The sequence below is a fragment of the Bacillus sp. OV166 genome (assembly GCF_900177675.1).
Classification (GTDB): domain Bacteria; phylum Bacillota; class Bacilli; order Bacillales; family Cytobacillaceae; genus Neobacillus.
Genome location: NZ_FXWM01000001.1, coordinates 5,401,617 through 5,632,302, shown reverse-complemented (window position 1 = coordinate 5,632,302; position 230,686 = coordinate 5,401,617). Strand labels below are relative to the sequence as shown.

Genomic DNA, 230,686 nt, shown 5'->3' with positions numbered 1-230,686 from the left:
GAGTTAAAGGGTATTGATGTGATGGAGTTGGAATTGAAGCACAAGCTGGGCATTAAAAAGGTCATCATTGTACCTGGCAATAGTGATGAATCGCCGATGGTAAAAGGTGAGCTTGGCAAGGCAAGTGCTATTTGCATGAAAAAGCTTCTCAGCGGAAAAAATATCATTGCTGTAACTGGCGGTTCAACGATGGCTGCTGTCGCAGAAAGACTATCACCAGAGCTTACCCAAAAGGAATTACTGTTTGTACCAGCAAGAGGCGGAGTAGGCGAGGATGTTCAAAATCAGGCAAATACGATTTGTTCGATTATGTCCAGAAACACCCAATCCAAACATCGAGTGTTCTATGTTCCTGATCAGGTCAGTACAGATATCTACGAATCGCTTATCAGAGAACCTGACATCCATGAAGTATTAAAACTAATTAAATCAGCTAGCATGGTTCTTCATGGAATTGGAGATGCTATCACAATGGCTGAACGGCGAAAAACCAACCCTGAGATTCTAAGTATGCTTGAAAGCAGCAAGGCTGTGGGTGAAGCTTTTGGTTATTATTTTAATGAACAAGGCGAAATTGTTCACAAGGTATTAACGATTGGCCTGCAGTTAGAAGATCTAGTTGGCATTCCAAATGTCATCGCGGTTGCAGGCGGGACTTCCAAGGCTAAGGCCATCAAGGCATACTTAAAACAAGCACCAGCATCGACGATTTTAATCACAGATGAAGGTGCAGCGAGAAAGTTATTAAAAGGGTAAATCCTTTTTAAAAATAAAAAACATCCTTACCCAATTAAAGGAGGAAATTTATCATGTCAGTAAAAGTTGGTATTAATGGATTTGGACGTATCGGTCGTAACGTATTTCGTGCGGCTTTAGGAAATAGCAATGTGGAAATCGTTGCAATTAATGACTTAACTGATGCAAATATGCTTGCACATCTTCTAAAATATGACACTGTTCACGGGACTCTACAAGAAGATGTTACTGTTGATGGCGAATACCTAGTAGTTGGCGGGCACAAAGTGAAAGTTCTTGCAGAACGCGATCCTGCACAATTAGGCTGGGGCGATCTTGGCGTGGACGTAGTTGTTGAATCAACTGGCCGTTTCACAAAACGTGAAGATGCTGCGAAACATCTTGAAGCAGGCGCTAAAAAAGTAATTATCTCTGCACCAGCATCTAACGAAGATATCACAATCGTTATGGGTGTTAATGAAGACAAATATGATGCAAATAACCACCATGTTATTTCAAACGCTTCTTGTACTACAAACTGTCTTGCTCCGTTTGCAAAAGTATTAAATGATACTTTTGGAATCAAACGCGGTATGATGACAACTATTCACTCATACACAAATGACCAACAGATTCTTGACTTGCCGCACAAAGACTACCGTCGTGCACGTGCAGCAGCTGAAAACATGATTCCAACTTCAACTGGTGCTGCAAAAGCAGTTGCTCTTGTTTTACCAGAACTTAAGGGTAAATTAAACGGTATGGCTATTCGCGTTCCAACACCGAACGTTTCTGTCGTTGACTTAGTAGCAGAATTAGACAGAGAAGTAACAGCTGATGAAGTTAACTCTGCATTAAAAGCAGCTGCTGAAGGCCCATTAAAAGGTATTCTAGCATACAGCGAACTTCCATTAGTTTCAACTGATTACAACGGAGCTAAAGTTTCTTCGACAATCGATGCATTATCAACAATGGTTCTTGAAGGCAACATGGTAAAAGTATTATCTTGGTACGATAACGAAGTTGGTTACTCTAACCGCGTTGTTGACCTTGTTGACTACCTTGCACAAAAAGGACTTTAATATATTGGAACGGACGATGATTGGTTTTCAATCATAAGAAGTTGATCATTACAAAGGTTTTCCAAAGGGGAGCGGGGAGTATATGCCCCCCTCCCCTTTTTTTACTGATTTTAGATAATTCATTTTCTTCATACCAAACTTTCGGAGGTCCTTTATGAATAAGAAAACTCTCAAAGATGTCGATGTAAAAGGTAAACGCGTATTTTGCCGAGTGGATTTTAACGTTCCTATGCAGGATGGTGAAATTACGGACGACACGCGGATTCGTGCGGCATTGCCAACGATTCAATACTTAGTGGAACAAGGTGCGAAAGTGATTTTAGCCAGCCACTTCGGCCGTCCAAAAGGAAAAGTAGTCGAAGAAATGCGCTTAACTCCAGCCGGTGTCAGACTATCTGAACTGCTTGGTAAAGACGTAAAGAAGGCAGATGAAGCCTATGGTGATTCTGTAAACGCGTTGATTGAAACAATGACGGAAGGCGATGTCTTACTGCTTGAAAATGTCCGTTTCTATCCTGGCGAGGAAAAGAATGATCCTGAGTTGGCGAAATCATTTGCCGAGTTAGCTGATGTTTATGTAAACGATGCATTTGGTGCAGCACACCGTGCCCATGCTTCAACTGAAGGTATTGCTCATATTCTGCCAGCTGTTTCAGGTCTTTTGATGGAAAAAGAACTCGATGTACTTGGTAAAGCACTTTCTAATCCTGAACGCCCATTTACAGCGATTATCGGTGGAGCCAAAGTAAAGGATAAGATTGGTGTTATTGAAAATCTTTTAGAATTAGTCGATAACTTAATTATTGGCGGCGGTCTTGCTTATACATTTGTCAAGGCACAGGGCCATGAAGTGGGTAAATCACTGCTTGAAGCAGACAAAATTGATCTTGCAAAATCGTTTATTGAAAAAGCTAAGGCAAAAGGTGTTAATTTCTATATGCCTGTAGATGCCATCGTTGCAGATGATTTCTCAGCAGACGCTAATTCCAAAGTAGTTGCAATTGAGGAAATTCCTGCTGATTGGGAAGCACTTGACATTGGACCGAAAACAGCCGAGATTTATCGTGACGTCATTCAAAAATCAAAACTAGTCATTTGGAATGGACCAATGGGTGTATTTGAAATTGATAAATTTGCTAACGGCACAAAAGCCGTTGCCGAAGCACTTGCTGAAGCAGAAGGTACATATTCAGTTATTGGCGGCGGAGACTCAGCAGCAGCTGTTGAAAAATTCAATTTAGCAGACAAAATGAGCCACATCTCCACAGGAGGCGGTGCATCCCTTGAATTCATGGAAGGTAAAGCACTGCCAGGAGTCGTAGCTTTAAACGATAAATAATTTTTCTAGAAAGAAAGTATAAGTTTTTGAACGAAGAATACTATCTAGCTCCAGCACCCAGCGTCTAGTGGACTTCGCTCTTCTCCCTACGATAAGTCAAGCACGAATGCGCTATCGCTCTCCGTGTTTCCTTTATCTCAGTCGAAGCGCTCCAGTCCATACGCCGCTAAACGGGCGCTTGCGCTTTAATTATGAAAGGATGTGCCAGTATGCGTAAACCAATCATTGCAGGTAACTGGAAAATGAACAAAACACTTTCTGAAGCAAAAAGCTTTGCAGAGGAAGTAAAAGGACTTGTACCTGCTCCAGAAAAAATGGAATCCGTTATTTGTGCGCCTGCTTTATTTTTACAAAGTCTTGTCGAAGTCACACAAGGCAGCAATGTGAAAATTGGAGCTCAAAACATGCACTTTGAAGAAAGCGGAGCATTTACAGGCGAAATCAGCCCGAAAGCACTTGCTGACCTTGAAGTTCAATATGTTATTATCGGACACTCAGAACGCCGGGAAATGTTCAATGAAACAGATGAATCTGTAAACAAGAAAGCTCTTGCAGCCTTTAAATATAATTTAACTCCGATCGTATGCTGTGGTGAAACACTAGAACAGCGTGAAAAAGGTGAAACGAACCAATTAGTTGGAGACCAAGTTGCGAAAGCATTAACTGGTTTAACAGATGATCAAGTGAAACAAACGGTTATTGCCTACGAACCGATTTGGGCGATTGGAACTGGTAAATCTTCCACTTCAGTCGATGCAAATGAAGTTTGTGCCCATATCCGTCAAGTAGTTGCACAACAATTCTCACAAGACGTTGCCGATGCGGTAAGAATTCAATATGGCGGCAGTGTCAAACCAGAAAATATTAAAGAATACATGGCACAACCAGATATTGATGGTGCATTAGTAGGCGGAGCCAGCCTTGAAGCACAATCCTTCTTACAATTACTGGAGGCAGGCAGCTATGAGTAAATCTCCAGTTGCTCTCATCATCCTTGATGGTTTTGGATGCAGGGGCGAAACAAAAGGGAATGCTGTCGCACAATCGAAAAAACCTAATTTTGATCGGTTTTGGAGCGAGTATCCACATTCTCATTTAACAGCTTCAGGTGAGGCAGTCGGTCTTCCAAAAGGTCAAATGGGTAACTCAGAGGTTGGTCACTTGAACATTGGTGCCGGTCGAATTGTTTACCAAAGCTTAACACGAGTGAATATTGCCATTCGTGAAGGTGAATTTGAAAAAAATGAAACCTTTACAGATGCAATGGAGCACGTGAAGAAAAATGGAACAGCCCTTCATTTATTCGGATTATTGTCAGACGGCGGTGTTCACAGCCATATTCAACATATGTTCGCTCTGCTGAAACTAGCAAAAGAAGAAGGCGTCGAAAAGGTATACGTGCATGCATTCCTTGATGGCCGCGATGTCGGTCAGAAAACAGCAGCTAAATTTATTCAACAGACACTTGATAAAATGAAGGAATACGGTGTGGGTGAATTTGCTACGATTTCAGGGAGATACTACTCTATGGACCGTGATAAGCGCTGGGAGCGTGTCGAGAAATCCTACCGTTCCATGGTCTACGGTGATGGCCCTGCCTATACGAATCCATTAGAAGTGGTTGAGGATTCTTATTCTCATGGAATTTTTGACGAATTCGTCATCCCATCTGTCATCACAAAAGAAGATGGCCAGCCGGTTGCAACGATTAAGACCAATGATGCTGTTATTTTCTATAACTTCCGTCCGGACCGGGCAATTCAGATATCAAATACATTTACAAATGAAGACTTCCGCTCCTTTGACCGTGGGCCGAAGCATCCGAAAGATTTATTCTTCGTGTGCTTAACCCACTTCAGTGAATCAGTGGATGGCTATGTCGCCTTTAAACCGACGAACTTAGACAACACCATTGGTGAAGTCTTATCGCAAAATAATATGAAGCAATTAAGAATTGCCGAAACCGAGAAATACCCGCATGTCACGTTCTTTATGAGCGGCGGACGTGAAGAAAAGTTCCCTGGTGAAGAGCGGATCTTAATCAACTCTCCGAAGGTGGCAACCTATGATCTTCAACCTGAAATGAGTGCTTACGAAGTGACTGACGCACTCCTAAAAGAAATTCAGGCGGACAAGTTTGATGCTATTTTACTTAATTTCGCGAATCCAGACATGGTGGGGCATTCAGGCATGCTTGAGCCAACGATTAAAGCGATTGAAACCGTCGATGAATGTTTAGGAAAAATCGTTGATTTAATTCTTGAAAAAGGCGGATCTGTGATTATCACCGCTGACCATGGGAATGCTGATGAAGTGATCACACCTGAAGGCGAGCCAATGACAGCACATACGACAAATCCAGTGCCGGTAATTGTGACGAAACAAGGAATTCAATTGCGTGATGGCGGTATCCTTGGGGATTTGGCGCCAACTATGTTAGACTTATTAGGTCTTGAAAAGCCAGCCGAAATGACTGGGACATCATTAATAAAGTAAACGAAAAAACAATTTTATTTTTAAGGAGAGATTTTTAAATGCCATTTATTGCAGATGTATACGCTCGTGAAGTATTAGATTCCCGTGGTAACCCTACTGTTGAGGTTGAAGTATTTACTGAATCAGGTGCGTTTGGACGCGCGATGGTTCCAAGTGGAGCTTCTACTGGTGAATATGAAGCCGTCGAACTACGTGACGGAGACAAAGAACGTTACCTTGGTAAAGGTGTACTAAAGGCAGTGGACAACGTAAACGAAATTATCGCTCCACATCTTGTTGGCGAAGAATTCAGCGTTCTTGACCAAGTTTCTGTTGACCAAGCTTTAATCGAACTTGATGGAACAGAAAATAAAGGTAAACTAGGTGCCAACGCAATCCTAGGTGTATCCATGGCGGTTGCTCATGCAGCAGCTAATTACTTAGATATTCCTTTATATCAATACCTTGGCGGATTCAATTCTAAGCAGCTTCCAGTGCCAATGATGAACATCGTTAACGGCGGAGAGCATGCTGATAACAACGTAGATATTCAAGAATTCATGATTATGCCTGTTGGTGCTCCAAACTTTAAAGAAGCGCTTCGTATGGGTGCAGAAATTTTCCATACGTTAAAGTCTGTTCTTAAAGGCAAAGGCCTTAACACTGCTGTTGGTGACGAAGGCGGTTTTGCTCCAAACCTAGGATCAAACGAAGAAGCTCTTCAAACCATTGTTGAAGCAATCGAAAAAGCTGGCTACAAGCCAGGTGAAGAAGTTATGCTTGCTATGGATGCAGCATCTTCTGAGTTTTACAACAAGGAAGATGGAAAATACCATCTTGCTGGCGAAGGTGTTGTGAAGACTTCTGCAGAAATGGTTGATTGGTACGAAGAACTTTCATCTAAATACCCAATCGTTTCAATCGAAGACGGTTTAGATGAAAATGACTGGGAAGGTCACAAGCTATTAACTGAACGCCTTGGTAAAAAAGTTCAATTAGTAGGTGATGATTTATTTGTTACCAATACACGTAAACTTGCAGAAGGTATTGAAAAAGGAATCGGTAACTCCATCCTGATCAAAGTTAACCAAATTGGTACCCTTACTGAAACATTTGATGCGATTGAAATGGCAAAACGCGCTGGATACACAGCTGTTATCTCCCACCGTTCTGGTGAAACAGAAGACAACACCATTGCTGACATCGCTGTTGCTACAAATGCTGGTCAAATCAAGACTGGTGCGCCATCTCGTACTGACCGTGTCGCAAAATACAACCAATTGCTTCGCATTGAAGACCAATTAGGTGAAACAGCTCAATACTTAGGGAAGAAAACATTCTATAACCTAAGCAAATAATTTTTCACGATATCAAAGGCGCACATTTTCGGATGTGTGCCTTTTTAATCATTCCATAAGACACAATAACGACTATTGTTTTAAGAGAGGAAATATGATAGATTTAATATACTGTGAATTGTACGTCTAACAGGAGGTGGCCTTTATGCATACATTAGTTGTAATCTTATTAGTAATTGTAAGTATCGGACTTATTGGTGTTGTTATACTTCAATCAGGTAAAAGCGCTGGATTATCAGGTGCCATTTCAGGTGGTGCTGAATCACTATTCGGCAAGCAAAAAGCAAGAGGACTTGACTTGATTCTACATCGTATTACGATTGTATTAGCAGTATTATTTATCCTGCTTTCTATCGCAGTAACTTACTTTAAAATCTAATTAATTACACTCAAACCTGGCCTCAAGCGCCAGGTTTTTTGTTTGTTTCATAAAAACATAAGCTTTTTTCTGGAATGTTCACCATTGCTTTGTTAAAACTAAACCAAATGAATTGAAATTAAGGGAGTTTTTATCATGAAGGTTGCTACACCTAAGCCATTTACTTTCAAAGGAGGAAAAAGAGCTATACTCCTCTTACATGGCTTTACCGGAAATTCAGCGGATGTTCGCATGCTAGGACGTTTTTTAGAAAAAAAAGGCTACACTTGTCATGCACCACACTACAAAGGTCATGGAGTTCCACCCGAAGAGCTTGTTCACACAGGACCAACGGATTGGTGGCAGGATGTGATAAATGGATATGAGTTTTTAAAAAATCAAGGTCACTCAGAAATAGCCGTGGCGGGATTATCACTTGGTGGCGTATTTTCCTTGAAATTGGGTTACACTGTACCTATAAAAGCCATTATACCGATGTGCGCACCGATGCATATAAAAAGTGAAGAGGTCATGTACGAAGGAATTCTCGATTATGCCCGTGAATTTAAAAAACGTGAAGGAAAAACAGACGAGCAAATCGAAATGGAAATGAATGAGTTTAAGAAAACACCAATGAAAACGTTAAATGCCCTACAGGCACTAATCGCAGATGTACGTGAAAATGTGGATATGATTTATGCGCCAACGTTTGTCGTTCAGGCACGTCATGACAAAATGATAAACACAGAAAGTGCCAACATTATTTACAATGGAATCGAATCAGTTGTGAAGGAACTGAAATGGTATGAAGAATCCGGTCATGTGATCACGCTCGACAAAGAACGGGAACAATTACATGAGGATGTCTATACCTTTTTAGAAAAGCTCGACTGGCGCGATTAACAAAGCACCCACAAAGGAGGATTAGTTTGGAAGATAATATACAAAAGCATATTGATAAGGTTTTACAATATATGAAGGATGAAGCATACAAACCATTAACCGTGCAGGAACTTGAAACAGCCTTTGGCATCCAGGATTCTAGTGATTTTAAGGAGTTTGTGAAAGCACTCGTGCAAATGGAGGAAAAGGGCTTAGTTGTCAGGACGCGAAGCAACCGTTACGGACTTCCGGAGAAAATGAACTTAATCCGCGGAAAGCTCATCGGTCATGCGAAAGGATTTGCCTTTGTCGCACCAGATGAGCCAGGAATGGATGATATTTTTATCCCGCCAAATGAAACGAACACGGCCATGCATGGTGATATCGTTTTAGCGCGTGTTTCCACTGAAAGCGCAGGGCAGCGCCGGGAAGGAAGTATTATCCGCATCATTGAACGCGGTGTGCAGCAAATTGTCGGAACGTATGTAGAAAGCAAAAGCTTTGGCTTTGTGATTCCGGATGATAAAAAATTTGCGAGTGATATTTTTATTCCCAAGGCAGCGTCCAAAGGGGCAGTCGAGGGACATAAAGTTGTTGTTAAGCTGGTTACGTATCCAGAAGGGCGAAAAAGTGCAGAGGGCGAAGTCATTACCATTCTCGGACATAAAAACGACCCGGGCGTGGATATCCTATCAGTCATACATAAGCACGGCTTACCAATGGCCTTCCCAGACGAGGTGTTAAAACAAGCCAACGAGGTGCCTGACACCATTGATGAAAGTGAATTGGCCAATCGCCGCGATCTTCGAAATGAAACGATTGTCACGATTGACGGGGCCGATGCTAAAGACCTTGATGATGCGGTAACTGTGACAAGGCTTGAGAACGGCAACTATAAGCTTGGCGTCCATATCGCAGACGTCAGCTATTATGTAAAAGAAGGCACTCCAATTGACTTGGAAGCGGAAGAACGGGGTACGAGTGTGTATTTAGTCGACCGAGTTATCCCGATGATTCCCCATCGTTTATCGAATGGAATCTGTTCCTTAAATCCGAAGGTAGACCGGTTGGTACTATCCTGCGAAATGGAAATTACCTCAGAGGGCGCCGTTGTTTCGCATGAGATTTTTCAAAGTGTGATTAAAACAACGGAGCGAATGACCTATCATGCTGTAAATATGATTCTTGCTGAACATGATGAAGAAACGCGAGCTAGATACGTACCGCTTGTACCCATGTTCGAAATGATGGAAGAGTTGGCTGCTATCTTACGAAACAAACGGATGAAGCGGGGAGCGATCGACTTTGATTTTAAGGAATCAAAGGTTCTGGTCGATGAGGAAGGAAAACCAACCGATGTCGTGCTTCGTGAGCGCTCGGTGGCTGAACGATTAATTGAAGAGTTTATGCTTGCCGCCAATGAAACCGTGGCAGAGCACTTTCACTGGATGGAAGTTCCGTTTATTTACCGTATTCACGAGGATCCGAAGGAGGATAAACTGCGTAGATTTTTCGAGTTTATCACCAATTTCGGCTACATTGTAAAAGGGACAGCAAATGATGTCCACCCTAAGGCGCTTCAAGAGATTATTGAAGAGGTTCAAGGAAAGCCTGAGGAAATGGTTGTTTCGAAGGTTATGCTTCGTTCGATGCAGCAGGCCAAATATGATCCAGAAAGTCTTGGACATTTTGGTTTATCAACAGAGTTCTATACCCATTTCACTTCGCCGATTCGCCGATATCCGGATACAATTGTTCATCGTTTAATCCGGACCTACTTAATCGAAGGAAAGCTTGATTCAACCACTCAGGAAAAATGGAATGCTCGCTTACCTGAAATTGCGGATCATTCTTCAAAAATGGAGCGACGCTCTGTGGATGCCGAGCGAGAAACGGACGATTTGAAGAAAGCAGAGTACATGGAGGACAAGATTGGCGAGGAGTATGACGGCATTATCAGCTCTGTCACCAATTTTGGAATGTTTGTGGAGCTGCCAAATACGATTGAAGGCCTCGTCCATGTCAGCTATATGACGGATGATTACTATCGTTACGATGAGCGCCACCTTGCAATGATTGGCGAACGAACCGGAAATGTGTTCCGGATTGGCGATGAAATTACCATTCGAGTAGTAAAAGTCAATAAAGAAGAACGGGCGATTGATTTTGAAATTGTGGGCATGAAGGGTACACCGCGTCGCGAACGATCGGAAACGCCAAAGGTTTTCAGTACGGGCAGCGATACTAAGAAGCCGCGGAGGAATAAACAGCAAGGCGGCGGCGGTCGTGGTCAAGGCGGCAATTCCAATGCCAAGTCTGAAGGCGGCAGCAGTCAAGGTAATAAAGCGAAGAAGAAACGTAAATTTTATGATAATGTGCCAAAAAACAAAAGTACGAAGCGTAAAAATAAATGATAGCGTTGAGGGAGCCTTCCAAGTGGGGCTCTCTTTCAATTGTAGTAGCTACTATATTCTGCTAAAATAAATTTTAAGACGAGGTGAGAAAAATGCCAAAAGGTGAAGGAAAAGTGGTTGCCCAAAACAAAAAGGCTTACCATGACTATTTTATTGAAGAAACCTACGAAGCTGGAATTGTCTTGCAGGGAACAGAAATCAAATCGATTCGGGCCGGAAAAGTAAATCTAAAGGATTCCTATGCACGGATCCAGAATGGAGAAGCCATTCTATTCGGGATGCACGTCAGCCCCTATGAGCAAGGAAATCGTTTTAACCATGACCCATTAAGAACACGGACACTGCTATTACATAAACGTGAAATTAGTAAGTTAATTGGTGAAACAAAGGAAGCAGGTTATTCGCTTGTTCCATTAAAACTCTATTTGAAAAATGGTTTTTGCAAAGTGTTAATTGGGCTCGCAAAAGGTAAGAAGAATTATGATAAGCGTGAATCCTTAAAGCAAAAAGAAGCCAAGCGTGAAATCGAACGGGCCTTCCGTGATCGTCAGAAGATGTAATCTGAATCGTCGGTTGCTTAATTGGAAAATATTTTACAGATACTTACAATTGAAAAATTCCTACAGTGTGTTATAATAAGTTTGTCGCCAAGAGAGCGACAGTAACATTTGCTCAAAGAACATTGTTGAGCTTCCTAACGTCTACAGCTTTAATCTTTAACTAGATTGCAGCTCCTTTTATCATGGGGACGCTACGGATTCGACAGGGGTAGTTTGAGCTTAGGTCGCGAGTCGAGGGGATCGGCCTCGTTAAAACGTCAAAGCCATAACTGGCAAAACTAACAACAACCTCGCTTTCGCAGCTTAATACTGCATAGCGGTTCCTCCCTCCATTGCCCATGTGGTAGGGTAAGGGACTCACTCTAAGTGGGCTACGCCGGATTCCACCGCCTGAGGATGAAGGAAGAGAACAACCAGGCTAGCTGACCGGACGCCGGTCGATAGGCAGAAGAATCAGCGAAACACCAATATATTGACTACACTCGTAGAAGCTTAAGTGGCGATATCTTTGGACGTGGGTTCGATTAGTAATTAGTCGCCTTATGTGGTAACACATAAGTGAAAATTCGGCTTTATCGGTGAAACCTAAGTCACTTCCATGTGATAGGGCAATGCCGAGCGGTATGTGGAGTAATCCAACAGCCGTGTATCGACTTATAGGCTGCCATGTATATGGTAGTACTAGGATGCGAAATTCATACCTTGAAGAGGTAAATTTATATTTCGCATAAGACGCCGGAGGACCTGTTTGAAGACAGGTTCAAGATATAGTCAGTGCCATGTCGAAAGCATGGAAGAGCACGTCCCACCGTCTCCACTACATAGTGGAAAGAAAGGCCAGCAGAGATGCTGGTCTTTTTTATATTCTAAAAAAGTTGTCTTCAAATGCAATCTTCTTTGTTAATAATAAAGAATTATATTTTCCATTTCGGGGAGTAACCTTTTCATAATTTTCGAGTATCCATAGAGCACGCTTTCTTTTTTTATCCACCCGAAGATAGGGTGATATTTTTTTTAAAAGAGTAACAACTGAATCTTTTTTCTTTATAGTTAGAGTATAAGAATCCTTATGCCGTTCAGGGTTATAGTTTTTTTTACTATTAATAGTTCCATCGGTTAAAGAACGAATATACACTAAAAGTTCCTTATCTGTTGAAGCATCTGTAATACAAGGCCGTCGATTTTCATTTTCATGCATTCTAGTTAATGTAATAGACCCTTCTCCATCAATAATCCCAGCAATATAGGCGGCTTCCCATGATTCCATCTACACTCCTCCTAAGGTTCGTTCTAAATCACAATAACGAAACGTATGTTCTGTAATTATTTTACTATCTAAATAAGCGCTTTTCAAATTTTAAATAAACAAGCTATCCTAGAAAATAGGATAGCTTGCAATTACTTCACTCATTAATAAAAAAGCTTTTAATGATTCATATTTGCATTCATGTTCATATTGTTAGTTTGCGGCATTCCTTGTGCAGGAGCGAAAGCATTAAGCAATTGATTCATATCCTGCTCGGCAAGCTGAGGTACTTGATAGTAATGATGTTTATTTTGATAAATTGAGATTTCATAGGCCATTTCAATGCAATTCGGAACAGAGGCAGCTAGCACACGACGGACAACTGGATTCGTAACTTCTAAAGCTGCCATAGTCTTCATGGATGCACCTGATTTTACACATCCAAGCATCATGCTGGAAATACATTCATCAGTAAGCTCAGAAATGGATTGTAACGGCTTTTTCGGCTGGGCTGGTTTTAGCCCATAAACAAAGTCATTTCCTTGGTTCATTTTATAGCTTTGGGTTCGTTTTGAAGGATCTTGTCCCGATTTGAAACATTCTAAAGTAATGTTATATTCATCCTGCATAAATTGATATTGGCGATCCAGAATATCAAGTAATTCTGGGTCTTTTACATGTTGGCGTAACATCATGTATTGGTCTAATGTCCCTATTGCTCCTGATAGTACCTCATGGACATCGAACACTTCATGGCCGCCGTGATTTAATTGTTGAGGTATATTCCCTGTATGCATGTTTTGGTGCATTTGTCCCTGTTGGTTTTGCATCATTTTTTATCTCCTCCTTAAGGTATTGGTATAACCATATTATTATGTTTCATAGAAGAAGGGTTATTCTCGTAAATACACTTATTTAGCGGTCACATGATTGTTACAAAACGCAAACTAATTAAAGCTAAATAGGTATTAAAAGCCCACGCTAGGGTCAATAATGACAGTAGTTGAGGAACTAGGGGTGCTTAATATGAAAGAGGAATTAAAGATTTTTTATCAAATTTTTACGACAACCAAAGATGCGATTGAAAAATTTATGAATATGTTGGATCCGGTCATTCAGAACGCTACCGATGACCATGAACGACTATATTATCATCATATTTTTGAAGAAGAGGAGCAGCGGCTTTCCCGATTAGTAGAGCTGATTCCGCTGATCAGTAAATTTGAAAAGGAAAAAGACGAGAAAGATTTTGCGCCGACCAATAATGAATTTAATCGGCTCTTGCAAGAGTTGAACCTCGAAAAATTCGGGTTACATAATTTTGTAGAACATCTCGATTTAGCCCTGTTTCGCTTTACCGATGAGGAACGCAGCACGATGCTGAACCAATTACGGGAAGTCTCCTACAGGGATTATCAGCAAGTAAAGGCGATGTTACTGGAGATTAATAAACGTTTCGATAATGACTACATAGACCCGCATGCCCATCATGATCACGATCATGACCACTTAGACCGGTCTGGTACAACATCGGCTGCTGCCCCAGTCGTGTCTTCAGCTAAATATAAAAAGGGGTTTACTGTTGGGAGCTTAATTTAGGCAGTACTTACATAAGTAAATAGACTCAAACTCATACGATTTATGATGTTTGGCGGAATAAGTTTAGAACTTGGCGGAATCTCGAACAATTTTGGCGGAATCCCAGCTCAAATCGGCGGAATAAACTCCGAAATCGGCGGAATCCCGCTAGGTTCCAAGTGCCAAAGCTGCGAATGACGGAATCCTTTTTAAAGTTTGGCGGAATCTCCGCTCAAATCGGCGGAATAAATCCCAGTCTCAGCGGAATCCACACCAACAGAACCAACCTAAAAATAAATACAAAAAGAAGAGAGGATCGAAACATGAACAAATCGCAATTATTTCCGGATTCACCGATAACAGACCAAGAATTCGCCCAATTAGACAAAACGGTCATCGAAACAGCACGCAGACAGTTGATAGGCCGTCGTTTTATCGAACTTTATGGCCCGCTCGGACGAGGTATGCAAAGCATCTCAAATGACATCTTTATCGAAAACCAAGAAGCGAAAATGGACTTCCAGGGATCTTTTGATACCACATTCGAAACAAGTAAACGTGTAAACCATACGATTCCTTTACTCTACAAAGATTTCATCCTATATTGGCGCGATATAGAACAAACCAAGGTACTCGATATTCCAATAGATTTCTCACCAGCTGCAAATGCTGCCCGAGACGTCGCTAATCTGGAAGACCAGATGATTTTTCACGGAGCAAAAGAATTTGATATCCCTGGAATAATGAATGTCCAAGGACGGCTGACGCACTTGATTGGGGAATGGTATGAATCAGGAACTGCATTTCAGGATATTGTCGATGCAAGGAATAAACTGCTCGAAATGAACCATCATGGACCGTTTGCACTTGTCCTAGCACCAGAGCTTTATTCGCTCATACATCGTGTCCATAAAGATACCAATGTCTTAGAAATTGAACATATTCGTGAGCTTGTGACAGATGGCGTGTTCCAATCACCAGTTTTAAAAGGGAAAACAGGAGTGATTCTTAATACAGGGCGAAATAACTTGGATCTTGCCGTATCAGAGGATTTTGATACAGCCTACATGGGCCAAGAAGGGATGAATCATCCATTCCGTGTATATGAAACTGTAGTATTAAGAATCAAGCGACCTGGGGCAATTTGCACATTAGAGTCAATAGGGGATTAACGCGTGAACAAACGAGTTTTTACGGTTGGCTCACTCATTCCGGGTTCATTGGCGCCTGTTCTGAACCCACCCGCAAGTACCCTTTTTGAAAAAGAAGAACCAAAACAGCAATCCGATGCGATTAGGGAAGAACCTCACTCTGAAAAAATAATCGTGCTCCAAGGCGAGAATAAATTCGAAATAACACCTGCTAATGGGAAGTTGCTTGATGTCGCTCTAAACCAAAGGAAGCCCATCAAGTACAAATGCCGTAAAGGAACCTGCGGACAATGTATCGTACAGATCCTGCAAGGTCCAGGATTATCGAAGCCAAATGAACAAGAGCAAATTAAGCTAGGGAACGAATTAAACAATGGCTATCGATTGGCTTGCCAAACGGACATCCTATAAATAGCAAAACGCGGTCCAGCACAAGGCGGACCGCGTTTTTATTAAGCAAATAATTGAACTAATTTATCTTCCACAGGGAATGGAAGCGAAACATTATGGTTTTTCAATTCTTTTACACTAATATCACGCACAAGTTTCAGCGCTTCTTTTTTAAATGAACTCGTAACGAAACCTTCATTCACTTCACATAACTTTTGTAAATATTTCAATGTATCGTGCAACAGATATTGTTTAATATAAGTATTATTGAGCTGACAAATTAATTTGTGCTGCAAGCCTTTAATAACAGCAATTTGATCGACATGTACGATGACATTTGCGCCATCTTGGTCGATGAAACCAACAGAAACATAATGACCTTTTGAGATATCAACATTAGTAAACACAGGGTTTAAATAGGTTTCACCAGATGATAACCGAATCGAATCAGCCTCAGCCGCACCGCCGATTTTACGTTGATTTGAAATAACCGTGTGAATATCCTTCAACCCATATAGCATGTTAAACATGTTGTATCCCCCTCCAATATAATCTCTATAAGGTAATATTATAGATAATGAGAATCATTGTCAATGGGTGTCAGGCACCAAATTGTGGAGGTTGTTTGAACAAAAAAATGAGTGAACGTTCTTCTAAATGATGACAGATTGCCCTTCCAAAGAAATGCAAAACCTCTTGTAACAACATCACCATTCCTTAAACAAAGACCCAATTCTCCTTGAAGAATTGGGCTTTTTGTCTTTTCCGAACTTAAGTACTTATTGCCTTGACCTAATATAAGGTAATATTCCGTCATAAATGCAGTGGCGAGTGAGAGAGCAGTAAGTGAAAATCAACATATACAGCTTAAGACTACCCATCTTCATTCCTGAGGTTAGCAAAAATAAAATAGTAACAGTTAAAATGCATGTATTTAGCTTGTTTTATGCCGATATGCACCTTTTATTAATATTGTAATATTTTCATAGTTTGGTAACACTTTGGTTAAAATTTCGTCTATAATGGAGAAAGAAAAATAATAAACATCAAAGAGGGATTGATCGATGGGGAATCTTAAAAGCGGTTGGTCGAAGGGGACTTTAATTGCTGTCATTGCCGTTGTTTTTTTGTTTACAGGGATATTTGTTAGTAATTATTTTCAAGCAAAAGCTGCAGGCGATGAATCTAAAAATCATCAAAAAAATAAAGATACTAATCTACCTGTGAAAAAAAATGTGTCAGCGGAGATGATTGTACGGAACACAAACGATTTAAAATTGGAAAAAGAATTAATAAGAAAGCAACAAGACAAAGCCGTGATATGGAGTAATCAGCAAGAACGAGAGACTAGTAAGGTGCCAAACAATCATACTACAAATAAAGCTGTGGCACACCCCACCACAAAAGATAAAACTACTTCTCAACCACCGACAAAGGAATCCATTGCAGCTCCGTCTAAACCAAAAAATACACAACCAAGAAATAGTGGTAAGAAAATTGTCTATTTAACATTTGATGATGGTCCAGCAGCTTTTTCCGATAAGATTATTGCGCTTCTTGAAAAGTATCAATTTAAAGCAACATTCTTTATGATTGACGGGAATATAAAGAGATATCCTGAAGCGGTTAAATTAATGACCAAGACAGGTGAAACGGTTGGACTACATAGTGTATCTCACAGTCAAAAGAAATTTTATAAATCTAAAGAATCGGTGCTTAGTGAATTAACCCAAAACCGTAACACCTTAAAGGAAGTGTCAGGTGTCGATTCTTTTATTATGAGAACGCCCTATGGCAGCGTACCAAACATGACAGACGAGTATAAAAAGGCCGTCAAGGAAAATGGGTATTTAATGTGGGACTGGAATATTGATAGTAAGGATTGGTACTATAAGGATAAACGCTATGTCAACAGCGTTATCGACCAAATAAACCAGAAGAAAGACCATAATGGACCGCTAGTTATCCTTTTACATGAGCGAAAGGAAACTCTTGCTTATTTGCCGTTACTTCTAGACTATTTAAAGAAACAAGGCTTTGAAGGTAAACCAATTGAAAATACTACTACTCCAATCCAATTTTGAGATAAGACAAATATCTGCAGATTTGGTAAACTAACCGTATATTAAAAATTCTTTCATGTGATTTATAGTGAATATAATGGGGATCGATAATGGCCTATGATGAATAAACTATTGCAGAGCACCGGTTTCAAGAGAATATCAATTTTTGTCTTAATTGCCATTGCTATTTATGCAATGAAGTCAATGATTAATCTAATCTTACTTACGTTCATACTTACTTTTTTAATGGATCGGTTAGTCCAATTCATTGAAAGGAAAATTCCGCTTAACCGAAAGTTAATTGTTGTGATATCTTATGCGAGTATTGTCGGTTTGCTTTCTTATGGATTGGTCATGTATCTTCCAATGATTGCAGGCGAAATTACCGCATTAATCAAGCAATTAACCGCCTTTTATACAACTAAGCATGATAATATTGTACTGAATTATATAATGAGTCGAATGGAAGAAATAAAAATCTCAAGCTATTTAGAGCAAGGCTTTACCTTTGTATTTAAATATTTTACTGATATTAGTAAAATTGGTTTGCAAATTTTATTGGCTCTGTTAATGAGTTTGTTCTTCCTGTTGGAAAAGCCGCGTTTGATTGCCTTTACAAAGAAATTTAGAACCAGTAAAGTTTCACCCATTTATAGTGAAATTGAATTTTTTGGACGAAAATTTGTTGGAACGTTTGGTAAAGTGATTGAAGCCCAACTAATCATTGCTGTTGTGAACTGTATTTTGACAACCATCTCCTTATGGATCCTGGATTTCCCACAGCTTGGCGGGTTATCCATCTTGATTTTTATTTTGGGTCTTATTCCTGTTGCAGGTGTGATTATTTCATTAATTCCGCTTGCAATTATTGCCTATAGTATTGGCGGTTTGATCAAAGTCCTTTATGTCGGCATTGCCATTATGATTATTCATGGTATTGAGGCGTATATTCTCAATCCAAATTTAATGAGTTCAAAAACAAACCTTCCAGTTTTCTATACATTCATTGTCTTGATATTCTCCGAGCACTTTTTTGGTGTTTGGGGATTGATTGTCGGAATTCCCGTCTTTGTGTTCCTTTTGGATGTACTAGAAGTGACTGAGAATAAGAAGGCATAAAAAAAGCCCATTTTTGGGCTTTTTTGTTTATACTAAGTGTATTAACTGTTAGGAGGAGACTTTATGAGCGAATGCAAGCTAGACCATACCCATGAAGATGTAAAAAGTAAATACGTATCTCTTGCTGCTTTTTTGCCTGAAGATATGAAGCCATTATTTAATCAATTCTTTGAAAAAGAGCATACACAGGACCTTTTAAACGAGGTATTCCATTTGCTAAAAAAATACGATTTAGCTCCAGAAGATGAACAAGCTCACAGGAACAACCGCTTATATATGGTCCTTAAGAACGTATAATTAATAAGGGTGCCCCAATAATTGGGGTCCCTTATATTAACAAATACATGTTTTTCTTTTGACGCCAATTTTATCGCGGAGTTCGATTTTTTTTATATAATCAGTTGCTAATGGCACTTTACAAGCTGTTTGGCCGACATTCACATGAACCTTGCCGATTTTTTCAGCTACCTTGATTGCCTCTTCATGTAGAGCAGTTAAATAGGCACCGGTACTTATGACAAATCCATTCATTACATAGCGGACCCGGTTTTTTTCTTCATGAATAGTTGTTTCCACCTGATGGAGTAGGTTGCGAATTTCCTCGATGTCGAGCTTTTCGTCAGGAGTGATCGACAAATAATTGGCATACGTATTCCATCCGCAGACGGCAACCATTTCTTTTTCGGATTTTATCCATTCTCTTGCCAACTCAAGGGCAAAGTTACTTTCCGCCGCCACTCCGGCCACCGTATATTCTGCAAGCATATACCAATTTGCTTGATTAACCCACTCTTGAAGTGTCTCCTTTTTCCATCAATTTTGGATTCACAGAAAGTCCCGCTAAATACATGGCATCATGATTGCCGGTGTTATATAACGCTAGCGCTAATTCTTGATCCTTTTTCACATACTTCACTAGCTTTTTTAAATCGCCGACCTTTACCCCAAAGAAAGTTCCCTGTACGCCGTGATTGATAAAGGTTTTCTTTGTTTGTTCCGACCCCAGTTCAGCAAGTTTCCACATGATTTCATCTAATGTCATTCTCTATCCTTCAAATATACTCATCATTTCTCTTATTTTATCATCTTTTTGGAAGAGTTTCCTTTTGTTGTCATTGTTAATCAAAGTTATTTATAATGAAATGAGTTGTTTTTGAAAATATTAAGAAAAGCAAAGTTTAACAAAGAAAAGAGGATATGATGGGCGAACTACTGCATTTATTAAAACGTGGTAATAAATCTGCCATGCTGGCGGCAATAATTAATACGATCATTTCAATTATAAAAGGTGTTGCTTTTATGTTTACAGGCAATGTGGCGATGTTCGCTGAAACGATGCACAGCCTCGGTGATGCTGCGAACCAGTTCTTTGTGTTTATCGGCTCCGCCTTAAGTAAGAAGGCACCGACTGAAAAATATCCAAATGGGTTCGGGCGCTTAGTGAATCTTGTTCTTTTGGGTGCTGTGTTAATTGTCGGAATTATGGCATTTGAAACCATAAAAGAAGGCTACCACCATGTTGTACATCCTACAGAGTCGGGCGGTTTTATCATTAATTTAGTAGTTTTAGCCGTTGCGACGCTTCTTGAAACGTTTGTTTTATTTAAAGCAATGAAAGAGATTTTACATGAAATTGAGATTGAAGCAATTGGGTTTCAAATTTTTACTAAAAGCTTTGCCAATATGGGTAGAGCTAAACCTGCGACAAAGCTCGTTTTCATGGAAGACCTTGTTGCAACCTTGGGCGGCTTGTTAGCGATTATTGCAGTCGTCATTTCTCACTTCACTTCATTCCATCAAATAGAGGGTTTGGCCTCGATGCTTATTGGTGGGATGATGCTCTTTGTTGTTGGAAGAGTCTTTTTGGATAATGCGGCAGGAGTCCTTGGTCAAGCAGATGAAGAGATGGAGAATAAAATCGGCACTCTTGTTATGGAGGACCCTGATGTCAAAGATGTTCAAGGGATAACTGTTATTAAAGAGGGAGAGGACCTGCATGTGGAGTTAGAAATCGAGGTCGATCCAAAATTAACGGTGGCCGCGGCTGATAATATTAAAGACCGTTTACACGAAAAGATTATGGCAGAAAAAGGTGTCGTCGATGTCACCATTGAGATTGATGAAGAAGATGGCGTAATGAGTTGGAAGGCGCGCAGTGAATCAGTTGTAGATTAGTACATTTTAGATATTTTGGTGTATTCCTCTAAAGGGTTTGATCTAATGGTCGATCGTGGCTGGGCCCCGCTGCTTCCTAATGCACCAAGTCGAAGGGATCTACAGAAATTAAAAGGTTCGCGAATTTCGCGAACCTTTTCTATGCTTTTTTTTCTATTGTCTAGCCCCAGCGCTTCCGCTGTTCTTATTCCCAAGGCTTATGTATAGTCAGTACACTTGCCAGCTCTTTACTGCTTTTTCTGTGTTCTTTCCGCTTTTCGGCTCTTTCTTTTCCTGTTTCAAATAGTTTTTTCTCTTCTTCGGTTTCAGGGATGATTCCTGGAACCTTTGTCGGTTTTCCATTGTCATCCAATGCAACAAACGTTAAAAAGGCAGTTACGGCAATTTTTCTATCCCCGGACATCAGGTTCTCCGCAATTACTTTGACGAAAATCTCCATGGAAGAAGATCCTGTTGACGAGACAAACGTTTCAATACAAACTGAATCCTTCGGTGTAATTGGACTAAGGAAGTCGACCGAATCAATTGAAGCAGTGACACATTCCGCTCTGGAATGCCTTACTGCCGAAATAGAGGCAATCATATCAATATCACTGATTAACTTTCCGCCGAACAAGGTATTATGGTTATTTACATCATTAGGAAAAATCCGACTCGTTCTCACGACTCGAGATTCATTACACGTTTTTGCTTCCATCCAATCCCTCCAAGAACTATTTATTATAATTTACCCCAATCACTAACTTTCTTGTAGTTTTTAGTGAATTAGAGATATTTATGGTACATTATTTAATATATCAATTGTGAGTCAGGAGGAACAATAAATGAGTTTGCAAGCACAGATCATGAAGGAGTTAAACATAAGTCCGACCATTCAACCGCAAGAAGAAATTCGGAAACGAATTGATTTTTTGAAAAATTACATAATCAAAACAAAGGCAAAGGGCTATGTTTTAGGGATTAGCGGCGGTCAAGACTCTACTCTTGCAGGCCGCCTCGCTCAACTGGCAGTTGAGGAGTTGCGCAACGAAGGACTGGATGCCTTGTTTATCGCTGTTCGTCTCCCTTACGGTGTCCAGCAAGATGAGGAAGATGCTAAGCGTTCATTAGCCTTTATCCGTGCAGATCGTGAGACAGTCTTTAATATCAAAACAGCCGTTGATGATGTACAAAAGGAATATGATACAAGTTATCAAGGGGCACCTTTAAGTGATTATCAAAAAGGAAATGTAAAAGCTAGGATGAGGATGATTGCTCAATATGCAATCGGGGGCATGGAGGGACTGCTTGTTATTGGAACTGACCATGCAGCAGAAGCAGTCACGGGTTTCTATACGAAGTATGGCGATGGCGGGGCTGACATCCTTCCGCTCAGCGGCTTAACCAAGCGGCAGGGGAAAGCCTTGTTAAAAGAGCTCGGTGCGGATGAACGTTTATATTTAAAAATACCTACCGCAGACTTACTGGACCAAAAGCCTGGACAGGCCGACGAAACAGAGTTAGGGATTACATATGATGAACTCGATGATTATCTGGAAGGAAAACCAGTTTCAAAAGAAGTCGCAGAGAAAATTGAACAGCGTTATCTTATGACAGAACATAAACGCCAACTACCAACCACCATGTTTGACGAGTGGTGGAAATAAAAATAGCTACCTATCATAAGAAACATATCTGATAGGTTTTTATTTTATAAAAAAGGGTAAAATAATTTTAATTTCGTTCACATCTTTTCCTTTGACAGAAGCGAATCTGTGTAATATGATTAAATCCGATAAAAACAATCAGAATTAGGGGGTTTCACCAGTGAAAAAACTTACTATTATTTTTGCACTCTTATTAAGCTTTATGTTTGTACTAGCAGCATGCGGCAAGGATAATGCCGATAAAGATAATAAAAAAACTGATAACAAAACTGCTGAAAAAGCAGATAATGATTTATTGAAAAAGGTAAAAGATGAAGGAACACTTTTAATTGGAACAGAAGGTACATATCCTCCATTCACTTTCCATGATACTAGTGGCAATCTAACTGGATTTGATGTGGATCTTGCGACTGAGGTGGCTAAACGTATCGGGGTTAAACCTGAATTTAAAGAAACCCAGTGGGATGCGATGTTTGCTGGATTAGATGCGAAGCGTTTTGATATAATTGCTAACGAAGTTGGGATTCGTCCAGACCGTCAGGAAAAGTATGATTTCTCAGACCCATATATTACTTCAGCAGGTGTCCTGATTGCTCATAAAGATAATGATAAGGTTAAAGCATTTGAAGATATTAAAGGATTAAATGCAGCTCAATCGATGACAAGTAACTACGCAGATATGGCAAAGAAATATGGTGCTAAGATTGTTGGAGTGGATGGTTTCCAGCAAGCAGTTGAGCTCCTTGCTCAAAAACGTGTGGATGTGACCATTAACGATAAGCTTTCATTTTTAGACTATAAAAAGCAAAAGCCAGATGCGCCAATCAAGGTTGTTGCAACCGCAAATGATGCTTCTTCAAGCGGCTTTATGTTTAGAAAGAAAAGTGACACACTTGTTGACGAAGTGAATAAAGCGCTAAAAGATATCGTCGACGATGGTACTTACAAAAAAATCTCTGAGAAATGGTTTGGTGAAGATGTACTTAAATAGTATTTTTGCTGACCCAGAAAGAACGGCAAGATTAATCGATATTGCAAAAACTTCCCTCCAGCCACTGCTGGAGGGTGCTATTATGAATACCATTCCATTAACAATCATTTCGTTTATCATTGGGATTATTCTGGCGGTGTTAACGGCTCTTGCCCGAATTTCTCAGGTTAAATTCTTTCAAGGGATTGCCAGATTTTATGTTTCGGCGATTCGCGGAACACCATTGCTTGTTCAGTTATTCATTATTTTTTATGGACTTCCGAATATCGGAGTTACCTTAGATCCATTTATATCCGCGGTGATTGGTTTTTCTCTAAGTGTTGGGGCCTATGCTTCAGAAATCATTCGAGCAGCGATTATCTCCATTCCTAAGGGCCAGTGGGAAGCCGGTTATTCGATTGGAATGACCTATACCCAGGCGTTAAAAAGAATCATTCTTCCGCAGGCAGCAAGAGTATCCATACCGCCATTATCGAATTCATTTATTAGTCTTGTAAAAGACACTTCTCTTGCGTCAGTTGTTCTTGTAACAGAGATGTTTCGCCGGGCCCAAGAAATTGCTTCAACAACCTATGAATTTCTATTGGTATACGTAGAGGCAGCGCTTCTTTATTGGGTCATTTGCTTTTTCCTTTCGATCTTGCAAGGATACTTGGAAAAGAGAATGGACCGGTACACGTCTTAATGAGGGAGTTTTACGATGATTTCAATTAAAGGATTATATAAGCAATTTGGTCAGTTAGAGGTGTTAAAAGGGATTGACCTCGTCGTTGAAAAAGGAAAAGTGGTCGTTGTCATCGGTCCATCGGGATCCGGTAAGACAACGATGCTCCGCTGTTTGAATGTGTTGGAAACTCCGACAAAAGGTGTCATTTCCATCGAAGGTCAAAGTTTAGATTTTTCTAAAGCTGTACCTAAAAAACAAATTGCCTCGTTTCGGCGCCTAACCGGAATGGTTTTTCAAAGTTATAATCTCTTTCCTCACAAAACAGCTCTTCAGAATGTCATGGAGGGACCAATCATTGTAAAAGGAGAGGGGAAAGAAGCTGCAAGGAAAAAAGCACAAGCATTACTTGAGAAAGTGGGCCTTGGTGATAAAATTGATTACTTTCCCGCCCAGCTCTCCGGTGGTCAGCAGCAGCGTGTCGGCATTGCCCGGGCACTAGCAATGGAACCAGAGGTAATGCTCTTTGATGAGCCGACGTCCGCACTTGATCCTGAACTGGTTGGTGAAGTATTGAAGGTCATGAAGGACCTTGCTAGGGAGGGAATGACGATGATCGTTGTTACCCATGAAATGCGCTTTGCCCGCGAAGCGGCCGATGAAGTCATTTTCATGGACCAAGGTGTGATTGTCGAGAGGAACAAGCCAGAAGAAATTTTCACCAATCCAAAAGAAGAACGAACAAGGAAGTTCTTGAATATGATTCAATAAGGTGTTGTAGCCATGTGCTATGGCACTTTTTTATTTTTAAGTGAAAATGTTCATAGATTCTTCTTAATAGCACTGCAGGATTTCGACAAACATTACCGAATTATTGAATAAATCAGGTAAATTTTAATAAAAAAGTGAAACTTTTCCATAATTTAACCGTATTTAAGGTAGATACATAGAAAGGATGATGCTTATGGATGAGGAGTGGTGGTTACGTAGCAAAAAATGAAAAAATGCCTTTTATATGAATGATAAGGATTGATGCGCATGGAACCATTTAGCATTCCTTTAGAAACGATTTATTTATATGGGTTAATCATTTCCGGGGTATTAACCTTAATTTATGTCTTGTTTGCCGATGTCTTTCATTTTCATGGGTTTGGAGACGGACTCGATTTTCTTAACCCAGTCTTGATTTTCGCTTTCGTAACCATCCTATCGGCAAGCGGTTATTTATTTGAGCGACTTTCTTCATTACATTATTTACTCATTTTAGGCATCTCGGCTGCTGCATCCTTGATTGTGGTGACGTTATTAAATGTCTTTGTTCTTGTCCCGCTGTCGGGTGCGGAGGAGTCACTAATCTATAAAGAATCAGATTTGCGTGGCCGGACTGGGACAGTAATTACCACCATCCCTGTTGACGGGTATGGGGAAGTGATGATTGACAGTACGAGCGGCAGAATTGCCAAGCCAGCATCAAGCTTTGATGGGGACACGATCCCAAGCGGTACGAATGTCCTTGTGGTCCAAGTAGAAAATGGTGTCCTGCAAGTAACGGTTCATCATCAATTAGAGAGTTTTTTATAGGGAGGTTTTAGGATATGGAATTTAACATTATCTGGGTTATTATTGGGATTGTTGCACTTATTTTTCTAGCTTTAATTGGCGTTTTTATTACCAAGTACAGAACTGCAGGGCCGGATGAGGCCTTGATTGTGACAGGAAGCTTCCTTGGCAACGGAAATGTCCATGTGGACGAATCCGGAAACAAAATCAAAATTATCCGCGGCGGCGGTACGTTTATTTTACCAGTCTTCCAACAGGCAAAACCACTCAGCTTGCTATCTAGTAAACTAGAAGTAACGACTCCAGAGGTCTATACTGAGCAAGGTGTTCCGGTCATGGCCGATGGGGTAGCGATTATTAAAATCGGCGGTTCGATTAGTGAAATTGCGACGGCTGCCGAGCAGTATCTTGGAAAGCCAAGGGAAGATCGCGAAAGTGAAGCCAGGGAAGTTCTTGAAGGCCATCTACGCTCGATCCTTGGCTCAATGACCGTAGAAGAAATCTATAAAAATCGCGATAAATTTTCACAAGAGGTTCAAAGAGTTGCCTCACAAGATCTGGCTAAAATGGGCTTAGTGATTGTCTCGTTTACGATTAAGGATGTTCGCGATAAAAATGGATATCTTGATTCCCTTGGGAAACCGCGTATCGCTCAAGTTAAACGAGATGCCGATATTGCCACAGCTGAAGCGGATAAAGAAACACGTATTAAAAAAGCAGAGGCTTCTAAGGAAGCAAAGCGGAATGAGTTAGAGCGGGCCACAGAAATTGCTGAGGCGGAAAAAATCAATCTTTTGAAAATTGCCGAGTACCGCCGTGAACAAGATGTCGCCAAAGCACGTGCTGACCAAGCCTACGACCTTGAAAGTGCACGTTCGAAACAAGAAGTAATGGAACAAGAAATGCAAATCAAGATTATCGAAAGACAGAAACAAATTGAATTGGAAGAAAAAGAAATTCAACGTCGCGAACGTCAATACGATTCGGAAGTGAAGAAAAAGGCGGACGCCGACCGTTATTCTGTGGAACAATCGGCTGCCGCAAATAAGGCAAAAGAAATGGCAGAAGCAGAAGCAAATAAATATCGAATCGAAGCAATGGCTAAAGCCGAAGCAGAGCGGATTCGATTGGATGGTCTCGCCAAAGCGGAAGCGCAAAAGGCACAGGGTTCGACGGAAGCAGAAATTATTCGCTTAAAAGGTTTAGCAGAAGCCGAAGCCAAGGAAAAAATTGCCGAAGCATTCGAGCAATTCGGCCAAGCGGCAATCCTAGACATGATTATCAAAATGCTCCCAGAATATGCGAAGCAAATCGCTGCCCCCTTATCCAATATTGATAAAATTACAGTTGTCGATACGGGCGGCTCTGGAGCGAATGGCGGTGCTAATAAAATCACCAGTTATGCAACTAATTTAATGGCTAGTCTTCAAGAATCATTAAAAGCATCAAGCGGGATTGATGTTAAGGAATTAATTGAAAACTACTCTGGCAAGTCGAATGTAAGAAAAAGCATTGAGGAATTGACAGATGAAGTGAAGAAAAAAGCAGAATAAGAAAAAAAATCCTTATCGATGGCGATAAGGATTTTTTATAATATGATTTCAAAGGTCGTTCCTAGATTGTGGCTGCTTGAAACTTCAATGGTTCCGCCGTGGGCCTCCACTAATTGTTTGACAATTGAGAGTCCGAGCCCGGTACCGCCGAGAGCACGCGTTCGTGATTTATCGACACGATAAAATCGCTCGAATATTCGCGGTAAATCTTCTTCGGGGATACCCTTCCCTTCATCCTGAACAATCATGTGAATCGCTCCGTCGATTCTTTTAACGACGACGTCTATTTTAGTTTTCGGCTCGGAATATTTCCGTGCATTATCAAGCAGATTGAGGATCACTTGTTCAAAGCGCATCGGGTCAATTTTTGCATAAAGATGATCCGTGCATTCGAGAACGATTTCGATCTGGTACTTCAAGAAAGCCGGTGAAACTTTTTCAATGATTGTTTGAAAATAAGATAATAGATGAACCTCTTCTTTTTCTATTGAAAAAGTATTTTCATCCATTTTTGCGAGATTAAATAATTCCTTCACTAGTTTCGATAGCTTGCCAGTCTCTTCAAAAATAATTCCTAAATATTTATCTCTGTCCTCATTGTTCGTTCCTTGTCGGCGGGCAATGTCTGCATAGCCCTTAATATAAGTCAGTGGAGTACGGAGTTCGTGCGAGATGCTTGCGAGGAACTCATTCCGTTCATTTTTTAGAATTTCTAAATCACTTGCTAACACCTTAATGGATTCCCCGAGCTCTCCGATTTCGTCTTTACCAACGTTTGGCAGGGAGACGGAGAAATCACCCTTGCTGATCCGTTTTGTTACTTCACTCATTTGAATAAGCGGGTGAGTGACAAACCTGGTCAAAAAGATAATGATAATAATCATAAACAAGAGGGAAAGCAGGCCAGCAATCAGGAAATGCTGGTTAAGTCCGGAAATTAAATCTTTGATTTTTTTTGTATTTTGAAACATATAGACATAACCGTTGATTTTATTATCAACAATTACTGGGCTAATGGAAGCGATATAAGCTTCGTTTTTCCAGTCGTCTTCTAAAATCAAACCCTCGTGTGGCACACTTTTTGGCTTAATATTCATGATTTTTTTCATTTCATCTGCAACCTTATTGGACGACATATAAATCGTTCCATCTGGTTTTGTCAGAATCACCTGTGTATCGGTCTGTGCCTCCATTATGGCAATGTGCCGAATGGTTTCATCATGAAATGAAGCCTCGAGGATCTCACGGTGATTATTCCCTCGTGTCTGGAGAGAAGATAACTCTTCATGCACCCGGGAATGAATGATATTATTATGCAAAAAAAACATCGAAATGCCTTCTAGTATAAAGATTGCAATAAAAAATAGAACGCCTATTTTAACTGATATTTTATTCATATGTCCAAGCACCTCACTCCCTAAGCATACTATAGAGTTTGCTGTACTAGCGCCTTATTTTGTAGCAAATTTATTAAAAAAAATGGACGCCCCACCGATTGGGACGTCCGAACTATATAAAAAAGAGAGGTTAAATTTGGGATGAGTAAGATGGGTTTGAACCAACTACTGCATCAATGAGGTGATAACAAAAACTTGGGAGTCCTTTTAGTTATTCCCTCATTCCTAACTACACTCACATCTTACCGAGAAAGATTGAAGATGTTATGAAGAACTTGTGGTGAATTTGTGAAGTTACAAACATCACAGACTTGAAATGATATAGTTATTATGTGGGGAGTGGTAAAAATGAAGATATTATTAGTAGATGATGAACGTAGAATCATAGAGGTTCTTGAAGCCTATTTAGTAAGAGAAGGCTATGAAATTCATAGTGCCGATAATGGAATAGATGCCTTGAAAAAAGTAAAAACACTAAACCCTGATTTAATCATATTAGACTTAATGCTGCCCGATATATCTGGTGAAGAAGTTTGCCGGCTGGTCCGAAAAGAATCGGACGTGCCAATCCTGATGCTGACCGCCAAATCGGCTGAAGATGACCGCATCAACGGAATCGTGATGGGGGCGGATGATTATTTAACCAAACCGTTTAGCCCGCGGGAAGTCGTTGTTCGCGTGCAAGCTATTTTAAGGCGTGTGAAAAAGTCGGAGAAAGTAGAACGACTTGAATTCAATGGAAAAAGTCTTGTCATTGACTTAATAAAAAAGGAAGTAACCGTAAACGGAGACTATATTACCCTAACACCGATTGAATATAAGCTGTTAACCAATATGGCGGTGAATTCGGGCCGGGTTTACAGCCGGATGGATTTGCTTGAAAAGATTCAGGATGAAGGTATGTATTATGAGGGCTATGAACGCAGTGTGGATACCCATATCAAAAATCTTCGTAAAAAAATTGAGATGGATTCACGGCAGCCAGATTTTATCGTGACGGTATTCGGGATGGGTTACAAATTTGGAGGCGTATTAGATGCTGCAAACGCTCCGGTCTAAAATTCTCTTTTATTTAATACTCATCTCCATGATCGCCATCATCATTGTGAGCTTTTTTATCCAGTATGGATTTGAAGAGAGTTTCAGCAGCTATTTAGATCACAATCGGGAAAAAAAGATTGATCGGATTATCACGGAAATTGAAAAGGATTATAAAAAAAATGGTCATTTCACCAGTGACCCCGTGTTTGGGCTCTTGCACGAACATGCGATGACCGAGCAGCTTTACTTCCAATTGTATGATCGGCTGGGGCAATTGCAAATGGATTCCTCGAACATCCGTGGCATGTTGAATAGCTTCGGGTTAGCTGAACCTGCTCCAAATGGTGAAGAATGGCATTCCAAAACCTATACACTAAGGGTAGATGATAATATCATTGGGAAACTTGTCGCCATCTATCCGAAAGGTTTAATCGATGATGAGTATACATTTATCCAAACGATTCAATTGTACATTTATGCAGCCGTTTGTTTGACGATCGTGCTGGCGATTATCTTTAGTATGCTTTTTTCAAAAAAACTCACTTCAGGATTACAGAAACTATCGTTTGCGGCAAATGAGCTGCAGAATCATAATCTTGATATTCGGATTCCATTATCGGGCTTGCCTACCGAGGTAAAGGACATTGCGATTTCGTTTAATAATCTTGCGGTGTCGTTGGCAAAGGAAGAAAACTTAAGAAAGCATTTTACGGGTGATTTGGCTCATGAGCTTCGCACACCGCTTGCCACATTGAGAAGTCAAATTGAAGCATTTCAGGATGGCATTTGGGAGCCGACTCCACAACGGTTGCAGACAACCCATGAAGAGCTAATGCGGTTGGTTAGGCTAGTCAATGAACTAGAAAAGCTTCTTGCTGCTGAAAATCCGCAGATTCGACTGGAAAAAATGGAATTGGATGCAGGAAGTGTGCTGGCAGCGTTATTTGAGATGTTTCTGCCGTTGTTTACAGAGAAGGGTGTCCATCTCCATATTGAAGAACCTGTTCAGGACGAAATGTTTGAAGCAGACAGGGATCGCTTGATGCAAATCCTATCAATCATTCTCAATAATGCCCTAAAGTATACGCCAGAAGGAAAAAACGTCACCATTTCTGTCCAAACGGATATGTCTGGCTATGTCGGCTTCAAGATTCAAGATGAGGGATCAGGAATGGCTGAGGAAGATATTCCGCATATATTCGAACGCTTCTATCGCGGGGACAAATCACGAGACCGCAAAACCGGAGGAGTTGGAATTGGCCTCTCGATTGTAAAAGCCTTAATGGATGCGCATAGAGGCGTCATAAAAGTAAAAAGCAAGTTAAATAAGGGAACAAGCGTTACTTTGTGGTTCCCGCAGGAAGACTAACCCTAAATAATAAAACAGAAGGCCTCTGTAATACGCAGCGGCCTTCTGTTTTTTAATCCAAGTGAAGAAAAAAACAGCTCCAAACCGGAACTGTCAATTAACGTGCAAGAAGGTAAAACTTTTTCCACTCATTTAGGAAGGATACAGTGGAGGAATTCGGATGTTCTAGGACGCGTGGGGTTAGTCCTACTTGTTTCACTTCACCATTTACAATGATTGCAAGCTGTTTCGTGAGATAATTGACCTCCATCAGATCATGGCTGACAAAGACAGCCGTTGTTTTGGCATTTTCAATAATTTGTTTGAAATCTTCCATTAACCTTATTTTTGTTGGGAAATCTAAGGCGGAAAAAGGTTCATCTAAAAACAGAATCTCTGGTTCAACAATCATCGCCCGCGCTAAGTTTACCCGTTGTGCCTCGCCGCCGGATAAATAAAGCGCATTTTTTTTCGCCAAATGACTGATCCCAAATAACTCCATCCAGTGCCCCACTTTTTCCTTGATTACCGATTTGGAGACTTTTCGTAAGGTTAGACCTATCGCAATGTTATGAAAAACAGTTCCATCTAACAGTAAGGACTGCTGAAGAGCAATAGAGAATTTCCTTCTCAGCTCAAGCGGTGCATTTCCATTAGGAATGGCCTGTCCTCGGTAAAGGATTTCACCACTATTTTGTTGCTCAAGAAACGCCAGCACCTTTAGCAGCGTACTTTTCCCCGCACCATTTGGTCCCATGATACCGAGAAATTCCCCAGTCTGAATCTGAAATTCAGGAATATCAAGAATGATTCTATTATGGGCTTTATAGGTAAAGTTCTGCAGCTCAATTAAGGGGTTCATGATATTCGCCTCCTTTGCTGTAAAAATGTTAACGCTGCCGTAATCAACAGGGCAACCGATAATAGTATGAACGATAGCGCTAAGGCAATATCAAAGTTCCCCTTTGAAACTTCCATCACAATCGTCGTCGTTAAAATGCGCGTGTCGCCTTGGATATTCCCGCCGACCATCATCGCAGCGCCAACCTCAGCGATGACCCGGCCAAAGCCAGCCATGATTGCCGCCAATATAGCAATTTTTAATTGTTTAATGAGAATCCATAAGGTCTGTAGTTTCGTTGCTCCAAGTGCTTTAATTTGCAGAAGCATTTTTTCACTAATTTGCTGAAATGCTGTGCAGGTTAGACTGGTGACAATCGGCAAACTCACTAATATTTGTGCCAGCACAATCGCTGTTGGTGAATAAAGCAGGGTGAGGTCCCCCAGCGGTCCCGAGCGCCATAAAAGCATCGTAATCCAAAGTCCGGCAACAACAGGAGGCAGCCCCAAACCAATATTGATGAATAATAATAGAAGTTTGCGGCCTTTAAATCTAGTTAATCCAAGAAAAATGCCAAGCGGCAATCCTATCAAGGTACTAATCAGGATGGAAATTAGACAAACTTTAAGAGTGAGCCAGGTAATCGCAAATACTTCCTGATCACCAGAAAGGAGCATCTCTATCGCTTTTTTTAGTCCATCAATGAGTAGTTCCATTTAAAGTGCCTCCAGGATTTTCTATAGCTTTATAAACAGAAGGCCTCTTAAAAAAGGGCCTTCATCTACTATTCTGTATACTTAATAAATAATGATTGACCGTATTCTTTCTTACCGAAATCTTCAATCACATCTTGTGTTTTCGCATCTACCATAAATTCTACAAATTTTTTAGCATCTTTGCTATTAATTTTGTCATGTTTTTCAGGATTTACTTGCATCACGTGGTAAATGTTCATTAAATCTTTGCCGCCTTCAACGACGATTTGAAGGGTATCCAAATTTTTCTCTTGTGCCAGCCATGTAGCGCGGTCAGTTAAGACGTAGCCTTTTTTCTCTGCGGCCACTTGTAGGGTTTGCCCCATGCCTTGTCCAGTTGAAACGTACCATTCCCCAGCTGGCTTAATGCTTGCCGCCGTCCAGATACCAAGTTCTTTTTTATGTGTGCCAGAATCGTCACCTCGTGAAACGAAAGTAGCTTTCGAATCAGACAATTTTTTGAAAGCTGCGTTAATGTCGTCACCGCTGACACCTGCTGGATTTTCCTTTGGTCCTACGAGGATAAAGTCATTATACATTACGCGTTTGTAGTTTATGGCATCGCCGGCATCAACAACTGCCTTTTCAGCTGCTGGAGCATGAACAAGAAGGACATCTGCTTCCCCTTTTGTTCCCATTTCTAATGCCTGCCCTGTACCAACTGCAATGGTTTTTACTTTTACATTGTTTTCTTTTTCAAACATTGGGATCAGGACATCTAGTAAGCCGCTGTCCTGTGTGCTTGTTGTTGTTGCAAGGATCATTTCAGTTGGTGCTGCTTTAGGTTCAGTCTTTTTTACTTTTTCTGCTGAATCTTTTGTGTCAGAATTTCCGCACGCGGCTAAAATTACTAGCAGCAGCGCCAATAAGAATCCAAGATAACGATTTTTTAACATGTTTTTGTTTCCTCCGTTTGACTAGTTTGATAGGTGATTTTTCCTAATTCTGATATATCATATCCTTCCAAATCCGTTAAACTGTCTTTGAAACTAGCAGATTGTAAATACTGAATTAGGTCTGTTAAACTTTGTTTATTTTCAGAGGTAAAGCGGATTACAAGGTCAAAATGTTCTTTCGCTACAGGGAGGAAGTCCAATCCTAAATGGCTTGCCGCCGACTGAATTCCGAAGGTGACATCAGCCATGCCCCTGCTAATGTGCGAGGCAGCAGATAAATGATTCCACTCCTCCTTGCTATACCCGCTAATTTTACTAGGATCGATTCCATAGCTGGAAAGCTTTGAGTCAAGTAAAAATCGTGTTCCTGCCCCTTTCTGGCGATTAACAAATTGAACATCATTTCTCGTCAGGTCAGGAAAATCATGAATATTTTTCGGATTACCTTTTGCGACAATAAAGCCTTGGTGTCTTGCCGCTAATCTAAGCACTAAAATTGATTCGTATACAAAAAGTTGATGAATGAATGGCAGATTATATTCTTGTGAGTTTGGATCGAGTAAATGAATAGCAGCAATATCACATTGGCCCCGGTATAGCATCATTAACCCTTCAAGACTGCCTATGTATGAGGGCTGGATTTGCAAGTATAATGCTGTAGCTGCTTGTTTCGCGAAATGTTCGACCAGAAAGTCGTGACTGCCTGATAATCGAATGGATTGGGACGGATTACATGGAGTCTCTGTTGGTTCAGATAGACTTTTTTTGGCGGGAGCCTTTGTGTTCTCTTTAAATCTTTCCAGCTCAGCTTGTTCAATTCTCATTTTGTTCCCAATCTTAAATGCCTGCAGATGACCTCTTTTAATTAACTCATAAACCGTATGCTTTGAGATTTGAAAGATTTGGGCCACTTCATCGGGTGTATAAGCCTTCTCACCCATATGTCACCCTCCTTTTTCCAGTTTTTATTTTATAAAAAGAATAGCATAATAAAAGTGACTTTTGTTAAGTTTTGTTAAGTTTTGTTAAGTTTCGTTAAGTTTCGTTTAGGATTGTCATGAGTTGTTCAAAAAACAATCAAGTTTTCACAAGATTTTCACAAACTTCACTCATTGTTCAATCGAGAGCATAGACAAATATTGTACTATAAGTAGAGAATATTAAATTTGCGAAAAAGGGGACGGATCTAAATGTCTAAGCTTCTATATATAACAGCAAATCCAAAAAATGATAGTAAACTTTCAAAAGGAATGCAAATTGGGGAAGTATTTTTAGAAGAGTTCAAAAAGGAACAGCCTGATGTGGAAATTGAGCATATGCACTTATATAGTATGGATATCCCTGAGATTGATATGGATTTACTTTATGCACGTGCAAAACTATCATTTATGGGCTATACAAAAGATCAGCTTAGCGAAGGAGAGCGGACGAAACTAGAAAAAATGCATGCGCTGGCAGACCGTTTTATTGATGCGGATTACTATGTGTTTGTTACACCGATATGGAACCTTGGTGCACCCGCAATTTTAAAATCCTTCATGGATTGCATATTTATTGCGGGGAAAACATTTACTTACTCTGAACACGGTGCAGAGGGACTTCTTACCGGAAGAAAGGCAATTCACATTCAAACACGCGGAGGCATTTATTCCATCGGCCGAATGGTTGATTTTGAAATGGGTGACCGTTATTTGAGTAAAGCCCTGAATTCCTTGGCTTTGAATTATTGGAAACGGTATTTGCCGAGGGAATGAATCATAATCCAAAGATGATTCCTGAAATTATGGCAAAAGCGAAGGAACAAGCAGCAAAAGCAGCTAAAGAAATGGCGAAATTGCCTGTTTCATTATAAAAAAGAGCGATTCGAGTGCTGTCGAGTCGCTTTTTCGTTGTTTTTTTATAAATATCGCATTAGTTCTCATCCTATTTGCGGAAAACCCATTTTTGTTTGCGAAACTATTTTTCTGAACCTTAACTCACTAAAATTTACCTGTAAATTGGAAAACTAACACAAGTACTCCTAATGCCCAAACATAAATTGCAAATGGTTTTAAGGAATGATTTTTCAAATAGCCAATCATCCACTTAACGGCAACATAACCGAAGACAGCAGAAGCGACAATACCAACGAGCAATGCCGACAAGGAGATTTCTTCACCTTGACCGCTGAGTAAATCCTTCGTTTGCAGGACAATCGCGCCAGCAATGGCTGGTGTGGACAATAAGAAGGAAAAATAGGCGGCTGTTTCACGATCTAATTTTCGCCAAAGAGCGGCAACGATCGTCATTCCTGATCGTGAAATCGCAGGCATAATCGCAACGGCCTGAAAGGTACCGATAATGAGGGCATCTTTATAGCTAATCTCATCCATTTTCTTGTAGCCATTTTTTGCTGAATCAGCGATCCACAGGAAGATCCCCGTAATTAAAAACTCCCAGCCAATCGTAACCCCAGTTTTCGAAATTTCATCAATATAATCTTTAAACGCAAGTCCAAAGATTACCGCTGGGATGGTACCAACAATCAACAAAAAGGTTAACTTACTAAACGGGTTTTTGATAATTTTAATAAATTCATCCTTATAAAAAACAAAAACAGCCAGCAATGTGCCGACATGAAGCATCGTATCGAGCAAGAGTCCGGCTTCCTGTAAGCCGAATAAATTTCTTCCTAAATAAAGATGGCCAGTACTGCTGATCGGCAAGAATTCGGTTAAACCTTGGATAATCCCCAGAATTAGTGCTTCTAATTTTGTTAACATAGTTACCCTCACATTCTAAAGAAATGTTAAGCCTGTACATTTAAAAGATATGCTAAAATTACCTATTTAATGAAATCCTATTCTATTTTAGGATTCCGTTTCCAATTAGGCAATGAAAATATCTAATGTCTAAACAAAATAAGTGCAATTGGATGGCATCCTCCCATAAAATAGAAATATACTCGTTCGAGAGGAGAAACGCATTTGGAAAATTCACATCTTCATTTTAATACGTCGATCGGTGTTATGAAGCCCGAAAATATTCGAAACAAAGACCAGGCCTGTCCATTTTGCGAAAGAGATCAACTAACGAACCTCATCGCTGTGGACGAACCGATTATTCTTTTGAAAAATAAATATCCTGTTTTAGAAAATACCTATCAAACGGTGCTAATTGAAACGGATGATTGTCATGGTGAATTATCGACCTACCCAAAAGAGCATTTACATAAATTGATGAGATTTGGAATCAAGCATTGGTTAGCTATGGAGGAAACTGGCCGCTATCAATCTGTGATCTTCTTCAAAAACCATGGACCTTTGTCAGGAGGTACGCTCTCCCATCCTCATATGCAAATCATTGGCTTGGATGATATTGATTATAAAGAGAAGGTAACCCATGAAATGTTTGAAGGGATTGTAATTGATGAAACAGCGGAAGCCCGGTTTACGCTGTCGACAAAGCCCCGTGTTGGATTTTATGAATTCAATATTGAAATGGATGATTCGAGTTACCAGGAAAAGTTTTCGGATTACCTGCAAACGGCTGTTCATTATATTTTGAACCATTTTCCATTCAAAGCAACGAGCTATAACTTGTTTTTTCATCATATTGAAAATAAAATCTATGCAAAGGTTGTTTCGCGCTTTGTGACCACCCCGCTTTTTATTGGATACGGCATTCCACAGGTTCCAAGTAATCTGGAATGGATGGCTATGGAATTGCAGCGGATCTACTTTAATAAATAAGAAGAAAAAACTATGGGCGCTTCCGCTTTCTAATTTATGTAAATTAAACCATTCACAGTTTAGAAGTTGTGATTTGCTGATAATAAAAATATAATGAAGGAATGCAGCATTTCATAGTAAGGTGGAACTGATATGACTTCAAATAACGACAAAACTTCAAAACTTGATTACAATCTTGTTTTTATATTGATATTACTGTTTTTAGCGAGCTGTTTAGCAATTTTTAGTGCGCAGGCGAGCGGACAATACAAGGAGAATTTTTTAATCAAGCAAATTGTTTGGTACGCGGTTGGTGGAGGGATTATCACTGGGGTTATGACCCTCGATTCAGATCAACTCCGAAAGCTAACCTGGTATGCTTATGGGTTTGGAATACTTATGCTTGGATTTTTAATTGTTGCCCCGGAAAGCATCGCACCAGTTATCAATGGGGCGAAAAACTGGTTTAAGGTTCCTGGCATTGGTACCCTCCAACCATCTGAGTTTGTTAAAATCTTCATTATATTGGCTCTTGCGCGCGTGATTGAAGATCATCACCTCAAAACTCAAATAAAAACCATGCAAACGGATTTTTGGCTTTTAGTTAAGCTTGGCATTGTAACCATGGTCCCTTTAGCACTTATTATCAAGCAGGACTTAGGGACATCGCTTGTATTCTTAGCGATATTATTAGGAATGGTCTTTATTTCGGGGATTTCGTGGAAGCTGCTCACACCATTGTTTGCAGTAGGTATGGCGTTAATTGGAACGATTTTTTACTTTGTATTATGGCATCCAGAAGTTTTGGAAAAGTACCTTGGGGTGGGCCAATATCAGCTTCGTCGGATTTATTCTTGGCTAGATCCTTATAGTTACCAAGGATCGGACGCCTATCAGTTGACAAAATCATTACTTGCGATCGGATCAGGTCAAACGGGCGGTAAAGGATTGGGAAACCGTGAAGTTTATTTGCCTGAAAGTCAAACGGATTTTATTTTTAGTGTCGTTGGCGAGGAATATGGCTTTATTGGGGCAAGTGTGTTAATTAGTTTGTTTTTCTTGTTGGTTTATCATATTACCAAGGTAGGAATGGAAACAAAAAATAATTTTTATACGTATATTTGCGTAGGGGTCATCAGCATGATCACCTTCCACGTCTTCCAAAATATTGGGATGACGATTGGCGTTCTACCGATTACAGGGATTCCTCTACCGTTTATCAGTTATGGCGGCAGCGCCTTAATGGGGAACATGTTCGGGCTCGGCTTAATTTTTTCGATTCGCTACCATTATAAAAAGTACATGTTTTCGACAACAGCTTAATATAGAAAAAAGAGCGAAGTGGGTTCGCTCTTTTTTTGTGCTTGAAATTGGTGTTTGGCGGAATAAATCGGAGAGTCGGCGGAATTGTGGTTTAGTTTGGCGGAATAAATTGAGAAGTTCGCGGAAACCCGGATAAGTTTGGCGGAATAACCAGAATAGTTAGCGGAATCCCGCCAGGATAAGAGAACTATACCGCATTTTATGGGGTGTCTATTCTGGCTTGGCGGAATAAATCAGAGAGTCGGCGGAATTGCGGTTTAGTTTGGCGGAATAAATTGAGAAGTTCGCGGAAATCCGGATAAGTTTGGCGGAATAACCAGAAAAGTTAGCGGAATCCCGCCAGGATAAGAGAACTATACCGCATTTTATGGGGTGTCTATTCTGGCTTGGCGGAATAAATCGGGGAGTCGGCGGAATTGCGGTTTAGTTTGGCGGAATCCCCGTTCAAACCAGCAGAAAAAATATTCAAAGTAAACAAAAAGAGCGAGGCCATGGCAAGTCTCGCTCTTTTCATATATATAATGGGAGGTTTTTTTATAAAAATTGCTTATTTCTTTAGTAAGATTTTCTCAAGGTCATCGAGCATAATATTTGCAGCCAGAACACCGCCCGCAGTATTCCAAGTTGCGTCACTTACCTCATGAACATTTCCACTCTTCACAGCATTTAAATTTTTCCAAAGTGGATCGTTTGTCCATTCTTTTGCAGTATCTAAGGCTGCTTTATCACCTGGTGGCGCATAGGTGAAGTAGAAAAGCAGGTCTCCATCCATTTTAGGAATGACTTCTTTGCCTACCTCTACAGCGAGTAAACCAAGCTTATTATCCGGAGTGAAAAGTGCTTCCTGCTGGGCAGCACGTTTGAAGCCTAATTTATCAAAAATAACACCAGAAAAAGAATCAGTGTAATAAATACGAGATTTACCAGCCATAAAACGAACAACAGAAACCTGTTGATTTACTTTATCGCCGAGTTTTCCTTTTAAATCTGCTACATGTTGATCAAAATCACCTAAGACTTTGTTCCCTTTTTCTTCAAGGTTCAAAGCTTTTGCATATAATTTAAAGTTTTCTTGCCAATCGCCTCTAAGTGTTTCGGAAAAAACTGTAGGAGCAATTGCACTTAGTTGGTCATACACTTTTTCTTGACGCAGCTTGTTTCCAATAATCAAATCAGGTTTTAACGAGGCAATTTTCTCCACGTTTACTTCACCCTCAACTCCAACAACCTCTACGCCATCCATATCCTTTTTAATATGATCATACCATGGATCTCCAAGCCAAGATTGTACAGCCCCTACAGGTTTTACACCTAAGGCCAGAAGAGCTTCTGTTCCTTCATTTGTGAGAATAACGACTTTTTTAGGCGTACCTTTAATTGTGGTTGATCCCATCGCATGCTCAACCGTATAAGATTTTTCTGTATTAGTTTTTGCTTCATTTTTCTTTTCACCAGTTTTTGCCTCATTACCGCCGCCGCAAGCAGCTAATAAGAAAATGGTCATAACTGAAAAAAGAGTAAGTATTGTCTTGATTGCCTTCATTGTTTATGTATCCTCCTTAGCTAATTGTTAATGATAATCATTTTCAATGACAACTTAATCATAAATTGAGTAGTACCGATATGTCAACGGTTTAATTGAAAATGATTATCAAAAGTATTTACATTTTTGTGAACAGAACACGATATAATTGAAAATGATTTTCAAAGTCATTGACAATGATTATCAATTGGAGATAGACTTAATCTTAATTAAAACTATTAAGAAGTTAGAAAGGTTACCATGATATGCTCTTAAAAAGTACCTCATTAAAATGGATTGGTTTACTAATTGCCATCTTGGTGATGGTGTTATTCATGTGTGCCAGTGTCATTTATGGTTATACAGATACCAGCTGGCATACAGCAGTTGATGCATTTACAAATAATAACGGATCCAATGAACATATCATTATTCAAACCGTCAGGCTGCCTAGAGCGTTAATCGCCTCAGCCGTCGGGGCTAGCCTGGCAATTGCCGGTGTCCTCATGCAAACCTTAACAAAGAATCCGCTTGCATCACCTGGAATATTTGGGATTAATGCCGGTGGAGGATTTGCAGTTGTCGTAGCGATGACTGTGTTTTCTGTAAATAGTTTAAATGCGTTTAGCGTTCTTGCTTTCTTAGGAGCTGCCGTTGCCGCGATAAGTGTTTACGCCATTGGTTCATTTGGCCGTGAAGGTTTAACGCCAATGAAACTAACATTAGCAGGGGCTGCGATGTCAGCGATGTTTTCCTCCTTTACTCAAGGATTACTAGTATTGGATGAGGTCATGCTTGATCAGGTATTGTTTTGGCTTGCAGGCTCTGTTCAGGGGCGAAAATTAGAGACGCTGGTATCAGTTTTACCTTATATTGGTATAGGCTGGATTGGTGCCGTGTTAATTGCTGGAAAAATGAATATCCTGTCCATGGGGGAAGATGTTGCCAAGGGGCTTGGTTTAAACACAGGACTTATCAAAATCGCCATAGGCATAATTGTTATTTTACTAGCGGGCGGTTCTGTAGCTGTCGCAGGTCCAATTGGTTTTGTGGGAATTGTGGTCCCACACATTACTAGATCGATTGTTGGGATTGATCATCGTTGGGTCATCCCATTTTCAGGCGTATTAGGAGCGATCCTATTAATCGCGGCAGATATCGCCGCAAGATACATTTTCATGCCGTCTGAGGTACCTGTTGGTGTCATGACAGCCATCATTGGAACTCCATTCTTCATTTACATCGCAAGAAGGGGGTTCAATGGACGATGAGTAAATATAAAAATTTCCGCCTTTTTAATGGCAAAATGTCCTTTTTAGTTGATCGAAAAGCATCATTAACTTTTTCCATCCTTCTCGTCGTTGCATTCTTTGTTTTTGTGGTTAGCACGGGAAGCGGTGAAATGAAGATTAATCCTTTTACAGTTATAAAAGTGTTATTCGGCGGCGGACCTGAGATGGAAAAGCTTATTATTACATCTTTTCGCCTCCCAAGAATTATTGTCGCCTTAATGGTTGGTATTTCACTAGCGATTGCAGGCGGTATTTTACAAGGAATGATCCGAAATCCGCTAGCTTCCCCAGATGTTTTAGGGATTACAGGTGGAGCAGCGGCTGCCGTTGTAAGTTTTTTAGCGATTTTTAGTGATAAAAATCATTCATTAACGGTAAGTATCGCCTGGCTGCCATTAGCAGCTTTTATAGGTGCAACAGTAATAGGATTTTTAGTGTATTTTCTTGCTTGGAAAAATGGTGTTTCACCGATCAGGCTTGTGTTGATTGGAATTGGGATCTCAACGCTAATGCAAGCGATCACTACTTTAACCATGGTAATGGGCCCGATTTATCAGGCGAGCCAAGCTAATATATGGATTACCGGAACCGTGTACGGTTCCAATTGGAGTAATGTTGCCATCCTTGTCCCGTGGACGGTTGTCTTCGTGATAATTGCTTTGGCAGTGGCACGGACGATTAATATCCAAGAGCTCGGTGATGAGGTTGCAACTGGATTAGGCGGCAAGGTTCAAAAACAACGGTTTTTCTTATTAATGATCAGCACCGCCTTGATTGGAGGATCGGTTGCTTTTGCCGGGGGGATTGGCTTTGTCGGCTTAATGGCACCGCATATGGCGAGAAGGTTAGTGGGTTCATCGTTTGGAGCATTGCTTCCAGCGAGCGCTTTGATTGGCGGGATTCTTGTCATGATCGCTGATTTAATTGGCAGAACGATGTTTTCACCGTTAGAAGTCCCAGCCGGTGTGTTTACCGCAGGCATCGGAGCACCGTATTTTATTTACTTACTTTTTAAAACACGAAATGCCTAGAAAAGCGGAAGCCCCCGTTTAGCGAAGTACACTTGTCGCTGGGCGCTGGAGCTAGACAATAAGCAAACCAAAAAGTCGAAAAGGAGCTGTCAGATGATGAATGCGATTGAAACGAAGAACTTATCACTATCCTATGGGGAGACTCTCATTATTGATGAATTAGACTTGAAGATTCCAAAGGGTGAAATTACCGTGTTTATTGGCGGGAATGGCTGCGGAAAATCAACTCTGCTTCGTTCAATCGCTCGTCTCTTGAAGCCAAAGTCTGGCGCTGTCTTGCTTGAAGGGAAAGCGATTGCCAAGCTGTCGACGAAGGACATTGCGAAAAAGATGGCAATTTTACCACAATCGCCTGCAGCACCTGAAGGGCTAACCGTCCTTCAGCTCGTCAAGCAAGGCCGCTATCCACACCAAACATGGTTAAAACAATGGTCAGAGGAAGATGAGAAAAAGGTCAATGACGCCCTCAAGGCAACTCGATTAGAAGACCTAAAAGAAAGAACGGTTGATTCGCTTTCTGGAGGGCAGAGACAGCGTGCCTGGATTGCGATGACACTGGCTCAGGATACTGATGTCATTCTATTAGATGAACCGACTACCTACCTGGATATGACCCACCAAATCGAAATCCTTGATTTGCTGTTTGAACTAAATGAAAAGAAGAAGCGGACCGTTGTCATGGTACTTCACGATCTCAATCTGGCCTGCCGCTATGCCCATAATGTCGTGGCTATCAAGGATCAGAAGGTATATGACCAAGGAAAACCGGAATATGTCATTAATTGCAGCCTCGTCAAAAATGTTTTTGGCATGGACTGTGAGGTAACAATAGACCCGCTATTTGGGACACCGCTCTGCATTCCTTATGGAAAGGGAAGATGTATCCTCGAAAAGGCGGTAGCAATGAATGGTTAAATTATTGGTGGAAAATCAATTGGAAAAATACAGATTCAAGGCAAACTTAGATCATTCATTCAATGTTGCCGATCTCTTAGATGAATCGTACCTCAAGGATTTTTTGAAAAATTTAACCGATGCCATTGAGGCTCCATCTGAAAAAGTAGCTGCTTCCATTTTTATTAAACGGTATGCCTTTTTAGTAGTGGTGTCGCTTTATGCGATGACTGCTTTGAATAAAAAGCTAAATGTATCGTTGGATAATATAAAAATGGAGTCGGCTGTTCGAGGGAAAGATTGGCTTCCGGCGATTTCATTTAACGATGTTACAGTTAAGGACTGGGATGGCAACGACCGTTCTGAATGGCGAGCCAGCGTTTTGAAAGATCTTTTTGCGAAGAACATTTTTCCACTGATCTCACAACTGGAAAAAACAATCGGAATTTCGAAGTTGATCCTGTGGGAAAATATCGCTGTCTACTTATTTTGGCTCTATGAAACCGAACTAAAAGATTATGATCAAGTTGGAGAGGATTTTCGCTACTTAATTTTAGAAGCCGAAGGGCCGTTGTTTGGTCGCTACAACTTAAATCCACTGCAAAAGTACTTTGCTAAAAAGACATATTTGGAAGAACGGGATGAAGAAGTAAGAGTAAGAAAGACCTGTTGTTTTACATATCAACTGCCGGCAGGCAAACGCTGCAAAACTTGCCCATGTACCCAAATTACTAAAGACAGAAGGTGTCATGATGGAGAAAGCATTTGTGAAGCAGTTCGAAGCTTTGCTTGAAAAATATAGTGAACTTTTGGTTGGAGAATCCACTGATGAAACGAAGGAGAAGGTGAAGGTATGGGCATTGTATTCCCATATCGCCAAGTCAATGCCTGCTCTGGCTAAGCACTGGAATGGGCTCTACCCGGATGCGAAGGAAGAAATGATACAGATTATTAATGAAATAAAAGTCATGAATGAACAACATCGCTCATCTTCTCAAAATTAAAATTCATACAAAAACCGGAGGCGGTGATGCCTCCGGTTTTTACAATTATTGAATAGTCCCGCCACTTGGTAACTGATTCGTGTATCCTTGAAACTGTTGGTAGGACTGCTGCAGCTTTTGCTGATCAGCAGCTTCAAATGAATACCAGCCCTTTTTAAACATGAGGTCATAAAGGTTGCGCTGGCATTGTTGAGTTTCTGTAAAAACCTGCATAATGTCCTGATACAATCCTTCGTGGCTTGCTTCATGCAGGGCAATACTGTAAGCACTTGTCATATACTTTTCCGTTGTTAGTAAATCATTGATGAAATCGCGTTCGTTCATTTGCGGCGTTTTTGGTACCTGAGTCTCAGGGTTTTTAATCTTTTGTTGTTGGTTTTGATTCATTGAAAAGTATCCTCCTTTTTAATTGTCTAGCTACAGCTCCCAGCGGCTAGTGTACTTCGCTCTCTTCCCTACGATAAGTCAACATCGAATCGCTTACGCTCTTCGTGTTTCCTTTATCTCAGTCAGAGCGCTCCAGTCCATACGCCGCTAAACGGTCGCTTCCGCTTTTCTTTATTGCATATTATTGAGTGGCTGCTGTTGGTTGGCGTGCTGGCCTAGGTGACCTAGCAGTTGTTGGTAGTGGCGCTGGTGCATTTGTCCCACTTTTTCTGCTTCCGCTTTTAATTCAGGGTCCTGACACTGCCCGGCAAAAAAGTGTGCTTTTTTAGCAGAGAGCAAGTTCCAAGACATCATATCTGTTAAATAAAGGGCATCTTTTGTTGATACAACTCCGGGAGGTTCTGGCATCCTCGTTTGTTGATTTTGCATGTTCATGTTAGGCATATTCATATTTTGTTGCTGCATATTAACCCTCCTAATTCGTGTAATCTTTACGACTTTATGGTCTCTCAAACAGGAATTTTTATACAAAAAGAGAAACAGGCTGACGTGCTCAGCCTGTTTTCTTCATCCTCGTTTAAATTGATTGTTTTGGCTGTTTTTTTTGTCAACGTGAGCCTCTTCGCCGCCTGGCCCGCCATTGCCCTTCACACTTGCAGCACTAACGCCTGCTTTGGAAGGTTCCTTCTTCATTTTCGCCATTGTTATCACCTCGGATATTAGGGTGCCCTTTTATAGCCAATTATTTAAAAATTTATTTTAAAAAAAATTATAAAATTCCACGTTTATGGATTGCACAAATTTTCAAAATATTCTATAGTAAGTAATAATAAGACTCATTCATATGTGAATTTTTTTTGGCAAAAAAATGAATGAGTATTCATTCAAAGTTTGAAGGGGGAGACAATGTTGAACCAATTAATTAAAAAAGCAGCTGTCCTAGGGTCCGGAGTCATGGGGTCAGGAATTGCTGCCCACCTAGCGAATATCGGTATTCCTACACTATTATTGGATATTGTGCCATGTGAAGTAACGAAAGAAGAAGAAGCAAAAGGACTGACTTTAGCGGATAAACAAGTACGTAACCGCATCAGTACCGCGTCCATTCAAAAATTATTGAAGCAAAAACCTGCCCCACTCGCGGTGAAAAAGAATTTGGCCCTGATTGAAGCAGGTAACCTTGAGGATGATTTAGTCAAACTGAAAGATGTGGACTGGGTCATTGAGGTGGTTGTTGAAAACCTCAACGTCAAGAAACAGGTATTTGAAAAAGTCGAACAATACCGCAAACCTGGCAGCATTATCAGTTCCAATACCTCTGGAATTTCTGTAGAAGCGATGGTCGAAGGCCGTTCCGAAGATTTCCAAAAGCATTTCCTTGGCACGCACTTCTTTAACCCGCCGCGTTACCTGAAATTGCTTGAAGTCATTCCTACTCAATATACGGCTCCAGAAGTACTTTCATTCATGAAAACTTTTGGTGAGGATGTCTTAGGAAAAGGTGTGGTTGTCGCCAAGGATACACCCAACTTTATCGCTAACCGGATCGGGACTTACGGACTGCTCGTAACTGTTCAGGAAATGTTGAAGGCGGGGTTAAGTGTCGGCGAAGTAGACTCCATCACCGGGCCACTCATTGGCCGGGCAAAGAGTGCAACCTTCCGAACACTAGACGTCGTTGGATTGGACACCTTCTATCATGTGGCTAATAACGTCTATGAAAAAGTCGAAGGCAAAGAAAAGGAAGTTTTCGAAATCCCTCCCTTTATAAAGGGAATGGTTGAAAAAGGCTGGCTTGGAAGCAAATCGGGTCAAGGCTTCTTTTTGAAAAAGGGGAAAGAAATTCTTGAATTGGATCCAAGCTCGTTGGAGTATGGTCCACGTAAAAAACTATCGACACCTGCGGTTGAACTTAGCAAGCAGGAAAAAGGCACAGCGAATAAATTGAAAGCGCTTGTATATGCCAATGATCGGGCCGGACAATTCTTATGGAATACAATGGCACAGTCGCTTGTATACTCCGCTCAGCTATTAGGCGAGATTGCTGACGATATCGTTTCCATCGACCGTGCAATGAAATGGGGCTTTGGCTGGGAAACAGGGCCATTCGAAACATGGGATGCGATTGGTGTAGAAAAATCCGTTCAAAAAATGAAGGAAGCCGGTCTTGAAGTTCCAGCCTGGGTAACGGAAATGTTAGAAAAAGGACATTCATCTTTCTATTTAGAAGAAAATGGCGAGTTGTTCTTCTATGATAACGGCCAATATCGATTGGTTGAACTTAATCCAAAGGCACTCGACCTGAAAAAGATTAAGAAACAAAAAGGTGTTATTAAAAAGAATAGCGGGGCAAGTCTGATTGATATCGGTGATGGCGTAGCTCTATTAGAGTTCCATTCACCTAACAATGCCATTGGTCTTGATATTGTTCAAATGATTAACTATGCCGTGGAAGAAGTTGAGAAGAACTATAAGGGGCTAGTCATCGGCAACCAAGGAAAGAACTTCTGTGTCGGAGCGAACCTAGCGATGATGCTCATGGAAGTGCAGGATGACAATATTTATGAGTTGGATATGATTGTCCGTAACCTTCATAGTGCCTTGCTGAAAGTGAAATACAGTCCTAAGCCAGTCGTCGCTGCCCCGTTTGGAATGACACTTGGCGGCGGTGCTGAGGTGTGCCTGCCGGCTGCGCACATTCAAGCTTCAGCCGAAACGTATATGGGTCTTGTTGAAGTCGGTGTCGGCTTACTTCCAGGCGGCGGCGGAAACAAAGAGCTTTATATGAAGCACTTAGAAAACCTTCCAAATGGTGTACCTTTTGACCTGCAGAATGTCGCTAATAAAGTGTTTGAAACGATTGCCACTGCAAAAGTTTCCACATCCGCTGAAGAAGCACGTGAAAATAATTTCTTGGATTCTTCTGATGGAATCAGCTTTAATAACGATCATCTGCTTTATGATGCGAAGCAAGCCGTGTTAGCCTTACACGAACAAGGCTATAAGCCAAAAGTACGCAGAAAGGTGCCGGTCGTTGGTGAAACTGGCTATGCGACCCTGTTACTTGGTGCCGAAGCGATGCGTTTATCTGGGTATATTTCAGAGCATGATCTGAAAATTGCCAAGAAGATTGCCTATGTGATTGCTGGCGGAAAAGTACCATTCGGGACAGAAGTAGATGAGCAATATTTATTGGATCTTGAAAGAGAAGCTTTCTTAAGCCTTATTTCGGAACCAAAATCACAGCAGCGCATGCAGCATATGCTTGTGAAGGGTAAACCATTAAGAAACTAATTTTTTAAATAAGGGGTAAGACCCCTCTTACAAAAGGTTTCGTTTAGATCGTTTTGAACGAGGAGATAGACCTCAATATAAAAGATTTGTATTTTTCTAATTTGAAAGAAAGTGAGGGAACTTACATGAGAGAAGCGGTAATCGTTGCTGGAGCAAGGACCCCGGTAGGTAAAGCGAAGAAAGGGACGCTTGCCCATGTTCGCCCTGATGATTTGGGCGCATTGGTGGTAAAGGAAACATTAAGGCGTGCTGGAAATTATGAAGGAAATATTGATGATTTAATCATTGGCTGTGCGATGCCTGAAGCCGAACAAGGCAACAATATGGCTCGCAATATTGGGGCATTAGCAGGTCTTCCATATACCGTTCCTGCGATCACAATCAATCGTTTCTGTTCTTCAGGATTGCAGGCAATTGCTTATGCCGCACAGGGAATCATGCTTGGCCATACCGATACAGCTATCGCGGGCGGAGCAGAATCGATGAGCATGATCCCAATGATGGGGCATGTTGTCCGTCCAAATATCAAACTAGCTGAAACGGCTCCGCAATATTATATGGGAATGGGTCACACGGCCGAGCAAGTGGCGATGAGATATGGAATTTCCCGTGATGATCAAGATGCTTTCGCGGTAAGAAGCCATCAGCGTGCCGCAAAAGCAATTGCCGAAGGGAAATTCGTCGATGAAATTGTTCCTGTCGATGTAACAATCCGGACGGTGGGTAATGACAATAAGCTTGTTGAAAAAACAATTCAATTTTCGCAGGATGAAGGCGTTCGCCCAGATACAAATTTGCAGACATTAGGTAAACTCCGCCCGGCCTTTTCAGTGTCAGGCACCGTTACGGCTGGTAATGCCTCACAAACAAGTGACGGGGCGGCGGCATTGCTTGTCATGGACCGTGAAAAGGCAGAGGCACTTGGCCTGAAGCCATTGGCAAAATTCAGATCCTTTGCTGTTGGCGGTGTTCCACCTGAAATTATGGGTGTGGGACCGGTTGTTGCGATTCCAAAGGCTGTCAAACTTGCGGGCCTAGAGTTATCGGATATTAACTTATTTGAATTGAATGAAGCCTTTGCTTCACAATCCCTACAAGTTATTCGTGAACTAGGTCTAAACGATGAAATCGTCAACGTAAATGGCGGCGCCATAGCCCTAGGGCATCCGCTTGGATGTACGGGAGCAAAATTAACGCTCTCACTAATTCACGAATTAAAACGCCGCAACGAACAATTTGGTGTTGTAACGATGTGTATCGGCGGTGGAATGGGTGCAGCGGGCGTATTTGAATTACTTTAATTCATTTGGGGCTGTCCCAAGCATTCTTGAACATATACCTTTTACAAGGTGGCGGCTAGTTGCCCCCATTAATCAAAGATTAGGAGGAATAAATAATGGCAAACCAAACAGAAAAAATCATTAAAGGCGGAAGCTTTTTAATTGAAGATATTTCTTACGAGCAACTATTTACACCGGAGGATTTTACTGAAGAGCATTTGATGATTGCGAAAACAGCAGAAGATTTTGTTGAAAAAGAAGTAGTTCCTCAGCTTGAACATTTAGAAAACCATGAGTTTGACCGGACGGTGATGCTCCTTAAAAAAGCCGGTGAACTGGGTCTGTTAGCCGTTGACGTACCGGAGGAATATGAAGGCTTAGCCCTAGATAAGATTACCTCATCGCTACTTACCGAAAAAATGGCTGGAGGCGGTGGTTTCTCTCTTTCTCACGGGGCTCACGTGGGAATTGGTTCCCTGCCAATCGTGTTGTTCGGGAATGAGGACCAAAAACGCAGATATTTACCTGCCCTTGCATCAGGTGAAAAACTTGCCGCCTATGCCTTAACTGAACCAGGTTCTGGTTCTGATGCCCTTGGTGCCAGAACAACGGCTAAATTAAATGCTGCAGGTACTCATTATATTCTAAACGGGGAAAAGCAATGGATTACCAATGCCGGTTTTGCTGATGTATTTGTTGTATATGCAAAAATTGATGGCGAGCAATTCACTGCATTCATTGTTGACCGGGATTTCGCTGGTGTTTCAACTGGTGCAGAGGAGAAGAAAATGGGAATTAAGAGTTCCTCCACTCGGACGCTTATTTTAGAAGATGTTCCCGTTCCTGTCGAAAATTTATTAGGTGAAATTGGTAAAGGGCATGTGATTGCCTTTAACATCTTAAATATCGGGCGTTATAAGCTTGCAGTTGGCAGTGTGGGTGGTTCCAAGAAGGCCTTTGAATTAACTGTTAAATATGCAAATGGGCGTCAACAATTTAAAACACCAATTTCACAATTCAATTTAACAAAAGAAAAATTCGGAACCCTTGCCTCTAAGATTTACGCGGCAGAAAGCTCTGTTTACCGTACCATAGGTCTGTACGAAGAAAACCAAGGCAAACTTTCAACTGAAGAAGAAAAGGATATTAAATTAGTGGCAAATTCAATTGCTGAATATGCGATTGAGTGTTCATTGAATAAATTCTTTGCAAGTGAAGTATTAGCCTATGTAACAGATGAAGGTGTACAAATTCATGGTGGATACGGATTTATGCAGGAGTATCCAATTGAAAGAGCGTATCGTGATGCACGTATTCAGCGTATTTTTGAAGGAACAAATGAAATTAACCGCCTTCTAGTGCCAGGCACCTTATTGAAAAAAGCGTTCAAGGGTGAGCTTCCATTATTTCAAAAGGCAGTGGCCCTTCAAGAGGAATTAATGATGTTAACACCAGAAGAACCTGGTGATGAGCCACTTGCACAGGAAAAATATCTTGTAAGAAATGCAAAAAAGATTGCCCTTTTAGCAGCTGGTTTAGCTACGCAAAAATATGGCAAAGCACTTGAAAAAGAGCAGGAAGTTTTAGCAAATATCGCGGATCTTGTTTCTAACGTGTATGCAATGGAATCCGTTGTGTTACGTACTGAAAAAGCAATTGCAAAAACTGGTTTAGATAAGAACAAGCAGAAACTTCTTTATACGCAAATTTACTGCCAAGAAGCCTTCAATGAGCTTGAGGCGATTGCCAAAGAAACATTAGTGGCTGTTGAACAAGGCGATACCCTGCGTATGATGTTGTCCTCGCTTCGTAAATTTACACGTCATACTCCAATTAATGTCATTGCGAAAAAACGTGAAGCTGCGGATGTCATTATTAAAGCCGAACGCTATCTAGTTTAATTAAATCAGGCTCCCTTTCTATTAGGAAGGGGGCTTAAATTTTTATATTAGAAAAGGAAGGAATTTTGAAAAATTAGTCGAATTTTTTTAAGTAGAACATATTTTTTGCATTAGGATTTTGAAAAACGTTATGATAATATTCAATTGACTCTAACAAGTCATTGATATTTAATAGGAAAAGGCGGTGAACTTGATGTCTCTGACGTTTTACTGGTATCCGAAATGCGGCACTTGTCGAAACGCGAAGAAATGGCTGGATGCCCATCAGCTTTCCTATGAAGAAGTACATATTGTTGAACATCCTCCAAGTCGTGAGGAATTGCAGGAATTTTATCAAAAAAGCGGACTGGAATTAAAGAAATTCTTTAACACAAGCGGTATGAAATATCGTGAATTAGGGATAAAGGATAAAATGAAGTCTGCAACAGATGAAGAACTGCTAGAATTACTGGCTTCCGATGGCATGTTAATTAAACGGCCGATTTTAACAGATGGTGAACGTGTCACCGTGGGCTTTAAAGAAGAAGAGTATGAAAAAATGTGGCAGTAAGCCTGCTCTTCCTTCATTACTAATGGGAATCGATTTATTTCGATGATAGATTTAAAAAAAAACAATGGAGGTTTTTTAAGATGAGTACACCAAAAGAATTACGGTATTCAGAAGAACATGAATGGGTAAAGGTTGAAGGGGAAAAAGTGCGTGTGGGGATTACTGCTTTTGCACAACATGAATTAGGAGATATCGTTTTCGTTGAACTTCCAGAAGTTGGCGATGAGTTATCTGCGGACGAACCATTTGGAAGTGTTGAATCTGTAAAAACTGTTTCTGAGCTTTACGCTCCAGTTAGTGGTAAAGTCGTTGAAGTAAATGAAGATTTAAGTGATAGCCCTGAGTTTGTCAACGAATCTCCTTATGAAAAAGCATGGATGATTGTCATTGAATTATCAGACAGCAGTGAACTAGATAAGCTCATGACGGCTGAACAATATGAAGAAATGACTAAAGAAGGCTAATTAATCACGAAAAAGCACCTTGTCAAGGTGCTTTTTCTCTTAATTTCCCACTTTTTCTTCTACTATTTTAGGGAACCTTATAATAAATATATTGAAGAGGGTGGGAGTATGACGTTAAAGCAGCAAAGAGTCGATGTTACCGATCGAGTGATTGGCAAAATGAATAATGGGGAAATGGAACTGTTTCTTGATAATACACCGATTGGAAAAATGAAGCTTTCAGATCACATGCAAGTAGAATTAGAGCATCATTTTGAAGTGGATCAACAAAAAATCTATCAACATGTCACAACAACAGAAAACCCAAATGCAAAATATACAGATTGTGATGATGGAGGATGGTGTTAACTAGGTAAATTTCACGTGAATTCTGAGGCAAATCCCTATTTTTAAAATGACAATAATGATAAAGTTAACATAGGCAGAAGAATACACACGTAATCAATATTTTAGAATATGTTAACATAAACAACTTCTAATACAGGTGATGGATGATGAATGATTCGTATGTTGACAAAGTTCTTATTGTCGAAGGAAAATCAGATAAAAATAAGGTCAAAAGAATTGTTAAGGAACCAGTAGAAATTATTTGTACCAATGGCACGATCAGTATCACAAAATTAGATGAACTAATTGAATTTCTTGAGGATAAGGATGTCTATATTCTTGTGGATGCCGACTCCTCAGGTGAAAAGCTTCGCAAACAGTTAAAACGAGAATTTCCACAAGCGGAACATTTGTATATTGACCGGATGTATCGTGAGGTGGCAACTGCGCCAGTGCACCATTTGGCAACCGTTCTAATAGGGGCGAATATCGATGTTCATACTGAATTTTTAGAAATGGGTTAAAAGATATATGAACGAATGGAATCGAACAGATTTATCTGCCTTTCTTGAAAAAAAGGCGACCGGGTTAGTCTATTTTTATACACCCATGTGCGGTACCTGTCAGGTAGCTTCAAAAATGCTGCAGGTCATTGAGCAACTAGTAGAGTTAGATATGGGAAAAATGAATTTAAATTTCTACCCAGACCTTGCTAGGGATTTTGCAATTGAAAGTGTCCCTTGCCTATTATTTGTTCAAGCCGGCAAGATAAAAGAAACCCTCTACGCTTTTCAATCAGTTCCATTTTTGCTTGAAAAAATAAAACAACATTTATCCTAAGCAGATGCGCAAAGTGCATCTGCTTTTAATTTCTTTTAACCCATAAACGATCACTGTGAAGAGTGCAGAGTGCCCATCGAGGTGAAAAAAGATCAGCAACGGTCACTGTGAAGAGTGCAGAGTACCCATCGAGGTGAAAAAAGATCAGCAACGGTCACTGTGAAGAGTGCAGAATGCCCATCGAGGTGAAAAAAGATCAGCAACGGTCACTGTGAAAAGTGCAGAGTGCCCGTCGAGGTGAAAAAAGATTAGCTAGGGTCACTGTGAAGAGTGCAGAGTGCCCGTCGAGGTGAAAAAAGATCAGCAACGGTCACTGTGAAGCGTGTCACTTGTGTTAAAAATGTCTTTGGTCATGTAAACTAATGAAACCAAATTCCTTCTTACCCTCAACACTATAATTTTGTTTTAAAATCCTTCTAATTGTTTTTTTAGACTCAACCACCTTACCCCATTCATGAACTAGATTTGTAGTGATTTTTATTTTAGGAAAAAGCAGCTTAATTTCCTCCACAACACGTAAAACGGCATGATCAATCACTTCGTGACAACCGCAATCCTCACACACAAGTTTATTATTTACAACAGTAGTCTTCAATGAGAGGCAGACCCGACAAATGTTACCTTTTTTTAATTTGCCATAGTCATATGGAGGTAACCTATCATAAGGTAATTCAATTTGATGCATCGAAACCAGTTGGTCAGCTAGCTTTTTGTGCATCCCATTTAATGTTGACGGTCTCCTATTTAAATTGTGCATAAAGCGAGGGAGCTGATTTGGGTAGATAATGGGTTCATTAAGTGGAGCTTTATAACAGGTGAAATGGGGGTTGATAAAAACTACATAAGCCTCAATAGGGATTCGATACCCAAGGCTTTCTAACAGCTGGCGGAGTAGGGATTCGCTTCGTTGTAGTTGGTGCAGGGGATTTTTGTATTCCTTTTTGGGTAGAGCATAGAATCGGTCACCTTCAAAATAAAAGTCACCTTCATAATTTTTTACTTCAAAAAGATAGAGCGGGTCTTGAGTAATCATCACTGTATCAAGTTGGAATTTACCATTACTAGTTTCCAGTAACAGGTCGTTTAGAATATAACTTGGACACTGAAGCTTCTCTGTCAATGAGTCAAACATAACTTCACCTTCAAATCCTTTCACAAGGTTACGAAAGCGAATTTTATCCTTTTCAGCTAATTTCATTCGCGAGTTTAGAAATCTTAAAATTTTAATTTCATCTGCTTCAATACGGTCTTTAAAACTCATAATCCACATCCCTTCGATTTCGAATCTAACTTCATTTTACAAAATGCTGCCGACAACCTTGATGTTATGTATGAATAAATTTCAACACTTTTCAAAAAAATCTCTCCAACCGACATATTTCTCAGGAAATCTCCGTAAATCCCCTCCAAAAGGTTGATAATTGTCGACCACTTTAAAGAGGATTTCATGCTCCGCTCCTGTATATTTAATATAAGAGAGCAGACCGGAGTGTGGTGGATTATGATAGAGATGCTGAAAAACTTTCAATTAGCAATCAAACAGCAAAGGCATGTTCTGCCGTTACTAGAACATATCGATTTGCGAGTGAATTTGGTTTGTGAACAAAATACTTTTCAGATTATCATAAAGAATGGAGAAATTTTCATACTTCATGATAGTGAAGAGACACGAACAATATCCGAAATCCGCGGTGACCTTAAGGCAATGAAACAACTACTTGAAGGGAAGGAACGGTTAAGGGCCCTTGAACAGAACGGCCAATTAAGTATTTCCGCTCCAATTCGTACCACATTATTGCTAGAATCCATCTTCTATTTGACAAAGGCACAGGAAAATTTTTCAAAAATTACAAATTTCTAATCAGAGCTATTGACTCGGAATTGAACTTACTGTAAAGTTTTAGGTGAATAATCAAATAATAAAGACAATTCAATAAACATTCTTATCGAGAGTGGCGGAGGGACTGACCCTATGAAGCCCGGCAACCGGTTTATAACACAATCACACGGTGCTAAATCCAGCAGAGCGGTGATGCTCTGAGAGATGAGGAGAGAGACCCCCTCTTCTTTGAAGCGGGGGTTTTGTTTGTTGAATTGCAAAAAAGGAGGAAGTAGTATGGGTGAAAATCAAAAGAAGTATCGTTTTGAAACATTGAGTGTTCATGGTGGATTGTCTCCGGATCCGGTAACGGGGGCTCGTGCCGTTCCGATTTATCAAAACAACGCCTATCAATTTAAGAATACAGAGCATGCGGCAAACCTATTTAGCTTAGCGGAACCTGGTTACATATACACACGCATTCACAACCCTACTACTACTGTTTTTGAAGAAAGAGTAGCATTATTGGAAGGCGGCGTTGGTGCCCTAGCAGTTGCTAGCGGTATGGCAGCGATTACCCTCGCCATTTTAAATATTGCTGAAGCTGGCGATGAAATCGTATCGGCATCAAATCTCTATGGCGGAACATATAATCTTTTTGCAGTGACTCTTCCAAAATACGGGATTAAAGTGAAATTTGTTGATCCTGAAAATCCGGAAAACTTCCGTGCGGCCATTACCGACAAAACAAAGGCTGTTTTCGCTGAAACGATTGGTAACCCAAGCCTTCGTGTACTTGATATTGAAAAAGTTGCCAATATTGCCCATGCCGCAGGTGTTCCATTAATTATTGATAACACCTTTGCCACTCCATACCTGTGCCGGCCAATTGAATATGGTGCCGATATTGTGGTTCATTCTGCCACCAAATGGCTCTTAGGAAATGGAACAACTACAGGTGGAGTTATAGTCGATGGTGGGAAGTTCGATTGGAATTCGCCGCGATTCCCTGGTTTTACAACGCCAGATGCCAGCTACCATGACCTGGTTTATGCCGAAGCCTTAGGTGCTATCGCCTTTATTATCAAAGCCCGTGTCCAATTGCTGCGTGACTTAGGACCGGCATTAAGTCCGCAAAATTCCTTCCAGTTTATCCTTGGTCTTGAAACACTGCATGTTCGCATGAAGGAGCATGTGGCTAATACAAAAGAAGTGGTGGAATATTTATCCAATCACCCTGCTGTGGAATGGGTATCTTATCCAGGACACCCATCACACCCAGATTATGAATTAGCCAAAAAGTACTTGCCAAAAGGTGCAGGTTCCATGGTTGTTTTCGGGATTAAAGGCGGTAAAGAAGCAGGAGCCAAATTAATCGATTCGATTACTCTATGGGCGCATGTTGCAAACGTTGGCGATGCAAAAAGTTTAATTATTCACCCAGCAAGCACCACCCATCAGCAATTAGATGCTGATGGCCTGAAAGCTGCAGGTGTAACAGAGGATTTGATTCGCCTTTCAATCGGTATCGAGAATGTTGAGGATTTAATCGAAGATCTCGAATCAGCTATTTTGGCTGCTACTGGTGTAATCTCATTCAAGGTAAATGCATAAAAGTTACCAAAACTTATTTTTCCGAATATGAAGTTATTTTCATTGACACCCCTTTTTATCCATGATACGATAACTTTCGTAATATAATTACTTAAACAAATTAACGTTTTAATTGAATATAGGATACTTGATGCTCTTATCAAGAGAGGTGGAGGGATGTGCCCGATGAAGCCCGGCAACCGTCAATATTTATTATTGAAATGGTGCCAATTCACACAAAGCGATTGCTTTGGGAGATGGGAGAAAGGATTATTTTTAATGATGCCTTTCTGCCTGCGCAGAAAGGCTTTTATTTTGTTAAAACAGAATCTTTTTGTTGAAAAAGTCAAACCCTATATTATTAAGCGGTATATTACAATACAAATCTTTCAGAATGTTAAGTAAATTGGATAGAAGCAGGTGATTCAATGATATCAATTAAAAATGTCCAGAAGATATTCCCTTCTAAACAAGGTCAGCTAAGAGCCGTCGATGATGTCAACCTGGAAATACAAGAGGGAGAAATATTCGGAGTGATTGGATACAGTGGTGCTGGTAAAAGTACCTTAATCCGAATGTTAAATGGATTAGAGCTGCCATCAGACGGAACTGTAACGGTAGCTGGCCGCGTTATTTCGAAAATCAAAGGCAGTGAGCTTCGAAAAGCACGCCAGGAAATCAGCATGATCTTCCAGCATTTTAACTTGCTATGGTCTAGGACGGTAAGTGAAAATATTGCGTTTCCACTTGAAATTGCAGGTGTAAATGGTTCACAAAGGAAAAAAAGAGTGGACGAACTAATTAAACTAGTAGGCCTTGAAGGAAGAGAAAATGCCTACCCATCCCAATTAAGCGGTGGGCAAAAGCAACGGGTAGGGATTGCCAGGGCACTCGCTAACAATCCAAAAGTGCTGCTTTGTGATGAAGCAACCTCGGCCCTTGACCCACAAACCACAGATTCCATTTTGGAGTTGTTAGTCGATATTAATAAACGACTAGGGTTAACCATTGTCCTCATTACACATGAAATGCATGTCATTCGTAAAATTTGTCACCGGGTTGCCGTCATGGAAAACGGTAGGGTTGTAGAGATTGGTCCGGTTTTAGATGTATTTAAAAATCCAGAACAGCCAATTACAAAGCGTTTTGTGCAGCAGGTGACGGAACCGGAAGAAACGAAGGAAACGATTGAACATTTACTTGAACGCTATCCGCATGGAAAAGTGGTTCAACTTTCATTTGTAGGGGAAACAACAGAACAACCATTAATCACAAACATCATCCGAGACTTTGATGTTATCGTAAATATTCTACAGGGGAAAATTTCCCACACGCAAACTGGATCATACGGAACATTATTTATCCACTTGGATGGGCAATCTAGTGAAATACAGAAAGCCATCGATTATATTCACTCACAGCAAGTAGGCGTGGAGGTGATCAGTAATGGCTAACCTTATGGAAATGGTAAATTGGGAACAATTATTAGAAGCAACACGTGAAACGATTTATATGACTTCCATTTCAGTGTTTGCAACCTTTATTTTAGGATTATTTCTTGGTCTGTTGTTGTTTTTAACAGATAAAGGTAATATCTGGGCTAATCGAGCTGTTAATGTTATTATTGCTGGATTTGTTAATATTTTCAGATCAATCCCCTTTATTATCTTAATTGTTTTATTAATTCCTTTTACAAAATTATTGCTTGGGACTATGCTCGGTGCGAATGCGGCACTACCAGCCCTAATTATTGGAGCAGCTCCTTTTTATGCACGAATGGTAGAAATAGCCCTTAGGGAAATCGATAAAGGTGTTATTGAGGCATCGCAATCGATGGGAGCAACACATGTTCATATCATTTTTAAAGTATTAATACCGGAATCTTTGCCGGCATTAATTTCAGGGATTACAGTCACAGCCATTTCTCTAGTCAGCTTTACAGCAATGGCCGGAGTCATTGGGGCTGGCGGACTTGGACATTTTGCTTACCTTGAAGGTTTTCAGCGTAATCGACCGATTGTCACCTTAGTTGCAACGATTGCGATATTAATTTTAGTTTTTATTATCCAATTTATTGGAGATTATTTTACAAAGAAAACAGATAAACGATAACAGGAGGGGTTAATTAATGAAAAAGGTATTTAGTTTGATTGTAATTTCGCTATTAGCATTTGCCTTAACAGCGTGCGCTGGTGCTAAAAACGATACAGGGGAAAAAGAAGGAAATGATGGTAACAAGAAATTAGTCGTTGGTGCATCTGCTGTACCGCATGCAGAAGTGCTAGAAGCGGCAAAACCTTTATTAAAGAAAAAAGGCATTGATCTAGAAGTAAAAGTTTTTCAAGATTATATCCTACCAAACGTAGCGTTAAGGGATAAAGAACTCGACGCTAATTATTTTCAAACACCAGGGTATTTAGACCTGCAAATGAAAGAAAATAAGGATTTTGATTTTGTGAGTGTTGGGGAAATTCATAAGGAACCAATCGGAATTTATTCTAAAAAATATAAAAGTTTAAAAGACCTTCCAAAAGGTGCAAAAATTATTATGAGTGATTCACTAAGTGACCATGGACGTATTTTACCTATTTTTGAAAAAGAAGGTTTAATTAAGCTTAAAAAAGGCGTTGGCGCGAATGCGAGAGTAGAGGATATTGTCGAAAATCCAAAGAATCTTGATTTCTCAACTTTAATTGAAGCAAAATTATTAGCATCTTCTTTCGAAAGCGGTGAAGGTGATGCGGTTGTCATTAATACGAACTACGCATTAGAAGGCGGTATTGACATCGGAAAATATGGAATTGCATTTGAAGGCAGTGATGTTGTTCCGGCAAACCTTGTTGTCGTTCGTTCTGAGGACAAAGACAAAGAAACTATCAAAACACTTGTCGAAGTCCTTCATTCTAAAGAAATCCAAGACTTCATTCTTGAAAAATACAAAGGTGCCGTTGTACCAGTTTCTGAATAAGGTTATAAATTAGGAAGAAAGTCAGTGTAGAAACACTGGCTTTTTCTCTGTAGTTGTGTCTAAAGATGGCATACATTTAAACAATGACGATGGGTAAAAATAGAGAGAACAATAGACCTGAATTCGCTTGGAAATGCTAAAAAAATGAGGTATGATTTTAATCGAGTGTCATTTCCATTAATAATAATATACTGAATTATCATTCAAAACACTCTAAATCCTCTTTTCATTCTCATTTGGTACAAGCTTAATGAAAATAGATGGACTGTTTTTACTGTTTAAGAGTTGCTAATACATTTCATTTGTTATAAGATTGGAATGAGAATAAAATGAGAATAGAGTTATAGAATAACTCAATCTACAAGAAACAACACTTTCTTTTCGGAGGTATAGATATGGCTGGATCAACTTTAACGATCAAAGATTTACATGTAGCAATTGATGGGAAAGAAATTTTAAAAGGTGTGAACCTTGAAATAAAGGGTGGAGAAATCCACGCAATCATGGGTCCAAACGGTACGGGTAAATCCACTTTATCTTCTGCAATTATGGGTCATCCAAAATATGAAGTGACAAGCGGAACAATCACTTTAGATGGACAAAATGTCCTGGATATGGAAGTAGATGAGCGTGCACGAGCTGGTCTATTCCTTGCAATGCAATACCCTAGTGAAATTAACGGCGTTACCAATGCCGATTTTTTACGTTCAGCACTTAATAGCCGTCTTGGTGAAGGGAATGAAATTTCATTAATGAAATTCATCCGCAAAATGGATAAGCAAATGGAATACCTTGAAATGGACCTTGATATGGCACAACGCTATTTAAACGAAGGCTTCTCCGGCGGTGAGAAAAAACGTAACGAAATCCTGCAATTAATGATGTTAGAACCGAAAATTGCAATCTTAGATGAAATTGACTCCGGACTAGATATCGATGCCTTGAAGGTAGTATCAAAGGGAATCAATCAAATGCGCGGCGAAGATTTTGGCTGCTTAGTTATTACACATTATCAACGACTTTTAAACTATATCACTCCAGACCATGTGCATGTGATGATGCAAGGCCGTGTTGTAAAATCCGGTGGAGCAGAATTGGCACAACGCTTAGAAGCTGAAGGATATGACTGGATCAAACAAGAGCTAGGAATTGAAGATGAAACAGTTGGGCAAGAAGCGTAAGAGAGGGTTAGGAGGATTACAATGACAACTGAAACCAAATTACCATTTGACAAGGACAATGTTCGCTCCTTTTCAAAAGAAACGAGCGAGCCTGCTTGGTTTGAAGAACTACGTCTAAAAGCATTAGCTGAGTTCGAACAACTGCCAATGCCAAGACCAGACAAAACAAAGATTGATAAGTGGAACTTCACCCAATTCTCACAACATACTGTAAAAAGTGCTCCCTATACTTCACTTGCTGAATTGCCAGAAGAAGTAAAAGCACTGATTGATGTGGATGCAGAGAATAATAATTTATATATTCAACGAAATCAAACTCCAGCCTTTTTATCTTTATCTGAAGAGCTAAAGAGTCAAGGCGTTATTTTTACAGATATTTTTACAGCTGCTAAAGAACATGGTGACTTATTGAAAAAGTATTATATGACACAAGCCATCAATGCCGATGAACATCGCTTAACCGCTCTAAATGCTGCACTAGTTAATGGCGGAGTTTTCTTATATATTCCAAAAAATGTAGAAGTCTCTGAACCAATCCATGCCATTTATGTGCATGATAATGATCAGGCGAACTTGTTTAATCATGTCATTGTCGTCGCTGAGGACAATAGCAAAGTAACCTATGTTGAAAACTACATTTCGACGATGGAAGTATCAACTACTGTTGCAAATATCTTGACGGAAGTCATTGTAAATACAAACGCGAAAGTTCAGTTTGGCGCAGTTGATACGCTTGCAAAAGGAATTACAACCTATGTAAATCGTCGTGGTGTTGTCGGAAGAGATGCACGAATTGAATGGGCATTAGGTTTAATGAATGAAGGAAATACAATTTCAGATAACACAACTAATTTGATCGGTGATGGCTCCTACGGTGATACAAAAACAGTCGTTGTTGGGCGTGGCGAGCAAACGCAAAACTTTACCACAAAGGTTGTACACTTTGGAAGAAATAGTGAAGGTTATATCTTAAAGCATGGTGTCATGAAGGACAGTGCTACCTCCATTTTTAATGGTATCGGAAAAATAGAACATGGTGCTTCTAAATCAAATGCGGAACAAGAATCACGCGTACTTATGCTAAGTGAAAAAGCACGCGGTGATGCTAACCCAATTCTTCTGATTGATGAAGATGATGTAACGGCAGGCCACGCTGCTTCTGTCGGACGTGTTGACCCTGTTCAGCTTTACTACTTGATGAGCCGCGGAATTCGTAAAGAAGAAGCAGAGCGCTTAGTTATTCATGGTTTCCTTGCACCGGTTGTGAATCAACTTCCAATTGAAGGAGTAAAGAAACAGTTAACTGAGGTAATTGAAAGGAAAGTACGCTAATGAATATCCAGGATATTCGTGCACAATTTCCAATCTTAGATCAAGAGGTCAATGGGAAGCCATTGGTATACTTGGATAGTTCTGCAACATCTCAAAAGCCGCTCCAAGTAATCGAGGCAATTGAAAAATATTATCGTGAAATCAATTCCAATGTCCATCGTGGTGTGCATACACTAGGAACAAGAGCAACAGATGCTTACGAAGGTGCAAGGGAAAAGGTTCGTAAGTTCATCAATGCCAAGTCCATTCAAGAAGTAATTTTTACCCGTGGAACGACAACGTCTTTGAATATTGTGGCTGCAAGCTATGCGGCAGCGAATTTAAAAGCAGGCGATGAAATCGTTATAACATATATGGAGCACCATAGTAATATCATTCCGTGGCAGCAAGTGGCCAGACGGACTGGAGCACAGTTGAAATACATTCCACTTCAAGAAGATGGAACGATTTTACTCGATGATGCACGTGCGACGATTACAGCAAATACCAAGGTTGTATCTGTCATGCAAGTATCAAACGTACTTGGCGTCATCAATCCGGTCAAAGAAATTGCTCAAATTGCACACGAGAATGGGGCCATCATGGTTGTAGACGGAGCGCAAAGTGCTCCGCATATGAGAATTGATGTTCAAGATTTAGATTGTGATTTTCTAGCTTTTTCAGGACATAAAATGTGCGGTCCGACCGGTATTGGTGTTCTTTATGGAAAAAAACATCTACTCGAAAACATGGAGCCAATCGAATTCGGCGGCGAAATGATTGATTTCGTGCAATTGTACGAATCAACTTGGAAAGAGCTGCCTTGGAAGTTTGAAGGCGGTACTCCAATCATTGCAGGCGCCATTGGTCTTGGGGCTGCTATCGACTTTTTAAATGAAGTAGGATTAGACCAAATTGCCGAACATGAACATAAACTTGCAGCATATGCTTTGGAAAAAATGTCTGCTGTAGACGGAATGACTATTTACGGTCCACTTGATGCAGCGAAGCGGGCAGGGCTAATCACTTTTAATCTAAGTGATGTTCATCCACATGATGTAGCAACGGTACTTGATGCAGAAGGTATTGCTGTTCGTGCCGGACATCATTGCGCTCAGCCGCTAATGAGATGGCTTAAAGCCTCCGCGACTGCACGTGCAAGTTTCTACTTGTATAATACGGAAGATGATATAGATAAACTTGTTGAAGGACTTGTTAAAACAAAGGAGTATTTCAGCGATGTCTTCTAATAATTTAGATACACTTTACCGTCAAGTGATTATGGATCATTATAAAAATCCCCGTAATCGCGGTGTTTTAGAGGATGGCAGCCATACTATTAATATGAATAACCCTACCTGTGGTGACCGTATTCAATTAACACTAAAAGTGGAGAATGGAATTGTGGTCGACGCAAAGCAAGAAGGGGAAGGCTGTTCGATTTCAATGTCATCTGCTTCGATGATGACGCAAGCGATTAAGGGGAAAAAAATCGAAGAAGCTTTAAAATTAGCAAAGATCTTTTCTGATATGATGCAGGGGATCGAATACGACGATGACGATCTTGATTTAGGTGATATTGAAGCACTTCAGGGTGTTTGTAAGTTTCCAGCCCGCATCAAATGTGCCACATTAGCGTGGAAGGCCATGGAAAAAGGTTTGAAAGAAGAGGAACAAGCATAAAATTAAGAAAACGCGGGTGGAGAGGGCAATGTCCAGCTCCAGCGCCTAACTAAGGCGCTTCCGCTTTTCTAAGAATGGAGGAACACGACGATGGCGAAAAAAATGCCGGAAATCGGTGATTATAAATATGGATTTGCCGATAAAGACGTTTCCATATTCCGATCAAAACGTGGTTTAACATCTGATATAGTAAAAGAAATATCTAAATTGAAGAATGAGCCACAATGGATGTTAGACTTCCGTTTGAAGTCGCTTGAGCATTTTTACAAAATGCCTATGCCACAATGGGGCGGGGATATGGCTTCTTTAAATTTCGATGAAATTACTTATTATGTAAAACCATCCGAAAAATCAGAGAAGTCATGGGATGAAGTGCCAGAAGAAATCAAGGCAACTTTTGATAAGCTCGGAATTCCAGAAGCTGAACAAAAGTACCTTGCTGGGGTATCCGCTCAGTACGAATCTGAAGTCGTTTACCACAACATGAAGGTAGAACTAGAAGACTTAGGGATCGTCTTTAAGGATACAGATTCTGCTTTAAGGGAAAATGAAGATATTTTCCGCGAACACTTTGGAAAAACAATTCCGCCAACCGATAACAAGTTTTCTGCACTTAATTCTGCTGTATGGTCAGGCGGCTCGTTTATCTATGTGCCACCTGGTGTGAAAGTAGATACGCCATTACAGGCTTACTTCCGTATTAACTCTGAAAACATGGGTCAATTTGAACGGACATTAATCGTTGTTGATGAAGGCGCACACGTGCATTACGTTGAGGGTTGTACAGCACCAGTCTATACAACAAACTCCCTGCACAGTGCCGTTGTTGAGATTGTTATTAAAAAAGATGCTTACTGCCGTTATACAACCATCCAAAACTGGGCTAATAACGTATTTAACCTTGTAACAAAGCGTGCGGTTTGTGATGCCAATGCGACAATGGAATGGATTGATGGTAACATCGGTTCAAAATTAACGATGAAGTATCCTGCCGTTATTTTAAAAGGCGAAGGCGCTCGTGGTATGACGCTTTCGATTGCAATTGCCGGTAAAGGTCAGCACCAGGATGCAGGGGCGAAAATGATTCATTTAGCTCCAAATACATCGTCCACCATCGTTTCTAAATCAATTTCTAAGCATGGCGGTAAGGTAACCTACCGCGGCCAAGTTCACTTTGGTCGTAAGGCAGATGGGGCACGTTCTAATATCGAATGTGATACATTAATAATGGATAACAAGTCGACATCAGATACAATCCCATACAATGAAATCTTAAACGATAACATCTCGCTCGAGCATGAAGCAAAGGTTTCTAAAGTTTCTGAAGAGCAGCTCTTCTACTTGATGAGCCGTGGTATTTCTCAACAGGAAGCTACAGAAATGATCGTTATGGGCTTTATCGAGCCATTTACAAAAGAATTACCAATGGAATACGCCGTTGAAATGAACCGTCTCATTAAGTTCGAAATGGAAGGATCCATCGGTTAATATTTTTTATAAAATTTACCCGCTTTGCCGCAATGGCAGGCGGGTTTTTGCGTATGGATTTGCTGAAGTCGCCATTAACTTGCGGATAAGATGCGCCAACTTGTGGATAAGCGTGTCCAACTTGCGGATAAGATGCGCCAACTTGCGGATAAGCGTGTCCAACTGGCGAATAGCCCCACTTTACAGGCGACTGCCCCATTTGCCATGAAATTGTTGTTTGCACCTAAATATCTTCCACCCTTTTTCTCATATCGAAAAATGGTTATGCTATTATTAATAGTTGGAGGTGAGTTTTTTGATCTACATCGGTGTAACCGGCTGGGGCGACCATGATAGCTTATATCCAGGCCAAATTTCGTCAAGGGACAAGCTAAAGGCATATGCAGGCCACTTTCCAATCGTAGAAGTAGATTCAGCCTTTTATGCGATTCAGCCTAAAAGGAATGCGGAGAAGTGGGTCAATGAAACACCGGCTGGCTTCCAATTTATTGTAAAAACCTACCAGGGAATGACCGGACATATGCGAGGGAAAATTCCGTTTGAAAATAAACAGGCGATGTTCAGAGCTTTCAAAGAGTCGCTTGAACCATACATAGAAACAAATAAACTAGCGATGGTCCTCTTTCAATTTCCACTATGGTTTACATGTACTCGCGAAAATGTCGAATACTTAAGATGGTGCAAGCATGAGATGGGTGACCACCCTTGCGCGTTAGAATTTAGACATCAGTCGTGGTTCGCTCCCCAGTATCGTCAAAAAACACTTGATTTTATGATAAAAGAAAAATGGATCCATAGTATTTGTGATGAACCACAATCTGGAGTTGGTTCCATCCCAACTGTATTAGAGACGACAACCCCCGATAAGGTTCTTGTAAGGTTTCACGGTCGTAATGTCCATGGCTGGCAAAAACGAATCGGAGAGGATTGGCGTGAGGTCCGTTATCTTTACCGCTATAACCAAAAGGAGCTAGAAGTTTGGGCAGATTCCATTCAAAAATTAGCCCAGGAATCAAGAAATGTTTATCTCCTTTTTAACAACAACTCTGGCGGAGATGCGGCAGACAATGCCAAGGAAATGGTCAACCTTTTACAAATTGAATATAAGGGACTTGCTCCACGCCAGCTAGATTTATTATAAAAGGGATACAAAACAGCGAGAGGTTAGGAGAAAGAAAACATGGAATGGATTATACTAGTAGTGATTGGACTTATTGCGAGTTCGTTAGGCTCGCTAATAGGATTAGGCGGCGGAATTATTATTGTTCCCTCGTTGCTTTATTTATCAACCCTATCAGCCTTTGGACATATAACACCTCAGGTTGCGGTAGGGACATCACTGTTTACGATGATTTTTACAGGTCTATCATCTACATTAGCTTATATGAAACACAAAACAGTTGATTATAAAAGCGGCCTGATTTTTCTAATCGGAAGTGGTCCAGGGAGTATTCTGGGCGCATGGGTAACTGAAGGCTTACATATGAAGACGTTCAATATCTTTTTCGGACTATTTATTATTTTTATTTCGATTATTTTATTACTGAAGGACAGATTAAAGCCCATTCCTTATCGGAAAGATCGGGGATTTATCCGCACTTTTATTGATAATGCAGGTAAAACCTTTGAATACGGATATAACCCAATAATAGGAGTCCTGATTGCTTTTGTAGTTGGCTTTTTATCGGGAGTTTTTGGTGTTGGCGGCGGATCCTTAATGGTTCCGACCATGATTTTGGTGTTTTTCTTTCCACCACATGTGGCAACGGCCACGTCGATGTTTATGATTTTACCAACATCCTTGCTGAGCTCGATTACACATATTACTTTAGGAAATGTGGACTGGCTTTATGCTTTAGCATTGGTTCCTGGGGCTTGGATTGGAGCTAAGGTGGGTGTCTTTTTAAACACAAAGCTTAAGAGTAAAACAATTGTATTAATGTTACGAACCATTCTTGTCATTGTTGGAATTAGGTTAATTTATCAAGGGATTTTTGGGCAGGTCTAGGATGGAAACTATACATATTTATCATACAAACGATGTCCACAGTCACTTAGAAAATTGGCCCCGAATTAAGCAGTTCCTAGCAATAAAACATGATAGGCATCACCAAAAAGATGAGGATGTACTTCTATTTGATATCGGTGATTTTATAGATCGCTGGCACCCTTTCACAGAAGCGACAAGAGGGAAAGGGAATATTGATCTGTTAAATGAGAGTCACTATACCGCGGTAACGATCGGAAACAATGAAGGGGTTAACCTCCCATATGACAACTTAAATGAGCTCTATGAAAACGCTCAGTTTGATGTTCTGTTAGCGAACCTTTATCAACAAGATGGAAGCTTTCCTAGCTGGGTAAAGCCATATAAGATTTATCATTCGAAAAAGGGCACAAGGGTGGGTGTCATCGGTTTAACGGCACCGTTTGCCCATCTATATGGTTTACTGGGCTGGACGGTGACAGAGCCCATTGAAGAGCTGAAAATATGGATTGGAAAAGTAAAAGCAGAATCAGACGTAATCATTTTACTTTCCCATCTCGGTCTTAATGTGGACGAATCCATAGCAGCTGAATTTCCTGATATTGATGTCATATTAGGTTCACATACCCATCACTTCCTGGAAAAAGGAAAGCTAGTGAAGGAGACTCTCCTTGGGGCGGCAGGTAAGTATGGATATTTTGTTGGCCACGTTACTCTCAAAGTGGATGAACAAAAAGAGATTACCGCTAAGAAGGCCATTTTATATGACAGTAAAGATCTGCCGAAAGCTAAAAATGAGCAGGAGCAAATCGATGCATATTTTACAAGAGGAAAAGCCGATTTAAATCAAAAAGTAACCACCTTAGCTAAGCCTCTAATTAATGATCTTTTTCATGAAACGGAGTTTTCATTTATGCTTTGCAGGGCATTAAGAGAATGGTGTAACACTGATTGTGCCATGATTAACGCAGGGCTATTGTTAGGGCCTTTATCGGGTGATGTTACGGTTTACGATTTGCTGAAGATTTGTCCACATCCAATAAATCCGTGTGTGGTAGAACTAACTGGAAAAGAATTAGAAGAGGTTTATTGGCAGACAAAAGATGAAGGCTTAATCCATAAGCATATCAAAGGACTTGGATTCAGAGGAACTCTTTTAGGGATATTTGTCTTTGACCGAATTAGTTTTCATGGAGACGTCATGTTTATTAATGGGACGGAAGTCGATTATGAAAGAAATTATTCGTTAGCCCTGCCTGATATGTTTACGTTTGGCCACTTTTTCAAAGACATTCTTCCGCAAAAAGAAAAGAAGTATTTCTTGCCAGAATTCCTAAGGGATTTATTAAAAAGGAAGTTACAAATACAGTCATAGAATGGCTACACGCTTTTTCATAACCTGTCATAAAGTGATAGAGAGGAAAGGAGTGTGGACCATTTGATTGATCTTTCACCAATTGAAATAAACGGCCATACCTTTTTGGCAGTTTCGGTTTTACTTCCAAAAACAACCTTGCTTGCTGTATCAAGCGATAAGGGATATATCATGTGCGGTGCCTTGGATGTGGGTTTATTAAATGATAAATTAAAGGACCGCAAGATTATTGCCGGCCGTGCTGTGGGAGTAAGAACCATTGAACAGCTCCTAAATGCACCGTTAGAGTCGGTAACATGGGAGGCAGAGGCGTTAGGTATTCACCAAGGAATGATTGGGAAGGAAGCCTTGTTAAAAATGATTTAAAAAGCTTGCTCCATGCGGGCTTTTTTTTATATTTGGCACTATTAAAATTGGCTGTTGGTTTCTGCTCCAGGAGCGTGCGGTTCGCGGGCGGTCCAGGGAGCCTCCTCGGCGCTAAGCGCCTCTGGGGTCTCCCCTGCCCGTCTCCCGCAGGAGTCTTCGCGCCTTCCGCTCCAATCAACATGGTGTAAAAATGGCTACTTCTGCTTTTTTGTAGGGCTAGTTCCCCCTTTCAAAGCATACATATAGCTTGAAGGGGTGATTTTTTTGGCGAAGTTTCGCAGACGGCTTCCGAGGAAGGGACCGTTGCCTTTCCGTTATGTCATGCTATTGACGTTTGTCTTTTTTCTATTTTCAACTGCCACCGGCTTATGGCTCGTGAATAAGGGGATTGAGCCGACATTAATGAGAATTGCTACTTCCGAAACCCGAAATATTGCTTCCCTTGTTATTAATAAGGCGATTACAAAACGGACAACAGACACAGGTGAAGACAATGACGTAATTGTGATCTTACCAAGTGAAAATGGCAAGGCCTCCAACGTTAAACTCAATACAGTTTATATAAACCGGGTCTTAGCGGAAACAACCGCTCAAATTCAAAAAAACCTGAAGGCAGCTAAAAAAGGTGATCTTGCCTCGTTAGAGCAGTTAACTGATGTTGAAATTGAAACGCATAATTCGGAAAAGGAAGACGGAATTATTTGGTATGTCCCTCTAGGGCAAGCAACAAATATCTCCTTATTAGGAAATTTTGGTCCGAAGATCCCCGTAAAGTTTCATGCCATTGGCGAAGTGGAACCAGATGTTAAAATTGAGACAAAAGATATGGGAATCAATAATACTTGGGTCGATGTTTCTATTCATATCGAAGTGTCTGTCCAGATTATTACCCCGTTTGCTACTAAAATAACAAAGCTTACCCAAAGTATTCCGGTTGACGGATCACTCATACAAGGAGATGTCCCGCAATTCTACAATAGTGGCGGCGGAGTAACTCCATCAATACAGCTTCCAGATAAACAGTCGGACTCCAAAAAATCGGGGAACTAAAAATAGGACTATCCACCATGGACAGTCCTATTTTTTTCGAGCTTTCATCCGCTCTATCCGCTTCCACTTAGCTAAATGAGGATAGGGATCAAAAGACCATTCAGTTACACCATTGTCTTTGTACATCCCGTAATGTAAATGTGGAGGGAATTTTCCTGAGGTTCCTGGAGGGCCGTACCCAGAGCTCCCTACACCGCCAATAATCATTCCTGGCTCAACAATTTGGCCGACCTTTAAATCCTTAGCAAAACCGCTGAGATGGGCAAAATAATGATAGGTATTATTAATATCACGAATGCCGATTCTCCATCCTCCAAACTTATTCCAGCCCTTCATTTCAATAATGCCATAGTTTGTCGCACGAACCGGAACACCGTAGCCAGCAAAAATATCTGTACCTTCATGACTCCTTCGTCCACCCCACCCGCGGGCAGATCCCCAGGTGCTCCGGTAGCTGTGATTGCTGCGGATCGGTACTGGGAATACTTGTGCATCTAGATCAATCCGACCAAAATGTCGATATATTTTTGCTTTTCCAGCAATGATACTAACGGTTTTATCACGATGATAGTAATTCCATAAGCCGATTTTTATATTATCATGATCAATTCCGTATGAAAGTAGATAATTTGCAAAGGTATAAAGGACGTCCTCATCATTTTTAAGACTCGCTTTTCCATCCCCATCCCCATCCACACCTTTTCCATCAAAAAACTGGATGATTGCGGGGTTTTTTTCCAAAGGATTTGGATTGGTTAATCCAGCCCATTCTTCTGGACGAAAATAGATGCCGATTACGCTATCTGGTTTAGGTAAGTCTCTGCGGACCTGGCGGATGCTTCTTTCATATTGATCAATAGCCGCTAAGTAATACCAAGGAATTTGGGTAACCGTTTCAACCTTCTTATAAAGCTTCATTCTTTCTTGATATGGATCAGTTTCGTTTGTTTTTGCTTGAGCCTCCCTGACCGTGAATGAAGTGGTAAAGAATAAAAGAAAGGTTCCGATGATTAGAACAGCCCGCACAAGAATCCTCCTTCCGAGTAATGTACAAGGTTAGTTTATGTTTTCTAAACCATTTCATTATGGTTAATAAATGGTAAACGAGATTTTAGCTGAATCAAGATGGTTTGCACTAGATAATTTAAACCGATTTGCTTGTCGATATTATTTCAGTATGTTAAAGTGACAACATATAGAAACATATATATCGTTTCAAGGGGTGTGCTGAACGTGAGTAAGAAAGAAGAAATTCTAAGAAAACCGGAATGGTTAAAAATAAAATTAAATACAAACGAGTCCTATACGGGCTTGAAAAAAATGATGCGTGAAAAGAATCTGCACACAGTTTGTGAAGAAGCACGCTGTCCTAATATTCATGAATGCTGGGCAGAAAGACGTACGGCTACCTTCATGATTCTTGGGGATACTTGTACTCGTGCCTGCCGCTTTTGTGCTGTTAAAACGGGTTTACCTACAGAGCTTGATTGGCAAGAACCAGAAAGAGTGGCAGACTCTGTTCAATTGATGAACTTAAAACATGTGGTTGTAACAGCGGTAGCCCGTGATGATCTCAGGGATGGCGGGGCAGCCATTTTTGCGGAAACGGTTCGTGCGATTCGCCGGAAAAATCCATTTACAAGTATTGAAGTTCTGCCTTCCGATATGGGCGGAAAAGAAGAAAATTTACGTGTATTAATGGATGCTAAACCTGATATCTTAAACCATAACATTGAGACGGTTAGACGGATGACACCTAGAGTTAGAGCCCGGGCTAAATATGACCGTTCCCTTGAGTTTCTTCGTCGGGCAAAAGAAATGCAGCCTAATATTCCAACAAAATCCAGCTTAATGGTTGGCTTAGGGGAAACGAAGGAAGAAATAATCGAAGTTATGGATGATTTAAGAGCAAATCAAATCGATATTATGACGATTGGCCAATATTTACAGCCGACAAAAGGTCATTTGAAGGTTGAGAAATATTATAGCCCTGATGAATTTAAAGAATTACAACAAATTGCAATTAGTAAAGGCTTTAGCCATTGTGAAGCAGGCCCGCTTGTCCGCTCATCCTATCATGCAGATGAGCAAGTTAATGCTGCAGCAAAACACAAGCAAATCCTTGGTGAACAAGAAGCACAACAAGCTTAAAACCAAAGAGTTCAGTCAAAGTGACTGAACTCTTTAATTTATTTGGGAATATGACTGTCTATCTCCAGCAGCCAATTCGTCCTGAAAGTTAAAAAGCAACCTTCATGCCAGCTCGTCTTATGCCTGTCGCCCCTGTGCAAGGCGCCTCCGCTTTTCTATTTGTCGTCAGGAGTTAGTCCATTCTCGTCCTCACTTGCGTTCATTCGCTGCCCTTGTGGGGATTTTTTCATTTGCTTAATTAGCCCATTAACCAAATTCCGGGCGTTCCGGCTTGTGGAGTCAAGGTTTGCGAGATTTTCTACATCCCTCATTAGTACTTTATGGTCTGTAACAAAGACATGGTAATATCTTGGAACGACAGACATCGCCGTTTTCTTGACTTGGTCTGCCGTCAAATTGCGATCTTTTGAATCTGTATCATATGCAATTAATACTTCTTGGTCTGTGACAAGTGTAGCGACATCATTTACATTGGGGATTTCAGTACTGTATTTACTGATGATGTTTGCCACCTGTTCACGGTCTAAGGCTGTATAGTGGTCATTAGCCGTATTATCATTCATCAGCGGACTCTTTTGGTGACGGACAAAGCCATAATTGTTACTAACGTTACGGACACCGCGGCTAGCCCCTTCATTGTATAGCTCATGTCTTTTATTGTTAACATTAATGGTATTGCCGCTTTCCTCATACACATCACGGTTGGCCATATCCTTAGAGCATCCTGTAACAGCTGTCATTGTACATAATCCCAAGATTATGACTAATTTTTTCAATTTCAACACCTCCTTTTATTAGAATAGCCATTTAGAGGATTTTTTTTCTTAGTAATTGATGGGGAATCGGTTATAATGGTTATTAGGAATTAGCTGGCAAAAGAGGTGAAATATCATGATTATAATGAACAACACTGTTTATGAAATGGTTCAAGAACATAGAAACGGCTTTAATGAGGAAGCCCTTAAAGCAAGGTTTAGTGATATTTTAACAAGGTATGATTATGTTGTTGGCGATTGGGGTTATGGTCAACTTCGGTTAAAGGGCTTTTTCGACGACCAAAACCAAAAAGCCACCTTTGATACAAAAATTAGTACACTAAGTGAATACCTGTATGAATACTGCAATTTTGGCTGTGCATATTTTGTCTTGAAAAAAGTAAAGAAATAAAAGAAGGGTCAGCTAAACTGGCCCTTCTTTTACGTTGTCTCCATATAGGGTGGCTGTTCATCTTTCTCAGGGTCATCATGTGTTGGATGTGCTCCGTCCATCTGCCGTGGAAGATCTTGATGCAGTGTTTTATTTTCGTAATTAAAGGCGCTGTATGGCCGTTGTCCATCTGTCCAAGGTGTGCTTTTGTTTTGAACCGGTTCGTTTTCACGGATTGGAGAACCATAAGGACCTTCCGGATATTCTTCTGCGGTAAGAAAGTTTCTTCGTGCTTCAACATTAGATAGTTCCGTATATTTTTCATCATCGTTTTTTGTCATGTTTGCGCCCCCTTTTACTACTATTATTTTCAAAGGGAGTGTAATTCATGACTACACATTAAATTAATTCCATTAAAAAGGACCTTAATTCCTCTGCATCTTCATCATTTAACTGAAAAGCGTACTCTAGATAGCCTTCCTCTTGCAAATCGTCTAAGCCGATGATAGCAAAACGGCTCCCTTGCATATCAAGAACCAGATGTTTCCCGAAATGGCGGTCACTTTGAACAATCGCTAAATCAAAGCGTTGATTTTCACCAACAAAGCTGACAAATCTTGTTTTTGTATCTTCTGTATCATCGTATAAGAAAAAGCGTTCTTTCATCTAACCGTCTCCTTAATAAAAAATACGTATTTTCGACATCTTCTATATAGTAACAAATAAAGTGAATGTAGGGGAGTAAAGAATTTTCCTAAATTTTCACAAGTTTTTAGGAATCGAAAAACACGAACGATGTCAAATTATGTTACAATTAATCTGAATTCTCAAAAGTTGACACCTGAGAGGAATGATTGAATGTTCCGTCGTTATATGAAAAAGGTCAAAAATGTAATGCAATGGGGAAAGATTTTATTACCTCTTTCGTCCATACGTTTTTATCCTCCTCCATTTATTCTACGAAGCCCTGCGTTTAATGGGGTTTAGTATTGCCATGGAAGATACTGGTGCTGGGTATTCTAGTTTGAGTATTATTAGTGAAATCATGCCGGATATAACTAAAATAGATCGTTCCGTTATTCAAAATATTGATAAAAATTCGCTGAAAGAATCGATGTTGCAGGGCTTAATGCTAATCGCACGAGAAGCGGGATCCCTAGTGGTCGCAGAAGGCATCGAAAACGAAGAGGAAGCATCCGTGCTGAAGAGAAATAATGCTGAGTTAGCGCAAGGATTCTTTTATGCACGTACAGCAGCGCTTGTAAAAATGTAGCATATAGAAAAATGGAGGTAGAAATAAGATGTATTTTGTTGACAGAGAAAAAATTGAGGAAATCTTAAAATATTTAGAAACACAAATACAACTCTTCTTAAGTCAAAAGGAGTGGTCCACACCGCTTGAAAAGGCAGCACTAGAGCGTTTAAACCAGATGATGATTGAGTCGGTTTTGGATGTCGGAAATTCGATGATTGATGGGTTTATTATGCGGGACCCAGGCAGTTACGATGACATCATTGATATTTTAATGGATGAAAAGGTGATTTTAGCTGAAACGGGGAAATCTTTAAAAATACTGATTCAGTATCGAAAAATACTTGTCCAAGCTTATACGGATGTTAATCACCGGGAACTTCAAGAGGTCTTTTCAAAACACTTACATGAACTGGTTAATTTTGCAGCTAATGTCCGTAATTATCTTACCAATGAATTAGGTCCAGTTTCGGCGTTTAAGAACTAATAATTAGACCGTTTTTCGCGGTCTTTTTGTTTTATATGGTCATAATAGATTTTAGGAGTGATGAATCTTGAAAAAGTATCAAGGCTATTTAATTGATTTAGATGGAACTATGTACAAAGGGACAGAGCGAATTGAAGCAGCTTCCGATTTTGTGAAAAAACTTCGCGATCAACAAATACCGTATTTATTTGTGACGAACAACTCATCAAGAACACCTGCACAGGTGGCTGAGAAGTTGACCCAGTTTGATATTCCCGCGGAAGAGAAGCAGGTCTTTACAACCAGCCAAGCGACGGCTAATTATATCTATGAACGAAAAAATGATGCTTCTGTTTATGTGATTGGGGAAGAAGGCATTCAGACAGCCATAGAAGAGAAGGGATTAAACTTTGGAGGAGAAGATTCCGATTTTGTGGTAGTGGGAATTGATCGGGAGATTAGTTATGAAAAATTGGCTGTGGCTTGTTTGGCCGTTCGAAATGGAGCAACATTCATTTCGACAAATGGCGATATTGCCATACCTACAGAAAGAGGCTTGCTTCCAGGAAATGGTTCACTTACATCAGTTATTACGGTTTCCACACAAACACAGCCAATTTTTATCGGCAAACCTGAAGCAATCATAATGGACCAGGCCTTAAAGGTACTAGGAACACCAAAAGAAAAGACATTGATGGTTGGAGATTACTATGATACGGATATCTTAGCAGGTATGAATGCAGGCATGGATACCTTATTAGTTCATACGGGTGTAACGACAAAAGAAATGCTTTCCGGCTATGACCGAAAGCCAACCTATACCGTTGATTCATTAGATCAATGGGAGATGTGAAAAAGGATGGGGCAACCCATCCTTTTCTAACCTATTTTTTCTCTTTTTCCTCGCGTGCCGCCCGGTGTGCGAGTCTGCTTGATGCGGCCGCTGCAATCGCACCAACAATATCATCTAAAAAGGTATGGCACTCTCCCGTTGATTTATCATTTAAATGCGCTAAAATCCCTGGCTTTAACTTATCGATGTAACCGTAATTAGTAAAACCGATTGAACCGTATACATTTACAATGGAAAAGGCTAGAATTTCATCCACACCATAGAGGCTTTCATCTGTTCCAATGATGGATTGAAGAGGCTCTTCAAGCATTCCTTTTTCAGCAAGTATATCCAGCTGTATTCCTGTTAAAATTGCGTTCTGTACCTCACGTTTTGAAAGAACGCGTTCCACGTTCGCTAAACAATCTTCCATTTTCAAATTTTCGTGATACTTTTCCTGTAAAAAGAAAACTAAATCAGCGATGTCCTGTACTTCAACGCCTCTTTCTTTCAGCCATCTGCGTGCAGTTACTTCGGTTAGATTTACGTTTTTGTCATCTGCCATTCCTCTGATCACCTTTTCTATGGATTTTCACTAAATATATACTTTATTATTCTAACTTATGCAAATTCACCTTAAAAAAGAGCATGGATAAAGCCTTATATTCTCCATCATTTTTCTTCGTTATTCAGAAACAAGTTTTTTAAGCTAAATACATATACATGAGGTAAGAAGAGGGAAAGAAATGAGGTGGGACCTTAATGCTTCAGAAAATGCTGGAAAATCAATATGGCATTACGGTGGATGAATATGTAAAATTAGATACTTACGATGCGTTAAGAGGAAATGGCTGGCTCTACTTAATCTCCAAACCAACTGGCAAGGAAGAAGAGGATCTTGCCGAGCTTGAAAAAATATCGCAGCATTTAAGAAATTATGGCGATCAAAATGTCCCCGTCTTTTTGCAATCGAAAGAAGGTCATCTAATTACGACATGGGAACAAAATAAATATTGTGTCTTGGCCAATCGACAAACAGAAGCGCAGGGAAAAATAAAATTGGGGAGGAAATTGGCTAGATTCCATGAGCGTGGGAGAAGGGTTACCTTTCAAATAGAGAGGTCCAGCAGGATTGGCCAATGGAAGTCATTATGGGAAAAGCGGCTTGAGCAAATGGAAAAGGTTTGGAATGGGTTGCTTTTTCAAACACCTGAAGACGAGTTTCAACGAATGTTTATTGATTCCTTCCCCTATTATCTAGGGTTAACGGAGAATGCTATTCAATATTTAGTGGATACCGAAATCGATGATGAACCTTTGGAAACAGATAACGGCACTGTTTGTCATGAACGTTTTACCCAAAAAACATGGGGGCCACTCAATAATTATATGATTAAAAATCCATTCGATTGGGTCTTTGACCATCGCAGCCGTGACCTAGCTGAATGGACAAGAGAAAGATACCTTCACAATTTCCAAACCTATGATGTGGAATTAAAACGATTTTTTGAAGAGTACCAAAGTATTTCTCCATTGTCGCCTTTTACCTGGCGATTATTATATTCGCGTTTAATTTTTCCACTTCATTACTTTGAATGCATCGAGAGTTATTATATAACCACATCGGAACAGGATAAAAAGGTATTGGAGGAGAAGTTAACTAGAATTTTACGGCAGTCTGGCGAATATGAACGGTTTTTGGCTGGTTTTTATCAACTAACGGATGCGCCCATTAAGTCTTTAAAACTCCCGCTATTGGAATGGCTTTATTAATAATTAATTACAAGTATCACGAAAAAAGCGATTGCCTCGGAAGGCAATCGCTTCAGACTGTCGACAAATCCGAAAAACTTGGGTTTGCCGGCAGTCTTTTTTATGTCTTTGTTAAATTGTTTGTTGATTTGCGCTCCAGGCGCTTCGCTTTCCGCGGGCGTAGCGGGGAGCCTCCTCGGCGCTTAAGCGCCTGCGGGGTCTCCCCTGCTCCGTACTCCCGCAGGAGTCTTCGCGCCTTCCGCTCCAATCAACAAGTTTTAAAATCAATAATGACCTTTAAATCAGTCCTTTGTATAATTAAGATACAGACATATAGATGAGGTGGATGAAATGCTAACTAAAAATACACAGATGAATCGTGATCAAATAGAAATGATAGCTTTAGAACAAGTTGTACCCGCGAACCACTTGGTTCGTAAGATAGAAGCTGCTATTGATTTTTCATTTATCTATTCACTTGTTCAAGATATGTACTCATCTGAACGGGGACGTCCGAGTATTGACCCTGTGGTATTGATAAAGATGGCTTTCATTCAATATACCTTCGGTATTCGCTCTATGCGTCAAACCATTGCAGAAATCGAAACGAATATGGCATATCGTTGGTTTCTCGGCTTTGGTTTTTATGATAAGGTACCTCACTTTTCAACGTTTGGTAAAAACTACGAGCGACGCTTTAAGGATACTGATTTATTTGAACAGATATTCTATCGTATTTTAAAGGAAGCCTCAGAAAAGAAATTGATTAGTAGCGAGCACGTATTTATTGATTCTACACATGTTAAAGCTAGTGCAAATAAGCGTAAATTTGAAAAGAAAGTAGTTCGAAAGGAATCGAAGGTTTATGAAACACGTCTACAAGAAGAGATTAATAAAGACCGGGATGATCACGGAAAAAAGCCATTTCCTCCAGATAAATTTGAAAAAGAAGAATTAAAGGAAATTAAAGAAAGTACCACTGACCCAGAAAGTGGTTATTACGTAAAGGATGAGCGAACGAAACAGTTCGCATATTCATTTCATGCGGCTTCGGATCGAAATGGTTTTGTTTTGGGTGCAATTGTAACCCCGGGGAATATCCATGATAGCGTCATTTTCGAGCCACTACTTGAGAAGGTCATTGAAAAACACGGGAAACCTGAAGCTGTTGCTGCTGATGCTGGATACAAAACACCTGCTATTGCTCAATTCGTAATTGAAAATGATATGACTCCTGCATTACCATATACACGACCTCGTACGAAGGACGGTTATATGAAAAAACATGAGTATATTTATGATGAATACTACGATTGTTATATCTGTCCGCAAGGACAAATACTGAAATATGCAACGACGACGAAGAATGGAAAGCGTCAATACTTCTCTAATCCGTTTGAGTGCCAAAATTGTCCTTTACTTTCAGAATGCACGCAGAGTAAAGAACATAAAAAATTGATTGAGCGACATGTTTGGGAACATTACATAGAAGAAGCCGATCATCTTCGTCACACACAAGAAAATAAAAGCATTTACGCAAGACGTAAAGAAACGATTGAACGGGTCTTTGCGGATGCTAAGGAAAAGCATGGTATGCGTTGGACAACCTTAAGAGGCTTAAAAAAATTGTCCATGCAAGCGATGCTTACTTTTGCTGCCATGAACTTGAAAAAGATGGCCAGCTGGACGTGGAAAGGTCCAGAATTGGCGTAATAATAGTCAAAGGTAGGTCTAAATTTTGCTCTTATGAGCAAAAATCCAATAAAAAGGCATCCGAATGGGCTCATTCGAATGCCTTTTGTCTACAATCTGAAGCGATTGCCTCGGAAGGCAATCGCTTTTTTAATTAAGGCTTATTATTTAAAATACTTGCTCTACTTCAACAATACCAGGAACTTCTTCTAAAAGAGCTCTTTCAATACCAGCCTTAAGTGTGATTGTTGAACTTGGGCAGCTTCCACATGCACCTAACAGGCGAAGTTTTACAATGCCTTCTTCCACATCTACTAATTCACAATCTCCGCCATCGCGAAGAAGAAATGGACGTAATTTATCTAATACTTCTTGAACTTGCTCAATAATTTCTTGTTCTGCCAAATGAATCGACTCCCTTCCTATAATTTATATTATAATGTCATCGGCGTTAAAAATCCATTATCAGAAATTAGGAAAACACACATTTAAAGACATTTACTTTGTTTGTATAGTATAAATAAGATAGTCAATCTTAAAGAAAAAGGCAGGAATCATATGATGAATAGTAACGAAGTAGAAATTGTTGTTTATGGTGCGGAACAATTATGCCCAAGTTGTGTAAATTTACCTTCTTCCAAAGAAACGTTTGAATGGCTGGAGGCAGCTATTGCTAGGAAATTTCCGGATCAACCTTTTAAAATGACCTACGTTGATATTTACCAGCCCACTGGGGAGATTGAACAACTCGATTTTGCCAAAAAAGTGGTCGAAGAGGATATGTTTTACCCGGTAGTTGTCATTAAAGAAAAAGTCGTTGGCGAAGGGAACCCGCGCCTAAAAACTATTTTTTCAGAACTAGAGAAATATGGGTATAAAGCAATTTAATGAGAAGAAGCATTCCATAACATTGGAATGCTTCTTCTTGTTATAGGATCATAATTTATTTCTTTGAACCTGTATTACTGTCTAGCTCCAGCGCCCAGCGGTTAGTGTACTTCGCGCTCCTCCCTACGATAAGTCAACATCGGTTCGCTTACGCTCACCGTGTTTCCTTTATCTCAGTCGAAGCGCTCCAGTCCATACACCGCAAAACGGACGCGTCCGCTTTTCTTAGCCATTATGATATTTGTACATCCAGAGTATACCGGTTTTTAGAATACGGGCGACGCGTCCTGTAATGGCGCGATCTGCCATCATTCCAAAACCATGCTTTTTACCCAAGGAGCCAAGGATACCCTTTAATTTAATTTGTGGGAAGGAAGCAGGAGGTTCTTCACCTTTCCAACGTCTCTTTAAGACTTCAACAATTTGTTCAGCCTGTCCCTCTGCTAATTGAGCACTTGGTGCATGGGGGAGACTTGCACAATCCCCGAGTATAAAAACATGTTCATCATTGGGTAAATGATGAATTGGGGTAAGGACTAGTCTGCCCATTCCGTCTTTTTCCCCGTCCATATCGCGGACGATTTTATTGGCTTGAATCCCTGCCGTCCAGACAATCACATCGCAATGAATAGGCTGATCGTGATTGTATAATACATTTTCTTCTACCTTGGTAATATTGGAACCGTTGATAATTTCAACATTGTTTTTCACAAACCAATTTTCAACATATTTGCTTAAACGTTCTGGGAAAGAGGAAAGAATATGTTTTCCCCGATCAAATAATTTGATGTTTAGATCTTCACGGCTTTCACTTAATTCACTTGCTAACTCAACACCGCTAAGACCGGCTCCCACAATACCCACAACCGAGCCAGGTCCCAAATTGTTTAAGACGGAGTAAGTAAGGCGGGACTTTTCGATACTCTGTATACTGTAAGTGTACTGATCTGCGCCGGGAACATCATGGTACTTGTCCTCACAGCCAAGACCGATAATTAAATCATCGTAGGCGACGGGTTCTGCATCTTTCATTACGATTCTTCTGCTCATTGTATCAACGGCGATTACTTCACCATATTTAACTTCTAATCGAGGGTGTTCCGGAAAAGCAACACGGACTTCTTTGTCTGAAATCGTTCCTGCGGCTAATGCGTAGTACTCCGTTTTTAAGCAATGGTAGGGTACACGGTCCACAAGAGTAATCGTTACGTCCTCTGGTAAATGGTTGGGAAGAAGTTCGTTTAAAACTTTCATCCCACCGTATCCACCACCTAAAATTACAAGGTTTTTCATTATTATTTCCCCTTTGATTATCCGGTTTTTATATTAATAAATTGGCTGAGTGCAATATAAAAAAGTAGTATAATTCTTTCGTTTCTTTACCAAATACGAGTATATCTAAAATGTGTCGAAATAACAACATTATTCATGATTTTCTTGACATCAGCAGGGTAAACATGGTAATTGACGAAGTAAATGAAATAGAGTAGGATAAGTAGTTGTGGAGAGGTGAAGGCAATGATTCAACCCATCATTGAATTTTGTATTAGCAATCTTGCTAATGGTGCACAAAAAGCACTTGAAAAATTAGAAAAAGATCCTAACTTGGATATTATTGAATATGGATGTCTTGGATATTGTGGAAAATGTGCAACTACATTATATGCTCTTGTAAATGGCGAAGTGGTAACGGGAAAAACAGCCGATGAGTTGGTAGATAACATTTATCAATATCTAGAAGAAAATCCAATGTTTTAAGAAAAGCGGAAGCGCTAAGCTCTACATTATGAATAAAATAAGGGAGCAATGCCGCTCCCTTATTTTTTATTATTCCATATATTAGTTAATAGGATTCAATTAGTTGAGTAGTTAACAATCTGTGTATATAATTTAATAAAAGCCTCATTTAGGGAGGGATATACAATGAGTAATGAAGTGGTTATTTTAACGGAAGCAGCGTCACTCCATATTAAAGAAATGATGAAGCATAACGAAGAAGAAGGTGCACTGTTACGAGTCAGCGTAAAAGGCGGTGGCTGCAGCGGTTTATCTTATGGTATGGGCTTTGAGCATACGGTAAACGAAGAGGATCTCACCTTTGAACAATTCGGGATTCAAGTGCTGGTCGATAAAGAGAGTGCTGCTATTTTACAAGGAACGAAGATTGATTTTAAAGAATCCATGATGGGCGGCGGCTTTACGATTGACAATCCGAATGCCATTGCATCATGCGGCTGTGGTTCTTCGTTTAGAACGGCTACGGCAACAGGTACACCAGAAGAATGCTAATATATATATAAGAAAAGCGTCCGCAAAGGGACGCTTTTTTCTATTTATTGAACATTGATGAACTGTGTAAAGGCTGGATTTTTGCTTTTGGGTCAATGAAGGCTTTTGCATTATTTACGGCAGTTGGTGCTTCACCAAAGCCACAAGCAATTAATTTCACTTTTCCGTCATAGGTGCAAATATCGCCCGCAGCATAAATGCCAGGTATGTTGGTTTCCATTTTCGAATTTACGACAATGGAATTCTTTTCGATTTCTAGACCCCATTCCTTAATTGGTCCAAGGGATGAGACAAAACCATAGTTACAAATAACAGCATCCACATCGAGTGTTACTTTCTCTTCACCATTAACCGTTTCAAGAACTACCTGCTTAATTCCACTTTCATCGCCAATAAGTTCGGCAGGAACATAAGGTGTCTTCACATCTACTTTTGAGTTATACAAGTTTTCGACACTATGTTCATGAGCACGGAATTTATCCCTGCGGTGAACAATAGATACTTTCTTAGCAATAGGCTCAAGCATTAGTGCCCAGTCAACGGCAGAATCTCCGCCACCAAAAACAACAACTTTTTGGCCTGCAAACTGATTTAGATCCTCAATAAAGTAGTAGAGATTTTTCCGTTCATACTGGGCAGCACTTTCTAGCTCTAAACGACGCGGTTGGAAAGCACCATTTCCAGCGGTAATAATAATCGTTTTTGAATAATGGACTTCCTTATTTGTTGTTAATTTGAACGTACCATCTTCTTGTTTTTCTAACTTTTCAACAGATTGCTCAAGTGCAACGGTAGGTTCGAATTTGCGCATCTGTTCTTTTAAGTTATTTATCAATTCTTGTGCACGGATTTTTGGAAAACCTGCCACATCATATATATATTTTTCCGGGTAAAGCGCTGATAATTGACCGCCTAGCTGTGGTAAGCTCTCAATTATTTTCACGGATGCTTGTCTCATTCCTCCGTAAAAGGCGGTAAATAAACCGGTAGGGCCGCCACCGATGATTGTAATATCATAAACTTTTTGATTCTCTTGCACTCCGTATCCCCCCAACTTGTAGTTAGAAACTCCACTCACTATAATATCATAAAATAAAAAATTCTCACATTATTATAGAGGTAATATTCGCAACAGAAACAATAGTTAAAAAAAGGACTAAAAGATAAGAGGAGATGCAATTCCTTATCTTTTAAAATTAATTAATTTATAAAAATTGCTTGATAATCCTGTGAAAGTAGCATAAGATGTATTGAGGATAGATTGTTAAATTTTTGTGACACAAAAAGCACATTTTTATGACAATCATGGAAAAAAATATTTACTTTCTTAGCGTAATAAATCTCTGCGAAAATCGATATCCAGACCAAGCAGTTCGTTTTTTTTAGACTCATACGTGAATTATATCACATACATTTTGCTATTATTCAAAATAAAAATGGTTAAAGCAGTGGAAGCTAAGAAAAAGAGAGTTTATTCAAAAAAAATAAAAGGTGGAAGTGATCACTTTGAGAAAGCCTAAAATTGTTATTCTCGGTGCTGGTTATGGTGGACTAATGACAACAGTTCGCTTACAAAAATTAATCGGCGTTAATGAAGCGGATATTGTATTAGTGAATAAAAATGACTACCATTATGAAACCACATGGCTCCATGAAGCTTCTGCAGGTACGTTACATCATGATCGTGTACGTTATGATATCCGTGATGTGATTGATCGCAGTAAAGTGGATTTTGTTCAAGATACAGTAGTAGAAATAAACAAAGAAGAAAAAAAGGTTATTTTAGAAAAAGGTGAAGTCAACTATGACTACCTTGTTATTGCCCTTGGCGGTGAGCCAGAAACGTTTGGTATTAAAGGATTAAAAGAATTTGCATTTGGAATCTCTAATGTAAATTCTTCACGTCAATTGCGCGAACATATTGAATACCAATTTGCCACCTACAATATGGAAGAAGTGAAGAACGACAATCGTTTGTCTATTGTTGTTGGTGGTGCTGGATTTACAGGAATTGAGTTTTTAGGTGAATTAACAAACAGAATACCGGAATTGTGCCATGAATATGATGTGGATTTCCATAAGGTAAAAATTATTTGTGTTGAAGCTGCACCAACCGTACTCCCTGGTTTTGACCCAGAATTAGTGAATTACGCCGTTTCACAATTGGAACGAAAAGGTGTCGAATTCTTAATTGGAACTGCGATTAAGGAATGCACGGAAGAAGGAATTTTTGTAGCAAAAGGTGATGAGGAACCGCGTGAGATTAAGGCTGGTACCGTCGTTTGGGCTGCTGGAATTCGTGGGAACTCGATTGTTGAAAAATCAGGTTTCGAAGCCATGCGAGGCAGGGTAAAAGTTCAGCCGGACCTTCGTGTTCCTGGCTTTGAGGATGTCTTCATGATTGGTGACAGCTCCCTCATGATTAATGAGGAGATTAATCGTCCTTATCCTCCGACCGCTCAAATTGCTATGCAGCAAGGCGAAGTTTGTGCCCGTAATATAGCGGCCCTAGTTCGCAATAAAGCTGAGTTAGAAACTTTTACGTTTGACAATAAAGGGACTGTTTGCTCCCTTGGTGAAGATGATGCGATCGGTGTTGTTTTTGGCAAAAAAATAACTGGTGCCAAGGCATCCTTCATGAAAAAAGTAGTCGATAATCGCTCTTTATACATGATTGGCGGCGCAGGTCTTGTATTGAAAAAAGGGAAGTTTAATGTATTTTAAAAAAATTTAGTTCGAAAGGGACAGAGAAATCTGTCCCTTTTTGATATGATTGAACAAATGAATTCTTTGTTAGGGGGAGTTTGGGTGAGCAATCGTGAAAAACGCGGGAAGGTTTGGTTGGCTGTTGCTGGGGTGGTAAAGTCTAAAGATGGACAATGGCTTGTCGTGAAGAAAAGATATGGCGGTTTAAAAGGACAATGGTCATTGCCAGCAGGCTTTGTTGAGATGGGGGAAACTGCGGATGAAGCAGTCATTCGGGAAGTCAAGGAAGAAACCGGTATTCACTGTCAGGTCAAGGGGTTCATGGGATTGAGAACCGGTGTTATTAAAGGTGAAATCAGTGATAATTTACTCCATTTCCTGCTTGAACCGCTAGAAGAGGGTGAGGTGATCCACCAGGAAAACGAACTCTTTGAAGCGAGATTTATGTCTCCAGAAGAACTGCTGCTCGAGAAAGACGCATCGATTATTCTCCAATACCTGATAAAAAATGATGTTTCCTTTTTGAAACCAAGTATTAGTGACCTGAATCCTGGGGATCAATTCGGGTATACAGCCTATAAATTATTTTTATAATTTTTAGAAAATTTAAGGAACACTTAGTAAATGAAAGAATACTTAATGTGTATCCGTTTTCTTGGGGTAATTCGCTCAAATTCTGACCTTTCCATTTTAGCTAATCCTTGATATATTATCAGAAAATTAAGTTAATTTTTTAAGGAGATGATGGACAATGACAGTTAAGAGTTTGGATTCAAAAACCTGTGATTATTGCTCTGGAAAAGGCTATTTTCAACTAGTACTAGGCGGATCAGAAACCTGTACGTGCTGCAATGGAACAGGCAAGAAAAAAGAATAAGGCTTTTTACCTTTTCTGTACCGGTTGGAAAACGAGCCATAACCGCTTCTTCGAAACTTTCGAGGGGCTTTTTTTTCGTAAGGAAAGTATTGCCTTACAAAAATAATTCGTTTATATTGACTCCCTTTTCGACATTAAGTACACTAAATGTTGATGTATAAGGGGGAATCTCGGATGCAAATGAGCATTGTGGTCTTAATCATTTCGATTTTATTATTCTTTGTTTTATTTTTTGGAATTGGATTTATCTTAAATATGCTTCTAAGAATGTCATGGGTTATGGCAGTAGTTTATCCGATTGTGGCAATTTTTATTGTAGATAAAGTAAGATTTAGTGAATATTTTACAAATAGTAAAATGGCCTTTAACGATTTGGGCCAAAGGTTTACTTCGCTAGCAACTGCAGATATTCTTATCTTAATAAGTGGACTTGCTGGTGCAGTCGCAGCTGGTTTTACAATCAAGCTTTTACGAAAAAATGGATACCAAATGTTTTAAGACTTTTAATAAATGAATACCAGATGATTTAAGACTTTTACCTCTAGGTAAGGGTCTTTTTGGGGAACAAGGATTTAAGGAATAGAAAAATCAGTTCTAAAAATTTTCCTCCGCCTTTTTTGAATAATTTCCTCTAGCTTGGGAATGAATATTTTGGGAGGAGTGAAAATTTTTATGAATAAAATGAAAAATTGGACTAGGCGTTTTGCGATGGTTTGTCTTTTCTTGATGGCAATATTAGCGACCTTCCAATCTATTTCCGGAGTAAATGCCGAGTTTCTCATTAAGCAATTTGCATCGGTTATCTCAACCACTGAAACCGTTGCTGGAACCTCACGTTCCTTAGAAGACGAAATTGATTGGTCAAAATATCCTAAGCTAACTGTTACAGCCACTGGTTATACTGCGGGAGTAGAATCAACAGGAAAGAGTAAAGGTCATCCTGAATACGGGATTACCTACTCAGGAGTAAAAGTTAAACGTGATTTATTTTCAACGATCGCAGCAGATTTATCTGTTTTTCCGATTGGAACGATTCTCTTTATCCCTGGATACGGGTATGGAGTTGTAGCTGATAAAGGCGGGGCTATTAAAGGGAATGAACTAGACCTTTATTATGAAACGGTAGAGGATGTTTATAATAAATGGGGGAAAAAGAAGTTAGATATTTATGTCGTCGAAAAAGGTAATGGGAAACTGACAGAGCAAACACTTAAATCATTAAATGAAGATAAATCGATGCAAGTTTTTCGCGGGCAGTACATTAGCTCAGAGAAACGATAGAAGCAGGCTGCTGGCCTGTTTTTTATTTTAATATAATTTCAAGATAATTAGTTAGTCGAAATAAACGTTTATTCGTTATAATAAAAATACAATATTATGGAGGTGAAGTAGTTTGTTTGATGTTAAAAAGGAAATAGACCTCTCTACTGAGCACGAGGGTTTAATCATTGGTCTTTTTGATAAACCAGAAAAATTTTCAGGATTATTGACAAGTCTTGATCAGCGGTTCGAAGGCCAGCTTACAAACCTAGTAAAATCGGGTGATTTATCGGCCAAGTTAAAAAGTATCAGTAAAGTACATAGCTTTGGAAAAATCGGTGCAAAACGAATTTGGTTTGTTGGTCTAGGGAAAGAAAAGGATTTAACCTTCGATAAACTAAAAGAAGCGTTTGGCAGGCTTTTTAAGGAAATCCAAAAGAGTAAACTTGAGGAAACCGCTGTTTATTTAGATTCCTTTACAGCAGTGGAAGTAAATGGTTTAGATGCCTCACATGCGCTGAGTGAAGCACTTTCTCTTTCCACTTACCAATTTGAAGGCTACAAACAAAAATCGAACATGCCTGAGAAAAAACTCGAGCATGTGACGATTTATTGTGATACTTATGAGGAAGATGAAGTCGAAGCATCACTAATTGTAGGGTTTGCGTTTGGAGAAGCAACGAATTCGGCGAGAACACTTGTTAACCTCCCTGGCAATATGTTGACAGCAACAGATATGGCTAATTATGCCAAAGACCTTGCTGGAAGGTATGATTTCGAAGTGGAAATCTTAGATAAAGCAGAGATCGAAAAGCTCGGTATGGGAGCCTTCCTTGCAGTTAACCAAGGGTCCACAGAGCCGCCAAAAATGATAGTCCTGAAATATCAAGGAAAAGACGAATGGACAGATGTCATCGGCCTCGTCGGAAAAGGGATTACCTTTGATACAGGCGGTTACTCTATTAAAACAAAAGCTGGAATTGTTGGGATGAAAACGGACATGGGCGGAGCAGCTGCAGTGCTAGGGGCAATGGAAATCATCGGTGAGACCCAGCCAGAGCAAAACGTGGTCGCGGTCATTCCATCCACAGATAATATGATTAACGGTCATGCCTTTAAACCTGATGACGTCATTACCTCGATGAGCGGTAAAACCATTGAGGTTTTAAATACAGATGCAGAAGGACGCCTTGTGTTAGCTGATGCGGTTACCTATGCCAAGCAACATGGCGCAGATTACCTGGTAGATGTGGCCACTTTAACCGGTGGGGTGATAACAGCTCTTGGCCTCCATACTACTGGAGCAATGACTAACCATGAGCAATTATTAGAACAGGTAATAGAAGCTTCGGTGGAAGCGGGTGAGCAGATGTGGCAGCTGCCATTATTTGAAACGGAGATCGAGCGGGTAAGAAACAGTAAAGTCGCCGATTTAAATAATTCCCCAGGCAGTGAAGGCCATGCGCTTGTTGCTGGGGCGTTTATCGGTGAATTTGCCGAAGGAACACCGTGGGTACACTTAGATATCGCAGGGACGGCAACCTCTTCCAAGGCATATGATTTAGGTCCAGCCGGGGCAACAGGAGTCATGACCCGGACACTTGCCTTATTTGTAGAACGGTTTGAACCAATCGAAAAATAACGAAGCCTCCGGAGTGTCTCCGGGGTTTTTTTTAGGCTAATTTTAGCCCACTCCTTCCTCCTCCTTTTCGCATATGAAATAGAGTAGGCAGTATAGAGCAAAAGGAGGTATGGTTATATGTACCCTTATCGAAGTCCCTACCCAGTACAAGATCAAAGGTTTATAGGTTTTGGATTACCATTGGCAATAGGTGGGCTTAGCTTTTTAGGAGGTTTAATAGGAGGCGGACTAGGTGCCTCATTTGCAGCACGTCCATTTTACGGAGGAGTCGGTTACCCTGGATATGGGTATCCTGCTTTTGGAGCTCCTGGTTTCGGAGCCCCTGGTTTCGGAGCCCCTGGTTTCGGAGCCCCTGGTTTCGGAGCCCCTGGTTTCGGAGCCCCTGGTTTCGGAGCCCCTGGTTTCGGAGCCCCTGGTTTCGGAGCTCCTGGTTTCGGAGCCCCGTATTACTATTAATGAAAGTGAAACAGCTCTAGTAGGGGCTGTTTTTTCTATAAAAGAATTAATTGCCAAAGAGGAAATTTAAGAAAAAAGCAGAATAGAATAATAAAGGTTAATATAGGTGAATACATATAAAAACTTGCATGGAGGGAATAAAATGATAAAAAACACTTTAATTGAAGCATTAGGGATAGAAATTACTCATTTAGAAGAAGGAAAGGTCATTGCAACAATGCCTGTTGATGAACGAACCCGACAGCCATTCGGATTACTCCATGGGGGTGCATCTGTTGCGTTAGCCGAAACGGTTGCAAGTGTCGGGGCTTATGAATTGGTAAATAAAGAGACCGAAGGAGTAGCTGGTTTAGAAATTAACGCTAATCATGTTCGTCCTAAAACAGAGGGTGTCGTTACAGCAGTCGGAACTGTACTTCATCAAGGGAAATCAACTCAGGTATGGGATATTAAAATTACCGACGAGCAAGACCGACTTGTTTGTGTGTCTAGGTGTACGATGGCGGTCATTAAGTTAAAAAGATAAAAAACATGTATGCTAGGTTTCTAAATAAGGATGGAGTCATTCCCATTCTTTTTTATATTGATGAAAAATTTAAAAAATTAACTTTAATTTCATGTTATAATGTAAGAAATAAAAAAATAGAAAAAAAGCACAATTTTTTGTACAGGTTTCTTTATATAATGTATTAAGAAGAAACGTAAAGGTGGTGAAATTGATGAGAGCAAGGCGGCAATATTTGTTTATCGATTTTGAGTTTACAATGCCTGAACGAAATGTACGAATGAAAGACTTTTATGCAGAAATTATCGAGGTTGGAATAGTTGCGGTCGTTGATGACCAAGTGACGGAACAGTTTTCTTCCTTTGTGACTCCACTTAAATTCCCAAAACTTACGGAACGCTGTAAATCCTTTTTACATATTTCCCAGCAGCAAGTAGACAAGGGTTTATCTATTTTTGAACTTGTAAAAAAATTAGAGGAGTTCAATAAGCATAATTATGAAACAACCATTGTTACGTGGGGAAATATGGATATGAAGGTCCTTCGGCATAATTGCTTAAAGGCAGGGGTTGCTTTTCCGCTCAAGGCTGCTGAATTAGATCTTTCCATGGAATATAAACGCTTTTTTGGTGACCAAAATCAAACGGGCCTCTGGAAAGCTGTACAGGAATATGGGAAAGAAGGGACAGGCAGGCATCACCGAGCACTTGATGATGCGTTGACTACCTTTAATATATTCAAGCTCGTTGAAAAGGATAAACGTTATTTAGAAAAACCAGAACCAACGACAATTGGTGATCGGATTGATTTCTCAAAGTTATTAAGTGAATTCGCATAAAAGGCCAAATCATTCAAACTGATTTGGCCTTTAGCATTTTTATAATTTATAATCTTTTTCTAGCGATTCTAATGCCTTTAAGCTCATCTCAGCCCATTCTGAAGTTGTCTCTACTAGTTCCTTTTTCATAATGGCTACGGCCTCTTTTAAGGACTCCATATAGTCTGGAACTTCATTTTCGAAGATCTTAACCATTTTGTATGGAATATTCGCTTGCTCACGATAGCTGAGCGCTTTTCTCTCATGAAAAATGAGTACATCAGTATCTTTCGGATTATGTAAATCTCCTTGCATCGGATGTTTAAGTACTGCGAGGATTCTTACTAAATAATGCTGTGGGCGTACTTCTGTTATTTCTCCGATATATTTTCCTGTTTTATAAATGGCTGTTACGATTTCACCGATTTGAAATTCTGACACAACAAACACCCCTTTCGCTTTTCCTCTTTCATTTTAATATGAAACATAGTAAATTAAAAACATTGTGAGGAAATTATTTCGGTTAAAGTGAAAAAAATGGAGGAATGATATAGTGAGAAAGAATTTGCAAATCTTGTTTACATTATTGACAATTGTTTTAGTATTGGCCGCATGTGGGACAAGCACAAAGAAAGAGGAATCCACACCGAAAACGACGACACCAAAAACGGAACAGAAGGAAGGGGACCAACAAGTGACAAATGAAGGCTTTCCTCAACTTTCAACCGAGGTTTCCGATGATGAAAAGCTCGTTGAAATGGAAACGTCGATGGGAACCATTAAAATCAAATTATTCCCTGAGTATGCACCAAAAGCGGTTGAAAACTTTGTAAAACATAGTGAAGAAGGTTATTATGATGGACTAATTTTTCACAGGGTCATAAAGGATTTCATGATTCAGGGCGGGGATCCGAACGGGAACGGAACAGGCGGAGAAAGCATTTATGGGAAGCCTTTTGAAGATGAGTTTTCAAAGAATCTTTATAATCTCCGCGGTGCCTTATCCATGGCTAATTCGGGCAGCAACACAAATGGGAGTCAGTTTTTTATTGTGCAAAGCTCTTCACTTGATCCAGCAATGAAAGAACAAATGGAAAAGGCTGGTTATCCAAAAGAAATTATTGAAGCTTATAATAAAAACGGCGGTACACCATGGCTGGACAATCGTCATACGGTTTTTGGCCAGGTGATTGATGGCATGGATATCGTTGATAAAATTGCCAACACCTCAGTTGCTGCCCAAGATAAACCCAAAAAAGATGTTATTATTAAAGAGATTAAGGTTTTACAATAAAGAAATTGTTATCGGATTGAAAAGTGGATTGAAACGTTTTTTGTTGCTATAATTAATTTTTAGAGCAGTTCCTTGATAGAAAGGAAGAAGAAAATGTTTCAACCATTGGTACTTTCCTTATTTTTATACTTTCCAGAAGATAAATCAGAGTATATTCCTGCTGCCATTACATTTGTGATTTTTTTAATTGGAGCCTTTCTTACGATGCGAATAATTATTTCAGTTTCGAAACGGGAGGCCCAAAAAGCAAAAGAATTAGAAGAACAATTAAAAAATCAACATCCGCCACAAAGGAACAGTTAACAAATAGCTGTTCCTTTTTCCTTTATCCGTCCATTGGATAAAGGAGGGGCAGATTGTCCATACTAAGGGCAAATTGGCTAGTGTGGGGGTATACATATGAAGAAAAGCTGGTTGATCATTCCACTGCTCATTCTTACAGGTTGTACTGAAAAGGAAATTAGAAAGATTGATGTGGAAATGTATAATGCGGTGGGAGATTCGCTTGGTAAAGTTAAGGTAGCTGAGCAAGCTAGTGGTGTGAAATTATCAGTGGATTTAAAGGGCCTTCCAGCTGGGGAACATGCGATTCATATTCATGACAGTGGGAACTGTGTGGCTCCAGATTTTAAATCTGCAGGGGACCATTTTAACCCTGAAAATAAGGAACATGGGCTACTCCATCCTAAAGGTGCCCATGCAGGGGATCTGCCTAATTTAATCGTCGAGGATGATGGGTCAGTTAAGGCAGACTTAATGGCACCCAATGTCACCTTAAAAGATGGAAAAACTTCATTGTTTACAAAAGAAGGAACCACGATTGTGGTTGATGAAGGAAAAGATGATGGCATGACACCACCTGCAGGAGACTCTGGTAAACGGATTGCTTGCGGTGAAATTACTAAAAATAAAAAAGCAGGTCAAAAGAATGCTCAGGATGAGAAACAATAAAATTTTAATGGCTATCACCGAAATGTGATAGTCTTTTTTTTCATCATGAAGGTTTTTATTTTATGAAATTTTCTTCTATATAGGTAGTAATCTAAACTTATCCTAAAAGTGGACATACACTAGCATGGAGACAGTTTAGGAGGCGAAAATAATGGAAAAAAGGCAATACTTTGGAGGATTTCCGGGACAACCTGGTTACCAACAAATGGGCTACCCACAAATGGGAGGATATCAACAATCAGGCTATCCACAAATGGGAGGATACCAACAACATGGCTATCCACAAATGGGGGGATACCAACAACCGGGCTACCCGCAAATGGGAGGATACCAACAACCGGGCTATCCACATATGATGGGTGGACAACATCATGGATTCCCACATCAAGGTTTCCCGCAAATGATGGGAGGACAACAAACAGGATTCCCTCAAGGCATGGGCGGTTCCCCTCAAATGATGGGAGGACAACAAACAGGATTCCCTCAAGGCATGGGAGGGTTCCCGCAAATGATGGGCGGACAACAAACAGGATCCCCTCAAGGCATGGGCGGATTACCGCAACTGATGGGCGGACAACAGCATACTGGGTTCTCTCAAGGCATGGGCGGCTCCCAGCAAAGTGGACAAAAACCACCAACTAAACCCACGCAGCGTAAAGAAAAGAAATAACAAGTAAGAAATAGTATGGTTAGAAAAAACTGTTCCTTCATAACCGAGGGGACAGTTTTTTTATAACTTGATTTATTTTCCCTTTTTCATGACAATGTGTTTATAAATAAATGTTAAATACATAGGAGTGCACAACAAAAATGGAGAATAAATTGTATTACCAGGACGCATATATAAAAGCCTTTACAGCGTTGGTGTTAAAACAAGAGCAAGACTCAACTGGAAATTGGTACGTGGTTTTGAATCAGACCGCTTTTTATCCAACTGGTGGCGGACAGCCACACGACTTAGGAACCCTTGCTGATCAAAACGTAATAAATGTTGAAGAAATCGATGGGGAAATTCGTCATTATCTTGTGGGGCCATTACAAGGGATAGGGCAGGAAGTATCTGGTATCATTGCTTGGGAAAGACGCCATGATCATATGCAGCAGCACGCTGGACAGCATATTTTATCTGCGGCCTTTGACCAGTTATTCGAGTTCAAGACCGTCGGCTTCCATTTGGGTGCGGAATTGCTCACGATTGATTTAGAGACAGAAAATCTGACCCAGCACCAAGTTCAAAAAGCAGAAGAACTTGCGAATCAGATCATCCTTGAAAACAGGCCGATCGAGATTAAATGGGTGTCTGAGGAAGAGTTGTCTCAATTTACACTACGAAAAGAAACCAAGCTCAAAGAGGATATTCGTCTTGTTATTATTCCAGACTTTGATTATAACGGCTGCGGTGGCACGCATCCAAAGGCAACTGGTGAGGTTAGCGCAATAAAAGTATTGGATTGGGAAAGACAAAAGAAAAAAGTTCGAGTCCAATTTGTTTGTGGAAACCGAGTGCTTAAGCAGCTTGGTCAAAAACAAAAGGTGCTGCTAGAATTAACAAAGATTCTTAATGCACCAGAAAAAGAAATGGAACAAGCTGCCCTTCGTCTCCTTGAAAATAATAAAACGTTAGAAAAAGCCCTGGAACAAACTCAGGAAAACCTTCTCCATTATGAGGCGCAAGACTTACTTGGAAAAAGTAATCCGAATGAGCAGAAACTCATAAGTGAAGTATTTCAAAACAGATCGCTTCAAGATCTGCAAAAGCTTGCCCGAATCATCACTGCGGAAGATGAAACAGCAATCGTTTACTTTGTTTCACAAACTGAAAATCGACTGCAGCTAGTTTGTGCGCGGGGGGCATCTGGAACGGAAAGTATGAAGAAAGTAATCGCCAAGGGGCTTCCCCTTATAAACGGAAAGGGCGGTGGAAATGATTCCTTTGCCCAGGGTGGTGGTGAAGCCTTGATGTCAGGGGAGCAAATGCTGCAGCATATATTGGAAACAGCACAATAGTCCCACATCGCACAATAGGCCTCCATTCCAAGGAGGCCCAATGCAATCAAGGCTATTACACCTCCCTATTTAAAAAGTATACAGGGTTGACCCCAGGGCAATATAAAAGTGCCTATTTAACCAAAGGTAAGGATGGACTTGAAGTAAATTATTAGTCTGAAAGGGTGAAGTTAGTGGGGTTTTTAGATGGATTGATGGGTAACGCATCAGAGGTAAATGCCGCCGATGTACAGCGGGAATTTGGAAAAGTGCTTTCACCGAATGAGCGTATTGATAAAGCGTACAAGTTAATTCGTGACATGTTTATTTTTACCAATAAACGTTTGATTTTAGTGGATAAACAGGGGCTAACGGGTAAAAAGGTTGAATACCATTCCATTCCCTATAAAAGCATTACACATTTCAGCATTGAAACTGCGGGTAACTTTGATTTAGATGCGGAACTGAAAATATGGATTTCTGGAAATGCCCTGCCTTTGCAAAAACAATTTAACAAGAACTTGAACATCTACGAGCTTCAAAGTGTTCTAGCTGAGTATGTTCTTAAGTAAGTGAAACGGTGTATTATGGTATACTATTTAAAAGCAAAAATTAGGAGTAAAAGCATATGAGAAAAGAGCTTCAAATAAATTTGCAATATGTTGACGTATTAAATGAGTGGGACCCATTTCAATTGTCTAACGGAGGATATGAAACAGAAATCGCTGATACGATCCAAGCAATTCATGAACTTGATGCCTCGGATGAGTTGGCCAAAAAAATACAAAGCATTTATGAATTTTCATTTGAAAAGGTAATCCCAATGGAAAAATGTCTGAAAGTAGCAAAAGAATTACTAGCTATTAAAGCAACTGATTCTTGTTCCATTTAGCAATTTAGGAAAAAAAAAGGGACATACCATTATTGGATGTCCACTTCAAAAAAGGGGGGAATACTAGAAAGCCTTATGATATAAAGGTTTTCCAGTATTCCCTTTTTTTATACAGTCTTGAAAAGAAAAAACGGATTATTTTACCATAAGGATCATTGCATCAAAAAAATGGTTGAATATGTTATTGTTTTAATAACTCTGCAGCTGGGAGATCTAAAACAGTAGATAACTTTAACAGTGTCTGCGTACTTGGAGTTTGTTCGCCAGATTCGTATTTCTCAATTGTGTGTGATCCAACTCTGATTTTTTGTGCCAGCTCCTCTTGAGACATGTTGAGCATTTCGCGGGCATTTTTAATGGTTTGGCCGATTGTATTCATTTGGTTCACCTCTCCTTTAAAAATAGATTTCCTCACTATTAGTGTATCACGTTTGGTATATCTTTCTCCTGCACAACTTGAACATTATGTTAAGATTTTTGAATGAGCCCTTTTATATTTAATATTTTAATCTTTTTTGATTAAAGGCATTCTTTGTGATATAATATTATAATGCATATATAATGGATAAAATAATTAATCACTTAGGAGTGTTTTCATGTCAGAAAAGATCGAAACTGGAAGTATATTAGCAGGTAAAGTTACAGGAATTCAACCATATGGTGCGTTTGTTGCGCTTGATGATAATACCCAAGGCCTTGTGCATATTTCTGAAATTACACATGGTTACGTGAAAGATATTAATGACCACCTTAAAGTAGGCGATGAAATTAAGGTTAAAGTATTATCTGTAGATGAAGGTGCAGGCAAGATTGGTCTGTCCATCCGTGCTACTGAAGAGGCACCTGTTCAACAACAGGCTGCTCCAAAAGCAAAGAAGCCTCGTAAACGCCAAGCAGCTGCGATTATTCCAGAAGTGGAAGGTCAACAAGGCTTTAACACATTAAAAGATAAGCTTCAAGAATGGATTGACCAGTCTCAACGTGAAGATTTAATTAAAAAATAAATTTTAAAAAAAGCCTAGTCCAAATGCTATGATTTTAGCAGTGGACTAGGCCTTTTTTTTTATGCGCGCAAATTATACAAAAATATAGCCTTTTTCATAAATAAAAGTTTTGATGAAGTGTTCATTCTTTTTTCAAGCTCGGCTACAATAGAACTATATATACATATCCCAGCTTTGAAATGGAGGAAATTTCATTATGACAACAAACGTTAATTCGAATGAATTAATCGCAAAAACGGAGAAATACGGTGCGAATAACTATCATCCATTGCCAATTGTCATCACTCGTGCAGAGGGTGTTTGGGTAGAAGATCCTGAAGGCAATAAATATATGGACATGCTTAGTGCTTATTCTGCGGTAAACCAAGGGCATCGTCACCCACGAATTATTCAAGCGTTAAAGGATCAAGCAGATAAGGTTACGTTAACTTCGCGTGCTTTTCATAATGACCAGCTGGGCCCATGGTATGAAAAAGTTTGTCAATTAACGAATAAAGAAATGGTGCTGCCAATGAACACAGGGGCGGAAGCAGTCGAAACGGCTGTGAAAACGGCGCGACGTTGGAGCTATGATGTTAAAGGTGTGGCAGAGAACCAAGCAGAAATTATTGCATGTATTGGAAACTTTCACGGCAGGACCATGACGGCAGTCTCCTTATCATCTGATGATGAATATAAACGCGGATTTGGACCAATGCTGCCAGGAATCAAACTTATTCCTTATGGTGATTTGGAGGCATTAAAAGCTGCGATTACGCCGAATACTGCAGCGTTTTTAATTGAACCCATTCAAGGTGAAGCTGGGATTGTCATTCCGCCGGAAGGCTTTATGAAGGCGGCCTTTGATTTATGTAAGGAAAATAAAATTCTGTTTATTGCTGACGAAATTCAAGCAGGTTTGGCCCGAACAGGTAAAATGTTCGCATGCGAGTGGGAAGGGATCGAGCCTGACATGTATATCCTCGGTAAAGCACTTGGCGGCGGCGTATTCCCCATTTCGTGTGTTGTTGCTAATAAAGATATTTTGGGTGTTTTTAATCCAGGATCGCACGGTTCTACCTTTGGTGGAAATCCGATGGCATGTGCGGTTTCGATTGCTGCACTTGATGTGCTAATGGATGAAAGACTTGCTGAAAAATCCCTTGAACTTGGTGATTATTTTCTCAGTAAATTAAAAGAAATTAATAATCCGTTAATCAAAGATGTTCGAGGCCGCGGCTTATTTATTGGTGTTGAACTAACGGCACCGGCCCGCAAATATTGTGAACAATTAAAGGACCAAGGTCTACTGTGTAAGGAGACACATGACACGGTGATTCGTTTTGCGCCGCCGCTGGTTATCAGTAAAGAAGAATTGAATTGGGCGATAGAGAGGATTAACAACGTTCTAGGATAATGGACTACTAACTAGGGGTGCCAAAATGGGGATTTATGATGTAACGAGTAGTGAAGATGAAAAGGATATAGAGAAATTGAACCTACTCACATCAACACAGATTGTTATTCATGATGCATTAAAAAAAATAGGCTATAACCAAGAAATGTACGAATTATTAAAAGAACCGTTAAGAATGTCCGATGTCAGAATTCCTGTTCGGATGGATGATGGTTCTACAAAAATTTTTAGCGGGTTTAGGGCACAGCATAATGATGCGGTTGGACCGACTATGGGTGGTGTCCGCTTTCATCCTCAAGTGACTGCTAATGAAGTAAAGGCATTATCGATGTGGATGAGTTTAAAATGCGGAATTGCTGACTTGCCTTTTGGCGGGGGAAAAGGAGCGATTCTTTGTAACCCCCGAACGATGTCATTCGGTGAGCTTGAGCGATTAAGCAGAGGTTATGTGCGTGCGATCAGTCAAATTGTCGGACCTACAAAGGATATTCCGGCACCCGATATATATACAAATTCTCAGATTATGGCTTGGATGATGGATGAATACAGCCGTCTTCGCCAATTTGGCTCTTCCGGTTTTATTACAGGCAAGCCACTTGTACTTGGAGGTTCTGAAGGGCGGGAAAAGGCTGGGGCAAAGGGAGTAACCATTTGTATTGAAGAAGCGGCCAAAAAACGCGGAATGAAGGTAAAGGGAGCCCGAGTGATTGTCCAAGGATTTGGGAATGCTGGCAGCTATATCGCTAAATTTATGCATGATGCGGGAGCAATAGTGGTTGGAATATCCGATGTGTATGGTGCCCTCTATAACCCTGATGGTCTAAATATTAATTATCTCTTGGACCGCCGAGACAGCTTTGGTACGGTGACTTCGCTTTTTGAGGGGACAATCACCAACAAAGAATTACTAGAGCAGGAATGTGATGTGTTGGTCCCTGCAGCGATTTCAAATCAGATTACAGCTGAAAATGCCTCTAACATCAAAGCAGGAATTGTCGTAGAAGCTGCTAATGGACCGACGACGCTGGAGGCGACGAATATTCTTACAGACCGTGGGATTCTGCTCGTTCCAGATGTTTTGGCCGGTGCAGGGGGTGTCACAGTCTCCTATTTTGAATGGGTTCAAAATAAGCAGGGGTTATATTGGAGTGAAGATGAGGTGGAAGTTAAATTACGTTCCAAGCTTATCAAATCGTTTCATGATATTTATCATCTTTCGCAAACTAGCAACGTCAATATGCGATTAGCCGCATATATGGTTGGTGTAAGAAAAATGGCGGAGGCCTCCCTGTTTAGAGGATGGGTATAAAAAAAATCCTTGCATTATTCAATATGCAAGGATTTTTTTTGTCTAGATCTTAGCTAGTTTTTTTTGCAAATTGAACCATAATAACTAATAATGAAAAAGGTAAAGGATGGTGTTTTATTTTGGAAAATTTTATATTTTCGAATCCAACCAAATTAATTTTTGGAAAAGGTGAGTTGGAACAATTAAAAACAGAAGTACCTCGTTATGGTAAAAAGGTTTTGCTGATCTATGGCGGCGGCAGTATCAAACGAAGTGGCTTGTATGAAAATGTTATTAGCCTATTATCTGAAATCGGTGCTGAGGTTTTTGAACTCCCGGGAGTGGAACCGAATCCACGGATAACTACCGCACGAAAAGGGGTAGAAATTTGTAAACAAGAAGGGATTGAATTCTTGTTGGCAGTTGGGGGCGGCAGTGTCATTGATTGTACAAAGCTAATTGCAGCGGGAGCGAAGTATGATGGGGATGCCTGGGATATAGTCATTAAAAAGGCGTTTGCAGTAGATGCACTGCCTTTTGGAACCGTCTTGACACTTGCGGCAACAGGCTCAGAAATGAATCCAGGTTCCGTCATTACTAATTGGGAAACAAATGAAAAATATGGCTGGGGAAGTCCAGTAACTTACCCTGAATTCTCAATATTAGACCCAGTTAATACGTTTACGGTTCCTAGAAATCAAACGATTTATGGAATGGTCGATATGATGTCACATGTCCTTGAACACTATTTTCACTTAGAAGAAAATACAGACTTTCAAGATCGCATGTGTGAATCACTACTTATTACTGTAATGGAAACCGCGCCAAAATTGCTCTCAGACCTAGAAAATTATCAACACCGGGCAACGATCCTTTATTGCGGTACAATGGCACTCAATGGCATCTTGAATATGGGATATCGCGGCGATTGGGCTACTCACAATCTTGAACACGCTGTATCAGCAGTCTATGATATCCCACATGGCGGCGGTCTTGCCATCCTATTCCCGCACTGGATGCGCCATAATTTAGCGGTGAAGCCGGAACGTTTTAAGCAGCTTGCTGTTCGGGTGTTTGGGGTTAATCCTGAAGGCAGGAGTGCCGAAGAGGCAGGGCTTGAAGGCATTCAAAAGTTACGTGAATTCTGGAATAGTATCGAAGCACCTTCACGGTTAGCCGATTATGACATTGACGATTCGAAGCTTGAGTTAATGGCGGACAGAGCGATGGAAAACGGAGAATTTGGAAACTTTACTAGGTTAAACCGTGAGGATGTAACAGCCATTTATCGTGCATCACTATAATATATCGATTGTGAAGAAATTTGTCGAAATTGGGTGCGCTTACACGAAGTGACCTTCCTTGATAATCATCTCATCATTCGATAAAGTGGTTAGTGAAAAATAAATTTCTGGAGGATCATGCATGACACACGTTCGTTTTGATTACTCAAAAGCATTAAGCTTTTTCGGAGAACATGAACTTACATATTTACGAGATGCTGTAAAAGTTGCTCATCATTCTCTACATGAGCAAACAGGCGCAGGAAGTGACTTTTTAGGGTGGATTGAACTCCCAACCAACTATGATAAGGAAGAGTTTTCACGCATACAAAAATCAGCTGAAAAAATCAAAGCTGATTCTGATGTACTTCTTGTCATTGGAATCGGTGGTTCATACCTTGGAGCAAGAGCTGCGATCGAAATGCTCCAGCATAGTTTTTACAATGCATTGTCAAAAGAAAAACGAAAGACACCTCAAGTAATATTTGTTGGTAATAATATCAGTTCTACTTACATGAGAGATCTAATCGACGTCCTCGATGGAAAGGACTTCTCTATTAATGTTATTTCCAAATCGGGCACCACAACCGAACCAGCAATTGCTTTCCGGATTTTCCGTAAGATTCTTGAAGAAAAATATGGTCAAGATGAGGCACGCAAACGAATCTATGCGACAACGGACAAAGCAAGAGGTGCTCTAAAAACTTTAGCAACAGAAGAGGGTTACGAGACATTTGTAATCGCCGATGATATTGGCGGCCGTTATTCTGTCCTAACAGCAGTAGGACTGCTTCCGATAGCAGTAAGCGGGGCAAACCTTGAAAAAATAATGGAGGGCGCCGCGCAAGCACAAACCGACTATGCTCATTCTGAACTCGAAGATAATGCCGCCTACCAATACGCTGTCGTTAGAAATGTGCTGTATAATAAAGGCAAGACGATTGAAATGCTGATTAATTATGAGCCAGGACTACAGTATTTTTCAGAGTGGTGGAAGCAGTTATTTGGAGAAAGTGAAGGGAAAGACCAAAAAGGTATTTATCCATCTTCAGCAAATTTTTCAACGGATCTTCACTCGCTTGGACAATATGTTCAAGAAGGTCGTCGTGATTTATTTGAAACCATTATTAAGGTAGACAAGCCGCGCCACGAGTTGAAAATTGAAGCTGTCGAGAATGACTTAGATGGGCTGAATTACCTCGCTGGTCAAACGGTTGACTTTGTTAATAATAAGGCATTTCAAGGGACCATGCTTGCCCACACAGATGGCGGCGTGCCGAACTTAATTGTTAACATTCCAGCAATGGATGAGTATACATTAGGCTACCTTGTTTATTTCTTTGAAAAGGCCTGCGCGATGAGCGGCTACTTACTGGGTGTAAATCCTTTCGATCAGCCAGGGGTAGAAGCCTATAAAGTAAATATGTTTGCCCTTCTAGGAAAACCGGGATATGAAGAGAAAAAGGCAGAATTGGAAAAACGATTATAATAAACCAGAAAGAGAACTGATAGTAAATAAATCAGTTCTCTTTTTTTTATTGAAATTTACCTGATTTGGAGAAACTATTTGTATCGATAATTAGGGGGTAAATTTTTATGATTGAGGTACCATCAAAGGTGGAAGGTAAGCAGTTTGATTTGTATAAGCTTGAAAAAAAGTTAAAACCAATCGGCTATACGATTGGCGGGAACTGGGATTATGATCATGGTGCATTTGATTATAAAATTAATGGTGGTGAAGAAGAAGGCTATCAGTTCTTGCGCTTGCCCTTTCAAGCGGTCGACGGGCAGCTTGATGCTAATAATTGTACAGTTAAGCTAGGGAGACCGTTTCTATTGTCGCACCTATTTGAGGCGGAACTGGATGACGAAGCAGGAACAGGCACCTTTTCTGGAACCATCAATCAGTTTCAGGAGCCTGTCGATAAGGATGCTAGCTTTCCTCAAGCATATATCGATGAGGGGAAAGCATTGGTACAGGAATTGGAAATGCTGCTCCTAGCTGATTAGGCTATTTAAAAATTAACAGTTGATCATTTTCTTCGATTGGCAAGGAGTGGGATGGATTCAGCAAGGTTTCATCCCCTCTTTGAATCCCAATCAGAAGGAAGCCCTTTTTTAAAAGGATATGGCAAACATCGCTGAAGGGCTTTCCAATCTCCTGCTCCTCGGCTCGATAGGAAGACAATCGACTTTCCTGTAACTCATGAACAATGTTTGATAAGAGTCCATTCCCATTTGAGTGCAGGCTGTTAACCATAAAAACACTTGTCAGTTTATTGGATTGTATGACTTCGTCGGCACCAGCTCTATAGGCGTTGACCACTTGCTCTGCCGTTAATATTTCAACGATACATTTTACTTGAGCACATATCCCTTTTATCGTTAGTAAGGTTAGAATACTGTTCATATCTGCTTGGAGTTCATCGTTTCCTCTGTCAGCAGTAATCAGCACCTTCTCCGCTCGATTGATATCACTTTTGATGATCGTTTCATCGACATGGCCTTTCCCTTGGATAAAGTGGACAAACCGTGATTTCACTGGGTTTGATTCAAGTGTTTCATCTATTAAAACAATCATTTGTGCGTATTTCGTGTTGGTAAGCTTACTTATTAACTCTTTCGACCGTTCATTCCAACCGATAATGATGATATGGCCCTCGCCTTTAAAAGGAATTCTCCCTTCGGAAAAGGCATCTTGTTTCGTAACGGCAGCGGCTGCCAATGTTCCAAAATAGGAGGAAACGAATCCAACACCTAACAGTATTAAAATTAACGCTGTTAGTCTTCCTAAGAAGGAATGTGGTACATAATCGCCATACCCGACTGTTGATGCAGTAATAATGGCCCACCAAATGCCATCAAAAATGGTGGGAAACGTATCAGGCTCTAAAAAATGAATGGATATTCCAAATGAGAGAAACACTAGCAACGCAATTAATAGAATTCGAACGAGGAGCGGTAAACGCAAGAAACTGATATATACTCTGTTCGGCACGAATGTCACCTCTTTTCTCGTGATCTAGCTCCATCACTTAGATTTGTTGCTGAAACAGTTATTCCTATTATTGACGAAAAAGAATCGATCTAATAGGACTACTTGATAATTTTAAAAATAGGTCAATGTTCACAAAAGATACGAATATTTTTCTCTAATCTACTTGTATTTAATGCTTAAAACTTATAAATTATGGTTATTAACATTAATATAGTTACAACATAGAAAGAGGGTTGAGTTACATGGGGATTGGTTTGAATACGCTACTATCAAAAATTGAAAAAACAAGGTCAGAAATGGTTGAATTAGCGCATCTTTACGGTTATTCTAATCCAAATGTAGTACAATGCAGCCAGAAACTCGATTCTCTATTAAATGTCTATTATAATTTTCGAGAACATTAATTCATGTCCACAATATAAAACCTTCCGGTAAACCCGGAAGGTTTATTTTTGTTAAATGGGAATAATATTTTCCCAATAGGCAAACGTTAAAACGGAATTGTCCTTTTTAAGTTTTGACCTACGAGGTGAAGAAGAGTGCTTATTGAAACCAAAAAAGAGCAAAGATTCATCATCATTGCTCTCCTTGTTATAGCGGCCTATCTTTCTCCACTTTTTATTCTCCAGGAAAATGCACATATACGTGTTCATGATAATCTTGATTCGAACCTGGCATGGTATAAGGTTTTAGCGAGAAGTGGAGAAATGTTTGGTCCTGTTGATGCGACGATACCCCAAATCATCAATGGAAAATTATCTAGAAATGCCTTTGGGACCGAATACAGTATCATTGTCTGGCTTTACGCACTTTTCCCAACAATGATCGCCTATGGTTTAAGCCAAGCTCTAACAAGAATCGTAGCTTTTTTTGGCATGTATTGGCTCTTAAAAAAACACTTTTTACCTGGGGAGAAGTGGCTGTTTTTACAAATTGGAACCGCTCTTGCCTTTGCCTTGACGCCTTTTTGGCCGTCTGGGATGCTGAGTACATTGGGAATGCCGCTTGCACTATGGGCACTTCTTAACATTCGTAACGGTGAGGGAGCATGGACGGATTATTTGGTGCTCACCCTCTTACCATTTTATGCAAGCATTGTTTTAGGATTTTTCTTTTTTTTAACGGCCATGGGGTTCTTTTGGTTAACTGATTGTTTAAGAGGGAAGGGATGGAATCTTCGCTTTTTGGCAGCCATTATTTATATGACAGTTATTTTTATGTTAGTTGAATATCGGCTTATTTTTTCATTTCTATTAATTGATGAACCGAATAGTCGAGATGAGTATTTGAATGCAATCTTGCCTTTTTGGAGATCGGTTAGGCTTACCATAAAAAATTATCTGCTCGGACACACCCATGTGATGACGGTTCATACGCTTTTTATCTTACCTGCAATCTTTACTGCCATTTGGATTGTCTTTAGGAAAAAGCTTTGGAAGCAGGAGAGACTATTTGTTTTCTTATTCTTCTTAAATATTTTGTTATCGGTTTGGTATGCTTTTTGGTTTTATGAAGGATGGCTGCCTCTAATCAAGCGATTCCATTTTTTGTGTACTTTTAATTTCGCCCGTTATCACTTTTTACGGCCGATGGTGATTTATGCATGCTTTGCACTTGCATTAAAAGTCCTTTCGCTTCAAGGAAAGAGCTGGGCTAGAACAGCTAAGTGGTATGTCGTCTTGCAACTTCTCTTTTTGGGACTATTTAATGATGAAATCATTTATCGGGAAAAGCCTACTGTCAAAGCATTTTTTGCTGAGGAAATGTTCCATGAAATAGAGGAATATATCGCACTTCCAAAGGAAGAATATCGTGTTGCCAGTATAGGAATACACCCAGCCATCTCTCAATATAACGGGTTTTACACACTGGATACCTATAATAATTTTTATCCATTAACCTATAAACATCAGTTTAGGAAAATAATTGAAAGGGAATTGGATAAAAATAAAAAGGTTCGCACCTATTTTGATAAATGGGGAGGCCGTTGTTACATCTTTACCGCACAGCTTGGAAAACATTATATGATCAAAAAAGATTCTAAACGACATTTGAAACATTTAGAACTGAATACGGGTGTCTTTAAAAAAATGGGAGGCCGATTTATTTTTTCGGCGCTGCCTATCGATAACGCGAAGGAAAATCAATTATTGCTAATGAAAGTATTCGAATCGAAAACATCAGCATGGAAAATTTATCTATACAAGACTTTGTAGACAGCGGGGGTTTAAAACAGATGATGGAACCAGTTCTTACAATTGTTGTGCCTTGCTATAACGAGGAGGAGGTTTTACCTTTGACCATTGCTGAGCTTCAGCAATTGGTGAAAGAGCTGATTAACGATAAGCTTGTTTCTAAACAAAGCAAAATCTTGTTTGTTGATGATGGAAGTCAGGATCGAACATGGGAATTGATTTATAAAGAGGGATTAAGAAATGAATTTGTACGGGGCTTAAAATTATCCAGAAATGTAGGTCACCAAAATGCATTACTTGCTGGTTTATTTACAGCAAAGGATCTTTCTGATTGCGTTGTATCCATTGATGCAGATTTACAGGATGATATAAATGTAATCCGTGAGTTTGTCCTGAAATTTCATGAAGGGTGTGAAATTGTTTACGGTGTTCGAAAAGGGCGGGACACGGATACTCTCTTCAAACGAAGTACTGCCCAAGGATTTTATAAGGTCATGGAAAAGATGGGAGTTGACCTCGTTTATAATCATGCCGATTTCCGATTAATGAGTAAAAGAGCGGTGCAAGAATTAGAACGATTTAGCGAAGTCAATTTATTTTTACGAGGGATTGTTCCTCTTCTCGGCTTTCGCACGGATGTAGTTTATTATGACAGGCTAGAGAGACAAGCGGGTGAAACAAAGTATCCTTTAAAAAAGATGCTCGCCTTTGCTTTTGACGGAATTACCTCCTTCTCTGTTTCACCGATTCGCTTTGTGTTAATCCTCGGATTGGTTTCTTTTTTCTTGAGTCTATTCTTTGGAGTCTATTTTTTAACGCTAAAGTTTTTTGGGAATACCGAGACGGGCTGGACGTCACTGATTACTTCGATTTGGCTTATTGGCGGCTTGCAGTTAATTGCGATGGGATTAATAGGCGAGTATGTTGGGAAAATCTATAAAGAATCAAAACAGCGTCCAAAGTATATTGTTGATATCGATTCATTTAATCTGGCAAAACCAAGGCACCATTTGCTTAATCCAACAGTAGAGGATGAGTTTTATAATCTTGACCTTAGACAAATATCTGAAACCAACAACTAACTCACTTGTTCGATTTCTCCTTGTAGGCATTGTAAATACAATTATTGGTTTGACTTTTATGTTCTTTCTTCTTAACGTTGTGGGCTCTTCCTACTGGACATCCACGTTTGCAGGAAATGCGATCGGGGCATGTGTAAGCTTTTTATTAAATCGGACTTTTACGTTTAAAAGTAATGTTTCCTTCTATAGAGGTCTGCCCAGGTTTTTCGCGCTTCTTTTTATTTGTTATTTTTCCGCCTATTTCTGTAGTGAGAAATTGGTCGAGCTGGGAAGTCAATTTGTTCTTCTTAGCACGTCTATTAAGGAAGGTGTTTCCGTTCTATTAGGCAGTACTTTGTATACAATAGCCAATTATCTTGGACAAAAGTATTTTGTCTTCAAAAATCTAAAAACAGCGTGATAGTTTTCCTGAAGTATTAGTAAGCTCATTTTATTTTTTTGTCGTACAAACCTATTTCTCTGAATAAAAATGGATAGACAAGCTTCTACTCATTTATTAGGGGAGAGATATGGATGAATGTATTTTTGAGCTACATACTTTTAGGATTGTCACTAGCGGCTCCTATTGGACCGATTAATGCCGCGCAAATAGACAGAGGCATAAGAAACGGTTTTATGAACTCGTGGCTTATTGGAGTAGGGGCAGTTGTCGCAGATGGCATATATATGTTTGTTGTTTACATAGGAGTTGTCCAATTTCTTGAGACTGCATTTATGCAAACCTTTCTCTGGTTTTTTGGTTGTTTTGTACTGATGTATACAGGCATAGAAACCTTTATGAATGCAGGCAAGATAAATTTAGAGCATTCCCGAGGGAAGGAACCGCTGATCAAATCTTTTTTTTCTGGGTTCTTAATGTCGATATCCAATCCGTTAACCATTCTTTTTTGGTTAGGTATTTATGGGTCTGTACTTGCCAAAACTGCTGCGACCTATAATACTGGTCAATTAGTGATTTATAGCAGTGCAATTTTTATTGGACTCTTAATCTGGGATATTGCGATGGCCAGTGTCGCTAGCAGCTTCAGACAATTTTTAACAGCCCATTTACTTGTAGTCATTTCCTGCCTATCTGGTCTTTCATTGATTGGCTTTGGGATTTATTTTGGCATGCAAGCTTTTAATATTTTACTTGGATAACAAAAAAATCCAACGAAAAAACTTGCTGGATTTTTTATGCGGTTGGCCAAGGGTTCAGTACTTTTTTCTTAGACTTTTTCCATTTGAACGACATGATTAAGGTAATTGCTCCAATAATCACAAGAAAGGCTAAACTAATAAAAAAGCCGGGCCTGCTTGTTTTGTGAAAAAGTGTTCCACTGACAGCAATTAAAATAAATAGAGCACCAATTGAATACATTATTTTTTCCTTCAGCTTTAACTCTAAGATTTTTCTTGAGGATGCAAGGATAAAGAGCCAATTATAAAGTAGCATCAATGCTGCTCCTGTTGTCACCCACTCATAAATTTGATCTGGCAGTACCAGCGCGGATACAATCGAAGCAGTAATTCCAAGCATTGTAACTAGCAGGGCAGGGAGGGGAACCTTTAATTTTCCCTGTGTTGAAAAACTTGCAGGTGCATCGCCTTCTTCTCCAAGGGTAACAAGAACGCTTGTAACGCCATAAAGAGATGCTGTCATTGTCGAAAACCCTGCTATAATTAATGCAGCATTAAATAAATGCGGAACAAAAGTTAGATGGTAAGCATCTAAGGCAACCACAAATGTACTTTCCTTTGTATTAAATTGATTCCATGAAACGATAATGACCGCTAGGCCGATCGAAATAACATAAATAACCATCAGCGTAAACAACATCACTTTTCCTGCTTTTGGAGCCTCTTTTGGATCTTTTAAATTTGTCGCCATTAAACCTAAGATTTCTATTCCCCCGAAGGCATAGAAAGCAAATATTACAGCTGACCACAATCCTTTAAAGCCATGTGGAATGATTTCGCTTCTACTATTCGGGTACTGAATCGGGCGATCTCCATTAATGACCCCAAAAATTGCTAGCAAAGCTATAACGATAAACATAAGTATTGCTGAGATTTTTAAGATGGCAAGAATATTTTCGAGCTTGTTTAAAACTTTTACCCCGATTAATATAACGGCTAATCCTAGAACAGCATAGATTGTGGCGAAAATCCATAAAGGTATTTTTGGAAGCCAAAAACGAGAAAAAATGGAGAGGGCCGTCATTTGGCTTCCCATAATTAGCACCTCTGAGGACCAGTAAACCCAGCCGCTGCTAAATCCTGCCCATCTTCCATAGGCTTTCTTCGCATACGACCTGAAGCCGCCTTGTAGTGGCTCTTTGGAGGTCATCTTTGACAAAGCATCATAGACAAAATAAGTACCAAGTGCAGCAATGAAAAAGGCAACTAAAATAGAGGGGCCAGTCATCTTAATTGCTAAACCAGAGCCAAGGAAAAAACCTGTCCCAATTGTACAACCCACTCCAAATAAAGAAAGCTGCCACCATTTCATATCGTTTTTTTCGCCCGCACCGGCTTTAGATTTACTCATTGAAATTCTCCTTTTAACTAAATATCACGTCCGGTTGCTCCTGGCGATTTGTCGGTATTATCTTGATTATTATATTCTGGATCATTAAGGCCGGGCTTTTGCGTTTTGTTACCGCCTAAATATACTGCTTGATGTTCCTTTTGTTCTTGTCTGAATTTATCAAAGTTTTCATTAACCACATAATCTCCTCATTTCTCCTATTTGATATTTCTTAAGATACTCGCCTGTTCATTTCTTATTCAGTTAATAATCGATGTATTAGTTAGGTTTTTGATGGAATTAAATTTTCATTACATAATCAACCCCGAAAAAAATGAAAATAAAGGAGAACGAAAAAAATAAAAACAATAAATGGTGAAATAGATCAAGTAATAAATAATTGCGCTTTTCATTGAAAGGGGTTTATCACATGTTATCGACACAGCAGCTAGCTGAGTTACGGTTACAGTTGTTACAGGAAAAGAGTGAAGTGGAAGGGCATTTAGAACAAAATGATCATTTTGGTTTAGAAAGAGGTCATTTTCATGAGTCAATGGGGGAGTTATCCAGCATTGATAACCATCCAGCCGATGAAGGAACCGAATTATATGAACGGGAGAAAGATATTGCTTTAAATGAACATTATCAATTTGAACTAAGAAATATAAATCATGCATTAGATGCGATGGAAAATGGAACCTATGGAAACTGTGAGGTATGCGGAAAGGAAATACCGTTAGAACGTTTAGAGGCCTTGCCCAATACAACCTATTGTATCGAGCACAGCCCTGATCAGGTTACCTCACACAAACGACCTGTTGAAGAAGGCGTTTTGATGCCGCCATTTGGTAAGTTTGATATGGATGAAAAGGACGAAAATGTTGCATATGATGCCGAAGATTCTTGGCAGACGGTTGCAGCATGGGGCACATCCGAAACTCCATCCGATTTAGCCTTCCCACAGGATAGTTATAGTGATATCTATTCTGAAGCAGACGAAAATATTGGCTATGTTGAGGACTATGAAAATTTTGTGGGAAATGACATGTATGGAAATGAAATCAAGGTTTATCCAAACCCTCAGCATGAAAAATACGAAGATGCCCTTGATGAGGAAGGGATCATGACAAGCTTTGGGGATTTACCTGCATTTGAACACGACCCTTACGTTGATCATGATGATAAATGATGGATAAAAAAAAGAAAACAGCTTTCAAGTGAGAGCTGTTTTCTCTAATTTTATTGTTTATCATAGCCTTTTTGTGGAATGGGGATATCCTTTCCATTTACATCATCAATCACAGCACCAATTTCACCTTCAGTATACGTGTCACTAGCTTGCTCATGTGTAGTGGCAAGCCCGGCAGAAAGGTCATCCGATTCTTGATAATAACTTGGATGATAGAAACTACCTGCCAATTCTTTGTTTGGATTAGCTTTCTGATTCTTATTGTCCATCTTAATTCCTCCCTTTTCGTGTTTGATACAAGGGTATTTTTTTCTTTTTTTGACAGGATTACTCCCAATAAAAAATAAATCTCAAATGGAGGTTACATTATGAACGAAAAAAATGAATTCCCATCTCGGGAAGAGTTAGACGAAGCTTTTCATTTTCTGCATGACCAAATCAATAAAATTTCTGTTGTTGAAGAGATCGAAATGGTAAAAGAGGAAAATCAAGGTGAAGAAGGATTATGATTTTGCATATGCCCAACATAGATTAAAGCAGGCAAGACTTTTTCTCTAGACCCATCTAGGTTACGTTTGCTATGATTTCTAGAGGTAATTTTAAAGGTGGTTTACTTATGGAGATGAGAGAAACTCTGGCTAAAAAAGTAGCCTGGATCAGTGTAATCAGTAACATTATTCTTACATTAGGAAAAATAGTCATTGGTTGGTATGGACATAGTGACGCGGTCTTTGCAGATGGAATCCACTCTGCCGCAGATGTATTTGCATCTGTCATTGTGCTGTTAGTGATTAAAATTGCTAATAAGCCTGCCGATAATGAACATCCTTATGGACATGGGAAGGCAGAAGTCATTGTTTCAGGCATTATTGGTATATTGCTTTTTCTCGTCTCCATTTATGTGGTTTACGAAGGCATCAGCGGTTTCTTTCATGAAGTGGAATCACCTAGCTTACTAGCGATGTGGGTTGCCCTATTTTCATATGTAACCAAGATTATTTTATACCGCAGTTCATTAAAGGTTGCGAAACAGAATAAGAGTAAAGCCATTGAGGCAATTGCATTTGACCATAAAGCAGATATTGTCGCATCAATTGCTGCTGCAATAGGGGTTCTCCTTTCCATCGCAGGGAACCGATTCGATATTCAGTTTTTACTATACGGGGATAAGGCAGCTAGTATTTTTGTCGCTTACTTAATTTTTAAAATAGCGAAGGAAATGTTAACAGAGGCATTTGACATCTTACTCGAACGTAATATTAATACAGAGACACTTCAGGAATACATCGCTGTTGTTAACGAGTTCCAAGAGGTAAAACGAATTGACCGAATTAGAGCAAGGGAACTGGGTCATTATGTATTGGTGGATTTACGTATAGCAATCGATCACTATAAAACGATCAAGCAAGGGCATGACCTCGCAAAATTAATTAAACAAAAATTGATGGATAAATTTGACAACATTCAGGAAGTTTTAATTCATTTAAATCCCTATTTTGAGGAAGATGAATAATTCCAAAAAAACTCCTTTGTACTTTCGATGATTTGGGTTTATGATAGGAAAGGATATATAAAAGGTTAGAGGGAGTTGATATTTTTGAGTTATTCCGTAGACCCGGACCCAAGTAGGCGAGGGGAAGTCAATGTTATCTTTGAATGGATTGAATTGAATATCAAGAATATCAACTCTAGAAAAGGTTGTTGGCTTCCTCAAACAAAATGAGTGAGGAGGTTTTGCCATGCTGGAAATTTTTAAAAGCACGGAGACAAAAGTTTTAGAACAAGTAGATGTCATCTCAAAAGGCTGCTGGGTCAATATGTATGCCCCAACACAAGAAGAAATTAATAAGGTATCCATGGATGCTCAAGTGGATGTTGATATCATCAAAGACGCCCTGGATGATGAAGAACGCCCGAGGATTGAACGTGATGATGGCCGGGTCTATATCATTGTCGATTTTCCCTACATTGTTCATGATGAAGATGGTTTTGCTGGTTATGAAACCATTCCAATCGGCATTATTCTTACGGACGAATGTATCATTACCGTTTCCTTAAAAGATACACCGATTTTAGAAGAATTTCGGAAAAACAGAGTGAAAGAGTTTTTTACGTTTAAAAAGACACGCTTTGCATTGCAAATTCTATTTGTCATCTCTTCTTATTATCTTCGGTACTTAAAGCAAATTAACAAGAAGACAAATGAAATTGAACGCGTTGTTCATCAATCGTTAAAAAATAAAGAGCTATTCGCCTTTCTGGCTTTAGAGAAAAGTTTGGTTTATTTTACGACCTCGTTAAAGTCAAATAAGGTTGTCCTCGATAAAATTTTACGCTTTAACTATTTAAAAATGTATGAAGAAGACAAGGACTTATTAGAAGATGTTATTATTGAAAAAACACAGGCGATTGAAATGGCCGAAACCTATCGCTCGATCTTAACAGGTATGATGAACGCCTTTGCATCGATTATTTCGAATAACTTAAACATTGTAATGAAATTCTTAACTTCCATTACAATTATTTTATCCTTCCCAACGATGGTAGCGAGCTTTTATGGGATGAACGTTGATATCCCTTTCCAGCATGCTACTCATTCCTATGCAATACCACTAGTAATCTCTGCTTTTTTAACAAGTTTAACAGCCTTCGTTTTTTGGAAAAAGAAATATTTTTAGATTTACCAGTCCTTCGGAGGGCTGGTTTTTTTGTATATTGTAAAAATTTTCCCAAGTATTAAGTGGTACTAAAATTTTATTTTTCTAATAATCTGAAAAGTATCTGTATGAAATACTCATATTGTTGTAAAATAGTGAAAAAAGGAAAGGCGCGCTGGGTGGCATTATGGAATTTGGAGCCCTGATTAAATTCTATCGAACGCAAAGAGGAATGACACAAGCTGAGCTTTCCAAAGGGATTTGCTCTGTCCCGCATTTAAGTAAAATTGAGAACAATTCAAAAGAAGCAAACGAAGAAACAATTTCCCTGTTACTCAAGCGGCTAAACATAAGCCTAGAAGAGATGGAGGAAAAAGAAGAAGAAATAAAGATCTTACTAAGAAGGCTAGACGGTAAGATTAATTTTTATCTAAGGGATGAAATAGAAGAAAATTATCAGAAACTAGTGACAATAGAACACCTCATCCCATTCTCCAAATATATGTATATCTACGAGCTATATAAATTTAGATATCTTATATTTAAGGGACTTGTTGAAGATGCAGAGCATCAAAGAGCTCTTTTATATAAGCAAAAGAAAAATTTTTCCCAACATGAAGATTATTTATTTCGATACTATCATGCGATATTCTTAATGTGGAAGGGTCAATATCAAAATGCGGATGATATCCTCGAAGTTTTACATACAGAAAATAATAATGAAGCATCAAGTGGGGAATTTCTCTATCATCGATCACTTGTAAAAAGCTCACTTGAGCAATCAGGACATGCTATTCATTTTGGTAAGATGGCCCTGCAAATATTCATGAATCAGCATAACTTCATCCGAATTCTCCACACACTTATGCTGCTCGGGATTAATTATACCCACTCCAATATATATGAGGAAGCCCAGGAGTGTTTTCAGCACTTAATCCGTAACGCAGAATTATTTAAGAAAGATAAATTACTTCCCCAGAGCTATCATAATATGGGCCATTTGCAATTTAAAATGAAGAATGCAAAGGAAGCTCTGTACTATTATCAAAAAAGTTTGGCTTTGCAGCCAAACAAAAATCAGCACTATCTAGTCACATTACATGCGATTGGGGAGCTGTACCATTCACTTAACTCCATCGAAAAAGCAAAAGATTGCTTCCAAGAAGTTAACTTATTGTCAAAAGAGCTGGGGGTTAAAAAATATAGACTCTTGGCGGAATTTTATCTCCTCCACATGACCTCGCCAGCAAAAGCGTTTAAATATTTGGAATCTAAGGTAATTCCCTATTTTGAAGAGGAAAATGAACATAGTGATGACCTAACCTGTTTTTATAAAATGCTTGCAGATTATTACAATCAAAAGGGTCTGGTTGTTGATGCAGTTACTTATTTAAATAAAATAACTTAAATCGGAGGAGGCATTTATATGAAAAAGTTTGTTGTCATAATGTTTTCAATCTCACTGATTGCTCTTTTTACTTCAACTAAGGATGTGAAAGTGTCAACGTCAAGCAGTGACGTGGCCTATTCAACTGAAGGACCGGCATATCATCCCATTCAACCGCCAATTGGCTGATCGTTATCAAAAATCCCTGAACTGATCAGGGGTTTTTTTTTGAGGATTCGAATGTTAATTAAAATTAAGGCAGACAATACTAGGAAAATATTATTATGAAAGAGGTGATAAAAATGAAAAAAGAAAAATCTCCGAGTGAGAAAAATGAGGGGAAATCAGTCGACGAACTTTACGGACTGGAACCGAAAATGAGTTTACAGTCAGTTAATTTCGCTCCAAGTGAGAATACACTCTTAAATGAACATTTTGAAGGGGAAGAGAAACAGTGTGATTAATGATGTCACCTTTTTATCTATTTTTAGCTGATTAGGAATGAAACGTGCTTGAATTAGGGCATGCTATTGACATGTGTTTTTTATTACGGAAAAGAATGAAGGAGGAAAACATGAAATCATTTGTTGTCGGATTCCATCAAGAAGATAATGTAGATAGCATGCAGATCCAAAAACTTAGTCAGGAAGAATTTACGAAAGCCACGGAAGGCGGAACAAGGCATTTATTTGAGCTCGACACAAACATTGGTCTATTTGTGTTTTTTGATGCTGAAGATGAGGACGGGGACCTCTCTTATATGGTATTGCATTATGAGGAAGACAATGAAGACCCAGTTGGTTGCTATTCCTTCCAATTGAAGGACTTTTACGAATTTATGGCTCTATTCTTAAATGACATGGAGTTTAATGAGGAACCAGACGATGAGGACGAGGAAGAATATGGCCCGATTCATCATTTAGCCCATCTTCTCTTCCATGTAGTCGAAGAAGGCAAGGATCTCGAGGTATAACGAGGGGGCATTTTCTGAAAAAAATGCTCGCTTTCCTCAATATTATGGTAGAGGACACCTAATTTAGGTGTCCTTTATTGGGTTTGATCGATATTTTCCTTTATTGGGTTAATTCAAGTGTTGCATTTTTGATTTATGGGCGAATTTCTGCGTTCAATGGGCGAATCTACAGAATTAATGAGCGAATTTAGGAGTTTAATGGGCGAATTTCGCAACTTTATGAGCAAATCATTTTTACCCTGTTAATAAATTTGAAATTAAAACTCACTCTGGGAAGCTCTTTGGAGCATAGGACCAGGATCTGTACTTTCCAAGGCATTGCAGATTACAAGATAGCAGTATTCTTTTTGCTCCATCCCGTGATTTTATATGAGCAAATTCCCGAAACTGCCTATTTGTTATCGTCGGACCAAACAGCAGAAAATAATCGTTCAGTGCGTTAATATGTGCATCCTTTGAAAAAGTATCGCAGGCAGGACAGTACCATTTTTGGTTCTTACGGACAAGGGAATGATTAGAGTGGGTAGGACAGTGGACACCCGTTAACAGGTCACATTTCTGAATACCATATTTATTCAATACATAGCTTGTTGGAATGGTATTCTTTTTCACGAGGAGACGGCAAAGCTTACGGAGGTCTTTAGCGGACAGTTGCGGTTTCGGATATTGTTTCTCTAAAAGGGTAATTTTGTTTAAGAAGACGTCGGCCTTACATACTCGAGGTTTAACTTTGTGGGCATTTTTTCCTGTAACAGCATATGTAGTATAGCTATTACTAATCACCACTAAATATTCAACTGGAACTGCAGGGAAATGATGTTCAGCAAGAAGTTTCTGTAAGTATTTTTGATGTCTTTCTCCCTGAGCAATCGGATAACCGTATCCTTTTTCAATACCATTGTTGATTTGAATAAACTGTTCATTTTCAGTATCAAATATTAACTTTCCGGCCATGTTTTTTACATCGATTGCAAGGGAAAATTCAGGTGCTAGAAGAAGGGTATCGATTTGGCAGTTGTAGTTACCATCAGGTAGGTTTAAATCGTGGAGGATCATATATTTCTGCTGTGGAAGGTCACGATAATAGTAATCGAGCGATTTCTCACCAAGGTAGCCGGCCTGCCTCCTTCCTAGCTCTTCTAAAATTTGTTGGTACTTTTGGTGACTGTATGGGAGTCGCCGCAGTAAAGCTTCTAATATAAGCATAATTAAAGGTTTTGTCCGTTCTTTTATTAGCAAAATTAACACCCCTCTCAGTTTATGAATGAATTCTAGTAGAAGTATAGAAATTCCTGCCGAATTTTATCGATTTTTGTAAAATATTTATCCGAATATATTTCAATGAGTGATTTTCGGAGTTCAATGAGCGAATCCCGGTATTTAATGAGCGAATTTCTAGTATTAATGGGCGAATCCCGGTATTCAATGGGCGTATCTCTTTTTTGCACATAACAATCCTTAAATTTGAAAAAGCATCTCGATAACGATACCATTATCATAATTTACAAAGGGAGGGTACAAAGGATGAGTGAAATTTTCCAAAGGGGTATTGACCGTGTTTGGACGGTACAGCATCACCAGAATAGTCCGATACATACAGCGGGAATGGTTTTGGATCCAAATCAAATGAAAGAGTCAGATCCATTTCTATTTCTAGCAGAAGATTTTTTTAAAAAAGGTACCTTTGATTTCCACCCGCATCGTGGGATTGAAACAGTGACTTATGTGATTGAGGGAAAACTTGAGCATCAGGATAATAAAGCGGGACGGGGGGAGCTTGAGCCTGGTGATGTCCAGTGGATGACAGCCGGAAAAGGTGTGATCCATATCGAAGACCCGGCTGAAGGAGAGACCGTTCATTCCTTGCAGCTATGGGTGAACCTGCCGCGTGAGCACAAAATGGCAGAACCGCGTTATCAAAATCTCCGTGCCAAAGACATGCCAGTGCGCGAAGAGGATGGGGTATTAATCAGAATCTTTTCCGGTTCATCAGGCGGCATTCAATCGACAACGAAAAATTATGTTCCGGTGACAATGGTTGAAATCAACTTACAACCAGGAGCAACCACTACCCAGGATCTTCCGGGAGACTACAAGGGCTTCATGTATGTTTTAGAAGGAAAAGGTCAGTTTGGAAAAAGTAAGACAGAGGCCGAAAAAGGCCATGTGCTTCTGCTAGGAATAGGCGATGCGGGGCAAACCAGTGAAGTTACTATTACCGCCAGGGAATCTCTTCGCGTGTTGTTATATGCAGGAAAACCACTGAATGAGCCAATCGTTGCGAGGGGACCTTTTGTCATGAACACCGAAGAAGAAATCCGCCAGGCCTATCGCGATTATATGGACGGGAAGTTTGCAGAATAAGATAACAAAAATAAGCACTTGGGATAAAATCGCCCAAGTGCTTAACTATTATCCTTTTACCTGTTTCTTACTGACTTCTACCCGGGCATTGCCCATGAAAAAGATGGTAATCGCCGCAATCGCAATGGGAATCAATGTTAGCAAAAAGGTATGTGTGATTGAATCCGACATCGCGTGAACAATTTTATCTAAAATAAAATTAGGAATTTTTGAGCGTTCACTCGCTTGGAAAATTTGGCGTGGATCGCCCATTTTAAAATCTCCTGCACCCTGCATGCCTTTAAACGCATCCTTCAATTTATCCGTAAACAAATTGTTTTGCAGGCTTCCAAAGATCGTTACCCCAAGTGTCATTCCAAATGACCTTAAAAATGAGTTTGTTGAGTTGGCTGTTCCGCGGTATTGAGGCTCCAAATTGTGCATGGAAGCAGTTGGTAATAAAGAAAAGGAAAAACCAACCCCGAAGCCAACCAAAATCATATAAATCGTCAGCAAGGAACGAGCGGTATCAACAGTCAAGGTGCCTAGGAAATACATGCCAAGAACGTATGAAATAATCGAAACAATCATCAAATTGCGATAGGAGGTTTTCGTCAAGAAAATACCGCCCACCGAACTCCCTGCAACAGACCCGAGCATCATTGGTGTTAAAATCAATCCAGCATTCTTAGCCGACCCACCATAAACCGCTTGAACGAAGATCGGTATAAACACGGTTAAAATAATAAACGTACCGCCGTATAAAAAGGACAAAATTTGCGAGGTGGCAAATAAGCGCCTTTTGAAGAGCCAAAGCGGTAAAATCGGTTCAGCAGCCTTTATTTCAGCAATGAAAAAGGCCACAAAAAAGACGAAAAAGCTTGCAAACAAAGCGATGATTGGAGTAGAATCCCAAGCATATTCTTTCCCGCCTAGCTCAAGGGCAAACATTAAGCTCACCACCGAAATGACCAGTGTTATCGCCCCAAGCCAATCAACCCTTTGCTTGGAATGCTGTAATGATTCATGATAATAACGAACAATTAAGTAAATCGATACAATTCCAATTGGCACATTCACATAGAAAACCCAGTGCCAACTAATATAATCAGTTATGTATGCCCCAAGTAACGGCCCTAAGACGCTGGATGCTCCGAAAACTGCCCCCAACAAACCGGTCATTTTCCCGCGGTTTTCAGGTGGGAAAATATCAAAAACAATCGTAAAAGCAATCGGCATCAGGGCTCCGCCGCCGATCCCCTGAATGGCACGGAAAATACTTAATTGAACGATGCTCTGGGCAATACCGCATAATGCCGAGCCAATCAGAAAGACGATAAGTCCAAAAATAAAAAAGCGTTTCCGTCCGTACATATCGGAAAGCTTACCGAAAATAGGCATTCCTGCCATTACCGCTACCATATAGGCAGAGGTGACCCAAATAAATTTATCAAATCCGCCGAGGTCTGCTACAATCGTAGCCATCGCCGTAGCTACGATCGTATTGTCCATAGCTGCCATTAAAATTGCTAACAGTAAACCAGCAACGACTGGTTTAAGATTCGTATCTTTTTTAATCATAAAATTTCCCCTTACTCTAGAAAATGATAAGTAATGAAACTGCTCCTTGTAAGTATTTTGAAATATTTAGGTAAGATTACCAATGCTAGTTATAATCAAGTTAAACCAATTTTAAAAGGATGGGTTTAGACTGTCAATTTTTATGTGAAAACCATCTTGTACTCACAATGAAGAAAAGGGACTCAGCTGCTGAGTCCCTCTCTTTTATTTAAACTTAACGTTGGAAAAACTCGACTTTTTCACCATCGGGTCCTTGCACAAAGAAATTACGATATCCATTCGGAAGTGTCACGATCTCATCACTAATGAAAACAACGTTGACGCCTTTTAAACGGTTGAATTCCTCTTCTATATTGTCCACTAAAAAGGCGATGTGATTAACTTTCCCTTCAGTTGGAAGGTCGGGATTTCCACCATACACTAATTCTAATTCTGTTTCGTCGGACCCATTGAACCCAAGGAAGGCTAAATTTATCGAACCGTTTGCAATCGTAAATTGGTCTTTTAACTCCAACCCAACCACTTTTTGATAAAAAAGAAGTGAGGCATTAAGGTCATTTACCATTACGCCGACATGGTCCATTTTCTTTACTGCCATCTGGCTTCCCCCTTTATGTACCCTTTTTTAAGCTTTTAAAACATCATGGTCAACATAACGTTCCCCGTTTATTTCACTAATAACATTAATCGCCACCTTGGCACCGTCGCCAGCAGTAATAATGGTATGCATACTCACACCGGCAACAGTTCCTGCTGCCCAAATGCCGTCAATATTTGTTTTTCCAGCAGCATCCACGTCAAAAATAGTCTTGATTCTTGGCTCTGTACCTGGCTTTGTTTGTAATCCCGCTGTTTCAGCTAGATCAACAGACATACCAGTGGCAAGGATAACATGTTTAGCCTCATATTCCCCTTGATCGCTTTCAACTATAAAACCGCTTTCAGTTTTACTGATATTTGAAACCGTAGCTTGGACAATTTCTGCACCGAATTTGCTGGCTTGTTTCTTACCAGTTTCAACTAGGTCAGGTCCAGTAATTTCTGCAACACCATAATGGTTCTCAATCCAAGCACGCTTGGTCACACTTTTATCATTATCAATAACCAATGTTTTCTTACCAGCTTTGGCTGTAAATAGGGCTGCACTTGCTCCTGTAGGCCCAGCACCAACAATTAGAACGTCAATCATATCAATAACCTCCATTTTTTTTAAAAATTAAAGCTAGATTAAGCTTAGCGTAATTAGAAACTTATGTAAAATGAACTGCCCGTCAATATTATTATATATTTGAATTCCTCTAATTAAAAAATTACCGCAGTATAAGGAGAAAATAAGAAATTGAAAGGGATATTATTTACTATTATTATACTATCGTGTAAAATTATTGTTTGTAATACATATAAGATTAGTAGGAATTCAAATTAATAGTATTAGCGTAGGGGGAAGACAAATTGGTTCGTAAAAATGTTAATATTCTTGTAGCCATCTTATTAAGTATCTTTCTAGTTCTTGCCGGCTGTTCTTCAAAATCGTTAGATAAGTCAAGTTCTAAAAATGAAGCTACCAACAAACCGGATACCTTTATATATGGAATTGACGGAGATCCTGGGAACGCCGTTAACGTAATCACTACCGGTGACCGTTATGGTTTAATGGAAATTAAAACCCTTTATTCTCCATTATATATGTATAACGGTAAAGATAATATTAAGTACTTCTTGGCGGAAAGCATGACACCATCAGATGATTTCTTAACGTATACAGCAAAATTAAGAAAAGACGTAAAGTGGCATGATGGTCAGCCATTTACTGCCGATGATGTTGTATTCACTTATGAGCAAATGTTAAAAGAGGAAAATGGTGGTTGGGCAAGAAGCCAGCTATTATTTAATAATCAACCAGTTAAAGTTGAAAAAGTAGATGATTATACAGTTAAATTCACGTTACCAACAGTTAGCATGGGTGCAGTGGAAGCATTGGGTAACATTTTCATCATGCCGAAACATGTTTACGAAGGGGAAACAAACATTGCGAATAGCTCAAAAAATGCTACTCCAGTGGGGACTGGTCCTTACAAATTAAAAGAATATAAAGCTGGGGAAAGTGTTACTTTTGAAAAGAATGATGATTATTTCTTAGGTGCACCAAAGATTGCAAAGGTTGTTTACCGTATTATTATGGATCCAAATACAGCTACAATGGCTCTCCAAAAAGGAGAAATTAACGCTTTAGCCATTCAGCCTTCAGATTCAGGCAAGTTTAAGGATTCAAATGTAACCATTAAACCGTACGATGAAGGACGAATTGGTTACTTAGCATTTAACTTAAGCTCAAAAGCAGTACAGAAAAAAGAGGTAAGGCAGGCAATTGCTTTCGGATTAAATCGTGATGAAATCAATACAGCAAGTTATGTATCTACCGATTATTCTATGCCTGCCTATTCTTTCTTACCAAAGAAAGCAACCTATTTTACTGACAATGTAGAAAAACATAAATTTGATACAAAAAAAGCGAAAGACTTACTTTCAAAAGCAGGAGCTTCTAATCTAAAATTAAAACTTGCTTTTATTGCTAATAATCCAATCCAGCAGAAGCAAGCCGCTGTCATCCAACAAAACTTAAAAGCTGCAGGCGTTTCCGTTGAGTTGGTAGGAATGGATGCTACTGCGTTAAGCAAGAAGCTTCAAAGCGTTCAAACTGATTTTGATATGTATCTTAGCGGCTACATTATGGGAATTGATCCAGACACCTTTAATTCCTTATTTGTAAAGAATGGTGAAGCAAACTACATGCATTACAGCAATACCAAAGTAGATGAGTTATTTAATCAAGGTCGTGTAGAGAAAGACGATGTGAAGCGTAAAGTTATTTATGAAGAAATTCAAAAACTTATTATCGAAGATGCTGCCTTCTATCCTCTAACAGAAAACAAACGAATCCTTGCAATTGATTCTAGAATCAAAGGCATCGAAGAAGCTGGATTAGTACCAGTTTACACGTTTGAGGATATGTCGAAGCTATCCTATTAAATAAATAGCTCATTAAGAAGATATAGATAAAGATAAACAGTCCGCTGTTTATCTTTATTTTTTAGTACCAAAAGTAATTGAATGGAAGAGAAATTGTGTGCTAGTATTCGTTTCCGATTAGACTCAAAGTCAATATGAGAAACGTAAGGAGTGGGGTTATTTTTGTTAAAGTATATTATTAAACGGATTTTACAGGCGATCCCTTTGCTATTCATTATTTCAATCATTTGCTTTACCCTTATCCAATTGGCTCCATATGATGCGGTGGATGCAATGACGACACCGAACATGACAAATAAAACCGTTGAACTGATAAAAGCCAGATATGGATTAGACAAGCCTGCCTATTTGCAATACTTTTATTGGGTTAAAGGGATTATAAGCGGTGAATGGGGATATTCCATTGTCACGCATGAAAGTATAACAAATGATCTTTCAGCTAGAATACCAAATACTATTCTCCTAGTTCTTCCCGCTTACATCCTTGCCTTGTTTTTTTCCATTCTTCTTGGATTAATTGCCGGTGCTAAGAAGGGGAAATTAGCGGATAAAGTCATTGATGGTTTAAGTTCATTTGGGATTGCCATTCCTAGCTTTTGGATGGCGATGATTCTTGTGTTCATTTTTGGCCACCGTCTGAATATCTTCCCAATCCTTGGGATGCACACCATTGGAAATGAAGAATCTTTTTCCGATCTTTTAAGTCATATGATCCTACCTTGTACGGTTTTAATGCTTTCATTCATGCCAGAGCTTGTTCGCTATGTCCGTTCATCTACAATTGGCCAGCTTTCCGAAGATTATGTTATGGTTCAACAGGCATATGGGTCCAATTCAACTTCTATTTTATTTAGGAATGTACTTAGGAACGTCCTACTTCCTATCATTACTATTGTGGGAATGAGCCTTCCAATGTTAGTAACTGGAGCAGTCGTAACGGAGACAGTTTTCGGCTGGCCGGGAATTGGAACGTATTTTGTAAAAGCAATTCAAGGGTTTGATTATCCAGTTGTCATGGCCATCATGCTGCTATCAGCAAGCCTTGTCATCATTGGGAATTTGGTTTCAGACATTTTATATAGCATTGTCGACCCAAGAATTAAGGGAATGGGGGAATAGAAGTTGGCCGGTAAGAAAAATAGAAGAATGCAACAGTTTAAAAAAGGACTTAAACGCAATAAAACGGCGGCTATTGCCCTAATTTTCCTTACTCTTATCTTATTTATATCTATCTTCGCCTTTTTGTCTCCGTATCCACCTGATAAGGTCGATGTTACAAGTGTGCTTGAAGGACCAAGTGCGAAGCATTGGTTTGGAACCGACGAGCTTGGTAGAGATTATCTAACAAGAGCCTTATATGGTGGGCGAATTTCCCTCACAGTTGGGATTTTAGCCATGCTTATTTCTACTTGTATTGGAGTATTAATTGGGACAATAAGCGGCTATTTTGGTGGCCGTGTTGATAACTTTTTAATGAGAACCGTTGATGTGATTTCTTCCATTCCATGGATGATTCTTGTGACAGTTGTAAGTATTTATCTTACACCAGGTTTAAAAGCTATTATTCTTGTTATTGGTCTTTTTACATGGATGAGCACGGCTAGGTTAGTTCGTGCTGAAACCCTTTCGATAAAAGAAAGAGAATATGTTTTATATGCTAAATCATCAGGACAATCATTGAAAAAAGTAATTTTGAAGCATATTATTCCAGCCGTTTTTCCTACTATCATCGTGGCATCTACCGTAAGTATTGCCAATGCAATATTAATGGAATCAGCCTTAAGCTTTCTTGGGCTCGGGATTCAACAGCCATTATCTTCATGGGGAAGCATGCTTCAAAATGCACAAGGAAATTTAGGCAATGCACCATATATGGCAATACTACCTGGACTTCTCATTGTACTAACCGTTTATTCTTTTAATAGACTAGGTGATATTCTTCGGGTAGTAGTCGAGCCAAAGACGAGTGGGAAATAATTAGGAGGCATAGCTGTAATGAGCAATAACGTAAAGGATAAAAATAGTTTACTAGATGTTAAAAACCTCCGTACAAGCTTTTACAATGGCAACTCGAAAACGGAGGTAGTCCGTGGCATAGACTTTACTGTTCAAAAGGGCGAAATATTAGGGATTGTCGGTGAATCAGGGAGCGGAAAAAGTATCTTGGTTAAATCGATTCTAGGCATTATTCCGAGTAATGCAAAAGTCGATGCAGGAGAAATCATTCTAGATGGGAAGAATTTCGAAAGCCTATCTAAAAAAGAAAAAAGGGCCATAAGGGGTCGCGATATCGCGATGATTTTTCAAGATCCAATGACAGCTCTTAATCCATTAAAAAAAGCAGGAGATCATCTTGTTGAATTACTAATAAGAGTTAGAGGTATGAACAGGAGAGAAGCTAGGCTCGAGGCTGTTGAACTGCTGAGAATGGTAGGAATTCCTTCTCCTGAAACAAGAGTTAATCAATACCCCCATGAATTTTCAGGTGGAATGAGACAAAGGGTATTAATTGCTATGGCTTTAGCTTGCAATCCGAAGCTATTAATTGCTGATGAACCAACGACAGCTCTGGATGTAACGATCCAGGCTCAAATTCTAGAATTGTTAAAAAAGCTGCAGCAAGAAAACGATATGTCGGTAGTGTTTATTACACATGATCTTGGAGTCGTAGCGACTATTTGCAGCCGCATTTTGGTTATGTATGCAGGTATGGTGATGGAAGAGGGGCTTGTGCATGAAATCTTTTATTCACCCAAACATCCGTATACTAAAGCGTTATTGAACTCCATTCCAAGGGTGGACGGAGAAAAAACGAGATTAAAGTCTATAAAAGGTGCCGCCCCGTCGCTTCAGAGTATGAAGCGCGGTTGTCCATTTGCTGAACGTTGCGAGTATGCGATGGATAAATGTTTCATCGAGGTACCGGAATACAAAAACTTCTCAGCAACACAGAAAAGTATGTGCTTCTTAACAGGGGAAGGAGATCATCTAGATGACTGAGACAAAGCAAATACTCATTGAAGTAAAAAATCTAAAGAAATACTTCCCATTAAAAAATTCTATGTTCAGCAAAAATAAACAAGTTGTAAAGGCTGTCGATGATGTCTCGTTTCATATTTATAAAGGGGAAACGTTTGGTCTTGTTGGAGAATCGGGGTGTGGTAAATCCACATTGGGCAGAACCCTTAATCGTTTGTACGACCCCACTGCGGGAGAAATTCTTTTTGATGGTAAAGATATTGCCAACTTAAAGAACAAAGAACTTCAACCGTATCGAAAAAGAATGCAAATGATTTTTCAGGACCCGTATTCATCACTAAACCCCTATATGAATGTGGAAGAAATCATTGATGAACCGTTAGAGATTCATACCGCATTATCGAAAAATGAAAGAAGAGAAGTCGTTATCGATATGCTTGAAAAAGTAGGCATGAAAAAGGATGACTTAGAAAAATTTCCGCATGAATTTAGCGGTGGTCAGCGTCAAAGAATTGGTATTGCTCGTGCGTTAGCGATCAATCCTGATTTCATTCTTTGCGATGAAGCCATATCTGCACTGGATGTTTCCATTCAAGCACAAGTAATAAATATGTTAGAAGATTTACAGAGTGAGATGAAGCTGACTTATTTGTTTGTGGCACATGATTTATCAATGGTTCGCCACATCTCAGACCGGGTCGGTGTGATGTATCTTGGCAAATTGGTCGAGATATCAAAGAGTGATGAGCTATACAAGAAACCGTTGCATCCATATACGCAAGCATTATTATCTGCAATTCCAATACCGGATCCAATCAAAGCACAGAATAGCAAGCGAGAAATTATTACAGGGGAGCTACCAAGCCCAATTGAGATGGAAACTGGCTGTCGCTTCCGATCGCGCTGTCCATTTGCTAAACCAATCTGTGCAGAAGTAGATCCGCTTCTAAAAGAAGTTGATGGTGAGCATCTAGTTGCCTGCCATTTATATTAAAAAGAGGGTGATGGATAAAATGGAAAAGGTAAAGTTAGCGTTAAATTATGCACTAATGCTTGAAATGATGAAAGCAAAAGGATTTAATAATCCAACTATCGTTGCCCTTTTAAATGAAGGAAATGAAGAATTACTTGAGAGTATCGGTGAAGGTATTCCTTCATGGAAATCAATGGTTGACTATTATCACGGAAATAAACAGAAATGCCATCAGGCCATCAAATCTGGGTATGAATTTTCTTTTTTGACGAAAGGCGCACTTAAATCCTTGTTAGCCATTAAGTTTGGAATGAAGGAAGGCGAAGATTTCGTTGATAATGGAGAGTTTCTAGATACTGTTAAAATGCCTGCCGATAATCTTCAGACACTCCGAAACATGATAGCGAAAAACTGGACAGTCGTCTTGCAAGAAGAAGACAAGGGCCAAGACATGTATCAGCTTAAAATTGAGTTAACGTATAAACCGAATTTCAAGTTAAATTAACTGACTAGATAAAAAGAACCATCATTTCCGTCCTGGGATTGATGGTTCTTGTGTTTAAATTGATATAAATGGTCCTTTTTCGTTTTAGTTCTTCTCGTCCTCATGTCTGTAAAAACAAATGGGCTACGCTTTTTTTCTGGATTGATTCTGCTTTCACGAGTCAGCTTTTCGCGCAATTTCTTGGCTTTAGATTTTGCCATAACAATCACTCCTCTAATAATAATTTGAATACCATTATATAACAAATACTGACTATTAGAGAAGAGGTGATTGCTGATTCTTTTTATTGTTTTAGACTTTTTAGTTCTGGCACGGATGCTTGTTTCCGCGTATGAAGAAAGTAATAAAGAACAATACCCAAAAGAATATAGAATGAACATAAGAAGTAGAGCGAACTATAATCCATTTTTGCGGCCGCTAAGCCTAAAAGAAACGAGCCTAATGCAATACCAATATCATAGATTGATAGGAAAGTAGCTGTAGCTAACCCTCGTTTTCTAGGCGCAGCATCTTGAATGGCGATGGTCTGGAAGGTTGGAAAAAGTGTCCCCCAGCCTAAACCAATCATTCCTGCTGAAAGGAGAAAGCTGACCGCGCTGCCGCTTTGACTTAAAATAAACATCCCAATGGCAAACAATACGATGGATGGATAGACAATCACATTGGGACCATGCTGGTCTAACCATTTTCCAGTAAAAGGTCTTGAAATCAATAAAACAATCGCATAGACGACAAAGAAAAGACTAGAAATCTCGGTAAGGTGTATTTCAGTGGCAAATACAGATACGAAAGAAAGAAGCGCTGAATAAACGATGGCAAGAAAGCAGCCGACAATTGCGATAGGAATGGCGGAAACCTCGAAAAAGCTTCGAAATGAAAACGCAGAATGGACGACCATGTGGTCTGCTTGCCCCATTTCTTTAACCTTTACGCTTAAACCTGTAATCAGGGCCCCAATCGCGACAATGACACTAACGATAAACAGGGTTTTTGCTCCCCATTGTTGAATGGCCGTTAAGCCGATAAATGGCCCTAGCACCATCGCCATATTCGTCGACATAATAAAATAGCCCATGCCTTCACCACGGCGTGAATTCGGGATGAGATCTGCCACGATTGCCCCTGCAGCGGTTGTTGCCATGCCAAAACCAATTCCGTGTAATAACCGAATGAAAAGAAAACCAATGATTGTTTTTGGAAAAAAGTATAACAGGGAGGCGCCTGAGAAAATTATCAGTGCGGTAAGCAGCACCTTTTTGTGACCAGCTTTTTCAAGCCATTGACCAGCCAGCGGACGGGAGATAATCGCAGAAAATAAAAAGACCGTTGTCATTAACCCCGCTTCTGATGCATTGCTATGGAACTCCTGTATCGCATAAATAGGAAGTGTGACGAGTAAAACATAAAAGGTTAAAAATAGAAAGAAGTTACTTAAAGAAATACTTATAAAACTTTTCGTCCATAATTTAGGTTTATTCATATGATCCGCTCCTTTTATAAAAGCTGTTGCAACCAGCTTTTTTGCAAATTTAAAAGCTCTTCCTGTGATGTCTCTGGGAAATGCTTCAATATTGACTGATTCGTTTCAAAGACTCTTCTTTCCCATTCGGGGAACATCTTTAACGCCACATCTGTTAATTGAATCAGTTTCTCACGTTTGTCTTTACCGGGGACCTGACGTACGTATCCTTGTTTAACAAGCCGTTGAATGGTACGGGTCATTGGAGGTGCCTCAACAAATAAGTAATCACAAAGTTCTTTTTGGCTTAAAGAGCCTTTGGTTTTTAAAACAAAAATGACAGACCATTGTGACCCGTATAACCCTAATGGTTTTAATGCTTCATTAAGTGTATTGGTAAGATGGCGTGATAGCTGATGCAGCGTATGGAATAATTCATGGCTATTCATTTATGTAGGTCACCTCAAAAATTACTAATTAGTTACCTAGGTAACTATAGTAGATTTGTTGGAAAATGTCAAGAAAGGTTCACAGATTTAAGGTTGTAAATCCGGTTCGCGGAATAAAATACAAAGTAGGCGGAATTATGTTTTGGTTTGGCGGAATTCAATCTCCTTTTGGCGGAATAACGACAAGAGGTGATCACGGTAAAAGAAAAATTCCGCGGAATGACGAACTTATTCCGCGGAATCTCATAAAAAATCTTTATCTTAACACATTAAAATACCTAGCTTCCGGATGAGCGAATACGATTGCTGAAACCGAAGCTTCTGGCTCCATCATACAGCCCTCTGTTAACTGAATGCCAATTTCCTCCGGTTGAATCAACTTAAACAGTTTTTTCTGATCCTCTAATTCAGGACAAGCAGGGTAGCCGAACGAAAAACGCTGACCTGGATATTTGGCCGCAAATCGGTCTTGCATGCTGAAATCAAGCGGATCCGGGAAGCCCCAACGGTCACGCATTTGACGGTGAATTAATTCAGCGAAGCCTTCCGCCGTTTCAAGTGCCAATGATTGAAGTGCATGGCACTCCAAAAAGCGTCCTTCCGCTTTAAATTGTTCTGCCTTTTCACGAATTCCTCTACCAGCCGTGACGGTGAAGAAGCCGACATAGTCCTTTTCACCGCTATCAACTGACTTTAGAAAATCAGCTAAGCAAAGACCTGGTGCTGATTCCTGACGTGGGAAGTCGAAGGTTTCCAAAATTTGATCCTGATTTTCAGGATGATAAATAATGACCTTATTCCCATCGGATTGTGCTGGGAAAAATTGATAAACAGCGGCAGGCGTAATCCAATTGTTTGCACTAGCATTTGCTAGTAATTGATCCACGACTTCTTTTACCTTAACAGCCTTTTCATCCTTCTCAGCTAGTAACTTCGCAATTTTCCCTTTTACACCGAGATGGTGGCCAATCAACATTTGCAAATTGATATAGGGCTCGATATGTGAAAGTGAATACGATCTAAGGATGTGCCTCTTTGTGTCCATTGGTGTAAAGACGGGAACCTGGGTCGATACAGCCGGTTTCGGTTTTACAGCAACAGATACAGTCGAGGGGCGCTCAAACTCCCTAGGAATAGCTAAAGAGGCTAATTTTTCATTTTTCGCAAGCATTAATTTTTGAACTTCCTCTTCCGAATTCAATTGATTCGCAAGGGCTAAACCATTCATTGCATCCTTTGCATAAAGGACAAGGCCGTCATATTCTTTGGCAATCTTCGTATCTGTGAATTTCCGAGAAAGAGCTGCACCGCCAACGAGGATAGGTACGGCAATACCGGAATCCTTCATATCCTGAGCTGTTAACACCATTTGCTGGGCAGATTTGACCAGCAAACCCGATAAACCAACCATGTCTGGTTTTTCTCTAAGAATGGCTTGAACCAAGTCAGTTGGATTCACCTTAATCCCAAGGTCGATTACTTCATAGCCATTATTGCTGAGAATAATATCGACGAGGTTTTTACCGATATCATGAACATCGCCTTTTACGGTAGCTAAAATGATTTTCCCTTTTGTAGCAGAAACATCGCCTTTTTCCATATGAGGTTCTAAATGCGAAACGGCTGCTTTCATTACTTCAGCACTCTGGAGCACCTCAGCAACGATGAGCTGGTTGTCGTTAAAGAGGCGGCCAACCTCTTTCATCCCATCCATTAATGGTCCATTAATAATATCAAGCGGGGCAGGATACGTTTCAAGCGCTAGATCTAGATCCGGCAGCAAGCCTTCTTTTGTACCTTCAACCACATAATAGGCGAGTCTCTCTTCTAAGGTCATATTTGGAACGGTTGTTTTCGGTTCTTTCTTTTTGCCACGGTAAAATTCAGTGAATGTAGCGAGCGACTCATCTGTTGTATCAAACAAGAGGGCCTCCGCTAATTGAACTTCTTCTTTTGAAATAGATGCAAACCGTTCTAGTTTTTCTGTATTAACAATAGCATAATCAAGTCCAGCCTGGGTGCAGTGGTAAAGGAAGACAGAGTTTAGAATTTCTCTACCGACAGGAGGGAGCCCGAAGGAGACATTACTAATTCCAAGAATCGTTTGTACTTCTGGGAACTGCTCCTTAATTAACCGGATGCCTTCAACCGTTGCCTTGGCGGAACCAATATATTGTTCATCACCCGTACCAACTGGAAAAACAAGCGGATCAAAAATGAGATCCTGTGGCTTCAGGTGATATTTGTTCACTAATATATCATAAGAGCGTTTAGCAATGGCTAGCTTTTGCTGTGCAGTTACTCCCATGCCTTCCTCATCAATGGTTCCAACGACGATCGCAGCACCATAGCGATGGATTAATGGGACAACTGCTTCAAATCGTTCCTCACCATCTTCAAGGTTAATGGAATTGATAATCGCTTTTCCTTGTGAATATTTAAGGGCTCTTTCGATGACCTTTTCGTCGGTTGAATCGATCACTAGGGGAGCTTTTACTTTCTTAACAACTTCTTTAATAAAGTTTTCCATATCAACGATTTCTTCACGGTCAGGGTCGGCTAGGCAAAGATCAATGACATGCGCGCCGCCTTTGACTTGGGCTCGAGCAATCTCTGATGCTTCCTCAAATTTCCCCTCGGTAATTAACCGTTTGAATTTTCGTGAGCCAATTACATTGGTCCGTTCGCCGACCATGATGGGTCTTAACGTTGGATCGTCATAGATGAATGGTTCAATCCCGGAAACCATATGAACTGAGGTTTGTTTAAATTCTCTTGGTTGGTAGGCTTTCATCGCATCGGCAATCGCCTTAATATGGTCTGGAGTCGTCCCACAACAGCCACCGACAATATTAAGCCAGCCATGTGCGGCAAAATCAGACAGCTTTTTGGCTAAAGTCTCTGGTGTTTCATGATAATGACCTTCTTCATCAGGCAAACCTGCATTTGGATAACAGCTGACTGCTGTCGATGCTAGATTTGCTAATGAGCGGACATGATCCTGCATAAATTCTGGCCCAGTTGCACAGTTAAGTCCCACAGCAACGGGATTCATATGTTCAACGGAAATAAAAAACGATTCAATTGACTGCCCTGCGAGCGTTGTACCCATTGGCTCGATCGTCCCTGAAATAAACAGCGGCAGCGTTTTGCCGGTTTTTTCAAACGCCCTTTCGATACCAACATAGCCCGCTTTTACATTCAACATATCCTGACTCGTTTCAAGAAGCAGTAAATCGACACCGCCATCAATTAGGCCGATGGCTTGTTCCTCGTATGCGGCTGCAAGTGCATCAAAAGTAGTTCCACCTGTTACACTTAAGGTTTTTGTTGTTGGGCCCATTGAGCCTGCCACATAACGCGGCCACTCATCAGTTGAAACTTTGTAAGCTTCTTTCACAGCAAGAAAGGCAGCTATTTTATTAATTTCATAGGCTTTAAAACCAAGTTCATATTCATCGAGAACCAGGCTTGCCGCCCCAAATGTATTGGTTTCAATGATATCTGCTCCAGCCTCTAAGTATTCACGATGAATATTAGCAATGACGGATGGAGCGGTTAAATTCAAGTGCTCGTTACAGCCTTCATACTGCTCGCCGCCAAAATCTTCCGCTGTAAGATTTGCTTCCTGGATCATGGTACCCATTGCCCCGTCCATCACGAGGATTCGTTTTTTGAGTTGTTCAGTAAATGGTGTTTTCGGCATAGGTGCTCCTCCTCAATTCACTAGCACGCTGACGGGTATATAACGCCAATTCAGCAGTTAATTCATAACGTAAAAATGGTGTAATCAAATAAATACCGTTAAATAAATCTAAGGCTGCATCGATTAGTGACTTAGTAATGGCAATTCCTTCTCGGGCAGCTTGAAGCGGTTGATCATTTAGTTGGGCCATCCGCTGGCGGATTGAATCGGCAATCTTAATACCAGGTACCTCATTATGGAGGAACTCAGCGTTCTTGCTGCTAATTAGTGGCATTAAGCCAATATAGATTGGTGCATCAAGATGCTTTGTATGTTCATAAACTTCGAGTAATTTTTCCTCAGAAAAAACCGGTTGGGAGATAAAGTAATCTGCCCCATAATGAACTTTTTTCTCAAGTCTCTTCACTGCTTTCTCCAGTGAGCGGACATTGGGATTAAAGGCTGCCGCAATGCTAAAGTCTGTCTTTTGCCCCAGATCTTTCCCTGAAAAAGACAATCCTTCATTCAACTGCTTAATCATTTGAATAAGTTCAAAGGAGGACACATCGTAAACAGATGATGCACCTGGAAAATCTCCTACTCTTGCAGGATCACCAGTAATAGCAAGAACATCATTCATCCCAAGCGTATGCAGACCCATTAAATGCGATTGCAATCCGATAATATTGCGGTCACGGCACGCAATATGAATGAGCGGACGCATTCCTAAGTCCTGTTTCACTAAATAGCCCAGCGATTCGTTGGAAATTCGGACCGTTGCAAGTGAATTATCAGCTAGGGTAATCGAATCGATGCCCGCTTCTTTTAAGGCTTTAGCTCCTTGGAAAAACTTTGTTGTATCTAGTTTTCTAGGAGGATCTAATTCAACTATAACCGATGGTCTCTCTTTCACAATATCCTGTAGGGGAGTGTATTCCCTTTTAGAAGAATGAGATTCAACGATTATCTTCTTTGGTTTTAATTTTACTATTTTTTCAGTGACTGGAACACTGTTTTTTAGTTCAGAAGCATATGCTCTAATATGGTCAGGAGTGGTTCCGCAGCATCCGCCAAGTAACCGTACACCTTGGTTACGGAAAGCTTTTGCTGAATTTCGGAAATAATCGGCATCTCCTTCATAATGAAACTTTCCGTCAGTATAGGCAGGGAGACTGGCATTTGGGTAGGCAGATAGAAAAGCATGTGCTGGTAATTCAATCTGTTCTAACGCTAATAGCATATGATGGGGGCCAAGACGGCAATTTAGCCCGACCACATCGGCTCCCAGGCCTTCAAGTCTTTTTAAGGCGTCATTGACAGGAGTTCGATCCTGCATAAGCCCGGGCTCTTGATGGGAGACCTGCGCAATAATCGGCAGCTTTGTTTCCTTTCTAGCAATCGTTAGAACGGTTTCAAGCTCTTCAAAATCGTAAAAGGTTTCAAGCAATAAGCCATCCACTCCTTCAAGAAGGAGGCAATATAATTGTTCCCGGAAGCTTCGCTTTAATTCTTCTATAGAAATGGAATCCGGCTTAATTCCTCGATTTCCACCAATAGTTCCAAGGACGTACGTATCGTTTTGGGCAGCTGCCTTTTTGGCAATAGAGACGGCTGCACTGTTAATTTCCTTTACAGAATCCTCCAAACCATACCTCTGCAGCTTTAAATAGTTTGCCGCATAAGTATTAGTCTGAATCACGTCAGCACCTGCATCAATATAGGCTTTATGGATAGTTTGGATGTGTCCGGGCTGGGAAAGATTTAGTTCCTCCAAACAACTGTCCTTACCAAAGGAATACAATAGAGTACCCATTGCTCCATCAGCAATTAAGATTTGATTTTTTAATTTATCTAAAAAACTCATGATGATTCTCCTTGATGTAATACCAATTGTGTTTTGCGAACTTGCTCTAGTGCTTGTGAAAAATCCTTCATTAAATCATCGGGATTTTCAAGTCCGACCGATAAGCGAACCAGACTATTTGTAATCCCGCGCTTCTCCCGCTCTTCTTGAGGCATGGCTGCATGGGACATTTTTGCTGGATAGGAAAGAATCGATTCTACCGCTCCGAGACTGACAGCAAATACAGGAATTTTTACATTGGCAAGAAAGGTGCGAAGTGCATCTTCATTAGCTAATTCAAACGATAAGACCGCTCCTGGACCAGCTGCTTGCGTTTTCTGAATTTGATATTGTGGGTGACTTTCCAACCCTGGGTAATGAACCTTTTCAACAAGCGGATGAGCATCTAAAAATTCCGCTAGTTTAATAGCCGATTTTTGTGATTGTTCCAGTCGGACGTGTAGCGTTTTGATCCCTCTTAAAACGAGCCATGCATCTTGAACACCTAAAATCGCCCCAAACCCATTTTGCAAGAAACCTAATCTTTTCGCCAAGTTTTCGTCTTTGACGACAGCAAGTCCGGCAACGACATCACTATGACCCGATAAAAATTTCGTCGCGCTATGGAGCACGACATCGGCACCTAACTCCAATGGCCGTTGGTGGGAGGGGGTAAGGAAGGTGTTATCGACAAATGTTAACGCGCCCGTCTCCTTAGCTAAATTGCTAATTGCCTTAATGTCAGTCACTTTCATTAATGGATTCGATGGTGTTTCCACATAGAACGCTTTTGTATTTGCCTGAATGGCTTGTTTTACTTCATATAAATTCGTCATATCGACGAAGGTATGTTCAATTCCGAGCCGCGTGAGGACCTCTGTGACCATCCGAAATGTACCGCCGTAGACATCTTCCGTAATGACAATATGATCACCTGCAGATAACAGGAGAAATGCCGTCGAAATGGCGGCCATACCAGATGAGAAGGCAAAGCCTTTTAACCCGCCTTCAAGTTCAGCAATGACATCTTCAAGTGCTTCCCTTGTCGGATTTAAACTGCGGCCATAATCGTACTTGCCAAACTGATCGAAATCAGATTGGTGAAAAGTGGATGCATGCTGTATGGGTACACTAACCGCTCCTGTTGTAGGATCAATTTTGTGCTTATTATGAAGGAGCCTGGTTTCAAATGTGTATTCTTCGTGTGCCATTATGCAATCACTCCTTCTTGAACATGGGCAAAAGCTTTTTCCAAATCTTCAATTATGTCTTGTGAATCCTCAAGTCCAACGGAGAAACGCAATAAACGATTGCAGACGCCGGATTGAATTCGGATTTCTTCAGGAATATCCGCATGGGTTTGCGTTGCCGGATAAGTGATAAAGCTTTCCGTTCCACCTAAACTTTCCGCAAAGCTGATTAGATTTAAGCCTTGTAAAAATGGATTAACCCAAGCTTCATCCTTGATTCTAAAGGAAACCATTCCACCGCGTCCTGGGTAGAGGACATCTGTGACAGCATCATGCTGGGATAGAAATTCGACAATATTCTTTGCATTTTTTTCATGTCGTTCCATTCGTAGTGACAAAGTTTTCATACCACGCATTAATAACCAGGAATCGAATGGGCTCAGCACTGCTCCAGCACCATTATGATGGAATGCCAATGCTTCACAAAGCTCTTTTCCTTTAGCGACAATAAGTCCGGCTAGAACATCATTATGGCCACCTAAGTATTTCGTCGCACTATGGATGACAATATCAGCACCAAGTGTTATCGGCTGTTGTAACAGTGGCGTATAGAAAGTGTTGTCCACAATTAGCAATAGTCCATGTTCCTTGGCAATTTTTGAAACAGCGGCAATATCGGATTCCTGCATAAGTGGATTGGTTGGTGTCTCAAGGAAGATGGCCTTTGTTTGCGGCGTAATTTTCTTTTCAATCTCTTCCGGACAACAGGTATTAACATATTGACTTTTCAAGCCCCATTTTTGATAGCCTTTTTCTAATAAACGGTAGGTACCGCCGTATAAATCCTCACTTACCAGCCATTCATCACCGGATTGGAATAAAGAAAGAATCGTTAAGATTGCTGCCATACCAGAGCTGCAGGCAAATCCTTGATCACCGCACTCTAAATCAGCAATTGTTTTTTCTAGGAGCTGACGCGTTGGGTTTCCTGTGCGGGTATAGTCGAACCCAGTGGATTGCCCGATACCTTCATGACGAAAGGCTGTTGAAAAGTATACAGGTGGGTTAACGGTTCCAGTTGTTGTCTCACTGCGGTTTCCTATTTGGGCAAGTTTCGTTTCAATTTTGTACATGATGACCACTCCTTGTGTAGTAAATATAATAAATAAAAAAAGCCTTCTTTTTATAAGAAGAAGGCTTTTGTAAGTACGACCAAAAAGTCATTCTTCTTATCTTGCAAATTAACGAATAATTTGCAGGACTTAGCACCTTTTCAATGAGTGTAGCCATTGATGGTTGCTGAGGTGTCTTCGGGCCATTCCCTCAACCTCTCTTGATAAGAAAATTAATATTTAGATTATTTATAAAATTTACTACAACTTAGCGGTGGTGTCAATTTATTTTATTAAAAATGAGTTAATGGTTAAGTATTGTTCGTAATAAAGCACTTACCAAAAGTATTAAGTGATTATTATCGTTCTTTACAGAGAACTAATTGTTTACTATAATGATATTTAAGAGAGGAGTGAAATTTATTTTAGGAGGCACATTATGTTAGGAAATATAATTCAAAAATTAAGGAAAGAAAAAAACCTTACCTTATCTCAATTAGCTGAGAAAACATCTATCTCAAAATCTTACTTAAGTCAAATCGAAAGGAATATCCAGAGTAACCCTTCAATTGAAATTTTGGGGAAAATAGCCAAAGTACTAGATGTAGACATACAAACACTTTTAAGCCAAGATACCGCAAAATCTGATACAAATGATAATGGTAAAGGGAATGTAAAAAATTGGAACATTTTTATAAATATTGCACTAGAATCTGGATTGATAAATGAGAAAGACTTAATTGAGTTAAGAAAAGCCCTACAAAAAGGCAAAAAATAGTTATAACAATTAGACAAAATATATAGAGGTGAAAATATGAGGGTCCTTGTAACTGGTGGTTATGGCTTTATAGGTTCCTTTGTTGCTGAAAGATTTTTTAAGGAAGGTGATGAAGTCTACATTATTGATAACCTTTCTACAGGAAATAAGGATAATGTGAAGTTCAATCATAAATTTTATCAATTAAACGTAGAAGACCAAATGTGTGAGGGGGTATTCCAATCTAATCGATTTGATGTAGTTATTCATCTGGCAGCACAAGTAAATGTCGGAACATCAATGGTGAACCCATACCTAGATTCTCAATCAAACATCCTAGGATTGACAAATATACTTCAATTATCACACAAATATGGAGTGAAAAAAGTAGTATTTGCTTCTTCAGCAGCCGTTTATGGTCTTAATGATGATATTTCATTGAAAGAAGATGCTTTATGTGATCCTCTATCACTATACGGAATCAATAAATGGGTAGGGGAACTATATTGCAAAAAGTGGACTGTAATGTTTGGTGTTGATACACTTTGTTACCGCTTTTCAAATGTCTTTGGTCCTAAGCAAGGAACAGTCGGTGAAGGTGGAGTCATTTCCATTTTTATTAACAATGTTTTAGAACAAGAGCCCCTGCAGGTTTTTGGGGACGGAGAGCAAACTAGGGACTTTATATATGTAGAAGATGTTGCCTATGCCATTTATCGCGGCGTCGAATATGATCTCAAAGGGGTTTATAATTTATCAACTAATACAGAGACAAGTGTGAACGATTTTATTTATACTCTCGGAAATTTGGAAGATATAAAAGAAGTAATCTATAAAGAGCCAAAGCAAGGTGATATCAAATTTTCTAGGTTGGAAAATACAAAGATTAAACAGGACCTGGATTGGGAACCACTTCATAATTTTCAGGCTGGGTTAGAAAAAACTTATGATTGGTTTAAAAATAATCGGAGTAAAAAAGGACAACAACAGTCGGTTAAAATCAAAATGAATTACGAAAATCAGAACATTCATACAACATCTTGAAAATTTAGTTATTGTTGCACAAGCCAATTTTGTAAGATGTTATTGGAAAATGTTGTTCACGAGCATAATTACCTATTTATGGGATGATATTGTTGATTTGTTCATTATAATGAACTATAATTGATTATATAAAGAATAACTTAAGGGATTGTAAGGAGAGAATTATGATTAGAAGGAGTACAACTATATATATTTCAGCCATTTTTCTTATTGTTGGCCTTCTTTTTTTATTTAAAAATGAGCATCAAGTCGCTACAAGGACTGGCACTGGCCAAAACGAATATGTGAATGTGGATGAATTTGGAGCTATCGGTGATGATTTGAAAGACGATTCACGATCCATTCAAGAAGCAATAAATTACAGCCATGAAACAAAAATTGGAAAAGTAAAGTTACTTGGAAATAAGAGTTATATTCTAAAGAAAGGATTAGTTTTAAAAGAGGGTGTTGAATTGGAATTTGGTCAAAATACTAGGTTAAGAATAGAAGGGAACTTTCAAGCAATTAATGTGAAAAAAAATGCGTCAATATCAAATGGAGTTCTTGAAATAATAGATGCTAACTTTGATTCAGATGTTATTTACTTAGACGGTATTCATAAATTTTGGTCATGGGATAGAACTCAAATCAAAAATGTTACACTCTTAAACACCAGCGGCTCACATAGGGGTACAGGTCTTCATCTTTATGCAGGTGGCCCAGGTCAATTCATTTGTTTTGTTAATTTTACTGATATTAGAATTGCAGGATTTCATACCGGTGTTAAATTGGAAGCTGAAAAACCGAAAGATAGTAATAAATATAGCTTTATTAACGGCAATCGATTTATTAATCTAACCTTGGATGACTGTATAAGCTGTATTGATATTAATAGCTCGATGAGTGTTCCAAATGAAAGTTCTGGTAATGATTTTAGTGGACTTCAAATTCAAGTCTCTAAATATACTAAAGAAGTAATAACAGTAAGTGGCTCTGATAATAAATTTGAAGGTTTAATATGGGACGCTCATATAGTAAAGGGCAATAATCCAATAATAGAATTTTCAAAAGAGTCTATGAGAAATAGTTTATACACGAATATAGGGTCAAACTATATTAAAGATAAAGGAGTACATAATTATTATTCTACTCCAGAAGAAGACGCGCTGAATTCAAAGTAGAATCCAACACTTTTTTGTTAAGTTGCACCTTTGTGTTCGTTATAAAGAGTAATTAGAGGGATGAATGTATTGCTAACGATGGAGCGAGATGTTTCAGTTCTCTCATGATTGATTCATATGGTAAAAACTGAGTAATAAATATATTAGTTTTTGGAGGTCACCATGGACGAAAGAATAGATCTAAAAAAGTTCCTTCGCATTATTAGAAAGAGAATAGTAACCATCATTCTTACAGTAATATGTGTATCTCTTTTGACTGTTGGTTTATCCCTATTTTTATTAAAGCCAACCTATGAAGCTACTGAAAATATCCTAATTGGCAAACTTACAAAGGAAGAAGGTAATTATAGTGATACACAAGAACTTAGTATGCTGCTTGCTTCAACAATTGATTTCATAAAGAGTCCAATCGTGCTAAATTCTGTTAAAAAAGAGCTTAATATAAATGATGACGAATTAGAGAAAAAGATAGTTGTACAAAATAATAGAAATTCACAAATTATCAATGTAGTAGTAAGGGATCATGATTTGGAAAGTACTAAGAAGCTTGCACATACCATAGCTAAAACATCGGTCAATAAAATGTATGAGCTGTTTAATGTTAAGGATATAAAGCTATTAAGTGATACAGATGGAGATCCATCGATTAAGATCGTTGGAAGTTTGTCTTTAAACGTCGCAATTGGTGCAATGATTGGAATTTTCCTTGGTGTTGGCCTTGCAATGTTTAGAGAGTATTGGGACGATTCGATTAAAGATGTAAAAGAGATTGAAGGTATTGTAGGTTTACCAGTATTAGGACAAATAAATTTAAAAAATAGCAAAAGAAAATTTATGAATAAAAACAAAAGGAAGCAACAGTCAGCCGTCTTAAATGATAATAAGAGGGGGCAAATCAGTGTATAAGAAAAGGGATGAAACAAAAAAAATAATGCAAAGGCTTCAGCTTAATGAAGATTTAATCAGTACTGAACAAATTCGAATGATTCGTACGAATATAGATCAAGTATCTATTAGTGATTCGGTATTATTAATGGTAACATCGCCACGTAATGAGGAACAAAAATCTATTATCTCTTCTAAATTAGCAATTGCTTTTGTTGAGCAAGGTAAAAAGGTACTACTTGTTGATGCCAATTTACGGAAACCTTCATTAAACAGTTTGTTTCAGATAAAAAATGAGAATGGATTAACAAATGTGATTTTGGATGAAGAAAACATCCAACTTTATATCAAAGAAACGTTTGTCCCAGGACTATTCGTTTTACCAACTGGTCCTATTCCTTTAAATCCATCAGAAATATGGATAGCAAGTAAAGTAAAGGAATTTGTTAGAAACTGTGTGTCGGAGTTTGATGTGGTAATCATTGATGCCCCACCTTTTTTAATAGCATCAGATTCTCATATTCTAGCAAATCAATGTGATGGTGTTATTTTAGTGCTAACAGAAAATAAAACGAAGAAAGAAGATGTACTTCTAACAAAAGATTACTTGGATAGAAAAAACAATAGAATTGTAGGAGTTATTTATCAAACAGGATAATTACTAGGGGGAAAACTTCTTTAATCAGGTGTTTGTTAATATAAGGTGGCTATTTTTATGGAGAAATTAAAGAAAAATTCTATTGCAAAAAATATTACTCATCTGTTTTATAGTACAGCACTATCTAGTGTATTAAATGCTACGGCACTAATCATTTTAGCCAATTATTTAAAGTCGTATGATTATGGGATGTTTAGTGTTGTGTTAGCATTTGCAATGATTATGGGATATTTTACAGATGCTGGACTAAGTACCATTGTCTTAAGAGAAGGATCTAAAAAGGATATGGATCTATCCATCCTAATCTCTTCATATGTGAAAATGAGAATGGTTTTACTTGTAGCAACATTTATCTGTGGATTTGTCGTAATTCATATTTCAAACTCAGGGAATAAAGAGTTAATACAAACAGCGTATTATTTAATTATTCCGATGGTTTTAGGAATTGCCCTACAAAGTATCGGTACAACGTTTTTTCAAATGATTGAGAAAATGCAGTATAACGGGATGATACGAATTATTTCTTCTGTTTGTTTAGTTCTGACCCTAACAGTAGGGATTCACTTTAGCCTTAAGCCATTGATTATTACCACTTTATATGGTCTGTCTTATTTTGCCGGAGGTGTGTTTGGGGTCTATCTAGTAAGTAGAAATGTTAACATTCGATTGAAAGGTAAATTCCATAAAGGACTTTTACAAAATCTAGGGTCATTTACTTTAGGTGGATTGCTTTTTGTAATGCTTCCGCATTTAGGACCCCTAGTGCTTGAAAAGACCATAACTCTAGAAGAAGTTGCATTATTTGCAGTAGCTTATCGAATTCCCCAGGCATTACAGCAAATTCCATTTATTATTGCGGGAGCTTATTACCCAGTACTATTCAGAGCCTTTAATAATAATCTATTAGACGATCATTTAAGATACAACATAACGCTTATCAAGATCATGACATTAGTAGGAATGGCGATGACAATTCCTTTTTACTATATGTCAAATGTTGTAATAGATTTACTGTTTGGTGATAAGTGGATTCATGCATCATTTCCACTGAAAATTTTATCCTTAATGCTTACCTTACAGGCAATTAATATTGCATTAGCAGATGGTTTAACGACAAAGGGATTACAGTCTCTTCGTACCATTGTTCAATCGATTGCAGTAATTTCAGGAGTCTTTCTTTATTTGTTTTTAAGCAGGTTATTTGGTGTAACTGGAGCAGCATTCGCAGGTGTAATGATTGAAGGAATTGCCCTATTAGGATTTTGGATTTACAATCCCAATCGTTGGATTATTGCCAAAAAGGCAATATATCCATACTTATCATTTTTTATCATTTGTTTAGGTGGTATTGAATTTTTTCTAGATTCCCATCCATTTTTAGCTGTTGTTTTTAACTTCCTTCTATTAACCTTAGTACTTTTTATAGATAAAGAATTTAAGAATATAATTTATGAGTTTATTAAAGTACGTGGAATAGGTTATAAATGGAAGACCAAGAAATCCCAGGGGGTATAAGATGGACGATAATATAGCTCCAAGTTCTCAAAAATATAGCTTCACAATCTTCTTTCTCTTTTTACTGGTAACTCTTGCAAATTACTATATTTATGTTGGGTTTGCCATAAAACCGTATTTGGTCTTCTCTATTTTATATTTATTCATCCATATCGGCTCATTTTACTTCTATAGGCTTCACTTGTTTGAAGTAGCGATGTTGTTATTTTATTTGATGTATAGCTTTACTGGAGCATTTTCATTATATCCAGCCTCCAGTATTAGAATTTTCATAGGGATAGTTCTATATATTTCTTGTTATTTTATTATTAAATCCATTATTGCAAGATCAAAAAATTTGGTGGTCGAAAGGGCGATTTCAGATGTAGGACTTTTTTTTAATTTAGCTAGCCTAGTCCTCTATTTTATCGGATTAAAAAGTGTGGGCTTTATTTTCGAGGGCGACAGAATATATGAATTCGGAGTCATGTTAGATCGGGATTACCCCCGATTAATCGGGTTGGTACAGGATCCTAACTTTTTTGTTCTGTATAATACTTTATTTTTTTGTTATTACTTATGCAATTCTAATTCTTTAAAAAACAAAATTGGTTTAACCCTTTGTATTATTACGAATTTATTGACTTTTTCAAGAGGCGGGCTTTTAATAATGGCTTTTATCTTCTTTATTTATATTTTGAATGATAATCCATTAAAACGATTAAAATTGCTAGTTGGTATCGTAGCTGCTTTATCGGTTAGTTTGTATATTGCAATCGTTCATTTGAAATTCGATATATATGGGATTTTAGAATCGAGAATTGAAGACATGTCCTCGGATGGTGGAAGCGGGAGGTTAGAATTGTGGGGAAGGGCCTGGGATTTTTTTGCTTCACACAAATATGTTGGAATTGGAGCATTTAACTTTCCTGCTTACAATTCATTTCAATTTGGAGATACACTTCAAGTTCATAATACATTTTTAGAGATATTATCAGAATCCGGTTTATTAGGAATTTCCTGCTTTTGCTTATTTATCATTTTAGTGTTTGTTCAATTAATACAAAGTAGAACACATAAAAATAAACCCTATCTATTCTTTACATTTATCGGGTTTATACTTCAAATGGGTTTCCTTTCGGTGATTATTAACGATATATTTTTTTTGTATTTAGCGATATTATCTACCTATTTGCATAATGAGAAGCAGGTATTACGAACTGAAGCGAAGAAGACAGACCCTCTCCCTGTCTTAACTTCCCATAAACAAAGAATAAAGTTGAATTAAAGTTTTAAAGGAGGTGATGCAAAGCATGAACATTTTAGTCATTACGGATAAGCTGATTTTTGGCGGAGCAGAAATGTATTTTTGTAAATTGGAGAATCAATTACAGGACCCTAACATAAATTTTCACTTTGCTGCCGGTTCAGGAGAGCTGTACGAGAAAATCAAACATAAAAATAACTTTAGTGAAATAAGTAGAACTAAGCATGTGCTTAACATAAAAAAGCTGAAAGAGATATTGATTGATAAACAAATAGACCTAATTCACGCGAATAGTTTGAGGATGGTTCTGTATTGTATATTTATTAAAAAGTTGACTAAAAAAAACTTCAAGATTGTTTATACCAAGCATAATGTAACTGTTCTTGAGGAGAAAAGTCGATTTTTGTTCTCATATTTATTAAATAAATATGTAGAAAGAATCATCACAGTAAGTGACTTTGAAAAATTTAACCTTGTGAAGGCCGGAATAAAGCCTAACAAAATTACAACAGTTTACAATGGCGTTGATTTAAAACAGTTTGTTTTCCATGGAAAAGAAAAAGGGGAATTTTTCAATGTTGGTATATTAGCAAGATTATCAGAAGAAAAAAATCATGAGCTATTTATTAATATTGCAAACAAGCTTCGAGACATTCCGAATCTCATGTTTTATATTGCAGGAGATGGTCCAGAATACCAAAAATTAAACAACTTAATTCGCTCACAAAATCTTTCTCATAAGGTAAAGATGGTGGGTATCGTTCATAATCCTGAGGAATTTATTAAAAGTATGAATCTCTTACTTTTAACGTCCTATAGAGAAGTATTTCCAATGGTTATTTTAGAAGCTATGGCAGTTGGTACCCCTATCATATCCATTAATCGAGGTGGAATTAAGGAAGCTATTATTGAAAATAAAACGGGTTTTCTCATAAATAATCATTCAGTAGATGACTTCTGTAAGAAAATTTTATTTATAGAATCTGAAGAACAGGTTCTGAATCAATGTATTGTAAATGCCCGTAGGAAAGTAGAAGAGGATTTTTCTCTAGATCAAATGGTTAGTAATACTTTACAGGAGTACTGGAAATGTAACTAATCTAAATTAAAAAAAGTCAATTATCTATAATATTCAATAAACTTCCTAGGAAGGAGAAATGAAATGAATGAAGACTATAGAGGGACTTATGTAAAATTTATTCTGGCTTTCGTTGATATCACGTTAGTATCTGTAGGATTTTTCATGACGAATTGGTTCTCGAATTTATTTTCAATCCCTAGTAAGGGGGTGAACATCGATTACTTTTGGTTAATTGTACTTTCGGTTTCCTCAATTATTGTTTTTTATCTTTATGGACTATACGCAGATTGGCGCAGAAAAAGTATTCAGCATTTAGTATATTCAATTATATTATCGATGGTTGTCTTCTCAGGTTTCATCTCAATGGTATCACTATGGACACATTATCTATCCTTCCAGCAAAGCTTTATTTTTGAAGCATTCCTTATTCAAACGATTCTATTAATCTGTACGCGGGTATGTATTTGGTATTTAAACAAAAAAATATTCGGTAAAAAGAAAGTCTATATTATCGGTGAAGATTCAAAAACAGGATTGTATTTAGCTGACAAATTCTTAAATCATAATAAAGGGTGGTTCGAAATATCGGGATTTATTCCCTTAGCAAAAAAAGGTTTTATCCATGACTACGTAAAAAAGGGAGATCTTTTCCTACTAAGCCCCACTATTAGCAGGGAGGATAAAGAGGAAATTGTGGGCTTATGTATCAATTACGGAAAAGAAATATTGGTGGTACCACAATTATTTGAATTGTCGATACTGGGTGCCGGTACACAGCAAATAGATGATATGCTCGTCATTTCGATAAAATCTCCAATTTTAAGCGTAAGTCAAAAAATTTTTAAACGGATGTTTGATGTGATTGTATCGTCAATTGTTATAGTAATCGCTAGCCCTTTTTTATTAATTTTATTTTTATTAATCCCACTCACCTCTAAAGGACCTGCTCTTTATAAACAGGAACGTATAGGACTAAATGGAAATCCATATTGGATTTATAAGTTTAGAAGTATGATTCAAGATGCAGAAAAGAGAACGGGACCAGTATTAGCCACAGATAGAGATCCCAGAATTACTTTAATTGGAAGGTTCATAAGGGCTGTTCGTTTGGATGAGCTTCCACAATTATTAAATGTACTAAAGGGGGAAATGAGCTTAGTAGGACCAAGACCAGAACGAGAATATTTCATTAATCAATTTAAACAAAAACTCCCTGAATATACTTATCGATTAACCGTGAAGCCAGGAATAACAGGTTTAGCACAAGTGTTAGGAAACTACACCACTCCTGTAGATGATAAATTACGTTTTGACTTACTATATGTTCGCAATTATTCGTTTTGGTTGGATTTGAAAATCCTATTGCAAACGATCAGAGTTGTTCTTCAACGTGAGCAAGCTCAAGGGGTAAAAGAGGATAATATTCTCAACCAGAAATTACTAAAAAATCTTGAACAAAACAAGGTAATTAATCATTAGAAAGTCTTACTTTTTGAGGTCTGAAGAGTCGTTTCAAAGTATACAAAGTGGAGAGAGTGGGGTAAAAAAATGGAATACTCAACAGAAGCGGCTGTTTCAATTATCACTCCAACTTATAACGCTTCAAAATTTATTACTGAAACCATTCATTCAGTTAAAGCGCAAACCTTTACAAACTGGGAAATGATTATTGTAGATGATTGCTCGTTAGATAACACGGTTGATATTGTAAAGCAAGAAATGGTTCATGATTCTAGAATCAAGTTATTTGAACTTAAAGAAAATAGCGGACCTGCCAATGCACGAAATAGAGCAATTGCTGCTGCAAAGGGAAACTATCTTGCCTTTCTAGATAGTGATGACCTTTGGCTACCTCAAAAATTAGAGCGGCAGGTAGTGTTTATGGAAAAAAATGATCTTGCTTTTTCTTATACTGATTACAGGATTATGAATGAAAACGGTGATAAAACTGATGTCGTATTTCGGGCTCTCCCTAAGCTAGAGTATAAAAGTCTATTGAAAAATACTATGATCGGAACTTTAACTGTTTTGTTGGATAAAAGAAAAGTAGGGATAGTACAAATGCCATTATATAGGGATTGTTCTGAAGATTTTGGGCTTTGGCTTTCCATTCTCTCAAAAGGAATCCACGCTTATGGATTGAATGAGGAGTTGGCAATTTATAGAAAATGTGTACATTCACTCTCAAGTAACAAACTAAAATCCGCTCAGAAAACATGGAATACGTATAGAAAGGTTCAGAAGATCAATTTCGCTACCGCTTTATGGTATTTTGTAAATTATTCATTACACGCTTTTAAGAAACATTCTAAAACATCATAGTAATGTTTTTATCCCAGGATAAGCAATTCTTTACACAAATTGTTCGTTTTTAAGAACATAATAATACTATTATATTGAATGGGACTGGGGGGTAATAATGAAAAGATTGTTTGATATTTTTGTGGGTTTACTTCTATTGTGTCTCTTCAGCCCAATTATGCTTGGTGTTGCAATTGTCGTTAGAGTGAAATTAGGTTCCCCGATTCTTTTTAAACAAAAGCGAGTTGGATATCATGAGCAGATTTTTACTTTATTTAAGTTTAGAACAATGACAAATGAAAAGGATGAAACTGGAAATGACTTACCGGATTCGATTCGATTAACAAAAGTCGGGCTTATGATAAGACGCTTAAGTCTGGATGAGTTACCACAATTACTAAATGTGGTGAAGGGTGACATGAGCTTGGTTGGGCCTCGTCCACTTTTAGTTCGATACTTGCCTTACTATTCTCTAGAAGAAAGAAAACGGCATTCTGTAAGGCCGGGAATTACAGGGTATGCACAAGTGGAGGGCAGGAACCAGTTAGATTGGAACAGCAGATTGGGATTAGATGTTAAATACGTAGAAAACATGTCTTTCGGCTTGGACTTGAGGATTATTTTCAAGACAATCAGTAAAACTTTAAAACGTGACGGGATTGCTAATGTACCTGATCAACAAATGTTAGATTTTGATGTGGAACGACGGATGAAAGCTTAGTCTTCAAGAGGTGGAATAAAACTAATGAATATACGGATTGAACCTTTACAAATTAAAGATGCTCATCTTATTCCCAAGCTGATTAAGTCCGGAATGAATAAGGACATTTTTCCACTCACTATTTTTAGTTCAGAAGGTTATGTGGCATATATAAAAAACTTGCTAGCGGTTCCCGAGAAAAATCGTCGTGTGAAACTTTTTGGGGCATTTGTTGATGACCGTTTAGCCGGCTATACAGAATGGCGTATTTTTGAAGAGGATCTTTTTTTAAATAATATTTATGTTTTCCCAGAATATCAAAGATCTGGCATTGGAAAATCGCTTTTAGTAAAACACGGATACCATCTATTGGATGAATATGGGAAATATAAGATGTCCTTAGATGTTTTTAATCATAACGAGGAAGCTATCAGTTGGTATGAAAAAATCGGCTTTGTTAGAAATGATTCTACATACTGGTATGTTGGGGGACAGCTTGCTTCAGCACGTTCTCACTCCACTTACGAATGTTATATAGAGAATTATCCTAATGCTGAAGCCCAGCATGATGCATATGATTTTTCTATGTTTACATGTTCAACTAGAGAGGGAGTTTATCAAATTGGTAAAATTAAAAATCAATTCTATCGATTAACAGATTCTAATGCCTTGAATGATCATGATCTACTAAGCTGCCTCTTACAGCTTGACCCAAAACGGAAAATACTTTTATTGACCGGTGAAGTATTCTACAACCACTCCGAGTTCACATTGGCGTGTAAAAGCAACAGGATGAATATAGAGATTAGCTAGGTAAATATGATAAAAACGACATCTATTTTCGATTGGTTATCGTGAAAATGGGTCGAATTGAACTCTTTTAAAAGGAATTAATGGGGGGACTTAAGGTGGTTTATAAAACATTTGATTTAAGTGAAAAAGAGTTTTGGCACAAATTTTTAGAAAAGACAGAAAGTAAAGATGTATATTTTACACCGGAATATCTAGAAATTTATGAGAGAAATGGGGAGGGGAAAGCGCATCTCTTTATATATGAAAACGGAGAGAATTTTGTCTATTACCCGTTTTTATTAAGAGGGCTTAATGACTTATCCTATTCAGATGACGTCAGAAGAAAATATGGGGATTTATATGATATAACAACTCCATACGGTTATGGAGGCCCAATTACTAATACGAAGGACAAATCCATAAAAAAACAATTATATAGCCAATTTGAGGATTCATTTAGTTCCTTTTGTTTTCAAAAGAATATTATTTCCGAGTTTGTTAGATTTCATCCATTAATTCGGAATGACTTGGATTATAAGGATATTGAGGCTACATTAAACCGTCATACTATTTACGTTGATTTATCTTTGGAGTTAGAAGAAATATGGGCTAATTATGATAAGAAAAACAGAAATAGACTACGGAAGGCGAAAGCCAATGAATATTTTACGATGGTGCATCGCTCTCCAAGCGAATTAGAAAACTTTTTGGAACTATATTATAAAACAATGGATAAGAAAAATGCATATGAGTATTACTATTTTCAGAGAGAGTTTTTTGAGAATAATGCTGAACTTTTACGGGACCATTTGGAACTAATCGAAGTCATGATGGACGATAAAGTCGTAATGTCTTGCTTTTTTATGCACTATGGTGATTTCATCCATTATCACTTATTAGGTTCGGATGAAGAATACCTAAAGTACTCACCTAATAATTCTTTAATTCATTATGTAGTTGAATGGGCAAAGCTTAAAGGAAAGAAAGTATTACATTTAGGTGGAGGATACGCTGGAGATAACGATACATTATATCGTTTTAAAAAGCGTTTTAATAAATATGGGGATTTGCCTTTTTACATTGGAAAAAAAATCCGTAATGAGGACATTTATCAAGAACTTGTTAATAGCCTGCCTATGGCTGAAAGTTATTTTCCTTTGTACAGACATCCGGATTTGGCTATACAAAATCTTCTTAGTAAACAATAACCTTAGCTTTTATATAGTCTAATAGAAATTACTTCATTTAGGAGTGGATGTGAGTTTATGGTGAGTAATAACAAGAGGATCTATCTTTCGTCACCACATATGACCGGCAATGAGCAAAAATACATTGATTTTTCCTTTAAAACAAATTGGATTGCTCCTTTAGGTCCTAATGTTGACAGGTTTGAACAGGATATATCTCAATATGTTGGAGCCAAAGGTGCTTTAGCAGTAAGTTCGGGTACGGCAGCCATCCATCTGGCGTTAAGAATACTTGATGTGAAAACTGGTGATAAAGTTTTTTGTTCCACACTTACCTTCGTGGCGAGTGCAAATCCAATTCTTTATCAACAAGCTGAACCTGTATTTATTGATTCAGAATTTGATACATGGAATATGTCGCCTAAAGCTTTGAAAAAAGCATTCTTAGATGCGGAAGAAGAAGGAAGCCTGCCCAAAGCAGTAATAGTCGTCCATCTCTATGGGCAGAATGCGAAAATGGATGAAATAGTAGAAATTTGTAATTTTTATCAGGTTCCTATTATTGAAGATGCTGCCGAATCACTTGGTGCTATCTACAAAGGGAGAAAAAGTGGAACGGTTGGGAAATTTGGTGTGTATTCCTTCAACGGAAACAAAATTATTACTACCTCGGGTGGGGGAATGTTGGTTTCAAATGACCAAGAGGCACTTGTAAAAGGGAAGTTTCTCTCTACGCAAGCAAGAGACAACAGACCATATTATCAGCACAGTGAGTTGGGCTACAATTATCGGATGAGTAATATCTTGGCGGGAATCGGAATTGCTCAACTAGCGGCTATTGAGGAAAGAGTGGAACAAAAACAAGCTATTTTTCACAGATATGTTCGTGAATTAAGTCATTTTAAGGAGTTTGTTTTTATGCCGGAATATCAAGGGACACGTCATAATCGCTGGCTAACCACTCTATTTATAGATTCAGAACAACCATTGTTTTCTCCACTTGAGTTAATTCAGGCACTAGAAAAAGAAAATATTGAAGCGAGACCAATTTGGAAACCAATGCATTTACAACCATTATTAAGTCAATTTAAATACTATCCTCATTCCAACCACTTGAGCGTCTCTGACCGTTTATTTGAAAGAGGAATTTGTTTACCTTCAGGGACAAACATGACGGAAGAAGAGCAAACAAGGGTTATTCAAACAATTGAATCTTTTATCACTCATCATAGGAGGAAAAATTATATTTCCATCCAGCTCCCGAGTTAGTAGGAAAAAATCCCTTTGAAAAAAAGGTTTTTTCTAGTAATTTAGAGAATTTCTATTTTACGTTTGTTCGTTAATAAGAACATATAATTCTTTGTGAAATTGCAGAAATCTAACTTTTGCACCTCTGTTTATATTCATCGAAAAAGTTAGCTGAATATAAACCTTTTGAAAAGAATCGGAAAGGAATGTCTAATCATGAGTTTTCATAAACGGTTGGTTTCTTTATTGGTTGTTGATTCCTTAATAGTGTTCACATCCGTTTATATATGTAGTTTTCTTTTGTTTTCAGGATGTGTAGTCCCCACTATGCCATTGGCTCTTGTATCAACAACCTTACTTTTAAGTCATCATATATTCGCTTATAAATATAAGTTGTATAAAAGTGCTTGGGAGTATGCAAGTGTTGATGAGATGGTAACCGTTCTAAAAGCCGTAACCTTTTCAGTGATCACTGCAGCTATTATTCAATATATTATTGGTCAGCAAGTTTATTTTCGAATATTAACAACGACATGGATGATGCATTTGTTTTTAATTGGCGGGTCTCGGTTTTCTTGGCGGATTTATAAAGATAAGCACTTGGAAGGAAACAATAAAGTTAAGAAGAGAACGCTGATTATTGGAGCTGGATCTGCTGGCATGTTTGTAGCAAGACAATTAAAGCAAAGTAACGGTGAACTAATTCCTGTCGCATTTATTGATGACGATAAACAAAAGCAACACCTTGAAATTTTAGGAATACCAGTACATGGAAGCTTAAACAAACTTGATGATGCGGTCAAAGATCTAATGATTGAAAATATCGTTATTGCAATTCCGTCCCTTAATAAAAAGGAGTTGCACGATATTTATGTGGAATGCACCAAAACCAAGATTAATACACAAATGATGCCAATGTTTGAAGATTTAGTTACTGGTAAGGTCTCTGTTAATGAAATACGCAATGTAGAACCTGGTGATCTTTTGGGCAGGGAGCCGGTTGAATTAGATACACAATCGATTGCAAAATATATTACTAACAGCGTTGTGCTTGTAACCGGTGCTGGTGGATCGATTGGCTCCGAAATTTGCCGTCAAGTCTCTCAGTTTTCACCCTCAAAACTTATCCTGCTTGGCCATGGAGAGAATAGTATATATACAATTGAGATGGAGTTGAAATCCTCTTTAAGTAATAAAATTGAAATTGTTACTGAAATTGCAGATATTACTGACCGTGATAAAATTTTCGCTATTATGAATGAATATAAGCCAAGGGTGGTATTCCATGCAGCAGCACATAAACATGTTCCATTAATGGAAAGAAATCCAGAAGAAGCCATTAAGAATAATGTGATTGGTACAAAAAATGTAGCAGAAGCAGCAGGGGAAAATGGTGTTGAGACTTTTGTCATGATATCTACTGATAAGGCAGTAAACCCAACAAGTGTGATGGGGGCTACCAAGAGAATAGCTGAGATGATTGTTCAAGAGTTGGATCGAAAAAGCAATACGAGATTTGTTGCAGTTCGATTTGGTAATGTGTTGGGAAGCAGGGGGAGTGTTATTCCCTTGTTTAAGGATCAAATCTTGAAAGGCGGTCCTGTAACAGTAACCGACCCTCAAATGACAAGATATTTTATGACCATTCCTGAAGCATCTAGACTCGTTTTACAGGCTGGAGCACTAGCACAAGGTGGGGAGATTTTTGTGCTTGATATGGGAGAGCCAGTTAAAATCGTTGATTTAGCTAAAAATTTAATTCGCTTATCCGGCTATTTAGAAGATGAGATAGAAATTACTTATTCTGGAATAAGACCAGGGGAGAAACTATTTGAAGAAATTCTAAACAAAAATGAAGTACAGGACTATCAGGTACATCCAAAAATCTTTGTTGGTAAATCAGTGACTTTAGATGTTACGAAAATTTCAAATCTACTTGAGAATTATTACTATCTAGATAGAAGGTCACTAAAGGAAATACTGTTGTTTATAACCAATCAATCTAAAGAAACTATGAAAGTAGTTGTCTAAAAAAGTTATGCTAACCAGATGTCGGATGGAGAGTGGAAGGATGTTAACAAATAATAGAGAAATTCTTTTAGTCGCTCCCTTTACAATACTTCCAGGGGAAAAAGGATTTAATAGATTTACTTATATTGCAGAAAAATTAAGCAGCAAGGGTCATAAGGTCACTTTACTTACGAGTAATTTTAAGCACAGTGATAAAAACTTTCGAGATAAAACTAAATTAGAAAAAATCAATAGGAGTCTTACGTATAAAATTGTCATGATAGATGAACTAGGGTACAAAAAGAATATTGGTATTGATCGAATTCAAAGCCATAGACATTTCTCGAAACAACTTGCGCTTTTTTTAAAAAACATTAAGCAAAAACCCGATGTGATTTATTGTGCCTATCCAATGATGGATGCTGCTTTTATTGTTGGTAGGTATGCTAAGCAGTATCAGATACCTTTTGTGATGGATATTCAGGACGTATGGCCAGAAGCAATCAAGAATGCTATCCCTCTACCAGAGGTATTGGTTGATGTCATATTATATCCGCTTACAGTCTATGCCAATAAAATTTATAGTTTAGCAGATTATGTTGTAGGTGTTTCAAAGAGTTATGTACAGCGAGTAAATAAAGTCAATATAAATGCCAGAAGTTATTTACCTATATATATCGGAACAGACCTAGGCGTTTTTGATTCCTATAAGGAAAAGCAAGTAAAGGAAGATCCTAATGAATTTTGGATTACCTATATCGGAACTATCAGCTATAGTTATGACCTGGAGACAGTGATTCGTGCAGTTTCAATTCTAAAAAATAAAGGGATACCCAATATTGTCTTTAAAGTATTCGGGTCCGGACCATTACAACCAAAATTTGAAAAGCTGGCCAATCAGCTGGGGGCACCTGTGAATTTTATGGGTCACTTAAAATATGAGGAAATGATTCCTTATTTAGTAAGTTCAGATATTGCAGCGAATGCAATCAGTAAAGGTGCTCAACAAAGTATTACGAACAAAATTGGAGATTTTTTATCAGCAGGTTTACCAGTATTAAATAGCAGCCTAAATAAGGAATTTATGGACATGGTGACGGTCGAAAATATTGGCTATAACTACAATCCAGGGGATCCTGTCAAATTAGCCGCCCTAATTGAACAGCTTTATAATAATAAAGGTTTACGTGCGGCATATGGGGAAAATGCAAGGAGATTAGCAGAAGAAAAATTTGATAGAAGACATTCCTATGGAGAAATTTATAATCTTATTGAACACGCAACTGTTTAAAGATGAAACTTTATGCTAAAGAACTCCTTATGCGATGAAAGGGTAGATAAAAAAAATTTTTACAGGAGATAAAAATGTCCCGGTCAAAGATTATGTCTCCACAAAATAGAGGCAAAGGTACGCTGTCTACTATCAACAAAAAACCAAGTTTTCCAAATACACTTTATTTTTTAGTGATACTTGTATTTATTCTTTTCTTATTTTTCGCAGGAAGATTTTTAGTGATTAACGAAGAGCCAAAAAAAGTTGATGTGATTGTTGTATTGAGTGGAGGAGAAGGGCGTCTCGAAAAAGGAATTGAGCTTTATAAGTTAGGGTATGCAAGAAAATTAATTGTATCAAATGGATTGGCAGACAATCTATGGGGAAAGGCTGTTTCACTTCTACCAAGGAATTCTTTAGTATTAGAGGATAAGGCAGATAGCACATATGAAAGCGCAGTTTATGTACAGAAAATAATGAAAAAGTATAATTACCGTTCTGCAATCTTAGTCTCATCTGATTTCCATATGAGGAGGGTAAAATATAATTTCAATAAAGTTTATAAGAGTAGCAATAATGAGCTAATCTATGTTTCTAGTGATACTTCCTATGATCCAAAGGTATGGTGGATGAATAAGCACAACATTGGTATCACAATTAGTGAATATGTCAAAATAATTGGTAATACCTTTGGGGTTCATGGAAATGCCGCTAAAAGGAAATTATACCAATATGTAGAAGTGTTCTTTTATGAATAATGAAAGTGCTATTAAATATTTTTTCCTTGAAAGGGAGAGGGCATTTTGCAGAAAAAATTGATAAATGAAATTTTCTTAATGAGAAGTATATCTTGTTTAAGTATATTACTTCTTCATTCACTTGCAAGAGCATATGCTGATGAAAGTAATACAGTCAATTTAATAAGAGTTTTATTAACTTTTGGTACGCCCACCTTTATTTTTATTTCAGAATTCATTTTATCACGTTCCTACCCAAATGAACTACCTTCAAACTTTTGGGCTAAAAGGCTAAAGTATGTAATGGTTCCCTATGTATTGTTTGGGACATTTTTTGCCGTATTAAAAGCCTTTGAACAATCCTTAAGTACAGGAACTAGTTTGTTGATTTCTTTTGGACAATTTTTCTGGCGACATCTTTTATTAGGGGATTTCCATGGCTATTTTATCTTGGTTATCTTTCAATTTTACTTACTTCATTATTTTTTCAATAAACATTTGCAAAAATGGAAACCGTCAGTAGTTATGGGGAGCGCATTTTTGATCAATATGGTCTATTTAGGTTTTTTCAACTTTGTTAAACCGTATCCAACAGAAATTGGGGTATACATATGGGAAAAATTCTATTGGATTCCCTTTTTAGGCTGGGTGTTTTATTTTTCACTTGCTTATTACTGCGGTAAACACTTTTCCTTATTTATCAACCTTTTGAATAAATATTCAAAGTGGGTTATTGTCAGTCCATTCATATTAGGATCCATTTGTTTATTTTTATATGGGACAAAAATTATACCGATTATTTCATCCAAAAGAGTAGATATGGTTTTTTTTACGACAAGTATGATATTTTTGATATATTATATTGCTACAAAAATCCCCAAAGTACCTAAATTCTTCGTTTGGATTAGCCAGTATTCGTTCGGCATCTATTTAATACATCCTGTCTTTTTAGCTGTTATGTACGTAGTTTTCAAGCGTTTGTCTTTTGAAATTCATCCATCACTGCTAACAGGATTATATTTCTTTGCTAGTTTATTATTGTCAATTGCATCCACATTTGTCTTGAATAAAATTCCATTTGGATACTATTTTGCTGGGAGAATATCTATAGGAATGAATGATAAGAAGATTAGTGACAGAGCAGTTCCTAATATCAAAACAAAACATGGATAAGTCATATCCACCTTAAGTAATAAAAACAGCCCCAAATTATGTTTATTCATAATTTAGGGCTGTTTTTATTACTTTATATAATTTCTTTATCATGTGCGATTTAACCATGCTTATTTTTTTAAAATCAATATAATAATTTGAAACCTATAATAGTATTAAAGGAGGAATTTTATTTGGCAGAAAATCCAAACGTTTATGTAGAGGATTTTTCAGGTACTACGACGCAGGCGAAGATTCAGGCAGCAATTGATTTTGCTTCCCAAAATGCTAGGAAAACAGTCATTGCTGCAGATAAAGATTATTATATAACGGGAACTGTAATCATTAAACAAGGTGTTAAGCTACAAGGGAGTTATGGGACTAGATTTGTAATTGGTGCCAACGTTCGAGGATTTGAACTACAAAAGGATGCTTCATTTTGGGATGCTAGTATCATGGTAGATTATAATGGGTACACCAAAGAAGTTATTTATTTGGATGGTAAATATAACTATTACAATACGTGGAATAATACTTCACTTAATAATCTTCTTCTCTTGAATTGGACAAGCACAGTATCAGGCACTGGAATCCGGTTGTACTCAGGTGGAAGTGGGCATGAGATTTCATTTGTAAACTTTACTGATATAAAAATTGTATCTTTTGAGAAAGGTATTTATTTGAAAGCAGTTAAACCTGCTAGTGGATTTGCGTATGTAAATGCTAATCGTTTTGATAAAATTTCATTGGAAGATTGTATTGAAAATATTATTTTAGAAGGCAGTGAAACTATTCCGAATGAATGTAGTGGTAACACTTTCACAAATTTACAGATTCAACCTTCAAACAATACCAAACTTATCATGACTATCCAAGGACAATATAACAAAGTAGATGGTATGTGTTGGGATTTACAAATGATACAACATTCTAACCCCGTGTTTATATTTAAACCTGAGAGTAACTATAATGAATTGGAAATGAGATCTATTCCTGCAAATCGCATTTTGAATAGTGGGAAAACAAAAAATAGGTTCGATACTTTTTAAGAAAGATCATCACTCCATGTTGTGATTTAACATTAGAACAATCTGTAAATGATGCTTGTTTAATATTAAAGGGGACAGGTAATTTTCCCCTGTCCCTTTAATGGTTTATTAAGGCAGTATCTGGATTTGAACCAGAGGTTACAGACCTTGCAGGGTCTGTGCCTTACCACTTGGCTATACTACCAACGTACTAATTACTTCTTCCTATAATTAGTATTATAATAGTAATAATCTAGATTGTAAGTAAATTTCGTTCGTCAAAATATATAAGGGTTCGACAACCTTTTTTCTTACGCTTCTCATTTAAGTTAATCTGATAAATCTATGATTTATATAGGAAAATCTGTAAATTTTTTTGGCAATCAATGGTACCAAGCAAAACATTACTTACTTCTACCTGATGAAGCGTCTTAAGCTGGTTAACAACCCATCCTTCTTCCACTCTAATTTGTTGCAGCGCAGTGAAATCAATCTTTCCCTCTTTTATGATCGTCCTAGGAAGATCAAAGGGCTCAATTTTCTTTTGATAATTTGCAGGTGTCAGTGCTTCATATTTTGGGTCCAAAAAAATCGAGATTTTCCCATCGGGCTCCCAAAAAGCCAAAGCCACTTTTTTTATATCCGCAACTTTTTCTTTTCTTAACTCAGCTAATAAATGATCAATGGAAATTCTAGCTTTCTTTAGTCCCTTGTAATTGATTTCGCCCTCTTTTATCAGTGGAAATGGGGCGGGGTTTAGGAATTTTTCAATGCGACTCGATTTTAAGCTGATGAACAATCCTCCTGTATACAAAACCACCAATACAACGGTCGTAATCATCGAACCTTTCATGCCAAGTTTTTCATCTGATAATGGATGAGCAATGATGTTTCCTAGCACTAAGGCGATAACAAAATCCAATAATCTTAATTGGGAAATTGCACGTTGCCCCATGATTTTCGCGACAATAAGCAAAAAGAAAAATCCGATAACTGCTCTTAATATCCACTCAATTGAACTAAGGGTTTCTTGACTATGAAAGAAACTCATAAAGACACATCCTTTATCTTAAGAACATCCTCCTTAGTATTGTCACGGATTGTAAATTTTTTTCGCCCTAGTTCTCCAATTTATAATAAAATAAGCCAGGATAGCGCATCGCTTTCCCGGCTTTGATTTTAAACATGTAAGAATTTGATACAAACTGGGTATGGCACAACAATATCAGACTCAATAAGAGTTAATTTTCCCGATTCCTCGTCCCTCGCAAACAAAACAAGATTACTGGACTCCTGATTGGATGCAACGATGAATTTCTCCGTTGGGTCGAACATAAAATCCCTCGGCCAATCTCCTTCAGTAGATGTGAGCTCAACAAAGCTAAGCTCTCCAGTTTCTACATCAACACGAAACACAGCAATGCTGTTGTGGCCTCGATTGCCCACATATACAAAATTTCCGTCCGATGAAATATGAATCGCACTGCCTTGATTATTTTCAGAAAAATCAGCGGGAAGTGTGGAAATATATTGTTTTTCTGTAAAATGGCCATTCTCCGGGTGATAGGTTAAGACAATGACCTCTGAACTAAATTCGGTCATGAGATAAGCAAATTTCCCATTCGGATGAAAAACCAAATGCCTTGGTCCGCTTCCAGCTTTTAAAGGAAGCAGATTCGCTTTGGTAAGTGTGCCGTCACTGTTGATCGCATAGGTGATAAGTGCATCAATCCCCAATTCAACAACGGCCAGATAATTCTCATCAGGGGTGACTCCGGCATAATGGGTATGAGGTTTTTCCTGTCTTGGATCTGGGCCTGAACCTTCATGTTTAATGATTGAGGCAGCCGGTTGAACCGAACCATCCTCCTCGTTAATTAAGTAGGATTCTACGGATCCTTTATGGTAATTTGCACTGAATGCATAACGATTTTTGCTGTCCACACTTACATGACAGGGCGATGAGCCTGGAAGCATCTGACGATTTTGCTCCGTTAATGTGCCATCACCCTCTATTGAAAAAGAAACGACACCACCTTCTTCCCCTTTTTTTGCAACGGAATATAGATAGCGATTGTCCTTACTGATCGTTAGGTATGTAGGATTTTCTAACTGTGCCGCCTCGTTAATATCTGCTATTCTTCCCTCGGTAGTATCAAGTGTGAAGGAATAGATTCCTTTACTGTCTCCCTTCGTGTATGTTCCAATATAACCGATATATTTTTGGTTGTTTGTCATTTGATCTCTCCTTAAAAAATGTAGTCTGTTTATTCTATCAAAATTTCCAATGATTACTCAAACAATGCAATCCTTGGATGAATGCTGTGAATAGAAATAATTAAAGGAAACAGCCGTAAATTAATAGCTTTCCATAAAAAAATGATTATGATAAATTTGAAAGGGGAAAATTCCAATAGACATATGAACTACGGAGGGAATTATATTGCAGCCATTATTTTTAAAACCCGTTTTTAAAGAACGAATTTGGGGTGGCACCGCCTTACAAAAAGAATTTGGTTACTCGATACCAAACGATAAAACAGGGGAATGCTGGGCAATTTCTGCACATCCAAACGGTCCATCGATGATTGAAAATGGACCATTTGCTGGAAAAACTCTGGACGTACTTTGGAAAGAACAACCTGAACTTTTTGGACATCCAACGGAAGAGGTTTTCCCTCTATTAACAAAAATATTGGATGCGAACATGGATTTATCCGTTCAAGTTCATCCAGATGATACCTATGCAAAAATCCATGAAAACGGTGAACTTGGGAAAACAGAATGCTGGTATATCATTGATTGTAAAGAGGATGCGGACATGATTTTTGGCCATAACGCCAAGACAAAAGAAGAATTGATCCAGCAAACGAAGGAAGGGCGATGGGAAGATCTGCTTCGCAGAGTAAAAATCAAACCAGGCGATTTTTTCTATGTCCCTAGTGGAACCATCCATGCTTTGTGTGAAGGAACCCTGGTATTAGAAACACAACAAAGCTCGGATACTACATACCGCGTCTATGATTATGACCGCAGAGATGCCGAAGGAAATTTACGTGATCTTCACTTGGAAAAAGCAATTGATGTGACTACTGTTCCACATCAAGGCAACGTTACTGTTCCTAAAATTAAAAAAAAGGAAAATGCAACAATTACCACCTATGTTGAATCTGATTTCTTCTCCGTATATAAATGGGATGTAAACGGAACATCAACCTTTGATTTGAAGGATCATTACGTGCTTTTGAGTGTGATAAAGGGCGAAGGCACACTTGTTCATCAAGGGGAATCCTATCAATTGGACAAGGGCACCCACCTTATCATCCCGGTTGGGTTTGGGGAATTCGAGATAGCTGGAGATTGCCAATTAATTGTCTCACATGCTTAAAAAAAGACAGAAGGAGCATTAAGTTTGAAGCTCCTTCTGTCTTTTTTTTGTTTAGTACAGATGGTTTTAAAATATTTTTGACAATCCTCTTTCAGAAAGTTAAGTTGGTCATATAAAACAAGTTTTAAATTTATTGAAAAGGAAAGAAAATGAATGCTGAAATTTATGAAGGCACTAAATGCTTTTTGGATGTACATACATCAAAATCTTTTTCGTAAAATAGCAAGTAATATCCGCTATAAACTTATGCTCCTAATGCTTTCTGTCATGATTTTACCATTACTAATTCTGATCATTTTTTCAATAAATGTTTCACAAAGTAATTTTGAAAAGGAAGTAGTAAATTCAAATGAGGCGAGAATCAATTTAGCAGGTAAATATTTGGATGAAAAGTTAACAGAAAGTGACAATATTTTGTTTGCAAGTTTAATAGATGAAAAATTAATACCAAGTATTAGTCAGATTAATGATGAAAATATTCCTTTAAATTTTAGTACGCTGGCTTATATCCAGGATAAGTTATTTTCTATTTACTATGGGAATAAACATGTGAATGCTGTTTCGATATATGCCAAAGAAAGCCAGACAGTCTACTCCTTAAAAGAGGCAGATTTTAAAGTATCCAAGATTAATCAACTAAACGGGACTGCTTGGAGTAATTTAGGGGTTCGTCCGAATTATAGTTTTGAAAGCAAACTGCCGAATCAAGGTTTTTCCCTTACAAGAAGTATCATAAGATTTGAGAATCGAAAAATTGTTGGTGGAATATCTTTGGAAATGAATTGGAATGTAATCGATAGCGTTATTGAGATGCTAGAATCAGAACCGGAAAGTTCTGTTTTTGTGATAGACCGTCAGGGGCATATTCTTTACAATCCTAATCTAAGTAAAAAAACTTCCGTTGATTTTCAAAAAATCATCAAACAAATGAATGAAAGTAACAAAAATATATCCTATCTAAAAATGAACAAAGGATATGTATTTTTTAAGAAGGCGTTCAACAATAAAGTAGCTATTGTAAAAGTTGTTCCTGAAAGCATGCTTTTGAATGGCGTCACGAAAACGCTTATCGTTGGAATAATTATTAGTGCTCTTTCGATCCTGCTTACGGTTATTTTATCGATTGTTATATCAGTAAGAACGACAAAGCCGATCATTAAGTTAGTACATGCTATGAATGAAGTAGGAGAAAACAACCTAAATGTTAGTATTGAAACAGAGCGTATAGATGAAATTGGATTGCTCGAAAAACGATTTTCATCGATGGTTTACCGAATCAATGAATTAATTAATAAAGAGTACAAAAGTGAGATAGAAACACGAAACGCACAATTTATGGCATTGCAGGCACAGATCAATCCTCACTTTTTATACAACACGCTTCAGCTGGTAGGCGGAATGGCAGTGACGCATAAAGCCGAGGAGATTTATTCTGTTATAAGTGCATTGAGTGATATGTTTCGCTATATAACAGGAAAGCAAGGAAACATGGTTTTAATTGACCGTGAGATAGAACATATTAAAAATTATTTATATATTCAGAACATGCGTTTTGAGGGGAAGGTACAGACTGATTTATATATTGAAGAAGGTACAGAGGGTTACACGATTCCAATGTTAACGATTCAGCCAATTGTAGAGAATGTTTTTAATCATGGATTTGAACAAAAAAAGGGATTATGGAAGCTATCGATTGATGTTCAAAAAGTTTTTGACGATATTGAAATTACCATTACGGATAATGGTGTTGGAATTCCTGTGGAAAAATTAGTTGACCTTATCGAGCAAATGAAAGGAATTCCTTATTCTTTAAATACAAAAGGAAGTATAGGTATTAAAAACGTTGCTGCAAGGATACGATTGTATTTCGGTGAGGATTACGGTCTTGATATTTCAAGTACCGTCGGAAATGGGACAATAGTGGTAATTAGGATTCCCGCTAAGATAACTATGGAGGGTAATTAATGATTAAAATATTAATTGTTGACGATGAAAAATGGACAAGAGAAACGATTAAGCAATTTGGAAAATGGGACCAATATGGTATTGAAATAATTGGAGAAGCTGGGGATGGACAAGAGGGATTAAGATTAATTGAACAGAGGTCTCCTGATATTGTCATCACGGATATGAAGATGCCTGGAGTTGACGGTATGGAGCTGCTTCAAATCATGGCAGACCGTTTCCCACAGGTTCAACTTATAGTGGCAAGTGGGTATGACGATTTTAATTTTATGCGTCAGGCAATCCGTTCGAGGGTGAATGAATATTTACTGAAACCAATCAATGCAGAAGAATTAAATCTAGCGCTAGAAAAGTGTATCAACGAAATTAAAAGTTCTTCACAGACACAATTTTATAAGCCGATCTCTTTTTCTAGCAAAGATATCTCCGCCTTAATTATGGAATACAAAAAAACAATTACCCCATTTTTGCAAGAATTAAATATTGACGGCTTTGAAAATGTCATTCACCGTTATTTTAATGAATTTAAAAAAGTGACTGGGGTTGACAGCAATGTAATTGCAAAGATTGAGCATGAATTTATTCTTACTTTAGAAGAACTAATGATAAAAAATAATTTTAATGTTCACGAGGTTTTTGAAAATAATGGGGAGCTAAATAGTGAATTTGACCTTTCCCTTGATAGAGTTATGAAGAAGCAACAGGATTTAGGAAAACGCTATATCGAGTATATGATTGATATAAATAAGCGGAAGAGCAAGTTAAACTTGGAGGAAATTAAAGAATATATAGAACGGAACTTTGCAGATATCGATATATCTTTAGAGGTCTTAGCTAACAAGTTTTTTGTAAGTAAAGAATACTTGAGTAAAACATTTAAAAATGTTTATGGATGTAATATCACCGAATTTATCGTCAGCCGTCGTATGGAATATGCAAAAAAATTACTACAAGGTAAGGAGTTTCAAATCAAGAGTATTGCCCAGATGGTTGGTTATGAAGATATCTCTTACTTCTATCGGGTCTTCAAGAAATATTTCAAAACTTCACCAGGTGAAATGAGACAAGGTTAAAAAAGTCCAAATGTAAGCGCTAATATTTTCAATATTTAAATTCTAGAGGGGCGATTAATATAAAAGTATGCTTTAAATATTATTCAGGGGGGTCACAAAAAATGAAGAAAGCGTTATCATCTTTGCTAATCTTTATTCTAGCTATCGGTTTGTTAGCAGGTTGTAATTCTAAGGAAACAGCTTCTGACGAAAGTGGATCAAAGGCCGAAAAAAATGTTGAACTGAAAGTATTTATTGGACAACCACGTTTTAAGCAGCAGTATCAAACATACTTGGATCAATTTGTAGCCAAAGAGAAAAAGGAAAAAGGTATTAATGTAGAAATCAAATTGGAATTACCAAGTGTAAATCAGGCAGCACAATTATTAAAAACAAGGATGGCATCTGGAGATAGCCCTGACGTGTTTGCTCTGCATGCAATCAATGATATACCTATTTACGATAAAGCAGGTTATCTTGAGGATTTATCAAATGAACCTTTCGTAGCCAAAGTGTTTGATACGGTCAAACCAGCGATAACAAGTAATGGTAAGGTTGTAGCGGTTCCTTTGGAGACACTTCAATGGGGATATCTTTACAACAAGAAAATCTTTAAAGACTTAAATATAAAATTACCACAAACATATTCGGAAATGGAACAAGTTGTTAAAACGCTTAAGCAAAAAAATGTAACTCCATTTTTGTTAACTTATAAAGATGCGTATATTCCTCAATTATTTTTACCGCTAGCAGTAGGTGCAGCTCAAGCGAAGGACAATCCTGACTTTATTAAGGAAATGAATGAAGGAAAAGGCTCTTTCTCCGCGTTAAAAGATATGTTTAAAATTATGGATTTATCTAACGCTAATGGCACAAAACGTGCCTTTGAGAACGGACAAGATCAAGGAGCTGCAGACTTCGCTAACGGTAAAGCTGCGATGTGGATCCAAGGTCCATGGATGGCAGATTCGATTTTAAAAACAAACAAGGACTTTGAATTTGGCGTTGCTCCACTTCCAGTCAATGATGATTCAGCAACGACACAAATAAACCTTTCTACATCAACATCTCTTGCAGTATCAAAAATGAGCAAACATAAAGATGTCGCAAAGGATTTAATCAATTATATTTTGGATGATAAAGATTCTAGTGAATTTTATAAAAGCCTTGGGTTTAATGCTGTCTCTAGCAAACATACCTTTGAACCATTTCCTTGGTTAAAGGATTCAACTGAATATGTATCTCAAGGAAAGGCTTACCAAGATCCTCCGATCCCGATTGCTGTAAAAGACGAGTCACAGAAATTACTACAAAGTTATTTTGCAGGGGATGCATCTCAGAAGGATGTCATCAAAGGCTTGGACCGTGCTTGGGACCAATTCAACCAAAATAATAAGTAAATTTTAAATTCAGTGAATGATAAAGGCAGCTTACAGCTGTCTTTATCATTATCCAAAACAACAATGTCAGTGAGGTGTTAGGTAATGTCGCAGTTAAATAAGCAAAGTGTTGAAATGGTTATTGAACAAGTACAACCTAAAGTAAGCTCTAAAAGTGGTTTAAATCTAAAAAAACATAAAGGTTCCATTAGTTTAATCTTATTTGTTCTACCTGCATTTGTATTTTATTCTGTATTCTTGTTGATTCCAATGATTGGAGCGGGATTCTATAGTTTTACAGATTGGACTGCTCTATCTCAAACCTATAACTTTGTTGGAATAAGCAATTATATTGAAGCTTTTAAAGATGACCCTGCATTTCGCCATTCTTTTTTCTTCACTTTAAAATATACAGCGTTCATGTTTGTTTTTCAGAACGTGATTGCGTTGCTTCTTGCCTTATTCATTGAAACTAGAGTTAGAACAAAAGCTTTTTTTCGAACCATCTTTTTTATGCCTAATATGTTGAGTTTGATTATTAGTGCATTCATGTTTTCATTTATTTTTACCAACGTCCTACCGGAATTATCCAAAAAGGCTGTTTTATCATTTCTTGATCAGGCATGGATTGGTGATGCCAACGTTTCCTTCTACTCCATTCTTATCGTGTCCTTATGGCATGGGATTGGCTATATGATGGTTATCTATATGGCTGCACTTCAAGGAGTTCCGCAACACCTAAAAGAGGCTGCTATGATTGATGGTGCAAATCCAATTCAAAGACTTTTCCACGTGACGATTCCGATGATCATGCATGCAATAACGATTTGCGCTTTCTTAACATTAAATGGTGCATTTAAAGTTTTTGATGTAGTTTATGCACTTACTGCAGGCGGGCCTGGAAGATCGACACAGGTTATGGCGCTGAATATTTATGAAGAAGCCTTTTCCAATAATTTTCGATATGGCTATGCGAATGCTAAAGCAATGATTCTCTTCTTGATTGTGTTGGTCATCACGCTGATTCAAGTGAAAGTATTGAAAAAGAAAGAGGTGGAAGCATAATGCAAAAGAAACTGGTTCCTATTGGTACAACTTTAGTTTTGGCAATTTTTGCGGCGATTTCATTTTTTCCAATATACATGGCTGTCATCAATTCATTTAAATCACAAGGGGAGATTTTTACATCTGTTATGAAGCTCCCTACAAAATTACATTTTGAAAATTATACAGGAATATTCGAAGAGTTAGATTTATTCAATAGTGCTTGGAATACCATAATTGTGACCGTTATCGGACTGGCAGGAATTGTTATTTGCGGTTCACTAGCTGGATATAAACTAGCAAGAACAAAGGGTAAGTTGAGCAATTTCTTGTTTACCTTATTCCTAGCATCAATGCTTGTTCCATTTCACTCCATAATGATCACGCTAACAAAAGTAGCAAAGGGGTTGTCCGTACAGGGATCAACATTCGGATTGGGCCTTATTTATATTGGCCTCGGGGTTAACATGGCGATATTTCTATATCATGGATTTGTTAAAACGATTCCGAAAGAACTTGAGGAAGCTGCAAGAATTGATGGTTGCAATGACTTCCAAATATTCACAAAAATTATATTTCCTCTTTTAAAACCTATTACTGCAACCATCCTTATTTTAGATGTTCTATGGTTATGGAACGATTTCTTATTGCCAATGATTATGCTTACCGATGTAAATAATTATACATTAATGTTATCGGTAAACATGTTATTCGGTCAATATAACAGTGATTGGCCAAAAATTCTATCCGGGCTTATTATCACGGCCCTTCCTGTCATTGTCTTTTACGCCATATTCCAAAAATACATTCTTAAGGGAATAGCAGATGGAGCTATTAAATAATTAATAAAGCAAATGATTAATAGATTAACTGGAAGGGGTTTACCTAATGCAACAATTGTTATACGGAGTAGCATATTACGATGAATATATGCCCTACGATCGTTTAGATAAAGATATTCAGATGATGAAGGATGCTGGAATCAATGTTGTTCGGATTGCCGAATCGACCTGGAGTACCCATGAACCACAAAACGGGGTTTTCGATTTTACATCAGTGGATCGGGTTCTTGATGCGATGCACAATGCTGGAATCAAAGTTATTGTGGGAACACCAACCTATGCTGTTCCCACCTGGATGGTCAAGGAACATCCAGATGTGTTAGCAGTAACCCAAAATGGACCTGGCCGATATGGCGCTCGCCAGATTATGGATATTACCAATCCTAGCTATCTTTTTTATTCAGAAAGAATCATCCGAAAGTTGATTGGTCATGTAAAAGATCATCCTGCGGTAATTGGTTACCAAACAGATAATGAAACGAAGCATTATAATACAGCAGGACCGAATGTCCAACTATTATTCGTAAAATATATGAAGGAAAAATTCAAGACAATTGATAGTCTAAATGAGAAATTTGGTCTCGATTATTGGAGCAACCGGATAAACAGCTGGGAGGACTTTCCCTCCGTTGTCGGAACTATTAATGGCAGCCTTGGATCGGAGTTTTCTAAGTTTCAACGAAAGCTAGTCACTGATTTCCTAAGTTGGCAAGTATCCATTGTCAATGAATATAAGCGTTCCAGTCAGTTTGTCACACAAAATTTTGACTTTGAATGGAGAGGATACTCCTACGGAATCCAACCGAATGTAGATCACTTTGAAGCTTCAAGAGCCTTCGATGTAACCGGAGTGGATATTTATCATCCTTCACAAGACGATCTAACAGGAATTGAAATTTCCTTTGGGGGCGATGTTGCTAGATCCACAAAGGGAAAGAATTATCTAGTAATAGAAACAGAGGCTCAAGCTTTTACTAACTGGACTCCATACCCTGGTCAACTTAGATTGCAGGCATTTAGTCATCTTGCTTCTGGGGCAAATATGGTAGCTTACTGGCATTGGCATTCCATCCATAACTCTTTTGAAACATATTGGAAAGGTTTATTAAGTCATGATTTTGAACCCAATCCTGTATACAATGAAGCGAAAACAATTGGAAAGGATTTCGAAAGACTTTCTCCACATCTAGTTAACTTAAAGAAAAAAAATAAAGTTGCGATTCTAGTTAGCAATGAGTCGTTAACCGCCTTAAATTGGTTTAAATTTAATCAATCAACCTCTAAGAACTACAATGACATTGTTCGACTGATGTATGATGAGTTATACAAAATGAATATTGGCTGCGATTTTGTGAATCCAACTAGTGATAATCTTGGGGACTATTCAATGTTAGTGGTACCCGCATTGTATACTGCTTCCAATAATCTATTAGAACGATTAAACGAATTTGTTAAAAACGGCGGACATATTGTTTATACCTTTAAGAGTGGTTTTACGGATGAAAATGTTAAGGTAAGAACTTCACATCAACCAGGCATCATAAATGAAGCTTGTGGTATTTATTACAATATGTTTGTTGAGCCGAAAAATGTTTCACTAAGAAATGATCCTTTTCAGGTAGGCGAAGAAAATAATTTTGTGGAAACATGGATGGAGCTAATTACACCAACAACCGCAGAAGTTCTTGCTTATTATGACCACCCACAATGGGGTAAATATGCAGCCATCACTGAAAATCAATACGGTATGGGTAGTGCAACCTACATTGGTTGTATACCAAGTGCAGCCATAATGAAAAAGGTGCTAGAACAGTCTGTTAAAAAGGCAAGCTTATGGGGAGTTGACCAAGATTTAGCCTTTTCATTAATCATTAAATCTGGAATCAATCAAAATGGCAAGATGCTTCATTATTACTTTAATTATTCTGATGAAACGAAAGTCTTTAAGTATCCCCATAACGAAGGTTTGGAACTGTTGACAGAAAGAGCAGTGAATATAGGTCAAACAATGGATTTAGAACCTTGGGGAGTTATCATTATCGAGGAAGACCAAGTGGCGGAAGAAAGGAAACTACTAAAATGAATAACAAGCAAATTCATTGGTTTTCAACAACAAAGCTAGGTGGTTGGAAAGAGACGACGGTTTTTCAAACCGAATCAGGTTCACTCAATTTGACCTTGACGGATCAGATTGGCCGGACTATAGACGGATTTGGCGGCTGCTTTAATGAACTGGGGTTAACAGCTCTCCAACACCTGACAGAAGAAGACAGAAATAAAGTGTATGATGCATTGTTTGATCCAAATGGTGAATGTAAGTTCGAAATCTGCAGGCTTCCAATTGGGGCAAGTGACTACGCACTAGAATGGTATAGTCACAACGAAGTAGATAATGATTATCATATGGAGCATTTTAGCATCGAAAGGGATCAAAAGTATTTGATCCCATTTATAAAAGAAGCATTGAAACGTAATCCTAACATGAAATTGTTCGCATCCCCATGGAGCCCTCCAACATGGATGAAGTTCCCTAAAGCATACAACTATGGAAAACTGCGTTGGGAAAAGGAAGTTTTGGAGGCGTATGCTTTATACTTTGTAAAGTTTGTGGAGGCCTATAAACAAGAGGGTATTAAGATTGACCAAGTCCATGTCCAAAATGAAGTGGTTGCTGATCAGAAATTCCCTTCATGTGTTTGGACCGGCGAACAGCTTCGTGAATTCATTTCTGATTATTTAGGTCCGGCCTTTGAAAGGCATGGACTAGATACGGAAATATGGCTAGGAACCATTAATGGAATTGTCAATGAATTATTTCAAAAGTCAGCATCTGATTATGATCAACTGGCTAATACGGTCCTAAGTGACCCTGAGGCTTATAAATACATTAAAGGTGTCGGCTATCAATGGGCAGGAAAGTATGCCATACAACAAACGGTACAAAGCTATCCAGAACTACGTTACATGCAGACAGAAAATGAATGTGGAGATGGAAAAAACACGTGGGAATATGCTCAATACGTCTATAATTTGTTTCGACATTACTTCGTGAATGGTGCAAACTCTTATGTTTATTGGAACATGGTCTTGGAACCGTTTGGCCGAAGCACTTGGGGATGGGAACAAAATTCTATGATTACCGTAGATCCTGAAACAAAGGAATTCAATTGTAATCCAGAGTTTTATGTGATGAAGCATTTCTCTCATTTTATTAAATCTGGTGCGGTTAGGATTGAAACAAAAGGTCCATGGACTGGAAATGCAGTTGCATTTAGAAATCCGGATGGCTCAAGAATAGTTGTTATTTCAAATCCGTTTGAAAATCAACGTGAACTTTGTATCGGAGAAGGAATTGAAAAATATAATGTTACATTAGAGCCTTCTTCATTTAATACATTCGTATTTTAAGTAAGAAAACACCCAATTATGATTTCAGAAATTGATCATAATAGGGTGTTTTTTTTCATTTTATATTCTCTTCAAAATTTAATAACTTTTTTCAAGAAATAATGAATTAATTACAAAATAGCATTGAAAAAAATCAGATAGGTGGTAAAATTTAATTAAAGTTATACGTACAAGTAAGGGGCTTTCGGATAACTTGTAAGGATTAATGATAAGGCTTTCGAGTTTTTTTAAACTTGTATGCATAAAAATGAAAAATAGAATTATATTTTTATAGAATTAATTAAATAGAAACTAGTTTTGTAAACGTATTCTAAAGGACAGGTGAATTTAATGGCTAAGTATACGATAGGAGTAGATTATGGAACGCAATCAGGAAGAGCTGTGCTTGTTGAGGTTGGGAGCGGTAAAGAAGTAGCCACTGCTGTAAAAGAATATACTCATGGGGTAATGGATGAGTTTTTACCTGATGGGATCACGAAGTTAGAACATGACTGGGCTTTGCAGCATCCGAACGATTATCTTGAAGTATTACAGGTTACTATTCCAGAAGTATTAAAGAAAGCGGAAATTTCTGCTGATGATGTAATCGGCTTAGGGATTGACTTTACTGCTTGTACGGTCCTCCCAATTGATAAATATGGAACACCATTGTGTTTCAATGAGGAATTTAGGAACCACCCTCATAGCTATGTAAAGCTTTGGAAACACCATGCAGCACAAGATGAAGCAAATCGCTTAAATGAAATTGCTGAAGCGCGCGGAGAAAAGTTTTTACAGCGTTATGGCGGAAAGATTTCTTCTGAATGGATGTTGCCAAAAGTATGGCAGATTTTAAATGAAGCACCTGAAATTTATGAAGCAGCTGACCAAATATTAGAGGCGACAGATTGGGTTATTTCTGAGTTGACAGGAGAAATAAATCGAAACAGTTGTACGGCTGGATACAAAGCTATCTGGCATAAACAAGAGGGATACCCATCCAATGAATTTTTCAAGGCGCTTGATCCACGTTTGGAAAATGTGGTCGAAGAAAAACTATCTACTAAGATTGTCCCAATTGGGTCTAAAGCAGGGGAAATTACTATAAAAGCGGCAAAGTTAACAGGTTTGAATCCAGGTACAGCAGTAGCTGTCGCTAATGTTGATGCTCACGTTGCCGTCCCAGCAGTAGGTATAACTGAGCCAGGGAAATTGTTAATGATTATGGGAACCTCAACTTGTCATATTTTGCTAGGTGAAGAAGAAAAGATTGTTCCAGGTATGTGTGGTGTGGTTGAGGATGGTGTAATCCCTGGATTTATGGGGTATGAAGCAGGTCAATCATGTGTTGGCGACCATTTCGAATGGTTTACTGAAAACTGTGTCCCTGCAAGCTACCATGAAGAAGCAGAAGAAAAAGGGGTAAACATCCATCACCTATTAACGGAAAAAGCAAATCAATTACAAGTTGGTGAAAGCGGCCTCCTCGCGTTAGATTGGTGGAACGGTAATCGCTCTACTCTTGTTGACGCTGATCTTACAGGTGTTCTCCTAGGTGCGACTCTTTTAACAAAGCCAGAGGAAATCTATCGTACATTAATTGAAGCAACAGCCTATGGTACACGAATGATTGTTGAAACTTTCCGCAAAAATGGAGTTCCTGTAAATGAGGTTTATGCTGCTGGAGGAATTGCTGAGAAAAATGCGATGATGATGCAAATTTATTCGGATGTATTAAATATGGATATTAAGATTTCTGCTTCTTCACAAACACCTGCTCTTGGATCAGCGATGTTTGGTGCAGTTGCAGCAGGAAAAGACCGCGGCGGTTACGACAGCATTACAGATGCTGCCAAAGATATGGGCAGTGTAAAAGATTACATCTACCAGCCAATTAAAGCTAATGCAAAAGTGTATGATCAACTTTTCAACGAATATGCCCGCCTTTATGATTATTTTGGCAGAGGCGAAAACAATGTCATGAAAACCTTGAAAAAGATTAAAAAAGAAAGCTCCTTGGAAAAAAGGGAGGAAACTGTATGTTAGAACGATTAAAAAAAGAGGTTTTAGCAGCTAACTTGCAGCTGCCAGAACATGGGTTGGTAACTTTTACTTGGGGTAATGTAAGTGGGATTGATCGTGAGCAAGGTCTTGTTGTTATTAAGCCAAGTGGTGTTCCTTACGAAGAGTTGAAAATAGATGATCTCGTTGTTTTAGATTTAAATGGAAGAATCATAGAGGGAACATTAAGACCTTCTTCTGATACTCCAACACATCTTGCACTGTATCGGGCTTTTAGTCAAATTGGTGGAATTGTTCATACTCATTCACCATGGGCAACAAGCTGGGCTCAGGCAGGGCAAGCAATTCCTGCGCTTGGAACGACGCATGCTGATTACTTTTATGGGGCAATTCCTTGTACACGTACCTTGACCCAAGAGGAAATTGAACGGGGATACGAACTTGAAACAGGTAATGTAATTATTGAAACCTTTGAAAAAGAAGGACTTGATCCCTTATCAATGCCTGGAGTTTTATTATCAGGCCATGCTCCTTTTAGCTGGGGGAAAAATGCAAACGAGGCTGTTCACAATGCGGTTGTTTTAGAGGAAGTAGCAAAAATGGCGTTAAACACGTTCCAGATTAACCCACAAATGAAACCTATTGACCAATTTCTGCTAGATAAGCATTATCTTCGCAAGCATGGGGTGAATGCCTATTACGGCCAAAAGTAGGTAGTAGACAGGAACAATATTATGGGTCTTTCCGAGGTAACTTGTACGGATGACTAATAATAAAATACTCATAATTAATCTGAGATAAAAATATAATTCATTTACTCTAGGAGGAATTACCTTGTTAACTACAAATGCTTATGAATTTTGGTTTGTAACAGGAAGTCAATTATTATACGGAGAAGATGTACTGCGACAAGTAGAAGAGAATTCAAAAACTATCGTAAATGGTTTGGACGATGATTCTGCTGTACCCTATAAATTAGTTTTTAAATCTGTAGTAAAGGATTCTGATTCGATCCGCAAACTGATCCTAGAGGCCAATGCAGATGAAAATTGTGCAGGAATTATAACATGGATGCATACATTCTCACCATCAAAAATGTGGATTGCAGGTCTGTCTGCCCTTCAAAAGCCTTATCTACATTTAGCTACTCAATTTAACCGTGATATCCCATGGAATTCTATCGATATGGATTTCATGAATTTAAATCAAGCCGCACACGGCGACCGTGAGCATGGATTCATCGCCAGTCGCCTAAAAGTAAAGCGTAAGGTTGTTGTAGGTCATTGGGAAAACCAAGATGTTAAAGAACGTGTTGGCAGCTGGATGAGAACAGCAGCTGCTTTTGAGGAAAGCAAAAATTTAAAGGTTGCGAGATTTGGTGATAACATGCGCCAAGTAGCCGTAACGGAGGGTGACAAAGTAGAAGCGCAAATCAAATTTGGCTGGACAGTTAATGGTTACGGAGTGGGTGACTTAGTTCAACGCATGAATGATGTAACGGAACAAGAAATTGATCAGTTAATGGCTGAATATGAAGAGCAATATGATATTACTCCTGAAGGACTTACTGATGGTCCAGTTAGAGATTCTATCCGCTATCAAGCAAGAATTGAACTTGGTATGAAAGCATTCCTAACTGAGGGAGGCTATACTGCATTTACTACCACTTTTGAAGATTTACACGGAATAAACCAGCTTCCTGGTCTTGCCGCTCAGCGTTTAATGGAACAAGGCTATGGTTTTGCTGGTGAAGGTGACTGGAAAACAGCAGCGCTTGTAAGATTGATGAAAATCATTGCAGGGAATGAAGGAACGTCCTTCATGGAGGATTATACATATCATTTTGAGCCAGGAAATGAAATGGTGCTTGGTGCCCATATGCTTGAAGTTTGCCCAACTATTTCAGCTACTCGGCCTAAGATTGAGGTTCATCCGCTTGGAATCGGCGGTAAGGAAGATCCTGCTCGAATCGTATTTGATGGAAGAGGCGGCGCGGCCTTAAATGCCTCCATTGTTGACCTTGGACATCGTTTCCGTCTCCTAGTAAATGAAGTGGATGCAGTGCAGCCAGAGAAAGATATGCCTAATCTCCCTGTTGCAAGAGTATTATGGACAACTCAGCCATCGTTAAGTCAAGCAGTTGAAAATTGGATCCAAGCTGGCGGAGCCCACCATACTGGCTTCTCATATAAAGTAACAACGGAACAACTAAGAGACTTTGCAGAACTAGCTGGAATCGAAATGGTTGTTATTAATAATGACACGGATACACATGCATTCAATAACGAATTACGCTGGAATGACGTTATTTATCGTTAATTAAAAAAAGACAGAAGGAGCATTAAGATTGAAGCTCCTCCTGTCGTTTTATTATTTTAAATAGTGCCAATGCTTTCTTATTGGTGTATAAGTTTTAATACTTAGTTTATTGGATACACAAGCAAAGATTGAGATGCTATAACAAATCCAATCTTAAGTAAGTAAATTAAATATTGGAATGTACATCTTGACCCAGTTTGGTTTTGGCGCTGGCAGGATGGCTTTCAAGAAGTGAAGGCGACATTTCGTTCGTCACGAGCCTAGACAGCTTGAAAAATGGAGTATTTTTTTAGATATTCCATTTTTAATTTTAAAGAATATTACACGATAATTTGGATTGAAAGTTCTACACCTACAATCGGCCTATTATTCTTTTGTCCATACATATAAGAGAAGTAACGATAATAATATGTATTTATGTTTAATGCAGATTGGGAAGGAGGAAGTAGATCATGCGAAGCATACGTTGGTTGTGGGGGTATATAAGGAGCTTTAGGATCAGATTATTTAGCGGCCTTTTTCTGGCCTTACTGGTTTCAGTATTAAATATGCTGAATCCATATTTTGCAGGAAAAATCGTCGATAAGGTTATCTATGGTCATCAAGATGGTTTGTTATGGCCCGTTTTGGGGACCATGATTGGGATAACTGTGATCAAAACGGTTATACGATATAATTATCAATTAATCTTCGAACGGGTTTCACAAAGTGTTATTTTTAAAATTAGAGATCAGTTGTATGATCGGCTTCACCAATTAGATTTTAGTTTTTTCGATCGCACAAAAACAGGAGATATTATGGCTCGAATGACCGGGGATCTGGAAGCTGTTAGGCATTTTACCTCCTGGGTTATTTATATGATCTTTGAAAATTTGACCATTTTAATTTTTGCTATTGGGTTTATGTTCTATATCCATCCCCCGTTAGCTTTAGCTATGCTTGTGGTGACACCACTTATTGGTTATTTTGCTGCTCGTTTATCCTTTACTGTCAAACCCACATTTTCTGCAATCAGAGGACAATTTGCAAGGTTAAATTCAGTCGTGCAGGAAAACATTAGCGGAAATCGAGTTGTAAAGGCTTTTGCGAAGGAAGACTACGAAATTAAGAAGTTTTCAGGAGAAAATGAGGCATTCAAGGAGAAGAATCTTGCCTCCGCAAGAGTTTGGGAAAAGTATTTGCCAGTGCTCGATTCATTAGCAGGAGTATTAACAGTTGTGATGATCTTAGTTGGAGGCAGTATGGTAATTAATCGTTCTCTTTCATTGGGTGAATTAGTCACGTTTAATTCCTTAATTTGGGCATTAAATAATCCGATGCGTATGGCTGGATGGTTAATCAATGATGTTCAAAGGTTTATTGCTTCAGCTGAAAAAGTAGAAGATTTGTTAAATACAAGACCTGAGATAACCAATGAAGTAAAAAGCTTCAATGTGAAACACTTCAAGGGGGTAGTGGATTTTAATAATGTTTCCTTTAGCTATGGTGACGAACCTGTTTTGAAGGATATCTGCTTTAGAGTCCTGCCGGGACAAACGGTGGGCATTATCGGACCAACTGGTGCAGGTAAATCAACATTAGTAAATCTTCTCAGCAGATTTTATGATGTGACCAGCGGGGGGATAAGGTTGGATGGACTCAATGTAAAGGATTGGGATATTCATAAATTGAGAGATAGTATGGCAATGGTTATGCAGGATATTTTTCTTTTTTCGGATACCATTGAAGGGAATATTGCGTATGGGAATCCAGAGGCCTCTTTTGAAGTAGTTCAATCTGCGGCCAAAATGGCAGAAGCCCATGATTTTATATCCAAATTGCCGGATGGTTACGATACCATTATAGGGGAGCGAGGAGTAGGTCTTTCAGGCGGTCAAAGGCAAAGGATTGCATTAGCGCGGGCGATTCTAAAAAATCCATCCATCCTCATCCTAGATGATACAACATCAGCTGTTGATATGGAAACGGAGCTGAGAATCCAACGAACATTAAAGTCGATGTTAAATGAGAAAACCTGTTTTATTATTGCCCATCGGATTTCTTCTGTAAAAGAGGCAGATTTAATTCTGGTCATGGAAAATGGCACGATCATTGAAAGAGGAAAGCATAAAGAGCTGCTTGCGAAAAAAGGGTATTACTATAAAGTGTTTAGAAACCAAAATGGGAATTTTGATGGTCAGCACGATGGTGAGGATGTGATCTATCTCAATGGCGCGCAATAAATTTGATGTCGATGAAGAGTTGGAATCACCATTCAGTTTTATTCATCTTAAGCGGATGTTGGTTTATTTAAAACCCTACAGAAAAAAAATACTTTTTACTGTTTTTATCATGTTAATTGCCAGTGGCGCAAATTTAATCGGGCCCTATTTGATTAAAAAAGCTATTGATGAGGAAATTCCTGGCAAAGATGTTGGAGGTTTATGGGTTCTTGCCGGAATTTACTTAATCGCCCTCGTTATTACCGGGATTTGTATGAAATATAAGATTAGAATGATGTCTCAGATTGGGCAGAGTGTCATTCTCCAAATTAGAAAAGACTTGTTTACACATTTGCAAAAACTATCATTCTCATTTTATGACAGCAGGCCGCATGGGAAGATTTTAGTGAGAGTGGTCAACTATGTAAACTCCTTAAGTGATTTATTATCGAATGGCTTAATTAATTTGATTACGGACCTTTTCAGCCTTTTCGTTATTCTAGGTTTTATGTTAGCCATTGACGTAAAGTTAACTCTTATGGCTATGCTTGGTTTTCCAATTCTTGCTGCGGTCATCCTGCTTATTAAAAATGCCCAGCGGAAAGCATGGCAAAATTTAAGTAACAAGCAATCCAATATGAATGCATATATTCATGAAAGTATCAACGGCATCAAAGTGACCCAAGCATTTACGAGGGAAGAAGAAAATAAACGCATTTTTAGTGGAGTATCTGAAAGCTATCGAAGCTCGTGGATGAAGGCGGTACGAATTCAATTCTTGCTTTGGCCTTCGATTGAAAATATATCGGTCCTCACGACATCTTTAATATATGTTGTCGGTATATCTCTTATTGGTAATGGTGTAACAGTTGGGGCTTTAGTTGCTTTTGTTGGGTATATAGGGATGTTTTGGGCACCAATTGCAAATATCGGGAATTTTTACAATGCAATCATTAATGCGACCGCATATTTGGAAAGAATTTTTGAAATGATGGATGAACAACCGACAGTAAAAAATCGTCCCAATGCTGGAGAACTTCCATTAATCAAAGGAAAAGTGGAGTTTCAAGATGTTATTTTTGGATATGATGAAGGGGGAGACATCCTTAATAACATTAATTTCAGCGTAAATCCTGGTGAAACCATTGCTCTTGTCGGTGCAACAGGATCGGGAAAGACAACGATCGTCAGTTTGCTTAGCCGTTTTTATGATGTGAGCAGAGGGCGAATTGAAATCGACGGTGTTGATATTAACACAGTTACCATCCCATCCCTTAGGAAGCAAATGGGTGTCATGCTTCAAGACCCGTTTATTTTTTCTGGTACGATAATGGATAATATCCGTTATGGACGGCTTGATGCTACGGACGAAGAAGTGATTGAAGCGGCAAAAGCGGTGCAGGCTCATCCGTTTATTAGCGGGTTGTCAGATGGATATCAAACAGAGGTCAACGAAAGAGGTACAAGACTTTCGACTGGGCAGAGACAGCTGATCTCCTTTGCCCGTGCACTTTTAGCCAATCCGAAAATACTAATCCTCGATGAGGCTACCTCATCGATTGACACGGAAACCGAGCTTGCATTACAAAAGGGACTTGAGACTTTACTGGCGGGCAGAACATCCTTTATTATTGCTCATCGTCTTTCTACTATTCAAAATGCAACCCGTATTCTTGTTATTGATAAAGGTAGAATCATAGAGGATGGATCCCATAAAGAATTAATGAGTCGCAAGAGTTACTATTGGGAACTGCATCAATCACAGCATAAATCTTTAGAAGTGGGATAAATAGTCAGATAAAGAGAACTGTATTCAAGATTGTACAGTTCTCTTTATTAGATGTATTGTGTGTTTCTAAAATCTATTGCCGCTATTTGGGAACTTAACTTTTTCAAATTACATAAAAGAATCCTTTTATTTGCATTATTCAATAGGATAAGTGATATTTATACTATCTAGAATTAAAAGTTCTATTCTTACCTTAATATATAAAGGAGACTATCATGGCAAAAAACAAAAACAATAAGAAAAATCAAGCAAAATCATCGTCAACTACATTCACCTTTTGGGTAGTCGGATTGGTAGCGGTTTTCATTTTGGCTTTCATTTTCTTAGGAAATCATTCAAAAAAACAAGAAGAAACAAAAGGGACTGAAATTGATTATAGCAATCAGCCATTCCTTGGAGAGAAATCAGCATCCGTCTCGATTATAGAATTTGGCGATTATAAATGCCCTAATTGTAAAAATTTTGACAAGAATGTGGTACCAATTATCCAAAAGGAATTGGTTGATACCGGCAAGGCAAAATTTTATTTCATGAATGATTCGTTCATCAATGTGGACTCTACCCGTTCAGCTAAGTTTGCTGAATCAGTTTTTCAAGAGCTCGGTAATGAAACGTTTTGGAAATTCCATGACCTATTATTCGAAAAGCAGCCGGAAGATACCAAATATGAAAAAGTGGATCTTTTTACTGAAGACTTCCTAGTTGATACATTGAAGGAAGTAGCTAGCGATCGTGACGTCGATAAGGTTGTGAAAAACTTCCAGGACAAGAAGTCTGATAAGGCTTGGGATAAGGATATGGATTACGCTGAAAAACTAGGTGTTACTGGAACCCCAACTATTTTTGTTAATGGAGAAAAGTTCGAGGGACAAACCATTGATGACTTAAAAGAAATGGTAGCGAAAGCCGCAAAAGGTGAATAGAATGAATAAATCCTTACTTCTCTCCTGGATTGCAGCCATCATTGCTACACTTGGCAGTTTATATTTTAGTGAGGTTATGCATTTCATTCCTTGTACACTTTGCTGGTACCAAAGGATCTTTATGTACCCGCTGGCAATCATCTTAGGGGTTGCCGTCTACCGGAATGATAAAGGAATATTTAGATATGCGCTGCCATTGTCAATTATCGGGATGCTGATCGCAGGATACCATACGTTATTACAAAAAATCCCCTATTTACAACAGTTTGAAATGTGTACAAGCGGAGTGCCTTGCTCAAAGGATTATATTAACTGGCTTGGCTTTATTACCATTCCGTTATTAGCATTGATTGCTTTTACGATTATTACTGTAAGCTTAATTATTTTAGCTCGCAGCAAAAAGTAGATCCTTACTTCCATAAAAAAGAGCGGTGAAACCAATGGTTTCCCGCTCTTTCTGCTTTAGAGCCTCTAAAGTGTCTACTAAATTAGAACATAAAAGATGCTCCAACAATGATTAATAAAATAAACAACACAACAATTAACGCGAAGCTGTTACTTCCGCCATGTCCCATAGAAATCACCTCCCTCAGTTGTTTAATAACAATGTATGCATTAAGCATTGCTAGTGAAACGGACAAACGTTGACTATTAGAAAAAGGAATGAAATTCATACTTCAAGAGGTCATAAAATCGACATATGTATAATCTGTGAAGGGTATTGTCGGTATGAATAGTATGATTTATCCGACAGAGGAGAGGTGAGTGATGATGATGAATCATGGAAAGATTTTTGGAACGACGAGTATGGGAGAAAGAGGACAATTAGTAATCCCATCGGAAGCAAGAGAGGAATTAGGGATTAAGTCTGGAGATTAGTTTGTTGTTTTTGGTGATGCACGAAAGGGAACAGTAATTTTAGTGAAATCAGAGATTATGAACAAGTTTGCTAATTTCTTTTTTAACAAGTCGAAAAGGTTCGAGAAAATTGCCAAAGAAATTTTTGAAAAAACAGAGACAGACATCGAAGACGATGGGGAAAAAGAATAAGTTGTAAGTTTGGAAGAAAACCACGCAGGCTTGTCCCGTGGAGTGGTCAATTAAAGGTGAGGACAAGGATGCGTGAGATGATACGCTTACTATTCAACAAGAGGTTTCGAAAAACGTTTTTTATGTTTATGGGCTTTTTTATTGCAGTTTTGAAAGTAGGTAAGTTCAAAAGATTTGTGTCCAATAAAGGGCTGGCACTAAGCGTATATCTTAGAGTCAGGCCTATTTTTACATACACTTGTAATAAAATTAATATTTTCCTTTATATTATTATAGTATAATTAATTACAGTTATTTGCATTCATGGAAAATAACATCATATATCTGAAGAGGTGTAAGGCAATGGCAAAAATTTTAGTAGCAGGTGAGATTCCCCAAAAGGGGTTAGAACTATTATCGAAGGATCACTTAGTTGAAGTATTTACAGGAGAGAAATTGATTACTGAAGCAGAATTAAAAGAGCGCATCAAAGATAAGGATGCCCTTCTAAGTTTATTATCTACCACTGTAACGAAGGAAGTAATTGACCAAGCACCCCATTTAAAAATTATTGCGAACTATGGAGCCGGATATAATAATATTGATTTTGATTATGCAGCTTCCAAAGGAATACCAACCACCAATACACCAATAGCATCGACAGCTGCTACCGCTGACCTAACGTTTTCCCTTTTATTAGCATCAGCAAGAAGAGTGGTTGAAGGAGATGAAGTATGCCGTACTGTTGGCTTCAATGGATGGGCACCTCTTTATTTTCGCGGTCGTGAAGTATCTGGAAAAACAATCGGGATTGTCGGATTTGGTCAAATTGGTCAAGCTGTTGCGAAAAGAGCCGCTGCTTTTGACATGAAGGTTCTATATACGAGTCCAAGTCGAAAAAGTCCTCAAGTTGAGATTGCACTAAACGCGACATATGTATCTTTTGATGAATTAGTTGCTGAATCTGATTTCATTACCATAAATTGTTCCTATAATCCAACCATGAAACACATGTTTAGCACAAGTCAATTTGAAATGATGAAATCAACAGCTTATTTAATTAACTGTGCACGAGGACCAATCGTCGATGAAGCCGCACTTATAAAAGCGTTAGAAGAGAAACAGATTGAAGGAGCAGGGATTGACGTCTTTGAATTTGAACCTGAAATTAGTGAGGGATTGAAAAATCTGAAAAACGTTGTATTAACTCCACACATCGGTAATGCTACCTTTGAAGCACGAGATGCCATGGCGAATATGGCAGCGGGAAACATTGTTAAGGTATTAAACGGCGAAGCACCTTCTTATGTTATTAATGGAGTTGTTAAAGAAACAATTCTAGTCTAATTATATCAGGTAAAAAAAGACGGCAACTGCCGTCTTTTTTTGAACGATTAACTATATTGCGGTCGAAGTTTCGTGCGTTTATTGACGTGCTGCTCGGCACTTAAAGCCGCAATCGCCCCATCAGCTGCTGAAATAACTGCCTGTTTAATTGGTGTTCTTCTTGCGTCACCGCCCGCAAAGACGCCGTCAATATTGGTGCGCAGGTACTCATCTACGATCACATAGCCTTCTTCATCGCGCATAACTGCACCTTTTAAGAAGTCCGTTCCTGGCATCATCCCGCCGAGGTACAAGAATATTCCATCGACATCCCATACCTGTTCCTCCTTTTTATCAGTAAGGACGACAATTTTCTCAACACTATCAGTCCCAATAATTTCTCTTACACGGTGACGTTTATAAATTTCAACTTTTGAGTTATTTTCTAATTGAGAAAGATCCACGTCCCCTTTTAGTTCAGTTGGAATTAACAATTTCACTGTTTTACAATACTTGGCCAATGTTTCGGCCTCGTGGATCGCTTCATCATTATCACCAACAACCGCGACAACTCGGTCTTGATAAAAGGCGGCATCGCAGGTTGAACAATAGCTTACACCCCGTCCAGTAAATTCCTCTTCGCCTTTAATCTTGCCAGAAGGAGCTTTTGCGCCAACGCCAATGAAGACACTTTTAGCTTTGATCGTTCCTTCAGCTAATTCAATTTTTTTGATTTCATCTGAAAAATCAACCGATAGAACAGTGGAACGAACAAAGTCCGCGCCAAAATTCTTTGCTTGTGCCTGCATTCTTGTTAACAGTTCAAGCCCTGTAACTTCTTCGCGCACACCTGGGTAGTTCGCAATTTTATGAGTAATTGCTAGGGTGCCTGCTTTTGGAGCTTTATCAATGACAAGTGTTTTTAATTTCCCACGTGCAGCATAAACAGCAGCAGAAGCACCTGCGGGTCCGCCGCCGATGGTGACAAAATCATATACGTCTTCAAGAATTTTTTCATTAACTGGTTGGAAAATAGTATCTGCACTTTCTTCGCTGGTTTCTGGTTTTGAATTGCTTACCGCGGAAGCAGAGTCTTCGGATAATCCAAGCAGCTTATTGAATTTTTTCTCTTGAAAGCCAAGGACCAGCTTTCCATTAATGAGTGTTGCAGGAGTTCCATAAATTTTACGTTCCTTTAGTTGATCAAAATATTCCTTATGTATGGAAGCATTTCGCTCTTCATATGCAAAGCCTTGATCTTTTAGGAATGTTTTTACTTTTTCACAATATGGGCAGCCTGTGCTGCTATAAACGATAATTTCAGGTGATGACATTTAGGAAACCTCCAATTTGTAAGTATCTTTAGTTTAATAATAGTAGAATTGTTAAATAAAAGTCAATACTTTTTGATAATTATTATAAATAACAAAACAGTCCAACAAATTGTTGGACTGTTTGCTTCTCATATGAAAATTAAATGGATCTGCCTAAGAATGCAGTTAGCATCCATACATGCTTCTCAAGGCCCGAATGAATCGCAAGCAGCATGTCTCCTGTTGTTTCATCGTTCTTCTCATCCGCAAAGCTCATGCCTTCTTTAAGTTCGCCAATGATAATAGAGAAGTCATTGATGACTGATTCAACCATTTCATCAGCAGTTTCATTACCTGTTGCTTCCTTAATAGATGAAATTTCTAAGTACTCTTTCAACGTAGCTGCCGGTTTTCCACCGATTGCTAGCAATCGTTCGGCTAATTCGTCAACATGCAGGCCAGCTTCATTATAAAACTCTTCAAATTTGACATGTAATGTGAAAAATTGTCCACCTTTTACATACCAATGATAGTTATGTAACTTCGTATACAAGACAGACCAGTTTGCAATTTGTTTGTTAAGTATGCTGACTAACTGATTTTCCATATAAAATAGCCTCCTTTTATTAACCTCTCTTATATTATTACCAAAGTTAGGTGTGAAATCCTGTATGAATTCAAGGGATATAATGTCAATTTGGTGAATAACCGATGTTAAATCGGACATTATGCCTTTTATGAATGTTACATGCCTGAAACAGATTGTAATAATAAATCCTATCATATCCATCAAGTCCATTTAGTGGAAAATATTAAAAAGTAGAAGATTATTCCATTTGGTAGAGAAATACCTTCATGGTGGGCGCTGTCTTAGCCAAAAATGCCTTACCACTTTTTGGTTAATGAATTGGAATGTTACACCTGTTAGCCTTAATAGTAGAGAAGCGCACACAAAAATTGGAGGTATTAATATGAATAAACTTAAAAAGCTAATAATTGCTACCGGCCTAATCTTATCAATGTCAGCCTTTACGTTAAATGGAACAACAGAAGCGGCAACAACCACGCATAAAGTACAATCGGGTGAAACCTATTGGAAAATTGCAGCGAAGTACGGTGTACCTGTTAATAGTCTATTAAAAGCAAACAATAAAACTGGCAGTCTTTTATATGCAGGAACAAATCTAGTAATCCCGAACTCTGCTATTACAGCAGCAGAAAAAGACTTGATTGCTAGACTAGTCCGTGCTGAGGCAGTAGGTGAGCCGTATGCTGGTAAAGTAGCAGTAGCAACGGTTATTCTTAACCGTGTAGCCAGCCCTGATTTCCCGAACACCGTTAATGGAGTAGTATATCAGAAGTCTAATGGCTATTATGCATTCACGCCTGTCAAAAATGGTACGATTAACCAAGCGGCTGATGCTGCTTCGAAAAGAGCTGTAAATGAAGCACTTGCTTTCAGAGGGCAAGGAAAAGGATCATTATTCTTCTATAATCCAAAAACAGCAGTAAGTAAGTGGGTCTTTTCACGTGAAGTAACGGTTACGATCGGAAACCATCGTTTCGCGAAGTAATTATTAAAACTAGCTTTCCCAAAAAATAATTGTTTACACAAAAGCAGTGGATTCCTAAAAATGGAACCCACTGCTTTTTGCTTTTATAAGGAATTATTGTTGGTTGAACAAAGAATTAATGAATCTTTATTAATTTTAAGTGCTACGAGGCTGGCAAATTCATGAATGATGGTAGCAGCAAGCAAGGAAGTAATTTGAGTTGGATCATAGGGAGGCAACACCTCTACTAAGTCAAAACCGATAAAATTAAAATCAGTTAATGAGCGGATAATTTGCAATGTTTCAAAGCTATTTAAACCACCGACTTCTAGTGTACCCGTTCCAGGAGCACATGATGGATCAACAAAATCGATATCAAAGCTAAGGAAACAAGGGGTGTCACCAATTTTTTCTTTTATTTCAGCTATTACATTCCCTATGCCCCGTTCCTTTAGCTCGGGGGTTGTAATAACATGATATCCCAGATCTGTGCTTGCATCGATATCTCCTGGATGATTAAGGGTTCCTCGAATTCCTACCTGAAAAACTTTATCTGGAATGAGGAGATTCTCTTCATATGCACGGATGAATGGGGAACCATGCCAATATTTTTCTTCATAATACGTATCCCATGTATCTGTATGGGAATCAAGATGGATTAAGGCTACAGGACCATGTATTTTTGCAGCAGCACGAAGATTGGCTAATGTAACGGAATGATCCCCTCCAAGCCCAATTGGGATTATCCCCTTTTCCATTAAGTCCATCATTGCCTTTTCAATTATCTCATAGCTTCGATGGATATTATGGGGAATGACGGAAACATCACCAATATCAATCGCATTGCAAGCATCAAAAGGATAGACCTTGTGAATCGGATGATAAGGAAATAAGGTCATTGAAGCTTGACGGATGGCTTGAGGTGCGAACCGAGCCCCAACACGGAATGAGGCCGCTGTATCAAACGGCACACCAACGATTGCCAATTTCACATTTTCTCTTTGTGAAGGTAATCGCATAAAGGTCCCGGTGGTACAAAATTCTGGTTTGACATCTGGTGATAATGGATATTGCATCTAAAATTCCCCCACATATTTATTTATATAATTAGTTTTGCAAGTTTTGTGCCAATAAAGAATAAAGCGGATCGGCTTAATGTATGTGACAGATTCTACTTAATTTGGAATAATGTATGCGCAAATGAATAATTTTGAGGATTTAAAAAAATTATAAATTTAACTTCAAATACCTTCCTTTAAGGATTGCACAAGTAATAAGGTGAAATTTTACAAGAATATAGCTTGGCACAAAAATTGCGAGATTACATTCTGAATTTCCAAAATCTAAGGAGGAGTAAAAATCTATAGAAATCAAAGGATTATCCGGTAATGAAAACGTTTTAATTAAAGAGGGGGTATGATATTTGGAAAATGGCGTAAAGCTGAAAAGATCGTTAAAGCTGTGGCAGGTCGTTATCATGGGACTAGCATATATGACACCTATGGTGGTTTTTGACACATTTGGAATTGTTTCTGGAATAACGAAAGGTCATGTACCAACAGCATATATTATTGCATTGATTGGGATGTTATTCACTGCAGCGAGTTATGGGAAGCTTGTAAAGGTTTTCCCTCAAGCAGGCTCAGCCTACACTTATACCCAAAAAGCAATAAACAAGCATTTAGGTTTTCTAGTTGGCTGGTCTTCTCTACTTGATTATTTGTTTTTGCCGATGGTTAAAGCTTTATTAACAAAACTGTACCTGAATGCTTTGTTTCCAGCAGTTCCAGATTTTATTTGGGTATTAGTGTTTGTTGGAATTGTTACCTTCCTAAACCTACGTAGCGTAAATATCCTAGCAAATTTCAATACATTATTTGTTTTAATTCAAATTCTCATCATGATTGTCTTTATAATACTAGTTGTTAAAGGATTAAACGCAGGTGAGGGAACAGGTACTGTTTTTAGTTTACAACCGTTCTTTGTTGAAGGTATGAACATGCCGGTTCTCATTACTGGTGCAACGATTCTCTGCTTTTCGTTCCTTGGTTTTGATGCTGTTACGACGCTAGCTGAAGAAACGCCTAATCCGGAAAAGACAATTCCAAAAGCGATTATGCTTACAGCTTTATGGGGCGGGGTTATTTTTATTACCACATCGTTTTTTATTCAATCCTTTTTTCCAGACATATCTAGGTTCAAAGAACCTGACGCTGCACTTCCAGAAATTGCACTATATGTTGGTGGAAAGCTGTTTCAATCGATTTTCCTGTGTACAACCTTTGTCAATACACTAGCTTCCGGGCTTGCTTCACATGCTAGTGTTTCACGACTCTTGTATGTTATGGGGCGTGACAAGGTATTCCCAGAAAAATGGTTTGGATACGTTCATCCAAAATGGCGAACACCTGCATTTAATGTGTTATTTGTTGGAGTAATCTCCTTGTCGGCCTGGTTCTTTGACCTAGTTACAGCAACTTCTTTAATTAATTTCGGTGCTTTAATGGCCTTTACGTTTGTTAATCTTTCTGTAATTAATCACTTTGCTGTTCGTCAAAAAATGCACAGGACACCTAAAGGTTTTTTTGATTACGTTATAATGCCTTTAATTGGTGCGGGGGCGGTTGGGATACTTTGGATTAATCTTGAGGTTAGCTCCTTGATTATGGGAGTTATTTGGTTTGCTGTTGGATTTACTTACTTAATTTTTCTAACGAAAGCATTCAGAATAGCACCACCGCAATTTAAAGCTGAGGAAGCATAATCGAATTATTTTTTAAGGAAGCAGTGGATTCTACGAGAAGAATCCACTGCTTTTTTTTGTCGATTCCGTCAATTTTATGCAAATCTGAGGAGGTTATGCATTTTTTCATAAAAATAATAGTTTCATTTGATAGATTGCAAATTTGATTAAAAGTCGTAGTGCCAATTTTTTGGTCCCGAAAAGTAAAAGTATATTTTAATAAGGAAGAAATTTAATTGGCATGAAAATTGCAATAATTTAAAATAGTAAGATTTTTAAGTACAATGGAAGGAGGAGCTGATCTACGATTAGTAAGTTGTTTTTTTTTAGATTAAGTACTTCATCAATGCTAGAACAAAATGTAAATGCTTACAATTGATTTTTATTAAACGAATATCCGGATATATAAGGAGAGATGGTTAAATTGGAGAATACTACTCTTAAACGCTCACTTGGACTATGGGCAATCGTAATGCTCGGATTGGGTTATATGACACCAACGATTGTGTTTGATACATTTGGAATTGTCTCGGAAGAAACCAATGGTGTTGTCCCACTTGCGTACATTGCGGCATTGGTTGTTATGGTGTTTACCGCTATTAGTTACGGAAAGATGGTACGGGTATTTCCGAGTGCCGGTTCGGCCTATACGTATACAAGGGAGACCATGAGCCCGCATCTTGGTTTCATAGTCGGCTGGGCAGCGTTACTTGATTATATATTGCTTCCAATGGTGAATGCATTGATAATTCGTATTTACATGGTATCTGTATTTCCTAGTGTTCCAGCATGGATTTGGGTTGTCGTTTATGTTGCTATCGTCACTGCCATTAATGCATGGAGTATGGGGAAAACATCCAGTTTAAATTCACTGCTGGTTATTTTTGAAGTGGTCTTAATTGCCGCATTTATTGTCCTTGCCTTTGTCCAGCTTTCCAAAGGAATGGGACAAGGAACAATTTTCACAACAGCTCCGCTTTTCCATTCCGATATTCACCTCGGAGCAATTTTGACAGGGGCAACAGTGGTTTGTTTCTCTTTTATTGGATTTGATGCAGTAACCATGTATGCAGAGGAAGCCATTGACCAAAAAACGATGCCGAGAGCGATTATGTTGACGGTCTTTATTGGTGGCGCCATCTTTTTCGTTTGTAGTTATTTTGCCCAATCTTTATTTCCAGATGTTTCAGGATTCAAAGTAACCGATGACACGTTACCAGAAATTGGTTTGTTTGTGGGTGGGACAATCTTCAAACTGATTTTCCTTTCAGGTGCTTTTGCTGCAACAGTTGCTTCCGGACTAGCCTCACATGCAAGTGTATCAAGGCTGCTATACGTTATGGGACGGAATGGGGTCTTGCCAAAAAAGACGTTCGGTTATGTCCATCCAAAATTCAGGACACCGGTTTTTAACGTCATCTTAGTTGGGGTGGTATCCTTGCTGGCCATAGCCCCGAGTTTAGAGTTAATTTCTTCCTTTATTAACTTTGGTGCATTAATTGCTTTCACATTTGTTAACTTATCCGTCATTGCTCATTTCGTCTTCCGTCTAAAGAGATATAAAACGCTAAAAGATATTTTCTCATATCTAGTCATGCCAATCCTCGGGGCTGGATTAACGGGAATCTTGTGGGCTAACTTACAATTCGATGCACTCATCGGCGGGGTTGTTTGGATTGTTATTGGCATGATTTATATGATTTTCCAAACAAGATTCTTTAAAATCAAAATTGCTGATTTAAATATTGATGACGCGGAAAGGGCTTCTTCCCTTTAAGCAGGAAATTACCTGAGCCAGGCTTATATGCCTGGCTTTTTGACTTTTTTGGAAGGTGGTTGAAAAGGGAGGGTGAGTGGAAATTAATTAGTATGCAAAATTGAATAATTCAATCATATTTTCATAGATCTTATCTACTTTTTCATAAATGTATATATTAAAACCCAGAATAACCGTTTATTAATTAGTTGGCATGAAACTTGCTTTATCCTTTTGTAACAATAAAAAATGAGGTGTTAGAATGGCAGTCGAATCTCTAGACATGAAGAATACGAAAAAAAGAGAACAGGATAATTCCCTTCTCGAGTTTCAAGATACTTTAAAGGAAGCTGTTAATATCCTGAACTACCCACCCCAAGTATTCGAATTTCTAAAGAAGCCGATGAGATTTTTAGAAGTGAGTATTCCTGTGCGAATGGATAATGGGCAAACAGAAATATTCCAGGGGTACCGGGCTCAGCATAATGATGCCTCTGGTCCGACGAAAGGCGGAATTCGATTTCATCCAGACGTCACTCCTGATGAAGTTAAGGCGTTGGCCGGCTGGATGAGCTTAAAGTGCGGTATTACTGACCTTCCCTATGGCGGTGCAAAAGGCGGGATCATCTGTGATCCTCGTAAAATGAGTTTAGATGAATTGGAAAAATTGAGCCGAGGTTATGTAAGAGCGGTTAGTCAGCTGGTCGGTCCAACAAAGGATATTCTTGCACCTGATATGTATACGAACTCGCAAATCATGGCGTGGATGCTGGATGAATACGACCATATCCGTGAATTCGACTCCCCTGGATTTATCACAGGAAAGCCAATTGCACTTGGGGGATCCAAGGGTAGGGAAACCGCGACATCAAAAGGTGTTTTATATACGCTGCAAATGGTATGTGAATTAAGGAAAATGCAGTTAAAAGATACCCGTGTCATCATACAAGGCTTTGGAAATGTCGGCAGTTACCTTGCCCAGTATTTATATGAGATTGGTGCAAAAGTAATTGGTATCGGAGACATGCTCGGCGGCTTATATGATGAAAAGGGATTAGATATTCCCTATCTTCTGGAAAATAGAGATTCCTTTGGCATTATTTCTAATCGCTTTAATAGCTCGATCTCAAACCAGGAGTTATTAGAAAAAGAATGTGATATTCTCATTCCAGCAGCAATCTCAGGGGTTATCAATAAGTATAATGCCAGTAAACTTAACTGCAATATTATCATTGAAGCTGCCAATGGACCTACCACAAAAGATGCGCTAAAAATACTAGATGAACGGGAGATCCTTGTTGTTCCCGATATTCTTGCCAATTCTGGCGGCGTCATTGTCTCTTATTTTGAATGGTGTCAAAATAATCAAGGCTATTACTGGACCGAGGAAATCGTAGATGAGCGTCTAAAGGAGAAAATGACAGAAAGCTTTTTAAAGGTTTATCACACCTCCAAAATGTATGGTGTAAATATGAAAATTGCAGCTTATATAGAAGGAATTCAAAAGCTAGCAGAGGCTTCAAGGCTTAGAGGATGGTTGAAATATTAAAAACATAACTGAAATAAGAGGAGGGTGTGTTGAATGACACTAGATATACTATCCGAACAAAAGGAACAGCAGCTATTACATTATTTTTGTTTAATTTCAAAAAACCATCGCTACGATTTGACGATTGGCTATTCAGAGCAATTTTTTGGTAAAGCGATGGTTACTTCGATTCAGTCAGGGAAAATGGTATTACTTTGTCAAGAAGACACCTATTCAGACGATCATTGGGCTGAAAGACTGGGAATCCAAGGTGAGGATATTTCGGAGTTTCAAGAATTCTTTAGTCTAGTATTACAGACACGGCCTTTTCTGGAGCAGTATTAAACGAATAAAGAGGGTGATGTTCATGTACTATGGTGTAGTTCTTAGCACGTGTTATGGGAATGTGGAAAAGATTTCAATTAAGAGCGAGTCAAGAATTTATGAGTGGGAAAACTTATTTATGATTAAATCAGAATCAGGTACATTAGAAACGGTTCAGACTAGTTTGAGTGGAAAAGTCGAATCACTTGAAGTGCAGGAAGGGGATTATGTTATTCCAGGGATGGTCCTCGCTTATATAAAGGAAGATTTGTTTGTTACCGGTAGCGATTAATTACTAGAAAAAAGAAGATGGGGCCAACATCTTCTTTTTTTGTGCCATATTTAATTTAAAATATTTTGAAATAAGTGGTAGTATAAGGTAGATAAGGTGTTAAGAGGGAGGTATACTATGTTTTTTGTTGCAAAAGAAAAAATGAAAGCGATTACTACAGTGGACGTTGAAGAAAGTGAAGAAGTTTTTCGATCTACCTTAAATAACCTTAAGGAACCCATTCTATTTTTAAAAAGACAAAATCACATATTTGCCTATGTAATGCTTGATAACCACAAAAAAGAGAATGCTTCGATCGAAACTTTGATTGAGCAATCGAAATCAATAGAAAGCATATGCCATCTTAGCGACCAGATTTCCTTGCCTGTATTGTTCCAAATTATTGGTGAACCATTTGCCATCATTAGAGGGGAGGACGGTAAGCCAGCAGGTTTTATTCAAAGAGAAGATGTACTTGCCGAGCTTTTTAAACAGGAAAATAAAAGTGTCGATTTACTTAAAGTTATTCTGACCTCGATTCCCATGGGGATTTTTGTATTAGACAAAGAAAAACGAATTATTAATTATAATGAAGCCGGTTTAAAAATGATTAGGAGCACAGCAGAAAAGGTTTTAAATCTCCCAGCTGAAAAAATTTTTAGCAGTTCTCATTTGGATAAGGTATTTGCAACAGGAAAGACACTTCTTAATCATCTAGTAATCAAGAATGAAATCGGGATTCTCGTCGATTATAGTCCGATTTTAAACTATGATAATGAAGTCGATGGCATCATCATTGTTGCCCAGGATTTGCCCATGGTCGAAGAAATGGCAATGGAAATTGAATATATTAAGGACTTAAATAAGGACCTGCATGCGATTTTGTCTAGTATATATGATGAAATCCTCGTGGTGAATAACAAAGGGGAACTAATCAGGTTCAGTGAAAACATCATTCGAGATTTCTGGAAAGTAGATTTAAAAGAACTCATTGGCAAGAATATTCTCGAACTTGAGGATCAAGGGCTGTTTACACCTTCGGTCACAAGACTTGTTTTAGAAAAAGGAAAGAAGGTCTCTGTTGTTCAAGAGACCAAATCCGGAAGAAAAATTCTTGCAGTAGGAAATCCGGTCTATAATGAAAAGAATGAACTCGACCGGATTATTATTGCATCACGCGATATTACCGAAACAACACGACTAAAAAGTGAACTGCAGGAAATTAGAAAGATATCCGAACAATATAAGAAGGAATTAGATGATTTTAAAAGTAAGGACCGCTTTTTGAAAAAGCTCATTTATTGTAGTCCGAAAATGGAGAAGATTATCAATCAAGCGAAGAAAATTGCTGATTTTTCCTCGACCGTCCTCCTTCACGGAGAATCTGGAGTTGGTAAAGAAGTAATTGCTCAAGCAATCCATCAATTAGGCAGGCGCTCGACTATGCCGTTTCTTAAATTAAATTGCGGGGCTATCCCGGAAAATTTACTCGAAAGTGAACTATTCGGTTATGCCAAAGGGTCTTTTACCGGAGCTGATAAGAATGGAAAAGAAGGCTACTTTAAACAGGCTGATGGCGGAATTTTGTTTTTAGACGAAATTGGTGAAATGCCTATTCATTTGCAGGTGAAGCTATTACGTGTATTGCAGGAGCAGGAAGTTATTCCGATTGGAAGTACCACGCCAATTAGGATTAATGTGCAGATTATCGCAGCTACCAATAAAAAATTAGAAAAAATGGTTGATGACGGTAATTTCCGCGAAGATTTATATTATCGCTTAAATGTCATTCCAATTCACATTCCCCCATTAAGAGAACGGACGGAGGATATTTCTCTGCTCGCCTTTCATTTCTTGCAGCAATTAAATGAGAAATACGAGCGGAATTATCATCTCACACCTGATGCTATTAATGTACTAGAGTTTTATTCATGGCCGGGTAACGTCAGGGAACTTCAAAACATTATTGAAAGATTAGTAGTTACTGCCGACCATCCGGCAATTGATGCTGAGTTCGTCAGCCAATTTTTATCGTTAGGTTATGAACATAAAAAGATGAAGCCCGTTATTTCGAGGGTCATTCCCTTACAGGAGGCCATCGATCATGTGGAAGAACAGTTGATTGTGATGGCGATGAACCAATACAAAACAACAACTAAAGCAGCAAAGGCTTTAGGAATCAGCCAATCATCTGTTAGTAGAAAATATCAAAAAATATTAATCGAGAAAAATCTTAAAATCGAAAACTTATCTTCCCTTTAATGAAAAGCTGTTTTAGATCTCAAGGATCTGAGGCAGTTTTTTTTAATTGTCCAGCTCATACGCCGCTAAACGGGCGCTTCCGCTTTTCTATTATGCACAGAATAATAGGGTTATGCAAAATTGAATAGAATTTATTCGTATATTTTGAGAGAAACCTATTTTGCTACCTTTAAAGCATTGGCACGCTTCTTGCAATAAAGTTAGTGAGGGTGAATAAAGGAGGAATTTAAATGGTCGATGTAAAAAACCGAGTTGTAAACCTGAAGATGTTTATTGATGGTGAGTGGAAGGATGCCGAAAATCAAGAAACACGCCCAGTAATTAATCCTGCAACTGGTGAGGTTATTTCATATGCACCTGAAGGAACGACTGCTGATGCTCGTACTGCAATTTATGCAGCACGGAGAGCGTTTGAAGAAGGTGTTTGGTCCGGGATTTCTGCTCAGGAACGGGCCTCCTATTTATTAAAAATTGCTGACAAAATTGATGAATATGCCGATGAATTAACCCAGTTGGAAACAATGGATAACGGGAAACCATTAAGAGAAGCAGGCTTTGATGTCGGGGATGCAGCCGCCTGTTTCCGCTATTATGCCGGCCTGATTACAAAACCTGATGGACAGACCTACCATGTCTCAGGTCCTATGCAGGCTATGGTTGTCCGCGAGCCGGTGGGGGTTTGTGGCTTAATTGTTCCGTGGAACTATCCGCTGTTAATGAGTGTTTGGAAAATTGCCCCTGCCTTAGCCGCGGGAAATACAATTGTCTTTAAGCCGTCCGAAGTGACACCAGTTACTCCGAAAAAGCTATTTGAAATTTTTGAAGAAGTGGGTTTGCCAAAAGGAGTAGCTAATATGGTAATGGGTGCTGGAGCGGTTGTTGGAAATGAAATCGCCTCCCACCCTGAGGTTGATATGATTTCGTTTACCGGCGGTACGAAAACGGGCAAGCAAATTATGAAAACAGCAGCCGATACGATGAAAAAAGTTTCATTAGAATTAGGCGGTAAATCGCCCAATATCATTTTTGCTGATGCTTATTTTGAAACGGCAGTCGATTATGCCTTATTTGGTATCTTTGCAGGGTCTGGTCAAGTCTGTTCAGCTGGTTCAAGGATCCTTGTCGAAGAAAGCATCTATGATCAATTCGTCCAACGTTTTGTCGAACGAGCTAAGCAAATTCAAGTAGGACCAGGAAATACAGCTGGAACAGAGATGGGTCCGCTTGTCAGTCAGGAACACTTAGAAAAAGTTCTTTCATATATTGAAATAGGAAAACAGGAAGGTGCGACAGTTGCTTGCGGAGGAAAGCGGATTGTTGGCAACGGGTTAGAAAAAGGTTATTTTGTTGAACCCACCGTTTTTGTCGATGTGAACCAAGAAATGAGAATTGTCCAAGAGGAAATCTTCGGTCCTGTTGTTGTGATTCAGAAGTTCAAGGACGAAGCGGAAGCTATAAAACTTGCAAATGGTACGGTATATGGGTTAGCCGGTGGTGTGTTTACCAATAATGGTGCAAAGGGCTTGCGGGTCATTAAAAAGCTGCGTGCAGGGATTACTTGGGTAAATTCCTACCATCCTACTTATAACGAAGCGCCATGGGGAGGCTATAAGCAAAGTGGGATTGGGCGCAGCCTTGGAACGTTTGGGCTTGAAGAATTTCAAGAAATAAAACAGATTAATATCAATTTACAGGTTGAGCCGGTTGGCTGGTTTTCTAAATAATTCACTAGTAGGAGGAATATAAATTATGAGTATCGATTTAGAACGAGAATTAAAAAGTGAGCAAAATAAAAATGTAAGTGAATATATTAATAAGGTTCTATGTTTAATAGAAAAAGAGGAAATTAACGAAGCGGAAGCAGCTTGGATTACGAAAGAAACCGTTGACGGCTTCCGTGAGCACGTCAACCCAGGCTTCCTAGAATACCGCAAAACAGTTACTGAAGGCGGCCAATTTGCGGCAGTGGAATGGTCTGATAATGGATCATGCTTTAAGGATGTCAATGGTAAGGTATACATTGATTGTCTTGGCGGCTTTGGCATCTATAATGTCGGTCATCGAAATCCTAAGGTGGTTAAGGCGGTAACTGACCAATTAAAACGTCAGGCGCTTCATAGTCAGGATTTGCTGGACCCGCTTCGTGCGATGTTAGCAAAAATCTTAGCTGATATCACTCCAGGCGATTTAAAGTATGCCTTTTTTACAAACAGCGGGACAGAAAGTGTGGAAGCAGCATTAAAGCTTGCGAAAATGTACAGTGAGCGGACAACATTTATTTCTACTACTCGTGCATTCCACGGGAAAAGTTTAGGCTCATTGTCAGGAACGGCGAAAGGGATGTTCCGTAAACCATTCTTACCGTTAATACCAGGCTTCCGTCATGTGCCTTTTGGTGATATTGACATGATGAGAAAAACGTTTGAGGTCTGCGCTGCCGTTGGTGAAGATGTGGCTGCTGTTCTTTTAGAGCCGATTCAAGGCGAAGGAGGAATTATCCTTCCACCGGAAAACTATTTAAAACAAGTTCGTGAGCTTTGTGATCAATATGGATCCTTGCTTATTTTTGACGAAGTGCAAACGGGAATGGGACGGACTGGAAAGATGTTTGCGGCTGAATTGTATGAAGTTGTTCCGGATATTATCTGTTTGGCAAAAGCATTTGGCGGCGGAGTGATGCCAGCTGGTGCTGTTGTAGCTACAGAAAATGTCTTTAATAGCTGGTTTGATAATCCGTTTATGCATACAACAACCTTTGGTGGCAATCCGTTAGCCTGTGCGGCAGCGATTGCGACAATTGGCGTATTAATTGAAGAGAAACTACCAGAAAGAGCTGCGGAAGTTGGAGCCTATTTCCTTGAAGAACTGAAAAAAGCAGCAAAAGGCCATGAAGATAATGTTCAAGAGATCCGTGGTCAAGGCTTAATGATTGGCATTGAATTCCATCAAGATGAAATCGGCTACGACGTCTCAAAAGGAATGTTTGATAGAGGGGTTCTTGTAGCAGGGACCTTGATTAACTCGAAAACCATCCGCATCGAGCCGGCTCTGACAATTAGTTATGATGAAGTCGATAAAGTGGTCAGCACCTTCAAAGAAGTTTTAGTACAAATAAATGCATAAAGATTTTTTATAATAAGGGGGAGCAAGGTAGTGGAAAAGAAATATGTCAAGCTCCAAACAGAGATACCTGGGCCGAAATCGAAGGAAATATTGGAGCAGAGAAATAAATATGTCCCGAAAGGAATCAGTAATAACTGCCAGGCCTTTGTTAAAAAAGCACAAGGAGCCCTGGTAGAAGATGTGGACGGTAATTGTTATATTGATTTTGCCGGCGCCATTGGGACGATAAACGTTGGGCATTCCCATCCTAGAGTGGTTAGAGCACTTCAGGAACAAGCAAGTCAATTTATCCACACTGGCTTTAATGTGATGATGTACGAATCGTATATTACTTTAGCCGAACGGCTTTGCATACTTGCCCCTGGTGAATTTGACAAACAGGCTGCCTTTTTTAACAGTGGAGCGGAAGCTGTTGAAAACGCTGTAAAGATTGCAAGGAAATATACAAAGCGTCAAGGAATCATTTCGTTTACTAGGGGGTTCCATGGTCGCACGTTAATGACAATGACGATGACGAGTAAAGTGAAGCCTTATAAGTTTGGCTTTGGACCATTTGCTCCAGAAGTTTACAAGGCGCCATATCCCTATGTGTACCGCCGTCCCGAAGGAACGAATGAGCAGCAATATAGCGCTATGATTATCGAGCAATTTGAACAGTTTTTATTGGCAGAAGTCGCTCCTGAAACGATTGCTGCTGTCGTGATGGAACCTGTCCAAGGGGAAGGCGGTTTTATCGTGCCAGACACCGCCTTTGTTAAACGGGTGAGAGAAATCTGCACACAGTATGGCATCTTGTTTATTGCCGATGAAATCCAAACAGGGTTCGCACGGACAGGAAAATATTTTGCGATTGATCATTTCGAAGTGGTTCCTGATTTAATTACCATTTCGAAATCAATGGGGGCCGGTGTTCCGATTAGCGGCGTGATTGGCAGGGCAGAAATTATGAGTACTCCAGAAGTTGGAGAAATCGGCGGAACATACGCAGGCAGTCCGCTCGGATGCAGGGCTGCACTGACAGTTTTGGATATTATTGAAAGTGAGCAACTTAATGACCGGGCTCGAAAAATTGGGGACCGAGTAATAGAAAAGATGCAGCTTCTTGCTGATCGGTTCGAAGGTATTGGGGATGTGCGCGGACTCGGTGCGATGTGTGCGATGGAAATTGTGCAGGACAGACAATCGAAAACTCCTGATAAAGACGCGACTGGGAAAATTGTTAAAGCTGCAGGCGAACGTGGTTTGATGTTACTTAGCGCGGGGCTTTACAGCAATGTGATTCGCCTTCTTATGCCCATAACAATCACAGATGACCAACTTGAAGAAGGATTGCAAATTCTTGAGGAAGCTATGGAAGCAGTTTATCATAATGATCCTGCCTTATCAGTTGGAGGGGAATGAAAAATGGATAAAGTTAAGCAAAATTATCAAATCTATCCGATGTATCTTAATGGAGAATGGGTTGGCAATGATTATGAGGTTTTAACTGATATTATCAATCCGGCAACAAAGGAAGTTATCGGTGCTGTGCCAACAGGAGGTGCTTATGAAGCAGAAAAAGCTGTTGATGCTGCCCATAAAGCCTTCAAAATCTGGTCAAAGAAAACAGCGGATGAGCGTTACCAACTATTGATGAAATGGTTTTATTTAATAGAAGAGAACAAGCAAGAAATTGCTCGGATTATGACAATTGAGCAAGGGAAACCACTGAAAGAAGCTCTTGGAGAGGTTCAATATGCCAATGGCTTCATCTCTTGGTATGCGGAAGAGGGAAAACGAGTATACGGTGAAACGATTCCAGCTTCCCACCCTAATAAAAGAATACTAGTTAGAAAAGAACCAGTCGGTGTAATTGCAGCGATTACCCCTTGGAACTTCCCAGCGGCAATGATTACGAGAAAAGTAGCACCAGCCCTTGCAGCAGGCTGTACCGCTGTTGTAAAGCCGGCAAACCAAACACCGCTTACAGCATTAAAAATGGCTGAGCTTGCCCATGAAGCAGGTATCCCTGCCGGTGTATTAAACGTGATAACTGGGAGGTCCTCAGAAATTGGCGAAGTATGGCTGAAGGACCCACGCGTGACGAAAATTACCTTTACAGGATCGACAGAGGTTGGAAAAACATTGATGCGCGGGGCGGCGGAAACTGTCAAAAAGGTATCACTTGAGCTTGGCGGGAATGCTCCATTTATCGTTATGGATGATGCTAATTTAGCGAAAGCCGCTGAAGGCCTTGTCCAATCGAAATTTCGCAATGCAGGTCAGACTTGTATTTGTACTAACCGAGTATTTGTGCAAGAAGAGATAGCAGACAAATTTATTAAGCTATTTCAAACAGAATTAGAAAAGCTTAAGGTCGGCAACGGATTGGAAGAGGGAACTGATATTGGCCCATTAATTGATCTAGCCGCTTATAATAAAGTAGAAGGCTTGGTCAAGGAGGCAGTTAGTAAGGGAGGAAAAGTCACTTATACCGGACTCAAACCTGCAGTGGACAACGGCTATTTCTATGCCCCAACTATACTGACCAATATTAACGATGATATGGAATGTATGAAAGATGAGATCTTTGGCCCACTGGCTCCCATTTCAACTTTTAAAACGGAAGAGGAAGTCATTGAACGGGCAAATAATTCCTGTTACGGATTAGCTGCCTATGTGTATACAGAAAATTTAAGCCGTTCATTTAGAATCACGGAACAGCTGGAGTACGGAATCATTGGTCTGAATGATGCGCTGCCTTCCGTCGTTCAAGCGCCATTCGGCGGCTTTAAAGAGAGCGGCCTTGGACGTGAAGGTGGTCATTATGGGATTGAAGAGTTTTTAGAAGTAAAATATATTTCGATTGGTTTGGATTGAAATTAGCCTTTTTTGAAAAGAGGAGAACCACGACTAAAAGCTATAATCATGCAAGGAAGTATGCGCTCGGGTATCGCGAGGACAAACCATTGAGTAGAATGCTACCAGCTTGGCCGTTTGAAGAAAGTTTTAATTTAAGCTAAATCTATTTTAATAGGAACAAGCCGTGCAATCGGAATCCCGGGACACGGCTTGTTTTTTAATGGTTTTTTATAACCGATAAAATAGTATCAATCGATGCATGATCAGCAGGCTCTGTATCGATGTGTTTTCAAATTACATTTCCCATTTCATCATAAATCCACGTACCGCCCTGGATATAGATATCATGGGTTTTCATCGCCTTTTAGACCATCTTTTTCTGGGCTTCGTCTTCTATTATCAGTTTTATTAAACAATTTACTTCAAATTGATTGTCCTACTGTGTTACGATAGCGTATAAAAGCAAACTGGGAAATGAGGGTGAGGTAAGTGATTAACACAATTTTGTTTGACGTAGATGGGGTACTTTTAAGCGAGGAGCATTATTTTGATGCTTCCGCTTTAACCGTTTGGGAGATGTTGATTAGCTGTAATTACTTGGGACTTGAACCAGATCAGTTTATAACGGATTATAGTGAAGATGAAATCAAGGAAATAAGAGAGTTAGTATTTGAAAACGATAAAGTTCTCAAGTTTATGAAATCACGCGGCTTAAACGCCAACTGGGACATGATCTATCTATCATACTGCCACCAACTTATCCACCTGTTGTCACAAATTAAGGATACTGAATTTGAGAAAATCACTAAATGGTGTCAGGCACCAATCACCAGAGAAACATTATTAGAGATTGGCAGGGTGTTGAGTAATTATCGTGTAAAGATGAATTTCAGTTTGTTTGTGGAAGAGTTTTCACGCTCAGAAGCAACGAAGCAGGAATTGTTTAGTTATTTGAATGAGTTGGCGAAGGAGAAGCTTGGGGTCGAAACTTCTATTTTTAAAAAGGGAGAACTTTGGTCTGTTTGTGAGCATGTATCCCAAGAATGGTATGTGGGGGATGAACATGTTCTTGCCTCTACGGGAAGACCCTCGGTTCAAAAGGGGAAAAAGGGCTTTCTGTCAAATGAAACCACATTAGCTCCGAGGCAGGAAATTGATGAGTTATTTCAATTCTTAAATTCATCAGGTTTCACGATTGGAATCGGGACAGGCAGACCTGAATTAGAAACAATTCAGCCGTTCCAGCATTTAGATTGGTTAAAGCATTTTGAAGTGAATCGGATCGTCACCGCTGATGAAGTGCTAATGGCGGAAAAAGAGCTACCCGAAAGGAAGTCGCTGTCGAAGCCGCATCCATTTACATATATCATGGGACTTCTCGGAAAAGAAGCATCGATTCAGGATTGTTTAAATACGCGTTTGCCGCTTGAAAATGCGGAGACCGTTCTAGTGGTTGGCGACTCATTGGCGGATTTGTTAGCGGCTAAACAACTGGGCTGCCCGTTTGCTGCGGTGTTAACTGGTCTGTCAGGAAAAGATGCGAGAAGTGATTTTGAAAAGCATGAAGCAGAATATATTCTTGATACGGTGCTCGATTTGAAAGGGATATTATAGGTGCAAAAAAGAGGGATTGCTTGATCGCAATCCCTCTTCCCCTGTCTAGATACTTTCTACTTTTTCTATTTCCATACTTCCCGGTTCAAAAGAATCCACATTTGATAACTCCAAGACTTGTGCTTCCTCTAGTCCATCAATTAATTTTAAGGCGTGAATGACATTAGCATTTAATGTCTTATCCAGGGTTAAAACCATGATAGCTTCGCCGCCGACCTCTGTTCGACCAACCTGCATTGTTCCAATATTGATTTGGTGATCACCCAATAGAGAACCGACCTTACCAACCATCCCTGGTACGTCACGATGCTTAATATATAACAGGTATTTCTCTGGTTTGACATCAATCCGGTATTGATTGATTTTTAGAATTCTAGCTCCATAGCCGTTTAAGACCGTAGCACCAATTTTGGCCGTCTCAAAATTATTGGTAACACTCAGTTCCATATAATTTGCAAAACCTTTATTCGAAGCGTTTTTTACAACATTATAAGAAACTCCTTGTTCCTTCAACAGGTGAAGAGCATTAATTAAATTGACAGAATCACTTAAATGATAAGAAAGGACACCTTTAAGCATCGTACGAGTTAACAATTCTGTATCTTCACCGATTAATTCGCCATAATAATTAATTTCAATTTTAGTAGGTGCCTGTTTGTTTAATAATTGAATGACAAGCTGCCCCATTTGATCCCCAAGCAGTAAGTATGGCTGCAGTTTCGCCTGTGTTTCCCCTGACATTTGCGGCATATTAACCGCGTTTTGAATGGATTGAGATTCGAAAATCTCAATGATTTCTGCACTTACCTCTTGGGCCACTTTTTCTTGAGCTTCAACCGTGGAAGCCCCAAGATGCGGTGTTACAATAATATTTGGATTTTGCAGTAATTCTGAGTCGGCAACAGGCTCTTTTTCAAAAACATCAAGGGCTGCTCCAGCCACATGCCCTGTCTGAATGGCTCTAACTAGTGCCTTTTCGTCGATTACACCGCCGCGCGCACAATTGACAAAACGGACCCCTTTTTTTGTTTTTCGCAAATAGTCATCATTAATAAGTCCTCTTGTGTCATTGGTTAGAGGTGTATGAATCGTAATAAAATCGGATTCTTGAGCAATTAAATCGAGACTGGCTTTCGTCATGCCCAGTTTCTTTGCGCGCTCTTCAGTTAGATAGGGATCAAACCCTAAAATGTTCATCCCAAAGCTTTTTGCTCGTTTCGCCACTTCAGTTCCAATTTTACCCATGCCAATTACACCAAGTGTTTTCTTATATAATTCCACCCCTTTAAAGGAGTTACGGTCCCATTCGCCGGAGGTCGTTTTCTGATGGGCTTGGGGAATTTTTCTTGCTAATGATAACATCATTGCCAAGGTATGCTCGGTTGCTGCAATTGTATTAGCACCAGGTGCATTGATGACAATAATCCCTTTTCTAGTTGCCGCATTCACATCTATGTTATCGACACCGACACCTGCTCTAGCGATCACACGGAGACGGCCAGCTGCTTTGAGCAGTTCTTCACTTACTTTCGTTTGGCTCCGGATAATAAGAGCATCGTATTTGCCAATGATGGTTTTTAATTCGTCTGTCGGAAGTGTTGGCTGTCGGTCCACCGTAAAATTAGGATGATCTAATAAGCTTTTCAACCCCGTATTGCTAATACCATCGGTAACAAGGACTTTAAACATTTTTGAATCCTCCTTTAATTTCTAATAAAAAACGTCCCTCATAACAGACAGAATTGTCTTGTTATGAGGGACGTGAATAAACGCGTGGTGCCACCCTCTTTTGCTGCAAAATAAAAGCAGCCTCAACAAGTTAACGGTTTCAACCGGGCACCGCCTACTAAAACTTTCGGCGGCCAGTTCAGAAGGGCTGGGCATCTTAAGAAAATTGCACTGGTTCGCAGCAAGCACCAGCTCTCTGAAGCATTTTCTTAATACCGTCTTCGTCATCACTTTTCATTTATGGAAGATATCTAAAAGATTGAAATTTCAAAAAATAACTGAATATAGTGATTATTCTACAACTATACCTTCAATCTTGTAAAGGGATAAAAAAGAAAAAATATTTCAAATTTTTGTGAAAAATTTTGCTCAATATAAAGTAATCCCTTTATAATACGGTAGTAAGCGGTTAAACTATAATTGCTAGAAACAAACCTATTGTAAAAAAATAAAGAGAATCATATAATGTCTACAACAGACAAACAATTGTATTCCTTGAGTGGACAAAAAAGTGGGAGGGTAAAACATGAAAGCAATCTCGATTGGGTTATTGGGTTTAGGCACTGTAGGTTGTGGGGTAGTAAAAATTATTGAAAAAAATCAAGATAAATTAATCCACCAGGTGGGCTGCCCGGTTGTAATAAAAAAGATACTTGTCCAAGATGTACATAAAATTAGACCAGTTGAAATAGATGCTAAGGTTTTAACATCAAACACGGAAGAAATCCTTTTTGATGAGGAAATTGATGTTGTAATCGAGGTAATGGGCGGAGTACAAGATACAAAAGATTATTTAATCACTGCTCTTCGTCAAGGTAAGCATGTTGTTACTGCGAATAAGGATCTAATGGCCTTGCATGGTTCGGAACTGTTAACCGTAGCTTCTGAACACGGCTGTGATTTGTTTTATGAAGCAAGTGTTGCCGGAGGGATCCCAATTCTGCGAGGATTAGTCGATGGACTTGCCTCTGACCGAATTAAACAGCTGATGGGAATTGTAAATGGAACAACCAATTATATACTAACCAAAATGAGCGACGAAGGCCGTTCCTATGAAGAGGTCCTCAAGGAAGCACAGGAGCTTGGGTTTGCCGAAGCAGATCCTACCTCGGATGTAGAAGGACTAGATGCCGCCCGTAAAATGACAATCTTAGCGACATTAGGCTTTTCGATGCATATTGATTTGGAAGATGTACAGGTGTCCGGTATTTCGAAGGTAACCGATGAAGATTTGCGCTATGGAAAACAATTAGGATATACGATGAAACTAATTGGCTATGCCCATCGTGAAGGGGAAAAAGTCGAGGTAAGTGTGGCCCCTACGTTCTTATCAAATAATCATCCACTTGCTTCGGTACAAAATGAATATAATGCCGTTTACGTTTATGGTGAATCGGTTGGTGAAACTATGTTTTATGGACCAGGTGCTGGAAGCTTGCCAACTGCAACTGCAATTGTTTCGGACTTAGTCGCGGTAATCAAAAATCTAAGGCTTGGGGTAAATGGACGGAGTGCTGTGACACCTCAATATCCAAAGCAATTGAAAGATAATGGGGAGAAATACTCTAAATATTTCTTAAGGATTCATGTGCAAGATGAGGTTGGTGTTTTCGCTGATATAACCACCATCTTTGCAAAATATGGAGTCAGCTTTGAAAAGATCTTACAGCTGCCTGTTAAGAAAAATGAAACCTCAGAAATTGTTTTAGTAACACATCGAGCATCATTAACTAATTATGATCAAATTTTACAAGAATTAAATGATCTCAAGGCAGTTAAGGAAATAAAAAGTGCGTATCGGGTAGTGAGGAAATCGTTATAAGCTGGCCAGGATTATTTGAAGAATATATACGAGTAAGCCAATCCCATTCCCAAATGATGAAAAGGCAGTGACTGAACATATTCGAGGAGTTGTCTATAGTGACATTAAATGATCGTTTTACCATCAAAGTACCTGCAAGTACAGCAAATCTAGGTCCAGGCTTTGATTCAATGGGACTAGCTGTTGATTTGTATTTGACGTTAGAGGTGGAGGAGAGCCAAAAGTGGGATATTCGGTCTGCTTGTGATGAATTGAAATCCCTCTCAACGGATGAGACCCATTTTATCTGTCAGATTGCTATTAAAACGGCATCTAACTATGGCATCGAATTACAGCCTTGCAAAATAAAAGTCGAAAGTGATATTCCGCTAGCACGTGGGCTTGGTTCAAGTGCTGCAGCGATAGTTGCGGGGATTGAACTAGCGGATACGGTAGGAAAGCTAGGTCTAACCCAGCAAGAAAAGCTGCTAATCGCAACAGAGATTGAGGGTCATCCAGATAATGTGGGTGCTTCTCTTTTCGGTGGACTGGTCATCGGCTCATATAAACAAAACGAAGTAGATATACTAAGCTTTTCTAATATTACTTTTGAGATGGTAGCAGTTATTCCAGATGAGATCCTCTTAACAAAGGACTCACGCGGGGTGCTTCCAGCAGCTTTTTCCCGTGAAGAAGCCATTCAAGCTTCTTCTACTGCTAATCTTTTGGTAGCGGCCCTATTAACTCAAAACTGGGAGATGGCAGGGAAAATGATGGAGCAGGACCTTTTTCACCAACCGTACCGAAAACCATTGATTAACTTCTATCAAGAAATAGTAGATATCGCTAAATCAAATGGTGCATTCGGAGTGGCACTAAGCGGTGCAGGACCAACTGTTCTTTGTTTTACGGAGAAGGGAAAAGGAAACCAGCTCGCACAAGGAATCCAAAGTGCATTTTCAACTATGTCAGCGAAGATACTAAATATAGATTATAGAGGAAGCAGGGTTAATATGGTGGAGAGATTTATTAAATAATCTCTCCACTTTTATTTTGATCTTTTCGAAGGTATTGCTCAAACTCCTCTGTGTTTAACGGTTTGCTGAATAAATAGCCCTGCATTTGAATGCAATTTTTCGATAGTAAAAAATCTCTTTGATACTCTTTTTCGACGCCCTCTGCGATTACATTGAGATGGAGACTTCGAGCAAGGTTAATAATCGCCTCTGGGATCTCTGAATTTGCATAATCTTCATGGATATCTTGAATGAATGATTTATCAATTTTCAAGGTATCGATTGGTAAATTTCTCAAATAGCTTAAGGAAGAATATCCTGTTCCAAAATCATCAATCGAAATAGCAATGCCCATGCTTTTAAGCAATTTAAGTGATTGAATAATTTCCGTTGAATTATTCAAGAGAATGCTTTCGGTAATTTCTATTTCAAAATTATTAGAACCCAATTGACTTTCCTTCAGAATCTCTGTGACATGTTTTACCATGCTAAAAGGTTCATGAAATTGATGGGCCGAGAAATTAACTGAAACTGAAATCGGGTTTGGACGGTTACGATTCCACTTGCACACCTGATGACAAGCTTCCTTCATAACAAATTCCCATAAAGGATGGATTAAGCCAATATCTTCAGCAATCGGAATAAACAGTTCGGGTGAGACAAATCCGAGTTCATCATCATTCCATCTTAATAGTGCCTCAGCTCCATAAATTTTACCGGAATCAACAGTAACCTTCGGTTGATAATAAACTTCTACCTTGCCATTTTCAATGGCCTTCCGTAACTTAGCTTCAAGTTTTGGTCTTTCAATGTTCGACTCTATTAAATTCTCGGTATAAACGATGACTTTGTTACCCCCTTGCTTTTTCGCAGAGTACATTGCAATGTCAGCATAAACAACGAGCGCTTCCATATTTTTTGTATGCTCTGGAAATAAGCTAATACCGCAGCTTGCACTGAGATAAATTTCGTTGCCATCTAATAGATAGGTTTTTTTAAGAGTATTGACAACTTTTTCTGCTGTAGCTTTTGTTGCTGAGAGGTCAAGATTCATTAGCAAAATAATAAATTCATCACCGCCTTGTCTAGTAATGATACTATTGTCACTAGGTAAACACGCAGTAATCCGCTCGGCAACGATTTTCAGTATTTCATCCCCTTTGTTATGTCCAAAGGAGTCATTCACCTGTTTAAAACGATCCATATCAATGAATAAAACCGAAACCGTTTCACCGGTTTCTTTTGCGTGTTCGATAGTAGGTTTTAATTTTTCTGAAAAATATCTTCTGTTTGACAAACCAGTTAATGGATCATGATATGCCTGGTATTCAATTAATTCTTTGCTCTTATTCAAATCATTCACATAGTTCTGCAAATCATTTGATAAGGCATTCACATTTTCCGTAAGCAGGCCTAATTCATCTTTTCGTTTTAAGTGTAATTTATTATTAAAGTTACCTTGTGCAATTTCATTCACTTGCTCAACGATATAACCTATTGGCTGTGTAATGGAACGGGAAAAAATCAAACTGATAATAAATACGATAATCATAATAAAGAAGGAAAGTAAAATATGAACAAAAAGTTCATGAGTGAGTTCTTTCTCAATGAGCCCATAATTATAAACAAGGCCGATGACAAATGGTTCAGAGGGTGTGGAGAAAACCGGTACAAAGGTTTTCATTATATCTTTACCATTAAGATCATCCCTGTAGGATTGCACTTGTTTTGAATTTATCGCCTGTTTAATAAATTTTGCATCAACTTGATAGTTTTTATATCTATATGATCCGTACCATACTGGTTTGGCAGAAATACGAATATAACTATTACCGTTTAAAGTGACAACTTCTTTCTTTTTACCGAAGTTCTTTGGATTGAACACTGTCAATTCTAAGATGCCTCGTTCATTTGTAAAACCTTTTATTACTTCCCCAGGTCCAAATCGTCGTTCATACTCTAATACTTCATTGTCACGAAAATAAGGATTGATAATATAGTTGGTCGTGCCATCAAAATAATAGCCCCATTTATCCGTATGCTTGGGATTGGAAGAAGCAATCTCAATCGGCCCAGACCAAAAGTAAGGCAATGTTAAACCTTTTCCAACAGAAACAGGCGTTAACGCAAACAATTGGTGAAATGCATCATACCAATATCCCCATCCCTTGGTAGACATATTAATTTCCTTATGGTCTGATGACCGAACACCAATAATATCATCTGCAGTTTTCGCTAACAGGGTTATATGCGATACCCTTACTTCTTGGGCAAGTTTCTTTAGTTGCTCATTTGTAATATCTTGATAGTTAGGTGGCAGTGCATGTTTTATCGCTAACGATGCTGTCCTTAATTCTCTGGCAAGAATATCTTCAACATACAATGTGCCTTCTCTTATATTCTCAACTTGGAATGACACTTCTTGAGTGATCATTTCAATTTCTCTTTCATTAGTTTCGAGCAGCTGGTTTTTTGAACGAATATAATGAAAGGCATTATTGGTTAATAAAATCAAAAAAACTAACAAGCAAAAAATCAATGGCATCTTTTTTTTGATGGACAATGACGCAACACTCCAATTAAACTGTGACCCACCCATTTTTATAGGGGAGGAGTCACAGCTGTTTTGTTATAACTTCACTACCAAACAGGATTTTAACCTTTCAAACCTTCCAACCATTCTTTATAACATTCATCACAAAGTGATTCATTTCTTTCCTGGTTTGAGGATACAAATGAGACATAGTGCAACTGTCTTTCTTCAATCTCAGTGGTACAATAAAAACATTTTTCAGGCATAGAAATCCTCCTCTAGTTATACTTATTTCTATAGTTTTTTCCATTATTTATTTTTATTACATAGAAAAAATCCCCACTTATGTTTAAATTAACAATTGATTGTGTTTTCCTTCCTACTCGTACACTTATTACTCCCAATATGGTAAAATAGTGTAAATATTGCGAAAGTGGAAAGGGGGCCGATAATTTGAATCTGCCGATCATTCAAACAAAGCTGCGCATTCCAGTTGTAAAAGATGACTTTATCAGAAGGGCTAAGCTCACTCAGAAAATGAAGAAAATCCCTGTATACCCTTTGACTCTTATTCATTCTGGGGCTGGTTTTGGGAAAAGTACGGCACTTGCTTTATTTATGAGGGATGAAAAAATTCCAGGCTGCTGGTACTCCATTTCATCGATCGATGATGATATCCTTCCTTTTCTCACCTATATCATCCATTCCATTCGTGGAATTACTCCTGACTTTGGAACCGAACTAGTTACATACATCGAATCAATGGATCGTTATATTCGCGATGAGGAATTAGGTGTTTTGTGTTCCCTGTTTATTAATGAAATCTTATTGATAAATGAAGAGATTACTTTAATCCTCGATGACTTCCATCAAATTGAACATTCCTATGCCATCAATAGCTGGATTGAAAAATTACTTGAACACATTCCTGCCAATTTTCATTTAGTTATTTCAAGCCGGAGCTGTCCAGGATGGAAGCATCTGACGAAAATGAAGGTCTGTGGGCAATTATTAGAGATTACAAGAGATGACCTCGTCCTTACGATTGAAGAGATGGACCTGTTATTAACAGATCTTTACGGATTAGAAGTTGAATCCCAACACCTCCAAACCATCTATCAAATGACAGAAGGCTGGGTTATAGCTTTGTGCATGATTGCCACTCAGATTCCACTAAAGAATGATATATCTGAGCTTTTTGAACACTCTTCGCATTCCCTTCAAGACTTTTTTCAGTATTTAGTAATGGAAGTCTTTTCAAAGCAGCCCCTAATTATCCAGCAGTTTCTTGAACAAACTTCAATCTTTGAGGAGATGGAGGAAGAAATATGTGATGAGGTAATTGGGATTCATGGAGCCTCCAGTATGCTTGAACAGCTAAAAGACCGAAATTTATTTATCCAAAAGATTGGATTAACCCACTTCCGTTATCATGCCTTATTTAAAGAGTTTCTCGAAAATGTTTTTCAAAAAAATAACCCGGGAAACTATGCTAGCCTCCACGAAAAATGTGCTCGTTTTTATGAGAAAAGGAACCTGTGGGAGGCAGCACTCCATCATTATAAAAAAATCAATCACTATCAAGCGATTGCTTCCATCTTACAAATACATGGCTTAAAAATGCTTGAAAGCGGAAAATTGGAAAGCTTATTTGATCAGTTAACGATGATTCCTGATTCGGATATGGATGTTTATTACCATCTTTGGTATTTAGAAGCAGAAGTCCATCGCTATCGTTCCCACTATACAGAGGCAGAGGATTGTTATAATCGGACCTATTCTATGGCAGAAAAAAGGCAAGATTATCTTGCAATGAGTAAGGCATTAGAAGGGAAAGCCCAAATTTATCTAGATACAATTCAGCCACAGCAAGCTGAAAGGATTTTATATGAGGCCATTACCTACCGAGAAAAAAGCAACGGTTCGGTTGAGGAAAAGGGTAAACTTTATCAATTGCTATCGGAGAATCTGCTAAACTCGGGTAAATCATCAGAGGCAGAAAAATGGATCAAAAAGACACAGGAATCGAAGTCTTCAAGTCCGGACGGAAATTTACAAGCAAGATTGTATTTAAGAACCGGGCGTTTTGATGAGGCGAAGAAATTGCTTTATCTGTTTCAAGAGGAAAAGAACGGGGCTAAGGTTACGTCCCTGCCGCAAGCACACCGTGAAACCAATTTATTACTATCATTAATTGAAGCGTTTACGGGCGAGGGATTAAAGGCAAAAGAACTTGCTCAAGCGGGAATTCAGCAAGGAATAAGCCTAAAGGCCCCATTTGTTGAGGCTTGTGGCTGGATTCGCATGGGTCATTCCGTACAGATTCTAAATAAATATGAATTAAACTTAGCTGAAAACTGCTACCAGACTGCTTTAGAAATTATGGATCAATTGAATGTCGACAGAGGGAAAGCGGAACCACTAATGGGTCTCTGTATTTTATATGGAACGAGTGGAGAACTCCAACGGGCCTTAGATGCAGGCGAAAAAGCTCTTCAAGAGACAGAGAAAGTCCATGATGTCTGGCTTTCTGCTTTAATTACTCTTTGCATGGGGATCGCCTGTATTTATAACCAACGGCTGCCTAAGGCCCATCTATTTTTAGAAAAAGCCAATTCTTTATTCGAGCAATGTGAAGATTCATTTGGGCTAATGTTAAGCAATTTCTGGTTTTCCTATATTTTTTATTTACAGAAAGAAACAGATTTATTTATGAAAACGATGACTGAATTCTTACGTTCCGTCCAAGTTCACGATTTTGAATTCTTTTTTCAGAAGAGATCTGTATTTAGTCCAAAGGATTTGCAAGTGTTTGTACCTTTGTTAATTGAATGCAGGAAAGTGGAAATTCAAAAACCATATGTCGAGAAAATCCTTCGGGAAATGGGAGTGGCAATGTTTGATGCACATCCTGGTTATACAATTCGGGTTCAAACTCTTGGTCAGTTCAAACTATGGCTCGGTGAGAAGGAAGTTAGGGAGAAGGATTGGCAAAGAGAAAAAGCCAAGGAGTTGTTTCAGTTATTAATTACAGTAAGTGAATCGATTGCCAAGGATGAAATCATTCAGATCCTTTGGCCCTATCAAGATAAAAAAAGTGCGGACCGTGATTTTAAAGTGGCCTTAAATAGTCTGCAAAATGTGCTGGAACCATTACGGAAGGCGAGAGCTGCACCATTTTTTATAATAAGGGAAGGCCTGTTCTATGGGCTAAATCCGACTGCTGTGATTGAATTAGATACGACTCAATTTCAAACATGGATTCTAGAAGGATTACAAGAATCTGATCCTGATAAAGTCATTAACTTTTTAGAAAAGGGCTTGCAACTTTATCAAGGAGAATACTTACCTGACCGCCGTTATGATGATTGGTGTATTAACAAAAGAGAGAGCATGCTCGTTTATTTTTTACGAGGGGCCGAGAAAATGGCCCAGTTAATGGTTCGCAAGGAAAATTACGAGTCGGCTATATTCTGGTGTGAAAAAATCCTTGAACGCGACCGAACATGGGAAGAAGCGTATCGTTTGCTCATGTATTGTTATTACCGGAAAAATAACCGTCCTCAAGCGATGAAATGGTATCAAAAATGTACAGAAGTATTAGAGGAAGAACTAGGAGTAACTCCGTTAGAACCGACCAAGCATATGTATCAGATGATCATTGAATCAGAAAAAGTCATACATCCAATGAAGCAGCCTTAATAAGAGGCTGCTTCTATTTTTGTAACTAGTTTGTAACTTTCATCTCATATCATAAAATCAAAGCTTTGTCATTTTGATATTAAACATTTTAAGGGGGAAAAAGAGTGAAGGGTAAAAGAGGGAAATGGGCAATTTTAGGTTTACTTATTTTTGTGATGATGTTTGCCAGTGCATGCAGCTCAGATCAATCATCATCAGACTCGAAAGACAATGGTGGTTCGGAAAATAAAGATCCAATCAAAATTGGCGTGCTTGCCTCCAAAACTGGGGCTTTAGAAGCCTACGGAAAACAAACCTTAAGAGGCTTTGAGCTAGGCCTTGATTATGCAACCGAAGGTAAATTGGAGGTTGCTGGAAGAAAAATCGAATTCATTGTGGAAGATACAGAAACGAAGCCGGAAGTAGCCGTGCAAAAAGCAACAAAGCTGTTAGAGGAAGATAAGGTAGATTTCCTTGTTGGATCCTCCAGTTCTGCGGATACCTTGGCCGTCTTACCGCTCGCAGAAGAATATCAAAAGATCATGGTGGTTGAACCTGCAGCAGCTGATAGCATTACGGGTTCAGAGTTTAATAAGTATATGTTCCATTCAGCACGTAACTCTTCTCAAGATGCCGTAGCAGGTGCTGCCGCGATTGCAAAAAAAGGAGTGAAAATAGCAACACTTGCTCCGGATTATTCGTTTGGTCGTGATGGCGTTGCTGCCTTTAAAGAAGCGGCCCAAAAACTGGGCGCTGAAATCGTAAAGGAAGAATATGCAGATCCAGCAGCGACAGATTTTACTTCTAATATTCAAAAAATCGTTGACGCAAAACCTGATTACTTATTTGTGGTATGGGCCGGAGCAAACTCCCCTTGGAAACAGTTGTCCGATATGAAGGTTCAAGAAAAAGGAATCAAAATTTCGACTGGGGCCCCGGATATTGCTGCATTATCAACAATGGAGCCGTTGATTGGGATGGAAGGTTTTACTGTTTATTATCATGACCTGCCGAAAAATAAAATTAACGACTGGCTCGTAGCGGAACATAAGAAGAGATTTAACAACGAAGTTCCTGATTTATTTACCCCAGGGGGGATGAGTGCTGCTATTTCGATTGTAGAGGCATTGAAGAAAACGGAAGGTTCTGCAGATGCTGATAAATTAATCGAAACGATGGAAGGTATGAGCTTTGAAACACCGAAAGGAAAGATGACTTACCGACCAGAGGATCATCAGGCACTGCAAACCTTGTATGCAATTAAGCTAGAGAAGAAGGATGGTGTTCCATACCCGGTCCCAGTACTGATCAGGGAGCTATCTCCTGAAGAAACTGCACCGCCAATTCGGAATAAATAAGTTAAATTCATCTCAACTGATAAAAAATGACGAGGGTTTGACCGACATAAATTGCTGGTCACCCTCTTCCTTATTTTACGCTAAGAACTTAGGTGGTGAAACGAATGTCTACACTTATTGAAACCGATGATTTATCAATTACGTTTGGCGGTCATACTGCAGTTGATTCCGTCAGTATTTCTGTTCCCGAAAAACACTTCAAATCAATTATTGGACCAAATGGGGCCGGGAAAACAACCTTTTTCAACCTGTTAAGCGGACAATTAACTCCTACTAAAGGAAAAATATATTATCGCGGCAAAGATATTACGAGATTTTCATCTACGAATCGAACCAGGGTGGGAATCGGCCGTTCTTTTCAAATCACTAATGTCTTTCCAAATCTAACAGTCTTAGAAAATGTCAGGTTAGCCGTTCAATCGCAAGCGGGAATTCGTTACCAAATGTTGTTCCACTATAAAAAGTACCGGGTATTTGAAGAAAAGGCTCTTGAGTGGCTGAAATTGGTCCTATTAGATGAAAAAAAGAATTCACTAGCAAGTAACCTCGCGCATGGGGAAAAGCGGAAGCTTGAGATTGCGATGCTGCTGGCTCTTGAAACTGAAGTACTTTTATTAGATGAGCCAACAGCGGGGATGTCGCTTGAAGAAGTTCCAGCGATATTAGAAGTTATTAAGAAAATAAAAGAACAGGCGAACCGGACGATTGTCCTGATTGAACACAAAATGGATCTGATTTTGGATCTATCGGATTCAGTGATGGTGTTATTTAATGGAAGACTGCTAGCAGACGGAACTCCGGAAGAAATCATGAAAAATGAAACCGTTCAGTCTGCCTATTTAGGAGGTCATTTTGATGAACGACCTGTTGAAGCTTGATAAAGTAGAGACGCATATTGGTCAATATCATATTCTACAAGGTGTTTCCTTTGAGGTGAAAAAAGGCGAAGTAACGGTCCTGCTTGGAAGAAATGGGGCAGGAAAAACGACGACATTACGGACCATTATGGGACTAAATCCAGCTTCGAAGGGAAGTATTGCTTTTAAAGGAGAATCAATACAAACACTTCCCACCTATACCATTGCTAAAAAGGGTATCGGCTATGTCCCCGAAGATCAAGGGATTTTTGCAGGTTTAACCGTAGAGGAAAATATGCGCGTGGCGATTCAGAAAGAAAATGAAGAAACGGCTAAAAGGATGGATTCGATTTTAGAGTTGTTTCCAGACTTGAAAAAGTTTTGGAAAAAACCAGGCGGCCTTTTAAGCGGCGGGCAAAAACAAATGCTTTCGATTGCCAGAGCCTATGTAAATGAAAACGAGCTCTTATTAATTGACGAGCCAAGTAAAGGCTTGGCCCCTATCGTGGTTGAGAAGGTGATGGAATCTATTTTACAAATGAAAGATCAAACCACCATTGTGTTAGTGGAACAAAATTTCATGATGGCAAGCACGATTGGTGATTGCTTTTACATTATCGATGATGGAAGAACTGTAAGTCAGGGAACAATGAAGCAATTAAAAGAAGATGAAGAAATGAAACGAAAATATTTAGGGATTGCGTAAGGAAGGGGGAATATCTTTGTGGAATTACTCATGAATTTAACCTTAAATGGCTTGGCAACAGGGATGCTGATTTTTTTATTAGCCGCCGGTTTAACCCTCATTTTCGGTTTGATGGACGTGCTGAATTTTGCTCATGGCGGGTTATTTGCCTGGGGAGCTTATAGTGGACTTTGGATTTACTCGAAAACAGGCAGCTTTATGATTGGAATTATTGGCGCCATCCTAACAGGATTCTTGTTAGGGATTATTACCGAAAAGTGGATCATTAAACCGGTGTATGGAAATCATGTCCAGCAAATATTAATTACTCTTGGTTTAATGCTGGTTTTATCCGAAATGCTGAAAGTCATTTGGGGTCCTAATCAAATAACCGCATCGCCCCCCGATTATTTAAAAGGAAGCTGGGAGCTTGGCGGCGTCATTATTATTAAGTATCGAGTCTTTATCATTTTTGTGGGATTTCTCATTTTTACCGGTGTTCAATTTTTACTCAAAAAGACCAAAATTGGTCTAGTGGTCCGAGCTGGCGTCATGAATAAAGAAATGGTTCAGGCGCTTGGAATCAACATTCAAAGGGTATTTATGTTTGTGTTTATGATTGGGGCCGGAATGGCTGCTCTAGGTGGTGTCCTCCTTGGACCATATTCGGGAGTAATCCATGCGGGTATGGGAATGGAGTTTGCCATTTTAGCGTTCATTGTTGTCGTCATTGGTGGGATGGGTAATTTTAAGGGCTCCGTTTTAGCCGCCATCTTAGTAGGGCTTTCCGGTTCTTTTATGGCCTATTATGTCCCGGACCTCTCACTGGCAGTTAATATGCTCCTAATGGCAATTGTTCTTATTATTCGGCCGCAGGGTTTATTTGGAACGAAGGGGTGAAAATACATTGAGGTTTATTCAAGGGAATAGAATGACAGCGATCTTTTTAGTCGTTGCCGCTTTTCTGCTGCTATTACCTTTTGTTTATGAATCTAGAAACCTATTGATTCTGTTAACACAAGTGTTTGTGTTTTCAATTTTTGCGATGAGCTATGACCTCTTATTGGGCTTTACGGGAATCGTCTCCTTTGGGCATGCCATGTTTTTTGGAATTGGAGCTTATTCAATGGGTATTTTTATGAAACGATTTGAACCAACGCTTATTTTCTTCTTACTGGCAGTCTTAACAACAATTGTGCTTACAGCTGTGGTCAGCTTCATTGTTGGGTTGCTTACACTACGTTTGAAAAGCCATTTTTACGCTATGCTAACACTATCTTTATCTGGCCTTTTCCTCGTTCTAGCGGAAAAGTGGCGGACCTTGACCTATGGAAATGATGGGTTCACTTTTCGGGTCCCAGAATTGTTTATAGACCGAACTAATTTTTATCTCCTCAGTCTTATTGTTATGGTTGCCGTTTTTCTCATCCTGAAGCGATTTACCAATTCACCGTTGGGACGCGTGTTGCAGGCAATTAGGGAAAATGAGCAGAGAACGGAATCATTAGGGTATCATGTTCTTCATTATAAAATTGCCGCAAGTGTTGTATCTGGAGTACTGGCGGGTGTTGCAGGGATTTTATATGCGATTTCGCTCCGATTTGTGAATACAAGTGTGTTCTCAATGGATATCACCTTAGATGCCTTATTAATGACGATCATTGGCGGGGTTGGAACATTAATTGGGGCTATTATCGGGGCAGGATTAATTGAATTTGCTCATGATTGGCTGACAGAATTAGCGAAAGAGCATTGGATTTTTGAGCGTTGGATAATCTTCTTCGGGATAATTTATATCTTGGTGGTTATGTTTTTCCCACGTGGAATTGTTGGTACGTTAAGTACGCTTTCATGGAAAAGAAAAAAACAACGATCCGCAAAAAAAGAGGGGAAACTGGCGGGATAGAGGGAGGAAGGAATGGAGTTAAATCAAATTGCTTCTTTTGTTGTTCGGTTTCAGTTGGCCGCTTTTGAGAAGGAAACAGGCGAGAAACAATGGAGAATAAAAGTTACCCATGTTCAAGAGGACAGAGAAACATTATTTGAATCGATTGAAGAAGCGCTGATTTTTATGAAGGCAATGGCGGAAAAAGCATAGAGAGGTAGGTGATTAGGTTTGCAAATCGGGATCCTGAGCACGGGCATTTATTTGCCTGAAGAATTTTTGACTGGAAAAGAGATTGCAGAAATGGCCGATATCCCTGTTTCAGTTGTTGAAGAAAAAATGGGCATAAAGAAAAAGTATATCCCAGGACCAGAAGACCATACGTGTGAAATGGGGATCGTCGCTGCAAAACAAGCTATTGCTAAAGCTGGAATCGATCCAATGGAGATTGACCTGGTTATTTATATTGGTGAGGAACATAAGGAATACCCTCTGTGGACCGCTGGTATTAAACTTCAAGAAGCAGTTGGAGCTTTGAATGCATGGGCATTTGATGTTGCCTTGAGATGCGGGACAACTGTCATGGCATTAAAAGTAGCAAAATCTATGATGATTGCTGATCCAGGTATTCAAACGGTTCTTCTTGCAGGTGGGTATCGGAATGTGGATTTCATTGATTACGACAATCCAAGGACCCGTTTCATGTTTAATCTCGGTGCTGGGGGTGGAGCGATCCTGTTAAAAAAAGGGCATAACGAAAACCTATTAATGGAAACAGATATAATCACTGATGGTTCTTTTTCAGACGACGTCGTCGTTGTTTCCGGAGGGACCAAGAACCCCATTACAAAAGAGGCTATTGCTCAGCGGCTTAATAAGCTCGATGTTCTTGATCCAGAAGGTATGAAGGAGCGCCTCGAACAGAAATCAATGAATAATTTTCTAAAGGTTATTCGTGAATCTTTAAGGAAAAGTGGGTTTAGTGAGAAGGATATTTCTTATCTTGGTATCCTTCACATGAAAAAGTCCGCACATGAATATGTTTTAAAAGAACTGGGTTTGTCCGAAGAACAGTCTATTTATTTAGAAGATTATGGTCATATCGGGCAAATTGATCAGATATTGTCCTTGGAGTTGGCCTTATCAGATGGAAAAGTTAAAGAAGGCGATGTTGTCGTTTTAGTTAGTGCTGGAATTGGCTATGCGTGGGGAGCAACTACAATTAAATGGGGGAAGGTTGATCTGGATGGTTAATGTGACACTTAAGGAAGTTAAACTTGCTAATGATGAAACTCTTACCTATCGGGAGAGGGATGGAGGAGAAATAAAAGTTTTGTTAATCCACGGAAATATGACTTCTTCGAAGCACTGGGATTTGGTGCTTGAGAATTTGGATGCCAAATATAAACTATATGCGGTTGACTTACGAGGATTTGGCGGTTCAACCTATAACAATCTAGTGATGTCTATAAAAGATTTTTCAGATGATGTAAAGCTGTTTGTTGATGAAATAGGCTTAAAGGATTTTGCGGTTGTTGGTTGGTCAACCGGTGGTGCGGTTGCCATGCAGTTTGTGGCGGATTACCCTGGGTACGCAAACAAACTTATTTTATTAGCATCTGAATCCACCCGTGGCTATCCATTTGACGGGAAATTAAATGAAAATGATGAGCCGCGGAGATTTGCGTTACATGAAGAGATCAAAAGGGATGTTACGAAAACAATACCTGTCCAAACCGCTTATGACACGAATAACACTGAATTATTGAAGCTCATTTGGAACGCTGTTATCTATACTCACAATCAGCCTGCACCTGAACTTTATGATGCGTATGTTCAAGATATGAGAACCCAGCGGAACTTAGCTGAGGTGCATCATTCCAATAACACGTTTAATATCAGCCACCATCATAATGGACTTGTTGAAGGAAATGGGAAAGTGGATGATATTACGGTACCAGTACTGGTGCTAAGCGGAGATCGTGATTTTGTGGTAACTGGAGACATGACGAAGGAATTACTGGAGGACCTAGGGGAAAAAGCTAGGTTTATTGAGTTAAAGAATTGTGGTCACTCCCCATTGATGGATGATCTTCCACAGCTAGTAAACGCAATTACACAATTTATAGATAGTGATGTTTAAGAAAAATGTGTCGATAACCATTCATATTCGATAATAGAGTCTGATTATGTAACTCCCTTGTAACCGGAAATAAGTAAGATAGTTGCATCTAGTAGTGAAGGAGCGATTATTCGGTGAGGTGGGAACTGGATTGGCTTAATAATAGAGCAAGATTATCTCCGGAAAAGGATGCAATTATAGATGAAAAAACAAACCAAGCTTGGACGTTTAAAGAAGTAAATGAACGTGCAAAGTCTGTAGCAAGCTGGCTCCTGTCCCAAGGTGTTAGAAAGGGCGATCGGGTTGCCCTTTTATCACCTAATGATATTAGCTATTTTGATTTATTATTTGCCTGTGGAAAAATGGGAGCCATCTTGGTTCCTCTGAATTGGCGATTATCTCAGCATGAGATCAGCGAAATATTGCAGGATTGTACACCCGTGTTAATTGGAATCCATCAGCAATTTGAGACGATCTACGAACAATTAACCAACGTTTGCCCGAATTCCTTTTTAATTAGAGCAGAAAATTATCTTGAAATTTCTTCGTATCCAATTAGAGATAGTTTTACAGAAGATATCATTGAAACCGACCCGTTGGCGATGATTTATACAGGGGGAACAACCGGTAAACCTAAGGGTGTAGTGTTAAGTCATCAGTCAATCTTATGGAATGGAATGAACACAATAATAAGTTGGAGCTTAACAGCTGAGGATGTTACGGTAAATTATTTACCGATGTTTCATACGGGTGGAATAAATGCGCTTAGTATCCCTGTCCTTATGATTGGTGGAACTGTTGTTATAGGCGATCAATTTACCGGACAAAAGGCAGTGGAATCCATCAATCGTCATCGCTGTACGATTATTCTCTTGGTGCCTACCATGTATCATTTACTCATTCAAACCGATGACTTTCAAGGCAGCGATTTTCCGACAATGAAAATCTTTTTATCAGGTGCCGCGCCCTGTCCTTTACAAATATATGAGGCTTTTCAAAAAAAGGGGTTAGCCTTTAAAGAGGGGTATGGGCTAACGGAAGCAGGGCCGAATAATTTTTATATTAGCCCGGAAGATGCCCGTATAAAACGTGGGTCTGTCGGTAAACCGATGCTGTTTAATTCGATAAAATTAGTAAAGCCAGATGGTCGAGAAGCAAAAAACAATGAGGTTGGTGAACTATTAATTAAAGGGAAACATGCCTTTTCGTTTTATTGGAATAATGAACAAGCAACATCGGAAACGTTGATGGAGGGCTGGATTCATACAGGGGATTTAGCCAAAAGGGATGAAGAAGGCTTCTATTATATTGTCGGCCGGAAGAAAGATATGATTATCACAGGCGGAGAGAATGTATATCCGCTTGAAATAGAGCAATGGCTCGCGGAACTCCCAGACATAGATGAGGTCGCAGTCCTCGGATTGCCGGATAAAAAATGGGGCGAAATTGTAACCGCCTTTATTGTGTTAAAAGACTCTTCAACTGTAGGAGAGGAAGAATTGAGACCTTATTGCGAGCATAAATTAGGTCGATACAAAATTCCAAAGCGATTCATTTTCTTAGAAGAACTGCCAAAAACCCATGTGGGAAAAATAGATAAAAAGAAATTAAAGGAAATGAGCACGATCATTTAAAGGGAGAACAAACCGTTCTCCCTTTTTTCGTGGTGTTAGATACGAGGGGGAAGATTGTATTAAAATGATCCTCAAACCATAAACACAACAAAGTGGGTTGAGAACTTTCTTAGTCCAATTTATGTGGGTCCCCGTTAACCAAATCCAAGGCACCTTCAATAAATAATTTTGATAGGAGTGATTGCGTTTTATTAATGTTGTAAACAAGATAAAAATATCTTTCGTCATCAAAGCCATTTATATCATGCATCTTAAGCATATTTTTAGAGGAATATTCGCTTGCTGCAATTTCAGATATAATCGAAATGCCAATATCTTGTAGGACAAATTGCATTAAACTCTGACCGCTTTCTGTATAAGCAATGATATTTAATTTGTCCTTATGAATCTTCATTTTCTTAAGGAAACGTTCCAAAAGAGCATTCGTTCCTGAGCTAGAATTACGCATCACAAATGGATAATCTAAAACCTCCTCGATATTGACAGGTCCCACAATCTCGTTTTGGTTCGATGTAATTAAGACTAGCTTTTCTTTTAATAAAGGAATATAGTGAAGTTTGTCGTTTTCGTATTTATCACCCAATATCCCAACATCAACAGATCCATTTAAAACCTTTTCGGCCACAATTTTTGAGGAAGATTGATTGATATGAAACGTCGCTTCAGGATACTGTACTCTAAATTGCTTGACCATTCGCGGAACCATAAATTGCCCAGGAACAGAGCTCGCTGCGATCCTTATCATTCCACGGAGGTCTGTCATCCCCTCTTTTAGGTCAAGCAATGCTTGGTCCTTAATGAGCAAAAGCTTGAGTGCCCACTGATATAAGCGTTCCCCTTGAGGTGTAAGAATACTTTCTCTTCCGACACGATCAAAAAGATTCATATTTAACATCTTTTCTAATGCTTGGATGTGAGAGCTAACGGTTGATTGACTTAAAAAAATATCATCTGCTGCTTTTGAAAAGCTTTTGTGTTCAACCACTTTTGTAAAAACATACAACTGATGCAAATCCAAATGTATTTCCTCCTTGAAATATTTATATTATCGATTAATTGTGATTGATAAAACAGATAAAATTAATTTATATAATGGCTTAGAATGGAAGAAACGTCAATAAAAAGAAGGAGTGATGTCTCACTCCTTCTTTTTATCAATATTGAACAATTTCTTTACGAGAAAGACATAAATCTAAGATCCATGGCCATTCCCCGTGTCCTGACTTCGTATTAATATGACCAGCATTTGGTATGGTAACGGAAGGTAGCCCGAGATTTAAATAGTTTTTTGAATCGTCCAAACTGCAATAGGGATCATTGGATGAATGGACAAATAATGTTTCCGCAGATGTTCGCATTAAATGGTTTCCATCCAGCGGTACCGGATAGAAGGATTTCGCTTCAGTGAGAATATGTGATGGAGATGGCGGTGCAACGAGTATAACTTGTTTGGCAATTTGTTTGTTTAGAGTAGAGGCATAATGAAGCAAAAGCAAACATCCTAGACTGTGTGTGATAATCGTTAAGTTATTTTCCTCAGGAATCGTCTTTATCGTAGTGGACAGTTCCTCCAACCAGACTTTCTTATTAGGTAAATCAAAGTTAGAGAAAGTTGGGTAACAAACATGATGATTCCTTTGTGTTAATTCTTGAGCCAGCCATGTTTGCCAATGATCAGGTCCGCTCCCGCCTAGGCCATGCATGATGAGAAAACTGTTTTGGTTCATATTATATTCTCCACCTCCAAAGTTTACTATTCCGATGAAATAAGTTGGTATTATATTGTGATACAAAAATTATAGTTGTTTTAAAAGAAAAAGGCAACTGATGTCTGAACATTTATATATTTTTTTGAATAACGGCAGGAAAAGTATATTTGCAATTGGAATGATAAACAATCAAAATAAATGGATAGGTTAAAAATGAAAGTAGGGGTTTTTTTGTCAGATTTTTTAAAATTGGGTATTTCAGAAACATTAGTGAATAAATTACGCGGCCACGGTATAGCAAAACCGACACCGATTCAAGAACAAGCGATTCCATTTGTGATGAATGGTAACGATATAATTGCACAGGCGCAAACGGGAACAGGGAAGACGTTTGCTTTTATTCTACCAATCCTTGAAAAAATTAATTATGAAGCAGAACAGGTTCAAGCGCTTATCGTGACTCCAACTAGAGAATTAGCACTGCAAATTACAGATGAATTTGAAAAATTGATAGCAGGCATTAATGGTTTAGATGTCCTGGCAGTCTATGGCGGGCAGGATGTCGATAAACAGTTAAAAAAATTAAAGAGGGGAATGCAAATTGTTGTTGGGACTCCTGGCCGACTTTTAGATCATATTAGAAGAGAAACCATCCGTTTATCGGAAATATCTTTCCTAGTTTTAGACGAAGCAGACCAAATGCTCCATATAGGCTTTCTTAATGAAGTGGAGGATATTATCAGAGAAACTCCAGCAAGCAGGCAAACGATGCTGTTTTCAGCAACGATGCCGCCTGAAATTCGCAAACTAGCAAAAAAGCATATGCGTGATCCTGAATATATTCAAGTAGAAAAAACACAAGGTCCGGCTGAAAATGTTAAGCAGATTGCGATTCATACAACGGATCGTGCTAAACAAGCCACGCTTATTCAATTAGTGGAAACTTATCGTCCCTATTTAGCGGTAGTTTTTTGTCGGACGAAACGAAGAGTAAGTAAACTTTTTGATGTCCTGAAAGCAAACGGCTTTTCTTGCGATGAATTGCATGGTGATTTGTCTCAAGCGAAGAGAGAACGAGTGATGAAGCGTTTTAGGGATGCCGAAGTGCAATTGTTAATTGCTACAGATGTGGCTGCGAGAGGACTAGATGTTGAAGGCGTCACGCATGTATTTAATTATGATATCCCTGAAGATGCTGACAGTTATGTTCATCGAATTGGCCGAACAGGCAGAGCTGGAATGACAGGTCTTGCAATTACCTTTTATTCTTCGGCGGACAGGTCTATGCTTGAAACGATTGAACAAGAGTTAAACATCATCATTCCAAAACAAAATATGAGTAATAGCGAAGAGAAATCCGAAACAGAAGACGTTAAAAAAGAACGTAATACAGTTCATAAAGATAAACGTGGAATGAGTAAAGCAATAACAAGCACATCACGAAATCGAAACGATACAGGTAGAAGGGAAAATAGGTCTGGAGGAAGAAGCAACTCTGAAAGAAGGTCCCAAACCGTTACGTCAGGAAGAAACAGTACGAAAACAGGTTCAGGAAGAAAAGGACCAAGATAATATACATTTTTAAAACAAATGGGACTGAAAATGATTCAGTCCCATTCGTTTATTTAACTACCAATTCTAATGCCAGTATTCGATTTAACCAGTACTTCCTCATATCTTTTTACATCGGCTTTTTGGCTTGAGAAAATAGTTCCAAGATAGCCCGCAATAAATCCGAGTGGAATAGAAACAATTCCTGGAGTTGTATACGGGAACCAAGGCTCACCTACAAAAATAGCTTTTCCAACTTCAGGGCTGAAAACATTCGGGCTGACTAGCACCAAGCCGATTGCTGAAATAAGCCCAACCACCATAGCCCAAACAGCACCGGTTGTATTAAAGCGTTTCCAGTAAATTGTATACAGAATAACAGGTAAATTTGCACTCGCTGCGACGGCAAAGGCAAGTGAAACTAAGAAGGCGACATTAAGAGTTTGTGCACCTAAGGCAAGTATAATAGATATGACAGAAACTCCAACTGCTGCCCAGCGTGCCATACCCACTTGCTGCTTTTCTGTTGCTTTTCCCTTTTTAAGGATAACGTTATAGAAATCATGGGCAAACGCTGAGGCAGCTGTCAGAACAAGGCCAGCAACAACAGCTAGAATAGTTGCAAAAGCGACTGCTGAAATAAAAGCAAATAACATATTTCCACCAAGAGCTTGGGCTAAAAGCGGAGCAGCCATATTCCCTGCCGGATTAGCTGCAACAATTGTACTGTTACCTACAAAAGCTGCCGCACCGAAGCCAAGAAAAATGGTCATAACGTAAAAAATCCCAATGATCCATGTGGCATATACAACTGAGGAACGAGCTGTTTTTGCATCCTTTACCGTAAAGAACCGAACAAGAATATGGGGCAGACCTGCTGTTCCTAGGACTAATCCCATGTTTAAGGAAATCGTATCAAGACCAATTTTGTATTTTACGCCAGGATTTAGGAAAGTGTCCTTTAATGGTGTTGCAGTTTTCATTTGCGCAAACATATCGGTAATACTCCAGTTAAATTTGGCAAAAACAATAATAGAAATGACTAAGGTACCACCCATTAATAGAACGGCTTTAATGATTTGGACCCAGCTTGTTGCATGCATTCCTCCAAAAATAACATATACAGTCATTAGTACGCCAACAATTAAAACGGATGTGGTATATTCTAAGCCTAATAATAATTTGATAAGTGCACCTGCACCAACTAGCTGAGCAATCATGTAAAAAATCGAAATGGTTACCGTGTTCATGGCGGCAAAACCACGCACTTTTTTTGCATCAAATCTTGCAGCAATCATATCTGCAAAGGTATATTTTCCGAGGTTTCTTAGAGGTTCAGCGACCAAATAAAGTACAACAAGATAGGCAACTAGGAAACCAATGCTATAAAAGAAGCCATCAAATCCCGTTAAGGCGACTGCCCCAGCAATTCCAAGGAAGGATGCAGCGGACATATAATCCCCAGCGATGGCAAGTCCATTTTGCCAGCCAGTAAGACCTCCGCCAGCCGTGTAGAACTCACTTGCATTTTTCGTCCGTTTTGAAGCGTAGTATGTAATCACTAACGTGACAAAAACGATACATAGAAACATAGTAAATGCAGCTGTATTCATTAGTTAGTCCCCCTTTCTTGGATTACTTTATTAGCTAATTCATCAAATCTTGCTGCTTTTTTCGAGTAAAGCATACATAAAACCCATGTCATGACAAATTGGAAAAAAGCAAAGACCCATGCCCATGTTATACTTCCGATAAACTTATGATTTAACACTGTCGAATAGGAAGTTAATACAGGCAATGCAAAATAAAAACAAAAAAAGAATATGGTGATTGGCACGATGAATTTTTTCTTTTCGGAGAGTAATTTTTGAAATGATGATGATTGAACAATTGCAGTGTAATCGCTTTCGGAATTAACCTTAGTTTTTTTTGCCTCCAATGGAGGTTCCCCCTCTCATTTAAAAACCCTTTGTTCAAATCTGAGGTCAAATAAAAGATAATGCTGATTGGTCAATTGTTGAGGAAAAATAGATTGTGGCGGAATTATACTGGAAGAAATTAATTTTTTTACAATTCACTCCTTTAAATACAGATTTTTCTAAATTTTTAAATTACATTTTCGATTTTATTATATTGAGAAGAGAATTTGCAATAGGAAATTTTAAAAAAAGGTAAAAATACCCATGGGATATTTATTAGGAGAAATAATGGAGAGGGTTGGATGTTATTGTGTAAATCAGAGAAATAAAAAAACCCTTGCAGCGCAAAGGTTTTCGAAATATGGAGAATAGGGGGCTCGAACCCCTGACCTCTTGCATGCCATGCAAGCGCTCTCCCAGCTGAGCTAATCCCCCAGTTTATTGGTACAAGAAAAATTATATCTGTATTGCTATTATCTTGCAAGAGAAAATTTTGGATTTACATAAATTTTTTTTCTAGCCAATACTTTCGATTTCAACTTTCTGAACACCTTCTAAATTCGATACAGAGGAATACACATCGGTTGTCTTTTCACGGTAATCCACTGCAACTAAGATTTGAACAAGATGGTCCCCGTTGTCTAAATCTTTAATCTTAAGTCTACGAACAATATAATTTTTTTCTAATAAGAAAGAAATCGCTTTATCAATTTGATTTTGATCTCTAATAAACAAGTGCAACATGACTTCTTTTTCCCGTAATTGTTTCGGACCAATGATCTTCATTAAAAATGGAACAAATTCCACACTAATTATAAGTAGCGCAACACCAACAAATGCCTCTATGAAAAAACCAGCACCGACAGCTATGCCAATTCCTGCGGCTCCCCATATCATGGCAGCAGTAGTTAATCCTGAAATACTATCATTGCCCCGTCTTAGGATAACCCCCGCACCTAAGAAACCAATTCCTGAAACAATCTGTGCTGCTAAGCGAAGAGGGTCCATTGTAATTTTAACATTATCCGAATTGGGAAACATATACGCCGATTCAATCGATACAATTGTCAGCAAACAACTCACAACCGAGATAACCAGACTTGTCTTAAGTCCAACTGGTTTCCTTTTTAATTCTCGTTCTAGGCCGATAATAAGGCCAAAAATAGCAGAAACACCTAACTTAATTAATATATGGATATCGATACTACTCATCTCAGGTTCACGTCCAATTACACAGTCTGTTGACTGAAGTTTTGTTTGTTGTGGTGGTAGAAAATATAGAGCATTGGAAAAATTAAAGGTTTTCCTATGTTGATTCTACACATAATCGAGTATCTAATGGAAGAACAAGTGGGAACTTATATTTTTATGATTACGGAAATTGTTTACTATTTATCAATAACTGTCTATTTATTATATGATAAGAAGGATCAAAAAAGGCTATAACAATTAGTTTTACATTTCCCTGTTTTTTATATGGTCCTTACTTTAGTAATAAGAATGAGCTTTTCAAAAAAACTTTTAAAATTATATTGCAAACATTAATTTATCATGTTATATTAAATCTCGTCCTCATCGAGAGAGTTAACAAACGGAAAAAGTATTTGAAAAAGTTGTTGACATTAAGATGTTGGGTGTGTTAAATTAATAAAGTCGCTTACGAGCGATAGAGAAAATTGATCTTTGAAAACTAAACAAACAAAATCGTGCAAACAAACAAAATTTTTAGTTTCAATTACGAAACTAAGCCAACGTAACAAATGAGCTAATCAACTTTCTTGGAGAGTTTGATCCTGGCTCAGGACGAACGCTGGCGGCGTGCCTAATACATGCAAGTCGAGCGAATCAATAGGAGCTTGCTCCTGTTGGTTAGCGGCGGACGGGTGAGTAACACGTGGGCAACCTGCCTGTAAGACTGGGATAACACCGGGAAACCGGTGCTAATACCGGATAATCCTTTTCCTCTCATGAGGAAAAGCTGAAAGTCGGTTTCGGCTGACACTTACAGATGGGCCCGCGGCGCATTAGCTAGTTGGTGAGGTAACGGCTCACCAAGGCGACGATGCGTAGCCGACCTGAGAGGGTGATCGGCCACACTGGGACTGAGACACGGCCCAGACTCCTACGGGAGGCAGCAGTAGGGAATCTTCCACAATGGACGAAAGTCTGATGGAGCAACGCCGCGTGAGCGATGAAGGCCTTCGGGTCGTAAAGCTCTGTTGTTAGGGAAGAACAAGTACCGGAGTAACTGCCGGTACCTTGACGGTACCTAACCAGAAAGCCACGGCTAACTACGTGCCAGCAGCCGCGGTAATACGTAGGTGGCAAGCGTTGTCCGGAATTATTGGGCGTAAAGCGCGCGCAGGCGGTCCTTTAAGTCTGATGTGAAAGCCCACGGCTCAACCGTGGAGGGTCATTGGAAACTGGGGGACTTGAGTGCAGAAGAGGAAAGCGGAATTCCACGTGTAGCGGTGAAATGCGTAGAGATGTGGAGGAACACCAGTGGCGAAGGCGGCTTTCTGGTCTATAACTGACGCTGAGGCGCGAAAGCGTGGGGAGCAAACAGGATTAGATACCCTGGTAGTCCACGCCGTAAACGATGAGTGCTAAGTGTTAGGGGGTTTCCGCCCCTTAGTGCTGCAGCTAACGCATTAAGCACTCCGCCTGGGGAGTACGGCCGCAAGGCTGAAACTCAAAGGAATTGACGGGGGCCCGCACAAGCGGTGGAGCATGTGGTTTAATTCGAAGCAACGCGAAGAACCTTACCAGGTCTTGACATCCTCTGACACTCCTAGAGATAGGATTTTCCCCTTCGGGGGACAGAGTGACAGGTGGTGCATGGTTGTCGTCAGCTCGTGTCGTGAGATGTTGGGTTAAGTCCCGCAACGAGCGCAACCCTTGATCTTAGTTGCCACCATTTAGTTGGGCACTCTAAGGTGACTGCCGGTGACAAACCGGAGGAAGGTGGGGATGACGTCAAATCATCATGCCCCTTATGACCTGGGCTACACACGTGCTACAATGGATGGTACAAAGGGCTGCAAGACCGCGAGGTTTAGCCAATCCCATAAAACCATTCTCAGTTCGGATTGCAGGCTGCAACTCGCCTGCATGAAGCCGGAATCGCTAGTAATCGCGGATCAGCATGCCGCGGTGAATACGTTCCCGGGCCTTGTACACACCGCCCGTCACACCACGAGAGTTTGTAACACCCGAAGTCGGTGGGGTAACCGCAAGGAGCCAGCCGCCTAAGGTGGGACAGATGATTGGGGTGAAGTCGTAACAAGGTAGCCGTATCGGAAGGTGCGGCTGGATCACCTCCTTTCTAAGGATAAAGCTGGACCTGTGAGCCAGACAAAACAGTTTGTGACACGATCTTTGTTTGTTTAGTTTTGAGAGTACAATTCTCTCAAAGCTTTTTTTAATCGTTCTTTGAAAACTAGATAATCGTAATGAAGAAGTCAATGTAAGAACCGAGTCAAAGCCATTTTAGTTTTCTCTCTTATGTAAGTAAGAGAATAACCTTTTAGGTTAAGTTAGAAAGGGCGCACGGTGAATGCCTTGGCACTAGGAGCCGATGAAGGACGGGACTAACACCGATATGCTTCGGGGAGCTGTAAGTAAGCTTTGATCCGGAGATTTCCGAATGGGGGAACCCACTGTTCGTAATGGAACAGTATCTTTACCTGAATACATAGGGTATGGAAGGCATACCCGGGGAACTGAAACATCTAAGTACCCGGAGGAAGAGAAAGCAAACGCGATTCCCTGAGTAGCGGCGAGCGAAACGGGACATAGCCCAAACCAAGAGGCTTGCCTCTTGGGGTTGTAGGACACTCAACATGGAGTTACAAAGGAACGGGGTAGATGAAGCGACCTGGAAAGGTCCGTCATAGAAGGTAAAAACCCTGTAGTCGAAACTTCGTTCCCTCCTGAGTGGATCCTGAGTACGGCCGGACACGAGAAATCCGGTCGGAAGCAGGGAGGACCATCTCCCAAGGCTAAATACTCCCTAGTGACCGATAGTGAACCAGTACCGTGAGGGAAAGGTGAAAAGCACCCCGGAAGGGGAGTGAAATAGTTCCTGAAACCGTGTGCCTACAAGTAGTTAGAGCCCGTTAATGGGTGATAGCGTGCCTTTTGTAGAATGAACCGGCGAGTTACGATCCCATGCAAGGTTAAGTTGAAAAGACGGAGCCGTAGCGAAAGCGAGTCTGA

General features: G+C 39.0%; 224 protein-coding genes, 2 tRNA genes, 2 rRNA genes, 1 other RNA gene, 2 pseudogenes, 3 riboswitches and 1 other annotated feature (2 of these 235 only partly in view). Of the genes and pseudogenes, 173 read left to right on the top strand and 58 right to left on the bottom strand.

Annotation, left to right across the window (positions count from 1 at the left end; all coding sequences use genetic code 11):
• The 11 genes from CCK98_RS27800 to ssrA form a co-directional block, all read left to right on the top strand.
• Positions 1-756: the 3' portion of a sugar-binding transcriptional regulator gene (locus CCK98_RS27800; protein ID WP_088089554.1), read on the top strand. It extends 267 nt beyond the left edge of the window; 756 of the gene's 1,023 nt are visible here — the last part of the coding sequence; the start codon falls outside the window, past its left edge; it ends in the stop codon at positions 754-756.
• Between the two features lie 53 nt (positions 757-809).
• The gene (gap, locus tag CCK98_RS27795) at positions 810-1,817 is read left to right on the top strand and encodes a type I glyceraldehyde-3-phosphate dehydrogenase (protein ID WP_088089553.1); all 1,008 of its coding nucleotides are present in this window, start codon (positions 810-812) and stop codon (positions 1,815-1,817) included.
• 154 nt (positions 1,818-1,971) lie between these two features.
• Complete coding sequence (gene pgk / locus CCK98_RS27790) at positions 1,972-3,156, top strand: phosphoglycerate kinase (RefSeq protein WP_088089552.1); 1,185 nt, start codon at positions 1,972-1,974, stop codon at positions 3,154-3,156.
• Between the two features lie 209 nt (positions 3,157-3,365).
• Positions 3,366-4,127, top strand: a complete 762-nt coding sequence (tpiA, locus tag CCK98_RS27785; protein ID WP_088089551.1) for a triose-phosphate isomerase — start codon at positions 3,366-3,368, stop codon at positions 4,125-4,127.
• Positions 4,120-5,652 carry a 2,3-bisphosphoglycerate-independent phosphoglycerate mutase gene (gpmI, locus tag CCK98_RS27780; RefSeq protein WP_088089550.1) on the top strand — a complete coding sequence of 511 codons (1,533 nt, stop codon included), beginning with the start codon at positions 4,120-4,122 and terminating at the stop codon, positions 5,650-5,652. The genes tpiA and gpmI overlap by 8 nt, the downstream gene beginning before the upstream one ends.
• Positions 5,653-5,690: 38 nt before the next feature.
• Positions 5,691-6,989: a phosphopyruvate hydratase gene (gene eno, locus CCK98_RS27775; protein WP_088089549.1), complete on the top strand. Its 1,299-nt coding sequence runs from the start codon at positions 5,691-5,693 to the stop codon at positions 6,987-6,989.
• Positions 6,990-7,134: 145 nt separating this feature from the next.
• Complete coding sequence (secG, locus tag CCK98_RS27770; protein ID WP_088089548.1) at positions 7,135-7,368, top strand: preprotein translocase subunit SecG; 234 nt, start codon at positions 7,135-7,137, stop codon at positions 7,366-7,368.
• A 135-nt stretch (positions 7,369-7,503) separates the two neighbouring features.
• Positions 7,504-8,250, top strand: coding sequence for a carboxylesterase (locus CCK98_RS27765; RefSeq protein ID WP_088089547.1), 747 nt, complete (start codon positions 7,504-7,506; stop codon positions 8,248-8,250).
• A gap of 26 nt (positions 8,251-8,276) precedes the next feature.
• Positions 8,277-10,643 (top strand): ribonuclease R, encoded by a 2,367-nt coding sequence (rnr, locus tag CCK98_RS27760; RefSeq protein ID WP_088089546.1) that lies wholly within the window; start codon positions 8,277-8,279, stop codon positions 10,641-10,643.
• Positions 10,644-10,735: 92 nt separating this feature from the next.
• Positions 10,736-11,203, top strand: a complete 468-nt coding sequence (gene smpB / locus CCK98_RS27755; protein WP_088089545.1) for an SsrA-binding protein SmpB — start codon at positions 10,736-10,738, stop codon at positions 11,201-11,203.
• A 192-nt stretch (positions 11,204-11,395) separates the two neighbouring features.
• Positions 11,396-11,730, top strand: a transfer-messenger RNA (tmRNA) gene (ssrA, locus tag CCK98_RS27750).
• A 332-nt stretch (positions 11,731-12,062) separates the two neighbouring features.
• Here the strand turns inward: ssrA and CCK98_RS27745 are convergent.
• Complete coding sequence (locus tag CCK98_RS27745) at positions 12,063-12,470, bottom strand: LAGLIDADG family homing endonuclease (RefSeq protein WP_088089544.1); 408 nt, start codon at positions 12,468-12,470, stop codon at positions 12,063-12,065.
• A 158-nt stretch (positions 12,471-12,628) separates the two neighbouring features.
• Complete coding sequence (locus tag CCK98_RS27740) at positions 12,629-13,279, bottom strand: spore coat protein (protein WP_088090564.1); 651 nt, start codon at positions 13,277-13,279, stop codon at positions 12,629-12,631.
• 196 nt (positions 13,280-13,475) lie between these two features.
• Here CCK98_RS27740 and CCK98_RS27735 point away from each other — a divergent pair, with 196 nt between their 5' ends.
• The 3 genes from CCK98_RS27735 to CCK98_RS27725 all read left to right on the top strand — a co-directional run bounded on the left by CCK98_RS27735 (position 13,476) and on the right by CCK98_RS27725 (position 15,589).
• Positions 13,476-14,048, top strand: a complete 573-nt coding sequence (locus CCK98_RS27735; protein ID WP_088089543.1) for an IMEF encapsulin system ferritin-like cargo protein — start codon at positions 13,476-13,478, stop codon at positions 14,046-14,048.
• 302 nt (positions 14,049-14,350) lie between these two features.
• Positions 14,351-15,199 (top strand): family 1 encapsulin nanocompartment shell protein, encoded by an 849-nt coding sequence (locus tag CCK98_RS27730; RefSeq protein WP_088090563.1) that lies wholly within the window; start codon positions 14,351-14,353, stop codon positions 15,197-15,199.
• A 3-nt stretch (positions 15,200-15,202) separates the two neighbouring features.
• A complete protein-coding gene (locus CCK98_RS27725; RefSeq protein ID WP_088089542.1) occupies positions 15,203-15,589 on the top strand; it encodes a 2Fe-2S iron-sulfur cluster-binding protein in 387 nt (128 codons plus the stop codon).
• A 41-nt stretch (positions 15,590-15,630) separates the two neighbouring features.
• On the opposite strand, the gene CCK98_RS27720 is transcribed toward CCK98_RS27725, so the two are convergent.
• Complete coding sequence (locus tag CCK98_RS27720) at positions 15,631-16,098, bottom strand: hypothetical protein (RefSeq protein ID WP_088089541.1); 468 nt, start codon at positions 16,096-16,098, stop codon at positions 15,631-15,633.
• A 534-nt stretch (positions 16,099-16,632) separates the two neighbouring features.
• Here CCK98_RS27720 and CCK98_RS27715 point away from each other — a divergent pair.
• The 3 genes from CCK98_RS27715 to CCK98_RS27705 all read left to right on the top strand — a co-directional run bounded on the left by CCK98_RS27715 (position 16,633) and on the right by CCK98_RS27705 (position 19,047).
• Entirely contained in the window at positions 16,633-17,652 is a 1,020-nt protein-coding gene (locus tag CCK98_RS27715; RefSeq protein WP_088089540.1) for a polysaccharide deacetylase family protein, read from the top strand.
• Between the two features lie 96 nt (positions 17,653-17,748).
• Positions 17,749-18,750, top strand: a complete 1,002-nt coding sequence (locus CCK98_RS27710; RefSeq protein WP_088089539.1) for an AI-2E family transporter — start codon at positions 17,749-17,751, stop codon at positions 18,748-18,750.
• 63 nt (positions 18,751-18,813) lie between these two features.
• On the top strand, positions 18,814-19,047 hold the full coding sequence (locus tag CCK98_RS27705) for a group-specific protein (protein WP_088089538.1): 234 nt from the start codon (positions 18,814-18,816) through the stop codon (positions 19,045-19,047).
• A 36-nt stretch (positions 19,048-19,083) separates the two neighbouring features.
• Here the strand turns inward: CCK98_RS27705 and CCK98_RS27700 are convergent.
• Positions 19,084-19,792: pseudogene (locus tag CCK98_RS27700) on the bottom strand (DNA alkylation repair protein).
• A gap of 158 nt (positions 19,793-19,950) precedes the next feature.
• Between CCK98_RS27700 and CCK98_RS27695 the strand changes: the two are divergent.
• Complete coding sequence (locus tag CCK98_RS27695) at positions 19,951-20,925, top strand: cation diffusion facilitator family transporter (RefSeq protein ID WP_088089537.1); 975 nt, start codon at positions 19,951-19,953, stop codon at positions 20,923-20,925.
• 184 nt (positions 20,926-21,109) lie between these two features.
• Here CCK98_RS27695 and CCK98_RS27685 read toward each other — a convergent pair whose 3' ends face one another.
• Positions 21,110-21,622, bottom strand: coding sequence for an acyl-CoA thioesterase (locus CCK98_RS27685; protein WP_088089535.1), 513 nt, complete (start codon positions 21,620-21,622; stop codon positions 21,110-21,112).
• Positions 21,623-21,749: 127 nt separating this feature from the next.
• Here CCK98_RS27685 and nadE point away from each other — a divergent pair, with 127 nt between their 5' ends.
• The 6 genes from nadE (at position 21,750) to CCK98_RS27655 (ending at position 27,339) form a co-directional block, all read left to right on the top strand.
• Positions 21,750-22,571 carry an ammonia-dependent NAD(+) synthetase gene (gene nadE / locus CCK98_RS27680; RefSeq protein WP_088089534.1) on the top strand — a complete coding sequence of 274 codons (822 nt, stop codon included), beginning with the start codon at positions 21,750-21,752 and terminating at the stop codon, positions 22,569-22,571.
• Positions 22,572-22,731: 160 nt separating this feature from the next.
• Complete coding sequence (locus CCK98_RS27675; protein ID WP_306298972.1) at positions 22,732-23,562, top strand: amino acid ABC transporter substrate-binding protein; 831 nt, start codon at positions 22,732-22,734, stop codon at positions 23,560-23,562.
• Complete coding sequence (locus CCK98_RS27670) at positions 23,549-24,247, top strand: amino acid ABC transporter permease (protein WP_088089533.1); 699 nt, start codon at positions 23,549-23,551, stop codon at positions 24,245-24,247. Before CCK98_RS27675 ends, CCK98_RS27670 begins: the two co-directional genes overlap by 14 nt.
• A 15-nt stretch (positions 24,248-24,262) precedes the next feature.
• On the top strand, positions 24,263-24,997 hold the full coding sequence (locus CCK98_RS27665) for an amino acid ABC transporter ATP-binding protein (RefSeq protein WP_088089532.1): 735 nt from the start codon (positions 24,263-24,265) through the stop codon (positions 24,995-24,997).
• Positions 24,998-25,264: 267 nt separating this feature from the next.
• Complete coding sequence (locus CCK98_RS27660; RefSeq protein WP_088089531.1) at positions 25,265-25,807, top strand: NfeD family protein; 543 nt, start codon at positions 25,265-25,267, stop codon at positions 25,805-25,807.
• Positions 25,808-25,821: 14 nt separating this feature from the next.
• The gene (locus tag CCK98_RS27655; protein WP_088089530.1) at positions 25,822-27,339 is read left to right on the top strand and encodes a flotillin family protein; all 1,518 of its coding nucleotides are present in this window, start codon (positions 25,822-25,824) and stop codon (positions 27,337-27,339) included.
• Between the two features lie 35 nt (positions 27,340-27,374).
• On the opposite strand, the gene CCK98_RS27650 is transcribed toward CCK98_RS27655, so the two are convergent.
• A complete protein-coding gene (locus tag CCK98_RS27650; protein WP_088089529.1) occupies positions 27,375-28,736 on the bottom strand; it encodes a HAMP domain-containing sensor histidine kinase in 1,362 nt (453 codons plus the stop codon).
• Between the two features lie 348 nt (positions 28,737-29,084).
• On the opposite strand from CCK98_RS27650, the gene CCK98_RS27645 reads away from it, so the two are divergent.
• Together CCK98_RS27645 and CCK98_RS27640 are read left to right on the top strand one after the other, a co-directional pair.
• Positions 29,085-29,795, top strand: a complete 711-nt coding sequence (locus tag CCK98_RS27645) for a response regulator transcription factor (protein WP_088089528.1) — start codon at positions 29,085-29,087, stop codon at positions 29,793-29,795.
• Positions 29,773-31,146 (top strand): ATP-binding protein, encoded by a 1,374-nt coding sequence (locus CCK98_RS27640; protein ID WP_088089527.1) that lies wholly within the window; start codon positions 29,773-29,775, stop codon positions 31,144-31,146. Before CCK98_RS27645 ends, CCK98_RS27640 begins: the two co-directional genes overlap by 23 nt.
• 97 nt (positions 31,147-31,243) lie before the next feature.
• Here the strand turns inward: CCK98_RS27640 and CCK98_RS27635 are convergent, their stop codons facing one another.
• From CCK98_RS27635 to CCK98_RS27620, 4 genes are all read right to left on the bottom strand, one after another.
• On the bottom strand, positions 31,244-31,987 hold the full coding sequence (locus CCK98_RS27635) for an ABC transporter ATP-binding protein (protein ID WP_088089526.1): 744 nt from the start codon (positions 31,985-31,987) through the stop codon (positions 31,244-31,246).
• Positions 31,984-32,682 (bottom strand): ABC transporter permease, encoded by a 699-nt coding sequence (locus CCK98_RS27630; protein ID WP_088089525.1) that lies wholly within the window; start codon positions 32,680-32,682, stop codon positions 31,984-31,986. The genes CCK98_RS27635 and CCK98_RS27630 overlap by 4 nt, the downstream gene beginning before the upstream one ends.
• Before the next feature lie 68 nt (positions 32,683-32,750).
• Positions 32,751-33,617 carry a substrate-binding domain-containing protein gene (locus CCK98_RS27625; protein WP_088089524.1) on the bottom strand — a complete coding sequence of 289 codons (867 nt, stop codon included), beginning with the start codon at positions 33,615-33,617 and terminating at the stop codon, positions 32,751-32,753.
• Complete coding sequence (locus CCK98_RS27620) at positions 33,611-34,558, bottom strand: helix-turn-helix transcriptional regulator (protein WP_088089523.1); 948 nt, start codon at positions 34,556-34,558, stop codon at positions 33,611-33,613. The genes CCK98_RS27625 and CCK98_RS27620 overlap by 7 nt, the downstream gene beginning before the upstream one ends.
• Positions 34,559-34,807: 249 nt before the next feature.
• Between CCK98_RS27620 and CCK98_RS27615 the strand changes: the two genes are divergently transcribed.
• Positions 34,808-35,371 (top strand): FMN-dependent NADH-azoreductase, encoded by a 564-nt coding sequence (locus tag CCK98_RS27615; RefSeq protein WP_256942471.1) that lies wholly within the window; start codon positions 34,808-34,810, stop codon positions 35,369-35,371.
• A gap of 225 nt (positions 35,372-35,596) precedes the next feature.
• Here CCK98_RS27615 and CCK98_RS27610 read toward each other — a convergent pair whose 3' ends face one another.
• A complete protein-coding gene (locus CCK98_RS27610) occupies positions 35,597-36,379 on the bottom strand; it encodes an undecaprenyl-diphosphate phosphatase (RefSeq protein ID WP_088089522.1) in 783 nt (260 codons plus the stop codon).
• 204 nt (positions 36,380-36,583) lie between these two features.
• Here CCK98_RS27610 and CCK98_RS27605 point away from each other — a divergent pair, with 204 nt between their 5' ends.
• Complete coding sequence (locus tag CCK98_RS27605) at positions 36,584-37,348, top strand: DUF4931 domain-containing protein (RefSeq protein ID WP_088089521.1); 765 nt, start codon at positions 36,584-36,586, stop codon at positions 37,346-37,348.
• A gap of 132 nt (positions 37,349-37,480) precedes the next feature.
• On the top strand, positions 37,481-38,650 hold the full coding sequence (locus CCK98_RS27600; RefSeq protein WP_088089520.1) for an FtsW/RodA/SpoVE family cell cycle protein: 1,170 nt from the start codon (positions 37,481-37,483) through the stop codon (positions 38,648-38,650).
• A gap of 547 nt (positions 38,651-39,197) precedes the next feature.
• Here CCK98_RS27600 and CCK98_RS27595 read toward each other — a convergent pair.
• Positions 39,198-40,193: an ABC transporter substrate-binding protein gene (locus CCK98_RS27595; protein ID WP_088089519.1), complete on the bottom strand. Its 996-nt coding sequence runs from the start codon at positions 40,191-40,193 to the stop codon at positions 39,198-39,200.
• 245 nt (positions 40,194-40,438) lie between these two features.
• Between CCK98_RS27595 and CCK98_RS27590 the strand changes: the two genes are divergently transcribed.
• The 5 genes from CCK98_RS27590 to CCK98_RS27570 all read left to right on the top strand — a co-directional run bounded on the left by CCK98_RS27590 (position 40,439) and on the right by CCK98_RS27570 (position 44,393).
• The gene (locus CCK98_RS27590; RefSeq protein ID WP_088089518.1) at positions 40,439-41,443 is read left to right on the top strand and encodes an iron ABC transporter permease; all 1,005 of its coding nucleotides are present in this window, start codon (positions 40,439-40,441) and stop codon (positions 41,441-41,443) included.
• Complete coding sequence (locus tag CCK98_RS27585) at positions 41,440-42,495, top strand: iron ABC transporter permease (RefSeq protein ID WP_088089517.1); 1,056 nt, start codon at positions 41,440-41,442, stop codon at positions 42,493-42,495. The genes CCK98_RS27590 and CCK98_RS27585 overlap by 4 nt, the downstream gene beginning before the upstream one ends.
• Positions 42,496-42,591: 96 nt before the next feature.
• Positions 42,592-43,410 (top strand): ABC transporter ATP-binding protein, encoded by an 819-nt coding sequence (locus CCK98_RS27580; RefSeq protein ID WP_088090561.1) that lies wholly within the window; start codon positions 42,592-42,594, stop codon positions 43,408-43,410.
• Complete coding sequence (gene fhuF, locus CCK98_RS27575; RefSeq protein ID WP_088089516.1) at positions 43,403-44,182, top strand: siderophore-iron reductase FhuF; 780 nt, start codon at positions 43,403-43,405, stop codon at positions 44,180-44,182. The genes CCK98_RS27580 and fhuF overlap by 8 nt, the downstream gene beginning before the upstream one ends.
• Positions 44,142-44,393 carry a YusU family protein gene (locus tag CCK98_RS27570; protein WP_088089515.1) on the top strand — a complete coding sequence of 84 codons (252 nt, stop codon included), beginning with the start codon at positions 44,142-44,144 and terminating at the stop codon, positions 44,391-44,393. The genes fhuF and CCK98_RS27570 overlap by 41 nt, the downstream gene beginning before the upstream one ends.
• 45 nt (positions 44,394-44,438) lie before the next feature.
• Here CCK98_RS27570 and CCK98_RS27565 read toward each other — a convergent pair whose 3' ends face one another.
• The 3 genes from CCK98_RS27565 to CCK98_RS27555 form a co-directional block, all read right to left on the bottom strand.
• Positions 44,439-44,780, bottom strand: a complete 342-nt coding sequence (locus CCK98_RS27565) for a spore coat protein (protein ID WP_088089514.1) — start codon at positions 44,778-44,780, stop codon at positions 44,439-44,441.
• A 171-nt stretch (positions 44,781-44,951) separates the two neighbouring features.
• A complete protein-coding gene (locus tag CCK98_RS27560; protein ID WP_088089513.1) occupies positions 44,952-45,245 on the bottom strand; it encodes a hypothetical protein in 294 nt (97 codons plus the stop codon).
• A 102-nt stretch (positions 45,246-45,347) separates the two neighbouring features.
• A complete protein-coding gene (locus tag CCK98_RS27555; protein WP_088089512.1) occupies positions 45,348-45,482 on the bottom strand; it encodes a YuzL family protein in 135 nt (44 codons plus the stop codon).
• A 204-nt stretch (positions 45,483-45,686) separates the two neighbouring features.
• On the opposite strand from CCK98_RS27555, the gene CCK98_RS27550 reads away from it, so the two are divergent.
• The 8 genes from CCK98_RS27550 (at position 45,687) to CCK98_RS27515 (ending at position 53,436) form a co-directional block, all read left to right on the top strand.
• Entirely contained in the window at positions 45,687-48,074 is a 2,388-nt protein-coding gene (locus CCK98_RS27550; protein ID WP_088089511.1) for a 3-hydroxyacyl-CoA dehydrogenase/enoyl-CoA hydratase family protein, read from the top strand.
• Positions 48,075-48,199: 125 nt separating this feature from the next.
• The gene (locus tag CCK98_RS27545) at positions 48,200-49,375 is read left to right on the top strand and encodes an acetyl-CoA C-acetyltransferase (protein WP_088090560.1); all 1,176 of its coding nucleotides are present in this window, start codon (positions 48,200-48,202) and stop codon (positions 49,373-49,375) included.
• Between the two features lie 95 nt (positions 49,376-49,470).
• Entirely contained in the window at positions 49,471-51,255 is a 1,785-nt protein-coding gene (locus tag CCK98_RS27540; protein ID WP_088089510.1) for an acyl-CoA dehydrogenase family protein, read from the top strand.
• Between the two features lie 193 nt (positions 51,256-51,448).
• On the top strand, positions 51,449-51,805 hold the full coding sequence (locus CCK98_RS27535; protein ID WP_088089509.1) for an arsenate reductase family protein: 357 nt from the start codon (positions 51,449-51,451) through the stop codon (positions 51,803-51,805).
• Between the two features lie 80 nt (positions 51,806-51,885).
• Positions 51,886-52,269: a glycine cleavage system protein GcvH gene (gene gcvH, locus CCK98_RS27530; RefSeq protein WP_088089508.1), complete on the top strand. Its 384-nt coding sequence runs from the start codon at positions 51,886-51,888 to the stop codon at positions 52,267-52,269.
• A gap of 108 nt (positions 52,270-52,377) precedes the next feature.
• Entirely contained in the window at positions 52,378-52,617 is a 240-nt protein-coding gene (locus tag CCK98_RS27525) for a YusG family protein (RefSeq protein ID WP_088089507.1), read from the top strand.
• A gap of 146 nt (positions 52,618-52,763) precedes the next feature.
• Positions 52,764-53,120: a toprim domain-containing protein gene (locus CCK98_RS27520; protein WP_088089506.1), complete on the top strand. Its 357-nt coding sequence runs from the start codon at positions 52,764-52,766 to the stop codon at positions 53,118-53,120.
• Positions 53,121-53,127: 7 nt separating this feature from the next.
• Positions 53,128-53,436: a thioredoxin family protein gene (locus tag CCK98_RS27515; RefSeq protein WP_088089505.1), complete on the top strand. Its 309-nt coding sequence runs from the start codon at positions 53,128-53,130 to the stop codon at positions 53,434-53,436.
• A 334-nt stretch (positions 53,437-53,770) separates the two neighbouring features.
• On the opposite strand, the gene CCK98_RS27510 is transcribed toward CCK98_RS27515, so the two are convergent.
• The gene (locus CCK98_RS27510) at positions 53,771-54,697 is read right to left on the bottom strand and encodes a nuclease-related domain-containing protein (RefSeq protein ID WP_088089504.1); all 927 of its coding nucleotides are present in this window, start codon (positions 54,695-54,697) and stop codon (positions 53,771-53,773) included.
• A 240-nt stretch (positions 54,698-54,937) separates the two neighbouring features.
• Here CCK98_RS27510 and CCK98_RS27500 point away from each other — a divergent pair, with 240 nt between their 5' ends.
• The 10 genes from CCK98_RS27500 (at position 54,938) to sufB (ending at position 65,479) form a co-directional block, all read left to right on the top strand.
• Entirely contained in the window at positions 54,938-55,297 is a 360-nt protein-coding gene (locus CCK98_RS27500) for an SCP2 sterol-binding domain-containing protein (protein WP_179195944.1), read from the top strand.
• A gap of 79 nt (positions 55,298-55,376) precedes the next feature.
• Positions 55,377-55,487: riboswitch (SAM riboswitch) on the top strand.
• A 65-nt stretch (positions 55,488-55,552) separates the two neighbouring features.
• The gene (locus tag CCK98_RS27495) at positions 55,553-56,869 is read left to right on the top strand and encodes an O-acetylhomoserine aminocarboxypropyltransferase/cysteine synthase family protein (protein ID WP_088089501.1); all 1,317 of its coding nucleotides are present in this window, start codon (positions 55,553-55,555) and stop codon (positions 56,867-56,869) included.
• A gap of 133 nt (positions 56,870-57,002) precedes the next feature.
• A riboswitch (SAM riboswitch) is annotated at positions 57,003-57,112 on the top strand.
• A gap of 164 nt (positions 57,113-57,276) precedes the next feature.
• The gene (locus CCK98_RS27490; protein ID WP_088089500.1) at positions 57,277-58,302 is read left to right on the top strand and encodes a methionine ABC transporter ATP-binding protein; all 1,026 of its coding nucleotides are present in this window, start codon (positions 57,277-57,279) and stop codon (positions 58,300-58,302) included.
• Positions 58,295-58,960, top strand: a complete 666-nt coding sequence (locus tag CCK98_RS27485) for a methionine ABC transporter permease (protein WP_088089499.1) — start codon at positions 58,295-58,297, stop codon at positions 58,958-58,960. The genes CCK98_RS27490 and CCK98_RS27485 overlap by 8 nt, the downstream gene beginning before the upstream one ends.
• 16 nt (positions 58,961-58,976) lie before the next feature.
• Positions 58,977-59,816 (top strand): MetQ/NlpA family ABC transporter substrate-binding protein, encoded by an 840-nt coding sequence (locus tag CCK98_RS27480; protein WP_088089498.1) that lies wholly within the window; start codon positions 58,977-58,979, stop codon positions 59,814-59,816.
• A 395-nt stretch (positions 59,817-60,211) separates the two neighbouring features.
• Positions 60,212-60,997, top strand: coding sequence for a Fe-S cluster assembly ATPase SufC (gene sufC, locus CCK98_RS27475; RefSeq protein ID WP_088089497.1), 786 nt, complete (start codon positions 60,212-60,214; stop codon positions 60,995-60,997).
• Positions 60,998-61,018: 21 nt separating this feature from the next.
• A complete protein-coding gene (gene sufD / locus CCK98_RS27470; protein ID WP_088089496.1) occupies positions 61,019-62,329 on the top strand; it encodes a Fe-S cluster assembly protein SufD in 1,311 nt (436 codons plus the stop codon).
• The gene (locus CCK98_RS27465) at positions 62,329-63,558 is read left to right on the top strand and encodes a cysteine desulfurase (protein WP_088089495.1); all 1,230 of its coding nucleotides are present in this window, start codon (positions 62,329-62,331) and stop codon (positions 63,556-63,558) included. Before sufD ends, CCK98_RS27465 begins: the two co-directional genes overlap by 1 nt.
• Entirely contained in the window at positions 63,548-63,991 is a 444-nt protein-coding gene (gene sufU, locus CCK98_RS27460) for a Fe-S cluster assembly sulfur transfer protein SufU (RefSeq protein ID WP_088089494.1), read from the top strand. Before CCK98_RS27465 ends, sufU begins: the two co-directional genes overlap by 11 nt.
• Positions 63,992-64,081: 90 nt before the next feature.
• Positions 64,082-65,479 carry a Fe-S cluster assembly protein SufB gene (gene sufB, locus CCK98_RS27455; protein ID WP_088089493.1) on the top strand — a complete coding sequence of 466 codons (1,398 nt, stop codon included), beginning with the start codon at positions 64,082-64,084 and terminating at the stop codon, positions 65,477-65,479.
• Here sufB and CCK98_RS27450 read toward each other — a convergent pair.
• Positions 65,448-65,702, bottom strand: coding sequence for a hypothetical protein (locus tag CCK98_RS27450; RefSeq protein WP_088089492.1), 255 nt, complete (start codon positions 65,700-65,702; stop codon positions 65,448-65,450). The genes sufB and CCK98_RS27450 overlap by 32 nt on opposite strands.
• A 72-nt stretch (positions 65,703-65,774) precedes the next feature.
• Between CCK98_RS27450 and CCK98_RS27445 the strand changes: the two genes are divergently transcribed.
• From CCK98_RS27445 to yunB, 5 genes are all read left to right on the top strand, one after another.
• Positions 65,775-66,620 (top strand): DUF72 domain-containing protein, encoded by an 846-nt coding sequence (locus CCK98_RS27445; RefSeq protein ID WP_088089491.1) that lies wholly within the window; start codon positions 65,775-65,777, stop codon positions 66,618-66,620.
• A gap of 39 nt (positions 66,621-66,659) precedes the next feature.
• On the top strand, positions 66,660-67,487 hold the full coding sequence (locus tag CCK98_RS27440) for a sulfite exporter TauE/SafE family protein (RefSeq protein ID WP_088089490.1): 828 nt from the start codon (positions 66,660-66,662) through the stop codon (positions 67,485-67,487).
• A gap of 1 nt (position 67,488) precedes the next feature.
• Positions 67,489-68,841: a bifunctional UDP-sugar hydrolase/5'-nucleotidase gene (locus CCK98_RS27435; RefSeq protein WP_088089489.1), complete on the top strand. Its 1,353-nt coding sequence runs from the start codon at positions 67,489-67,491 to the stop codon at positions 68,839-68,841.
• A 63-nt stretch (positions 68,842-68,904) separates the two neighbouring features.
• A complete protein-coding gene (locus CCK98_RS27430) occupies positions 68,905-69,207 on the top strand; it encodes a YunC family protein (protein ID WP_088089488.1) in 303 nt (100 codons plus the stop codon).
• A 264-nt stretch (positions 69,208-69,471) separates the two neighbouring features.
• Entirely contained in the window at positions 69,472-70,257 is a 786-nt protein-coding gene (yunB, locus tag CCK98_RS27425) for a sporulation protein YunB (RefSeq protein ID WP_088089487.1), read from the top strand.
• 27 nt (positions 70,258-70,284) lie between these two features.
• On the opposite strand, the gene CCK98_RS27420 is transcribed toward yunB, so the two are convergent.
• Positions 70,285-71,283: a M23 family metallopeptidase gene (locus CCK98_RS27420; RefSeq protein WP_373408511.1), complete on the bottom strand. Its 999-nt coding sequence runs from the start codon at positions 71,281-71,283 to the stop codon at positions 70,285-70,287.
• Positions 71,284-71,490: 207 nt separating this feature from the next.
• On the opposite strand from CCK98_RS27420, the gene lipA reads away from it, so the two are divergent.
• A complete protein-coding gene (lipA, locus tag CCK98_RS27415) occupies positions 71,491-72,408 on the top strand; it encodes a lipoyl synthase (protein WP_088089486.1) in 918 nt (305 codons plus the stop codon).
• Between the two features lie 155 nt (positions 72,409-72,563).
• Here lipA and CCK98_RS27410 read toward each other — a convergent pair whose 3' ends face one another.
• Complete coding sequence (locus tag CCK98_RS27410) at positions 72,564-73,184, bottom strand: YhcN/YlaJ family sporulation lipoprotein (protein ID WP_088089485.1); 621 nt, start codon at positions 73,182-73,184, stop codon at positions 72,564-72,566.
• A 115-nt stretch (positions 73,185-73,299) separates the two neighbouring features.
• Between CCK98_RS27410 and CCK98_RS27405 the strand changes: the two genes are divergently transcribed.
• Positions 73,300-73,575 carry a YutD family protein gene (locus CCK98_RS27405; protein ID WP_066258581.1) on the top strand — a complete coding sequence of 92 codons (276 nt, stop codon included), beginning with the start codon at positions 73,300-73,302 and terminating at the stop codon, positions 73,573-73,575.
• A gap of 29 nt (positions 73,576-73,604) precedes the next feature.
• Here the strand turns inward: CCK98_RS27405 and CCK98_RS27400 are convergent, their stop codons facing one another.
• Both CCK98_RS27400 and CCK98_RS27395 read right to left on the bottom strand, forming a co-directional pair.
• Complete coding sequence (locus tag CCK98_RS27400; protein WP_088089484.1) at positions 73,605-73,895, bottom strand: cytosolic protein; 291 nt, start codon at positions 73,893-73,895, stop codon at positions 73,605-73,607.
• Between the two features lie 58 nt (positions 73,896-73,953).
• Entirely contained in the window at positions 73,954-74,220 is a 267-nt protein-coding gene (locus tag CCK98_RS27395; protein ID WP_088089483.1) for a DUF3055 domain-containing protein, read from the bottom strand.
• A 274-nt stretch (positions 74,221-74,494) separates the two neighbouring features.
• On the opposite strand from CCK98_RS27395, the gene CCK98_RS27390 reads away from it, so the two are divergent.
• The 3 genes from CCK98_RS27390 to CCK98_RS27380 all read left to right on the top strand — a co-directional run bounded on the left by CCK98_RS27390 (position 74,495) and on the right by CCK98_RS27380 (position 76,125).
• The gene (locus CCK98_RS27390) at positions 74,495-74,827 is read left to right on the top strand and encodes an EAL domain-containing protein (protein WP_373408548.1); all 333 of its coding nucleotides are present in this window, start codon (positions 74,495-74,497) and stop codon (positions 74,825-74,827) included.
• Between the two features lie 28 nt (positions 74,828-74,855).
• A complete protein-coding gene (locus CCK98_RS27385; protein ID WP_088089481.1) occupies positions 74,856-75,293 on the top strand; it encodes a DUF86 domain-containing protein in 438 nt (145 codons plus the stop codon).
• Between the two features lie 67 nt (positions 75,294-75,360).
• Entirely contained in the window at positions 75,361-76,125 is a 765-nt protein-coding gene (locus tag CCK98_RS27380; RefSeq protein WP_088089480.1) for a TIGR01457 family HAD-type hydrolase, read from the top strand.
• 31 nt (positions 76,126-76,156) lie between these two features.
• Here the strand turns inward: CCK98_RS27380 and CCK98_RS27375 are convergent, their stop codons facing one another.
• Positions 76,157-76,669 (bottom strand): phosphatidylglycerophosphatase A, encoded by a 513-nt coding sequence (locus CCK98_RS27375; RefSeq protein ID WP_088089479.1) that lies wholly within the window; start codon positions 76,667-76,669, stop codon positions 76,157-76,159.
• A 197-nt stretch (positions 76,670-76,866) separates the two neighbouring features.
• Here CCK98_RS27375 and yutH point away from each other — a divergent pair, with 197 nt between their 5' ends.
• Both yutH and CCK98_RS27365 read left to right on the top strand, forming a co-directional pair.
• On the top strand, positions 76,867-77,877 hold the full coding sequence (gene yutH / locus CCK98_RS27370) for a spore coat putative kinase YutH (RefSeq protein WP_088089478.1): 1,011 nt from the start codon (positions 76,867-76,869) through the stop codon (positions 77,875-77,877).
• Between the two features lie 330 nt (positions 77,878-78,207).
• On the top strand, positions 78,208-79,569 hold the full coding sequence (locus CCK98_RS27365; protein WP_088085959.1) for an IS1182 family transposase: 1,362 nt from the start codon (positions 78,208-78,210) through the stop codon (positions 79,567-79,569).
• A gap of 147 nt (positions 79,570-79,716) precedes the next feature.
• Here the strand turns inward: CCK98_RS27365 and CCK98_RS27360 are convergent, their stop codons facing one another.
• Complete coding sequence (locus CCK98_RS27360; protein ID WP_256942591.1) at positions 79,717-79,977, bottom strand: NifU family protein; 261 nt, start codon at positions 79,975-79,977, stop codon at positions 79,717-79,719.
• Between the two features lie 132 nt (positions 79,978-80,109).
• Between CCK98_RS27360 and CCK98_RS27355 the strand changes: the two genes are divergently transcribed.
• Entirely contained in the window at positions 80,110-80,436 is a 327-nt protein-coding gene (locus CCK98_RS27355; protein WP_088089476.1) for a YuzD family protein, read from the top strand.
• 225 nt (positions 80,437-80,661) lie between these two features.
• On the opposite strand, the gene CCK98_RS27350 is transcribed toward CCK98_RS27355, so the two are convergent.
• Positions 80,662-81,729 (bottom strand): NAD(P)/FAD-dependent oxidoreductase, encoded by a 1,068-nt coding sequence (locus CCK98_RS27350; RefSeq protein WP_088089475.1) that lies wholly within the window; start codon positions 81,727-81,729, stop codon positions 80,662-80,664.
• A gap of 225 nt (positions 81,730-81,954) precedes the next feature.
• Here CCK98_RS27350 and CCK98_RS27345 point away from each other — a divergent pair, with 225 nt between their 5' ends.
• On the top strand, positions 81,955-82,194 hold the full coding sequence (locus CCK98_RS27345; RefSeq protein WP_088089474.1) for a YuzB family protein: 240 nt from the start codon (positions 81,955-81,957) through the stop codon (positions 82,192-82,194).
• A 165-nt stretch (positions 82,195-82,359) separates the two neighbouring features.
• A complete protein-coding gene (locus CCK98_RS27340) occupies positions 82,360-82,725 on the top strand; it encodes an iron-sulfur cluster assembly accessory protein (protein WP_088089473.1) in 366 nt (121 codons plus the stop codon).
• A gap of 40 nt (positions 82,726-82,765) precedes the next feature.
• Here CCK98_RS27340 and CCK98_RS27335 read toward each other — a convergent pair whose 3' ends face one another.
• Positions 82,766-83,764, bottom strand: a complete 999-nt coding sequence (locus CCK98_RS27335; RefSeq protein ID WP_088089472.1) for an NAD(P)/FAD-dependent oxidoreductase — start codon at positions 83,762-83,764, stop codon at positions 82,766-82,768.
• 467 nt (positions 83,765-84,231) lie between these two features.
• Here CCK98_RS27335 and CCK98_RS27330 point away from each other — a divergent pair, with 467 nt between their 5' ends.
• The 9 genes from CCK98_RS27330 to kapD all read left to right on the top strand — a co-directional run bounded on the left by CCK98_RS27330 (position 84,232) and on the right by kapD (position 91,009).
• Positions 84,232-85,449, top strand: coding sequence for an NAD(P)/FAD-dependent oxidoreductase (locus CCK98_RS27330; RefSeq protein ID WP_088089471.1), 1,218 nt, complete (start codon positions 84,232-84,234; stop codon positions 85,447-85,449).
• A gap of 84 nt (positions 85,450-85,533) precedes the next feature.
• Positions 85,534-86,025: an NUDIX domain-containing protein gene (locus tag CCK98_RS27325; RefSeq protein WP_256942469.1), complete on the top strand. Its 492-nt coding sequence runs from the start codon at positions 85,534-85,536 to the stop codon at positions 86,023-86,025.
• Positions 86,026-86,182: 157 nt separating this feature from the next.
• Positions 86,183-86,308, top strand: a complete 126-nt coding sequence (locus CCK98_RS35665; RefSeq protein ID WP_168245575.1) for a YuiA family protein — start codon at positions 86,183-86,185, stop codon at positions 86,306-86,308.
• 174 nt (positions 86,309-86,482) lie between these two features.
• Positions 86,483-86,806, top strand: a complete 324-nt coding sequence (locus tag CCK98_RS27320) for a YuiB family protein (RefSeq protein ID WP_088089470.1) — start codon at positions 86,483-86,485, stop codon at positions 86,804-86,806.
• Between the two features lie 174 nt (positions 86,807-86,980).
• Positions 86,981-87,589 carry a 3D domain-containing protein gene (locus tag CCK98_RS27315; RefSeq protein ID WP_088089469.1) on the top strand — a complete coding sequence of 203 codons (609 nt, stop codon included), beginning with the start codon at positions 86,981-86,983 and terminating at the stop codon, positions 87,587-87,589.
• A 112-nt stretch (positions 87,590-87,701) separates the two neighbouring features.
• On the top strand, positions 87,702-89,210 hold the full coding sequence (locus CCK98_RS27310) for a leucyl aminopeptidase (protein WP_088089468.1): 1,509 nt from the start codon (positions 87,702-87,704) through the stop codon (positions 89,208-89,210).
• A 117-nt stretch (positions 89,211-89,327) separates the two neighbouring features.
• On the top strand, positions 89,328-89,666 hold the full coding sequence (locus CCK98_RS37125) for a hypothetical protein (protein ID WP_088089467.1): 339 nt from the start codon (positions 89,328-89,330) through the stop codon (positions 89,664-89,666).
• 142 nt (positions 89,667-89,808) lie between these two features.
• A complete protein-coding gene (locus tag CCK98_RS27300; RefSeq protein ID WP_088089466.1) occupies positions 89,809-90,192 on the top strand; it encodes a hotdog fold thioesterase in 384 nt (127 codons plus the stop codon).
• A 193-nt stretch (positions 90,193-90,385) separates the two neighbouring features.
• Positions 90,386-91,009, top strand: a complete 624-nt coding sequence (kapD, locus tag CCK98_RS27295) for a 3'-5' exonuclease KapD (RefSeq protein ID WP_088089465.1) — start codon at positions 90,386-90,388, stop codon at positions 91,007-91,009.
• A 39-nt stretch (positions 91,010-91,048) separates the two neighbouring features.
• Here kapD and CCK98_RS27290 read toward each other — a convergent pair whose 3' ends face one another.
• Positions 91,049-91,429 (bottom strand): kinase-associated lipoprotein B, encoded by a 381-nt coding sequence (locus CCK98_RS27290; RefSeq protein ID WP_088089464.1) that lies wholly within the window; start codon positions 91,427-91,429, stop codon positions 91,049-91,051.
• Between the two features lie 112 nt (positions 91,430-91,541).
• On the opposite strand from CCK98_RS27290, the gene CCK98_RS27285 reads away from it, so the two are divergent.
• From CCK98_RS27285 to CCK98_RS27255, 7 genes are all read left to right on the top strand, one after another.
• A complete protein-coding gene (locus CCK98_RS27285; protein ID WP_088089463.1) occupies positions 91,542-92,282 on the top strand; it encodes a peptidylprolyl isomerase in 741 nt (246 codons plus the stop codon).
• 93 nt (positions 92,283-92,375) lie between these two features.
• Positions 92,376-92,585, top strand: a complete 210-nt coding sequence (locus CCK98_RS27280; protein ID WP_088089462.1) for a hypothetical protein — start codon at positions 92,376-92,378, stop codon at positions 92,583-92,585.
• A 96-nt stretch (positions 92,586-92,681) separates the two neighbouring features.
• Positions 92,682-93,233: a superoxide dismutase family protein gene (locus CCK98_RS27275; RefSeq protein WP_088089461.1), complete on the top strand. Its 552-nt coding sequence runs from the start codon at positions 92,682-92,684 to the stop codon at positions 93,231-93,233.
• Positions 93,234-93,384: 151 nt separating this feature from the next.
• Positions 93,385-93,903 carry a hypothetical protein gene (locus tag CCK98_RS27270; protein WP_088089460.1) on the top strand — a complete coding sequence of 173 codons (519 nt, stop codon included), beginning with the start codon at positions 93,385-93,387 and terminating at the stop codon, positions 93,901-93,903.
• 140 nt (positions 93,904-94,043) lie between these two features.
• Positions 94,044-95,240 (top strand): DHHA1 domain-containing protein, encoded by a 1,197-nt coding sequence (locus CCK98_RS27265; protein WP_088089459.1) that lies wholly within the window; start codon positions 94,044-94,046, stop codon positions 95,238-95,240.
• Between the two features lie 173 nt (positions 95,241-95,413).
• The gene (locus tag CCK98_RS27260) at positions 95,414-95,791 is read left to right on the top strand and encodes a PH domain-containing protein (RefSeq protein ID WP_088089458.1); all 378 of its coding nucleotides are present in this window, start codon (positions 95,414-95,416) and stop codon (positions 95,789-95,791) included.
• 56 nt (positions 95,792-95,847) lie between these two features.
• Positions 95,848-96,111 carry a DUF1871 family protein gene (locus tag CCK98_RS27255; RefSeq protein WP_088089457.1) on the top strand — a complete coding sequence of 88 codons (264 nt, stop codon included), beginning with the start codon at positions 95,848-95,850 and terminating at the stop codon, positions 96,109-96,111.
• A 181-nt stretch (positions 96,112-96,292) separates the two neighbouring features.
• Here CCK98_RS27255 and CCK98_RS27250 read toward each other — a convergent pair.
• Positions 96,293-96,562, bottom strand: a pseudogene (locus tag CCK98_RS27250) (helix-turn-helix domain-containing protein); the annotation flags it as partial.
• Between the two features lie 145 nt (positions 96,563-96,707).
• Between CCK98_RS27250 and yugI the strand changes: the two are divergent.
• From yugI to CCK98_RS27220, 6 genes are all read left to right on the top strand, one after another.
• Positions 96,708-97,115 carry a S1 domain-containing post-transcriptional regulator GSP13 gene (gene yugI, locus CCK98_RS27245; protein ID WP_088089455.1) on the top strand — a complete coding sequence of 136 codons (408 nt, stop codon included), beginning with the start codon at positions 96,708-96,710 and terminating at the stop codon, positions 97,113-97,115.
• 196 nt (positions 97,116-97,311) lie between these two features.
• Positions 97,312-98,511: an ornithine--oxo-acid transaminase gene (locus CCK98_RS27240; protein ID WP_088089454.1), complete on the top strand. Its 1,200-nt coding sequence runs from the start codon at positions 97,312-97,314 to the stop codon at positions 98,509-98,511.
• Between the two features lie 25 nt (positions 98,512-98,536).
• Positions 98,537-99,820 (top strand): Glu/Leu/Phe/Val dehydrogenase, encoded by a 1,284-nt coding sequence (locus tag CCK98_RS27235; protein ID WP_088089453.1) that lies wholly within the window; start codon positions 98,537-98,539, stop codon positions 99,818-99,820.
• A 119-nt stretch (positions 99,821-99,939) separates the two neighbouring features.
• A complete protein-coding gene (locus tag CCK98_RS27230; RefSeq protein WP_088089452.1) occupies positions 99,940-101,103 on the top strand; it encodes an iron-containing alcohol dehydrogenase in 1,164 nt (387 codons plus the stop codon).
• Positions 101,104-101,224: 121 nt separating this feature from the next.
• A complete protein-coding gene (locus CCK98_RS27225; protein WP_088089451.1) occupies positions 101,225-102,571 on the top strand; it encodes a glucose-6-phosphate isomerase in 1,347 nt (448 codons plus the stop codon).
• A gap of 107 nt (positions 102,572-102,678) precedes the next feature.
• Entirely contained in the window at positions 102,679-103,092 is a 414-nt protein-coding gene (locus CCK98_RS27220) for a YugN-like family protein (protein ID WP_088089450.1), read from the top strand.
• 1 nt (position 103,093) lies between these two features.
• On the opposite strand, the gene CCK98_RS27215 is transcribed toward CCK98_RS27220, so the two are convergent.
• Complete coding sequence (locus CCK98_RS27215) at positions 103,094-104,080, bottom strand: TrkA family potassium uptake protein (protein WP_088089449.1); 987 nt, start codon at positions 104,078-104,080, stop codon at positions 103,094-103,096.
• A gap of 242 nt (positions 104,081-104,322) precedes the next feature.
• Here CCK98_RS27215 and CCK98_RS27210 point away from each other — a divergent pair, with 242 nt between their 5' ends.
• From CCK98_RS27210 to CCK98_RS27190, 5 genes are all read left to right on the top strand, one after another.
• The gene (locus tag CCK98_RS27210) at positions 104,323-104,484 is read left to right on the top strand and encodes an aspartyl-phosphate phosphatase Spo0E family protein (RefSeq protein WP_088089448.1); all 162 of its coding nucleotides are present in this window, start codon (positions 104,323-104,325) and stop codon (positions 104,482-104,484) included.
• 135 nt (positions 104,485-104,619) lie between these two features.
• Entirely contained in the window at positions 104,620-106,296 is a 1,677-nt protein-coding gene (locus tag CCK98_RS27205) for a DUF6044 family protein (RefSeq protein ID WP_088089447.1), read from the top strand.
• 20 nt (positions 106,297-106,316) lie between these two features.
• Positions 106,317-107,357 carry a glycosyltransferase family 2 protein gene (locus CCK98_RS27200; RefSeq protein WP_088089446.1) on the top strand — a complete coding sequence of 347 codons (1,041 nt, stop codon included), beginning with the start codon at positions 106,317-106,319 and terminating at the stop codon, positions 107,355-107,357.
• The gene (locus tag CCK98_RS27195) at positions 107,308-107,757 is read left to right on the top strand and encodes a GtrA family protein (protein ID WP_088089445.1); all 450 of its coding nucleotides are present in this window, start codon (positions 107,308-107,310) and stop codon (positions 107,755-107,757) included. Before CCK98_RS27200 ends, CCK98_RS27195 begins: the two co-directional genes overlap by 50 nt.
• 113 nt (positions 107,758-107,870) lie before the next feature.
• Positions 107,871-108,497, top strand: a complete 627-nt coding sequence (locus CCK98_RS27190; RefSeq protein WP_088089444.1) for a LysE family transporter — start codon at positions 107,871-107,873, stop codon at positions 108,495-108,497.
• Between the two features lie 34 nt (positions 108,498-108,531).
• Here CCK98_RS27190 and CCK98_RS27185 read toward each other — a convergent pair whose 3' ends face one another.
• Positions 108,532-109,887: an amino acid permease gene (locus CCK98_RS27185; protein ID WP_088089443.1), complete on the bottom strand. Its 1,356-nt coding sequence runs from the start codon at positions 109,885-109,887 to the stop codon at positions 108,532-108,534.
• Positions 109,888-109,904: 17 nt separating this feature from the next.
• Positions 109,905-110,066 (bottom strand): hypothetical protein, encoded by a 162-nt coding sequence (locus tag CCK98_RS35660; protein ID WP_179195943.1) that lies wholly within the window; start codon positions 110,064-110,066, stop codon positions 109,905-109,907.
• Positions 110,067-110,296: 230 nt separating this feature from the next.
• On the opposite strand from CCK98_RS35660, the gene CCK98_RS27180 reads away from it, so the two are divergent.
• On the top strand, positions 110,297-111,055 hold the full coding sequence (locus CCK98_RS27180) for a yteA family sporulation protein (RefSeq protein ID WP_088089442.1): 759 nt from the start codon (positions 110,297-110,299) through the stop codon (positions 111,053-111,055).
• A 50-nt stretch (positions 111,056-111,105) separates the two neighbouring features.
• On the opposite strand, the gene CCK98_RS27175 is transcribed toward CCK98_RS27180, so the two are convergent.
• A complete protein-coding gene (locus CCK98_RS27175) occupies positions 111,106-111,324 on the bottom strand; it encodes a YozQ family protein (protein WP_088089441.1) in 219 nt (72 codons plus the stop codon).
• A 99-nt stretch (positions 111,325-111,423) separates the two neighbouring features.
• Here CCK98_RS27175 and CCK98_RS35655 point away from each other — a divergent pair, with 99 nt between their 5' ends.
• The 7 genes from CCK98_RS35655 to CCK98_RS27150 all read left to right on the top strand — a co-directional run bounded on the left by CCK98_RS35655 (position 111,424) and on the right by CCK98_RS27150 (position 116,072).
• Positions 111,424-111,564 (top strand): hypothetical protein, encoded by a 141-nt coding sequence (locus CCK98_RS35655; RefSeq protein ID WP_179195942.1) that lies wholly within the window; start codon positions 111,424-111,426, stop codon positions 111,562-111,564.
• Positions 111,565-111,671: 107 nt separating this feature from the next.
• Positions 111,672-112,568, top strand: coding sequence for a cation diffusion facilitator family transporter (locus CCK98_RS27170; protein WP_088089440.1), 897 nt, complete (start codon positions 111,672-111,674; stop codon positions 112,566-112,568).
• 226 nt (positions 112,569-112,794) lie between these two features.
• Positions 112,795-113,733: a magnesium transporter CorA family protein gene (locus CCK98_RS27165; RefSeq protein WP_088089439.1), complete on the top strand. Its 939-nt coding sequence runs from the start codon at positions 112,795-112,797 to the stop codon at positions 113,731-113,733.
• 166 nt (positions 113,734-113,899) lie between these two features.
• On the top strand, positions 113,900-115,120 hold the full coding sequence (locus tag CCK98_RS27160) for a tetratricopeptide repeat protein (protein WP_088089438.1): 1,221 nt from the start codon (positions 113,900-113,902) through the stop codon (positions 115,118-115,120).
• Positions 115,121-115,138: 18 nt separating this feature from the next.
• Positions 115,139-115,288: a hypothetical protein gene (locus CCK98_RS35650; protein ID WP_168245543.1), complete on the top strand. Its 150-nt coding sequence runs from the start codon at positions 115,139-115,141 to the stop codon at positions 115,286-115,288.
• 113 nt (positions 115,289-115,401) lie between these two features.
• Complete coding sequence (locus tag CCK98_RS35645; protein ID WP_179195941.1) at positions 115,402-115,563, top strand: hypothetical protein; 162 nt, start codon at positions 115,402-115,404, stop codon at positions 115,561-115,563.
• A 110-nt stretch (positions 115,564-115,673) separates the two neighbouring features.
• Positions 115,674-116,072, top strand: a complete 399-nt coding sequence (locus CCK98_RS27150; protein WP_088089436.1) for a cytosolic protein — start codon at positions 115,674-115,676, stop codon at positions 116,070-116,072.
• A 264-nt stretch (positions 116,073-116,336) separates the two neighbouring features.
• Here CCK98_RS27150 and CCK98_RS27145 read toward each other — a convergent pair whose 3' ends face one another.
• Positions 116,337-117,311, bottom strand: coding sequence for a nuclease-related domain-containing protein (locus tag CCK98_RS27145; protein ID WP_088089435.1), 975 nt, complete (start codon positions 117,309-117,311; stop codon positions 116,337-116,339).
• A gap of 285 nt (positions 117,312-117,596) precedes the next feature.
• Between CCK98_RS27145 and CCK98_RS27140 the strand changes: the two genes are divergently transcribed.
• The gene (locus CCK98_RS27140; RefSeq protein ID WP_088089434.1) at positions 117,597-118,436 is read left to right on the top strand and encodes a pirin family protein; all 840 of its coding nucleotides are present in this window, start codon (positions 117,597-117,599) and stop codon (positions 118,434-118,436) included.
• Positions 118,437-118,484: 48 nt separating this feature from the next.
• Here CCK98_RS27140 and CCK98_RS27135 read toward each other — a convergent pair whose 3' ends face one another.
• From CCK98_RS27135 to CCK98_RS27125, 3 genes are all read right to left on the bottom strand, one after another.
• On the bottom strand, positions 118,485-119,996 hold the full coding sequence (locus CCK98_RS27135) for an MDR family MFS transporter (RefSeq protein ID WP_088089433.1): 1,512 nt from the start codon (positions 119,994-119,996) through the stop codon (positions 118,485-118,487).
• Positions 119,997-120,210: 214 nt separating this feature from the next.
• On the bottom strand, positions 120,211-120,594 hold the full coding sequence (locus CCK98_RS27130) for a VOC family protein (RefSeq protein ID WP_088089432.1): 384 nt from the start codon (positions 120,592-120,594) through the stop codon (positions 120,211-120,213).
• A gap of 27 nt (positions 120,595-120,621) precedes the next feature.
• The gene (locus tag CCK98_RS27125) at positions 120,622-121,185 is read right to left on the bottom strand and encodes an NAD(P)/FAD-dependent oxidoreductase (RefSeq protein ID WP_088089431.1); all 564 of its coding nucleotides are present in this window, start codon (positions 121,183-121,185) and stop codon (positions 120,622-120,624) included.
• A gap of 263 nt (positions 121,186-121,448) precedes the next feature.
• Here CCK98_RS27125 and CCK98_RS27120 point away from each other — a divergent pair, with 263 nt between their 5' ends.
• From CCK98_RS27120 to CCK98_RS27095, 6 genes are all read left to right on the top strand, one after another.
• Positions 121,449-123,026 carry an ABC transporter substrate-binding protein gene (locus CCK98_RS27120; protein WP_088089430.1) on the top strand — a complete coding sequence of 526 codons (1,578 nt, stop codon included), beginning with the start codon at positions 121,449-121,451 and terminating at the stop codon, positions 123,024-123,026.
• Between the two features lie 162 nt (positions 123,027-123,188).
• On the top strand, positions 123,189-124,145 hold the full coding sequence (locus tag CCK98_RS27115) for an ABC transporter permease (protein WP_088089429.1): 957 nt from the start codon (positions 123,189-123,191) through the stop codon (positions 124,143-124,145).
• A 27-nt stretch (positions 124,146-124,172) separates the two neighbouring features.
• Complete coding sequence (locus tag CCK98_RS27110; RefSeq protein ID WP_088090557.1) at positions 124,173-125,003, top strand: ABC transporter permease; 831 nt, start codon at positions 124,173-124,175, stop codon at positions 125,001-125,003.
• A gap of 18 nt (positions 125,004-125,021) precedes the next feature.
• On the top strand, positions 125,022-126,026 hold the full coding sequence (locus CCK98_RS27105; RefSeq protein WP_088089428.1) for an ABC transporter ATP-binding protein: 1,005 nt from the start codon (positions 125,022-125,024) through the stop codon (positions 126,024-126,026).
• Positions 126,019-126,999: an ABC transporter ATP-binding protein gene (locus tag CCK98_RS27100; protein WP_088089427.1), complete on the top strand. Its 981-nt coding sequence runs from the start codon at positions 126,019-126,021 to the stop codon at positions 126,997-126,999. Before CCK98_RS27105 ends, CCK98_RS27100 begins: the two co-directional genes overlap by 8 nt.
• Before the next feature lie 19 nt (positions 127,000-127,018).
• The gene (locus CCK98_RS27095; RefSeq protein ID WP_142292200.1) at positions 127,019-127,483 is read left to right on the top strand and encodes a hypothetical protein; all 465 of its coding nucleotides are present in this window, start codon (positions 127,019-127,021) and stop codon (positions 127,481-127,483) included.
• Here CCK98_RS27095 and CCK98_RS27090 read toward each other — a convergent pair.
• The 7 genes from CCK98_RS27090 to CCK98_RS27055 form a co-directional block, all read right to left on the bottom strand.
• Positions 127,480-127,683, bottom strand: coding sequence for a hypothetical protein (locus CCK98_RS27090; RefSeq protein WP_088089425.1), 204 nt, complete (start codon positions 127,681-127,683; stop codon positions 127,480-127,482). The two genes, CCK98_RS27095 and CCK98_RS27090, sit on opposite strands and share 4 nt — an antisense overlap.
• A gap of 83 nt (positions 127,684-127,766) precedes the next feature.
• Entirely contained in the window at positions 127,767-128,963 is a 1,197-nt protein-coding gene (locus CCK98_RS27085; RefSeq protein WP_088089424.1) for an MFS transporter, read from the bottom strand.
• A 14-nt stretch (positions 128,964-128,977) separates the two neighbouring features.
• Positions 128,978-129,391, bottom strand: a complete 414-nt coding sequence (locus CCK98_RS27080) for a MarR family winged helix-turn-helix transcriptional regulator (protein WP_088089423.1) — start codon at positions 129,389-129,391, stop codon at positions 128,978-128,980.
• A gap of 256 nt (positions 129,392-129,647) precedes the next feature.
• A complete protein-coding gene (gene metH / locus CCK98_RS27070; RefSeq protein WP_088089421.1) occupies positions 129,648-133,097 on the bottom strand; it encodes a methionine synthase in 3,450 nt (1,149 codons plus the stop codon).
• Positions 133,075-134,940, bottom strand: coding sequence for a bifunctional homocysteine S-methyltransferase/methylenetetrahydrofolate reductase (locus CCK98_RS27065; protein ID WP_088089420.1), 1,866 nt, complete (start codon positions 134,938-134,940; stop codon positions 133,075-133,077). Before CCK98_RS27065 ends, metH begins: the two co-directional genes overlap by 23 nt.
• Positions 134,937-136,130 carry a cystathionine beta-lyase gene (metC, locus tag CCK98_RS27060; protein WP_088089419.1) on the bottom strand — a complete coding sequence of 398 codons (1,194 nt, stop codon included), beginning with the start codon at positions 136,128-136,130 and terminating at the stop codon, positions 134,937-134,939. Before metC ends, CCK98_RS27065 begins: the two co-directional genes overlap by 4 nt.
• The gene (locus CCK98_RS27055; protein ID WP_088089418.1) at positions 136,130-137,242 is read right to left on the bottom strand and encodes a methionine biosynthesis PLP-dependent protein; all 1,113 of its coding nucleotides are present in this window, start codon (positions 137,240-137,242) and stop codon (positions 136,130-136,132) included. The genes metC and CCK98_RS27055 overlap by 1 nt, the downstream gene beginning before the upstream one ends.
• Before the next feature lie 93 nt (positions 137,243-137,335).
• Positions 137,336-137,452, bottom strand: a riboswitch (SAM riboswitch).
• A gap of 208 nt (positions 137,453-137,660) precedes the next feature.
• On the opposite strand from CCK98_RS27055, the gene CCK98_RS27050 reads away from it, so the two are divergent.
• From CCK98_RS27050 to CCK98_RS26960, 19 genes are all read left to right on the top strand, one after another.
• Positions 137,661-137,999: a helix-turn-helix domain-containing protein gene (locus CCK98_RS27050; RefSeq protein ID WP_088089417.1), complete on the top strand. Its 339-nt coding sequence runs from the start codon at positions 137,661-137,663 to the stop codon at positions 137,997-137,999.
• A 36-nt stretch (positions 138,000-138,035) separates the two neighbouring features.
• Positions 138,036-139,022, top strand: coding sequence for an NAD-dependent epimerase/dehydratase family protein (locus CCK98_RS27045; protein ID WP_088089416.1), 987 nt, complete (start codon positions 138,036-138,038; stop codon positions 139,020-139,022).
• Positions 139,023-139,186: 164 nt separating this feature from the next.
• Positions 139,187-140,182 carry a glycosyl hydrolase family 28-related protein gene (locus tag CCK98_RS27040; RefSeq protein ID WP_088089415.1) on the top strand — a complete coding sequence of 332 codons (996 nt, stop codon included), beginning with the start codon at positions 139,187-139,189 and terminating at the stop codon, positions 140,180-140,182.
• 162 nt (positions 140,183-140,344) lie between these two features.
• The gene (locus CCK98_RS27035) at positions 140,345-141,088 is read left to right on the top strand and encodes a YveK family protein (protein WP_088089414.1); all 744 of its coding nucleotides are present in this window, start codon (positions 140,345-140,347) and stop codon (positions 141,086-141,088) included.
• Positions 141,081-141,725, top strand: coding sequence for a CpsD/CapB family tyrosine-protein kinase (locus tag CCK98_RS27030; protein WP_179195940.1), 645 nt, complete (start codon positions 141,081-141,083; stop codon positions 141,723-141,725). Before CCK98_RS27035 ends, CCK98_RS27030 begins: the two co-directional genes overlap by 8 nt.
• Before the next feature lie 57 nt (positions 141,726-141,782).
• A complete protein-coding gene (locus CCK98_RS27025) occupies positions 141,783-143,240 on the top strand; it encodes an oligosaccharide flippase family protein (protein WP_088089412.1) in 1,458 nt (485 codons plus the stop codon).
• Position 143,241: 1 nt separating this feature from the next.
• Positions 143,242-144,507 (top strand): O-antigen ligase family protein, encoded by a 1,266-nt coding sequence (locus tag CCK98_RS27020; protein WP_088089411.1) that lies wholly within the window; start codon positions 143,242-143,244, stop codon positions 144,505-144,507.
• Between the two features lie 25 nt (positions 144,508-144,532).
• Positions 144,533-145,585: a glycosyltransferase family 4 protein gene (locus CCK98_RS27015; protein ID WP_088089410.1), complete on the top strand. Its 1,053-nt coding sequence runs from the start codon at positions 144,533-144,535 to the stop codon at positions 145,583-145,585.
• A 63-nt stretch (positions 145,586-145,648) separates the two neighbouring features.
• Positions 145,649-147,046, top strand: a complete 1,398-nt coding sequence (locus CCK98_RS27010) for a sugar transferase (protein WP_088089409.1) — start codon at positions 145,649-145,651, stop codon at positions 147,044-147,046.
• Between the two features lie 69 nt (positions 147,047-147,115).
• A complete protein-coding gene (locus CCK98_RS27005; RefSeq protein WP_088089408.1) occupies positions 147,116-147,889 on the top strand; it encodes a glycosyltransferase family 2 protein in 774 nt (257 codons plus the stop codon).
• A gap of 97 nt (positions 147,890-147,986) precedes the next feature.
• Positions 147,987-148,589 (top strand): sugar transferase, encoded by a 603-nt coding sequence (locus CCK98_RS27000; RefSeq protein WP_088089407.1) that lies wholly within the window; start codon positions 147,987-147,989, stop codon positions 148,587-148,589.
• A gap of 24 nt (positions 148,590-148,613) precedes the next feature.
• Entirely contained in the window at positions 148,614-149,381 is a 768-nt protein-coding gene (locus CCK98_RS26995) for a GNAT family N-acetyltransferase (RefSeq protein ID WP_088089406.1), read from the top strand.
• 95 nt (positions 149,382-149,476) lie between these two features.
• Positions 149,477-150,568 carry a GNAT family N-acetyltransferase gene (locus tag CCK98_RS26990; protein ID WP_179195939.1) on the top strand — a complete coding sequence of 364 codons (1,092 nt, stop codon included), beginning with the start codon at positions 149,477-149,479 and terminating at the stop codon, positions 150,566-150,568.
• 57 nt (positions 150,569-150,625) lie between these two features.
• Positions 150,626-151,816, top strand: coding sequence for an aminotransferase class I/II-fold pyridoxal phosphate-dependent enzyme (locus tag CCK98_RS26985; protein ID WP_088089404.1), 1,191 nt, complete (start codon positions 150,626-150,628; stop codon positions 151,814-151,816).
• A gap of 195 nt (positions 151,817-152,011) precedes the next feature.
• Positions 152,012-153,826 (top strand): nucleoside-diphosphate sugar epimerase/dehydratase, encoded by a 1,815-nt coding sequence (locus CCK98_RS26980; RefSeq protein ID WP_088089403.1) that lies wholly within the window; start codon positions 152,012-152,014, stop codon positions 153,824-153,826.
• A 40-nt stretch (positions 153,827-153,866) separates the two neighbouring features.
• Positions 153,867-155,096: a glycosyltransferase family 4 protein gene (locus tag CCK98_RS26975; protein ID WP_179195938.1), complete on the top strand. Its 1,230-nt coding sequence runs from the start codon at positions 153,867-153,869 to the stop codon at positions 155,094-155,096.
• A gap of 221 nt (positions 155,097-155,317) precedes the next feature.
• Positions 155,318-155,836 carry a YdcF family protein gene (locus CCK98_RS26970; RefSeq protein WP_179195937.1) on the top strand — a complete coding sequence of 173 codons (519 nt, stop codon included), beginning with the start codon at positions 155,318-155,320 and terminating at the stop codon, positions 155,834-155,836.
• A gap of 45 nt (positions 155,837-155,881) precedes the next feature.
• On the top strand, positions 155,882-156,988 hold the full coding sequence (locus tag CCK98_RS26965) for an acyltransferase family protein (RefSeq protein ID WP_088089401.1): 1,107 nt from the start codon (positions 155,882-155,884) through the stop codon (positions 156,986-156,988).
• Between the two features lie 173 nt (positions 156,989-157,161).
• A complete protein-coding gene (locus tag CCK98_RS26960; protein WP_088089400.1) occupies positions 157,162-158,016 on the top strand; it encodes a hypothetical protein in 855 nt (284 codons plus the stop codon).
• Between the two features lie 111 nt (positions 158,017-158,127).
• Here CCK98_RS26960 and CCK98_RS26955 read toward each other — a convergent pair.
• From CCK98_RS26955 to CCK98_RS26945, 3 genes are all read right to left on the bottom strand, one after another.
• Positions 158,128-158,200: transfer RNA gene (locus tag CCK98_RS26955), tRNA-Cys, on the bottom strand.
• A gap of 138 nt (positions 158,201-158,338) precedes the next feature.
• On the bottom strand, positions 158,339-159,046 hold the full coding sequence (locus CCK98_RS26950; protein WP_088089399.1) for a DUF421 domain-containing protein: 708 nt from the start codon (positions 159,044-159,046) through the stop codon (positions 158,339-158,341).
• 128 nt (positions 159,047-159,174) lie between these two features.
• The gene (locus CCK98_RS26945; RefSeq protein WP_088089398.1) at positions 159,175-160,233 is read right to left on the bottom strand and encodes a lactonase family protein; all 1,059 of its coding nucleotides are present in this window, start codon (positions 160,231-160,233) and stop codon (positions 159,175-159,177) included.
• A 202-nt stretch (positions 160,234-160,435) separates the two neighbouring features.
• On the opposite strand from CCK98_RS26945, the gene manA reads away from it, so the two are divergent.
• The 15 genes from manA (at position 160,436) to CCK98_RS26870 (ending at position 180,712) form a co-directional block, all read left to right on the top strand.
• Positions 160,436-161,383, top strand: a complete 948-nt coding sequence (gene manA, locus CCK98_RS26940; RefSeq protein ID WP_179196040.1) for a mannose-6-phosphate isomerase, class I — start codon at positions 160,436-160,438, stop codon at positions 161,381-161,383.
• Between the two features lie 153 nt (positions 161,384-161,536).
• A complete protein-coding gene (locus CCK98_RS26935; RefSeq protein WP_088089396.1) occupies positions 161,537-163,348 on the top strand; it encodes a sensor histidine kinase in 1,812 nt (603 codons plus the stop codon).
• Complete coding sequence (locus CCK98_RS26930; RefSeq protein ID WP_088089395.1) at positions 163,348-164,421, top strand: response regulator; 1,074 nt, start codon at positions 163,348-163,350, stop codon at positions 164,419-164,421. The genes CCK98_RS26935 and CCK98_RS26930 overlap by 1 nt, the downstream gene beginning before the upstream one ends.
• 101 nt (positions 164,422-164,522) lie before the next feature.
• Positions 164,523-165,800 (top strand): ABC transporter substrate-binding protein, encoded by a 1,278-nt coding sequence (locus CCK98_RS26925; protein WP_088089394.1) that lies wholly within the window; start codon positions 164,523-164,525, stop codon positions 165,798-165,800.
• Between the two features lie 114 nt (positions 165,801-165,914).
• Positions 165,915-166,844, top strand: a complete 930-nt coding sequence (locus CCK98_RS26920; protein WP_088090555.1) for a carbohydrate ABC transporter permease — start codon at positions 165,915-165,917, stop codon at positions 166,842-166,844.
• Positions 166,841-167,665, top strand: a complete 825-nt coding sequence (locus CCK98_RS26915) for a carbohydrate ABC transporter permease (protein ID WP_373408547.1) — start codon at positions 166,841-166,843, stop codon at positions 167,663-167,665. Before CCK98_RS26920 ends, CCK98_RS26915 begins: the two co-directional genes overlap by 4 nt.
• A gap of 46 nt (positions 167,666-167,711) precedes the next feature.
• Complete coding sequence (locus CCK98_RS26910; RefSeq protein ID WP_088089392.1) at positions 167,712-169,748, top strand: beta-galactosidase; 2,037 nt, start codon at positions 167,712-167,714, stop codon at positions 169,746-169,748.
• On the top strand, positions 169,745-171,073 hold the full coding sequence (locus CCK98_RS26905; RefSeq protein WP_088089391.1) for a glycoside hydrolase family 30 beta sandwich domain-containing protein: 1,329 nt from the start codon (positions 169,745-169,747) through the stop codon (positions 171,071-171,073). The genes CCK98_RS26910 and CCK98_RS26905 overlap by 4 nt, the downstream gene beginning before the upstream one ends.
• 330 nt (positions 171,074-171,403) lie before the next feature.
• Positions 171,404-173,098: a ribulokinase gene (araB, locus tag CCK98_RS26900; protein ID WP_088089390.1), complete on the top strand. Its 1,695-nt coding sequence runs from the start codon at positions 171,404-171,406 to the stop codon at positions 173,096-173,098.
• Positions 173,092-173,787, top strand: coding sequence for an L-ribulose-5-phosphate 4-epimerase (gene araD, locus CCK98_RS26895; RefSeq protein ID WP_088089389.1), 696 nt, complete (start codon positions 173,092-173,094; stop codon positions 173,785-173,787). The genes araB and araD overlap by 7 nt, the downstream gene beginning before the upstream one ends.
• A 121-nt stretch (positions 173,788-173,908) precedes the next feature.
• The gene (gene araA, locus CCK98_RS26890) at positions 173,909-175,393 is read left to right on the top strand and encodes an L-arabinose isomerase (RefSeq protein WP_088089388.1); all 1,485 of its coding nucleotides are present in this window, start codon (positions 173,909-173,911) and stop codon (positions 175,391-175,393) included.
• 452 nt (positions 175,394-175,845) lie between these two features.
• Positions 175,846-177,615, top strand: coding sequence for an ABC transporter ATP-binding protein (locus CCK98_RS26885; protein ID WP_088089387.1), 1,770 nt, complete (start codon positions 175,846-175,848; stop codon positions 177,613-177,615).
• Positions 177,602-179,383: an ABC transporter ATP-binding protein gene (locus CCK98_RS26880; protein ID WP_088089386.1), complete on the top strand. Its 1,782-nt coding sequence runs from the start codon at positions 177,602-177,604 to the stop codon at positions 179,381-179,383. The genes CCK98_RS26885 and CCK98_RS26880 overlap by 14 nt, the downstream gene beginning before the upstream one ends.
• 215 nt (positions 179,384-179,598) lie before the next feature.
• A complete protein-coding gene (locus tag CCK98_RS26875; RefSeq protein ID WP_088089385.1) occupies positions 179,599-180,306 on the top strand; it encodes a DsbA family protein in 708 nt (235 codons plus the stop codon).
• 1 nt (position 180,307) lies between these two features.
• Positions 180,308-180,712 (top strand): disulfide oxidoreductase, encoded by a 405-nt coding sequence (locus CCK98_RS26870; RefSeq protein ID WP_088089384.1) that lies wholly within the window; start codon positions 180,308-180,310, stop codon positions 180,710-180,712.
• Between the two features lie 82 nt (positions 180,713-180,794).
• Here CCK98_RS26870 and CCK98_RS36560 read toward each other — a convergent pair whose 3' ends face one another.
• Complete coding sequence (locus CCK98_RS36560; protein WP_142292244.1) at positions 180,795-180,881, bottom strand: YjcZ family sporulation protein; 87 nt, start codon at positions 180,879-180,881, stop codon at positions 180,795-180,797.
• A 193-nt stretch (positions 180,882-181,074) separates the two neighbouring features.
• On the opposite strand from CCK98_RS36560, the gene CCK98_RS36555 reads away from it, so the two are divergent.
• The 3 genes from CCK98_RS36555 (at position 181,075) to CCK98_RS26850 (ending at position 182,682) form a co-directional block, all read left to right on the top strand.
• Positions 181,075-181,185, top strand: a complete 111-nt coding sequence (locus CCK98_RS36555) for an AbrB/MazE/SpoVT family DNA-binding domain-containing protein (RefSeq protein ID WP_256942468.1) — start codon at positions 181,075-181,077, stop codon at positions 181,183-181,185.
• A gap of 42 nt (positions 181,186-181,227) precedes the next feature.
• Entirely contained in the window at positions 181,228-181,356 is a 129-nt protein-coding gene (locus CCK98_RS36550; protein WP_256942467.1) for a hypothetical protein, read from the top strand.
• A 342-nt stretch (positions 181,357-181,698) separates the two neighbouring features.
• Entirely contained in the window at positions 181,699-182,682 is a 984-nt protein-coding gene (locus CCK98_RS26850) for a 2-hydroxyacid dehydrogenase family protein (RefSeq protein ID WP_088089382.1), read from the top strand.
• 47 nt (positions 182,683-182,729) lie between these two features.
• Here CCK98_RS26850 and CCK98_RS26845 read toward each other — a convergent pair whose 3' ends face one another.
• Both CCK98_RS26845 and CCK98_RS26840 read right to left on the bottom strand, forming a co-directional pair.
• A complete protein-coding gene (locus tag CCK98_RS26845) occupies positions 182,730-183,995 on the bottom strand; it encodes an FAD-dependent oxidoreductase (RefSeq protein WP_088089381.1) in 1,266 nt (421 codons plus the stop codon).
• Positions 183,996-184,134: 139 nt separating this feature from the next.
• Positions 184,135-184,581, bottom strand: coding sequence for a Dps family protein (locus CCK98_RS26840; RefSeq protein WP_088089380.1), 447 nt, complete (start codon positions 184,579-184,581; stop codon positions 184,135-184,137).
• A gap of 364 nt (positions 184,582-184,945) precedes the next feature.
• On the opposite strand from CCK98_RS26840, the gene CCK98_RS26835 reads away from it, so the two are divergent.
• The gene (locus CCK98_RS26835) at positions 184,946-185,548 is read left to right on the top strand and encodes a cell wall hydrolase (protein ID WP_088089379.1); all 603 of its coding nucleotides are present in this window, start codon (positions 184,946-184,948) and stop codon (positions 185,546-185,548) included.
• Positions 185,549-185,631: 83 nt separating this feature from the next.
• Here the strand turns inward: CCK98_RS26835 and speB are convergent, their stop codons facing one another.
• The gene (speB, locus tag CCK98_RS26830; RefSeq protein WP_088089378.1) at positions 185,632-186,603 is read right to left on the bottom strand and encodes an agmatinase; all 972 of its coding nucleotides are present in this window, start codon (positions 186,601-186,603) and stop codon (positions 185,632-185,634) included.
• 347 nt (positions 186,604-186,950) lie between these two features.
• On the opposite strand from speB, the gene CCK98_RS26825 reads away from it, so the two are divergent.
• The 11 genes from CCK98_RS26825 (at position 186,951) to CCK98_RS26775 (ending at position 201,989) form a co-directional block, all read left to right on the top strand.
• Complete coding sequence (locus tag CCK98_RS26825; RefSeq protein WP_218780169.1) at positions 186,951-188,291, top strand: APC family permease; 1,341 nt, start codon at positions 186,951-186,953, stop codon at positions 188,289-188,291.
• A 394-nt stretch (positions 188,292-188,685) separates the two neighbouring features.
• The gene (locus CCK98_RS26820; RefSeq protein ID WP_179195936.1) at positions 188,686-190,047 is read left to right on the top strand and encodes an APC family permease; all 1,362 of its coding nucleotides are present in this window, start codon (positions 188,686-188,688) and stop codon (positions 190,045-190,047) included.
• A 241-nt stretch (positions 190,048-190,288) separates the two neighbouring features.
• Positions 190,289-191,575: a Glu/Leu/Phe/Val dehydrogenase gene (locus CCK98_RS26815; RefSeq protein ID WP_088089376.1), complete on the top strand. Its 1,287-nt coding sequence runs from the start codon at positions 190,289-190,291 to the stop codon at positions 191,573-191,575.
• Between the two features lie 33 nt (positions 191,576-191,608).
• Positions 191,609-191,899, top strand: coding sequence for an SAV0927 family protein (locus tag CCK98_RS26810; protein WP_088089375.1), 291 nt, complete (start codon positions 191,609-191,611; stop codon positions 191,897-191,899).
• A gap of 22 nt (positions 191,900-191,921) precedes the next feature.
• The gene (locus CCK98_RS26805) at positions 191,922-192,170 is read left to right on the top strand and encodes a biotin/lipoyl-binding protein (RefSeq protein ID WP_088089374.1); all 249 of its coding nucleotides are present in this window, start codon (positions 191,922-191,924) and stop codon (positions 192,168-192,170) included.
• A gap of 117 nt (positions 192,171-192,287) precedes the next feature.
• Positions 192,288-194,411 carry a sigma 54-interacting transcriptional regulator gene (locus tag CCK98_RS26800; protein ID WP_088089373.1) on the top strand — a complete coding sequence of 708 codons (2,124 nt, stop codon included), beginning with the start codon at positions 192,288-192,290 and terminating at the stop codon, positions 194,409-194,411.
• A 230-nt stretch (positions 194,412-194,641) separates the two neighbouring features.
• Positions 194,642-196,135, top strand: a complete 1,494-nt coding sequence (locus CCK98_RS26795; protein ID WP_088089372.1) for an aldehyde dehydrogenase family protein — start codon at positions 194,642-194,644, stop codon at positions 196,133-196,135.
• 25 nt (positions 196,136-196,160) lie between these two features.
• A complete protein-coding gene (locus CCK98_RS26790) occupies positions 196,161-197,534 on the top strand; it encodes a putrescine aminotransferase (protein WP_088089371.1) in 1,374 nt (457 codons plus the stop codon).
• Between the two features lie 30 nt (positions 197,535-197,564).
• A complete protein-coding gene (gene gabT, locus CCK98_RS26785) occupies positions 197,565-198,935 on the top strand; it encodes a 4-aminobutyrate--2-oxoglutarate transaminase (RefSeq protein ID WP_088089370.1) in 1,371 nt (456 codons plus the stop codon).
• A gap of 39 nt (positions 198,936-198,974) precedes the next feature.
• Complete coding sequence (locus CCK98_RS26780) at positions 198,975-200,393, top strand: NAD-dependent succinate-semialdehyde dehydrogenase (protein ID WP_142292243.1); 1,419 nt, start codon at positions 198,975-198,977, stop codon at positions 200,391-200,393.
• Positions 200,394-200,864: 471 nt separating this feature from the next.
• A complete protein-coding gene (locus CCK98_RS26775; protein ID WP_088089368.1) occupies positions 200,865-201,989 on the top strand; it encodes an HAD family hydrolase in 1,125 nt (374 codons plus the stop codon).
• A gap of 45 nt (positions 201,990-202,034) precedes the next feature.
• Here the strand turns inward: CCK98_RS26775 and serA are convergent, their stop codons facing one another.
• Positions 202,035-203,678 carry a phosphoglycerate dehydrogenase gene (gene serA, locus CCK98_RS26770; protein WP_088089367.1) on the bottom strand — a complete coding sequence of 548 codons (1,644 nt, stop codon included), beginning with the start codon at positions 203,676-203,678 and terminating at the stop codon, positions 202,035-202,037.
• Positions 203,679-203,741: 63 nt separating this feature from the next.
• Positions 203,742-203,954: a binding site (T-box leader), on the bottom strand.
• A gap of 289 nt (positions 203,955-204,243) precedes the next feature.
• On the opposite strand from serA, the gene CCK98_RS26765 reads away from it, so the two are divergent.
• Positions 204,244-205,539, top strand: coding sequence for a homoserine dehydrogenase (locus CCK98_RS26765; protein WP_088089366.1), 1,296 nt, complete (start codon positions 204,244-204,246; stop codon positions 205,537-205,539).
• 98 nt (positions 205,540-205,637) lie between these two features.
• A complete protein-coding gene (gene thrB, locus CCK98_RS26760) occupies positions 205,638-206,555 on the top strand; it encodes a homoserine kinase (protein ID WP_088089365.1) in 918 nt (305 codons plus the stop codon).
• Here the strand turns inward: thrB and CCK98_RS26755 are convergent.
• Together CCK98_RS26755 and CCK98_RS35640 are read right to left on the bottom strand one after the other, a co-directional pair.
• Positions 206,548-209,097 (bottom strand): EAL domain-containing protein, encoded by a 2,550-nt coding sequence (locus CCK98_RS26755; protein ID WP_088089364.1) that lies wholly within the window; start codon positions 209,095-209,097, stop codon positions 206,548-206,550. The two genes, thrB and CCK98_RS26755, sit on opposite strands and share 8 nt — an antisense overlap.
• 92 nt (positions 209,098-209,189) lie before the next feature.
• Complete coding sequence (locus CCK98_RS35640) at positions 209,190-209,333, bottom strand: hypothetical protein (RefSeq protein ID WP_179195935.1); 144 nt, start codon at positions 209,331-209,333, stop codon at positions 209,190-209,192.
• Positions 209,334-209,520: 187 nt separating this feature from the next.
• Here CCK98_RS35640 and CCK98_RS26750 point away from each other — a divergent pair, with 187 nt between their 5' ends.
• The 10 genes from CCK98_RS26750 (at position 209,521) to CCK98_RS26705 (ending at position 221,289) form a co-directional block, all read left to right on the top strand.
• Entirely contained in the window at positions 209,521-212,769 is a 3,249-nt protein-coding gene (locus CCK98_RS26750) for a BTAD domain-containing putative transcriptional regulator (RefSeq protein ID WP_088089363.1), read from the top strand.
• Between the two features lie 155 nt (positions 212,770-212,924).
• Positions 212,925-214,106 carry a substrate-binding domain-containing protein gene (locus tag CCK98_RS26745; RefSeq protein WP_088090552.1) on the top strand — a complete coding sequence of 394 codons (1,182 nt, stop codon included), beginning with the start codon at positions 212,925-212,927 and terminating at the stop codon, positions 214,104-214,106.
• A 104-nt stretch (positions 214,107-214,210) separates the two neighbouring features.
• Positions 214,211-214,984, top strand: coding sequence for an ABC transporter ATP-binding protein (locus CCK98_RS26740; RefSeq protein WP_088089362.1), 774 nt, complete (start codon positions 214,211-214,213; stop codon positions 214,982-214,984).
• Positions 214,962-215,669 carry an ABC transporter ATP-binding protein gene (locus CCK98_RS26735; RefSeq protein WP_088089361.1) on the top strand — a complete coding sequence of 236 codons (708 nt, stop codon included), beginning with the start codon at positions 214,962-214,964 and terminating at the stop codon, positions 215,667-215,669. The genes CCK98_RS26740 and CCK98_RS26735 overlap by 23 nt, the downstream gene beginning before the upstream one ends.
• 18 nt (positions 215,670-215,687) lie before the next feature.
• Positions 215,688-216,548, top strand: coding sequence for a branched-chain amino acid ABC transporter permease (locus CCK98_RS26730; RefSeq protein WP_088089360.1), 861 nt, complete (start codon positions 215,688-215,690; stop codon positions 216,546-216,548).
• Positions 216,549-216,579: 31 nt separating this feature from the next.
• A complete protein-coding gene (locus CCK98_RS26725) occupies positions 216,580-217,554 on the top strand; it encodes a branched-chain amino acid ABC transporter permease (RefSeq protein ID WP_179196039.1) in 975 nt (324 codons plus the stop codon).
• A gap of 12 nt (positions 217,555-217,566) precedes the next feature.
• The gene (locus tag CCK98_RS26720; RefSeq protein WP_088089358.1) at positions 217,567-217,746 is read left to right on the top strand and encodes a hypothetical protein; all 180 of its coding nucleotides are present in this window, start codon (positions 217,567-217,569) and stop codon (positions 217,744-217,746) included.
• An 18-nt stretch (positions 217,747-217,764) separates the two neighbouring features.
• Complete coding sequence (locus CCK98_RS26715; RefSeq protein WP_088089357.1) at positions 217,765-218,787, top strand: 3-oxoacyl-ACP synthase; 1,023 nt, start codon at positions 217,765-217,767, stop codon at positions 218,785-218,787.
• Positions 218,780-219,676 carry an alpha/beta fold hydrolase gene (locus CCK98_RS26710; protein ID WP_088089356.1) on the top strand — a complete coding sequence of 299 codons (897 nt, stop codon included), beginning with the start codon at positions 218,780-218,782 and terminating at the stop codon, positions 219,674-219,676. The genes CCK98_RS26715 and CCK98_RS26710 overlap by 8 nt, the downstream gene beginning before the upstream one ends.
• A gap of 113 nt (positions 219,677-219,789) precedes the next feature.
• Entirely contained in the window at positions 219,790-221,289 is a 1,500-nt protein-coding gene (locus CCK98_RS26705; RefSeq protein ID WP_088089355.1) for a long-chain fatty acid--CoA ligase, read from the top strand.
• Between the two features lie 109 nt (positions 221,290-221,398).
• On the opposite strand, the gene CCK98_RS26700 is transcribed toward CCK98_RS26705, so the two are convergent.
• Together CCK98_RS26700 and CCK98_RS26695 are read right to left on the bottom strand one after the other, a co-directional pair.
• Positions 221,399-222,307, bottom strand: a complete 909-nt coding sequence (locus CCK98_RS26700; RefSeq protein ID WP_088089354.1) for a selenium metabolism-associated LysR family transcriptional regulator — start codon at positions 222,305-222,307, stop codon at positions 221,399-221,401.
• Between the two features lie 136 nt (positions 222,308-222,443).
• On the bottom strand, positions 222,444-223,016 hold the full coding sequence (locus tag CCK98_RS26695) for an alpha/beta hydrolase (protein WP_088089353.1): 573 nt from the start codon (positions 223,014-223,016) through the stop codon (positions 222,444-222,446).
• 213 nt (positions 223,017-223,229) lie between these two features.
• On the opposite strand from CCK98_RS26695, the gene CCK98_RS26690 reads away from it, so the two are divergent.
• Positions 223,230-224,570: a DEAD/DEAH box helicase gene (locus CCK98_RS26690; RefSeq protein WP_088090551.1), complete on the top strand. Its 1,341-nt coding sequence runs from the start codon at positions 223,230-223,232 to the stop codon at positions 224,568-224,570.
• Positions 224,571-224,623: 53 nt separating this feature from the next.
• Here the strand turns inward: CCK98_RS26690 and CCK98_RS26685 are convergent, their stop codons facing one another.
• The 4 genes from CCK98_RS26685 to CCK98_RS26670 all read right to left on the bottom strand — a co-directional run bounded on the left by CCK98_RS26685 (position 224,624) and on the right by CCK98_RS26670 (position 227,680).
• Complete coding sequence (locus CCK98_RS26685; RefSeq protein WP_088089352.1) at positions 224,624-226,162, bottom strand: cation acetate symporter; 1,539 nt, start codon at positions 226,160-226,162, stop codon at positions 224,624-224,626.
• Positions 226,162-226,488, bottom strand: coding sequence for a DUF485 domain-containing protein (locus CCK98_RS26680; protein WP_088089351.1), 327 nt, complete (start codon positions 226,486-226,488; stop codon positions 226,162-226,164). Before CCK98_RS26680 ends, CCK98_RS26685 begins: the two co-directional genes overlap by 1 nt.
• Positions 226,489-226,830: 342 nt before the next feature.
• Positions 226,831-226,903: transfer RNA gene (locus CCK98_RS26675), tRNA-Ala, on the bottom strand.
• 81 nt (positions 226,904-226,984) lie between these two features.
• Positions 226,985-227,680 (bottom strand): MgtC/SapB family protein, encoded by a 696-nt coding sequence (locus tag CCK98_RS26670; RefSeq protein ID WP_088089350.1) that lies wholly within the window; start codon positions 227,678-227,680, stop codon positions 226,985-226,987.
• 563 nt (positions 227,681-228,243) lie between these two features.
• Here CCK98_RS26670 and CCK98_RS26665 point away from each other — a divergent pair.
• Positions 228,244-229,793 (top strand): 16S ribosomal RNA (locus CCK98_RS26665).
• Between the two features lie 204 nt (positions 229,794-229,997).
• Positions 229,998-230,686, top strand: a 23S ribosomal RNA gene (locus tag CCK98_RS26660); it runs 2,247 nt beyond the window's last position.
• The 16S and 23S rRNA genes sit together here, the layout of an rRNA operon.

Excerpts from the sequence above, each read along its gene's own strand:
- CCK98_RS27000 (WP_088089407.1), top strand. The coding sequence starts at position 147,987 with ATGAAAAGATTGTTTGATATTTTTGTGGGTTTACTTCTATTGTGTCTC.
- secG (WP_088089548.1), top strand. The coding sequence starts at position 7,135 with ATGCATACATTAGTTGTAATCTTATTAGTAATTGTAAGTATCGGACTT.
- CCK98_RS27180 (WP_088089442.1), top strand. The coding sequence starts at position 110,297 with ATGTTATCGACACAGCAGCTAGCTGAGTTACGGTTACAGTTGTTACAG.
- CCK98_RS27085 (WP_088089424.1), bottom strand. The coding sequence starts at position 128,963 with ATGAATAAACCTAAATTATGGACGAAAAGTTTTATAAGTATTTCTTTA.
- CCK98_RS27435 (WP_088089489.1), top strand. The coding sequence starts at position 67,489 with ATGGAAACTATACATATTTATCATACAAACGATGTCCACAGTCACTTA.
- gpmI (WP_088089550.1), top strand. The coding sequence starts at position 4,120 with ATGAGTAAATCTCCAGTTGCTCTCATCATCCTTGATGGTTTTGGATGC.
- CCK98_RS27600 (WP_088089520.1), top strand. The coding sequence starts at position 37,481 with ATGACTTCAAATAACGACAAAACTTCAAAACTTGATTACAATCTTGTT.
- CCK98_RS27185 (WP_088089443.1), bottom strand. The coding sequence starts at position 109,887 with ATGAGTAAATCTAAAGCCGGTGCGGGCGAAAAAAACGATATGAAATGG.
- CCK98_RS26925 (WP_088089394.1), top strand. The coding sequence starts at position 164,523 with ATGAAGAAAGCGTTATCATCTTTGCTAATCTTTATTCTAGCTATCGGT.
- CCK98_RS27055 (WP_088089418.1), bottom strand. The coding sequence starts at position 137,242 with ATGTACAAAATTGAAACGAAACTTGCCCAAATAGGAAACCGCAGTGAG.
- CCK98_RS26995 (WP_088089406.1), top strand. The coding sequence starts at position 148,614 with ATGAATATACGGATTGAACCTTTACAAATTAAAGATGCTCATCTTATT.
- gap (WP_088089553.1), top strand. The coding sequence starts at position 810 with ATGTCAGTAAAAGTTGGTATTAATGGATTTGGACGTATCGGTCGTAAC.
- CCK98_RS27395 (WP_088089483.1), bottom strand. The coding sequence starts at position 74,220 with ATGAAAGAACGCTTTTTCTTATACGATGATACAGAAGATACAAAAACA.
- CCK98_RS26685 (WP_088089352.1), bottom strand. The coding sequence starts at position 226,162 with ATGAATACAGCTGCATTTACTATGTTTCTATGTATCGTTTTTGTCACG.
- metH (WP_088089421.1), bottom strand. The coding sequence starts at position 133,097 with ATGCCGAAAACACCATTTACTGAACAACTCAAAAAACGAATCCTCGTG.
- CCK98_RS37125 (WP_088089467.1), top strand. The coding sequence starts at position 89,328 with ATGTACCCTTATCGAAGTCCCTACCCAGTACAAGATCAAAGGTTTATA.
- CCK98_RS27010 (WP_088089409.1), top strand. The coding sequence starts at position 145,649 with ATGAATGAAGACTATAGAGGGACTTATGTAAAATTTATTCTGGCTTTC.
- serA (WP_088089367.1), bottom strand. The coding sequence starts at position 203,678 with ATGTTTAAAGTCCTTGTTACCGATGGTATTAGCAATACGGGGTTGAAA.
- CCK98_RS26935 (WP_088089396.1), top strand. The coding sequence starts at position 161,537 with ATGCTGAAATTTATGAAGGCACTAAATGCTTTTTGGATGTACATACAT.
- CCK98_RS27740 (WP_088090564.1), bottom strand. The coding sequence starts at position 13,279 with ATGCAAAACCAACAGGGACAAATGCACCAAAACATGCATACAGGGAAT.
- CCK98_RS27150 (WP_088089436.1), top strand. The coding sequence starts at position 115,674 with ATGAAATCATTTGTTGTCGGATTCCATCAAGAAGATAATGTAGATAGC.
- CCK98_RS26870 (WP_088089384.1), top strand. The coding sequence starts at position 180,308 with ATGAATAAATCCTTACTTCTCTCCTGGATTGCAGCCATCATTGCTACA.
- CCK98_RS27265 (WP_088089459.1), top strand. The coding sequence starts at position 94,044 with ATGGAGAATAAATTGTATTACCAGGACGCATATATAAAAGCCTTTACA.
- eno (WP_088089549.1), top strand. The coding sequence starts at position 5,691 with ATGCCATTTATTGCAGATGTATACGCTCGTGAAGTATTAGATTCCCGT.
- yugI (WP_088089455.1), top strand. The coding sequence starts at position 96,708 with ATGTCAGAAAAGATCGAAACTGGAAGTATATTAGCAGGTAAAGTTACA.
- CCK98_RS27535 (WP_088089509.1), top strand. The coding sequence starts at position 51,449 with ATGTCTCTGACGTTTTACTGGTATCCGAAATGCGGCACTTGTCGAAAC.
- CCK98_RS27020 (WP_088089411.1), top strand. The coding sequence starts at position 143,242 with ATGGACGATAATATAGCTCCAAGTTCTCAAAAATATAGCTTCACAATC.
- CCK98_RS27110 (WP_088090557.1), top strand. The coding sequence starts at position 124,173 with ATGCAACAGTTTAAAAAAGGACTTAAACGCAATAAAACGGCGGCTATT.
- CCK98_RS26835 (WP_088089379.1), top strand. The coding sequence starts at position 184,946 with ATGAATAAACTTAAAAAGCTAATAATTGCTACCGGCCTAATCTTATCA.
- CCK98_RS27685 (WP_088089535.1), bottom strand. The coding sequence starts at position 21,622 with ATGGAAGCAAAAACGTGTAATGAATCTCGAGTCGTGAGAACGAGTCGG.
- CCK98_RS26800 (WP_088089373.1), top strand. The coding sequence starts at position 192,288 with ATGTTTTTTGTTGCAAAAGAAAAAATGAAAGCGATTACTACAGTGGAC.
- CCK98_RS27520 (WP_088089506.1), top strand. The coding sequence starts at position 52,764 with ATGAATGATTCGTATGTTGACAAAGTTCTTATTGTCGAAGGAAAATCA.
- CCK98_RS26850 (WP_088089382.1), top strand. The coding sequence starts at position 181,699 with ATGGCAAAAATTTTAGTAGCAGGTGAGATTCCCCAAAAGGGGTTAGAA.
- CCK98_RS27275 (WP_088089461.1), top strand. The coding sequence starts at position 92,682 with ATGAAGAAAAGCTGGTTGATCATTCCACTGCTCATTCTTACAGGTTGT.
- CCK98_RS35640 (WP_179195935.1), bottom strand. The coding sequence starts at position 209,333 with ATGCCTGAAAAATGTTTTTATTGTACCACTGAGATTGAAGAAAGACAG.
- CCK98_RS27315 (WP_088089469.1), top strand. The coding sequence starts at position 86,981 with ATGAATAAAATGAAAAATTGGACTAGGCGTTTTGCGATGGTTTGTCTT.
- CCK98_RS27550 (WP_088089511.1), top strand. The coding sequence starts at position 45,687 with ATGTTGAACCAATTAATTAAAAAAGCAGCTGTCCTAGGGTCCGGAGTC.
- CCK98_RS27490 (WP_088089500.1), top strand. The coding sequence starts at position 57,277 with ATGATATCAATTAAAAATGTCCAGAAGATATTCCCTTCTAAACAAGGT.
- CCK98_RS27270 (WP_088089460.1), top strand. The coding sequence starts at position 93,385 with ATGGAAAAAAGGCAATACTTTGGAGGATTTCCGGGACAACCTGGTTAC.
- CCK98_RS27710 (WP_088089539.1), top strand. The coding sequence starts at position 17,749 with ATGATGAATAAACTATTGCAGAGCACCGGTTTCAAGAGAATATCAATT.
- CCK98_RS27195 (WP_088089445.1), top strand. The coding sequence starts at position 107,308 with ATGAGTTTTATAATCTTGACCTTAGACAAATATCTGAAACCAACAACT.
- speB (WP_088089378.1), bottom strand. The coding sequence starts at position 186,603 with ATGCAATATCCATTATCACCAGATGTCAAACCAGAATTTTGTACCACC.
- CCK98_RS27130 (WP_088089432.1), bottom strand. The coding sequence starts at position 120,594 with ATGGCAGTAAAGAAAATGGACCATGTCGGCGTAATGGTAAATGACCTT.
- CCK98_RS27210 (WP_088089448.1), top strand. The coding sequence starts at position 104,323 with ATGGGGATTGGTTTGAATACGCTACTATCAAAAATTGAAAAAACAAGG.
- CCK98_RS27280 (WP_088089462.1), top strand. The coding sequence starts at position 92,376 with ATGTTTCAACCATTGGTACTTTCCTTATTTTTATACTTTCCAGAAGAT.
- CCK98_RS27200 (WP_088089446.1), top strand. The coding sequence starts at position 106,317 with ATGATGGAACCAGTTCTTACAATTGTTGTGCCTTGCTATAACGAGGAG.
- CCK98_RS27050 (WP_088089417.1), top strand. The coding sequence starts at position 137,661 with ATGTTAGGAAATATAATTCAAAAATTAAGGAAAGAAAAAAACCTTACC.
- CCK98_RS27220 (WP_088089450.1), top strand. The coding sequence starts at position 102,679 with ATGATTGAGGTACCATCAAAGGTGGAAGGTAAGCAGTTTGATTTGTAT.
- CCK98_RS27440 (WP_088089490.1), top strand. The coding sequence starts at position 66,660 with ATGGAATGGATTATACTAGTAGTGATTGGACTTATTGCGAGTTCGTTA.
- CCK98_RS27015 (WP_088089410.1), top strand. The coding sequence starts at position 144,533 with ATGAACATTTTAGTCATTACGGATAAGCTGATTTTTGGCGGAGCAGAA.
- CCK98_RS27500 (WP_179195944.1), top strand. The coding sequence starts at position 54,938 with ATGATAGAGATGCTGAAAAACTTTCAATTAGCAATCAAACAGCAAAGG.
- CCK98_RS27065 (WP_088089420.1), bottom strand. The coding sequence starts at position 134,940 with ATGAGTTTTTTAGATAAATTAAAAAATCAAATCTTAATTGCTGATGGA.
- CCK98_RS26985 (WP_088089404.1), top strand. The coding sequence starts at position 150,626 with ATGGTGAGTAATAACAAGAGGATCTATCTTTCGTCACCACATATGACC.
- CCK98_RS27625 (WP_088089524.1), bottom strand. The coding sequence starts at position 33,617 with ATGTTAAAAAATCGTTATCTTGGATTCTTATTGGCGCTGCTGCTAGTA.
- CCK98_RS26910 (WP_088089392.1), top strand. The coding sequence starts at position 167,712 with ATGCAACAATTGTTATACGGAGTAGCATATTACGATGAATATATGCCC.
- CCK98_RS27645 (WP_088089528.1), top strand. The coding sequence starts at position 29,085 with ATGAAGATATTATTAGTAGATGATGAACGTAGAATCATAGAGGTTCTT.
- CCK98_RS26840 (WP_088089380.1), bottom strand. The coding sequence starts at position 184,581 with ATGGAAAATCAGTTAGTCAGCATACTTAACAAACAAATTGCAAACTGG.
- CCK98_RS27170 (WP_088089440.1), top strand. The coding sequence starts at position 111,672 with ATGGAGATGAGAGAAACTCTGGCTAAAAAAGTAGCCTGGATCAGTGTA.
- CCK98_RS26740 (WP_088089362.1), top strand. The coding sequence starts at position 214,211 with ATGTCTACACTTATTGAAACCGATGATTTATCAATTACGTTTGGCGGT.
- CCK98_RS27735 (WP_088089543.1), top strand. The coding sequence starts at position 13,476 with ATGAAAGAGGAATTAAAGATTTTTTATCAAATTTTTACGACAACCAAA.
- tpiA (WP_088089551.1), top strand. The coding sequence starts at position 3,366 with ATGCGTAAACCAATCATTGCAGGTAACTGGAAAATGAACAAAACACTT.
- CCK98_RS35650 (WP_168245543.1), top strand. The coding sequence starts at position 115,139 with ATGAAAAAGTTTGTTGTCATAATGTTTTCAATCTCACTGATTGCTCTT.
- CCK98_RS35665 (WP_168245575.1), top strand. The coding sequence starts at position 86,183 with ATGACAGTTAAGAGTTTGGATTCAAAAACCTGTGATTATTGCTCTGGA.
- CCK98_RS27125 (WP_088089431.1), bottom strand. The coding sequence starts at position 121,185 with ATGATTGACGTTCTAATTGTTGGTGCTGGGCCTACAGGAGCAAGTGCA.
- smpB (WP_088089545.1), top strand. The coding sequence starts at position 10,736 with ATGCCAAAAGGTGAAGGAAAAGTGGTTGCCCAAAACAAAAAGGCTTAC.
- CCK98_RS27565 (WP_088089514.1), bottom strand. The coding sequence starts at position 44,780 with ATGAATCAAAACCAACAACAAAAGATTAAAAACCCTGAGACTCAGGTA.
- CCK98_RS27225 (WP_088089451.1), top strand. The coding sequence starts at position 101,225 with ATGACACACGTTCGTTTTGATTACTCAAAAGCATTAAGCTTTTTCGGA.
- CCK98_RS27375 (WP_088089479.1), bottom strand. The coding sequence starts at position 76,669 with ATGGCAGATGACAAAAACGTAAATCTAACCGAAGTAACTGCACGCAGA.
- CCK98_RS27350 (WP_088089475.1), bottom strand. The coding sequence starts at position 81,729 with ATGAAAAACCTTGTAATTTTAGGTGGTGGATACGGTGGGATGAAAGTT.
- CCK98_RS27510 (WP_088089504.1), bottom strand. The coding sequence starts at position 54,697 with ATGAGTTTTAAAGACCGTATTGAAGCAGATGAAATTAAAATTTTAAGA.
- CCK98_RS26810 (WP_088089375.1), top strand. The coding sequence starts at position 191,609 with ATGACACTAGATATACTATCCGAACAAAAGGAACAGCAGCTATTACAT.
- sufU (WP_088089494.1), top strand. The coding sequence starts at position 63,548 with ATGTCTTCTAATAATTTAGATACACTTTACCGTCAAGTGATTATGGAT.
- CCK98_RS27345 (WP_088089474.1), top strand. The coding sequence starts at position 81,955 with ATGATTCAACCCATCATTGAATTTTGTATTAGCAATCTTGCTAATGGT.
- metC (WP_088089419.1), bottom strand. The coding sequence starts at position 136,130 with ATGGCACACGAAGAATACACATTTGAAACCAGGCTCCTTCATAATAAG.
- sufB (WP_088089493.1), top strand. The coding sequence starts at position 64,082 with ATGGCGAAAAAAATGCCGGAAATCGGTGATTATAAATATGGATTTGCC.
- CCK98_RS27585 (WP_088089517.1), top strand. The coding sequence starts at position 41,440 with ATGAGTAAATATAAAAATTTCCGCCTTTTTAATGGCAAAATGTCCTTT.
- pgk (WP_088089552.1), top strand. The coding sequence starts at position 1,972 with ATGAATAAGAAAACTCTCAAAGATGTCGATGTAAAAGGTAAACGCGTA.
- CCK98_RS27355 (WP_088089476.1), top strand. The coding sequence starts at position 80,110 with ATGAATAGTAACGAAGTAGAAATTGTTGTTTATGGTGCGGAACAATTA.
- CCK98_RS27340 (WP_088089473.1), top strand. The coding sequence starts at position 82,360 with ATGAGTAATGAAGTGGTTATTTTAACGGAAGCAGCGTCACTCCATATT.
- CCK98_RS26880 (WP_088089386.1), top strand. The coding sequence starts at position 177,602 with ATGGCGCGCAATAAATTTGATGTCGATGAAGAGTTGGAATCACCATTC.
- CCK98_RS27670 (WP_088089533.1), top strand. The coding sequence starts at position 23,549 with ATGTACTTAAATAGTATTTTTGCTGACCCAGAAAGAACGGCAAGATTA.
- CCK98_RS27715 (WP_088089540.1), top strand. The coding sequence starts at position 16,633 with ATGGGGAATCTTAAAAGCGGTTGGTCGAAGGGGACTTTAATTGCTGTC.
- CCK98_RS27650 (WP_088089529.1), bottom strand. The coding sequence starts at position 28,736 with ATGAATAAAATATCAGTTAAAATAGGCGTTCTATTTTTTATTGCAATC.
- CCK98_RS26780 (WP_142292243.1), top strand. The coding sequence starts at position 198,975 with ATGTATCTTAATGGAGAATGGGTTGGCAATGATTATGAGGTTTTAACT.
- CCK98_RS27620 (WP_088089523.1), bottom strand. The coding sequence starts at position 34,558 with ATGGGTGAGAAGGCTTATACACCCGATGAAGTGGCCCAAATCTTTCAA.
- CCK98_RS26725 (WP_179196039.1), top strand. The coding sequence starts at position 216,580 with ATGACAGCGATCTTTTTAGTCGTTGCCGCTTTTCTGCTGCTATTACCT.
- CCK98_RS27005 (WP_088089408.1), top strand. The coding sequence starts at position 147,116 with ATGGAATACTCAACAGAAGCGGCTGTTTCAATTATCACTCCAACTTAT.
- CCK98_RS27045 (WP_088089416.1), top strand. The coding sequence starts at position 138,036 with ATGAGGGTCCTTGTAACTGGTGGTTATGGCTTTATAGGTTCCTTTGTT.
- CCK98_RS27300 (WP_088089466.1), top strand. The coding sequence starts at position 89,809 with ATGATAAAAAACACTTTAATTGAAGCATTAGGGATAGAAATTACTCAT.
- CCK98_RS27400 (WP_088089484.1), bottom strand. The coding sequence starts at position 73,895 with ATGACAAAAAACGATGATGAAAAATATACGGAACTATCTAATGTTGAA.
- CCK98_RS26930 (WP_088089395.1), top strand. The coding sequence starts at position 163,348 with ATGATTAAAATATTAATTGTTGACGATGAAAAATGGACAAGAGAAACG.
- CCK98_RS36560 (WP_142292244.1), bottom strand. The coding sequence starts at position 180,881 with ATGGGACATGGCGGAAGTAACAGCTTCGCGTTAATTGTTGTGTTGTTT.
- CCK98_RS27545 (WP_088090560.1), top strand. The coding sequence starts at position 48,200 with ATGAGAGAAGCGGTAATCGTTGCTGGAGCAAGGACCCCGGTAGGTAAA.
- CCK98_RS26745 (WP_088090552.1), top strand. The coding sequence starts at position 212,925 with ATGATGTTTGCCAGTGCATGCAGCTCAGATCAATCATCATCAGACTCG.
- sufC (WP_088089497.1), top strand. The coding sequence starts at position 60,212 with ATGGCTGGATCAACTTTAACGATCAAAGATTTACATGTAGCAATTGAT.
- CCK98_RS26710 (WP_088089356.1), top strand. The coding sequence starts at position 218,780 with ATGGTTAATGTGACACTTAAGGAAGTTAAACTTGCTAATGATGAAACT.
- CCK98_RS26920 (WP_088090555.1), top strand. The coding sequence starts at position 165,915 with ATGGTTATTGAACAAGTACAACCTAAAGTAAGCTCTAAAAGTGGTTTA.
- CCK98_RS26820 (WP_179195936.1), top strand. The coding sequence starts at position 188,686 with ATGGTTAAATTGGAGAATACTACTCTTAAACGCTCACTTGGACTATGG.
- CCK98_RS27140 (WP_088089434.1), top strand. The coding sequence starts at position 117,597 with ATGAGTGAAATTTTCCAAAGGGGTATTGACCGTGTTTGGACGGTACAG.
- CCK98_RS36555 (WP_256942468.1), top strand. The coding sequence starts at position 181,075 with ATGATGATGAATCATGGAAAGATTTTTGGAACGACGAGTATGGGAGAA.
- CCK98_RS27730 (WP_088090563.1), top strand. The coding sequence starts at position 14,351 with ATGAACAAATCGCAATTATTTCCGGATTCACCGATAACAGACCAAGAA.
- CCK98_RS27555 (WP_088089512.1), bottom strand. The coding sequence starts at position 45,482 with ATGGCGAAAATGAAGAAGGAACCTTCCAAAGCAGGCGTTAGTGCTGCA.
- CCK98_RS26845 (WP_088089381.1), bottom strand. The coding sequence starts at position 183,995 with ATGTCATCACCTGAAATTATCGTTTATAGCAGCACAGGCTGCCCATAT.
- CCK98_RS27080 (WP_088089423.1), bottom strand. The coding sequence starts at position 129,391 with ATGAATAGCCATGAATTATTCCATACGCTGCATCAGCTATCACGCCAT.
- CCK98_RS27240 (WP_088089454.1), top strand. The coding sequence starts at position 97,312 with ATGACAACAAACGTTAATTCGAATGAATTAATCGCAAAAACGGAGAAA.
- CCK98_RS27385 (WP_088089481.1), top strand. The coding sequence starts at position 74,856 with ATGTATTTTGTTGACAGAGAAAAAATTGAGGAAATCTTAAAATATTTA.
- CCK98_RS27660 (WP_088089531.1), top strand. The coding sequence starts at position 25,265 with ATGGAACCATTTAGCATTCCTTTAGAAACGATTTATTTATATGGGTTA.
- araD (WP_088089389.1), top strand. The coding sequence starts at position 173,092 with ATGTTAGAACGATTAAAAAAAGAGGTTTTAGCAGCTAACTTGCAGCTG.
- CCK98_RS26790 (WP_088089371.1), top strand. The coding sequence starts at position 196,161 with ATGAGTATCGATTTAGAACGAGAATTAAAAAGTGAGCAAAATAAAAAT.
- CCK98_RS27495 (WP_088089501.1), top strand. The coding sequence starts at position 55,553 with ATGGGTGAAAATCAAAAGAAGTATCGTTTTGAAACATTGAGTGTTCAT.
- CCK98_RS27190 (WP_088089444.1), top strand. The coding sequence starts at position 107,871 with ATGAATGTATTTTTGAGCTACATACTTTTAGGATTGTCACTAGCGGCT.
- CCK98_RS27570 (WP_088089515.1), top strand. The coding sequence starts at position 44,142 with ATGGAGAAAGCATTTGTGAAGCAGTTCGAAGCTTTGCTTGAAAAATAT.
- CCK98_RS27695 (WP_088089537.1), top strand. The coding sequence starts at position 19,951 with ATGGGCGAACTACTGCATTTATTAAAACGTGGTAATAAATCTGCCATG.
- CCK98_RS27630 (WP_088089525.1), bottom strand. The coding sequence starts at position 32,682 with ATGGAACTACTCATTGATGGACTAAAAAAAGCGATAGAGATGCTCCTT.
- CCK98_RS35655 (WP_179195942.1), top strand. The coding sequence starts at position 111,424 with ATGAACGAAAAAAATGAATTCCCATCTCGGGAAGAGTTAGACGAAGCT.
- CCK98_RS27480 (WP_088089498.1), top strand. The coding sequence starts at position 58,977 with ATGAAAAAGGTATTTAGTTTGATTGTAATTTCGCTATTAGCATTTGCC.
- CCK98_RS27540 (WP_088089510.1), top strand. The coding sequence starts at position 49,471 with ATGGCAAACCAAACAGAAAAAATCATTAAAGGCGGAAGCTTTTTAATT.
- CCK98_RS27635 (WP_088089526.1), bottom strand. The coding sequence starts at position 31,987 with ATGAACCCCTTAATTGAGCTGCAGAACTTTACCTATAAAGCCCATAAT.
- CCK98_RS27705 (WP_088089538.1), top strand. The coding sequence starts at position 18,814 with ATGAGCGAATGCAAGCTAGACCATACCCATGAAGATGTAAAAAGTAAA.
- CCK98_RS27175 (WP_088089441.1), bottom strand. The coding sequence starts at position 111,324 with ATGGACAATAAGAATCAGAAAGCTAATCCAAACAAAGAATTGGCAGGT.
- araB (WP_088089390.1), top strand. The coding sequence starts at position 171,404 with ATGGCTAAGTATACGATAGGAGTAGATTATGGAACGCAATCAGGAAGA.
- CCK98_RS27040 (WP_088089415.1), top strand. The coding sequence starts at position 139,187 with ATGATTAGAAGGAGTACAACTATATATATTTCAGCCATTTTTCTTATT.
- CCK98_RS27610 (WP_088089522.1), bottom strand. The coding sequence starts at position 36,379 with ATGTTAACAAAATTAGAAGCACTAATTCTGGGGATTATCCAAGGTTTA.
- CCK98_RS27405 (WP_066258581.1), top strand. The coding sequence starts at position 73,300 with ATGATTATAATGAACAACACTGTTTATGAAATGGTTCAAGAACATAGA.
- CCK98_RS27465 (WP_088089495.1), top strand. The coding sequence starts at position 62,329 with ATGAATATCCAGGATATTCGTGCACAATTTCCAATCTTAGATCAAGAG.
- CCK98_RS27160 (WP_088089438.1), top strand. The coding sequence starts at position 113,900 with ATGGAATTTGGAGCCCTGATTAAATTCTATCGAACGCAAAGAGGAATG.
- CCK98_RS26875 (WP_088089385.1), top strand. The coding sequence starts at position 179,599 with ATGGCAAAAAACAAAAACAATAAGAAAAATCAAGCAAAATCATCGTCA.
- CCK98_RS27135 (WP_088089433.1), bottom strand. The coding sequence starts at position 119,996 with ATGATTAAAAAAGATACGAATCTTAAACCAGTCGTTGCTGGTTTACTG.
- CCK98_RS27025 (WP_088089412.1), top strand. The coding sequence starts at position 141,783 with ATGGAGAAATTAAAGAAAAATTCTATTGCAAAAAATATTACTCATCTG.
- CCK98_RS26695 (WP_088089353.1), bottom strand. The coding sequence starts at position 223,016 with ATGAACCAAAACAGTTTTCTCATCATGCATGGCCTAGGCGGGAGCGGA.
- CCK98_RS27580 (WP_088090561.1), top strand. The coding sequence starts at position 42,592 with ATGAATGCGATTGAAACGAAGAACTTATCACTATCCTATGGGGAGACT.
- CCK98_RS26980 (WP_088089403.1), top strand. The coding sequence starts at position 152,012 with ATGAGTTTTCATAAACGGTTGGTTTCTTTATTGGTTGTTGATTCCTTA.
- CCK98_RS26720 (WP_088089358.1), top strand. The coding sequence starts at position 217,567 with ATGGAGTTAAATCAAATTGCTTCTTTTGTTGTTCGGTTTCAGTTGGCC.
- CCK98_RS27525 (WP_088089507.1), top strand. The coding sequence starts at position 52,378 with ATGACGTTAAAGCAGCAAAGAGTCGATGTTACCGATCGAGTGATTGGC.
- CCK98_RS27665 (WP_088089532.1), top strand. The coding sequence starts at position 24,263 with ATGATTTCAATTAAAGGATTATATAAGCAATTTGGTCAGTTAGAGGTG.
- nadE (WP_088089534.1), top strand. The coding sequence starts at position 21,750 with ATGAGTTTGCAAGCACAGATCATGAAGGAGTTAAACATAAGTCCGACC.
- sufD (WP_088089496.1), top strand. The coding sequence starts at position 61,019 with ATGACAACTGAAACCAAATTACCATTTGACAAGGACAATGTTCGCTCC.
- CCK98_RS27590 (WP_088089518.1), top strand. The coding sequence starts at position 40,439 with ATGCTCTTAAAAAGTACCTCATTAAAATGGATTGGTTTACTAATTGCC.
- CCK98_RS27035 (WP_088089414.1), top strand. The coding sequence starts at position 140,345 with ATGGACGAAAGAATAGATCTAAAAAAGTTCCTTCGCATTATTAGAAAG.
- CCK98_RS26670 (WP_088089350.1), bottom strand. The coding sequence starts at position 227,680 with ATGAGTAGTATCGATATCCATATATTAATTAAGTTAGGTGTTTCTGCT.
- CCK98_RS27090 (WP_088089425.1), bottom strand. The coding sequence starts at position 127,683 with ATGGCAAAATCTAAAGCCAAGAAATTGCGCGAAAAGCTGACTCGTGAA.
- CCK98_RS27640 (WP_088089527.1), top strand. The coding sequence starts at position 29,773 with ATGCTGCAAACGCTCCGGTCTAAAATTCTCTTTTATTTAATACTCATC.
- CCK98_RS26815 (WP_088089376.1), top strand. The coding sequence starts at position 190,289 with ATGGCAGTCGAATCTCTAGACATGAAGAATACGAAAAAAAGAGAACAG.
- CCK98_RS26735 (WP_088089361.1), top strand. The coding sequence starts at position 214,962 with ATGAACGACCTGTTGAAGCTTGATAAAGTAGAGACGCATATTGGTCAA.
- CCK98_RS35645 (WP_179195941.1), top strand. The coding sequence starts at position 115,402 with ATGAAAAAAGAAAAATCTCCGAGTGAGAAAAATGAGGGGAAATCAGTC.
- CCK98_RS27100 (WP_088089427.1), top strand. The coding sequence starts at position 126,019 with ATGACTGAGACAAAGCAAATACTCATTGAAGTAAAAAATCTAAAGAAA.
- CCK98_RS27745 (WP_088089544.1), bottom strand. The coding sequence starts at position 12,470 with ATGGAATCATGGGAAGCCGCCTATATTGCTGGGATTATTGATGGAGAA.
- CCK98_RS27320 (WP_088089470.1), top strand. The coding sequence starts at position 86,483 with ATGCAAATGAGCATTGTGGTCTTAATCATTTCGATTTTATTATTCTTT.
- CCK98_RS27720 (WP_088089541.1), bottom strand. The coding sequence starts at position 16,098 with ATGTTTAACATGCTATATGGGTTGAAGGATATTCACACGGTTATTTCA.
- CCK98_RS27615 (WP_256942471.1), top strand. The coding sequence starts at position 34,808 with ATGTCTAAGCTTCTATATATAACAGCAAATCCAAAAAATGATAGTAAA.
- CCK98_RS26950 (WP_088089399.1), bottom strand. The coding sequence starts at position 159,046 with ATGAGTTTCTTTCATAGTCAAGAAACCCTTAGTTCAATTGAGTGGATA.
- CCK98_RS27765 (WP_088089547.1), top strand. The coding sequence starts at position 7,504 with ATGAAGGTTGCTACACCTAAGCCATTTACTTTCAAAGGAGGAAAAAGA.
- CCK98_RS26795 (WP_088089372.1), top strand. The coding sequence starts at position 194,642 with ATGGTCGATGTAAAAAACCGAGTTGTAAACCTGAAGATGTTTATTGAT.
- CCK98_RS27105 (WP_088089428.1), top strand. The coding sequence starts at position 125,022 with ATGAGCAATAACGTAAAGGATAAAAATAGTTTACTAGATGTTAAAAAC.
- CCK98_RS26805 (WP_088089374.1), top strand. The coding sequence starts at position 191,922 with ATGTACTATGGTGTAGTTCTTAGCACGTGTTATGGGAATGTGGAAAAG.
- kapD (WP_088089465.1), top strand. The coding sequence starts at position 90,386 with ATGAGAGCAAGGCGGCAATATTTGTTTATCGATTTTGAGTTTACAATG.
- CCK98_RS26885 (WP_088089387.1), top strand. The coding sequence starts at position 175,846 with ATGCGAAGCATACGTTGGTTGTGGGGGTATATAAGGAGCTTTAGGATC.
- yutH (WP_088089478.1), top strand. The coding sequence starts at position 76,867 with ATGCTTCAGAAAATGCTGGAAAATCAATATGGCATTACGGTGGATGAA.
- CCK98_RS27095 (WP_142292200.1), top strand. The coding sequence starts at position 127,019 with ATGGAAAAGGTAAAGTTAGCGTTAAATTATGCACTAATGCTTGAAATG.
- CCK98_RS26765 (WP_088089366.1), top strand. The coding sequence starts at position 204,244 with ATGAAAGCAATCTCGATTGGGTTATTGGGTTTAGGCACTGTAGGTTGT.
- CCK98_RS27560 (WP_088089513.1), bottom strand. The coding sequence starts at position 45,245 with ATGCAGCAACAAAATATGAATATGCCTAACATGAACATGCAAAATCAA.
- gcvH (WP_088089508.1), top strand. The coding sequence starts at position 51,886 with ATGAGTACACCAAAAGAATTACGGTATTCAGAAGAACATGAATGGGTA.
- CCK98_RS27235 (WP_088089453.1), top strand. The coding sequence starts at position 98,537 with ATGGGGATTTATGATGTAACGAGTAGTGAAGATGAAAAGGATATAGAG.
- CCK98_RS27165 (WP_088089439.1), top strand. The coding sequence starts at position 112,795 with ATGCTGGAAATTTTTAAAAGCACGGAGACAAAAGTTTTAGAACAAGTA.
- CCK98_RS27255 (WP_088089457.1), top strand. The coding sequence starts at position 95,848 with ATGAGAAAAGAGCTTCAAATAAATTTGCAATATGTTGACGTATTAAAT.
- CCK98_RS27515 (WP_088089505.1), top strand. The coding sequence starts at position 53,128 with ATGAACGAATGGAATCGAACAGATTTATCTGCCTTTCTTGAAAAAAAG.
- CCK98_RS27365 (WP_088085959.1), top strand. The coding sequence starts at position 78,208 with ATGCTAACTAAAAATACACAGATGAATCGTGATCAAATAGAAATGATA.
- CCK98_RS27595 (WP_088089519.1), bottom strand. The coding sequence starts at position 40,193 with ATGAAGGCAATCAAGACAATACTTACTCTTTTTTCAGTTATGACCATT.
- CCK98_RS26905 (WP_088089391.1), top strand. The coding sequence starts at position 169,745 with ATGAATAACAAGCAAATTCATTGGTTTTCAACAACAAAGCTAGGTGGT.
- CCK98_RS26975 (WP_179195938.1), top strand. The coding sequence starts at position 153,867 with ATGTTAACAAATAATAGAGAAATTCTTTTAGTCGCTCCCTTTACAATA.
- CCK98_RS27655 (WP_088089530.1), top strand. The coding sequence starts at position 25,822 with ATGGAATTTAACATTATCTGGGTTATTATTGGGATTGTTGCACTTATT.
- CCK98_RS27485 (WP_088089499.1), top strand. The coding sequence starts at position 58,295 with ATGGCTAACCTTATGGAAATGGTAAATTGGGAACAATTATTAGAAGCA.
- CCK98_RS26945 (WP_088089398.1), bottom strand. The coding sequence starts at position 160,233 with ATGACAAACAACCAAAAATATATCGGTTATATTGGAACATACACGAAG.
- fhuF (WP_088089516.1), top strand. The coding sequence starts at position 43,403 with ATGGTTAAATTATTGGTGGAAAATCAATTGGAAAAATACAGATTCAAG.